The 225,939-nt window shown below is 68.3% G+C and carries 207 protein-coding genes and 3 pseudogenes; 112 read left to right on the top strand and 98 right to left on the bottom strand.

The window, feature by feature from the left end:
* The first annotated feature begins 149 nt into the window (after positions 1–149).
* Genes PV762_RS15185 through PV762_RS15175 form a run of 3 tightly spaced genes read left to right on the top strand, consistent with a single transcriptional unit; the run spans position 150 to position 4,205 of the window.
* The gene (locus PV762_RS15185) at positions 150–1,253 is read left to right on the top strand and encodes a sensor histidine kinase (protein ID WP_421035848.1); all 1,104 of its coding nucleotides are present in this window, start codon (positions 150–152) and stop codon (positions 1,251–1,253) included.
* A gap of 43 nt (positions 1,254–1,296) precedes the next feature.
* Positions 1,297–2,088, top strand: coding sequence for a LytR/AlgR family response regulator transcription factor (locus tag PV762_RS15180; RefSeq protein ID WP_421035847.1), 792 nt, complete (start codon positions 1,297–1,299; stop codon positions 2,086–2,088).
* 47 nt (positions 2,089–2,135) lie between these two features.
* The gene (locus PV762_RS15175; RefSeq protein WP_421035846.1) at positions 2,136–4,205 is read left to right on the top strand and encodes an alpha/beta hydrolase domain-containing protein; all 2,070 of its coding nucleotides are present in this window, start codon (positions 2,136–2,138) and stop codon (positions 4,203–4,205) included.
* A 2-nt stretch (positions 4,206–4,207) separates the two neighbouring features.
* On the opposite strand, the gene PV762_RS15170 is transcribed toward PV762_RS15175, so the two are convergent.
* The 3 genes from PV762_RS15170 to PV762_RS15160 are packed head-to-tail and all read right to left on the bottom strand — an operon-like array spanning position 4,208 to position 10,158.
* Positions 4,208–5,647 carry an efflux transporter outer membrane subunit gene (locus PV762_RS15170; RefSeq protein WP_421035845.1) on the bottom strand — a complete coding sequence of 480 codons (1,440 nt, stop codon included), beginning with the start codon at positions 5,645–5,647 and terminating at the stop codon, positions 4,208–4,210.
* Complete coding sequence (locus PV762_RS15165; RefSeq protein ID WP_421035844.1) at positions 5,644–8,946, bottom strand: efflux RND transporter permease subunit; 3,303 nt, start codon at positions 8,944–8,946, stop codon at positions 5,644–5,646. The genes PV762_RS15170 and PV762_RS15165 overlap by 4 nt, the downstream gene beginning before the upstream one ends.
* Before the next feature lie 18 nt (positions 8,947–8,964).
* Positions 8,965–10,158, bottom strand: coding sequence for an efflux RND transporter periplasmic adaptor subunit (locus PV762_RS15160; protein WP_421035843.1), 1,194 nt, complete (start codon positions 10,156–10,158; stop codon positions 8,965–8,967).
* Positions 10,159–10,450: 292 nt separating this feature from the next.
* On the opposite strand from PV762_RS15160, the gene PV762_RS15155 reads away from it, so the two are divergent.
* A complete protein-coding gene (locus PV762_RS15155) occupies positions 10,451–11,344 on the top strand; it encodes a hypothetical protein (RefSeq protein WP_421035842.1) in 894 nt (297 codons plus the stop codon).
* Positions 11,345–11,356: 12 nt separating this feature from the next.
* Here the strand turns inward: PV762_RS15155 and PV762_RS15150 are convergent, their stop codons facing one another.
* Positions 11,357–12,118, bottom strand: coding sequence for a hypothetical protein (locus PV762_RS15150; protein ID WP_421035841.1), 762 nt, complete (start codon positions 12,116–12,118; stop codon positions 11,357–11,359).
* Between the two features lie 168 nt (positions 12,119–12,286).
* On the opposite strand from PV762_RS15150, the gene PV762_RS15145 reads away from it, so the two are divergent.
* Positions 12,287–12,994 carry a hypothetical protein gene (locus PV762_RS15145; RefSeq protein ID WP_421035840.1) on the top strand — a complete coding sequence of 236 codons (708 nt, stop codon included), beginning with the start codon at positions 12,287–12,289 and terminating at the stop codon, positions 12,992–12,994.
* Positions 12,995–13,097: 103 nt separating this feature from the next.
* On the opposite strand, the gene PV762_RS15140 is transcribed toward PV762_RS15145, so the two are convergent.
* Positions 13,098–14,639 carry a peptide MFS transporter gene (locus PV762_RS15140; protein ID WP_421035839.1) on the bottom strand — a complete coding sequence of 514 codons (1,542 nt, stop codon included), beginning with the start codon at positions 14,637–14,639 and terminating at the stop codon, positions 13,098–13,100.
* Between the two features lie 217 nt (positions 14,640–14,856).
* On the bottom strand, positions 14,857–17,238 hold the full coding sequence (locus PV762_RS15135; RefSeq protein WP_421035838.1) for a heavy metal translocating P-type ATPase: 2,382 nt from the start codon (positions 17,236–17,238) through the stop codon (positions 14,857–14,859).
* Positions 17,239–17,294: 56 nt separating this feature from the next.
* Between PV762_RS15135 and PV762_RS15130 the strand changes: the two are divergent.
* Positions 17,295–17,740 (top strand): annotated as a pseudogene (locus PV762_RS15130) (MerR family transcriptional regulator).
* A 9-nt stretch (positions 17,741–17,749) separates the two neighbouring features.
* On the opposite strand, the gene PV762_RS15125 reads toward PV762_RS15130, so the two are convergent.
* Positions 17,750–18,673: a LysR family transcriptional regulator gene (locus PV762_RS15125; protein WP_421035837.1), complete on the bottom strand. Its 924-nt coding sequence runs from the start codon at positions 18,671–18,673 to the stop codon at positions 17,750–17,752.
* Between the two features lie 154 nt (positions 18,674–18,827).
* On the opposite strand from PV762_RS15125, the gene PV762_RS15120 reads away from it, so the two are divergent.
* From PV762_RS15120 to PV762_RS15105, 4 genes are all read left to right on the top strand, one after another.
* A complete protein-coding gene (locus PV762_RS15120; protein ID WP_421035836.1) occupies positions 18,828–19,712 on the top strand; it encodes an alpha/beta fold hydrolase in 885 nt (294 codons plus the stop codon).
* Between the two features lie 154 nt (positions 19,713–19,866).
* Positions 19,867–21,006, top strand: a complete 1,140-nt coding sequence (locus PV762_RS15115; RefSeq protein WP_421035835.1) for an HD-GYP domain-containing protein — start codon at positions 19,867–19,869, stop codon at positions 21,004–21,006.
* 170 nt (positions 21,007–21,176) lie between these two features.
* Positions 21,177–21,971 (top strand): hypothetical protein, encoded by a 795-nt coding sequence (locus PV762_RS15110; protein WP_421035834.1) that lies wholly within the window; start codon positions 21,177–21,179, stop codon positions 21,969–21,971.
* A gap of 48 nt (positions 21,972–22,019) precedes the next feature.
* The gene (locus PV762_RS15105; protein ID WP_421035833.1) at positions 22,020–23,663 is read left to right on the top strand and encodes a SulP family inorganic anion transporter; all 1,644 of its coding nucleotides are present in this window, start codon (positions 22,020–22,022) and stop codon (positions 23,661–23,663) included.
* 6 nt (positions 23,664–23,669) lie between these two features.
* On the opposite strand, the gene PV762_RS15100 is transcribed toward PV762_RS15105, so the two are convergent.
* Both PV762_RS15100 and PV762_RS15095 read right to left on the bottom strand, forming a co-directional pair.
* Complete coding sequence (locus PV762_RS15100) at positions 23,670–25,013, bottom strand: MFS family transporter (RefSeq protein WP_421035832.1); 1,344 nt, start codon at positions 25,011–25,013, stop codon at positions 23,670–23,672.
* Positions 25,014–25,092: 79 nt separating this feature from the next.
* Positions 25,093–25,794, bottom strand: coding sequence for a LysE family translocator (locus tag PV762_RS15095; RefSeq protein ID WP_421035831.1), 702 nt, complete (start codon positions 25,792–25,794; stop codon positions 25,093–25,095).
* Positions 25,795–26,126: 332 nt separating this feature from the next.
* Here PV762_RS15095 and PV762_RS15090 point away from each other — a divergent pair, with 332 nt between their 5' ends.
* Both PV762_RS15090 and PV762_RS15085 read left to right on the top strand, forming a co-directional pair.
* A complete protein-coding gene (locus tag PV762_RS15090) occupies positions 26,127–26,450 on the top strand; it encodes a DUF4148 domain-containing protein (RefSeq protein ID WP_421035830.1) in 324 nt (107 codons plus the stop codon).
* Positions 26,451–26,907: 457 nt separating this feature from the next.
* Positions 26,908–27,804, top strand: coding sequence for a LysR family transcriptional regulator (locus tag PV762_RS15085; RefSeq protein ID WP_421035829.1), 897 nt, complete (start codon positions 26,908–26,910; stop codon positions 27,802–27,804).
* 33 nt (positions 27,805–27,837) lie between these two features.
* Here the strand turns inward: PV762_RS15085 and PV762_RS15080 are convergent, their stop codons facing one another.
* From PV762_RS15080 to asd, 4 genes are all read right to left on the bottom strand, one after another.
* On the bottom strand, positions 27,838–28,239 hold the full coding sequence (locus PV762_RS15080) for a YkvA family protein (RefSeq protein ID WP_421035828.1): 402 nt from the start codon (positions 28,237–28,239) through the stop codon (positions 27,838–27,840).
* 34 nt (positions 28,240–28,273) lie between these two features.
* Positions 28,274–29,980 (bottom strand): AMP-binding protein, encoded by a 1,707-nt coding sequence (locus PV762_RS15075; RefSeq protein ID WP_421035827.1) that lies wholly within the window; start codon positions 29,978–29,980, stop codon positions 28,274–28,276.
* Between the two features lie 148 nt (positions 29,981–30,128).
* Positions 30,129–31,442 (bottom strand): tryptophan--tRNA ligase, encoded by a 1,314-nt coding sequence (locus PV762_RS15070; RefSeq protein WP_421035826.1) that lies wholly within the window; start codon positions 31,440–31,442, stop codon positions 30,129–30,131.
* 55 nt (positions 31,443–31,497) lie between these two features.
* Entirely contained in the window at positions 31,498–32,373 is an 876-nt protein-coding gene (asd, locus tag PV762_RS15065; RefSeq protein ID WP_421035825.1) for an archaetidylserine decarboxylase, read from the bottom strand.
* Positions 32,374–32,541: 168 nt separating this feature from the next.
* Between asd and PV762_RS15060 the strand changes: the two genes are divergently transcribed.
* A complete protein-coding gene (locus PV762_RS15060) occupies positions 32,542–33,363 on the top strand; it encodes a rhodanese-related sulfurtransferase (RefSeq protein ID WP_421035824.1) in 822 nt (273 codons plus the stop codon).
* Between the two features lie 114 nt (positions 33,364–33,477).
* On the opposite strand, the gene PV762_RS15055 is transcribed toward PV762_RS15060, so the two are convergent.
* Positions 33,478–34,374, bottom strand: coding sequence for an RDD family protein (locus tag PV762_RS15055; RefSeq protein ID WP_421035823.1), 897 nt, complete (start codon positions 34,372–34,374; stop codon positions 33,478–33,480).
* Positions 34,375–34,635: 261 nt separating this feature from the next.
* Here PV762_RS15055 and PV762_RS15050 point away from each other — a divergent pair, with 261 nt between their 5' ends.
* The 3 genes from PV762_RS15050 to PV762_RS15040 are packed head-to-tail and all read left to right on the top strand — an operon-like array spanning position 34,636 to position 37,827.
* Positions 34,636–35,937 carry a UDP-N-acetylglucosamine 1-carboxyvinyltransferase gene (locus PV762_RS15050; RefSeq protein ID WP_421035822.1) on the top strand — a complete coding sequence of 434 codons (1,302 nt, stop codon included), beginning with the start codon at positions 34,636–34,638 and terminating at the stop codon, positions 35,935–35,937.
* Positions 35,934–36,854 carry a TIGR02285 family protein gene (locus PV762_RS15045; protein ID WP_421035821.1) on the top strand — a complete coding sequence of 307 codons (921 nt, stop codon included), beginning with the start codon at positions 35,934–35,936 and terminating at the stop codon, positions 36,852–36,854. Before PV762_RS15050 ends, PV762_RS15045 begins: the two co-directional genes overlap by 4 nt.
* A 31-nt stretch (positions 36,855–36,885) precedes the next feature.
* Entirely contained in the window at positions 36,886–37,827 is a 942-nt protein-coding gene (locus PV762_RS15040) for a pseudouridine synthase (protein WP_421035820.1), read from the top strand.
* 117 nt (positions 37,828–37,944) lie between these two features.
* Here PV762_RS15040 and PV762_RS15035 read toward each other — a convergent pair.
* Both PV762_RS15035 and PV762_RS15030 read right to left on the bottom strand, forming a co-directional pair.
* A pseudogene (locus PV762_RS15035) lies at positions 37,945–38,139 on the bottom strand (6,7-dimethyl-8-ribityllumazine synthase); the annotation flags it as partial.
* A gap of 162 nt (positions 38,140–38,301) precedes the next feature.
* Positions 38,302–38,583 carry a hypothetical protein gene (locus PV762_RS15030; RefSeq protein ID WP_421035819.1) on the bottom strand — a complete coding sequence of 94 codons (282 nt, stop codon included), beginning with the start codon at positions 38,581–38,583 and terminating at the stop codon, positions 38,302–38,304.
* A 148-nt stretch (positions 38,584–38,731) separates the two neighbouring features.
* On the opposite strand from PV762_RS15030, the gene PV762_RS15025 reads away from it, so the two are divergent.
* On the top strand, positions 38,732–40,054 hold the full coding sequence (locus PV762_RS15025; protein ID WP_421035818.1) for a diguanylate cyclase: 1,323 nt from the start codon (positions 38,732–38,734) through the stop codon (positions 40,052–40,054).
* A 14-nt stretch (positions 40,055–40,068) separates the two neighbouring features.
* On the opposite strand, the gene PV762_RS15020 is transcribed toward PV762_RS15025, so the two are convergent.
* Both PV762_RS15020 and PV762_RS15015 read right to left on the bottom strand, forming a co-directional pair.
* Positions 40,069–40,887 carry an HDOD domain-containing protein gene (locus PV762_RS15020; RefSeq protein WP_421035817.1) on the bottom strand — a complete coding sequence of 273 codons (819 nt, stop codon included), beginning with the start codon at positions 40,885–40,887 and terminating at the stop codon, positions 40,069–40,071.
* Positions 40,888–41,023: 136 nt separating this feature from the next.
* Entirely contained in the window at positions 41,024–41,785 is a 762-nt protein-coding gene (locus PV762_RS15015) for a sulfite exporter TauE/SafE family protein (RefSeq protein WP_421035816.1), read from the bottom strand.
* Between the two features lie 583 nt (positions 41,786–42,368).
* Here PV762_RS15015 and PV762_RS15010 point away from each other — a divergent pair.
* From PV762_RS15010 to PV762_RS14995, 4 genes are read left to right on the top strand one after another with little or no spacing between them, the layout of a single operon-like run.
* Positions 42,369–43,016, top strand: coding sequence for an RNA polymerase sigma factor (locus PV762_RS15010; protein ID WP_421035815.1), 648 nt, complete (start codon positions 42,369–42,371; stop codon positions 43,014–43,016).
* Positions 43,013–43,516: a hypothetical protein gene (locus PV762_RS15005; protein WP_421035814.1), complete on the top strand. Its 504-nt coding sequence runs from the start codon at positions 43,013–43,015 to the stop codon at positions 43,514–43,516. Before PV762_RS15010 ends, PV762_RS15005 begins: the two co-directional genes overlap by 4 nt.
* Before the next feature lie 46 nt (positions 43,517–43,562).
* Entirely contained in the window at positions 43,563–44,753 is a 1,191-nt protein-coding gene (locus PV762_RS15000; protein WP_421035813.1) for a hypothetical protein, read from the top strand.
* Positions 44,754–44,789: 36 nt separating this feature from the next.
* Positions 44,790–47,126 carry a DEAD/DEAH box helicase gene (locus PV762_RS14995; protein WP_421035812.1) on the top strand — a complete coding sequence of 779 codons (2,337 nt, stop codon included), beginning with the start codon at positions 44,790–44,792 and terminating at the stop codon, positions 47,124–47,126.
* A 69-nt stretch (positions 47,127–47,195) separates the two neighbouring features.
* Here the strand turns inward: PV762_RS14995 and PV762_RS14990 are convergent, their stop codons facing one another.
* Positions 47,196–47,360 (bottom strand): hypothetical protein, encoded by a 165-nt coding sequence (locus tag PV762_RS14990; RefSeq protein ID WP_157522821.1) that lies wholly within the window; start codon positions 47,358–47,360, stop codon positions 47,196–47,198.
* 221 nt (positions 47,361–47,581) lie between these two features.
* Between PV762_RS14990 and PV762_RS14985 the strand changes: the two genes are divergently transcribed.
* Positions 47,582–47,992: a thioredoxin family protein gene (locus PV762_RS14985; protein WP_421035811.1), complete on the top strand. Its 411-nt coding sequence runs from the start codon at positions 47,582–47,584 to the stop codon at positions 47,990–47,992.
* A gap of 34 nt (positions 47,993–48,026) precedes the next feature.
* Here PV762_RS14985 and PV762_RS14980 read toward each other — a convergent pair whose 3' ends face one another.
* Positions 48,027–48,839 (bottom strand): glycosyl transferase, encoded by an 813-nt coding sequence (locus PV762_RS14980; protein ID WP_421035810.1) that lies wholly within the window; start codon positions 48,837–48,839, stop codon positions 48,027–48,029.
* 199 nt (positions 48,840–49,038) lie between these two features.
* Here PV762_RS14980 and PV762_RS14975 point away from each other — a divergent pair, with 199 nt between their 5' ends.
* From PV762_RS14975 to PV762_RS14960, 4 genes are read left to right on the top strand one after another with little or no spacing between them, the layout of a single operon-like run.
* Positions 49,039–49,953, top strand: a complete 915-nt coding sequence (locus tag PV762_RS14975) for a TauD/TfdA dioxygenase family protein (RefSeq protein ID WP_421035809.1) — start codon at positions 49,039–49,041, stop codon at positions 49,951–49,953.
* Positions 49,950–50,972 (top strand): ABC transporter substrate-binding protein, encoded by a 1,023-nt coding sequence (locus PV762_RS14970; protein ID WP_421035808.1) that lies wholly within the window; start codon positions 49,950–49,952, stop codon positions 50,970–50,972. Before PV762_RS14975 ends, PV762_RS14970 begins: the two co-directional genes overlap by 4 nt.
* A 2-nt stretch (positions 50,973–50,974) precedes the next feature.
* A complete protein-coding gene (locus PV762_RS14965) occupies positions 50,975–51,871 on the top strand; it encodes an ABC transporter ATP-binding protein (protein ID WP_421035807.1) in 897 nt (298 codons plus the stop codon).
* A gap of 15 nt (positions 51,872–51,886) precedes the next feature.
* On the top strand, positions 51,887–52,777 hold the full coding sequence (locus PV762_RS14960) for an ABC transporter permease (RefSeq protein ID WP_421035806.1): 891 nt from the start codon (positions 51,887–51,889) through the stop codon (positions 52,775–52,777).
* Here the strand turns inward: PV762_RS14960 and PV762_RS14955 are convergent.
* From PV762_RS14955 to PV762_RS14940, 4 genes are all read right to left on the bottom strand, one after another.
* On the bottom strand, positions 52,752–53,186 hold the full coding sequence (locus PV762_RS14955) for a type II toxin-antitoxin system VapC family toxin (protein ID WP_421035805.1): 435 nt from the start codon (positions 53,184–53,186) through the stop codon (positions 52,752–52,754). The genes PV762_RS14960 and PV762_RS14955 overlap by 26 nt on opposite strands.
* Before the next feature lie 311 nt (positions 53,187–53,497).
* On the bottom strand, positions 53,498–54,292 hold the full coding sequence (locus tag PV762_RS14950) for an amino acid ABC transporter permease (protein ID WP_421035804.1): 795 nt from the start codon (positions 54,290–54,292) through the stop codon (positions 53,498–53,500).
* A 39-nt stretch (positions 54,293–54,331) separates the two neighbouring features.
* Positions 54,332–55,033 (bottom strand): amino acid ABC transporter permease, encoded by a 702-nt coding sequence (locus PV762_RS14945; protein WP_421035803.1) that lies wholly within the window; start codon positions 55,031–55,033, stop codon positions 54,332–54,334.
* 94 nt (positions 55,034–55,127) lie between these two features.
* Complete coding sequence (locus PV762_RS14940; protein WP_421035802.1) at positions 55,128–55,964, bottom strand: ABC transporter substrate-binding protein; 837 nt, start codon at positions 55,962–55,964, stop codon at positions 55,128–55,130.
* A gap of 183 nt (positions 55,965–56,147) precedes the next feature.
* Here PV762_RS14940 and PV762_RS14935 point away from each other — a divergent pair, with 183 nt between their 5' ends.
* The 6 genes from PV762_RS14935 (at position 56,148) to PV762_RS14910 (ending at position 62,497) form a co-directional block, all read left to right on the top strand.
* Positions 56,148–57,170 carry an isopenicillin N synthase family dioxygenase gene (locus PV762_RS14935; protein ID WP_421035801.1) on the top strand — a complete coding sequence of 341 codons (1,023 nt, stop codon included), beginning with the start codon at positions 56,148–56,150 and terminating at the stop codon, positions 57,168–57,170.
* Positions 57,171–57,385: 215 nt separating this feature from the next.
* A complete protein-coding gene (locus PV762_RS14930) occupies positions 57,386–58,792 on the top strand; it encodes a pyridoxal-phosphate dependent enzyme (RefSeq protein ID WP_421035800.1) in 1,407 nt (468 codons plus the stop codon).
* The gene (locus tag PV762_RS14925; RefSeq protein ID WP_421035799.1) at positions 58,789–59,994 is read left to right on the top strand and encodes a trans-sulfuration enzyme family protein; all 1,206 of its coding nucleotides are present in this window, start codon (positions 58,789–58,791) and stop codon (positions 59,992–59,994) included. Before PV762_RS14930 ends, PV762_RS14925 begins: the two co-directional genes overlap by 4 nt.
* Positions 59,995–60,281: 287 nt before the next feature.
* Positions 60,282–61,220, top strand: coding sequence for a LysR family transcriptional regulator (locus PV762_RS14920; protein WP_421035798.1), 939 nt, complete (start codon positions 60,282–60,284; stop codon positions 61,218–61,220).
* Positions 61,221–61,337: 117 nt separating this feature from the next.
* Entirely contained in the window at positions 61,338–62,051 is a 714-nt protein-coding gene (locus tag PV762_RS14915; protein ID WP_421035797.1) for a Bax inhibitor-1/YccA family protein, read from the top strand.
* Between the two features lie 35 nt (positions 62,052–62,086).
* The gene (locus tag PV762_RS14910; protein ID WP_421035796.1) at positions 62,087–62,497 is read left to right on the top strand and encodes a hypothetical protein; all 411 of its coding nucleotides are present in this window, start codon (positions 62,087–62,089) and stop codon (positions 62,495–62,497) included.
* A gap of 65 nt (positions 62,498–62,562) precedes the next feature.
* Here the strand turns inward: PV762_RS14910 and PV762_RS14905 are convergent, their stop codons facing one another.
* On the bottom strand, positions 62,563–63,123 hold the full coding sequence (locus tag PV762_RS14905) for a GNAT family N-acetyltransferase (RefSeq protein ID WP_421035795.1): 561 nt from the start codon (positions 63,121–63,123) through the stop codon (positions 62,563–62,565).
* A 22-nt stretch (positions 63,124–63,145) separates the two neighbouring features.
* Positions 63,146–64,189 carry a Gfo/Idh/MocA family protein gene (locus PV762_RS14900; RefSeq protein ID WP_421035794.1) on the bottom strand — a complete coding sequence of 348 codons (1,044 nt, stop codon included), beginning with the start codon at positions 64,187–64,189 and terminating at the stop codon, positions 63,146–63,148.
* Positions 64,190–64,381: 192 nt separating this feature from the next.
* Between PV762_RS14900 and PV762_RS14895 the strand changes: the two genes are divergently transcribed.
* Together PV762_RS14895 and PV762_RS14890 are read left to right on the top strand one after the other, a co-directional pair.
* Entirely contained in the window at positions 64,382–66,604 is a 2,223-nt protein-coding gene (locus tag PV762_RS14895; RefSeq protein ID WP_421035793.1) for a M3 family metallopeptidase, read from the top strand.
* Positions 66,605–66,744: 140 nt separating this feature from the next.
* Positions 66,745–67,410, top strand: a complete 666-nt coding sequence (locus PV762_RS14890) for a hypothetical protein (protein ID WP_421035792.1) — start codon at positions 66,745–66,747, stop codon at positions 67,408–67,410.
* 201 nt (positions 67,411–67,611) lie between these two features.
* Here the strand turns inward: PV762_RS14890 and PV762_RS14885 are convergent, their stop codons facing one another.
* Both PV762_RS14885 and PV762_RS14880 read right to left on the bottom strand, forming a co-directional pair.
* Positions 67,612–68,250 carry a DUF2242 domain-containing protein gene (locus PV762_RS14885; RefSeq protein WP_421035791.1) on the bottom strand — a complete coding sequence of 213 codons (639 nt, stop codon included), beginning with the start codon at positions 68,248–68,250 and terminating at the stop codon, positions 67,612–67,614.
* 65 nt (positions 68,251–68,315) lie between these two features.
* Positions 68,316–68,687 carry a hypothetical protein gene (locus PV762_RS14880; RefSeq protein WP_421035790.1) on the bottom strand — a complete coding sequence of 124 codons (372 nt, stop codon included), beginning with the start codon at positions 68,685–68,687 and terminating at the stop codon, positions 68,316–68,318.
* 205 nt (positions 68,688–68,892) lie between these two features.
* Here PV762_RS14880 and PV762_RS14875 point away from each other — a divergent pair, with 205 nt between their 5' ends.
* From PV762_RS14875 to PV762_RS14865, 3 genes are all read left to right on the top strand, one after another.
* Positions 68,893–69,087 (top strand): hypothetical protein, encoded by a 195-nt coding sequence (locus PV762_RS14875; RefSeq protein WP_297524734.1) that lies wholly within the window; start codon positions 68,893–68,895, stop codon positions 69,085–69,087.
* A gap of 37 nt (positions 69,088–69,124) precedes the next feature.
* Positions 69,125–69,439 carry a BON domain-containing protein gene (locus PV762_RS14870; RefSeq protein ID WP_297524751.1) on the top strand — a complete coding sequence of 105 codons (315 nt, stop codon included), beginning with the start codon at positions 69,125–69,127 and terminating at the stop codon, positions 69,437–69,439.
* Between the two features lie 145 nt (positions 69,440–69,584).
* Complete coding sequence (locus PV762_RS14865) at positions 69,585–70,025, top strand: response regulator transcription factor (RefSeq protein WP_421035789.1); 441 nt, start codon at positions 69,585–69,587, stop codon at positions 70,023–70,025.
* Here the strand turns inward: PV762_RS14865 and PV762_RS14860 are convergent.
* On the bottom strand, positions 70,003–70,635 hold the full coding sequence (locus tag PV762_RS14860; protein ID WP_421035788.1) for a response regulator: 633 nt from the start codon (positions 70,633–70,635) through the stop codon (positions 70,003–70,005). The two genes, PV762_RS14865 and PV762_RS14860, sit on opposite strands and share 23 nt — an antisense overlap.
* Before the next feature lie 45 nt (positions 70,636–70,680).
* Here PV762_RS14860 and PV762_RS14855 point away from each other — a divergent pair, with 45 nt between their 5' ends.
* The 7 genes from PV762_RS14855 (at position 70,681) to PV762_RS14825 (ending at position 80,177) form a co-directional block, all read left to right on the top strand.
* Positions 70,681–72,183, top strand: a complete 1,503-nt coding sequence (locus tag PV762_RS14855; RefSeq protein WP_421035787.1) for a CHASE3 domain-containing protein — start codon at positions 70,681–70,683, stop codon at positions 72,181–72,183.
* Between the two features lie 155 nt (positions 72,184–72,338).
* Complete coding sequence (locus PV762_RS14850) at positions 72,339–72,785, top strand: BON domain-containing protein (protein ID WP_421035786.1); 447 nt, start codon at positions 72,339–72,341, stop codon at positions 72,783–72,785.
* A gap of 180 nt (positions 72,786–72,965) precedes the next feature.
* Complete coding sequence (locus PV762_RS14845) at positions 72,966–74,006, top strand: hypothetical protein (protein WP_421035785.1); 1,041 nt, start codon at positions 72,966–72,968, stop codon at positions 74,004–74,006.
* A 158-nt stretch (positions 74,007–74,164) separates the two neighbouring features.
* Positions 74,165–76,306, top strand: coding sequence for an esterase-like activity of phytase family protein (locus tag PV762_RS14840; RefSeq protein WP_421035784.1), 2,142 nt, complete (start codon positions 74,165–74,167; stop codon positions 76,304–76,306).
* A gap of 89 nt (positions 76,307–76,395) precedes the next feature.
* Positions 76,396–76,851, top strand: a complete 456-nt coding sequence (locus tag PV762_RS14835) for a universal stress protein (RefSeq protein ID WP_421035783.1) — start codon at positions 76,396–76,398, stop codon at positions 76,849–76,851.
* Positions 76,852–76,962: 111 nt separating this feature from the next.
* Positions 76,963–79,113 carry a M13 family metallopeptidase gene (locus tag PV762_RS14830; protein ID WP_421035782.1) on the top strand — a complete coding sequence of 717 codons (2,151 nt, stop codon included), beginning with the start codon at positions 76,963–76,965 and terminating at the stop codon, positions 79,111–79,113.
* 107 nt (positions 79,114–79,220) lie between these two features.
* On the top strand, positions 79,221–80,177 hold the full coding sequence (locus PV762_RS14825; protein WP_421035781.1) for a hypothetical protein: 957 nt from the start codon (positions 79,221–79,223) through the stop codon (positions 80,175–80,177).
* Between the two features lie 17 nt (positions 80,178–80,194).
* On the opposite strand, the gene PV762_RS14820 is transcribed toward PV762_RS14825, so the two are convergent.
* Entirely contained in the window at positions 80,195–80,566 is a 372-nt protein-coding gene (locus PV762_RS14820) for an H-NS family nucleoid-associated regulatory protein (protein WP_421035780.1), read from the bottom strand.
* Positions 80,567–80,885: 319 nt separating this feature from the next.
* On the opposite strand from PV762_RS14820, the gene PV762_RS14815 reads away from it, so the two are divergent.
* A complete protein-coding gene (locus PV762_RS14815; protein ID WP_421035779.1) occupies positions 80,886–81,638 on the top strand; it encodes a GntR family transcriptional regulator in 753 nt (250 codons plus the stop codon).
* Positions 81,639–81,656: 18 nt separating this feature from the next.
* On the opposite strand, the gene PV762_RS14810 is transcribed toward PV762_RS14815, so the two are convergent.
* Entirely contained in the window at positions 81,657–82,112 is a 456-nt protein-coding gene (locus tag PV762_RS14810; protein WP_421035854.1) for an Lrp/AsnC family transcriptional regulator, read from the bottom strand.
* Between the two features lie 102 nt (positions 82,113–82,214).
* Between PV762_RS14810 and ilvB the strand changes: the two genes are divergently transcribed.
* Positions 82,215–83,951, top strand: a complete 1,737-nt coding sequence (gene ilvB / locus PV762_RS14805; RefSeq protein WP_421035778.1) for a biosynthetic-type acetolactate synthase large subunit — start codon at positions 82,215–82,217, stop codon at positions 83,949–83,951.
* A gap of 14 nt (positions 83,952–83,965) precedes the next feature.
* On the opposite strand, the gene PV762_RS14800 is transcribed toward ilvB, so the two are convergent.
* Complete coding sequence (locus PV762_RS14800) at positions 83,966–85,129, bottom strand: mandelate racemase/muconate lactonizing enzyme family protein (protein WP_421035777.1); 1,164 nt, start codon at positions 85,127–85,129, stop codon at positions 83,966–83,968.
* A gap of 146 nt (positions 85,130–85,275) precedes the next feature.
* Between PV762_RS14800 and PV762_RS14795 the strand changes: the two genes are divergently transcribed.
* A complete protein-coding gene (locus PV762_RS14795; RefSeq protein WP_421035776.1) occupies positions 85,276–86,238 on the top strand; it encodes a LysR substrate-binding domain-containing protein in 963 nt (320 codons plus the stop codon).
* Here the strand turns inward: PV762_RS14795 and PV762_RS14790 are convergent, their stop codons facing one another.
* A complete protein-coding gene (locus PV762_RS14790; protein ID WP_421035775.1) occupies positions 86,239–86,898 on the bottom strand; it encodes a GntR family transcriptional regulator in 660 nt (219 codons plus the stop codon).
* A gap of 220 nt (positions 86,899–87,118) precedes the next feature.
* Between PV762_RS14790 and pcaC the strand changes: the two genes are divergently transcribed.
* The 5 genes from pcaC (at position 87,119) to PV762_RS14765 (ending at position 91,315) form a co-directional block, all read left to right on the top strand.
* Positions 87,119–87,517: a 4-carboxymuconolactone decarboxylase gene (pcaC, locus tag PV762_RS14785; protein ID WP_067280375.1), complete on the top strand. Its 399-nt coding sequence runs from the start codon at positions 87,119–87,121 to the stop codon at positions 87,515–87,517.
* A 12-nt stretch (positions 87,518–87,529) separates the two neighbouring features.
* The gene (locus PV762_RS14780; protein WP_421035774.1) at positions 87,530–88,393 is read left to right on the top strand and encodes an NAD(P)-dependent oxidoreductase; all 864 of its coding nucleotides are present in this window, start codon (positions 87,530–87,532) and stop codon (positions 88,391–88,393) included.
* A gap of 4 nt (positions 88,394–88,397) precedes the next feature.
* The gene (locus PV762_RS14775; protein WP_421035773.1) at positions 88,398–89,789 is read left to right on the top strand and encodes an NAD-dependent succinate-semialdehyde dehydrogenase; all 1,392 of its coding nucleotides are present in this window, start codon (positions 88,398–88,400) and stop codon (positions 89,787–89,789) included.
* A 98-nt stretch (positions 89,790–89,887) separates the two neighbouring features.
* A complete protein-coding gene (locus PV762_RS14770; protein ID WP_421035772.1) occupies positions 89,888–90,871 on the top strand; it encodes a tripartite tricarboxylate transporter substrate-binding protein in 984 nt (327 codons plus the stop codon).
* Positions 90,872–90,937: 66 nt separating this feature from the next.
* Positions 90,938–91,315 carry a GNAT family N-acetyltransferase gene (locus PV762_RS14765; RefSeq protein WP_421035771.1) on the top strand — a complete coding sequence of 126 codons (378 nt, stop codon included), beginning with the start codon at positions 90,938–90,940 and terminating at the stop codon, positions 91,313–91,315.
* Here the strand turns inward: PV762_RS14765 and PV762_RS14760 are convergent.
* From PV762_RS14760 to dnaA, 10 genes are all read right to left on the bottom strand, one after another.
* Positions 91,288–91,992 (bottom strand): SDR family oxidoreductase, encoded by a 705-nt coding sequence (locus PV762_RS14760; RefSeq protein ID WP_421035770.1) that lies wholly within the window; start codon positions 91,990–91,992, stop codon positions 91,288–91,290. The genes PV762_RS14765 and PV762_RS14760 overlap by 28 nt on opposite strands.
* Positions 91,993–92,090: 98 nt before the next feature.
* Positions 92,091–92,723 carry a TetR/AcrR family transcriptional regulator gene (locus tag PV762_RS14755; RefSeq protein WP_421035769.1) on the bottom strand — a complete coding sequence of 211 codons (633 nt, stop codon included), beginning with the start codon at positions 92,721–92,723 and terminating at the stop codon, positions 92,091–92,093.
* Between the two features lie 76 nt (positions 92,724–92,799).
* Complete coding sequence (locus tag PV762_RS14750; protein WP_421035768.1) at positions 92,800–93,378, bottom strand: DUF3617 domain-containing protein; 579 nt, start codon at positions 93,376–93,378, stop codon at positions 92,800–92,802.
* Positions 93,379–93,512: 134 nt separating this feature from the next.
* A complete protein-coding gene (locus PV762_RS14745; protein ID WP_421035767.1) occupies positions 93,513–93,962 on the bottom strand; it encodes an STY0301 family protein in 450 nt (149 codons plus the stop codon).
* Entirely contained in the window at positions 93,959–94,228 is a 270-nt protein-coding gene (locus PV762_RS14740; protein ID WP_421035766.1) for a hypothetical protein, read from the bottom strand. The genes PV762_RS14745 and PV762_RS14740 overlap by 4 nt, the downstream gene beginning before the upstream one ends.
* A 265-nt stretch (positions 94,229–94,493) precedes the next feature.
* The gene (locus PV762_RS14735) at positions 94,494–95,066 is read right to left on the bottom strand and encodes a hypothetical protein (protein WP_421035765.1); all 573 of its coding nucleotides are present in this window, start codon (positions 95,064–95,066) and stop codon (positions 94,494–94,496) included.
* 138 nt (positions 95,067–95,204) lie between these two features.
* Positions 95,205–96,221 (bottom strand): virulence RhuM family protein, encoded by a 1,017-nt coding sequence (locus PV762_RS14730; RefSeq protein ID WP_421035764.1) that lies wholly within the window; start codon positions 96,219–96,221, stop codon positions 95,205–95,207.
* A 161-nt stretch (positions 96,222–96,382) separates the two neighbouring features.
* Entirely contained in the window at positions 96,383–98,908 is a 2,526-nt protein-coding gene (gene gyrB / locus PV762_RS14725) for a DNA topoisomerase (ATP-hydrolyzing) subunit B (RefSeq protein WP_421035763.1), read from the bottom strand.
* Positions 98,909–99,012: 104 nt separating this feature from the next.
* Positions 99,013–100,137, bottom strand: coding sequence for a DNA polymerase III subunit beta (dnaN, locus tag PV762_RS14720; RefSeq protein WP_421035762.1), 1,125 nt, complete (start codon positions 100,135–100,137; stop codon positions 99,013–99,015).
* 70 nt (positions 100,138–100,207) lie between these two features.
* The gene (gene dnaA / locus PV762_RS14715; RefSeq protein WP_421035761.1) at positions 100,208–101,758 is read right to left on the bottom strand and encodes a chromosomal replication initiator protein DnaA; all 1,551 of its coding nucleotides are present in this window, start codon (positions 101,756–101,758) and stop codon (positions 100,208–100,210) included.
* Positions 101,759–102,060: 302 nt separating this feature from the next.
* Here dnaA and rpmH point away from each other — a divergent pair, with 302 nt between their 5' ends.
* The 8 genes from rpmH to mnmE all read left to right on the top strand — a co-directional run bounded on the left by rpmH (position 102,061) and on the right by mnmE (position 109,490).
* On the top strand, positions 102,061–102,195 hold the full coding sequence (gene rpmH / locus PV762_RS14710; protein WP_067065970.1) for a 50S ribosomal protein L34: 135 nt from the start codon (positions 102,061–102,063) through the stop codon (positions 102,193–102,195).
* Positions 102,196–102,224: 29 nt separating this feature from the next.
* A complete protein-coding gene (locus PV762_RS14705) occupies positions 102,225–102,746 on the top strand; it encodes a ribonuclease P protein component (RefSeq protein WP_421035760.1) in 522 nt (173 codons plus the stop codon).
* A 26-nt stretch (positions 102,747–102,772) separates the two neighbouring features.
* The gene (gene yidD / locus PV762_RS14700) at positions 102,773–103,102 is read left to right on the top strand and encodes a membrane protein insertion efficiency factor YidD (protein ID WP_421035759.1); all 330 of its coding nucleotides are present in this window, start codon (positions 102,773–102,775) and stop codon (positions 103,100–103,102) included.
* Complete coding sequence (yidC, locus tag PV762_RS14695) at positions 103,095–104,777, top strand: membrane protein insertase YidC (protein ID WP_421035758.1); 1,683 nt, start codon at positions 103,095–103,097, stop codon at positions 104,775–104,777. Before yidD ends, yidC begins: the two co-directional genes overlap by 8 nt.
* 310 nt (positions 104,778–105,087) lie before the next feature.
* Positions 105,088–106,113: a glycosyltransferase gene (locus PV762_RS14690; protein ID WP_421035757.1), complete on the top strand. Its 1,026-nt coding sequence runs from the start codon at positions 105,088–105,090 to the stop codon at positions 106,111–106,113.
* Positions 106,110–106,496 (top strand): GtrA family protein, encoded by a 387-nt coding sequence (locus tag PV762_RS14685; RefSeq protein WP_421035756.1) that lies wholly within the window; start codon positions 106,110–106,112, stop codon positions 106,494–106,496. The genes PV762_RS14690 and PV762_RS14685 overlap by 4 nt, the downstream gene beginning before the upstream one ends.
* Positions 106,493–108,082, top strand: coding sequence for a hypothetical protein (locus PV762_RS14680; protein ID WP_421035755.1), 1,590 nt, complete (start codon positions 106,493–106,495; stop codon positions 108,080–108,082). Before PV762_RS14685 ends, PV762_RS14680 begins: the two co-directional genes overlap by 4 nt.
* 31 nt (positions 108,083–108,113) lie before the next feature.
* Entirely contained in the window at positions 108,114–109,490 is a 1,377-nt protein-coding gene (mnmE, locus tag PV762_RS14675; RefSeq protein ID WP_421035754.1) for a tRNA uridine-5-carboxymethylaminomethyl(34) synthesis GTPase MnmE, read from the top strand.
* A 36-nt stretch (positions 109,491–109,526) separates the two neighbouring features.
* On the opposite strand, the gene PV762_RS14670 is transcribed toward mnmE, so the two are convergent.
* The 4 genes from PV762_RS14670 to PV762_RS14655 all read right to left on the bottom strand — a co-directional run bounded on the left by PV762_RS14670 (position 109,527) and on the right by PV762_RS14655 (position 113,878).
* Positions 109,527–110,087: an adenine phosphoribosyltransferase gene (locus PV762_RS14670; RefSeq protein ID WP_421035753.1), complete on the bottom strand. Its 561-nt coding sequence runs from the start codon at positions 110,085–110,087 to the stop codon at positions 109,527–109,529.
* 67 nt (positions 110,088–110,154) lie between these two features.
* A complete protein-coding gene (locus PV762_RS14665) occupies positions 110,155–111,702 on the bottom strand; it encodes a sensor domain-containing diguanylate cyclase (RefSeq protein WP_421035752.1) in 1,548 nt (515 codons plus the stop codon).
* 160 nt (positions 111,703–111,862) lie between these two features.
* Complete coding sequence (locus PV762_RS14660) at positions 111,863–113,122, bottom strand: acyl-CoA dehydrogenase family protein (RefSeq protein WP_421035751.1); 1,260 nt, start codon at positions 113,120–113,122, stop codon at positions 111,863–111,865.
* 9 nt (positions 113,123–113,131) lie between these two features.
* Complete coding sequence (locus tag PV762_RS14655; RefSeq protein WP_421035750.1) at positions 113,132–113,878, bottom strand: histidine phosphatase family protein; 747 nt, start codon at positions 113,876–113,878, stop codon at positions 113,132–113,134.
* Positions 113,879–114,039: 161 nt separating this feature from the next.
* Between PV762_RS14655 and PV762_RS14650 the strand changes: the two genes are divergently transcribed.
* Positions 114,040–116,148 carry an acyltransferase family protein gene (locus PV762_RS14650; protein ID WP_421035749.1) on the top strand — a complete coding sequence of 703 codons (2,109 nt, stop codon included), beginning with the start codon at positions 114,040–114,042 and terminating at the stop codon, positions 116,146–116,148.
* Here the strand turns inward: PV762_RS14650 and PV762_RS14645 are convergent.
* Complete coding sequence (locus PV762_RS14645) at positions 116,095–118,092, bottom strand: cation:proton antiporter (RefSeq protein ID WP_421035748.1); 1,998 nt, start codon at positions 118,090–118,092, stop codon at positions 116,095–116,097. The genes PV762_RS14650 and PV762_RS14645 overlap by 54 nt on opposite strands.
* 288 nt (positions 118,093–118,380) lie before the next feature.
* Between PV762_RS14645 and PV762_RS14640 the strand changes: the two genes are divergently transcribed.
* A complete protein-coding gene (locus PV762_RS14640) occupies positions 118,381–119,652 on the top strand; it encodes a Glu/Leu/Phe/Val family dehydrogenase (protein ID WP_297525989.1) in 1,272 nt (423 codons plus the stop codon).
* 79 nt (positions 119,653–119,731) lie between these two features.
* Here the strand turns inward: PV762_RS14640 and PV762_RS14635 are convergent, their stop codons facing one another.
* Both PV762_RS14635 and PV762_RS14630 read right to left on the bottom strand, forming a co-directional pair.
* Entirely contained in the window at positions 119,732–120,310 is a 579-nt protein-coding gene (locus PV762_RS14635; RefSeq protein ID WP_421035747.1) for a DJ-1/PfpI family protein, read from the bottom strand.
* Between the two features lie 69 nt (positions 120,311–120,379).
* A complete protein-coding gene (locus tag PV762_RS14630) occupies positions 120,380–121,129 on the bottom strand; it encodes a phosphatase PAP2 family protein (RefSeq protein WP_421035746.1) in 750 nt (249 codons plus the stop codon).
* Positions 121,130–121,292: 163 nt separating this feature from the next.
* Here PV762_RS14630 and PV762_RS14625 point away from each other — a divergent pair, with 163 nt between their 5' ends.
* The 6 genes from PV762_RS14625 to PV762_RS14600 all read left to right on the top strand — a co-directional run bounded on the left by PV762_RS14625 (position 121,293) and on the right by PV762_RS14600 (position 126,706).
* Positions 121,293–121,955: a response regulator transcription factor gene (locus PV762_RS14625; protein ID WP_421035745.1), complete on the top strand. Its 663-nt coding sequence runs from the start codon at positions 121,293–121,295 to the stop codon at positions 121,953–121,955.
* 104 nt (positions 121,956–122,059) lie between these two features.
* A complete protein-coding gene (locus PV762_RS14620) occupies positions 122,060–123,397 on the top strand; it encodes a sensor histidine kinase (protein WP_421035744.1) in 1,338 nt (445 codons plus the stop codon).
* Positions 123,398–123,427: 30 nt separating this feature from the next.
* Positions 123,428–124,417: a KpsF/GutQ family sugar-phosphate isomerase gene (locus PV762_RS14615; RefSeq protein WP_421035743.1), complete on the top strand. Its 990-nt coding sequence runs from the start codon at positions 123,428–123,430 to the stop codon at positions 124,415–124,417.
* Positions 124,418–124,461: 44 nt separating this feature from the next.
* Entirely contained in the window at positions 124,462–125,061 is a 600-nt protein-coding gene (locus PV762_RS14610) for a KdsC family phosphatase (protein ID WP_421035853.1), read from the top strand.
* Complete coding sequence (gene lptC / locus PV762_RS14605; RefSeq protein WP_421035742.1) at positions 125,061–125,933, top strand: LPS export ABC transporter periplasmic protein LptC; 873 nt, start codon at positions 125,061–125,063, stop codon at positions 125,931–125,933. Before PV762_RS14610 ends, lptC begins: the two co-directional genes overlap by 1 nt.
* The gene (locus tag PV762_RS14600) at positions 125,930–126,706 is read left to right on the top strand and encodes an SDR family oxidoreductase (RefSeq protein WP_421035741.1); all 777 of its coding nucleotides are present in this window, start codon (positions 125,930–125,932) and stop codon (positions 126,704–126,706) included. Before lptC ends, PV762_RS14600 begins: the two co-directional genes overlap by 4 nt.
* An 86-nt stretch (positions 126,707–126,792) precedes the next feature.
* Here the strand turns inward: PV762_RS14600 and PV762_RS14595 are convergent, their stop codons facing one another.
* Positions 126,793–127,308: an RNA recognition motif domain-containing protein gene (locus PV762_RS14595; protein WP_421035740.1), complete on the bottom strand. Its 516-nt coding sequence runs from the start codon at positions 127,306–127,308 to the stop codon at positions 126,793–126,795.
* Positions 127,309–127,603: 295 nt separating this feature from the next.
* Between PV762_RS14595 and PV762_RS14590 the strand changes: the two genes are divergently transcribed.
* From PV762_RS14590 to PV762_RS14570, 5 genes are all read left to right on the top strand, one after another.
* The gene (locus tag PV762_RS14590; protein ID WP_421035852.1) at positions 127,604–128,554 is read left to right on the top strand and encodes a helical backbone metal receptor; all 951 of its coding nucleotides are present in this window, start codon (positions 127,604–127,606) and stop codon (positions 128,552–128,554) included.
* An 8-nt stretch (positions 128,555–128,562) separates the two neighbouring features.
* Positions 128,563–129,324, top strand: coding sequence for a two-component system response regulator CreB (gene creB / locus PV762_RS14585; protein WP_421035739.1), 762 nt, complete (start codon positions 128,563–128,565; stop codon positions 129,322–129,324).
* A 6-nt stretch (positions 129,325–129,330) separates the two neighbouring features.
* Positions 129,331–130,866 carry a two-component system sensor histidine kinase CreC gene (gene creC, locus PV762_RS14580; RefSeq protein ID WP_421035738.1) on the top strand — a complete coding sequence of 512 codons (1,536 nt, stop codon included), beginning with the start codon at positions 129,331–129,333 and terminating at the stop codon, positions 130,864–130,866.
* A gap of 61 nt (positions 130,867–130,927) precedes the next feature.
* Positions 130,928–132,334, top strand: coding sequence for a cell envelope integrity protein CreD (gene creD / locus PV762_RS14575; protein WP_421035737.1), 1,407 nt, complete (start codon positions 130,928–130,930; stop codon positions 132,332–132,334).
* A gap of 70 nt (positions 132,335–132,404) precedes the next feature.
* Positions 132,405–134,108 (top strand): GMC family oxidoreductase, encoded by a 1,704-nt coding sequence (locus PV762_RS14570; protein WP_421035736.1) that lies wholly within the window; start codon positions 132,405–132,407, stop codon positions 134,106–134,108.
* Here PV762_RS14570 and PV762_RS14565 read toward each other — a convergent pair whose 3' ends face one another.
* From PV762_RS14565 to PV762_RS14555, 3 genes are all read right to left on the bottom strand, one after another.
* On the bottom strand, positions 134,109–135,485 hold the full coding sequence (locus PV762_RS14565; RefSeq protein WP_421035735.1) for a leucyl aminopeptidase family protein: 1,377 nt from the start codon (positions 135,483–135,485) through the stop codon (positions 134,109–134,111).
* 143 nt (positions 135,486–135,628) lie between these two features.
* A complete protein-coding gene (locus tag PV762_RS14560) occupies positions 135,629–136,036 on the bottom strand; it encodes a response regulator (protein ID WP_421035734.1) in 408 nt (135 codons plus the stop codon).
* Positions 136,036–136,509, bottom strand: coding sequence for a GAF domain-containing protein (locus PV762_RS14555; protein WP_421035733.1), 474 nt, complete (start codon positions 136,507–136,509; stop codon positions 136,036–136,038). Before PV762_RS14555 ends, PV762_RS14560 begins: the two co-directional genes overlap by 1 nt.
* Before the next feature lie 555 nt (positions 136,510–137,064).
* On the opposite strand from PV762_RS14555, the gene PV762_RS14550 reads away from it, so the two are divergent.
* The 5 genes from PV762_RS14550 (at position 137,065) to PV762_RS14530 (ending at position 141,912) form a co-directional block, all read left to right on the top strand.
* On the top strand, positions 137,065–138,057 hold the full coding sequence (locus PV762_RS14550) for a sulfate ABC transporter substrate-binding protein (RefSeq protein ID WP_421035851.1): 993 nt from the start codon (positions 137,065–137,067) through the stop codon (positions 138,055–138,057).
* Positions 138,058–138,148: 91 nt separating this feature from the next.
* Complete coding sequence (gene cysT / locus PV762_RS14545) at positions 138,149–139,030, top strand: sulfate ABC transporter permease subunit CysT (RefSeq protein ID WP_421035732.1); 882 nt, start codon at positions 138,149–138,151, stop codon at positions 139,028–139,030.
* Position 139,031: 1 nt separating this feature from the next.
* Complete coding sequence (gene cysW, locus PV762_RS14540; RefSeq protein WP_421035731.1) at positions 139,032–139,922, top strand: sulfate ABC transporter permease subunit CysW; 891 nt, start codon at positions 139,032–139,034, stop codon at positions 139,920–139,922.
* Positions 139,919–140,992 carry a sulfate/molybdate ABC transporter ATP-binding protein gene (locus PV762_RS14535; RefSeq protein ID WP_421035730.1) on the top strand — a complete coding sequence of 358 codons (1,074 nt, stop codon included), beginning with the start codon at positions 139,919–139,921 and terminating at the stop codon, positions 140,990–140,992. Before cysW ends, PV762_RS14535 begins: the two co-directional genes overlap by 4 nt.
* Positions 140,989–141,912: a CysB family HTH-type transcriptional regulator gene (locus PV762_RS14530; RefSeq protein ID WP_421035729.1), complete on the top strand. Its 924-nt coding sequence runs from the start codon at positions 140,989–140,991 to the stop codon at positions 141,910–141,912. The genes PV762_RS14535 and PV762_RS14530 overlap by 4 nt, the downstream gene beginning before the upstream one ends.
* Positions 141,913–141,922: 10 nt before the next feature.
* Here PV762_RS14530 and PV762_RS14525 read toward each other — a convergent pair whose 3' ends face one another.
* Positions 141,923–142,876, bottom strand: coding sequence for a hypothetical protein (locus PV762_RS14525; RefSeq protein ID WP_421035728.1), 954 nt, complete (start codon positions 142,874–142,876; stop codon positions 141,923–141,925).
* Positions 142,877–143,011: 135 nt separating this feature from the next.
* Between PV762_RS14525 and PV762_RS14520 the strand changes: the two genes are divergently transcribed.
* The 4 genes from PV762_RS14520 to PV762_RS14505 all read left to right on the top strand — a co-directional run bounded on the left by PV762_RS14520 (position 143,012) and on the right by PV762_RS14505 (position 149,283).
* A complete protein-coding gene (locus tag PV762_RS14520) occupies positions 143,012–143,959 on the top strand; it encodes a CysB family HTH-type transcriptional regulator (protein ID WP_421035727.1) in 948 nt (315 codons plus the stop codon).
* Positions 143,960–144,111: 152 nt separating this feature from the next.
* Positions 144,112–146,883, top strand: a complete 2,772-nt coding sequence (locus PV762_RS14515; protein WP_421035726.1) for a TonB-dependent receptor plug domain-containing protein — start codon at positions 144,112–144,114, stop codon at positions 146,881–146,883.
* 192 nt (positions 146,884–147,075) lie between these two features.
* The gene (locus PV762_RS14510) at positions 147,076–148,101 is read left to right on the top strand and encodes a sulfate ABC transporter substrate-binding protein (protein ID WP_421035725.1); all 1,026 of its coding nucleotides are present in this window, start codon (positions 147,076–147,078) and stop codon (positions 148,099–148,101) included.
* Between the two features lie 168 nt (positions 148,102–148,269).
* Positions 148,270–149,283, top strand: a complete 1,014-nt coding sequence (locus PV762_RS14505) for a TIGR02285 family protein (protein ID WP_421035724.1) — start codon at positions 148,270–148,272, stop codon at positions 149,281–149,283.
* A 21-nt stretch (positions 149,284–149,304) separates the two neighbouring features.
* On the opposite strand, the gene PV762_RS14500 is transcribed toward PV762_RS14505, so the two are convergent.
* The 3 genes from PV762_RS14500 to PV762_RS14490 all read right to left on the bottom strand — a co-directional run bounded on the left by PV762_RS14500 (position 149,305) and on the right by PV762_RS14490 (position 157,658).
* Positions 149,305–154,740, bottom strand: coding sequence for a diguanylate cyclase (locus PV762_RS14500; protein ID WP_421035723.1), 5,436 nt, complete (start codon positions 154,738–154,740; stop codon positions 149,305–149,307).
* A gap of 79 nt (positions 154,741–154,819) precedes the next feature.
* Entirely contained in the window at positions 154,820–155,482 is a 663-nt protein-coding gene (locus tag PV762_RS14495) for a redoxin domain-containing protein (protein ID WP_421035722.1), read from the bottom strand.
* Positions 155,483–155,537: 55 nt separating this feature from the next.
* A complete protein-coding gene (locus tag PV762_RS14490) occupies positions 155,538–157,658 on the bottom strand; it encodes a protein-disulfide reductase DsbD family protein (protein ID WP_421035721.1) in 2,121 nt (706 codons plus the stop codon).
* 34 nt (positions 157,659–157,692) lie between these two features.
* Between PV762_RS14490 and PV762_RS14485 the strand changes: the two genes are divergently transcribed.
* Positions 157,693–157,893: a hypothetical protein gene (locus PV762_RS14485; protein WP_421035720.1), complete on the top strand. Its 201-nt coding sequence runs from the start codon at positions 157,693–157,695 to the stop codon at positions 157,891–157,893.
* 193 nt (positions 157,894–158,086) lie between these two features.
* On the opposite strand, the gene PV762_RS14480 is transcribed toward PV762_RS14485, so the two are convergent.
* The 4 genes from PV762_RS14480 to PV762_RS14465 all read right to left on the bottom strand — a co-directional run bounded on the left by PV762_RS14480 (position 158,087) and on the right by PV762_RS14465 (position 160,792).
* Positions 158,087–158,533 (bottom strand): SRPBCC family protein, encoded by a 447-nt coding sequence (locus PV762_RS14480; RefSeq protein WP_421035719.1) that lies wholly within the window; start codon positions 158,531–158,533, stop codon positions 158,087–158,089.
* Positions 158,534–158,663: 130 nt separating this feature from the next.
* Positions 158,664–159,791 (bottom strand): L-dopachrome tautomerase-related protein, encoded by a 1,128-nt coding sequence (locus PV762_RS14475; RefSeq protein WP_421035718.1) that lies wholly within the window; start codon positions 159,789–159,791, stop codon positions 158,664–158,666.
* Positions 159,792–159,921: 130 nt separating this feature from the next.
* Positions 159,922–160,542, bottom strand: coding sequence for an RBBP9/YdeN family alpha/beta hydrolase (locus PV762_RS14470; protein WP_421035717.1), 621 nt, complete (start codon positions 160,540–160,542; stop codon positions 159,922–159,924).
* 31 nt (positions 160,543–160,573) lie between these two features.
* On the bottom strand, positions 160,574–160,792 hold the full coding sequence (locus PV762_RS14465; RefSeq protein WP_067280234.1) for a TOBE domain-containing protein: 219 nt from the start codon (positions 160,790–160,792) through the stop codon (positions 160,574–160,576).
* Between the two features lie 299 nt (positions 160,793–161,091).
* Between PV762_RS14465 and PV762_RS14460 the strand changes: the two genes are divergently transcribed.
* The 9 genes from PV762_RS14460 to PV762_RS14420 all read left to right on the top strand — a co-directional run bounded on the left by PV762_RS14460 (position 161,092) and on the right by PV762_RS14420 (position 167,323).
* Positions 161,092–162,141: a S1/P1 nuclease gene (locus tag PV762_RS14460; RefSeq protein ID WP_421035716.1), complete on the top strand. Its 1,050-nt coding sequence runs from the start codon at positions 161,092–161,094 to the stop codon at positions 162,139–162,141.
* Positions 162,142–162,481: 340 nt separating this feature from the next.
* The gene (locus PV762_RS14455; RefSeq protein WP_421035715.1) at positions 162,482–163,603 is read left to right on the top strand and encodes a 6-pyruvoyl trahydropterin synthase family protein; all 1,122 of its coding nucleotides are present in this window, start codon (positions 162,482–162,484) and stop codon (positions 163,601–163,603) included.
* The gene (gene queE, locus PV762_RS14450; protein WP_421035714.1) at positions 163,600–164,247 is read left to right on the top strand and encodes a 7-carboxy-7-deazaguanine synthase; all 648 of its coding nucleotides are present in this window, start codon (positions 163,600–163,602) and stop codon (positions 164,245–164,247) included. The genes PV762_RS14455 and queE overlap by 4 nt, the downstream gene beginning before the upstream one ends.
* Positions 164,248–164,630: 383 nt before the next feature.
* On the top strand, positions 164,631–164,945 hold the full coding sequence (locus PV762_RS14445; RefSeq protein ID WP_421035713.1) for a nucleotide pyrophosphohydrolase: 315 nt from the start codon (positions 164,631–164,633) through the stop codon (positions 164,943–164,945).
* Positions 164,942–165,604: a PolC-type DNA polymerase III gene (locus PV762_RS14440; protein WP_421035712.1), complete on the top strand. Its 663-nt coding sequence runs from the start codon at positions 164,942–164,944 to the stop codon at positions 165,602–165,604. Before PV762_RS14445 ends, PV762_RS14440 begins: the two co-directional genes overlap by 4 nt.
* Before the next feature lie 153 nt (positions 165,605–165,757).
* Positions 165,758–166,276, top strand: coding sequence for a GNAT family N-acetyltransferase (locus PV762_RS14435; RefSeq protein WP_421035711.1), 519 nt, complete (start codon positions 165,758–165,760; stop codon positions 166,274–166,276).
* A 4-nt stretch (positions 166,277–166,280) separates the two neighbouring features.
* A complete protein-coding gene (locus tag PV762_RS14430) occupies positions 166,281–166,610 on the top strand; it encodes an AbrB/MazE/SpoVT family DNA-binding domain-containing protein (protein ID WP_421035710.1) in 330 nt (109 codons plus the stop codon).
* On the top strand, positions 166,607–167,089 hold the full coding sequence (locus tag PV762_RS14425; protein ID WP_421035709.1) for a PIN domain-containing protein: 483 nt from the start codon (positions 166,607–166,609) through the stop codon (positions 167,087–167,089). Before PV762_RS14430 ends, PV762_RS14425 begins: the two co-directional genes overlap by 4 nt.
* A gap of 15 nt (positions 167,090–167,104) precedes the next feature.
* Entirely contained in the window at positions 167,105–167,323 is a 219-nt protein-coding gene (locus tag PV762_RS14420; protein WP_421035708.1) for a hypothetical protein, read from the top strand.
* 13 nt (positions 167,324–167,336) lie between these two features.
* On the opposite strand, the gene PV762_RS14415 is transcribed toward PV762_RS14420, so the two are convergent.
* Complete coding sequence (locus PV762_RS14415) at positions 167,337–168,425, bottom strand: hypothetical protein (protein ID WP_421035707.1); 1,089 nt, start codon at positions 168,423–168,425, stop codon at positions 167,337–167,339.
* A gap of 161 nt (positions 168,426–168,586) precedes the next feature.
* On the opposite strand from PV762_RS14415, the gene PV762_RS14410 reads away from it, so the two are divergent.
* Positions 168,587–169,567, top strand: coding sequence for a helix-turn-helix transcriptional regulator (locus tag PV762_RS14410; RefSeq protein WP_421035706.1), 981 nt, complete (start codon positions 168,587–168,589; stop codon positions 169,565–169,567).
* 52 nt (positions 169,568–169,619) lie between these two features.
* Here PV762_RS14410 and PV762_RS14405 read toward each other — a convergent pair whose 3' ends face one another.
* Together PV762_RS14405 and PV762_RS14400 are read right to left on the bottom strand one after the other, a co-directional pair.
* Positions 169,620–170,240, bottom strand: a complete 621-nt coding sequence (locus tag PV762_RS14405; RefSeq protein ID WP_421035705.1) for a cob(I)yrinic acid a,c-diamide adenosyltransferase — start codon at positions 170,238–170,240, stop codon at positions 169,620–169,622.
* Between the two features lie 74 nt (positions 170,241–170,314).
* Positions 170,315–170,623, bottom strand: a complete 309-nt coding sequence (locus tag PV762_RS14400; RefSeq protein WP_421035704.1) for a hypothetical protein — start codon at positions 170,621–170,623, stop codon at positions 170,315–170,317.
* Between the two features lie 178 nt (positions 170,624–170,801).
* Here PV762_RS14400 and PV762_RS14395 point away from each other — a divergent pair, with 178 nt between their 5' ends.
* Entirely contained in the window at positions 170,802–172,235 is a 1,434-nt protein-coding gene (locus PV762_RS14395; protein WP_421035703.1) for an FAD-binding oxidoreductase, read from the top strand.
* 13 nt (positions 172,236–172,248) lie between these two features.
* Here PV762_RS14395 and PV762_RS14390 read toward each other — a convergent pair whose 3' ends face one another.
* The 5 genes from PV762_RS14390 to PV762_RS14370 form a co-directional block, all read right to left on the bottom strand.
* Positions 172,249–173,757 (bottom strand): SpoVR family protein, encoded by a 1,509-nt coding sequence (locus PV762_RS14390; protein WP_421035850.1) that lies wholly within the window; start codon positions 173,755–173,757, stop codon positions 172,249–172,251.
* A gap of 113 nt (positions 173,758–173,870) precedes the next feature.
* Entirely contained in the window at positions 173,871–175,160 is a 1,290-nt protein-coding gene (locus PV762_RS14385; protein WP_421035702.1) for a YeaH/YhbH family protein, read from the bottom strand.
* A gap of 31 nt (positions 175,161–175,191) precedes the next feature.
* Entirely contained in the window at positions 175,192–177,114 is a 1,923-nt protein-coding gene (locus PV762_RS14380) for a PrkA family serine protein kinase (protein WP_088408040.1), read from the bottom strand.
* Between the two features lie 418 nt (positions 177,115–177,532).
* Positions 177,533–178,441, bottom strand: coding sequence for a ParB/RepB/Spo0J family partition protein (locus PV762_RS14375; RefSeq protein WP_421035701.1), 909 nt, complete (start codon positions 178,439–178,441; stop codon positions 177,533–177,535).
* 62 nt (positions 178,442–178,503) lie between these two features.
* Positions 178,504–179,094, bottom strand: a complete 591-nt coding sequence (locus PV762_RS14370; RefSeq protein ID WP_421035700.1) for an RBBP9/YdeN family alpha/beta hydrolase — start codon at positions 179,092–179,094, stop codon at positions 178,504–178,506.
* Positions 179,095–179,162: 68 nt separating this feature from the next.
* Here PV762_RS14370 and argC point away from each other — a divergent pair, with 68 nt between their 5' ends.
* Positions 179,163–180,128 (top strand): N-acetyl-gamma-glutamyl-phosphate reductase, encoded by a 966-nt coding sequence (argC, locus tag PV762_RS14365; RefSeq protein WP_421035699.1) that lies wholly within the window; start codon positions 179,163–179,165, stop codon positions 180,126–180,128.
* Positions 180,128–180,577, top strand: a complete 450-nt coding sequence (locus PV762_RS14360; protein WP_421035698.1) for a GNAT family N-acetyltransferase — start codon at positions 180,128–180,130, stop codon at positions 180,575–180,577. The genes argC and PV762_RS14360 overlap by 1 nt, the downstream gene beginning before the upstream one ends.
* Before the next feature lie 25 nt (positions 180,578–180,602).
* Here PV762_RS14360 and PV762_RS14355 read toward each other — a convergent pair whose 3' ends face one another.
* From PV762_RS14355 to mnmG, 4 genes are read right to left on the bottom strand one after another with little or no spacing between them, the layout of a single operon-like run.
* On the bottom strand, positions 180,603–181,430 hold the full coding sequence (locus PV762_RS14355) for a GNAT family N-acetyltransferase (RefSeq protein WP_421035697.1): 828 nt from the start codon (positions 181,428–181,430) through the stop codon (positions 180,603–180,605).
* Positions 181,427–182,200 (bottom strand): ParA family protein, encoded by a 774-nt coding sequence (locus tag PV762_RS14350; protein ID WP_421035696.1) that lies wholly within the window; start codon positions 182,198–182,200, stop codon positions 181,427–181,429. Before PV762_RS14350 ends, PV762_RS14355 begins: the two co-directional genes overlap by 4 nt.
* Before the next feature lie 37 nt (positions 182,201–182,237).
* Complete coding sequence (gene rsmG, locus PV762_RS14345; protein WP_421035695.1) at positions 182,238–182,906, bottom strand: 16S rRNA (guanine(527)-N(7))-methyltransferase RsmG; 669 nt, start codon at positions 182,904–182,906, stop codon at positions 182,238–182,240.
* Positions 182,907–182,928: 22 nt separating this feature from the next.
* Positions 182,929–184,893 carry a tRNA uridine-5-carboxymethylaminomethyl(34) synthesis enzyme MnmG gene (mnmG, locus tag PV762_RS14340; protein ID WP_421035694.1) on the bottom strand — a complete coding sequence of 655 codons (1,965 nt, stop codon included), beginning with the start codon at positions 184,891–184,893 and terminating at the stop codon, positions 182,929–182,931.
* 211 nt (positions 184,894–185,104) lie between these two features.
* Between mnmG and PV762_RS14335 the strand changes: the two genes are divergently transcribed.
* Positions 185,105–185,407 carry a YkgJ family cysteine cluster protein gene (locus PV762_RS14335; protein WP_421035693.1) on the top strand — a complete coding sequence of 101 codons (303 nt, stop codon included), beginning with the start codon at positions 185,105–185,107 and terminating at the stop codon, positions 185,405–185,407.
* Positions 185,408–185,480: 73 nt separating this feature from the next.
* On the top strand, positions 185,481–186,485 hold the full coding sequence (locus PV762_RS14330; RefSeq protein ID WP_421035692.1) for a Bug family tripartite tricarboxylate transporter substrate binding protein: 1,005 nt from the start codon (positions 185,481–185,483) through the stop codon (positions 186,483–186,485).
* A gap of 38 nt (positions 186,486–186,523) precedes the next feature.
* On the opposite strand, the gene PV762_RS14325 is transcribed toward PV762_RS14330, so the two are convergent.
* The 4 genes from PV762_RS14325 to PV762_RS14310 form a co-directional block, all read right to left on the bottom strand.
* Positions 186,524–188,635, bottom strand: coding sequence for a peptidase domain-containing ABC transporter (locus PV762_RS14325; RefSeq protein WP_421035691.1), 2,112 nt, complete (start codon positions 188,633–188,635; stop codon positions 186,524–186,526).
* A gap of 49 nt (positions 188,636–188,684) precedes the next feature.
* Complete coding sequence (locus PV762_RS14320; protein WP_421035690.1) at positions 188,685–189,929, bottom strand: HlyD family secretion protein; 1,245 nt, start codon at positions 189,927–189,929, stop codon at positions 188,685–188,687.
* Positions 189,930–189,982: 53 nt separating this feature from the next.
* Positions 189,983–190,168 carry a hypothetical protein gene (locus tag PV762_RS14315; RefSeq protein ID WP_421035689.1) on the bottom strand — a complete coding sequence of 62 codons (186 nt, stop codon included), beginning with the start codon at positions 190,166–190,168 and terminating at the stop codon, positions 189,983–189,985.
* Between the two features lie 125 nt (positions 190,169–190,293).
* Positions 190,294–191,007, bottom strand: a complete 714-nt coding sequence (locus tag PV762_RS14310; protein ID WP_421035688.1) for a helix-turn-helix transcriptional regulator — start codon at positions 191,005–191,007, stop codon at positions 190,294–190,296.
* Positions 191,008–191,365: 358 nt separating this feature from the next.
* On the opposite strand from PV762_RS14310, the gene PV762_RS14305 reads away from it, so the two are divergent.
* On the top strand, positions 191,366–191,611 hold the full coding sequence (locus PV762_RS14305; protein ID WP_421035687.1) for a hypothetical protein: 246 nt from the start codon (positions 191,366–191,368) through the stop codon (positions 191,609–191,611).
* 30 nt (positions 191,612–191,641) lie between these two features.
* Here the strand turns inward: PV762_RS14305 and PV762_RS14300 are convergent, their stop codons facing one another.
* The 4 genes from PV762_RS14300 to PV762_RS14285 form a co-directional block, all read right to left on the bottom strand.
* Positions 191,642–192,820, bottom strand: coding sequence for an ABC transporter permease (locus PV762_RS14300; protein ID WP_421035686.1), 1,179 nt, complete (start codon positions 192,818–192,820; stop codon positions 191,642–191,644).
* Entirely contained in the window at positions 192,817–193,626 is an 810-nt protein-coding gene (locus PV762_RS14295; protein WP_421035685.1) for an ATP-binding cassette domain-containing protein, read from the bottom strand. The genes PV762_RS14300 and PV762_RS14295 overlap by 4 nt, the downstream gene beginning before the upstream one ends.
* Entirely contained in the window at positions 193,623–195,194 is a 1,572-nt protein-coding gene (locus PV762_RS14290; RefSeq protein ID WP_421035684.1) for an alpha/beta hydrolase, read from the bottom strand. The genes PV762_RS14295 and PV762_RS14290 overlap by 4 nt, the downstream gene beginning before the upstream one ends.
* A 66-nt stretch (positions 195,195–195,260) precedes the next feature.
* Positions 195,261–195,740: a MaoC family dehydratase gene (locus PV762_RS14285; RefSeq protein WP_421035683.1), complete on the bottom strand. Its 480-nt coding sequence runs from the start codon at positions 195,738–195,740 to the stop codon at positions 195,261–195,263.
* A gap of 74 nt (positions 195,741–195,814) precedes the next feature.
* Here PV762_RS14285 and gstA point away from each other — a divergent pair, with 74 nt between their 5' ends.
* Complete coding sequence (gene gstA, locus PV762_RS14280; RefSeq protein ID WP_421035682.1) at positions 195,815–196,423, top strand: glutathione transferase GstA; 609 nt, start codon at positions 195,815–195,817, stop codon at positions 196,421–196,423.
* 15 nt (positions 196,424–196,438) lie between these two features.
* On the opposite strand, the gene PV762_RS14275 is transcribed toward gstA, so the two are convergent.
* Positions 196,439–198,031: a thioredoxin family protein gene (locus PV762_RS14275; protein WP_421035681.1), complete on the bottom strand. Its 1,593-nt coding sequence runs from the start codon at positions 198,029–198,031 to the stop codon at positions 196,439–196,441.
* 331 nt (positions 198,032–198,362) lie between these two features.
* Between PV762_RS14275 and PV762_RS14270 the strand changes: the two genes are divergently transcribed.
* Both PV762_RS14270 and PV762_RS14265 read left to right on the top strand, forming a co-directional pair.
* Positions 198,363–198,587 (top strand): hypothetical protein, encoded by a 225-nt coding sequence (locus PV762_RS14270; RefSeq protein ID WP_421035680.1) that lies wholly within the window; start codon positions 198,363–198,365, stop codon positions 198,585–198,587.
* 3 nt (positions 198,588–198,590) lie between these two features.
* A complete protein-coding gene (locus tag PV762_RS14265; protein WP_421035679.1) occupies positions 198,591–198,716 on the top strand; it encodes a hypothetical protein in 126 nt (41 codons plus the stop codon).
* 39 nt (positions 198,717–198,755) lie between these two features.
* On the opposite strand, the gene PV762_RS14260 is transcribed toward PV762_RS14265, so the two are convergent.
* The 3 genes from PV762_RS14260 to PV762_RS14250 form a co-directional block, all read right to left on the bottom strand.
* Positions 198,756–199,271: a GFA family protein gene (locus tag PV762_RS14260; RefSeq protein WP_421035678.1), complete on the bottom strand. Its 516-nt coding sequence runs from the start codon at positions 199,269–199,271 to the stop codon at positions 198,756–198,758.
* 37 nt (positions 199,272–199,308) lie between these two features.
* Positions 199,309–200,043, bottom strand: a complete 735-nt coding sequence (locus tag PV762_RS14255) for a hypothetical protein (protein WP_421035677.1) — start codon at positions 200,041–200,043, stop codon at positions 199,309–199,311.
* Positions 200,044–200,247: 204 nt separating this feature from the next.
* Positions 200,248–201,537 (bottom strand): DUF4397 domain-containing protein, encoded by a 1,290-nt coding sequence (locus PV762_RS14250; RefSeq protein WP_421035676.1) that lies wholly within the window; start codon positions 201,535–201,537, stop codon positions 200,248–200,250.
* A gap of 169 nt (positions 201,538–201,706) precedes the next feature.
* On the opposite strand from PV762_RS14250, the gene PV762_RS14245 reads away from it, so the two are divergent.
* Together PV762_RS14245 and PV762_RS14240 are read left to right on the top strand one after the other, a co-directional pair.
* Positions 201,707–203,767 carry an FAD-dependent oxidoreductase gene (locus tag PV762_RS14245; protein WP_421035675.1) on the top strand — a complete coding sequence of 687 codons (2,061 nt, stop codon included), beginning with the start codon at positions 201,707–201,709 and terminating at the stop codon, positions 203,765–203,767.
* A gap of 172 nt (positions 203,768–203,939) precedes the next feature.
* Complete coding sequence (locus tag PV762_RS14240; protein WP_421035674.1) at positions 203,940–206,243, top strand: EAL domain-containing protein; 2,304 nt, start codon at positions 203,940–203,942, stop codon at positions 206,241–206,243.
* A 27-nt stretch (positions 206,244–206,270) separates the two neighbouring features.
* Here PV762_RS14240 and PV762_RS14235 read toward each other — a convergent pair whose 3' ends face one another.
* Positions 206,271–206,627 (bottom strand): hypothetical protein, encoded by a 357-nt coding sequence (locus PV762_RS14235; protein WP_421035673.1) that lies wholly within the window; start codon positions 206,625–206,627, stop codon positions 206,271–206,273.
* Positions 206,628–206,731: 104 nt separating this feature from the next.
* Entirely contained in the window at positions 206,732–207,202 is a 471-nt protein-coding gene (locus PV762_RS14230; protein WP_088387328.1) for an Lrp/AsnC ligand binding domain-containing protein, read from the bottom strand.
* Between the two features lie 114 nt (positions 207,203–207,316).
* Between PV762_RS14230 and PV762_RS14225 the strand changes: the two genes are divergently transcribed.
* On the top strand, positions 207,317–210,904 hold the full coding sequence (locus PV762_RS14225; RefSeq protein ID WP_421035672.1) for an L-glutamate gamma-semialdehyde dehydrogenase: 3,588 nt from the start codon (positions 207,317–207,319) through the stop codon (positions 210,902–210,904).
* Here the strand turns inward: PV762_RS14225 and PV762_RS14220 are convergent.
* Complete coding sequence (locus PV762_RS14220) at positions 210,852–211,283, bottom strand: hypothetical protein (protein WP_421035671.1); 432 nt, start codon at positions 211,281–211,283, stop codon at positions 210,852–210,854. The genes PV762_RS14225 and PV762_RS14220 overlap by 53 nt on opposite strands.
* A gap of 183 nt (positions 211,284–211,466) precedes the next feature.
* On the opposite strand from PV762_RS14220, the gene PV762_RS14215 reads away from it, so the two are divergent.
* The 5 genes from PV762_RS14215 to PV762_RS14195 all read left to right on the top strand — a co-directional run bounded on the left by PV762_RS14215 (position 211,467) and on the right by PV762_RS14195 (position 215,228).
* The gene (locus tag PV762_RS14215) at positions 211,467–212,906 is read left to right on the top strand and encodes a PLP-dependent aminotransferase family protein (protein ID WP_421035670.1); all 1,440 of its coding nucleotides are present in this window, start codon (positions 211,467–211,469) and stop codon (positions 212,904–212,906) included.
* Between the two features lie 52 nt (positions 212,907–212,958).
* Complete coding sequence (gene proC / locus PV762_RS14210) at positions 212,959–213,774, top strand: pyrroline-5-carboxylate reductase (protein ID WP_421035669.1); 816 nt, start codon at positions 212,959–212,961, stop codon at positions 213,772–213,774.
* 7 nt (positions 213,775–213,781) lie between these two features.
* The gene (locus PV762_RS14205; RefSeq protein ID WP_421035668.1) at positions 213,782–214,342 is read left to right on the top strand and encodes a chorismate--pyruvate lyase family protein; all 561 of its coding nucleotides are present in this window, start codon (positions 213,782–213,784) and stop codon (positions 214,340–214,342) included.
* Positions 214,342–214,488: a hypothetical protein gene (locus PV762_RS14200; RefSeq protein WP_421035667.1), complete on the top strand. Its 147-nt coding sequence runs from the start codon at positions 214,342–214,344 to the stop codon at positions 214,486–214,488. The genes PV762_RS14205 and PV762_RS14200 overlap by 1 nt, the downstream gene beginning before the upstream one ends.
* A gap of 89 nt (positions 214,489–214,577) precedes the next feature.
* Positions 214,578–215,228, top strand: coding sequence for a DUF4337 domain-containing protein (locus tag PV762_RS14195; protein WP_421035666.1), 651 nt, complete (start codon positions 214,578–214,580; stop codon positions 215,226–215,228).
* A 10-nt stretch (positions 215,229–215,238) separates the two neighbouring features.
* Here PV762_RS14195 and ubiA read toward each other — a convergent pair whose 3' ends face one another.
* From ubiA to PV762_RS14165, 6 genes are all read right to left on the bottom strand, one after another.
* The gene (gene ubiA, locus PV762_RS14190; protein WP_421035665.1) at positions 215,239–216,156 is read right to left on the bottom strand and encodes a 4-hydroxybenzoate octaprenyltransferase; all 918 of its coding nucleotides are present in this window, start codon (positions 216,154–216,156) and stop codon (positions 215,239–215,241) included.
* Positions 216,157–216,244: 88 nt separating this feature from the next.
* Positions 216,245–217,219 (bottom strand): branched-chain amino acid ABC transporter permease, encoded by a 975-nt coding sequence (locus PV762_RS14185; protein ID WP_421035664.1) that lies wholly within the window; start codon positions 217,217–217,219, stop codon positions 216,245–216,247.
* Positions 217,216–218,103, bottom strand: a complete 888-nt coding sequence (locus PV762_RS14180; protein ID WP_421035663.1) for a branched-chain amino acid ABC transporter permease — start codon at positions 218,101–218,103, stop codon at positions 217,216–217,218. Before PV762_RS14180 ends, PV762_RS14185 begins: the two co-directional genes overlap by 4 nt.
* A gap of 20 nt (positions 218,104–218,123) precedes the next feature.
* Positions 218,124–219,332, bottom strand: a complete 1,209-nt coding sequence (locus PV762_RS14175) for an ABC transporter substrate-binding protein (protein ID WP_421035662.1) — start codon at positions 219,330–219,332, stop codon at positions 218,124–218,126.
* A gap of 128 nt (positions 219,333–219,460) precedes the next feature.
* Positions 219,461–220,171 (bottom strand): ABC transporter ATP-binding protein, encoded by a 711-nt coding sequence (locus PV762_RS14170; protein ID WP_421035661.1) that lies wholly within the window; start codon positions 220,169–220,171, stop codon positions 219,461–219,463.
* Entirely contained in the window at positions 220,171–220,941 is a 771-nt protein-coding gene (locus PV762_RS14165) for an ABC transporter ATP-binding protein (protein WP_421035660.1), read from the bottom strand. The genes PV762_RS14170 and PV762_RS14165 overlap by 1 nt, the downstream gene beginning before the upstream one ends.
* 381 nt (positions 220,942–221,322) lie before the next feature.
* On the opposite strand from PV762_RS14165, the gene PV762_RS14160 reads away from it, so the two are divergent.
* Positions 221,323–222,273: an MBL fold metallo-hydrolase gene (locus PV762_RS14160; protein ID WP_421035659.1), complete on the top strand. Its 951-nt coding sequence runs from the start codon at positions 221,323–221,325 to the stop codon at positions 222,271–222,273.
* Positions 222,274–222,282: 9 nt separating this feature from the next.
* On the opposite strand, the gene PV762_RS14155 is transcribed toward PV762_RS14160, so the two are convergent.
* Entirely contained in the window at positions 222,283–223,248 is a 966-nt protein-coding gene (locus PV762_RS14155) for a LysR family transcriptional regulator (RefSeq protein WP_421035658.1), read from the bottom strand.
* Positions 223,249–223,369: 121 nt separating this feature from the next.
* Between PV762_RS14155 and PV762_RS14150 the strand changes: the two genes are divergently transcribed.
* Positions 223,370–224,452, top strand: coding sequence for an NAD-dependent epimerase/dehydratase family protein (locus PV762_RS14150; protein WP_421035849.1), 1,083 nt, complete (start codon positions 223,370–223,372; stop codon positions 224,450–224,452).
* Here the strand turns inward: PV762_RS14150 and PV762_RS14145 are convergent.
* Complete coding sequence (locus PV762_RS14145; protein WP_421035657.1) at positions 224,403–225,212, bottom strand: substrate-binding periplasmic protein; 810 nt, start codon at positions 225,210–225,212, stop codon at positions 224,403–224,405. The two genes, PV762_RS14150 and PV762_RS14145, sit on opposite strands and share 50 nt — an antisense overlap.
* 106 nt (positions 225,213–225,318) lie before the next feature.
* Positions 225,319–225,939 (bottom strand): annotated as a pseudogene (prfC, locus tag PV762_RS14140) (peptide chain release factor 3); the annotation flags it as partial.

Here is a 225,939-nt window from a genome sequence, read left to right as displayed (position 1 = left end):
GAATGCCGAGCATGAGGAGGCGATTGAGCGGAACGGGGCACCGGCCGCCACGGCGTCCGCTCGGTCGTCGCAGTCGACCGATCGTCCTCACCCACTGCCATTCGCCGCATCCTGAGGCGTTGACCGGGCCCCTCGCCTAGACTCGCCGCATGACTTCGCCCAGCGCTTCCGCCGATGCGGTCCCTCAGGCCAAGGGGGACTGGACGCAATGGCTGTTCCCAGGACCGCGCCGCACCTTCACCGAGGAGGAGATCGAGCGTTCCGGCCTGAAGACCTGGTCCACCGTCATCGACAGCTACGTGATGAGCAACGTGCTGGTGCTGGGGCTGGTGTTCTACACGATGCTGCCGCGCGAGCTGGCGCATGTGATCCTGATCGGTGGCCTCGGCATGGCGTCGCTGGGATTGGGCGTCGCGCGCTGGCTCTGGCGCCAGCCGACCCGGACCCGATTCAACGGCGCGACTTTTGCGCTCAGCGTGCTGATGGTGCTGGTCACGCTGGGGATGGTGAAGGCCGGCTTCCGCGCCGAGGCCCGGGACCTGCTGCCCTTCGTGGCCGGCGGGATGACGTTGACGGTGTCGTCGTGGTGGTTCCTGACGCTCTACCGGACGCAGCAGCTGGGCGCGCGCCTGGCCGAGCTCGACGCGCAGGAAGAGCGCGTCGCGATGGCGCAGCGGCTGGCGACGGCGCAGATCCAGCCGCATTTCCTCTTCAACACGCTGGCGTCGCTGCAGCACTGGGTCGACACGCGCGACGACCGCGCCGGGCCGATGCTGCGCTCGCTGACGCGCTACCTGCGCGCGACGCTGCCGATGTTCGAGCAGGACCGGCTGCCGCTGGAGCAGGAGCTCCAGATCGTGCGCAGCTACCTGGACATCATGCAGGCGCGGCTGGGGCAGCGGCTGAGCTGGTCGCTGGACACGGACGCGACGGCGCAGGCGGCGATCGCCGGCGCGAGCCTGCCGCCGGGCACGCTGCTGACGCTGGCGGAGAACGCGATCACGCACGGCATCGAGCCCAGCCTGCGCGGCGGACACATCGCGGTGCGGGTGAAGGCGGCGGACGGCCGGCTGCGCCTGGAGGTGCAGGACGGCGGACAAGGCCTGCCGCCGGGCGCCTGCGAGGGCCTGGGGCTGGCCAACACACGCGAGCGCTTGAAGGCGCAGTTCGGCGCGCACGCCGCGCTGGGCCTGGAGCCGGGTCCGGCGGAAGCGCCCGGATGCCTGGCCTGGGTCGAAGTGCCGACGGCCTGAAGCTCGCATCGGTCGTATCGGCCACATCGGGGAGAGAACACGCATGACAACGAAGATCCGCACGCTGATCGCGGACGACGAGGAAGGCCCGCGCGAGCAGCTGCGCGCGGCGCTGGCGCGCCTGGCGCCGGAGATCGAGATCGTGGCGGCCAGCGTCAACGGCTGCGACGCCTGGGACGACTGCCTCGAACACGAGCCGCAGCTCTGCTTCCTCGACATCCGCATGCCCGGGATGTCGGGCCTGGAGGTCGGGCAGCGCCTGTCGCAACTGGCGGAGCCGCCGCAGGTCGTGTTCGTCACGGCCTATGGCGACCACGCGCTCTCGGCCTTCGAGGCGGGCGCGGTCGACTACGTGCTGAAGCCGGTCGAGGACGCGCGGCTGGAGCAGTGCCTCCAGCGCCTGCGACAACGCCAGGCACAGGAGGCCGATGCGGTCGACAGCCCCTCCCTGCCGGCGATGCCCGCGGCCACGCTTGAGCTGCTCCGCCAGCTGCTGCCCGCGCAGCGACCGACGATGCGGCCGATCCAGGCCAGCCAGGGTCGCGAGATCCAGCTGATCGCGCCCGACGACATCCTGTTCTTCCAGAGCGACAGCCGCTACACCCGCGTCGTGCATCGCGACGGCGAGGCGTGGATCCGCACCGCGCTCAAGGAACTGCTCAGCGACCTCGACCCGGGCGTGTTCTGGCAGGTGCACCGCTCGGTGCTGGTCAACAGCCGCTTCATCACGAGCGCCACCCGCGTCGACGAGAACACGATGCAGCTCTCGCTCAAGGGCTGCGCGGAGAAGCTGCCGGTGTCGCGGCAGTTCCAAGGTCTGTTCAAGGGCCAGTGATGCGGATCCCCTGCACGCGAACACGCATTCGGGGAGCGGCGCTGGCCGTGCTGTCGCTGCTGGCCATCGGTGTCGCGCACGCACGCGTGACGCGCATCGTGGTCGACGAAGTCACGCCGCTGACCGGCGAGCGGCGCGGCTATGAGGAACTCCGCGGTCGCGCATTCGGCCAGCTCGATCCGAAGGACAGCCACAACGCGGTGATCACCGATCTGAAGCTCGGCGCCGAGGCCGACGGCCTGGTCCGCTACGAGACGAACTGGGTGATCACCCGGCCGGTCGATCGCGAGCGTTCCAGCGGCTTCCTGTGGCACGACGTGCCCAACCGCGGCGGCGAAGTGCGGCTGCAGCCTGGTGAGCTCAAGGCCGGCGACATCGGCCTGCGCAGCGGATGGCAAGCCGATAACGCGGGCAACACCGGCGTGCCGCGCACGCGGCCCGAGGCAGCGCTCAACCACTATGTCCGCGCGCCGGTCGCGCGCGTCAACGGCAAGCCGGTGACTGGCCCGGTGATGGCGCGCATCGTCAACCGCAGTGGGCCGGATTCCCAGCCGCTGATGGTGCAGGGCAATCCGATGCCCTACCTGCCGGTCTCGCTGGACACGACGCGCGCGACCTTGACGGTCCACACGAAGGAAACCGTCGACGGCCGTATCACGACGGCCGGCACCGTCGATCCGAAAGACTGGGCCTTCGCCCGCTGCGACCACGGACAGCCGTTCCCCGGCGCTCCCATCGACATCGATGCGTCGCACGCGCCATCCAACCTGCCGATCCACGTCTGCCTGCGGGGCGGCTTCGACGCGGGCAAGGTCTACCAGATCGTCTACACGGCCGGCAACGCGTACGTGCTAGGCGTCGGCATGGCCGCGTTCCGCGATGTCGGCGCGTTCTTCCGGTACGCGAAGGCCGACGACGCCGGCACGCCCAACCCGATCGCCGGCCAGGTGCGCGGCAGCGCGATCCGCGGTGTCTCGCAATCGGGGAACATGGTCCGCCAGTTCCTGTTCATGGGCCTGAACCAGGACGAGGCCGGCCGCCAGGTCCACGACGGCGCGTGGGCCATCATCGCGGGCCGCCGCGTGGCGGCCAACGCCCGCTGGGCACAACCCGACGGCGTGCTGGAGCTCTTCCAGATGGGCAGCGAAGGCCCGCAATGGTGGGTCGACTGGGCCGACAAGGCCCGAGGCCTGCCCGCGAAGGGCTTGCTGACCCGCTGCACCGCGAGCAGGACCTGCCCCAAGGTGTTCGAGCACTTCGGCGCCGCAGAGGTCTACGCGCTGAAGCTCTCGCTGGAGTGGGTCGGATCGTCGGCGGACACGGACATTCCGCTCGCGCCGGACGTGCGGCGCTACTACGTGGCCGGCAGCCCGCATGGCGGCGGTGGCGGCGGTTTCCGCCACGAGGCGGACACCGCGTCGTTCAACTGCCCCGGCAACAACTTCGGGCAGGCGACGCTCGCACCGAACCCGCTCCCGCACCGCGAGCTGCGCAGTGTGTTGAGCGCGGCGATGCGCGATTGGGTGCTCAAGGGCACAACCCCGCCGCCGAGTCGATATCCGACGCTGGCGCGCGGCGAGCTCGTTGATCCGACGCAGAAGGCGATGGGCTTCCCGCGCGGCGTGCCGGGCATTCCGGAGCACGTGTTCCGACCGGAGAACTTCGTCTTCCCGGTCTTCGATTACGACTGGGGGCCAGGTTTCGACCGCGTCGAAGCGTCGGGCGTTCCCGACCAGATCCCGCCGAAGATCAAGCGCGTGCTGCCGGCGAAGGTGCCGCGCGTGGACGCCGACGGCAACGAGGTCGGCGGCGTGCCGACCGTCCTGTCGATGGCGCCACTGGGCACCTACCTCGGCTGGAACATCACCGCCGACGGCATCCACGCCGGGCAGGTCTGCAACTACGCGGGCGGCTACGTGCCGTTCGCGCGGACGCGCGCGGAGCGCGAGGCCAGCGGAGATCCTCGGCCCTCACTTGAGGAGCGATACGTCGATCACGCCGGCTACGTCGCCGCAGTGAAAGCAGCCGCGGAAAAAGCATCGGCGGAAGGATTTCTCCTGTCCGCCGATCGCGATCGTCTGCTCAAGGAAGCTTCCGAGAGCGACGTGTTGCGCTGACGTCAGCGCATCGCCGTTGCTGGCGGCGCCTCGGCATCGATCCCGCCCGCCAGCGCCTTGTAGACGCCGACCAGCGAGGTCGCCGCCGCCGTCTGCGATTGCGCCAGCTGGTTGCGCGCGGTCAGCAGTTCACGCTCGGCGTCCAGGACGGCGAGGAAGTCGCTGATGCCGACCTTGAAGCGCTCGCGCGCGATGTTGGCCGCGCGTTCCGCCGAGACCGCCGCATCGAACAGCGCCTGCGCCTGCTGCTGGCTGCGGTTGTAGGTCACCAGCGCGCCTTCGGTTTCCTCCAGCGCGGCGAGCACGGTGCGCTCGTAGCTGATGAAGGCCGCCTCGTTGCGCGCGTCCGCCGCCGCGATCTGGGCGCGGATGCGACCGAAGTCGATCAGGTTCCACACCAGCTGCGCGCCGAGGTTGTAGGCATACGCCGGACCGTCGCCCAGGTCGCCGATGCGCGAGGCGTTCTGGCCGATCGTGCCGCCCAGCGTGATGCGCGGGAACATCGATGAACGCGCCACGCCGACGCGCGCCGCAGCCGCGGCCGCCTGCGCTTCCGCCGCACGGACGTCCGGACGACGACGCAGCAGATCCTCCGGCGTGCCGATGCGATCCAGCGCGATCGTCTTCAGACCCGGCAGCGGCTTGACGTCGGACAGCTCCACGTCGAGCGCCGTCGGCGGCTGGCCCGTCAGCACGGCCAGGCGATAGCGCGTGCGTGCCAGCGCCATCTCCAGCGCGGGAATCGTGGCCGCCGTGCTCTGCACCAGCGCGCGGGCGCGCTCGGTGTCGAAGCCGTTGCCGCGACCCGCTTCCTGGCGGCCGGCCACCAGCTTCAGCGCGCCCTGCTGCGTCTCCACCGATTGCTGGGCGACGCGCAGTTGCTCCTGCAGACCACGCAGCTCGAAGTAGTTGCGCGCCACTTCCGCCGCGACGCTGACCTGCGCGGAACGCAGGCCCGCTTCGCCGGCCAGCAGCTCGGCCGCGGTGGCACGGCGCTCGTCGGACAGGCGACCGAACAGGTCCGCCTCCCACCGCACGTCGAAGCCGACCGAGAACGCGTTGCCGCTCTGCGGATTGCCCTGGTAGTCCGGCGCGCGGGCGCGGCCGGCCCCGGCCGTCAGGTCGACGGTCGGGAACAGCTGCGCATCCGCGAAGCGCGACAGCGCCCGCGCTTCACGCAGGTTGGCCGACGCGATGCGCAGGTCCGTGTTGGCCTGCAGCGCGCGGGTCACCAGCGAGTCCAGCCCGCTGTCGTTGAAGCCCTGCCAGAAGCGCCCCACCGGCGCCTGCGCCAGCGTGGCGCTGTCGCCCTGCGGCGCGTTGGCGAAGCCATTCGCCAGGGGCACTTCGGACTTCTTCGGCGCCGGGGCTGTCGAGCAGCCCGTGAGCGCCACCGTGGCGGCCGCCGCGGCGGCCATCAGAGAGACTCGGAAGAACATCATGCGCCCCCCTTCGGCGAAGGCGTGCCGCCCTTCGGCGGATCGGCGTCGTCGACGCCCGGATGGAACGGATGGGCGGCGGCATCGATCTGATGACGCAGCTCGGCCGCGTGGGCACGCTTCTTCTCCGTGCTCTTGCGCAGCAGCGCGTAGAACACCGGCGTCAGGAAGATGCCGAACAGCGTCACCCCGACCATGCCCGAGAACACCGCGATGCCCATCGCGCGACGCATCTCGCTGCCCGCGCCGGAGCCCAGGATCAGCGGGATGACGCCCGCGCAGAACGCGATCGAGGTCATCAGGATGGGACGCAGCCGCATGCGGCAGGCGTGGATGATCGCGTCGTGCAGCGCTTCGCCGCGCTCCTCGAGTTCCTTGGCGAACTCGACGATCAGGATCGCGTTCTTGCACGCCAGCCCAACCAGCACCACCAGCGCCACCTGCGAGAAGATGTTCAGATCCCCGGCCTGCGCGAACGGCGGGAAGTGCGACAGCCACACGCCGAAGAGCGCGGACAGGATGCACATCGGCACGATCAGGATGATGGCCAGCGGCAGCGACCAGCTTTCATACTGGGCCGCGAGGACCAGCACCACCAGCAGCACCGAGATCGCCAGCACCGCGCCCAGCGTCGGGATCGCGACACCGCCGACCTTGATGTCGCGGGTCAGCCGGTCCTGGTAGGTCAGCTCCGTCCACTCGTAGGTCATGCCGCGCGGCAGGTTCTTCAGGCGCTGCTCGATCTCCGCCTCGGCCTGGCCGCTGGAGAAACCGGGCTTGGCCGCGCCGTTGATGTCCGCGCTCGGGAAGCCGTTGTAGCGCGTCACGCGCGTCGGCCCGAAGGTCGGATCGACGTTCATCAGCGCGCCCAGCGGCACCATCTCGTTCTTCTCGTTGCGCGTCTTCAGGTCGGTGATGCTGCCGGCGTTGGCGCGGTAGGGCGCGTCCGCCTGCACGATGACCTGATACGTCTTGCCGAAGCGGCTGAAGTCGTTGACGTACAGCGAGCCGAGGTTGATCTGCAGCGTGTCGTAGATGTCCTGCAGCTTCACGCCCATCTGCTTGGCCTTCACCCGGTCGACGTGGGCGAAGAGCTGCGGGACGTTGATGTCGTAGGTCGAGTACGGCGTGCCGATGCCGCTCTTCGGGTCGCCGTAGATCGGACCCAGCGTGCCCCAGACGGAACCGAACAGCGCCTGCTCGCCGAGGCCGGCGCGGTCCTGCACCTGCACCTTGAAGCCGCCCGCGTTGCCCAGGCCGTCCACCGCCGGCGGCGGCACGACGAACATGCGCGCGCCCTGGATCTGCTGGATCGCGCCGTTGACCTTGCCCAGGATCGCGTCCTTGGACTTGTCGGCGGAGGTCCGGTTCTCGAATTCGTCCAGGCCGAAGAACACGATGCCTTCGTTGGGCGCGGCCGAGAAGCCGGCGATCGACAGACCGGGGAAGGCGATCGAGTCGCGGATGCCGGGCACCTTCAGCGCGATGTCGCTCATGCGCCGGATGACTTCCTCGGTGCGGTCCAGCGTGGCGCCGGCCGGCAGCTGCGCGATGCCGATCAGGTACTGCTTGTCCGGCGCGGGCACGAAGCCCGACGGGATGCGCGTGAACAGCAGGGCGGTCAGGCCCAGCAGGATCGCGTAGACGACCAGCGCGCCGCCCTTGCGCTTCAGGATGCCGGTGACGCCGCGGCTGTAGCCTTCGCTGCGGCGCTGGAAGAAGCAGTTGAACCAGTGGAAGAACCGGCCGAACAGCTTGTCCATCACCTTCATGATGGGGTCCTTGGGCGCGTCGTGCGGACGCAGCAGCAAGGCCGCCATGGCGGGCGACAGGGTCAGCGAGTTGAACGCCGAGATCACCGTCGAGATCGCGATCGTGACCGCGAACTGGCGGTAGAACTGGCCCGACAGGCCCGGCACGAAGGTCAGCGGGATGAACACCGCGCACAGCACCAGCGCGATCGCGATGATGGGTCCGGAGACCTCCTGCATCGCCTTGATCGTCGCGGCATGCGGCGTGAGGCCGTCCTCGAGGTTGCGCTCGACGTTCTCGACCACCACGATCGCATCGTCGACCACGATGCCGATCGCCAGCACCAGCCCGAACAGCGTCAGCGTGTTGATCGAGTAGCCCAGCAGCAGCAGCACCGCGAAGGTACCGACGATGGACACCGGCACGGCCAGCAGCGGGATGATGGAGGCGCGCCAGGTCTGCAGGAAGATGATCACCACCAGCACGACCAGCAGCACGGCCTCGATCAGGGTGTGGATCACCTTCTCGATGGACGTGGCGACGAAACGCGTCGGGTCGTAGACGATGTCGTAGCTGACGCCGGCCGGGAAGCTGGCCTTCAGGCGCTCCATCGTCGCGCGCACATCCTTGGAGATGTTGAGCGCGTTGGACTGCGGCGCCTGGAAGATGCCGATACCGACCGCTTCCTTGTTGTTCAGCAGGCTGCGCAGCGCGTAGGTGCCGGGGCCCATCTCGACGCGGCCCACGTCGCGCACGCGCACCAGGCCGCCGGTGGCGGTGTCGGTGCGGATGATGACGTCGGCGAACTCTTCCTCGGTGACGAGGCGGCCCTGCGTGTTGATCTGCAGCTGGAAGTCGGTGCCCTTGGGCGCCGGCGGCGCGCCGACGACGCCGGCCGCGACCTGCGTGTTTTGCTCACGGATGGCGTTGGTGACATCGGAGGCGGTCAGGCCGCGACCGGCCAGCTTGGCCGGGTCCAGCCAGATGCGCATCGCGTAGTCGCCGGAGCCGAAGACCTGCACCGAGCCCATGCCCTGCACGCGCAGCAGCTCGTCGCGGACCTGCAGCTGCGCGTAGTTGCGCAGGTACAGCGCGTCGCGGCTGTTGTCCGGGCTGACCATGTGGACAACCATGGTCAGGTTGGGACTGGACTTCTCGGTCGTCACGCCGATCTGCCGGACGATGTCGGGCAGGCGCGGCAGCGCGCGGTTGATGCGGTTCTGGACCGCCGTTTCCGCGGATTCGGGGTTGGTGCCGATCTTGAAGGTGACCGTCAGGGTCATGCCGCCGTCGGCGGTGGCCTGGCTGTCGAAGTACAGGACGTTTTCCAGGCCGTTGATCTGTTCCTCGAGCGGTGTCGCCACCGTCTCGGAGATCACGCGCGGGTTGGCGCCGGGGAACTGGGCGCGCACGACGACCTGCGGCGGCGCGACTTCCGGGTACTCGGAGATGGGCAGCCGGAAGATCGCCAGCAGGCCCACCAGGAAGATGAAGATCGAGAGGACCGACGCAAAGCGCGGCCGCTCGATGAAGAAGCGTGAGATATCCATGGACGGCCTCGCGTCGGGTTATTTCGACGACGCGGCGGGAGCGGCGGGGGCGGCGCCCTGCGGCGCGGCGACGGGGCGTCCCTTGTCGTCGAGCTTGGCCTGCTGCGGCGTGACCGGCGCGCCGGGCATCGCATGCTGGAGGCCGTCGATGATCACGAGCTCGCCGGGCTTGACGCCCTGGACCACGCGGTAGCCGTCGAACAGCGCGCCGGCCTGGACCGGACGGGGCGCCACGATGTTGTTGGCGCCCACGACCATCACGACCTTGTTGGCCTGGTCGGTGCCGATGGCGCGGTCCGGGATCAGCGTGGCGGTGTAGGAGCCGGTGCCTTCCAGCTTGACGCGGGCGAACAGGCCGGGGACGAAGAGTCCGTCCTTGTTGTCGAAGACGGCGCGGCCGCGGATGGTGGCGGTGGCCGGATTCAGGCGGTTGTCGACGAAGTCCATGCGGCCTTCATGCGGGTAGCCCTGCTCGTTGGCCAGGCCCAGACGGACCTTGCTGGCCTGTTCGCGCTTGGCGCCGCCGGCGCGCGCGGCGGCGGCGTACTTCAGGAAGGTCGCCTCGCTGGCGTCGAAGTAGGCGTAGACCTTGTCGCTGGAGACCACGGTGGTCAGCACCGGCTCGCCGATGTTCACGAGGTTGCCGGGCGTCACGTTGGCGCGCGAGCTGCGGCCGGTGACCGGGGCACGGACCTGGGTGAACTCCACATTCAGCTTGGCCTGGGTGACGGCGGCTTCGGCGGCGCGGATGTTGGCGTCGTTGTTGCGGACGGCGGCCTTGAGCTGGTCGATTTCCTGCTGGCTGACGCCCTGGATGGCGACGAGCTTCTCGGCGCGGGCCAGGTCTGACTTGCTCAGGTCGCCGGCGGTGCGGGCGGCGGCGGCCTGGGCCTCGGCGCGGGCGACTTCGGCCTGGAACGGACGCGGGTCGATGGTGAAGAGCGGATCGCCCTTCTTGACGACCTGGCCTTCGCGGAAGTGGACCTTGTCGAGTGTTCCGGCGACACGGGCGCGGATCTCGACGGTGTCTGGCGCTTCCAGGCGACCGGTGAATTCATCGAAGTCCTGGACTTCGCGCGAGATCGCCGGGGCGACCGTCACGGGCGGAGGGCCGCCATGCTGTTGTTGTTGATCCTGTTGTCCACAGGCGGTCAGCAGCAGCGCCACCAGGGCGCCGGCGACGGCGTTGCGATTGAAAGAAAGTCCAGCCATGCATCACTCCCGAAAACGCCCACGGCATCTGTTGCACCGCAGCGTGCGGCGGAATGTACGCGGTACACGAAAAGCCAGCCAGTGACCCAGGCAATACCTGTCCCTTTGCCGTAGGGCATCATCAAAACGATTGACTGCCTGGGCAAGGTTGTGAGCAAGTCTCGTTGGAGACACTGCCGGAAAACGTCAGGAGGATGGGGGTTCGGAGGATTGGGCAAGGAAGGCGGAGTTCGAACCAGAATGGTGCCGAGATGACTTCTCGACGGTCATGAACGCCTGGGGACCTCGAACCATGAATACGAAGAGATGGCTCACGAAACGAAGCGGCTGGGCAGTGGCCATCGGCCTCTTGATCTTGGCGGCTGCCTGGATTGCAGGCAGGCAGGATGAGCCTGTGCGGCCAATCGAGACGGCAACGCCGAACAGCGCGCAATCCCAACTGCAAGGACCTTCCGCGGAAGTTTCAGTCCCGGTTCAGCCGATCGAGATTGGGGCTTCTTCGGCCGCGTCCGTGATGACGACCGAGGCGGCGATTGAATACGCCGCCCCCTGGGCCTTGCTTCTTCATTTCGAGACTGAGCGGGAACGATCGCAACGACTCGATCGCGAAGATCCCTTCCATACCGCCGCCGATCTCGAGGCGGTCATGGCGCGCGCTGCCGCAGGCGATCCGGCGTCGGCGCTGCGCCTGCACAACCTGGTGGACTACTGCGATCAGCATCCGCAAGCGGGGAATCCTCCGCCGGGATATCTGCCGCTGGACTGTTCTGCGCCGAAGACATGGACGGTGCAGCAGCGGCGGGCCTGGCGACAACAGGCGGCCTTCACCGGCGATCCGGCGGCAGCAATGAGCATGCTGCAGGAGGCTGATCGGAAAGTCCCCTCCGATCCGGAACGCGCGGCTTTGTTTTCCGACGGCATCCTGTCATTGGATTACGCCGCCCGGCGCGGCTGTCTGGAGTGCATTGTCCAGTTGGCATCGCTCCATCATCACGGGAACCGCATCCAGCAGGATCTGCCCAGGGCCTTCGCCTACCTGCAGGTGGCTGCCGCCGCGAGTGGCGACCCGACCTACTCCGAACACGCCGCGAAGATTCGACCGTCTCTGCGACCCATCGACATCGAATTCGCCCGCGCGCTTCAGGAGCGCCTCGCAAAGGCGATCGAAAAGAACAAGGCCCGCTGAACGGGCCTCGGGTCACGCGAGCAGGGTGTCGAGCAGTCGCCCTCGCCGCTTTGGTTCAGCATCGGCTATGCGTCGGTGCTGACCTTCCTCTAGCGGCGAAAAATCTACATCGTCGACAACCGGTGGCTTCGATCCACGGACGGCCGTCGTCTGGAATCGATGGGATGGCGTTTTCAAGCGGCGCGGGCTCAATGAACTGGAACCTGAGCCCCCATGGCACGAAGCGCAGTTCGTGGCGCCCTGGGCAGGAGGGTGCTCGCCCGGTAGCACGGGGCCGACAGTGACCTCGCCCTTTCGGGCCGGCGCTTCATCGACCATTTTTGGTTCGGGCGAAGCCGCCGCTCCATTGGAGGTCCAGGGCCACTCCAGATCCCCCTCACATCCGTCTTGAATGGAAGACTTGAATTTCACTTGCTTCACTTCCCTTGTGGCCACATTGACCATGAAATGAATTTCAACCCTTTTTCTTCGTGAGTACACTTGGCCGAGCGGCCCCCAGGCCACGGAACTGCGATGAATCTCGTGGGTTTCATTCTTTCTCCAGTCGGGTCCCCAGTAGGACTCACTCATGATTTCTCTGCCAGGAGCAGTGGGCGTCGTCTCAATCTGATAGGCAAGAATCTTTGCCATCGTATTCTCTAGCGTCAACTGCTCTTCGTAACATGCCGGGTCTGAACGATAACCTTGTCCAGAAGCCCAGCCACTCAGACAGAATCCGATAAGAGCGAATACCGTCGCTCGGAATTTTCGATAGTTGCGCACAGTCGATTTCACCTTTGCAATCCAGTTTTCGTTTTGCGCTCGACGGGGAGCGCTCGCTGGCTGGCTGTGTCAAAGGACTGGCTGGCACTACTGTTTTTACTCAGTGCGGAGTGTGGAAACCATTACCTAGACTTGTCAATTTATAGCTTGCATAGGTAAAACTCAGAAAACTGGTCTGCCATGGAAATGAAAGATCAAAATATTCCGATCGAAGATCGAACTGATGTCACTGAATATTCAGCGTCGTGGCCGACGCTCATTCAGTTCGAAACCGAGTCGCAACGTCAATCCCGAATCAGGCAGGAGGACCCATTTCTGGCTGCTCCAAAGTTGAAGGAGTTGCTCAACCAAAGCAATGAGGGCGACGCTGAATCGGCCTACGCGCTTTATTGCTTCGGAGAATTCTGTGAAGAGCGAGGCCCCTGGGCCGTCATCCCCAGTTTTGAGCAGCTCGATGAAGCTTCCCCAAAGAACTGGACAGCGGAACAGCGCCAGAAGTGGATGCAGACTGCCGCGCGAGGGGGTTACTGGATTGCCGGATTCGCCGCGTTGAAAGCGGCAGATCGACTTGAGAGTACGGACGAGCGTCGGCCTCTTTTGATCAGGGACGCGATCGGAGGGTTAGAGATCGCAGCCCATCGCGGGTCGTTGGAAGCACTGCAGTCGCTGGCCGCGGAGTACGAATCAGGACAGTACGTCGCCAAGGATCTGGCGCGTGCGTATGCGTTCTTTCAGGTGGTGACCGCCGCAGCCCCCGAAGGCAACAGCTACTGGGCCGAACGTGCCGAGAAAATTCGGCAGGGCCTCTCTGAGACTGATCTCCACAGCGTCCGGCTCATCCAGCAGGAGTTGGCCGCCTCTCTCTCGAGGACCGGCACCGACAGCTGAAACGCAGACGCGTCCGCCCGCACAGACCGGCGAGCCGAAATGAAAAAACCCGGGCACTGCCCGGGTTCTTCGTGGTGAGTCCGAAAGGTCTCTGGCGCGTTGCTCAATGCACGCCGTGCATCAGCTTCTTCATGACCGGGCTGAGCAGCATCAGCAGCACGCCGGCGCCCGCGGGGACGATGGTGAAGATGAGGAAGAAGGTGGACATCGAGTACGTCGACGAGATGGCGTCGATGTACGAGCCGGTCATGCCGGCGATCTTGTTGGCGATCGCGGCGTTGACGAACCAGACGCCGAACATCAGGCCCAGCAGGCGCGCCGGCGCCAGCTTGGAGATGTAGGACAGGCCGACCGGCGACAGGCACAGCTCGCCCATCGTGTGCAGCAGGTAGGCCAGCGTCAGGAAGATCATGCTGACCTGCGCCGTCTTCGCGCCCGCCGGGATGCCCGACGCGCCATACGACAGCGCCGCGAAGCCCAGACCCAGCAGCACCAGGCCGACGCCGAACTTCACCGGACCGCTCGGGTTCCAGCGACGCTCCCACATCTTGCTGAACATCGGCGCCAGGATCACCAGGAAGAAGGAGTTCAGCACGCCGAACCAGGTGGCCGGAATCTCCGATTGCTCCATCTGGAACTCACGCCCCAGCATCCACAGCGACAGTCCCCAGATCACCGCCAGCGCCAGCGCCAGCAGCAGGTTCGACGCCTTGTACAGGCCCTCGGTGCTGCGGCCCAGCTTGACCAGCAGCCAGCTCAGGATCGCCACCGGGATCAGCGTCATCAGCGAATTGACGATCTTGAAGATCAGTCCGCTGGTGCCCACCAGCGCGCGGTCCGTGTAGTCCGCCGCGAAGATGGTCATGGATCCGCCGGCCTGCTCGAAGGCGAACCAGAAGAAGATCGTGAAGAACGAGAACACGCCGATCGCGATCAGGCGGTCGCGCACGATGTGGGCGGGGGTGTCGTCCAGCGGCTCGCTCGCGTCCACCACCGGCGCGTTCTTGCTCGGCGCGCCGCCGATGTCGCCGAAGATGCCCTGCGCCAGCCAGAACTGCAGCGCGCCCAGGATCATGAAGACCGCCGCCAGGCCGAAGCCGTAGTGCCAGCCGATCTTCTCGCCGATGTAGCCGCACAGCGAGATGCCGAAGAAGGCACCGGCGTTCACGCCCATGTAGAACAGCGTGTAGCCGCCGTCACGCTGGCCTTCGTTGTCCTTGTTGTAGAGCTGGCCCACGATCGCCGAGATGTTCGGCTTGAACAGGCCCGTGCCCAGGATCACCAGACCCAGGCCGACGTAGAAGGTCGTTTTGGTGTCGAAGAACAGCGCGATGTGACCCGCCGCGATGATGAAGCCGCCCAGCACCACCGAGCGCCGCGTGCCCAGGAAGCGGTCCGCGATGTAGCCGCCGATGATCGGCGTCAGGTACACCAGCATCGTGTACGTGCCGTAGAGGCTGGTCGCCTCCTCGCGCGTCCAGCCCCAGCCGCCCTTGGCGGCCTCGGAGATGAGGTACAGCACGAGCAGCGCCCGCATGCCGTAGTAGGAGAACCGTTCCCACATCTCGGTGAAGAACAGGACGAACAGGCTGTTGGGCTGGCCGAGGATGGTCTGCCGCGCTCCGGGAGTTTGAATTGTGTTCAAACGACGCTCCGTGAAGGATCGCTAAAGGATCGATGACCCGGCGCTCCGGGTCACGGGAAATCGCGTTCCAGGGATCAGAACGCATTTGCCGCTGGTCCAGGCCCCGGATCGATCCGATCCCTCGGGGCCCGCCAGCGGCAGGCGGCGCCATTGTCAGCGAAAGGTCCGCTTGAACCCGCCCCAGGACACTAGGGCTCACCCTAGGTAGGGCAGGCCTTCAGGGGCGCTCCTCGCGCAGCAGGCGCAGGCCGTTGAGCACCACCAGCAGGCTCGCGCCCGCGTCGGCCAGCACCGCCAGCCACAGGGAACCGATGCCCGCCAGCGTCAGCGCAGCCACGATCGCCTTCAGGCCCAGCGCCACCACGATGTTCTGCTTCAACACCGTCGCCACGCGCTCCGAGAGGACGATCAGTTCCGGCAGCTTGCGCAGGTCGTCCTGCATCAGCGCGATGTCGGCGGTCTCCAGCGCGGTCGCGCTGCCGGCGGCGCCCATGGCGATCGCGATGTCGGCACGCGCCAGGGCCGGCGCGTCGTTGACGCCGTCGCCGATCATCGCGACGGGGCCCTGTTCGTCGGCGAGCTTCGCGATCGCGTCGAGCTTGTCCTGCGGCAGCAGCGGCGCACGCACCGCGTCCTCCGGCATGCCGAGGCGGCCCGCCATCGCGACCGCGCTCGCGCGCTGGTCGCCGCTGAGCATCGTCAGGGTCAGGCCGCGCGCGCGCAGCGTCTTCAGGACCCCGGCGGCTTCCGGTCTCGGCGTGTCCGACAGCGCCAGCAGCGCCAGCGTCTGCGCGCCGCGCATCAGCCACACCAGTGTGTGGCCCTGTGCCTGCAGCGCGCGGGCGACGCTGCGCGCCTCGTCGTCGACGGCGCCGCGCTGCTCGGCCAGGCGCTCATTGCCGAGCGCGAAGTCGGCACCGTCCAGCTGCGCGGTCAGGCCCAGGCCGGGCAGGTTCTGCAGGTGATCAACGGGCGCCAGCATGGAGCCCACACGCTCCGCATGCGCCGCGACGATCGCCTGCGCGAGCGGATGCGTGCTGCCGGCGTCCAGCCGCGCCGCCAGGTGCAGGGCCTGATCGGCGCTCACCGACGGGTAGAGCGGCTGCACCGCCGCCAGTTGCGGCCGGCCTTCCGTCAACGTGCCGGTCTTGTCGAAGGCCAGCGTCTTCAACTGCCGCGCGCGCTCCAGGTAGAGGCCGCCCTTGATCAGGATGCCGCGCCGCGCCGCCGAGGCCAGACCGCTGACGACCGTCACCGGCGTCGAGATCACCAGCGCGCACGGGCACGCGATCACCAGCAGGACCAGGCCCTTGTAGACCCAGTCGCTCCAGGCACCGAGGCCCAGCAATGGCGGCAGCACCGCCATCGCGACGGCCACGAGCACCACCGCCGGCGTGTACACGCGGGCGAAGCGGTCGATGAAGGCCTGCGTCGGCGCGCGTTGCGATTGCGCCTGCTGCACGGCCGCGGCCATGCGGTCGAGCAGCGTGTGGCCCTTGCCGGCGGTGATTTCCATTTCCAGCAGGCCGTCGCCGTTGATGCTGCCGGCCAGCAGCGCATCGCCGGGGGCCTTGTCGACCGGCATCGCCTCGCCGGTCAGCGCGGCCTCGTTCAAGCTGGAACGTCCGGCGAGGAGGCGGCCGTCCAGCGGCACGCGCTCGCCCGGAGGAACGCGGACCCGCGCGCCGATGGCCACGTCCGCCGCGGGCACCGCGGTCCAGCGGCCGTCGGCGCCCTGCACCTGCGCCGTCTCCGGCGCCAGCTGCGTGAGCGCGCGGATCGCGTCGCGGGCACGCGCCAGGCTCAGGCTCTCCATCATCTCGGACAGGCCGAACAGCCACACCACCATCGCCGCCTCCGGCCACTGGCCCAGCACGATCGCGCCGATCACCGCCAGGCTCATCAGCAGGTGGATGTTGAGTGTCACGCTCTTCAGCGCGATCCAGCCCTTGCGCAGCGTCGGCAGGCCGCCCAGCAGCATGGTCGCCACCGACAGCGCGATCACCATCGGACCGGATTCGTCGAAGCCGGAGAACGCCAGCGTCTCCGCCGCGATCGCGGCGAGACCCGCAATCGCCATGCGCCACTTCAGGCCGGTCGAGATCGCCGGCGGCGGCGCGGGCGGCGGGGCTTCGGCCTCGATGGGCTCGGCGCTCATGCCGGCCGCGTTGATCGCCGCGCGCAGCGGCGCGTCATCGGGCAGGCGGTGATGGACGTCGAGCAGGCGGTTGATCAGGTCGAATTCGAGCGCGACCACGCCGTTCTTCCCCTGCAGCTGCTTGCGCAGCAGGCCTTCCTCGGTCGGGCAATCCATGCCGGCGATGAAATAGCGCTGCCGCGTCGTCCCGGCGAGGTCCTCGGCGGTCGGTGCCGGCGACCTCCGCGCCGGCGCGGCGCACGAGGCGCCGTGGTCGTGGTCGTGGTCGTGGCCGTGGTCGTGGTCGTGGTCGTGTTGATGACCGTCGTCAGCATCGTGGCGATGGCCACGCGCGGCCGGCGCCAGCTCAGGCGCGACGGCCGTGTGCCCGCAGCATCCGCCACAGGACGTGGCGGCGGACTCGGGCGCGGCGGGGCGGTGATCGTGTTCCTGATGTGCCATGGGGTCGATTGGATAGTCTGTAGCCGCTCCAAGGTCAAGCGGCTATCCTGACCGGCATGCGAATCGGCGAACTGAGCAAGTCCACCGGCGTGGACATCGAGACCATCCGCTTCTACGAGAAGAGCGGCCTGCTGCCCCCGCCCGCGCGGAGCGGGAGCGGCTGGCCTTCATCCGGCACTGCCGGGCGCTGGACATGTCGCTGGCGGACGTCACGCTGCTGCTGAGCAGCCTGGAGACCCGCGATCCCGAGGCACTGGTGAAGGTCGACGTGCTGGTCGCCGCTCAGCTCGGCAAGGTCCGCGCCCGGCTGCAGAGCATGCGGGCGCTGGAAGCTCAGCTGGTCGCGCTGCAGAAGCGCTGCGACCGGGACCACGACCACCATGCCTGCGGCATCCTCGAGGAGCTCGTGTCCGCCGCGCACGGCGAGGCCTGCGCCTGCCATCCGGAGGGCACGGTGCGGACGCCGGTGCCCACGCCCGCACCGCTCGGCCGCGAGGCCTGAGGCGCGGGTTCAGGCCCTCGCCGGCAACGCCGCCTGCACGAGGCGTTCGCGCAGCCTCGGCACCGCGAAGTCGATGAACGCCCGCAGCTTCAGCGGCAGACGACTCTGGCTGCGCGGCGCGTACACCAGGTGCACCGGCCGCGGCGCGGCTTCGAAGTCCTCGAGCACCAGCTGCAATCGACCTGCGCGGACGTCGTCGTTCACCTGGTACGACAGCACCCGGGACAGACCGGCTCCGGCGCGCGCAGCGTCGATGGCGGCATCGATGGTCGTGACGCTGAGGCGCGAACGGAAGGTCCCCGTGACCACCGCGCCGTCCTGCCGGAACGGCCACGCGCCGTCGCTGGACACGCTGCCGAAAGACACCACGCGATGGCGGCGCAGTTCGTCCGGCGTCCTCGGCGCGCCGTGGCTGGCCAGGTAAGCCGGCGAGGCGCAGAGCACCTGACGGCACTCGCCGAGCCGCGTCGCCACCAGGCTGCTGTCCGGCAGTTCGCCGATGCGCAGCGCGACGTCGATCTGGTCGTCGAGGAAATGCGTGACCCGGTCGGTGAACTTGAGGTCGACGGCGATCTCAGGGAAGGCGTCCAGGAACCCCGTGACCGTCGGCAGCACATGCAGGCGTCCGAACATCGTCGGCGCCGTCACGACCAGGTCGCCGCGCGGCTCGGTGTACTCGCCGGCGGCGGTGCGCTCGGCCTCGTCGAGCTGGTCCAGGATCGCCTTGGCCGCCTCGACGTAGGACCGTCCGGCGTCGGTCAGCTCCAGTCCCTTGGCCGAGCGGATCAGCAGCGTCGCGCGCAAGTGCTTCTCCAGGTCGGCCACCTTGCGACTGACGGTCGCCAGCGGCAGTCCGAGCCGTCGGCTGGCCTTCGACAGGCTGCCGGCCTCCACGGCGGCGATCAGCATCGCCATTGCGTCGAGTCGATCCATCGATGTGCAGACGCTCAGAAGTTAAAACCTCCCATATTTTGAGAGGGCCGATCTCGATCCTAGCGGCTTCCGGATGAATCCGGGAATGCCGAGACTGCGTCCCATGCTTTCCGAGGCGGGTCACCGACCCGGGGAAGGCGCCAGGGAACCCGTCATGAGCACCACCACCACCACCACCGCCGACCACGCCAGCATCCGCCATCGCACCGCGACCGTCCTCGGCCGGCAGGTGTTCTACCGCGAGGCCGGCGATCCGACCGCCCCGACCCTGCTGCTGCTGCACGGCCTGCCGACCAGCAGCCGGATGTTCAATCCGCTGATCCCGCTGCTGGCCGACCGCTTCCACGTGATCGCGCCGGACTACATCGGCTTCGGTCACTCGGACGCGCCGGATCGCAAGGACTTCGCCTACACCTTCGACAACCTGGCCGCGCACGTGGCCGGCCTCGTCGATGCGCTGGCACTGAGCGCGTACACGCTCTACATGCAGGACTACGGCGGCCCGATCGGGTTCCGGCTGTTCCAGCAACGGCCGGAGCAGGTGACGGGCTTCATCATCCAGAACGCCAATGCCTACCTGGAAGGCGTGGGCGACGAGGCCAAGACCGTGTTCGGTCCGCTGTGGGCGGCGCGCACGCCGGAGAGCGAAGCGCCTGCGCGCCAGCTCGTCACCATGGCCGGCACGAAGTGGCATTGGCTCGTCGGCGTGAAGGACCCCGAGCTGATCGACCCGGACCACTGGATCGTCGACCAGGCGCTGCTGGACCGGCCCGGCATCCAGGACGTCAACGTCGACCTGCTGGAGAACTACAAGACCAACGTCGCGCGCTATCCGGACTGGCAGGCCGCCTTCCGCCGTCATCGCCCGAAGACGCTGATCGTCTGGGGGAAGAACGATCCGATCTTCATTCCGCCCGGTGCGCGTGCCTACCTGAACGATCTGCCCGACGCGAAGCTGGTCTGGCTGGACGGCGGTCACTTCGTGCTGGACGAGTTCGCGTCCCAGGTCGCGGCCGAGATCAAGGCCGTCTTTCCGTGACGGAGTAGGCGTCGGCAGTCCCGGGCGGAGGCCGGGGAAGCCCGGACGGTTCAGTCCGAGGCTTGAACGGACGATGTAGAGTGCGGCCGCCCGCGTTACAACTTCAGCACATGAAGCGCGCGGCCGGCTCAACTTCCGCTGCCCCACGTCGCTCATGCGTGTCTGTTCACTGTCATCGGTCAAGAACCGCATCGTCCTCGGTCAACCGCTCGCCTTCAGCGTGCGCGACACCGACCGGACGCTGCTGCTCGCACGAGGACAGGTGATCGCCGACGAGGCGCAGCTCAGCGCGCTGATGCGCCGCGGGGCGCTGGTCGACGCAAGCGAGCTCGCCGAATCGGCACGGCAGACGCCGGCGCCGACACGCTCCGCCGCCTACCTCCGCGAGCGCCTGTCGGAGGAGTGGGGTCGCAGCCAGCAGGAGGTGCGCAATGCGCTGTCGTCCCCGCCCGAGCGCATGGCGGAGGCGCTCGATGGCGCCACGGCGCTGATGTTGTCCTTGATCGACAGCTCGCCCGAGGTTGCACTCTCTCAGGTGGTGCGCCAACCTGAATCCACCAGCGGCCATTACGGCGTTACGCATTCCTTGCACGCGGCCACCGCGTGCCAGGCGGCCGCCCGTTATCTGGGCTGGGGCCCGGACGATCAGCGTCGGGCCTTCCAGGCCGCGCTGACGATGAACCTGGGCATGCTGGACCTCCAGGCGCGTCTGTCCAGCCAGGTGTCGCCGCTGACGGCGATGCAGCGCGAGGCCATCCACGAGCATCCGATCCGCAGCGTCGAGATGCTGAGCGCCGCCGGCATCGACGATCCGGACTGGCTGGAAGCCGTGCTGCAGCACCACGAGACCCCGGATGGCCGTGGCTACCCCCATGGCGTCGGCGACATCGGCGAACTGGCCGAGATGCTGCGTTACGCCGACATCTACACCGCCCGCTTGAGCGCCCGCGCGAACCGGCCGGCGATGAGCGCGGCGCAGGCGGGAAAGGAACTCCACCAGATGGCCGCGCAGAGCCCGCTGGCGGCGGCGCTGATCAAGTCCTTCGGCATCTTCCCGCCGGGCAGCCTGGTGCGGCTGGCCAGCGGCGAGGTCGGGCTGGTGGTGCGCAACGGCGACAAGGCGCACCGTCCGATGGTGTCGGCCTTGACCAACGCCAACGGCGAGCCCCGCCAGACGCCGGTGCTGCGCGACAGCAGCCGCGAGGACCACGCCGTGGTCGCCCTGCTGCCCTCGCATGCGTCGCCGATCCGCCTGTCCGACGAGCGCATCGCGGCGCTGATCGCCGCCGCCTAGCCCGGGCAGGGCGGCCACGGCAGGGCGGCGGGAGGGCTCCCGGAGGCACCTTCGCAAAGCCTTGCAGTGGGCTCACCTCGACGCATCAGACTGACGAGCATCCACCTCTCTTTCAGTAGACCCGAGCCCCGTTCGCGGCGCGCAGACTCCGCCGCTTTCGGACATGGGGGATGCAGGTGGTTCAAATGGTCGAACTGAAATCGGGGCGCTGGCGCGCGGCGGTCGCGGCGGATCGAGGCGGGCGCTTGCGCTGGCTGGGGCAGAGCGGTCCTGGCGGACGCGAGCCGTGGCTGCGCCCGCTGCTGATCGAACGCACCCAGCTGGTCGGCGGCGGCGCCGTGAGATTGGCGCCCCCGTCCGTGGTGCCCGAGGAGATGGGACACCTGGTCCCGGATCCCGCCGCCTTCGACGAACCCTGGCGCATCACGCAGCAGTCGCCCGACGCGATCACGCTGATGCTGCATCCCCGCAGCCCGTCCCCAGGGTCCTGGGGCCTCCAGGCGAGCCAGACGCTGCGGCTGGACGAGCACCGGCTCGACTGGAGCCTGTCGGTGCGCAACCTGAGCCGCATGCCGATGCCGGCCCGCCTGGGCTGGCTGCTGCACTTCCCGGACGACTTCGCCGACGCCGCGTGGCTGGACGACTCCCTCGACGTGGTGAAGCTGTCCGGCCGCGATCACGTGGAGCGGCGCGATCCCTGGTGCGGCATCGCGTCGCTGAGCGGGGCCGGCGGGCGCATCGTGCTGCTGCGTGGAGAAGCGCCGCTCGACACGCTGAGCTTCTCGCGCCATGCGACGCGGTCGTCGGTCCAGGTCGGGCTGATGACGCCGGACTGGCCGCGCCTGGTGCCGCTCGCCCGGGGCGAGGAGCTCACGCTCAACGTGTCGATCGACCTGCTGGTGCCGCGCACGCCGCCGTTGCCGCGCGTGCCGCCGGACAACCCGTCGGGGTCGCCAATCCTATGAGGAGAGCGCCACCTATACTGCCGCGCGCTGCTCCCGCGGCTTCCCCCCATGCCGATGCTGCCCTCCCTCGCCGCCTTCCGGCCCTATCTGCGCGATGCCTTGCGCGACGATCTCGTCGCCGCCGTGGTGGTGAGCGTCCTCCTGATTCCCCAGAGCCTGGCCTACGCGATGCTCGCGGGTCTGCCGCCGCAGGTGGGCCTCTATGCCAGCCTGCTGCCGCCGCTCTTCTACGCGGCGCTCGGTTCCAGTCCCTTCCTCAACATCGGCCCGGTGGCGGTGCTGGCGCTGATGATCATGCAGACGCTGCAGCTCGCGCCCGCAGGGGTCAGTCCGAGCGAGGCCGCGCTGGTGCTGTCCGCCGAGGTCGGCCTGTTCCTCGGCGCGGCGGCCTTGCTGCGGCTGCACGCGCTGGCCGCGCTGCTGTCGGTGCCGGTGCTGCACGGCTTCGAGTCCGGCGCGACGATCGCCATCGCCGCGAGCCAGCTGCCGGTGCTGATCGGATCGACGGCGACCGGCGGCACGCTGCCGGACCTGTGGCATTCGATGTCGGCGCACGGCTTCGACTGGCGCGGCGTCGCGGCGCTGTTCGGCGTGGTGTCGCTGCTCGCGCTCGTCGCGGTGCGACGGCTGCCCAAGGGCCTGGTCTCACGCATCGCGCCGCTGGCGGTGCTGCTCGTCGGGATCGGTGTCGCGTGGGGCTGGGATCCCCAAGGCCTGCCGCGTGTGGGCGAACTGCCCCCGCTGGCGCTGGTGTTCACGCTGCCTCGGCTCGACACCGAACTCTGGACGGCGATGCTCCCCGGCGCCGCGCTGATCGGATTGCTCGGCTACGTGTCCAGCCTGGCCGTGGCGGAATCGCTGGCGCGCCGCGTCGGGCAACGCGTCGACGCGCGGCGCGAACTGATGGGCCTGTCCGTCGCCAATCTGGCGGCGGCGATGTCGGGCGGCATGCCCGCCGCGGCGAGCTTCTCGCGCAGCGTGCTGATGAGCGACGCGGGCAGCCGCACGCGCATGACCGGCGTCTTCGTCGCCGCGATGATGGGCCTGGTGCTGGTGACGATGTCGCCGCTGCTGGCCTGGGTGCCGAAGCCCGTGCTGGCGGCCAGCATCATGGTCGCGGTGCTGTCCGGCCTGAAGTTCGGCCCCTACGCCGACGCCTGGCGCTACGACCGCGCCGAGGCGCTGCTCATGACGGCGGTGACGCTGCTGGTGATCTTCGTCGGCATCACCGCGGCGCTGGGCCTGGGCGTCGCGAGCGCGATCGCACTGCTGCTGCAGCGCAGCGCCCGGCCGCACGTCGCGCTGATCGGCCGCATCCCGGGCACCGAGCACTACCGCAACGTCGAGCGCCACCACGTCGAGCTCGATCCCCAGGTCCTCGGCCTGCGCATCGACGAGAGCCTGCTGTTCCTCAACGGTCGCAGCCTGGCCGACGTCGTCCAGGCCCACCTCGACACGCACCCGACCACGCGACGCGTGCTGCTGCAGATGTCGCCGGTCAACAGCATCGACTTCAGCGGCCTCAGCGCGCTGAAGGAACTGCACGAGACCCTCGAGCGCCAGGGCCGGCGCCTCGACCTCAGCGAGGTCAAGGGCCCCGTGCTCGACCGGCTCAAGGCCAGCGGGTGGGAGTCGTGGTTCCGCGGGAAGATGTACCTGTCGCACCATCTGGGGATGAGCGACCCAGGCTGAAGCGGCTCAATGCACCTCGTTCAGATGCCCATGCTTGCGCAGGTCGGGGATGAGGAAGCAGACGAGGAACGCGAAGAAGCACATCACCGAGACGTAGGCGTAGAACGCGCTCTCGACGTTGGCGGACTTGAGGCTGAGCGCGACGAACTCCGCCGAGCCGCCGAAGATCGCGTTGCCGATCGCGTACGACAGGCCCACGCCCAGTGCGCGGATCTCGGGCGGGAACATCTCCGCCTTGATCAGTCCGCCGATCGAGGTGTACAGCGACACGATCGCCATCGCCACGATGATCAGGCCGAAGGCCGCGTACGGGCTCTGCACGCCCTTGAGCGCGGACAGGATCGGCCAGGTGCACACCGCTCCCAGGAGGCCGAACCACAGCATCGACGTGCGCCGGCCGATGCGGTCCGACAAGGCGCCGAACAGCGGCTGCATGCACATGTAGACGAACAGCGCCGCCGTCATCACCGTGCTCGCCACCTTCTTGTCCATGCCCACGCTCAGCACCAGATACTTCTGCATGTAGGTCGTGTAGGTGTAGAACGCCAGCGACCCGCCCGCAGTGAAGCCCAGCACGATCAGGAACGAGCGCATGTGCTTGCTGAACAGCTCGCGCATCGAGCCCGATTCCTTGCGGTCCAGTTGCTCGGCCTTCGCGGTCTCGGCGAGCGAGCGGCGGAGGTAGAACGCGATCACCGCCGTCGCCGCGCCCGCCGCGAACGGGATGCGCCAGCCCCAGTCGTGCATCTGCGCGTCCGTCAACGTCTGCTCCAGGATCGCCACGACCAGCACCGCCAGCAACTGGCCGCCGATCAGCGTCACGTACTGGAACGACGCGTAGAACCCGCGCTGGCCGCGCAGCGCGACCTCGCTCATGTAGGTGGCGCTGGTGCCGTATTCGCCGCCGACGGAAAGCCCCTGGAACAGGCGCGCCGCCAGCAGCAGCGCTGGCGCGAGGACGCCGATGCTGTCGTAGGTCGGCATGCAGGCGATGGCCAGCGAGCCGCCGCACATCATCAGCACCGAGATCATCATGGCCGTCTTGCGGCCCTTGCGGTCGGCGATCCGGCCGAACAGCCAGCCACCGATCGGACGCATCAGGAAGCCCGCGGCGAACACACCCGCCGTGTTCAGCAACTGGACCGTGGGATCGCCCTTCGGGAAGAAGGCATGCGCGAAGTAGATCGAGGTGAAGGCGTAGACGTAGAAGTCGAACCACTCGACCAGGTTGCCGGACGAAGCGCCGACGATGGCGAAGATGCGGTCACGTTTCTCGTGCGCCGTGTAATGCCCGGGAACGCCGGACGCCGGCGTCGAGCCGCCGGAAAGGGGTGGGGTCTTGGCAGTCATGGCGGGAGCCTACTCCCGCGATGGAAAACCCGCAGGCGCCGTTCGGACAAACCGAACGCCACGCGCACGGGGCAGGCGCTTAAGCCATCTCCGCCATCGCCAGTCGCACGCCGAAAGCGAGGAACAGCGCGCCGATGCTGCGGTTGAGCCATCGCCCGAGTGTGCGCGCCCACCCCTGCCCACGCGCACGAGCGCCTGCCACGGCGCTCGACCAGGCGAGCAGGTGGCACCACAGCATCCCGTTCACGTTGAAGACGGCACCGAGAAACAGGAAAGCCGCCGCCTTGCTAGGCGCGTCGGCCGAGATGAACTGAGGGACGAAGGCCAGGAAGAACAGCCCGACCTTGGGATTCAGCACGTTGGTGAGGAAGCCCTGCGCGAAGATCTTCCGCAGCGGGGCCGCGGGCGGCGCAACCTGGACGGCCTCCGGGCGCCTCTCCTCCGCCGGATCATCGGCACGGCCACCAGCGCGGTCAGCCCCGTCTTCGGCGGCGCGGCGCTTGAACAGCAGGCCGATGCCCAGGTAGACGAGGTAGGCCGCGCCGAGCAGCTTCACCACGGTGAATGCCGCCGTCGAGGCGGACAGCAGCGCCGACAGCCCCAGCGCCGCAGCCAGGATGTGGACACAGGTGCCGGCACCTATGCCCAGCGCCGCGGCCGAACCGGCGCGGAAGCCCTGCGTGGCGCTGCGCGCCATGATCAGCAGCGAGTCCGGTCCCGGCGTCATGTTGAGCAGCAGGCCGGAGGCGATGAAGAGGCCGAGGTCGTGGGTGCCGAGCATCGAAGACGTCTCCCGAAAGTCTCCCGAAAGGCCGCCATCATGCCGGCCCCTTGGGCGAGTCGCGCGACATTCGCGCAACGATTGTTCCGATCTTTTCAACGGAGTGTTGCGGAGGAATGGATTTAAGGGTCAACCCTTATCGTTCATAGTTCATCCCATCGACACATCGAAACCGCTTCCAGGAATCTCCACCAGGCGACGACTTGAAACCTCCGGGCAACCGGCAGATTTCAAACGACACCGACATGGATACCTCGCGCAATCGACGGGCCGAATCATCCACCCCGTGCCCCTTCGCTGTCGCCCTGGGACCGAATCTGAAAGGAAAGATCATGACCTCCAAGAACATCCTGGCCTCCGTCCTCTTCGCTTCCGCCGCCCTGGTGGCCGGCAGCGCGATGGCCGCGGACAACCCGCACACCCAGCCCGTCAACACCCCGAGCGCCGTGAGCCGCGCCGAAGTACTGGCCGACCTGGAGATCTATCGCGAATCCGGTCTGGCCGGCGTCGAGCAGTCGGAAACCTACGGCTACGACAACGCCCGCCGTGAAGCCGCCCAAGCCAAGTACGCCCAGCTGCGCAGCTCGCCGTACTACGCCACGCTGGTGAAGAAGTTCGGCGGCAGCGCCCCGGCCACCTCCGTCGCAGGTCGCTGAACGACGAGTTCCTGTTTCCTGATACCCGCCTGCAAGCAAACCCCCTGAGAGAGAACTCGAACAATAGTCGGTAGAGCGCATTTTCTAGGTCAAGGGCTCAGGCCCAGGTCGGTGGCGGTTCTCCGCACTCCTCCTGTCCGTTACCGACCGCCTATACCCCCTTCGGATGAGCCACTACTCGCCGAGGGGGTTTTCTTTTGCTTAAGCGTCGATTAAGCAAGGCGCCTTTGAACGCCATTGGATATTCACCCGATATTCAAGGCGAAGGCGGCCGCATATTCCTCCGATGCCAATCCGCCAGTCTCCCCGAGCGCCCGATCGAGGCGCATGAGCCGGGAATCCGGCGCGCCGCGCGCACGACCGTGCGGAATCCCGGAGAATCGCCCCGCGGCCCCCCCCAGCAGTCCCCTTTCCGGCGCCGCTTGATCAAGGGCATCGGATGGACCGGATCGTGCAAATGCGGGCATTCGCCCGGGTGGTGGAAACCGGCAGCTTCACCAAGGCGGCCGACTCGATGGATCTTCCCAAGGCCAGTCTGACGCGGCTGGTGCAGGCGCTGGAAGCGCGCCTGCGGGTCCAGCTGCTGACGCGCACCACCCGCAAGGTGACCGTCACGCAGGACGGCGCCGCGTACTACGAGCGGACCATGGCGCTCCTGAGCGAGCTCGAAGCCATCGACCAGGGGATGCTCCACGACCAGAGCAGGCCGCGCGGCCGGCTGCGCGTCGACGTGACCACGCTGACCGGCTCGCGGGTGCTGATCCCCGCGCTGGGCGATTTCCACGAGCGCTATCCCGATATCCAGATCGCACTGGGCGTCAGCGACCGCGCGATCGACCTGCTCGTCGACAACGTCGACTTCGTGCTGCGCGTCGGCCCCGTGCAGGACGCGGGACTCGTGGCGCGCCGCGTCGGGCAGATCCAGTTCTGCACCTGCGCGTCGCCGGCCTACCTGGCGAAGCACGGCACCCCTGACACGCCCGAAGACCTCGATCGGGAGCCGCATCAGGCCGTGGGCTATTTCTCCTCGCGGACCGGACGCGTGTTCCCGTTCGTGTTCCACCGCGGCGACGAGCGCATCGAGATCGAAGGCCGCCGACGGCTCGACGTCAACGACAGCAACGCCTACGTCGCCGCCGGGCTGGCGGGACTCGGCGTCGTCCAGCTGGCGAAGTACGCGGTCCAGGAGCAGCTCGCGAGCGGCGAACTGGTGCCGCTGTTCCCCGGGTGGCATCACAACGCCGTGCCGGTCTACCTGGTCTACTCGCCCAACCGCTACGTGTCGGCGCGCATGCGCGTGTTCATCGAGTGGGTGGCCGAGACGCTGGCGAAGAAGGGCCTTGGGCCGGACTGAGATGCGGAGCGAGGTGGGGGCGGACGCGCTCGCTCAGACGGCGCCCGCGGGCGAGCCGCCGCGGCCGATCAACCACACGACCAGCAGCACCATCAGCAGCACCCACAGCACGACGATCGCCGCGCCGACCTTGAGATTGCGCGGCAGCCGGCCGCGTTGTTCGGCGGCGCGCAGGCGCGCCCGCGCGATCACCTGCGGCGGCATCAGCCGGAGCACCAGCCAGAAGCCCAGCGGCACCAGGATGAGGTCGTCAAGCAGGCCCAGCACCGGGATGAAATCCGGGATCAGGTCGATCGGGCTGAGCGCGTAGGCCGCGACCGCGATCGCGACGAAACGCGCCAGCCAGGGCGCCTCCGGGTCGCGAGCCGCGTAGAAGACGGTGAGCAGCTCGCCCTTGAGCAGGGCGGCCCAGCGCTTGAGGGATCCGCGTTTCATCCCCTCATCATGCGTCAGCCGGCGCGCCGGCGCGTCAGTCCGCCCAGATGACTTTCCGGCGCTGGGCGATCCACTTTTCCAGACGCGGGCCGTAGACCTCGTCCACGCGGTTGCGGCGCACCTTGAAGGTGGGCGTGATCAGGCCGTTGTCCACGGTCCACGGCGTCGCCGTGACGATCAGGCATTCGAGCTGCTCGTGCGGGTCCAGCCGCGCATTGACCTTCTCCAGATGCTCGGCGAGTTCCTTCTCCAACGCGGCACGATCGCGCGCGGTGGCCTCGGGCGACAGCATCGCGATGCCCACGGGCTGCGCGAAGTTCGCGCCCGTCACCGCGCAGGCCTCGATGGCGGGATTCGTCGCCAGGCGGTCCTCGATCGGCGCCGGCGACACGTACTTGCCCTTGCTCGTCTTGAACAGGTCCTTCACCCGGCCGGTGATGCGCACGCAACCGGCCAACGCGCCCTTGTCGGAGATCTCCGCCTTGTCGCCGGTCTTCAGCCAGCCGTCGGCGGTGATCGTCTCGGCGGTCAGTTCGGGTTGCTTGTAGTAGCCGAGCATCAGCGCCTGGCTCTTCATCTGCAGCTCGCCGGTGATCGGATCCAGGCGCGTCAACACGCCGTCGTAGGCGGGGCCGACGCTGCCGATCTGGTCGCGGCCCGGCACGGTGATGTGCGACAGCGCGAGGTTCTCGGTCATGCCGTAGCCTTCGTTGATCGGCAGGCCCAGCGTGCGGTACCACTTCAGGAGGGCGACCGGCATCGGCGCCGCGCCGCCCGCGGCGAACTTGCATTCGTTCAGGCCCAACGCCTTCAGGATCTTCCTGCGCACCAGGTTGCCGATGAGGGGCAGCTTGAACAGCAGATCGAGCTTGGGCTGCGGCAGCTTGGCCTGCACGCCCTGCTGGAACTTGGTCCACAGGCGCGGGACGGAGAAGAAGACCGTCGGCCGCGCGCGTTGCAGGTCGGCGGCGAACGTGTCCAGGCTCTCGGCGAAGTACACCGTCATGCCGGTATGGAGCCAGCCGTGCTCCACCAGCGCGCGCTCGACGACGTGGGCCAGCGGCAGGTAGGACAGCATGCGGTCGGACTCCCCCAGCGGGATGCGCTTCAGACCGGTGGCGATGGCCCAGGCGAAGTTGCCGAACGAATGCATCACGCCCTTGGGCGCGCCCGTCGTCCCGGAGGTGTAGATGATGGTGGACAGCTCGTCGGCGGCGCGCAGGGGCTTGCCCTTGATCGGCGGGGTCTCGGCGCAGATCGCGTCCCAGTGGTCGTAGGTGTCCTGGACGTCGTCGGGCGAGACCGGATAGGAGATGCAGGGCAGGCCGAGCGGCACGCCCGGGCGCATGCCCTCCCAGCCGTCGAGCTTGCCGACGAACAGCAGCTTGGCTTCGCTGTGGCTGAGGATCTGGTGGATGGTGTCGGGGGCGAGCGTCGGATAGAGCGGCACGCTGACGTAGCCGGCCATCCAGATCGCCAGGTCGCTCATCAGCCACCAGGCGCAGTTCTTGGACAGGATGGCAACGCGGGCGCCGGGTTCCCAGCCCTGTTCGAGGCCCACCGTCTTCAGGTGCGCGGCCATGCGGCGCGCCTGGTCGGCGACCTCTCTCCAGGTGAAGTCCTTGACGACGCCGCCCCCCATGGGCTGACGCAGCGTGACCCGATCCGGCGTATCGGACTCCCAGGCGTAGAGGCGTTGCAGCGCCAGGGAATCGGCGGTCAGTCGGGTCGTCGTGGACATCGGGGGTCTCCTGTTGTTGTGGTGTTGACGCGTGACGGAATCAACATCGGAGACTACGACGGCCGACGTCGGCGAACGAGCGGGTTTCTTCGATGAATGTGATCGACTTGGCACCCTAAACCAGGGTTTCCTTTCGACACCCCGGCGTTCAGCCCTTTGCGGCCGCCGCTTCCAGCTCGGCGGCCACCAGTGCCTCCAGCGCCGGCAGCAGCACCTCGTCGCCGGTCTCCTTCGACACCGGCGCCTCGCCCAGCGCCGCGGCGCCTTCACGCTTGAGCCGGGCGACCCATTGGCCCGCTTCCTTGCCCTGGGGCAGGCCGGTGCTCTGCAGCAGCAGCGTGCCGTCGGCCGCGAGCAGCTTGAAGTAGAAGAGCCCGTCGGCTTCGCGGTACTGCTTGAACGCCGGCACCGTCGACTTCGCCTTGGCGGCCTGCGCGACCGGTGCGGCCAGGGCCTTGAAGCGACGCAGGCCCACAGCCTCGCGCGCCTGAGCCAGCAGCGGGCCCGCGATGGCGCGCGCCTTCGCGGCGCCTTCCATCAGGATCTCCTCGATCTTCTCGGGATTGGCCATGAGCGCTTCGTACTTCGCGCGCATCGGGCCGATCTCCGCGTCGATGAGGGCGAACAGCTGATCCTTGGCCTCGCCCCACGACAGACCGCCGTGCAGCGCCGCGCGGAAGCTCTTCCGCTGCTCCGGCGTCGCGAACGCGTCGTAGATCTGGACCAGGTGCGAGCCCTCGGTCTCCTTGGGCTCGCCGGGCAGACGCGAGTCGGTGACGATCTTCGAGATGGCCTCGCGCAACGCCTTCTCGCCGCCTTCGAACAGCGGGATCGAGTTGTCGTAGCTCTTGGACATCTTGCGGCCGTCCAGGCCCGGCAGCAGCTCCATCTCCTCGTCGACGCTGGCGTCGGGCAGCACGAAGAGCTCCGTCTTGAAGGTGTGGTTGAAGCGTTGCGCGACGTCGCGCGCCATCTCGATGTGCTGGACCTGGTCCTTGCCCACCGGCACGCGATGCGCGTTGAACATCAGGATGTCCGCGGCCATCAGGATCGGATAGCTGTACAGGCCCATCGTGATGCCGGCGTCCGGATCCTCGCCCGCGGCGACGTTCGCGTCGACGGACGCCTTGTAGGCATGCGCGCGGTTCATCTGGCCCTTGGACGTGACGCAGGTCAGCAGCCAGGTCAGCTCGGGGATCTCGGGGATGTCGCTCTGGCGGTAGAAGACGACCCGGCTCGTGTCCAGGCCGGCGGCCAGCCAGGTCGCGGCGATCTGCAGGCGCGAGGCCTCGATCCGGGCCGGCTCGTCGCACTTGATCAGCGCGTGGTAGTCGGCCATGAAGAAGAAACTCTCGGCGCCGGGTTCGCGGCTGGCCGCGATGGCGCGGCGCACCGCGCCGACATAGTTGCCGAGGTGCAGGGTGCCGGTGGTCGTGATGCCGGTCAGGACACGCAGGGTCATGGGAACTTGTCGCCGTCGTTTCTCGAGACGGCGATTGTCCCGCAAAGGCGGGCCCTTATCGGAGAGAGGGCGGCAGGCCGCTCGAGCCCAGCGTGGCCATCGCCTGGCCGAGGCGCACCGCGCCGCCGGGCTGCCAGTGCGCGTCGAACTGCATCGGCAGGTGCTTGGGAAACAGCAGCACGACGGTGGAACCGAGCAGGAAGCGCCCCATCTCCTCGCCCTTCGCGTAGCTGAAGTGCTCGTTCTCGTAGTGCCAGGTGCGCAACCGGCCCGGACGCGGCGGGTTGACGACGCCATGCCACGCGGTGGCCATCGAGCCGACGATGGTCGCGCCCACGAGCACCAGCACCCACGGGCCGTGCTCGCCCTCGAAGACGCAGACGACCCGCTCGTTGCGGGCGAACAGACCCGGCACGCCGCGCGCGGTCGTCGGGTTCACCGAGAACAGGTCGCCCGGCACATGCACCATGCGCACGAGGCGGCCGGCGCAGGGCATGTGGATGCGGTGGTAGTCGCGCGGGCTCAGGTAGATCGTCGCGAAGTGCCCATCGCGGAATTGCGCGCCCAGCTGCTGGTCGCCGCCGAGCAGCGCCGTCGTCGAGTACTGGTGGCCCTTGGCCTGGAAGATCTGGTCGGCGCGGATCGGACCGAACTGGCTGATGGCGCCGTCTACCGGGCAGATCAGCGGCACGTCGGCCAGCGGTCTCGCGCCGGGCTTCAGTGCACGGGTGAAGAAGTCGTTGAAGGTCGAGTAGGCGGTCGGATCGGACTCGGCCGCCTCGGCCATGTTCACGCCGTACTTGGCGATGAAACGCTTGATCGTCCAGGTCGTGAAGCCGCCCAGTTCAGCGCCCGCCAGACGACCGGCCAGCCGCGTCATGGCCCCCTTGGGCATCAGGTACTGGGGCAGGACGGCAAGGCGATCGGACACGGCGGTGGGCCCCCGGAAGGGCGAAAAAAGAGAGGCGGATTCTAGGCGGGCAAGTGCGAGTCCCGCACCCGGGTTGCTCCCGGGCCGCCAGAGGACCTCGGTACCATGCCGTTCTCCGCCCGCCTTCCCCCTGTTGCCTTACGGCGTCCATCTTCAGTGGTCCCTCCGATGTCGTCCTCCGAGCATGAGCACAGCTCGTTCTACAAGTTCGTCCGACTGAACGAAACTTCGGCCCTGGCGCAGCGCCTGCGCGATCTCAACGAATCGCTGGGTCGCGCCATCGGCGGCAACCTGCTCCTCGCCCCGGAGGGCATCACCGGCGCGATCGGCGGCCCGCCCGCCGCACTCGATGCCTACGAAGCCGCGCTGCGCGCCGAGCCGCCCTTCGCCGACATGCACTTCAAGCGCAGCTTCTGCACGACACGCCCGTTCACGCTGCTGAAGGTGCATGAGAAGCCGGAACTCGTCGCCTTCGGCCTGGACGGCGTGACAGGACTGGCCGACACGCGCAACACGCATGTCTCGCCGCGGGAGTGGCGGGAGCTGATCCGGCGCGACGACGTCGTCGTGCTCGACAACCGCAACCACTTCGAATTCGAACTCGGCCATTTCGACGGCGCGATCGATCCAGGCGTGCGGCACTTCCGCGACTTCCCGGCCTACATCGATGCCCACGCAGAGGCCTGGCAGCGCGAAGGCAAGACCGTGGCGATGTACTGCACCGGCGGCATCCGCTGCGAGAAACTGTCCGGCTGGATGACAGACCGCGGACTGACCGTGCGACAGCTCGACGGCGGCATCCTCAACTACTTCGAGCAGATGCCCGATGCCGACGCAGACTGGCGCGGCGAATGCTTCGTCTTCGACAAGCGGATCGCGATCGACACGCATCGCCAAGAAACGACGACGACAGCGGAAGAGGTCTACGGCGACGATCCCGCCGAAGCCTGGCGCCTGGCGCGAGCGAAGCGGCTGGACCCGAAGGGCTGAACACACACTTCGTCTGGCCAGGCGCGGGCACTCCAGGCAGCAGGGGGCATCGCGTCCGCGAACCCCCAGCAGCCTTCCGGCCCCACGGAGACTCGTTGCCCTCGGGCCTTGGGGTCAATCGGTCAGTGGGAGACGGCGCGGATTGCGCGTGTCGATGACGGCAGTGTGCGCAGCCTTGTCATGCAAGCCCTGGCGGTTGGCGTCCCACAGGATCTGCAGGAAACCCATGCCGCCCGTCGTCGCGCCGGCGGCGTAACCGCCGTAGCGACGCACGCAGAGCATCGGCTTGAGCGGCTTGCCGGTCAGCTCGACGATGCGCAGGCCCATCAGCCTCTTGCCCGGCGTCTGGCCCGGCCAGATGAGCGGGAACGCCACGAAATAGACGAAAGCCCAGGCCAGGTTCAGGCCCACGACTTCCCACCAATGCCGGAACATCTCGATGGGCGAGCGCTTGGCTTCGTCCCGCAGTTCGCGCACCTCTCGCTGCAACGCCTCGATGCGCGCACGGTCGGCCTTGCGCTGGGCCCCACCGTCCTGCTCCACCCGATCCGACGGCTCGCGCGCTTCCTGCCCGGGTCCGTCGGACACCGAGACGGCTGCAGCGGCTACAGCCTCGCGGCGGGCCTGCTTCGTCGGCTCGTCGATGTGTTCCATCGTGCTCGTGTAGAGCCCGAAGGCGACCAGGCACAACGCCGGCACCCAGCCCAGCCAGCCGCGCCAGCCGACTTCCCGCAGCACCTCGCCGCGCGAGGCGCGCTGGAATTTGTACCAACGCCACGCGACCCAGCAGCAGCCTCCGAGCAACGGCGCGTTGCCGAAATTCGAGAGCGCCGTCACCAGCGTCGCGTCGACCGCCATCGCCTTCGCACGCTGCCAGGGCGAGGCCAGTGGGAGGCCGAGCAACGCCGGGGCGACGTTGAGGTCTTCGGGCGTGATACAGCCACGCGGATCCTCGGGCGCTGACGTCGAGGGCGCGACCGCGGACGTGGACGGATCAATGGGCGGAATCATGGGGCGAGATTGTGGCGAGCGCGCTCGCGGTCCCACGCCCATGACTTCCCTAGGAGCACGCCTCTGGCACCAGGCCGTGCGGGCTGGCACCGCATCGGAAAGGAAGATTTCCTCCGCTGTCGGAGAACACCTTCGCTGGCGTCCCGGAGGACCGGGTCGCAAGATGCAACTTGATGTCCCGTCCGAGCGCCGGGCCATCCGGCAAACCCCGATAATTCGCGCTCGTCCACCGAATTCCACCCGCGCGCCCCGCGCCAGGCCATGTCCAACCTCATCGTCCACGGCGGCTCGCCCCTGAAGGGCCGCATCGTTCCCTCGGCCAACAAGAACGCCGTCCTGCCCATCCTCTGCGCGACGCTGCTGACGCGCGAGCCGGTACGGCTGCACGGCGTGCCCGAGATCACCGACGTCAAGAAGATCCTCGAGGTCTTCCGCAAGCTCGGCAGCAACGTGTCCGTGGACTTCAAGACCGGCGTGCTGGACCTGCACCACCTGGACACCCACTTCGACCCGGCGAAGGACCACCTGCCCGAGGAGATGCGCTCCTCGATCATGCTGGTGCCCGGACTGATGGCGCGCTTCGGCGCCGCCCGCATCGAGGACGACGTCAAGGGCTGCACGCTGGGCGCGCGCGAGATCGATCCGCACGTCGAGGTCTTCCAGCGTTTCGGCGCGAACGTCGACCGCGCCGCCGACGGCCTGGTGGTCAAGGTCGAGGGCCAGCTCCGCGCCAACGACCACTGGACCGACTACGCCTCCGTCACCACGACCGAGAACTTCGTCCTGTGCGCCGCGCTCGCGCACGGCACGTCGACCTTGATGAACGCGGCCAGCGAGCCGCACGTGCAGGAGTTCTGCCAGTTCATGCAGATGCTCGGCGCCAAGCTGGAAGGCCTGGGCACCTCGCGCTTGACCATCCACGGCGTCGCATCCCTGGGCGGCGGCGAGTTCACCTTCGCCGAAGACTTCCACGAGATCGTCACCTTTCTCGCGCTCGGCGCGATCACGGGCGGCGACGTCCGGGTCAAGAACTCGCAGCCGGAGCAGTTCCCGCTGATCGACCGCACCTTCGCCAAGTTCGGCGTGCAGATCATCCACGAGGACGGCTGGTCCCGCTCCGTCGTCGACGGCAAGCTCAAGGTCAAGGAACCCTTCACCCGCAACATCCTGCAGAAGGTCGAAGCGGCGCCGTGGCCCTACCTGCCCGTCGACCTGCTGCCCATCTTCGTTGCGCTGGGCGTCAAGGCCGAAGGCAGCGTGATGTTCTGGAACAAGGTCTACGACGGCGCGATGGGCTGGACCACCGAACTGTCCAAGTTCGGCGCCCACGCCTTCCTGTCGGATCCTCACCGCATGGTGACCTTCGGCGGCAAGACGCTCAGTCCCGCCGAGGTCGAGAGCCCCTACATCATCCGCGTCGCGATCGCGCTGCTGATGGTCGCGGCCAGCATCCCCGGCAAGTCCGTGATCCGCAACGCGACGCCGGTCCGCCGCGCCCATCCGCAGTTCGCCGAGAACATCACCCGCCTCGGCGCCAAGGTGGAATGGGTCGAGGGCGATTGATCCCTCCGCTGCGCGCGTTCGCCGGGCTTTGCGCCGCGCTGGGGATCCTCGCGTCCGCCGCGGCGCACACATCGTCGCCACCGCCGCTGGTGCGCTGGATGGTCCAGGACATGCCTCCGCACTTCGTCTATCGCGACGGCAAGCCGCCCCAGCAGGTCGAGGACCTGGGACAGGGCGAGATCGACGGCTTCCTGCGCCTGCTCATCGAGCGCATGCCGCAGTTCCGGCACGAGTTCGTCGAACTCAGCCTGCCGCGCTTCGAAGCCCAGGTGCGGCACGGCGAGACGCTCTGCTCCGTGCTGCACCTGCGCACGTCCGAACGGCTGCAGTGGCTGTACTTCACCTCGCTGCACCCGGCGATGATGTCGAGACAGATCCACGTGATCGTGCGACGCGACGATCTCGCGCGCTTCGAGACCAACGGCCAGCCGCTGCAGCTCGCGGACCTGCTGCGCCGCACCGACCTCACCGGCCTGCTGCCGCGCGATCGCAGCTTCGGTGCGCGCATCGACAAGCTGCTCGCCGCGAACCAGGAACGCGCGCCACGCTCGATCGTCGCCGGCCGCGGCGCCCAGTTGCTGCCGATGCTGCGCGCCAAGCGCATGGACTACACGCTCGAGTACCCGATCACCGTCGACGAGTACAACGCCGCGCATCCGGGCGCCCCTGAACTCGCCAAGCTGCCGCTGGCCGAGGGCCGCAGCACGCTGATGGCGACCGCCGCATGCAGCCGCACGCCGGAAGGCCGGCGCGCCATCGAGGCGATGGACCACGCCGTACGGCAGCTCGCCGCCGATCCTCAGCGGGAGGCCTGGATCAAGGCCTGGCGCAACGGCGCGACCATCGACGCCGACGACCTGCAGCGCCTGAACCGCTTCCTCGACGAGCGCGCGCGAGGTCCCGCGCAGATCGAATGAGCGGCGCGCCGCGCTGAAGCAGGGTTCCGACATGGCACGTCCTCCGAAACTCGCCCTGCCGCTGCGCGACGGTGTCGCAGCGAGCGCGCTCGCCTGTCCGCCCGGATCGTGGCCACTCGTCCTGGACTTCCTCGCCGAACGGCTGCCACTGGTCGCCCGGGACGACTGGGCCGCGCGCATGTCACGCGGCGATGTGCTCGACGACGCTGGCGCGACGCTGACGCCTGAGGCGCCTTATCGTGCGCAGCGTCGCCTGTACTACTGGCGCTGGCTGGAGGACGAGCCGCAGGTGCCTTTCGAGGCCCGCATCCTGCACCTCGACGACCACCTGCTCGTCGCCGACAAGCCGCATTTCCTGCCGGTCACGCCGAAGGGCCGCTACGTGCAGCAGACCTTGCTCACGCGCCTGCGCCGCGAGACGGGCCTGGTCGATCTGAGTCCGGTGCATCGCCTCGATCGCGAGACGGCGGGGCTGACCTTGTTCTCGGTGCAGCCGGCCACGCGCGACGCGTATCAGCGGCTGTTCCGCGATCGCGCCGTGGAGAAGGTCTACGAAGCCATCGCGCCGTGGCGCGACGAGCTCGGCGCACGGCTGCCCTTCGAGTACGAGAGTCGATTGGAAGAACACCCCGTCGACTTCATGCAGATGTGCACCGTCGATGTCGAAGGTGCCGTGCCGAATGCGCGCACGCGCGTCGCGCTGATCGAGCGTCTCGGCGTCGATCGTGCGCGCTACGAGCTGCGCCCACACAGCGGCGTGAAGCATCAGCTTCGAGCGCAGCTGTGCGCGCTGGGTCTGCCCATCGAGGGCGACCGCATCTATCCGGTGCTGCAGCCCGTGGAGGACGCCGTGGACTTCACGCGTCCGCTGCAGTTGCTCGCACGCGAGATCGCCTTCACCGATCCGGTGACCGGCCAACCGCGGAGGTTTGTGACCTCGCTTCGACTGGCCGCCGCAGCCACGCGCTTGTAACGCGCGCCACGGATCTCCCTGGGACCGGAACCGGGTGGGAGGTTCGCGGACGCGCGGCCTCCTACCCGGTGCAGGGCCGCGCTTGACGACGGCACGCGGGCGCCGCCGCATCAATGCTCAAGCGCTCAGCGCATCCAGCTTTCGCAAGGCCTCTAGCGTCGCCCGGCAGGCGTGGGCGAGCTCGGTGCCCTTGGTCGCGAGGTGCTCATGGAAGAACCCGTGGTGCGTTGCGTGCTCATGGAACGCCAGGGGCGTGAGCACCGCCGAGAACACCGGCACGCCAGTGTCGAGCTGCACCCGCATGTGACCGTCGGCCCTGGCTTCTCACCAGGTCTGCTGACCCCGGCACCACCAGGGCGGGGCGGGCGGGGCGGGCGGGGCGGGCGGATTCTAGGTTTCAGAACCCGACCTGGAGGGCGGCGCTCAGCATGTCCCCACGGTTGCGGTAGGTGTTCCCCCAGAGGTAGGCCGCCGTCAGTTCCGCGTGCCCGCCGAGGTCGAACCTGACAACCGGACCGGCTCGCCACGACTTCGGCTCGGCAGCAGTTCGGTGCTCCACCGCGAGTTCACGCCATAGCGCAGGCCGATCTCGGGCCACAGCGTCGGCGCCTCGTCCGGCGGATCGACGTGCCAGTAGCGCAGATCGAGCGTGGACTGACCGGCCTCGCTGTAAGGACGCACGAGGTAGTACCCCGGATCGGCGCAGACCGCGCCCGCCATGGACAGCAGCCAGACGGCCGCCGTCATTCGTTTCATCGTCTCCCCCTGGTGGGTGTCGGCCGTGCTGGGCCCCCTCCGGCTTGGAGTTTCCCCGGGGAAACGAGCGAACACGGCTCGGCACAATGGGCTGACGATGACTTGACGGTGTATAGCGCGACTTCCGTCGCATGCTCGGCATCCACGCATGATCCAGAAAGCCATCCGCCTCTCGGTGGGCGCCCGCCCGCTGCTGGCGCTGTTCGTGTTCGGACTGCTGCTGGTCGCGTTGTCCAGCGGCTGGCAGTTGCGCGAGACCACGCAGCGGCGCGCCGCGGAGGCCGACGCCGACTTGAGCGCCATCCCGCTCCTGTACGCGGGGCCTCTGGCCTACAGCTTCCAGCAACGCCTCGAGCGCCCCGAAGCACTGCACGGCCTGCTGCACCACATCCTCACCCGCCACAACCTGCGCCGCGTCGAACTTCGCACGCACGACGGCCAGCAGTTCCGCGCCCTCTCCGACGACGACGGCGAACCGGGTCCCAGCGCCGAGTTCTCGCTCGCCGGCAGCGGGGAACTGCGTTTGCAGGCCTCGGCCTCCACCGTCGGCGACACACTGCGACGCGATCCGCTGCTGCGATCCGCGCTGATCCATCTCCTGCTGGCGACGGCCCTGGGCCTGATCGCCGCGCTCATGCTGGACCGCTGGCTGCTGCGGCAGTTGAGCCACCTGTCAGCGCAGGCCAGCCGCTTCGATCCGACGCTGCCGCCGCAGTCCCTGACCTGGCTCGAACCCGGCGAGCCGCGGCCTCGCGAGCTGCTGCAGTTGGAGCAGGCGCTCGACCATGTCCGGACCTCGCTCGGCGACGAGTTGCATCGCGAGCAATCGCGCGGACGCGAGTTGCGGGAGGAGATCGCCCGCCAGCACCGCGCGCTGCAGCAGGCGGAGCGGTCCCTGGAGGCGAAGCGGCGCGAACTCGCGTCGATGGAGCGTCACGACCCGCTCACCGGCATCGCCAACCGGCGGGAGTTCGATGCCGCCCTGCGGCGCGAGTTCAAGCGCGCCCAGCGCGATCAGGGGAGGCTGGCGCTGGCCATCCTCGACGTCGACCACCTCAAGCCGTTCAACGAGCGCCACGGGCGCAGCGCCGGCGATGAGGTGCTGCGCCGGCTGGCACGGCTGCTCGCCGAGCACTTCCAGCGCGACACCGACCTGGTGGCCCGCCTCGGCGGCGAAGAATTCGCGGTGCTGCTGCCGGGTTTCGACATCGACTCGGCGCAGGCGCTGATGGAGTCGCTGAGAGAGGCTTGGCGCGCCCTGGCGGTGCCTCATGACGCACTGCCGGGTGGGCCATCGGGTGGGCTGTCGGTCGAACCGTCGGACGGCTGCATTGTGACGATCAGCGCCGGCCTGGCGGCGTCACAGCCGGGTCATCCGTATCTCAGCCCGCAGGCCTTGCTGCAGGCGGCAGACGAGGCGCTCTACCTCGCCAAGCACATGGGGCGCGACCGGCTCTGCATCGCGTCCTGAGCGGCGGGCTATCCTCAGCGACCCCGGGTCTCCGCCTGCTGCAGCTGTTCCTCGACACGGCGCGCGGCGCGCAGCATCAGCGTCTCGTCGAGCTGGGCCTGAGGCGCGATCTCCATCACCGTCTCGTCGAGCGCTTCCGGCTTGTTCATCAGCGTCCACGCGACCAGCGAGATCGCGCCCACGCCGCGGCGCTGCATCGCCTCCGGCATCTCCAGCTCATGCTGCAACTGCACGTGGTAGCGCACGCTGGCGACAGCGGCCGGCGCCAGGCCCCAGCTCTCGCACAAGGCCGCGCCCAGCGCGTCGTGGCTGACGCCGAAGGCGGTGTGCTCCAGCTGGACCAGTTCCTTGTCGCTGCTGGTCGCGCGCAGCATCGCGGGATAGTGCCCCGGCGCATGGCGGTAGAGCACCGCCTTGCCGCACTCCTCGAACAGGCCCGCCGAGTGCGCCGCCCACGGGTCGACGCCCAGCATCTGGCCCATCCGGCCCATCAGCAGCCCGCGCTTGGCGGCGCGGGTCCAGACCGGTTCGAGCTCGACGGCCGGCGGGAAGGCCGCGCGCAGGCCCATCTCGAAGGTGATGGCGGCGACCTCGCGCATGCCCAGGTAGGTCAGCGCCTGGTGCACCGTCTGCACCCGGCCGCGCAAGCCGTACAGCGAGGAGTTGACCGCCTTCAGCACGGCGGCCGCCAGGGCCATGTCGGTTTCCACCAGGCCGGAGACGGCTTGCAGGTCGATGTCCTCGTCGGCCATCAGCAGCGAGAGCTTGACCAGCACGTCGGGCTGGGTGGGGATCTCGATATCCAGCGCGCGGAGTTGAGGATCGACAGGCATGGTGATCAGCGGTTGTTTGGACGGATGGTAGCCCGGGCGATGGGCCGCCGGCATCCCGCCTTTGGCGGAAAGCGATGGTGGTGTTGTTCGGAGGGCGTCTGGCGTTCCTGCGGAGCGGCCCGCGACGTCCACGGGATCAGCGCAGGAAGGCGTCGTAACCGGTCTTGAGGATGAGCAGCGACACCACGACGACGAACATGCCGCGCACGAAGCCCGCGCCCTTGGCCAGCGCCAGGCGGGTGCCCACCACGCTGCCGACGACGTTGGCCACCGCCATCACCGCCGCGACGTGCCACCAGACGTGCCCCTTGCTGGCGAACAGCACGAGCGCCGCGAAGTTGGTCGCCGTGTTCATCAGCTTGGCGGTGGCGGACGCGTGCAGGAAGTCGAAACCCAGCAGACGCACGAACAGGAAGACGAAGAAGCTGCCGGTGCCCGGCCCGAAGAAGCCGTCGTAGAACCCGATCGTCAGGCCGATGGCGCTGGCCATGAACGTCTGCGTCGCGGCCTCGTGGCGCGGTGCGTGGTGCCGGCCCAGGTCCTTCTTCGCCAGCGTGTACAGCAGCACGCCCAGCAGGATCACCGGCAGCGCCTTGCGCAGGCCGCTCGGATCCATCTGCGTCACGGCCCAGGCGCCGGCGAAGCTGCCGGCCAGGGCGGCGGCGGCGGCCGGCATCAGCGCCAGCCACGGCAAGCTCACGCGCTTGGCATATTGGTGGGTGGCCCAGGCCGTCCCCCAGATGGACGCACCCTTGTTGGTGCCGAAGAGGGTGGCCGGCGCGGCATTCGGATAGACGCTGAACAGCGCGGGCACCAGGATCAGCCCGCCGCCGCCCACCACGGCGTCGACGAAACCGGCCAGGAGCGACGCCACGGCCGCGGTCAACAACTCGATCATCTGCAAGGACTCGCAAGGGCGGCCCCGGGGCCGCGGATACGGGCCGAGAACGATCGCGGGATGCGCGCAAAACCAGGCCACGAAAACAAAACGGGCACCTGATTCAGGTGCCCGCGAATTGTGACAGTGTCACTGTTATTCGTTGGTGTTGGTTTGATCTGTTTGTCTCCTCAGCCCCCGTAGGCAACCCCCTTGGTGCCGGCTTGTCGCCGGCGCGGGACGGGTGTCGCGTCGAGTGGGGTGGATGCTAGGACCGGGTCCCCATGCACGCACTTGGGGTTTTCACCCGGCGCATGCACCAAGTTGGAACGGTTTGCCTGCGCTCACTTTCGCAAAACCGCTTTGAAAATGGCGCTTGGCGAAGATCGCACGGTGCACGGTTCTCGCCATTCGGGCGAAGGTCGCCCGGTGTGGCGTGGAAGTGTCATGCCCCTGAAACACGGGGGGGAGGCGCTCGGCTCCTGGAGGGGCCCTGCGGGCGACACGGTCGAACCACAAATTCTTCTGTGCGAGCCGGGAACTTTCCGGACCGCTCGCGCAATACGTTCAACATGCCCACCACGCAACGCACGTCGAACGCCCGATGAGCTTCTGGACCCGCCTGGCTGGCCGCGCCCGCCCCGATCCTGCCGATGCCAACGCCGCCGCCAGCGAAGCGCTCGTCCGCCGGCTGCGCCAGGGCGACGCGAGCGCGCTGGAGCTGCTGTACCGCAGCGAGTCGCCCGGCGTCTACCGCTACGCGCTGGCGCTGTGCGGCCAGTCCGACTGGGCGGCGGACGCGATGCAGGAGGCCTTCGTCCAGTTCGCCGGACGGCCCGAGGGTTGGGATGCGGGCAGAGGGCCGCTGGGCGCCTACCTCGCCGGCGTGGCACGGCATCACCTGCTGGCCCGCTGGCGGGACCTGCCGGTCGCTCATGACGAGGACGCGGAGGATCTCCACCACGATCCTGCCGATGCGCCCGAGCAGCAACTGGTGCGCGCGCGGGACCAGGCCCGCGTGTGGGCTGCGCTGCAGACGCTGCCCTGGACCTTCCGTGAAGCCGTCGTGCTGGTCGATCTGCAGGAGCGGGCCTATGCCGAAGCCGCCCGCATCGCCGGCGTCGAACTCAACACGCTGCGCACCCGTCTCCACCGGGGCCGGGCGCGCCTGCTGGCCGCGTTGAAGGACGAGTCCACGCCCTTGCCGTCCGCCCCGGTGGACGCGATCGAACGCTCATCGAAGTCCGCATGATGAAGACCACCGACACCTCCCCGCCCCGCTCCGCGCGCCTGGCCGACTGGCTCTGGGCCGTGGCCCAGGACCTGCGCCAGCGCACACCGCCGGTCGAGCGCGATGACGCGGTGCTGCTCGTCATGCGGCAGCAGTTCGCCGCCCGCCAGAAGGCGGCCAGGGCCGGCCGCTGGAGATGGGCGCTCGCCGGTCCGGCCTTGTGCGCCTCGGTGCTGGTCGCCTGCGTCTGGCTGCTCGGTTCCGCGCCGCCGGGGGAATCGGGCGCCACCGTCATGGGCAATCCAGGCAGCGGCTTCATCGTCCTCGTGTCCGCCGATCGCTGGGCCGCCTTCGAGAAGGCCGGGACCGGCAACGCCTGGCTGGTTCCCGCGGAAGTCCCGCGCGAGCGCCTCGCGTTGCTGGGCCTGCCCTACGACCCCGCCGACGCGGCCGCGCCCGTGCGCGCCGAGTTGCTGGTGCACGCCTCGGGCGATGTGCTCGCGATGCGCGTCATGCCCTGATCGATCCGGCAACCACGACGACCTGCTTCCCTCCCTGGAGACCGCCATGAAGACTTCCCTCACCACCCTCGCCCTGGCGCTCGCCGCCATCGCGGTCCAGGCCCAGCCCGCCGCGCCTGCGTCGCCGGATCCGGATGCCCGGCCGGCGCCGCCCGCGCCTCCCGTGATGCCCGCCGTCGTCCCGCCGGTTCCGCCTGTTCCACCGGTGCCTGACGTCGCCGAGCTGATCGCAGAATCCGGCGTCGCGATGCACATCCTCAGCACGGAACGCGTCGTCAAGGGCGCGCCCTACTGCGCCCAGGCCGTGCATGAAACCGTCCAGCCGCTGGCCGACGGCAATCGCATCGTCCATCAGCAGACCAGCCAGCTGTGCCGCGACGGCGAAGGCCGGACGCGCCAGGAAGTCGAACGCCAGGGGCGCAAGGTGGTCTACCTCCGCGATGCCGTCAGCGGCGAGAACTGGCTGCTCGATCCGGAGCGCAAGACCGCGCGTTATCTCGGCGGCGGGCGCGCGGACGCCGAGGCCCAGCGCGAGTACGGCGAACGCATGCGCGAGTACCAGGAGAAGATGCGCGACTACAACGACAAGATGCGCGAGTACGGCCGGAAGATGCGCGACTGGGCGCGCGAGAACTTCGGCCGGAGCGAGACGACGCCGCGGGTCGAGGCGGCCCGGCCCCCCGCCGCACCAGTCGCGCCGGCGGCGCCGACGGTTCACGTCAACCCGCGCATCGCGACGCCGGTCGTGATTGCCCCCGGCGAAACCGGTCAGGAGGTCCGCGTGATCCGCGTCGAGACACCGCCGGGTTCCCTGGGTCCGCTGGCGCCGATGTCGCCCCTGCCCCCGGCCGTGGCGATGCGGATCGAGCCGCTGATCCTCAACGGCCAGCTCAGCGGCCAGGACGGGCAGCCGGACAACCTGCCGCCCAAGGAGATCGACGGACTCAAGGTCACCGGCGGACGCACGACGCGCACGATTCCCGCGGGCAAGATCGGCAATGAGAAGCCGATCGTGATCTCGCGAGAGGTCTGGACGTCGCCCGAGCTCAAGGTCACCGTCAGCGTCCAGACGAAGGATCCCCGCAGCGGTGAACAGAACTACCAGCTGCGCCACATCCGCCGCGCCGAACCCGAGGCTGCGTTGATGCGCGTGCCGGCGGATTTTGCGAAGACAGGTCTGCCCAAGCCGCGCACGCCGAAGGAGGGCAAGCCCGCCCGGGAGAGCAAGGAGGGTTGATCGGGCGGGTCGGCGTCGCATCGACAATGGCCGCCGATGACCGCGCCGCCTTCCCCGCTCCCTCCGAAGCTGATCCTGCAGACGCTCAACCGCGGCGACGGCCTGCTCGGCATGCGGCCGCACGGCAAGCTGGGGCCGCGCGGCGATCGCGTCTCCCTCCTCAGGCTGACGCGCTGGCCCGCGGATCCGTCGTCGCTGGAACAGTGGCAGGCGCTGCCGCTGCATCCGGTGGATGTCGAGATGCTGCAGTGGCGCGACGCCTCCTTCGGCCGGGGCCTGACCCCGAGCTGGACGCTGGAACAGGAAGACCTCTTCCCCGACTTCGCGGCCGACGACGTGCCCCGGCTCCGCAAGCTCGGCTGGGAGATCGAGTTCCTGCCCGGGTTCGCCCACCACAGCGTCGCGATCGACGCGTGGTCGCTGGAGATCCAGCCGGAAGGCGATGAGCCGGTGGACGTCCAGACCGCCATCGCGCCAGCGTCCGGCGCGGGCGACCGCCTGCCCACCCTCGCGCTGTCGCGCCGCAAGGGCTCGTGGATGCTCAGCCTGGGCGTGACGGTGCAAGGCCAGCGGGTCGACCTCGCGCCGATGATCTGGGACCTGTTGCGCAAGGACCGCCGCTGGCTCTACGCCGACGCGATCGCGGGGATCGATGACGACGCCATCATCGGCCTGAAAGCGCCCGGTGGCCGTCGGCTGCATTCGACGGCGGCGCCGCTGAAGCGGCTGATGCTCAACCTGCTGGACGTCCTGGTCGCGCAACGCTCACGGCGCGGGCCGGTGAAGCTCACGGCCTGGGAAGCGGCGCGGCTGGCGGCGCTCGATGTGCCGGACAGCCGCTGGCAGGTCTTCGGCGCCGACGAGTTGCGGACGATGTGGGAGCGCCTGCGCGATGCCGGCCCGCCGCCGCCGTCCGCCGCGCCGGGAGGCCTCGGCATCACGCTGCGCCCCTATCAGCTGCAAGGCCTGGCCTGGCTCCAGTACCTGGCGCGTCAGGAACTCGGCGGCATCCTGGCCGACGACATGGGCCTGGGCAAGACGGCGCAGGCGCTGGCGCATCTGCTGGTCGAGAAGCAGGCCGGGCGCTTGACGGCGCCGGCGCTGGTCGTCGCGCCGACCTCGCTGATCTTCAACTGGACGCAGGAGGCCGCGCGCGTCGCACCCGACCTGCGCGTGGCCACCCTGTCCGACCCGTCCGAGCGGGCGCAGGTGATGAAGCGTCTCGGCGACATCGACCTGCTGCTGTGCAGCTACGGCCTGGCGTGGCGCGAGGTGCGGACGCTCGCCAAGCCGAGGTTCTCCGTGCTGGTGCTGGACGAAGCGCAGGCGGTGAAGAACCCACGCTCCAGGGCGGCGCGCGCACTGCGACGGCTCCAGGCGAACCAGCGGCTCGTGCTCACCGGCACGCCGCTCGAGAACCACCTGGGGGAACTCTGGACGCAGTTCGACTTCCTGATGCCGGGCTATCTCGGCGAGTCACGTGCGTTCGCGCGGCACTGGCGCAAGCCGATCGAACAGACCGGCGACGCCCGCCGCGCCCGGGAACTGGCCTCCCGCGTGCGGCCGTTCATTCTTCGTCGCCTGAAGGAGGAGGTCGCCAAGGACCTGCCGCCGATGACGGTCCTCACCCAGCGCATCCCCCTTCAGGGGCGTCAACGCCAGCTGTACGAAAGCGTCCGGATCGGCGCCGACCACCTGGTGCGGCGGCTGTTGAAGGACTCGGAGATCTTCGGCACGGGCTTGATGTCAGTGCTGGACGCGATGTTGAAGCTGCGACAGGTGTGCTGCGATCCGCGGCTGGTGCCGGGCATTTCGCTCCCTCACGGGATGGAAGCCGCCAAGCTGGAATGGATCCGGGAGAAGGTGCCCGAGATGATCGCCCAGGGGCGGACGATCCTGATCTTTTCCCAGTTCACCGGCATGCTGGACCTGATCGAGGCCGCGATGGTCGACCTGCGGATGCCGCTGATGAAGCTGACCGGCGAGACGCCCGAAGGCAAGCGCGGCGAGGTGGTGAGGCGCTTCCAGGCGGGCGAGGCACCGCTGATGCTGGTCAGCCTGAAGGCGGGCGGCGTGGGACTGACGCTGACAGCGGCGGACACCGTCATCCAGGTGGATCCATGGTGGAACCCGGCCGTCGACGCGCAGGCGCATGCGCGGGCGCACCGGATCGGTCAGACGCGGCCGGTGTTCGTCCATCAACTGGCGATCGAGGGCTCGATCGAGGAGCGGATGCTGGAACTGCAGGCCCGCAAGCGGGCTTTGGCGGATGGCCTGCTGGGGCGCGATGGCGGGGAGCGTCTGGAGAAGTTCAGCGCCGACGAGATCGACCGGCTGCTGGCGCCCTTGCAGTCACCGGACGACGAGGACTGAAAGGCCTCATCGGATTTGGGCGGATCCTGGCGGGGCCGCCGCCCGGAATCGGGGCGGCTCCGCTCGGGATCAGCGCTTGCGGTCGAAGCGCAGGGCGCGCGCGACGCTGCGGCGGTCGCAGCCCAGGCTGGCAACTTCAAAGGCTTCGTGTTTGCGGCCCTTGTCGTGCTGCGCCAGTTCCGGCATCGGCAGGCGGCGGGGCTGGGATTCGGTGCGGGTTTGGGACTTCATCATGGTCGGGGACCTTCTTGGCTTTCAGCGGCTTGGAGCGGGGGAAGACCGCTTGCAATCACCGCTTTGTGCCAGCTAACGCCGGTCATTGGTGGGCCGTTGACAGCCTCCTCACAAATCTGCACAAAGCTCGCGCCATCGTCACGCCACAGGCACCCATTCGGTGCATTGGACGTATTGCGAACAGATTCATGGCGAGGGCAACTCCGCTAAGCTCCGGGCCCATGTCCACCCTGTCGTCCTCGCCGCCCCCGTCCGCTCCCGCGTCCGAGGGGTCCTCCGACCTGCTGGTCGCCTGCCTGTGTGCCGCCTGGTGCCGGACCTGCGACACCTATCGGGAGGACTTCGCCGCGCTCCGCCAGCAGCATCCCGCCGCCCGCTTCCTGTGGGTGGACATCGAGGACGATTCAGAGCTGGTCGACGACCTGGAGGTCGAGACCTTCCCGACGCTCCTGATCGGCCAGGGCGAACGGGTGTGCTTCATCGGTCCCGTGCTGCCGGGGCCGGCCGCGGCACAGCGCCTGATCCAGGCCGCCCAGGACAATCCGGCGATGTCCGCCGCCAGTCCCCATGCGCCGGCCGGCACGGCGGCCGCGGCGCAGTCGCTGCTGTCGCGCCTTCGGCAGTCCTGCTGAGCCGTCGGCGGATCCCCGGGTCAGAGAACCCGGGTCATTCCACCCAGTGCTGCGCTACCCAGGGCGGCGGCAGCACGAAGCTGCGCAGGTGGCGCCAGCGATGCTTCACGCCGCCGGCGAAGGCCGCCCGGAAATGGTCCCAGGGCTTTTCATGCGGCGGGTCCTGCGTGTTCCAGCGGCCGAGCAGCACGTCGGCCGGGTTCGGGCCGCCGGGGAAGGTCACGATGCGCGCGCCCGCGGGCAGCCGCGCCGGCTTGAAGTAGCGCAGCGGGAACGGCGGCAGGCAGTGCAGGCGGAAATGCCGCGTCCACAGATGCGGCCAGAACTTGATGCCGCCCGGCACCGAGGCGGTGACCCAGTGCTGCTCGAAGCCGTGCTTGTCCGCGACACCCTGCGGGTTGGCGCGGAAGTTCTCGATGATGTGCGGGTACTTGCCCACCGGGAAGCGGAACACCGAGGTCTGACCCAGGCGCTGCATCGGCTTGGCCCAGTTGCGGGCCAGGATCACGTCCTCCGGATTGCCGTGCGAGAAGTAGCCGTCGATGTTGTCGACGATCACCGAATCCAGGTCGACAAACAGCACCGGGCCCGACAGGCCGGTCTTCTCGCCCATGTCGGCGCTCCACATCACCAGCTTGCGCCACTTGCCCATGGACTTCTTGGGCCATTCGCAGCCCAGCTCAGGCAGGTCGTAGGCATCCACCTCGGGGCGCAGGCCCTCGGCGTTGTCGGTCAGGCAGACCAGGCGGAACTCGCCGGTGATGTGCCGGCGCAGCATGCCGTACAGGCGGTTGACGTACTCCGGACCGTAGGCGGTTCCCCACTTCACGCAGATGACTTGTTTCACGTGGCTCCCGCTCCTCTGCTGGCTTTGATTGCTCTGTCGATTCCCCTTTGACATAGGGAAGGGCGTCACTATACGCATGGCCATGTAACTGAAGTGCAAACGGGAGATTCCCGCGGTGGGCACCTTATTCAGATTGCGCACTTGGACATGCCGTCAGCTTCGTTCCGGCGAGGAGGGCGGATGCCTAGAGTCGGCAGGCATGACAGCCCTCGCCCCGCCCCTTGCCGCTGCGATGCCGGCCTCGGCCGCGGCGCCGTCGCAGCACTTCAAGGTCCACGCCTTCGATGAGCCGCTTGGCGCCGAAGTCGTGGGACTGGACCTGACGCAGCCGCTGAACGACGCCGACTTCGCCCGCCTGCACCGCGCGCATCTGGACCACCACGTGCTGGTGTTCCGCGACCAGCGCATCACGCCGGCGCAACACATCGCGTTCAGTCGCCGCTGGGGACCGCTCCAGATCCATGTGCTGCGCAACTTCCAGTTGGCCGGCCACCCTGAGATCCTGCAGGTGTCGAACGTGCGGGATGCGCAGGGTCAGCCGGTCGGACTCGGCGATGCCGGGCAGTACTGGCATTCGGACCTCTCGTACAAGGAGCGCCCCAGCCTGGGCTCGCTGCTGCACGCGCAGGAGCTGCCAGCGGAAGGCGGCGACACGCTGTTCGCCAACCAGCATCACGCCTACGACGGGCTGCCGTTGGCGCTGAAGACGGCGATCGCCGGCAAGCGCGCGGAGCACAGCTACCTCGCGAAATACGAGGAACTGCGCGCGCGCAATCCATGGCGCCCGAAGCTGACGCCCGAGCAGATCGCCGAAGTCAAGCCGGCCTCGCAGCCGATCGTGCGCACGCATCCGGAGACGGGGCGTCGTGCGCTCTTCGTCAGCGAGCACTTCACGACACGCGTCCTCGACGTGCCCGAGGACGAAAGCCGCGACCTGCTCGCGCAGCTCTTCGAGCACAGCAGCCGCAAGAGCATCGTGTATCGGCACCGGTGGCTGCCCCATGACCTCGTGTTCTGGGACAACCGCTCGCTGCTCCACCTGGCCACCGGCTGCCCGGACCATCTGCGCCGACACCTCTACCGCACCACCATCGAAGGCGACCTTCCCGCATGACAGCCGACCGCCCCGCTCTCCTGAAATCCCTGCTCACGGGCGCGCTGGCGGCCGGGCTGTCGGTGTCGGCCCTTTCCGCGCACGCGGAAGGCAGGATCCGCATCGCCGAGCAGTTCGGCATCGTCTATCTGCTGCTGAACGTCGCGCAGGACCAGCAGCTCATCGAGAAGCACGGCAAGGCCGCGGGCGTCGACATCCAGGTCGAACGCGTGCAGCTCTCCGGCGGCCCGGCGATCAACGAGGCGCTGTTGTCCGGCAGCATCGACATCGCCGGCGCGGGCGTCGGCCCACTCCTGACCTTGTGGGACAAGACGCAGGGCAAGCAGAACGTGCGAGGCATCGCGTCGCTTGGCAACTTCCCCTACTACCTCACGAGCAGCAATCCGGCCGTCAAGACCATCGCCGACTTCGGCGACAAGGACCGCATCGCGCTGCCGGCGGTGGGTGTCTCGGTGCAGTCGCGCATCCTGCAGCTGGCGTCGGCCAAGCGCTGGGGCGACGCACAGTTCAACAAGCTCGACCGGCTGCAGGTCGCGCTGCCGCATCCCGAAGCGACGGCGGCGCTGATCAAGGGCGGCACCGAGATCAACGCGCACTTCGGCAATCCGCCGTTCCAGGAGCAGGGGCTGACGGGCAACCCGAACGTCCACATCGTGCTGAACAGCTACGAGGTGCTGGGCGGTCCGGCGTCGGCGACGGTGCTGTACACGACGGAGAAGTTCCGGCGCGACAACCCGAAGACCTACAAGGCCTTCGTCGGCGCGCTGGCCGAGGCGGCGGACTTCATCACGAAGAACCCGGAGCGCTCGGCGGACATCTACATCAGGAACGAGAACTCGAAGGTGCCCAAGGAGTTGCTGGTGAAGGTGATCAGGAACCCGGAGGTGCAGTTCAAGATCACGCCGCAGAACACCTTCGCGCTGGCGTCGTTCATGCATCGCGTCGGCGCGATCAAGAACAAGCCGGCGTCGGCGAAGGATTACTTCTTCGACGACCCGCACAACGCGGACGGCAGCTGAGCATGAGCGTGGTGCTGCAGCCCCTCGAAGCGATAGACGCAACTCGTGCGCTCGACGCGGCACCTGCCTGCGAGGCATGCGGCGACCGGGGCGGTCTCCCGCAGGAGCGGCAGGCGCGCTTGCGCGTCGACGGCGTGAGCCTCGACTACAAGAGCGATCGCGGCGTGGTCCGCGCCACGCATCGCGTCGGATTCGACGTGCTGCCGTCGGAGCGCTTCGTGCTGCTCGGCGCGTCGGGCTGCGGCAAGTCTTCGCTGCTGAAGGCGGTCGGCGGTTTCGTCACGCCGGCGGAAGGACGCATCCTCGTCGACGGCCAGCCGGTGAACGGACCCGGGCCCGACCGCATCGCGGTGTTCCAGGAGTTCGATCAGCTGCCGCCGTGGAAGACGGTGCTGGAGAACGTCGCGTTCCCGTTGATCGCGTCGGGAACGACGTCGCGCAAGCAGGCGCTGGAACGGGCACGTGATTGGCTGTCGCGCGTGGGCTTGAGCGACTTCGCGTCGGCGTATCCGCATCAGCTGTCCGGCGGGATGAAGCAGCGGGTCGCCATCGCGCGTGCATTGGCGATGAAGCCGCGCGTGCTGTTGATGGATGAGCCGTTTGCGGCGCTCGACGCGCTGACGCGCCGCCGCATGCAGGACGAGCTGCTCGCGCTGTGGGAGCAGGAGCGCTTCACGCTGCTTTTCGTGACCCATTCGATCGAGGAAGCGCTGATCGTCGGGCACCGTGTGCTGGTGCTGTCGCCGCATCCGGGCCGGGTGCGGGCGGAGCTGAACGCGCAAGGTCTGACACCGGCACAGCGTGCCGCGCAGGCGCAGCGCATCGAGCATCTGCTCTTCGGCGATGAGCCGACCGCGGAATCGACCGTTGCGGCGACTGCCTCCGCCGCCGTGCTCTGAACTGAGGATTCACCGATGACCGTCACCGTGCTGCCGACGCAGCGGCCGTTCGATCCGCCCCTGCGCGCCGAGCGCGAGGAAACGCTCGCCGACTACGTGCCCGTGCAGGTGGTATCGACGCCGCTCTGGCGTCGCGCACTGGATTCGAGCGCGTGGCGCCAAGCCGCGTTGCTGGCGTTGCTGGCCACGCTCTGGGAAGTCGCTGCGCGCGCGGCGGACAACGATCTGCTGTTCCCCTCGTTCGTCTCCGCGGCACGAGCGCTGTGGGAAGGCTTGTACGGCGGCGAACTGCTGGTGCGCGCGGGGATCTCGCTGAAGCTGCTGCTGCAGGGCTACGCGCTGGGGGTGGTGCTCGCGCTCGGACTGACCGCGCTGGCGACCTCGTCGCGCTGGGGCCGGGACTTGCTGGCCAGCCTGACGGCGATGTTCAACCCGTTGCCGGCGATCGCCTTGCTGCCGCTGGCGCTGCTGTGGTTCGGACTGGGCTCGGGGAGCCTGATCTTCGTGCTCGTGCACGCGGTGCTGTGGCCGTTGGCCCTGGCGGCCTCGGCGGGCTTCTCGTCCGTGCCGGAGACGCTGCGCATGGCAGGTCGCAATTACGGCCTCACGGGACCGCGCTATGTCGCACAGATCCTGCTGCCGGCAGCATTGCCGTCGATCTTGTCAGGGCTGCGCGTCGGCTGGGCCTTTGCGTGGCGGACGCTGATCGCCGCCGAGCTTTTCTTCGGTGCCTCATCGGGCCAAGGCGGTCTGGGCTGGTACATCTTCCAGAACCGCAACGAACTGCAGACCGATCGGGTCTTCGCAGGCCTGGCCTTGGTCATCCTGATCGGATGGCTCGTCGAGCGCCTCGTCTTCAGCACCATCGAGAAGGCGACGGTCACGCGGTGGGGCATGCAGCGGTGAGTTCGCCCTGACTCGTCCGATCAGTTCTCGCGGGCGGGACTTCATGGGCAATACCCAGCTGCCTGGCCACGGCCGCCAGACTCTTGTCGGACGCCCACAACCTCGCCCCAGGCGTCTTCAAGGTCGACATCAGCAATGACATGTCGACGAGACCACAACCTTTTCCAAAGATCTCCTCGTCTTCAATCAGGCGGATGACCTCGTTCACGCTGACCGGCGCGCTTTGGTCCAGTTCGTCCAGGGTGGAAAGGGCATTGCCTCGCGGCTGCGGCAACGAGCCGCAGCGCAACTCACCGATGATCATCGGGTGGGCAAGCACGACGTCCGCCTCAAGCAGCGCCAGCAACGCAGGATTGCGACGTCGGAAATGGTCGATCCAGACAGAAGTATCGACAACGACCCTCCTCATTCCCAGCCCTCCGGAACGCTCAGGGGAGGACGACGGCGAGGCACATCGGGGAGATCGGGAGCGGTTCCTCCCATGTCTGCAAGCCTGAACTGAGCTTGGCGGGCAATGAATGCGCGGAGTGCTGCGTTGATGAGATCGCGCTCCTCGACGGGCTGGTCGGCGACGGCGAGGGCGCGTTGGTAGAGCGCTTGATCGAACACGGTCTTCCTTTCCGAGAATCGCTCCGAGGCGTTGTCGCTGAAACCGATTCAGTGACTCGATGAACACATCGGGTTGCGAAGTCGCTAGGTTGATCTCATCGCCCTCTGCCGTCACTGACTGGTTCTTGTGTTCCTCGCCAGCGCGCTCACTGGATTCCGTAGTCCGCCTCGCATGAATGCGTAGACGCGGTCGAGCGCCGAGGGCGCGGTGACAGGTGTTGCGCGTTGGCGGTTGCTTCTCCGCTCCACCGCGTGCGCGAGGCGCGACAGCCCGAAGCACATCCCGAAGTAGCATCCGGCCAGCATTCCGTAGACCGCCACCGGCTGCACCAGCACCTGCGCGTTGACCTGGCCGGCGATGAAGGACAGCTCCGACAGCCCGATGATCGTGCCGAGCGAGGTCTCCTTGATCGTCGACGCGAACTGGTTGACCAGCGAGGGCAGCATGTGGCGCAACGCCTGCGGCAGCAGCACCAGCCGCAAGGACTGACCCCGCGACATGCCCAGCGCCTCGGCGGCCAGGCGCTGGCCGGAAGGCAGCGACTGCAGGCCGGTGCGCACGATCTCGGCCAGGTAGGCGGCATCGAAGATCACCAGCGCCGCCAGCATCGTGTTGAACTGGTCCGTCTTGTGGCCGGTCACCGCCGGCAGGAAGAAGTAGGCCCAGAACACCACCATCAGCAGCGGGGTGCCGCGCACGACGTAGACCAGCGCGGTCACCGGCCAGCGCAGCCAGGCGCGGCGGCTCACGCGGGCGACGCCGAGCAGCACGCCCAGCGGCAGCGCGAGCAGCAGCCCCAGCGTCGCCAGCACCACTGTCAGCGCCAGTCCGCCCAGGGGTCCGTTCGGGTACTGCCCTACCAGCACGTAGAGCCAGTAGGTGTCGATCATTTCGGCGATGCTCATCGCGATCCGCTCCGGGTGTTCCAGGTCATCACGACCGCCTCAATGCCCGGCCGGCCGCACCGGATACCGGCGCTGGTACAGCACGCCCGCGCCGGTGATCAGCATCGACACGCCCAGGTAGGTCGCCGTCGCCATCGCGAAGGTTTCGAAGCCGCGGAAGGTCGCGGACTCCACGCGCTGCGCCTGGTACATGAGTTCGGCGGCGCCGACGACCGTCGCGATGCTGGTGTTCTTCCAGAGATTCAGTGTCTGCGAGATCAAGGGTGGGACTGTCGCCCGCAGCGCCTGCGGCAGCACGACCCAGCGCACCGAACCGGCGAAGCGCAGGCCCATCGACTTCGCCGCTTCCCATTGCCCGGGCGGCACCGAACGCAGCCCGGAGCGCACGTCCTCGGCCATGAACGCCGCCGTGTAGACGGCCAGTGCGGCGAGCGCCGCTGCCGCCTCGACGTTGCCGGCGTAGAGCCAGGCTTTCACCCCGTCGGGCAGCAACTCTGGCACCGCGAAATACCAGAACAGCATGTGCGCCAGCAGCGGCACATTGCGCACGGCTTCGACATAGGTCCAGGCCAGCGCGCGCAACGGCGGAAACGGCGCCAGACGGGCGAGCGCGATCAGCGTGCCCAGCGGCAACGCGATCACCAGCGCAAGCACCGTCAGCGTCAGCGACAGCCGCACGCCGGCCAGCAGCCAGTCGAGGAACTGCCCTTGCAGCAGCACCGAGAAATCGAGATGAGGCATGGAATCGACGCTTCCCACAATCAACAACGCCCCGGCCAAAGCCGGGGCGTGCTCGCATCGGATGACAAGGTAGATCAGTTCATCTGGGTCGTGCTCAGCCCTCCACTTGGTCGCTATCGATCTTGAAACTGCGCGTCTGGAACTTCAGACGCGTAGACGGTCCGTACCACTTGTTGAACAGCTGCTCGGCGGTGCCGTTGGCCTCGAGCTCGCGCAGCGCGCCGTCCACTTGCGCCTTCAATTTGGTCTCGCCCTTGCGCAGGCCCAGCGCCAGCGGTTCGACGCTGAGGTTGGCCGACAGGATCTCGTACTGCGACGCCGCCGGGCCGAGCTTGGCGTACTGGTCGAGCAGCGACACCTCGTCGTTGACGAACGCCACGCCCTTGCCCTGCTGCAGCGCCTGGAAGGCCTGCGGTCCGGTGTCGAAGGTGACGACGTCCACCGACGGCACGGCCTTGCGGACGTTGGGTTCCTGGGTGCCGCCCTTGATGGTCACGACCTTCTTGCCGGCCAGCTGGTTCAGCGCCTTGATGCCGCTGTCCTTCCTGACCAGCACCTTCTGGCCGGTGACGAAGGTGGTCAGCGAGAAGTCGATCACCGCCTCGCGTTCCTTGTTGTGCGTGAGGCTCGCGGCCAGCACGTCCACGTGGCCCTGCTGCAGCTCGGGGATGCGCGCGGCGACCGCCAGCTGTTTCAGGCGCAGCTTCACGCCGAGCTTCTGCGCGACCGCATTCGCCAGGTCGACCTCGTAGCCGACGATCTCGCGCGTCTTCGGGTCGATGAAGCTGTTGGGCTCGTCGGTGCCGAGCACGCCCACCACGAGCTCGCCCTTCTTCTTGATGTCGTCCAGCTGGTCCGCATGGGCGATGCCCAGCATGGCGGCCGAGGTGGCGATCACGAGCAGGGCGCGGCGGGTCACGTTCAGGGTCATGGCGGTGGTGTCCTTCTTTGGGAGCTGTGGAGCGGTGGAGCGTTGGTTCACGATGGACATCAGCTTAGGAACCACGGCCTTCACGCGGAACGAACGGTTGGGCATATGCATGCGCGGCTTTCGCACGTCCCGTTCTGCGTCCCCTTCGTCGACGCGGACTCGCGCTTGCGGCATGCTCAGGCCATGAGCCTCCTCCACGACCGCGTGCCCGTCATCGACATCTCCGGTCTGCACGATCCGGCGAGTGCCGATCCGGCCTCGCCCGGCGGTCATCGCGCGGCCCTCCAGATCGGCGAGGCCTGCCGCGCGCACGGCTTCTTCTACGTGAGCCATCACGGCGTCGACCCCGCGCTGATCGAGCGGCTCGACCGACTGGCGCGTGTGTTCTTCGCGCTGCCCGAAGCACAGAAGCAACGCTGGCCGATGGGCGACGGCGGGCGCGCCTGGCGCGGCTACTTCAGCGCCGGCGGCGAGCTGACCTCGGGACGGCCGGACTGGAAGGAAGGGCTCTATCTGGGTGCCGAACTGCCGCCGGAGGATCCGCGCGTGCTCGCCGGCACGCCGCTGCACGGCGCCAACCTCTGGCCCGACGTGCCGGGATTGAGGGACACGGTGCTCGAGTACCTCGCCGCCGTGACCGCCGTCGGCCAGCGCGTGCTGGGCGGCATCGCGCTCAGCCTCGATCTGCCGCCGGCCTACTTCCTGACGCACGTCACTGCGGATCCGCTGGTGCTGCTGCGGCTCTTCAACTATCCCGTCGTGCCCGACGCGGCCGAGGTCGACGCGCCGTGGGGCGTCGGCGAGCGCACCGACTACGGCCTGCTCACGCTGCTCTACCAGGACGACAGCGGCGGCCTGGAAGTCCACGGCCGCCGCGGCTGGATCGAGGCGCCGCCGCTGCCCGGCACCTTCGTCTGCAACATCGGCGACATGCTGGACCGCATGACCGCCGGGCTCTACCGCAGCACGCCGCATCGCGTGAAGCTCAACCGCGGCGCGCACGATCGTTTGTCCGTGCCGTTGTTCCTCGACCCGTCCTTCACCAGCCGCGTCCAGCCGATCCCCGGCCTGCCGCCGGCCGAGGACGACAGCGCGTCGCGCTGGGACGCCAGCAACCTTCACGTCTTCGCCGGCACCTACGGCGAATACCTGATGGGCAAGGTCGGCAAGGTGTTCCCGGAACTCGGCGCGTCGGTGCTTCCGTGATCGTCCCGATGTGATCGCCGGGTCACACCCTGCCCCCACAGCCGTCCCGCCATGACCGACCCTGGCCGCTCATGCCATCCGCGGATAAGCTGCTGCGACAACCGCGCTTGGAGGCCATCGCCTCCAGCAGATAACCTACGCGGTTTGCCCGCGCCCGGCACCACCCCCGCCGGTCGCGTCGCCCGACCATCCCACCAGGATCACAAGGAGCGCCCATGAGTGCCAAGGAGACCTCTTCCATCCCCGTGCAGCAGCCGCCTGAAAGGCCCGCCGTGCTGGACCTGATCGGCAACACGCCGCTGGTCCCCGTGCACCGGCTCGACACCGGCCCCTGCCAGCTGTTCCTGAAGCTCGAATCGCAGAACCCCGGCGGCTCGATCAAGGACCGCATCGGCCTGTCGATGATCGAGGCCGCCGAGCGCGACGGCCTGCTGCCGCCCGGCGGCACCGTCGTCGAGGCGACCGCCGGCAACACCGGTCTCGGGCTCGCGCTGGTCGCGCGGGCGAAGGGCTACCGCGTCGTGCTGGTGGTGCCGGACAAGATGTCCGCAGAGAAGGTGCTGCAGCTCAAGGCGCTGGGCGCCGAGGTCCACATCACGCGCTCCGACGTGGGCAAGGGCCATCCCGACTACTACCAGGACCGCGCCGCGCGCCTGGTCCAGGACATCCCCGGCGCCTGGTACGCCGACCAGTTCAACAACCCCAACAACCCGCTCGCCCACGAGACCACGACCGGTCCGGAGATCTGGCAGCAGGTCGGCCATCGCATCGACGCGATGGTCTGCGGCGTGGGCTCCGGCGGCACGATCACCGGGCTGTCGCGCTTCTTTGCGAAGGTGCGCCCGGGGCTCGACATGGTGCTCGCCGATCCGGCGGGTTCCATCCTGAAGGACTTCATCGAGACCGGCAGCTTCGGCGAGGCCGGCTCCTGGGCCGTCGAGGGCATCGGCGAGGACTTCATCCCGCCGATCGCCGACCTGAGCGGCGTGCGTCGCGCGTACTCGATCACCGATGAGGAAAGCTTCGCGACCGCGCGCGACCTGTACCGCGCCGAAGGCATCCTGGCGGGCTCCTCGACCGGCACGCTGCTGGCCGCGGCGCTGAAGTACTGCCGCGCGCAGACCACGCCCAAGCGCGTCGTCACGCTGGTCTGCGACACCGGCACCCGCTACCTGTCCAAGGTCTACAACGACCCGTGGATGTTCGACCAGGGCCTGCTCAAGCGCGCCACCAAGGGCGACCTGCGCGACCTGATCGCGCGCCTGCCCGAGGACGGCGCCGTCATCAGCGTCAGCCCCGAGGACACCCTGGCCACGGCCTTCTCGCGCATGCGCCAGGCCGAGGTGTCGCAGCTGCCGGTGCTGAAGAACGGCAAGCTGGTCGGCCTGCTCGACGAGTCCGACCTGCTCGCCCAGATGCACATGGACGCGCGCCACTTCAAGGACAGCGTGGACAGCGCGATGAGTCATGATGTGCAGACCCTGCCTCCCGGCGCGCCGCTGTCCGACCTGATCGCGCAGCTGCGCAAGGGCCTGGTGGCCGTGATCGCCGACGATCGCGGCTTCCACGGCCTCGTCACCCGTTTCGACCTGTTGAACCACCTGCGAAAGGGCTTGTCATGAGCCACGACTCCGACAACGACAACAAGTACTCCCACGGCGCGGATCTGCGCTTTGACACCCGCGCGATCCACGGCGGCCAGCATCCCGATCCGACGACCGGCGCGGTGATGCCGCCGATCTACGCGACCTCGACCTACCGCCAGCAGAGCCCCGGCGTGCACCAGGGCTACGAGTACGGCCGAACGCACAACCCGACCCGCCAGGCCTATGAGCGCGCGATCGCCAGCCTGGAAGGCGGCGTGCAGGGCTACGCCTTCTCGTCGGGCCTGGCCGCGATGGCCACGATCCTGGACACGCTGGACGCCGGCTCGCACATCGTCGCCGGCGACGACCTCTACGGCGGCAGCTACCGCCTGTTCGAGCGCGTGCGCAAGCGCAGCGCCGGCCTGCAGGTCACCTACGTCGACAGCAGCAAGCCGGAGAACGTCCGCGCCGCGCTGCGTCCCGAGACGAAGATGATCTGGATCGAGACGCCCAGCAACCCGCTGCTGACGCTGACCGACCTGGCCGCCGTCGCGAAGATCGCGCGCGAGCACGGCGCGCTGGCCATCGCCGACAACACCTTCGCCAGCCCCTGGTCGCAGCGTCCGCTGGAACTGGGCTTCGACGCGGTGATGCACTCGGCGACCAAGTACCTGAACGGCCACAGCGACGTGATCTCGGGCGTGGTGGTGGTCGGCGGCGAGCAGCGCCAGGCGGCGCTGCGCGAGCAGCTCGAGTTCCTGCACAACGCCGTCGGCTCGATCGCCGGCCCGTTCGACAGCTTCCTCGCGCTGCGCGGGCTGAAGACGCTGGCGCTGCGCATGGCGCGCCACAACGAGAGCGCGCTGGAACTCGCCGGCTGGCTGGAAGCGCAACCCAAGGTGCGCCGCGTCTATTACCCCGGCCTGGAAAGCCATCCGCAACTCGCGCTGGCCAAGCGCCAGATGCGCGGCGGCGGCGGGATGATCAGCATCCAGCTCGACACCGACCTGGCCGGCGCGCGCCGCTTCCTGGAACGCGTCCAGATCTTCTCGCTGGCGGAAAGCCTGGGCGGCGTCGAGAGCCTGATCTCGCTGCCCGCGCTGATGACCCACGCATCGATTCCGGTCGAGACGCGCAACCGGCTCGGCATCACCGATTCGCTGGTGCGGATCTCCGCCGGCATCGAGGACATCGAAGACCTGCGGGACGACCTGAAGGCGGGTCTCGCCGCCATCTGAGGACGCCGATCCGACGAGTCCTCCGGGACTCCTTGAACGCGCCGGGGCCGGGAGGCCTGCGGCGCGTTCTGCTTTTCCGAACTGCAATCCGCACAAGAAACGAAGTACGACGTGAAGAATGCGTGAAGATGTGCGCGTCAAACGCGCGCTGAACCGAGCCGGCAGGGGCATGGACTCCACCTGACCGGATCGACACGCTGTCGGAAAAACCTTCGCTTGAATCGCCTTAACTTCCGTTTAAGCGAAGTTCGTTATCATCCCGGTTCGTCTTTTTCGGAGGCCCCGCCATGTCCACCCTCAACTACCGTCACCTCCACTACTTCTGGGTCGTCGCCAAGGAGGGCGGCTTCGCCCGGGCGGCCGACCGCCTGGGCATGGCGGTGCAGACGATCAGCGCGCAGGTGCGGGAGCTGGAGCGTTCGCTTGGCCATCAGCTGCTCAAGCCCGAGGGCCGCGGACTGGTGCTGACCGAGGCCGGCCAGGCCGCCTTCGCCAGAGCCGAGGAGATCTTCCAGATCGGCCAGATGGTGCCGAACGAGGTCCACGAGGCCGCCACGCAACGCGTGCAGCGCCTCTCGGTGGGCCTGTCGGACGGCTTGTCGAAGCTGGCCGCGCACGCGCTGCTCGCGCCGGTGCTGGACACCCCGCAGCTGCGCCTGGTCTGCCACGAGGGCGAGGTCGACCAGCTGATCGGCGAACTCGCGCTGCATCACCTGGATCTGGTGCTCACCGACCAGCCGGCCCCCGTCAATCCGACGCTGCGCATCACCAGCCAGCTGCTGGCGAGCACCACCGTCGACTGGTACGGCCCGGCCGAGCTGGTCGAGCGCGCCCGTCGCGCGCCGAACAAGGGCTTCCCGTACGTGCTGGAGACGCTGCCGGTGCTGCTGCCCACGCGCCACGCTTCGCTGCGCTCGGGCCTGGAGCGCTGGTTCGAACAGCACCACATCCGACCGCAGATCGTCGGCGAATTCGAGGACAGCGCCCTGATGAGCGTCTTCGCCGCCCGCGGCCTGGGTGTGTTCCCGGTCAGCCGCCTGGGCGCCGACGACCTGTCGCTGATGGCCGGGCTGCACCTGCTGGGCCAGACCGAAGTGGTCGAGGACGTCCACGCGATCTACTCACGCCGCGGTCAGAACCACCCCCTGGTGGCCAAGCTGCTGGAGCGTCGCGGCACCCCGATCAATCTGCAGGAACTGGAGACGGAAATTGCTTCAGCAAAATGAGTTTTAAGCAGGTTTATTCGATGTGATGGTGGCGTTAAGGTCAGCCCCTCATGCGCGCGCGAGCGCGTTCCCCGTCCAACGGGTTCCACGACTTCCCCAGCTCCAGGAGAACTTCTCATGAGCGACTTCCAACGACAACCGGCGTCCCCCCAGAGCTGGACGCCCGCCACCGCCCACGGCGGCGATTCGGTCTTCACTCAGCGCGCCGACGTGGCGCGCGTGCTGCGCAACACCTACGCGCTGCTGTCGATGACGCTGCTGTTCAGCGCCGCCGTTGCGGCCGCCGCGGTCGCGTACCGGCTGCCCGCGCCGGGCATGATCATCACGCTGATCGGCTACTTCGGCCTGCTGTTCGCGATCCACAAGACGCAGAACAGCGCCGCCTCGGTGCCGCTGGTGTTCGCGCTGACCGGCTTCATGGGCTACACGCTGGGGCCCTTGCTGGGCGCCATCCTGAAGATGTCGGGCGGCGCCAGCATCATCGCCATGGCGATGGGCACCACCGGCGCGACCTTCCTGGTGCTGTCGGCCTACGTGCTGGCGACCAAGAAGGACTTCAGCTTCATGGGCGGCTTCCTGTTCGCCGGCATGATCATCGCGATCCTGGCGTCGCTGGCCAACCTGTTCTTCCAGCTGCCCATGCTGTCGGTGGTGGTCTCGGGCGTCGTCGCGCTGCTCTCGGCGGGCATGATCCTGTTCCACACCAGCATGATCGTGAACGGCGGCGAGCGGAACTACGTGATGGCCACGGTCAGCCTGTTCGTGTCGCTGTTCAACCTGTTCACCAGCCTGCTGAGCATCTTCGGCTTCGCCGGCTCCAGCGACGACTGAACGGCCGCGCCTGAAGTCCTGAGGCATCGAACGCCATGAAAACTTTCCTGTGGTCCGTGACCGGGCTGTTCGCGCTGATCTGGAGCGGTCTGGCCTGGGCCACGGCCGGCCTGGTGCGCTGGACGGTGGAGGCCCTCTCCACCGGCCGCGCGGCCGAACTCGGCAAGAGCGCGGTGGAGTTCAAGTTCCCCGGCTGGGTCGAGCCCTTCCTGGACACCGGCCTGCTCGAAGCCGTCCAGGGCGTCGTGCAGTGGGCATTGGAGATGGCCGGCAGCGGCGCGCCGATGGCGGGCTCGGTGATCGGCTGGCTGGTGCCGGTGGTGTGGGTGACGTGGGCCTTCGGGTTGACGCTGCTGCTGGTGATCGCACTGGTGCTCAACGCCCTGATCAAGCGGCTGCCCAGTGCCGGCACGCCGGGTGCGCCCGGCGCGGCGGCGCTCCGTTGAACGGCCGTTGATCGACCCTTGAAAGCGAGGCGCCTCCGGGCGCCTCGCGCGTTTCAGGCGCCGTGTCAGGCGCCGGGCGGCAGCGCGACGGTGAAGCGGTAGAGGCAGCACTCGTCCTCGTGGAGCGTGCGCACCTCCCGCACGATCTCGCCTGCGGCTCGACCGCGGATCGCGCCCGGCCAGAACTGCGCCGCCGGCGTGTTCGCCATCAGGTGGTAGACCTCCCAGCGGCCCGGGAAGCGGGCCAGGATCTCACCCGCCGCGCGCGCGCCCAGGCCGTGACCTCGGTAGCCGCGCGCGAGGAAGAAATAGCCCATGTTGTGGTCCGAATCGGGCTGCTCGCACTCCCCGTCGACCACCGCGAAGCCGGCGAGCTCGTCGCCGACCCAGATCAGGAACGGATGCACGTCGTCCTGCGCCCAGTACGGCGCCTTGGGCCGCAGCTGGTACCGGCCCTCGTGCGCGAACGCCACCGGCGTCCACTCGCTCAAATCGTAGTTGTAGAACTGCATGAGGTTCTCGATGCGCGGCAGATCGTCGGGCGCGGCGCGCTCGATCCGCAGGGTCGGACTGTCCGGCAGCGGGACCGGAATCGAGTCGTCGAAGTCGGCAGGTCTTGTCTCCATCGTCGCTTTCTGGTGGCGCTCTTCAGGCGCTGGAGGGGAAGGCGTCGTCGAACGGCGATCTCACGCCCGCGAGGGCGCGGATGCGGTCCATCCAGCCCAGCACCGCCAGCGTTTCCGCATGCGGCACCACGGGGCTCTCGATCTCGCCGGCGCGCGCGCAGCGCATCGTCTCGCGGATCTCGTTCTCGAAGCCGTTGATCTCGAACGGGCGCGCGATCGTCTCGGAATCTCCGCGCGCCGGCAGCCATTGCGCGCGCGTGGCCTCCCAGAAAGTCTCCGGCAGCACGATCGCACCGGCCTCGCCGAGGATGTGCATCGTGTTCGGCGCGAAGGTGTCGATGGCGCACTGGAACTGCGAAGTCAGGCCGTCGCCGAAGTCGAGCGTCACCGCGAGTCCCGCCTCCACGCCGGTGGGCGCGAGTCGTGCCTTCACCGCCAGATCCACCAGCGGCGGCACTTCGCCGAGCGCGTGCTGAAGCACCCAGCGCGTGGCGGTCAGGTTGTAGATGCCGACGTCCAGCAGCGCGCCACCCGCCAGCGCGGGACTGAAGATGCGGCTGTCCGGGTCGTAGGGCGCGGGGAAGCAGAAGCTCGACTGCATGCCGCGCAGCGCGCCGAGGCGACCGTCGCGCAGCCACGCCGCGAGGTCCTGGTAGAGCGGCAGGAAGCGCGTCCACACCGCTTCCATCAGGAAGGCGCGGTGCGTGCGCGAGGCCTCGACCAGGCGACGGCCCATCTCCTGGTTGGGCACCAGCGACTTCTCGCACAGCACCGCCTTGCCGGCCCGAAGCGCGGCCAGCACGTAGTCGTGATGCTGACCGTGCGGCGTCGCGACATAGACGCCGTCGACGGCGGGATCTTTCATCACCGCGGCGGGGTCGGTGTGGGCGAGCACGGCGGGTTCGCCGGGCTGCGACCAGCGTCCGGCGAAGGCTTGCGCGCGTTGCGCGTCGCGGCCGCAGACCGCGTGCAGGCGGCAGCCGTCGAGCTGTGCGACCGCATCGGCAAAACGATGGGCAATCGAGCCGGGGCCGATCACGGCCCAGTGGAATGTGCGTTCAGACATGTGCGGTGATGCTAATCGGACGGGCTCGTCGCGAACGGCTGGAGGCCTGTGTTCGTGGCGGCCTCAGGGTTGTCCCGGGGCGGGTTGTCCACGGGGCGGACGGCGCCCATGGCGTTCGGCTTCGAGGGGCGCTTCGGCTAAGGTGACGCCTCGCACAACACGAACGCCCGCCCACATGACGGGCCGTCCCCCATGAGGATTCCCTTCGTCCTGGCCGCCACCGTGGCCCTCGCTGCTCCCGTGATGGCCCAGACGGCTGCGCCCGCCGCCGCGGCCGTTTCCGCCGAATCGACCGCCGCCAGCGCGGCGCCGGTTGCCAACCTGCTGCTCGCGCCGAGCGCCCTGCCGCTGCAGTACCCGCCCTTCGACAAGATCCGCGACGCCGACATCGGTCCCGCGATCGACCAGGGCATGACCGAGCATCTGGCCGAAGTCGCCGCCATCGCCGGCAACCCCGCGGCGCCGACCTTCGACAACACCATCGTCGCGCTCGAACGCGGCGGCCGCACGCTGGGCAGAGCGACCACGCTGCTGATGAGCCTGACCGGCGCCGACGCGAACCCCGCGCGCCTGAAGCTGCAGGCCGACTACGCGACGAAGCTGGCCGCGCACCGCGATGCGATTCAACTGGATCCGACGCTGTTCGCGCGCATCGAGTCGCTGTACCAGCGCCGTGCGTCGCTCGGCCTGGGCGCGCAGGAGCAGCGCCTGATCGAGCGCCAGTACAACCAGTTCCTGCGCGCCGGCGCGAAGCTGGACGAGGACGGCAAGGCCCGCATGAAGGCCATCAACGCCGAGATGGCGCAGCTCGGCGCGCGCTTCAACCAGAACGTGCTGGCGGAAGTGAACGACTCCGCCGTGACGGTCGACAGCATCGACGAACTGAAGGGCCTGAGCGACGAGCAGATCTCCGCCGCCGCGTCCGCCGCGAAGGAGCGGGGTCTGGACGGCAAATACCTGATCGCGCTGCTGAACACGACCGGTCAGCCGGTGCTGGCGCAGTTGGAGAACCGTGCGCTGCGCCAGCGCATCTACGAAGCGTCCGTGGTGCGCGGCTCGCGCGGCAATGCCTACGACAACACGTCGCTGGTCTCGCGCGTCGTCTCGCTGCGTGCCGAACGCGCGAAGCTGCTCGGCTTCGCCACGCACGCGGACTTCGTGCTGAAGGACGAGACCGCCCGCAACCAGCAGGCCGTCAACGGCATGCTGCGCCAGCTCGCGCCGGCGGCGGTCGGCGCCGCGCGCCGCGAAGGCGCGGAGCTGCAGGCGATCATCGACCGCGAGCAGAAGGCGAAGCAGCAGCCGACCTTCCAGCTGGCCGCCTGGGACTGGAGCTTCTACAGCGAGAAGCTGCGGGCCGAGAAGTACGGCTTCGACGAGTCGCAGCTCAAGCCCTACTTCGAGATGAAGCGTGTGCTCGAGAACGGCGTGTTCTACGCGGCGGGGCAGCTCTACGGCCTGAAGTTCAGGCAGCGTCACGACCTGCCGGTCTACCACCCGGACGTGCTGGTCTACGACGTGTTCAACGCCGACGGCTCGCAACTGGCCATCTTCATCGCGGACATGTACGCACGGCCGTCCAAGCGCGGCGGCGCATGGATGAACGCCTACGTCGACCAGAGCGGCCTGATGAACCAGAAGCCGGTGGTGGCGAATCACCTCAACATCCCGAAGCCGGCGGACGGCAAGCCGACGCTGCTGACGTGGGACGAGGTCACGACGATGTTCCACGAATTCGGGCATGCGCTGCACGGGATGTTCTCGAACGTGAAGTACCCGAGCATGGCCGGTACCAAGGTCCCGCGCGACTTCGTCGAGTACCCGTCGCAGGTCAACGAGATGTGGGCGGACTGGCCGAGCGTGCTGGCGCACTACGCGAAGCACTACAAGACCGGCGAGCCGATGCCGCGCGCGCTGCTCGACAAGGTGCTGGCGGCCAAGCAGTTCAACCAGGGCTTCGCGACGACGGAGTACCTCAGCGCCGCGAGCCTGGACCAGCGCTGGCATCAACTGCCGCTGGACCAGGTCCCCGATGCGGACGGCGTGATGGCCTTCGAGGCCAAGGCGCTGCGCGAGGAGGGCTACGACTACGACGCGGTGCCGCCGCGCTACCGCACGCCTTACTTCAGCCACATCATGGGCGGCTACGCGGCGGGCTACTACGCGTATGTCTGGTCGGAGGTGCTGGACGCCAACACGGTGCAGTGGTTCAAGGCCAACGGCGGCCTGAAGCGCGAGCTGGGCGACGCCTTCCGCGCGAAGCTGCTGTCGCAGGGCGGCAGCCAGGACGCGTTGACGCTGTTCCGCGGTGTCGTCGGCCATGAGCCGCAGATCCAGCCGCTGCTGGAGCGCCGCGGACTGGTCATCGACAAGACCAGGACGGCCGGCAAGCCGCAGGCATCGACGCCACAGTAATTTGGGGGAGACAGCACACCCGGAGGTGGGTTGTCACCAGTGATTCGTCAAAGGGCGCTCATCGAAGCGCCCTCTTTCGTTTTCGGGAGGAACTTCCCGCACCAGACTTTCCGTCATGTTGTCGTGGCGGAGCAGTGCGGATGGATGAGATTACGAAGCGGTGGTTTGATGTCTCGATGGTGCAGGTGCACCGTGCGCCCGAGTTGGTCGGCTGGTATGCCGATGAAGAGCTGATTCGTCTCTCCGGAGCGCCGAAGGGCAGTCGACTGGAGGTAGCGCCGATCAGCGACGGAAGAATCGAACTCCGGACGATCAACGCCGATCTCTTCAGCGAGCCGCTGGTCCGAGCCATCAGTCAGGATAAAAATGGCGATTACGTCTTCGAGATTCAGAACGCGGCCTTCGTTTTGCGTCCTCAATTCCGCCGCCTTGGAATCGGCACGCGCAGCGTAGCCATCGAATTGCACGAGGCAAGGCGACTGGCGCACTTCTCGAAGGTGTGGGTGAGCGCGGTGGGAGATGCCACGAGTCTCGAGGAGCCAATGGCCATGGTTGGCTACTACGCATGGGCACGCATGGGCTTCAATGCTCCGCTCCCGCTGGATCTCAGCAGTCACCCGTCCATGCCCTCGGCCGGACGAGCGTGCTCAGATCTGATCGGGTTGCTGGCGTCTTCCGAGGGGCGAGAATTCTGGCGGCGGTTTGGCCGCACGCTATTCATGGAGTTTTCGTTGAAGAAGAGCTCCGAGAGTTGGGAACACTTCCTTCGTTATACGAAGGAACGAAACATTGAGGTCACGACATGAAGCCTTGGGAAATTGCCGCTCGCGTCTGTCGGCCGATGTCATCCGAAGAGGCGATGGAGCTCACGGTTGAGCGATATGGGTCACGGGAGTTTCCGGATCTCGATCCATTGTTGGAGGCTGAAATTCGGGAACTCGACGCGAAGATTCAGAGCCGGGATCGGATTCAGAACCCTTGAGGTGAACCTTGAGCCCGAAGGCGCCTCACCCGCCCGTCTTGTCCAGATCGCTCGTGTCCTCCGTCCCTTGCTGCGTGATCAAGCGCTGCATCAACGCGAAGAACCGGTCGTAGAACTGCCCGGCGGGAATGGTTTCGGAGGCCACCTTGACCAGCGACTCCGTCGACGACGACAACGGCACCGAGATCGAGCCGATCGCGCTCACGCCCAGGCTGGTGGAGTTCGCGCTGCGCTTGACGTTGTAGCGATCCTGGAGCGCTGAAACATACGCCGTTGCGAGCTTGCCGCTGCCGCCTTCCGGCACGCACACCACCGTGAAGCTGATCTCCACGTGCACCTCGCCCTCGGGCTGAAAGCGCTTCGTGCCCGAGATCGAATCCGGCAGCGCGATCCCGATCACGTATCCCTGGCTCAACAGCGCCCGCCGCGCCGCCTCGCAGGTGTCCTGCACGCTCGAATCAAACAGGCGGGAGAAGGTCTCGTCCGACGCGAATCGCTCGTTGAGATAGACGGCGTTCTTGCGCTCGGCCGCGGTCGTCCCGAAGGTGCCGCAGCCCGACATCGACATGGCGGCGAGGACGGCCAGGGCAGCGCCCGCCATCGGGCGGAAAGCAGCGGGGAAGATCGCGGGGAGAAAGGAAACAGGGCGTCGGATCATCGTCATCGGGCCGGCCATCGGCCAGCGACGGATTATCCGCGCCCTGTCTTAGAGCAGCTTGAGGAGGCCGCTCAGTGCGTGGTCTGCGCCGTCAGCAGCGTCTGCCATTCACCGTCGACGCAGGCCGACAGGTGACGCGCACTGCCGCGGCAGCGCTGCCAGTGCTCTGTCGCCGCGGACAGCAGCGCCGGCCAGTACGGATGGTCGCCGGCGCAGCGGCTGCGCGGGATCACCAGAGCCAGTTCTTGAACGTCCGCCCGGCCGTCGGCATCGATGTAGGACAGCTGCGCCTTGACCACCACCGTCAGCGGCGTGGAGAGCAGCAGCTCGGCGTTCACGCAATGGGAAGGGCGGTAATCCGGATGGGCGGGAGCCGGCGCCTGGGCGGCGCTTCCAACGGCGGCGGAGAAGTGGTTCATCTTGTTCTCGTCTCGGGTCTTCATTCGATGCCTGCATCCTAGGGAGCGGGGGGCCCGTCCCCTGTGGGGGCCCCGCGCGACACCTTGTAGGACAACGCCTCATTCGGACCGTGGGCGTTGCCGCTTCCGCTTGTCCTACAAGACATCGCGGACGCGGACGACAGGGCGGCCTGTTCGGGATACGTAAAGTCCATCTCAGCGCACCACGGGGTGCACAAGGAGCTGACAGATGGGCATCGCCGACCACCATTCCCTCGCCTTGCACGTTCATGACTTCGCCTGCCAGGTCCAATGGACCGCGGTCAGCGACCACGAACCGGTGCTGGGTCTGGAAGCGGCGCTTCCTTATCTGCTGGACCACGCCCCCGCGACGTTCGCCGAGCCGGCCCCTGCTGTCGTGTCGTCAGACCGCCACGCCGCGTGAGTCCGAGCCTTTTCATCAATCGAAGGAGATCAACATGATGATTCGAGCCACCGTTCTCGCCCTGGCCACCGCTGTGGGCGCCCTGACCCTGCTGCCCGGCTGCGCCGTGACGCGCGGTCAATCCTCCGTCGGCGAATACGTCGACGACGCGGCGGTCACCACGGCCGTGAAGTCCAAGTTCGTCGAAGCCAAGTCGGTCGACGCCAGCTCCATCCACGTGGAGACGCTGCAAGGCGAGGTGATGCTGACCGGCTTCGCCAAGAACGCGACGGAGAAGTCCGACGCCGAACGCCTGGCGCGTGAAGTCAAGGGCGTGAAGCGCGTCAAGAACGAGATCGCGATCCGCAACTGATGCGCTGACGCGATTCAACGATCGTGTGTCTGAAGGCGGCCTGACCACCCGCCTGCGGATGCACCGCGCAAACGGACGGTCTGCATGGCAACCCGTCCGTTTGCGCGTACCCGCTTGTGGTTTCGAGCCGTACGCGAGCCTTTCCATGGACGCCCAGCCTGCCAGCGCCGCCCTCACCTGTTTCCTCGTCGAGGACAACGCCGTCATCCGGGAGAACCTGGTGGCGACGCTCGAGGAGATGGTGGACCTGCGCGTCCTCGGCCACGCGGTCGACGAGAACGGCGCCCTGAACTGGCTGTCGCAGGACCATCCCGGCTGCGACTTGCTGATCATCGACATCTTCCTGGCACAGGGCACCGGCTTGAACGTGCTGCGCGCCGCCAGCGAGCGCTTGCCCGGCGCGCGCCGCGTCGTGCTGAGCAACTACGCCACGCCCGACATGCGCCAACGCTGCTTCGCCCTGGGCGCCGACAAGGTCTTCGACAAATCGGCCGAGCTGGAAGACCTGCTCGCCTACTGCGGCGACCTGGTCGACGCGGCCCACCGCGACGCCGGCGATGCCGCTACTCGATCAGCCCGTTCTTGAGGGCGTAATAGGTCAGCTCGCTGTTGGTGTTGAGCGACAGCTTCTCCAGCACGCGCGACCGGTAGGTGGAGACCGTCTTCACGCTCAGCGACATGCCGTCGGCGATGTGACCGACCGTCTCGCCGCGCGCCAGCCGCAGGAAGACCTGCAGCTCGCGCTCGGACAGCGTGTCGTGGGCGGCCTGGTCCGCCGGCGCGCCCAGGCCGTCGGCCAGCAGCTCCGCCACGGCCGGCGTGATGTACTTGCGGCCGCGGAAGACCGTTCGGATCGCCGTGGCGATCTCCTCGGGGTCGCATTCCTTGTTGAGGTAGCCGCTGGCGCCCTGGCGCAGCAGCGTGGTCGCGTAGTGCGTCTCCGGGAAGCCGCTGAGGATCAGCACCGGCAGTTCCGGCTTGCGGGCCTTGATGGCGGCCAGGGTCTCCACGCCGCTCTGGTCGGGCAGCGAGAGGTCCATCAGCATCACGTCGAGCTCGCCGGCGCGCACGAGGTCCAGCGCCTCGCGGCCGGATCCGGCTTCGCCGGTGACGCGCAGGTCGACCTGTTCGGAGAGGAATTGCCGCAGCCCGGCGCGGACAATCGCGTGGTCGTCGACGATGGCGATTCGGATCATGGTGGCGATGGTCAAGTGAGCGAAATCGCTCAGGGAGTGTAGAGGATGAGCCTGAAGGACACCGTCACGAACCTTGGTCGCAAGACCTGGGCCATGCCGCTGGGCGTGTTCGTGGCCCTGCTGATGATCCTGATCAGCGAGCTCGCCTACTTCGGCGCCGTCTCGCAGATGGACCGTCTGGACACGCTGGGCCGGGCCCGGATGGAACTGCTCCGGCTGATGGCCCGCGTGACCGACGCGGAGTCAGGGCAACGGGGATACCTGATCACCCGCCGGCCCGAATACCTGGATCCCTACCGATTCGCCGCCGAGGACGCGTCGCAGGGCCTGAACTCGCTGCAGCGGATGTACGCGCAGGTCGGGGCCGAGGATGCCGAGCGCCGCAGCAAGGAGATCGCCAGCGCCGTCAGCGCCAAGCTGAGCGAGCTGCAGGAGGTGCTCAAGCTCTACGAGACCGGCCGCGAATCGGCCGGCCGCGAGCTCATGATGACCGACATCGGCCGCGACCAGATGGAACAGATCCGGCGTCGTTCCGCCGAACTGCTGACCGACGAGAACCGGCGCATCGCGCTCGGCACCGGTCAGGTTTACGACACGCTGATGATGAGCCGCATCGGCGTGGCCGGCATGACGCTGTTGAGCCTGATCGTGTTCGTGCTGTTCGTGCGCAAGAGCCGGGCGCTCGACGTGCAGCGCGCGGAGCAGGCGCAGGAAGTCCGCGCCGAGCGCGACCGGCTGGAGGTCGAGGTGTCGCGCCGCACCGCCGAGCTGACGCAGCTGGCCCGCCATCTGCAGACCGCGCGCGAGGACGAACGCGCCCGGCTCGCCCGCGACCTGCACGACGAGCTCGGCGCGCTGCTGACGGCGGCCAAGCTCGATGTCGCGCGGCTGCGGCCCAAGCTTCAGGCGGAGGCGCCCGATCTGATGCAGCGCCTCAACCACCTGACCGAGACGCTGAACAGCGGCATCGCGCTCAAGCGCCGCATCATCGAGGACCTGCGCCCGTCGACGCTGGACCAGCTGGGCCTGGTGCCGGCGCTGGAGATCCTGTGCCGCGAGACCTCGGAGCGCCTCGGCGTGGCGATCACGGTGGCACTGGATACGGACGTCGACCTGGCGCCGAGCGCCCAGCTGACCGCCTTCCGTCTGGTGCAGGAAGCCTTGACCAACACGGCGAAGTACGCGAACGCGACCGAAGTGACGGTCTCGCTCAAGCGCGAGTACGCGCAGGCGATGGTCATCGTCGCCGACAACGGCCAGGGCTTCGACCCGGCCCGGCTGGCCCTGGGCTCGCACGGCCTGCTGGGCATGCGCTTCCGCGTCGAGGCCGAGCGCGGACAGTTGCGCCTGCGCAGCGCGCCGGGGCAGGGCACCGAGGTGTGCGCCTGGCTGCCGCTCAAGCGCGACGGACGCGACGAGCCGGACATCCCGCGGATCGATTTCCCCCTCCCCGGCATGGCTGCGATGCCCGGCGTGCCGCCAACGGGTCCGTCGGGGCCGACCGCGGCCGGCGAGGGCGGCCAGCCTCCCTCCGGCGGCGGGGTGTAGGCGCGTTCCTACGGGCCGCCGGGACGCCGGGCGACCGGCGCTTCCGGCGGCAGCCGACCCTCGGGAGAAAGGCGCTTGCCTAGAGTGGAGTCATGGATCCGCGGCCACCCGCGGAATGTCTGCGAAAGCCCCGCACCCGCGAAAGGAACCTCGCCATGAAGCACGCTTCCCGCCCCGCCGCCCTGTCCCTGCTGCTGCCCGCCGTGGTCGCCGCCGTCGCCCTGACCGCCTGCGGTCGAGAGGATGACGGCCGCACCGCCGGCCAACGCCTGGACGACGGCATCTCCAAGATGGAACAGAAGTCCGAAGCTGCGAAGCAGGACACCCAGCAGGCCATGGACAACGCCGGCGCCAAGATGGAACGGGCCGCCGACAAGGCCGGCGCCGCCATCGACGATGCGCAGATCACGACGTCCATCAAGACCTCGCTGGCCGGCGATCCGAAGCTGAGCGCGATCGACGTCAAGGTCGAGACTGAGAAGGGCCACGTGACGCTGGACGGCACGGCGCCTGACCTCGCCTCGCGCGACCGCGCGGGCTCGATGGCGCTGGCCGCCAAGGGCGTCCAGTCGGTCAACAACCGGATCAAGGTCAACGGCTGATTCCCTCCTCTGCAAGCCGTCTGACCGGGGCCCCGGATCGCGTTCACGCGACCCGGGGCTTTCTGCTGTCAGGCGACCCTCATCTTTCGTCCTGGAATTCCGAGAATCTCGCGGTGACCATCCCTCACTGAAAAGCGCGCGAGTCCTGCGGGTCGCGCGCACTTTCTTGAAGGGATTCCAATGTTCACCAGCCATTCGATGTATTGCACCGCCGGCACCGGGCCAAGCGACGATGTACAGGGGAGGGACGGTCGTCCTGATGCGACCTGCGCCGAGTCCGGCCGAGGGTCTCCAGACTACGAGTTTGTCGACTCACCCTTCGCCAGAGCCAGAGCGAGGGAAGAGTTCCGCGCCTCGACGCTCTTCAAGCAGTGGTCGGATCCGAAGCATCCGAGCCGTGGCGAGACGTTGAACCGGTATGCAAAGTCGGTGGGGCTCGAGCTCAGCGCGACCGCCAATGCCGGCGTATTGAAGCCGATGCGTTCGAAATTCGCGTATGGCGCTGGCAAGGCCCTGTGCGCGGTCGTGAACACGGCGGCCGCGCGCCAACAGGCGCCCCTGTTTCAGCTGATCGAGGCCGACGTGAGCGAGGCCAGACGCCTGTACAAGGTCGACCCGGACATGGCGCGCCGCGAGATCCTGATCCACGCGCTGCGCTCGGAGTTCCAGGGATTGGACGAGGCGTCGAAGGCAAAACTGATCAAGCGGGTGACGCCAGGCAACGTGCAGGCGTGTTCCCAGCACCTCCGTCTCGACAAGCACGGCTCCGACTACGCCGGTCGGGTCATGCTCGACGCCGCCTTGTCCGTCGTCAGGGAAATGCAAAACCCCAGGAGCTTGCCGCATCGCGACATCGCCCCGGAGGGCCACTACTTCGAGCTCGAACCCGCGGGTACAGACACCTCGGCGAACGAGGAGGCCGCGCCAGACATTGGGGGGGTCTATTCCCATCTCGGCGACCGAACGATCGATGCCCCACCTGGCCATCTCTACGACACGACGTCCAGGGATCTCTATTCCCACTTAGGGGGCACTCCGCCCCCGGTTCTGTGCCACCTGTACGGTGCAGTGGCCCAGGAGTCTTCGCTTTCCGAGTCAAGGAAGACGCCTCCCAAGCCAACTCCAACGCCTGCCCAGTCGGTGTCGCCCACGCCGGGACTGAAAGCGCAGTTCAGCCTGGTCAACGCGGAGTTCAGCAGGCGCCTGAGACCGGCGTCCTGAGTGGTGTCCGGGAAATCCCGGCTTTCTGTCGTATTCGTGTCGATTCGTAAAGCGCTTCACCGGCCTGTCATCGCCGGCCCCTAGCGTGCCGCCCTGTCGCGTCACGGCCCTGTCGAGGGAGGCTGGGCGCGGCAGTCCTCGAGCCACGAAAGATCGACATGAAGAAGACGAACGAACGCTCCAAGTCCGGCGCATCGCGCCGCATCGGCCTGACCCTGATGACGCTGACCGCCGCCGCGGCGCTGACCGCGTGCAACACCAAGGACAACGATTCCTACGAGATCCCCGGGAACAGCCAGGCGCTGCAGGCCCGGCTCGTGGACGCGCCGGTGGAAGGCGTCTCGTACGCCGCGGCGCCCTCGGGCATCACGGGCAAGACCGGCGTGAACGGCGTGTTCACCTGCAAGACCGGTGACACGGTCACCTTCAGCGTCGGCAGCGTGGTCGTGGGCAGCGCCTCCTGCACGGCGACGGTCGCCGCCGCCGACCTGGCCGGCACCGCCGTGCTGACCGACGCCAAGCTGCAGAACCGCCTGGTGTTCCTGCAGGCGCTGGACGAGGACGACGATCCCACCAACGGCATCAGGATCACGGCGGCCGTGCACGACACGCTGACCAAGACGCTGGATTTCACCCTGGCCGCGGCCGACTTCGACAAGGCCTTCGCCGCGCTGCTGCCGGCCGGCCAGAACGACGTCTACGGTCAGCCTTATTCGGGCCGCACCATGAGCGCCAACCGCCGCGCCGCGGCGGTCGAGCACTACGAATCGACGATGGCCACGCTGCTCGGCAAGACCGAGACCAGCAGCGCCACGCAGGACACGGCCGGCGGTGCGGTCGCGATCACCAAGTTCCAGATCCGCGCCGCCGACAGCCAGTACTTGCCCTACGAGGGCGGCAACGCCGACGCGAAGAAGGACTTCCCCAAGGGCTTCTATCCGGCCGTCGGTTCGGGTCTGGTCTACAAGGGCAAGAACGCCGCGGGCGCGATGGAGTTCTGGGGCATCACCGACCGCGGCCCCAACGGCGACAGCCCGAGCGCGCCGCGTCCGGACAACGGCGCCATCGTCACGACCAAGATGTTCCCGGCGCCGAGCTTCGCGCCGTCGATCGGCGTGATCACGCTGGGCAGCGAGGGCGCTGTCATCTCCAGCCTGAATCCGCTGAAGAACCCGAACGGCTCCAAGGTCACGGGCCGCCCGCTGCCTTTCGGCGCCGTGGGCAGCAGCGCCGAAGTGCCGCTGGCCGACACGCTGAAGTTCGACCAGACCAAGGGCAACTTCGACGCGAACGGCCTGGACAGCGAGACGCTGGTCTACGACGACGCGAACAAGGCCTTCTGGACCTCGGACGAATACGGCCCCTTCATCGTCAAGATCGATGCGGCGACCTTCCAGATCGTCAAGCGCTACGCCCCGGGCACGACCGCCGGCAGCCTGCCCGACGTGCTGAAGAACCGCCGCGCCAACCGCGGCATGGAAGGCCTGGCGATGGACACCGGCAGCGGCAGGCTGCACGGCTTCCTGCAGAGCCCGGTCGATCCGGTCGACAACGCCGGCAAGAGCATCGAGGCCGTGGACAGCGCCGACCTGGACCAGGACGGCAAGAAGGACGACAAGGTCAAGGTGCGCGACTTCGCGCAGTTCGCGCGCTGGATCGAGTTCGATCCGAAGACCGAGACCTCCAAGCTCTATGCGTACCCGCTGAGCTACCCGCTCGCCGCCAAGGGCGAGAAGTGGGACCGCAACCGCACCGGCAGCGCCAAGCTGGGCGATCTGGTGGCGTTGGGCAACGGCAAGTTCATCGTCGTCGAGCAGGGCGCGGACTCGACCGGCGCGCTTCGCAACTTCCTGATGCTCGTCGAGCTGCCGGCGACGGCGACGGACATCGCGTCGATCGGCATCGAGCTCGAGAAGAACAGCATCGACGGTGTGACCGCGTCGGCGGTGAGCTGGGCGAACATCGTGAAGCTGAAGAAGACGGTGCTGCTGGACCTGAACGCCGCGGGCTGGAAGGCCGAGAAGGCCGAAGGCCTGGCGATCGTCGATGGCAACACGCTGGCGCTGATCAACGACAACGACTTCGGCCTGAAGTCGGTGCTGGTGGACGCGAAGGGCAAGGTCGTCGCCGGCGATCCGACCGAGTGCACGGTCGACGTCAACGGCGTGATCGTCCAGGACGGCACCTGCGCCAGCGGCGCGGTCCTGTCGCGCGTGACGCGCGGCAACGAGGTGGACCGCCTGACGCACCTGTGGCTGTTCAAGTTCCCGAAGGCGCTCAACAGCTTCAGCGTGCAGTGACCGGGCGAGGCGCAGGGCGCACGGGGCTCCGTGCCGCCCGGCGCTTCCGGGGCTAGCATGTTCCCATCCCACCCGATGGAGCAACGACCATGTACGCCAAGATCCTGGTTCCTGTCGACGGCAGCCCCACCTCCAACGCCGGCCTGGCGGAGGCGATCCGGCTGGCCAGACTCAGCGGCGGCGAGATCCGTCTGCTGCACGCCCTGGACCTGCAGGCGTTCGCGATGATGTCCAGCGCCGGCCTGGGCATCACGCCCGACAACTTCGAGCAGATCCGCGCCGGCGGACGGAAGGTACTCGCCGACGCCGCGGCCGCCGTCGGCGAAGCGGCATTGCACGTCACCACGCAGCTCAGCGAGAGCCTCTCTTCCCGCGTCAGCGACCTCGTGACCGAGGAGTGCAAGACTTGGGGGGCCGAGGTCATCGTGCTCGGCACGCACGGCCGCCGAGGCCTGTCGCGGGCGCTGCTGGGCAGCGATGCCGAACTGATCGTCCGCTACGCCGAAGTGCCGGTGCTGCTGGTCCGGGGACCGAAGGAAAGCTGACCCCCGTCCGCCCGTCGCCAAGACGGGTCTACCCGAGGTGTCGTCCGGCACCCTGCGGCGGCGGTCGACTGGCGGAGAATGCCCGGCAGCATCTACTCCCCGCTGTCGAGCATGACCCCCCACCTCCTCGCCCGCACCGCCGCGGCCGCGCTTGTCGCGGCCGTTTCCTTTGGCGCCGCCGCCGCCGACGCCGGCGCACAGAACGCCTCGTCCGCCTCGCCCGCCGCGACCGCCTCGGCGAACTCCGCCACGACCACCGCCGCAACGCCCGAAGGGCCGCTCGACCAGTTGCCTTACACGCCCAGCCTGGACACCGCCGCGATGGACCGCAGCGTCGATCCCTGCGAGGACCTCTACCAGTACGCCTGCGGCGGCTGGATGGCCGCGAATCCGATCCCGCCCGACCAGGCGCGCTGGTCGGTCTACGCCAAGATGGCCAACGAGAACCAACGCTATCTCTGGGGCATCCTGGACAAGCTCTCGGCCGCCGATCCGACGCGCAGCGCGAACCAGGTCCGCATGGGCGACTATTTCGCCGCCTGCATGGACGAGTCCGCCGCCGACCGCCAGGCGCTCGCGCCGCTGCGTCCGCTGCTGTCGCGCATCGATGCGTTGAAGGACCGCCGCGAGCTGCCGTCGCTGCTGGCCGCGCTGCATCTGGCGACCAACAACGAGCGCGTGCTCTTTCACTTCACGTCGGGCCAGGACATGGCCGACTCGACGCGCGTCATCGCCTTCGCCTATGCCGGCGGCCTGAGTCTCCCGGACCGCGAGTACTACTTCAAGACCGACCAGAAGTCGCGCGCGCTGCGCGAGCAGTTCATCGCCCACGTGGCGCGCAACTTCGAGCTGCTCGGCGACGCGCCGGACGCGGCCCGCACCCAGGCGAAGCAGGTGATGGCGATGGAGACGGCACTGGCGCGCGCCTCGCTGAGCCGCGTCGACAAGCGCGATCCCTACAAGGGCTTCCATCCGATGAAGGCCGCCGGGCTGCAGGCGCTGACGCCGGGCTTCGACTGGGCCGCGTACCAGCGCGGGCTGGGCCTGGATCCGCAGGCGTCCTACAACGTCACCGAGCCGGCGTTCTTCAAGGCGCTGTCGAAGGAATTGCGCCAGCGCGATCTGGCGCAACTGCGCAACTACCTGCGCTGGCAACTGGTCAGCAGCCAGGCGCCGACGCTGTCGAACGCCGCGGTGCAGGCCAACTTCGAGTTCTTCGGCCAGACGCTGCAGGGCGTGCCGCAACTGAAGGCGCGCTGGAAGCGCTGTGTCGAGCTGGTCGACGCGCAGCTCGGCGAGGCGCTCGGCCAGGAGTTCGTCACGCGCAACTTCAGCCCGGAACTGAAGGACAAGACGCTCACGATGACCAAGCAGATCGAGGACGCGATGGCCGCTCGCATCCAGTCGCTGGGCTGGATGAGCGAAACGACCCGGCAGCGTGCGGTCGAGAAGCTGCATGCGATCGTCAACAAGGTCGGTTACCCGGATCGCTGGCGCGACTACGGCGCGCTGACGGTGGCGCGCGACGACTTCGCCGGCAACGTGATGCGCGGCAACGACTTCGAACTGAGGCGTCAGCTCGCCAAGATCGGCAAGCCGCTGGACCGTGGCGAATGGGGCATGACGCCGCAGACGGTCAACGCGTACTACGACGCGCAGATGAACGACATCAACTTCCCGGCCGGCGTGCTGCAGGCGCCGTTGTTCGATCCGAAGCTGGACGATGCGCCGAACTACGGCAACACCGGCGGCACCATCGGACATGAGCTGATCCACGGCTTCGACGACGAAGGCCGGCAGTTCGACGCCAAGGGCAACCTGCGCGACTGGTGGACGAAGAAGGACGCCCGGGCCTTCGAGCAGCGCGCCGCCTGCGTGACGAAGCAGTACGCGCAGTACGTGGTCGTGGACGACATCCGCATCAACAGCAAGCTGACGCTGGGCGAAGACCTCGCCGACCTGGGCGGCCTGGTGCTGGCGCACGCGGCGTGGAAGGCGCAGATCGCGGACCTGTCCCCGAAGCCGGCGGACCGCGACGGACTGACGCCGGAACAGCGCTTCTTCGTCGGCTTCGCGCAATGGGACTGCAGCCACGCCCGGCCTGAATATGCGCGCGTGCATGCGCTGACCGACCCGCATTCACCAGGGCGCTACCGGATCAACGGCGTCGCGGTGAACATGCCTGAGTTCGAGCAGGCCTTCCGCTGCAAGCCTGGGCAGAAGATGGTGAAGCCGGACGCGGAGCGCTGCCGCGTGTGGTAAGCCCGGTTGCCCGCTGAACTACGGAACTTCGGATGAGGCACTGACACATCGGCCCGTGGCGCTTTGCGCACCGGACCGATGTGCTTTCCACTTCATCCCGATTCATCATGGCCCCACCCATTTCATCCCTTAGCCATCACACGCCCGCGAACGGACTCGACGAGCCCCTCTATGACGATGCCACTTCGGACGCCGCGCCGCCCGGCATCGACACGCGTTCCGAAGAAACCACCCGGACACGACCCGGCGGCAGGCAAGGCAACGCGTTGCAATACAGCAGTGTCGCGTTCTCGAAACGCCACCCCGACCTGCCATCGGGCGGCAGCAGAACGCACAAGGGGACCGAGGAATCGGAGTTGTACACAGCGGTGGATCAAGAAGCGACGCTGAATTCAGTCGAGCCAGACGCTGCACGTGAGGAGGAAGACGACATCCTGGTCGATGTCTCGGAGTTCCACAGGCCGCGGCCCAAGCTTCACAAGGCTCAGGACAACGGCGGTCTCGTGGACACGAGTCGCCGCCAGCATTCGCCCTCGGACGACTATGCGCAAGTGAACAAAAAGCCCGTGAGCTCGATGGACAAAGCGCTCGCGGCGTCCGAAAAGTTTCGCGAGGCCTATTCACAACTGGCGGACGGGATTCACCAGGCCGTCAAGGAGTTTGCGCGCCCGCGTCCCACTGGGCCGGTCGGACGCCTTGCGATTCGCGCGGGGATCAGCCGCGAGGCCCATGGTACGCAGTCTGCAGTCACCGCACTGGAGCACAGGCTGGACGCCTCGGACTTTCGCGATGCGGCGGACAAGATGCGCCGCGCCCTGGTCATCCAGTACCCGAATAATCCCAAGGAGCGAGCAGAGTTGATGGACGACTACCTCAGCGAGTTGGTGTCACAGGCGATCGGTCTGTTGGACAAGCAGCAACTCAAGAAGTTCCTCCACCACGCGACAAAGGGAGGATTGCTGGACAACACGGTTCAGAGGCCTGATCCGGATCCGTCCGGGATCAGCCGACAGGTGATGTGGGCCTTCGTCCGTCATGCGTCGACGCTGTCGGCGAGCGCATGACGTCCGCGCGGCGCGAATCAGCTGATCAACAGCTCCTCGGCCGTCTTCCCGGCGGCCAGGGCGTCCTTGAACCAGTTCGGACGCTTGCCGACGCCGGTCCAGGTGCGGCCGCTGCCATCGTGGTATTTCGGGGCGCCCGCGCTGCGCGGAGCCTTGGCCTTGCGCGGACCCGCCGCCGCCTTGCCGGGCTTGGCGGCCTTCGCCGCTCTGCCCCGGCCCGCCGACTTCGTTGCGCCGGCGCCGAACAGTTCCTCGGGCGTCAGCCCGTAATGATCGATGGCCTCGCGGATTCGGGCGACGACGCCGGAGATCTCCTTCGCGCGCAGCGACTCGGCTTCCTTCTTCAGCTTCTCGATCTGGGACAGGACTTGCTTCAACGACTTGGCCATTCAAAGGGCTCCATTCGGGTGTTTGACATCGGGCATTCGCCTCTGCGTCGCAGACCTCCCGGCCGCGACTGTAGCGCTTGGTGGCCACCGATGCGGAAACGACACAGTGTCTGCCTTCGATGCAGTATCGATTCCACTGATTCCGGTAGGGTGCGGCGCGACAAATACGTCGATTGAGCAGTCGATTCGCCGCTGTATTGCTCATTCATTGCGCTTGAGCAAAAACCGTGTCGACCCGTGCGTCCGGACCCTGCCGCGGTCCGCTGCCGCTTCGTAGAGTGATCCGTGATTCCCCACAATTCACCGACGGAGTGCCGCGATGGTTCGTTCACCTTACCCTGGCGCTCGCCCGGGTCCGCCTGCGACCGCTCACGCGGTCTCGTCTGCGATCCCCCCGGCGATCAATACGCCGACCTATCTGCGGCTGCGCGACCAGATCCGCACCGACATCGAGGCCGGCTGCTGGCGGCTGGGGCAGCACCTGACCCTGCATGAGCTGAGCGCCCATTACAGCGTCAGCAACGTGCCCGTGCGCGAGGCCCTGCTGCAGCTGCAGGGCGACGGCATGGTCGACATGCGGATGAACAAGGGCGCCGTCGTGCGCGCGGTCGACGCGCGTTTCATCGACGAGTACTTCGATGTCCGCGAAGCGCTGCAGTCGATGTTGATGGCGCGGGCCTGCCGGTCGGCCTGGGCCGGCTCTGCGCTGACCCTGGAGGGCGTGACCGCGCTGCTGACACCGCTGGAGGAGGCCACCCGCCTCGCCCGCGTCCACGATCTGATGGCGGCGGACGATGCCTTGCAGCACCATCTGGCGCGGTTGGGCGGCAACGACCAGGCGCTGGGCATGCAGGCCTCGCGAGGCCGACTGCTGGAGGCCTTCCGCCGCGCGCGCCTGGAGGTCTGGGCCCCGGAACTCGAGGCGCTCGCGGTCCAGGGCGCGGCCATGCGGCAGGCGCTGGCGCATGCCGATCCGGCCCTCGCTGCGGAGGCTGTCCGTCGGCACGTCGCCGCGTCGCGCGCCTACATGACGCGGCTGCTGAAGGTGCCGGAGCTGCCGGTGCCGACCTGAGACCGGCGGCCAGGCGGCTCAGAGCGGCAGCGAGCTCGCCTTCAGGCAGCGCAGCACGAAGCTGGACTTGCTGTGCCGCACGCCGGGGATCTTGTAGAGCTTCTCGCGCAGCAGGCGCTCGTAGTCGCGCGTGTCGCGAACGGAGAGGCGCAGCACATAGTCATAGTCGCCGGACACCAGGTAGGCGTCGATGACCTCGGGGATGGCCTCGAGGTGCCGGGCGAATTCCGCCATCGCGGCATCGGTGTGCTTGTTCAAGGTGAGCTGGACGATCAACTGCTCGGGGCGGCCGACCTTCTCTGCATTGACCTTGACGGTGTAGCCCTCGATGACGCCCGACGCTTCGAGGCGCTTGATGCGCGTCCAGCAAGGGGAGGTAGTCAAGCCCACCTCGTCGCTGACCTCCTGCAGGCTGGCGCGCGCGTTGCGCTGCAAGGCCCGCAGGATCGCTCGGTCGAACTTGTCGAGCTTGATTTCCTGATCCATGTCGCTTTCGAAGGAACGTTTGCTGCAAAGGCGATTCTAGGAGGCAAGAACGGCAACGCTTCCCGGAGGGACGCCGGGATACTGATCCGCATGAACGCACTGATCGATCGCGCCGTGCTGAGCGCTACTGGAACGGGGATGCGCAACGGCGCGCAGATGCTGCTCGACACGTTGGTGGCCTGCGGCGTGGACACGGTCTTCGGCTATCCCGGCGGCGCCGTGCTGCCCTTGTACGACGCGCTGCACGGCGAGCCGCGGCTGCGCCACATCCTCGTCCGCCACGAACAGGCGGCGGTGCACGCCGCCGAGGGCTATGCCCGAAGCACGGGGCGGCTGGGCGTGGTGCTCGTGACCTCCGGTCCCGGGATGAGCAACACCACGACGGGGCTGCTGGATGCCTTGTGCGACTCGATCCCGGTGCTCTGCATCAGCGGACAGGTGAACAGCGCGGTGATCGGGACCGATGCGTTCCAGGAATGCGACGCGCTGGGCATCTCGCGGCCTGTGACCAAGTGGAATGCGCAGTTGCGGCCTGGCGACGACGTGGCGGCGCGCGTCCGGCAGGCTGTGGACATCGCGCGCGGTGGGCGTCCGGGGCCCGTGCTGCTGGACGTACCGAAGGATGTGCAGCTGGCGCCGGCGCGTTCGACCATGAGGTTGCCGATCAGGACGCTCAGGGAGGCGCCGGCGGTGGATGTCCGCGCGGTCGAGCAGGCGGCGGACTGGATCGCGGGAGCGCGGCGCCCCGTGTTCTACGGCGGCGGCGGACTGGTCAATGCCGGCGAGGCGGCGTGTGCCGCTTTCGCCGCGGCGGTCGGCCTGAGCGGCGCGCCCTGCACCTTGACGCTGATGGGGCTGGGCGCACTACCGGCGTCGTCGCCGCAGTGGCTGGGAATGCTCGGCATGCACGGCACGCTGGAGGCCAACCTCGCGATGCATCACGCCGACCTGATCGTGTGCGCGGGCGCGCGTTTCGACGATCGGGTGACGGGCCGGCTGGACAGCTTCGCCCCCGGCGCGCGGGTGATCCACCTGGACGTCGATCCGGCGTCCATCGACAAGGTCCGCCGCGCCGATCTGGCGCTGTGCGGCGACGCGGGCGTGCTGCTGCCCCGGCTGCGGCGCGCGCTGCACCACCGCGCAATGCCGCCGGCGCGGCTCGCGGACTGGTGGACGCGCATCGAGGCGTGGCGGGCGCAGCGGTCGCTGGACTTCGAGGACACGTCGGAGGTGATCGCCCCGCAGGCGTTGATGAGGCGACTCCAGGCGCAGCTCGCGGATCGCGACGCGATCGTGTCGACGGATGTGGGCCAGCATCAGATGTGGGCGGCGCAACACCTGGCCTTCGAACGGCCGCGGCGCTGGCTGACCTCGGGCGGCGCCGGCACGATGGGCTACGGCCTGCCCGCGGCGATCGGCGCGCAGGTGGCGCATCCGGACCGGCTGGTCGTCTGCGTGAGCGGGGACGCGTCCATCCTGATGAACCTGCAGGAGATGGCGACAGCGCGGCAGCACCGCGCGGGCGTCAAGGTCGTGCTCTGCAACAACGGCCACATGGGCATGGTGAGGCAGTGGCAGGAGCTGCACCACGGCGAGCGCTACAGCCACAGCTACAACGCCTGCATGCCGGACTTCGTCGCGGTGGCGAAGGGCTTCGGATGGGCGGCCCGGCGTGTCGAGCGGCGCGAGGACCTCGACGCCGCGCTCGCCGAGTGCCTGGCGAGCGACGGGCCGTACTTCCTCGACGTCGCCGTCGCACCGGCGGAGAACTGCTTCCCGATGATCCCGGCGGGGAAGGGTCATCAGGAGGTGATGCTGGGGCGCTGATGCCCTCCGCGAGCTCAGTCCGACAACGCCCGCATCACCGCATACAGATCCGACTTCCCCTCGAACCCGATCCCCGGCAGGTCCGGCAGCGTGACGTAGGAGTTCTCCACCTTCACGCCGTCCGGGAAGCCGCCGAAAGGCTGGAACAGGTCGGGGTAGGACTCGTTGCCACCCAGGCCCAGGCCGGCCGCGATGTTCAGCGACATCTGGTGCCCGCCGTGCGGCACGCAGCGGCTCGCGGACCAGCCGTGTTCCTTGAGCATGTCCAGCGTGCGCAGGTACTCGACTAGGCCGTAGCTCAACGCGCAGTCGAACTGCAGCCAATCGCGGTCCGGCCGCATGCCGCCGTACCGGATCAGGTTGCGCGCATCCTGCATGGAGAACAGGTTTTCGCCCGTCGCCATCGGGTTGGCATAGTAGTTGCGCAGCGTCGCCTGCAGCTCGAAGTCCAGCGGATCGCCGGCTTCCTCGTACCAGAACAGGTCGTACGTCGACAGCGCCTTCGCATACGCGATCGCCGTGTCCAGGTCGAAGCGGCCGTTGGCGTCGACGCACAGCTTCTGGCCGTCGCCGAGCACGCTCAGGATGGAGTCGATGCGACGCAGGTCCTCGTCCAGCGACGCGCCGCCGATCTTCTTCTTCACCACCGAGTAGCCGCGGTCGATGTAGCTGCGCATCTCGTCCTTGAGCTTGCCGTGGTCCTGGCCCGGGTAGTAGTAGCCGCCCGCCGCGTAGACGAAGACCTTGCGGTCCGGCGTGCCGGTGCCGTAACGCTCGGCCAGCAGCTGGAACAGCGGCTTGCCCTCGATCTTCGCGACCGCGTCCCACACCGCCATGTCGATGGTGCCGATGGCCACCGAGCGCTCGCCGTGACCGCCCGGCTTCTCGTTGGTGAACATCGCGTCCCACACCTGGTGCGCGTCGAGGATGCCGCGACTATCCAGCAGCGACTCGGGATCGGCTTCCAGGATGCGCGGGATGAAGCGCTCGCGCATCAGCGTGCCCTGGCCGTAGCGGCCGTTGGAGTTGAAGCCGTAACCCACCACCGGCTTGCCGTCGCGGATCACATCCGTGATGACCGCCACGAGGCTCAGGGTCATCTTGCTAAAGTCGATGTAGGCGTTGCGGATGGGGCTGCTGATCGGCAGCGTCTTTTCTCGGATCTCGACGATCTTCACGGGGAACTCCACTTCAAGGTTGCTTGCGGACGGGTCGCATGATCCCGCCGGGACCCCTCGCGAGGCCAATTCAGTTTTCTTAGCTTTTGATGCTTTGCGGGCACCGCCACGACCGACAGGACCGCCCGGACCGCCGAACCCTCGCCATGACGCTGAACCTGAGCTGGATCGATGACTTCATGGTGCTGGCTGCCAGCGGCAACTTCTCCCGCGCCGCGGAAGAGCGCCACATGACCCAGCCCGCCTTCAGCCGGCGCATCCGCGCGCTGGAGGAGTGGCTGGGCACCGACCTCTTCGACCGCAGCTCGCAGCCCGCGCGGCTGACCGACGCGGGCGTGTGGTTCCGCAAGACCGCGCAGGAGCTGCAGTCCCAGGTCGCCCGCGTGCCCGGCGAGGCCCGCGCCATCGCGGAGGCCAGCTCGCAGACGCTGCGTTTCGCGGCCACGCATGCGCTGTCGTTCTCGTTCATGCCGCGCTGGCTGCGCGCGCTGGAGGCCCGCACCAGCGTCGGCCCGGTGAACCTGGTCTCCGACACCCAGCAGAAGTGCGAGGCGCTGCTGCTGCAGAGCCAGGTGCAGTTCGTGCTCGCGCACGGCCACCGGCAGGTGCCCGGGCCGCTCGACGAGGCGGCGATCACCAGCATCGTCGTCGGAGAGGATCAACTGCTGCCGGTCTGCGCGCCCGATGCGGCCGGTGGACCGGCCCACCCGCTGGAGGGGGGCCAGGGGTCGAAGGGCGCCCTGGTGCCGTTGCTCGCGTACAGCTCGGAGTCCGGGCTGGGCCGCATCCTGCGCGAGGTCAAGGGCATGGCGCTGGACCGGCTCCCCATGCAAGCGGTGTTCACGGCGCACCTGGCGTCGGTGCTGCGCACCATGGCGCTGGACGGCCGCGGCGTGGCCTGGCTGCCGAAGATCCTGATCGGCGAGGACCTCGCGACCGGGCGGCTGGTGGTCGCCGGAGGCAAGGACTGGCACCTGGACCTCGACATCCGCCTGCACCGCGCTCGTGGAACGATGGGCGCGGCGGCCGAGACCTTCTGGGCCGCTGCGGAAGACGCCCCCGCGCCCGATGGACAGGCGGTCAAGGCGGCGAGGCGGTCCGCGGATTGATCAGCCCATGCTGCGGAGCACGTTCTCCGCCGCCTGCTTCACATGCTCGCCGCACAGCCGCGCGGCGAGTTCGCCGTCGCGCTGCTCGATCGCGGTGACGATCGCCTCGAGTTCCCGCAGCGTCTCGGGCAGCCGCCCCGGCTGCGCCATCGAGATGCGCCGCAGCACCGTCACGCGGTTGTTCAGCTGCTTGAGCATCTGCCCCGCCACCGTGTTGCCGCAGCCCTCGACCAGCACGTCGTAGAACTGGTTCTTGATCGTGAGGATGCGCGCCCGGTCGCCGGCGGCATGCGCCTGCGCCAGCTCGGTCAGCTTGGCGCGCAGCGCGGCGCGCTGCGCGTCCGATGCGTTCGCCGCGAAGCCTCGTCCGGCCAGGCTCTCCAGGCTGGCCCGGACTTCATAGATCTCGCGCACCTCGTCGCGGGAGATGCTGGTCACCTCCGGCCCGCGGTGCGGAATGATGGTGATCAGCCCTTCCGCCTGCAGGTGCTGCAGCGATTCGCGCACGCAGGAGCGGCTGACGTCCAGACTCTCGCAGAGCTCCCGCTCCGAGAGCTTCTGACCCGGCGCCAGCACGCCGTCCAGGATGGCGGTGCGCAGCGCCTGCGTGGCGCGCTGGCGCAAGGACGTCTCTTCCCGGGCTACTTTCACGAGGCTCATGGGCCCGATCCTACCTGTGGGCGGGCGATGTCCGGACTTCCGGATCACCTGATGTTCATACAGACGGATTGTCATACAACACGCCCGGCCCACTTTCAATCCACGTATTCCCAATGTCGGATTGTCGGACAATCCGACTACATTGAGCCATCGACGAGTGGCAGACCCGCTCGTCACTTCCCCACCCCCACCCATCCCCCCCGATCACCAGGAGTTTCCGATGACCCGTGCCTACGCCCCGAAGAACCAGGCCCTGTTCGACCAAGGGCTCTCGACCCGGCGCGAGGTGCTCGGCGCCGAGTACGTCGACAACTCGATCAAGAACGCGACCGACTTCAACATCGACATGCAGGAGCTGGTCACGCAGTACTGCTGGGGCGACGTCTGGAACCGACCGGGACTGGACCGCCGCACGCGTTCCTTCCTCAACCTGGCCATGATCACCGCGCTGAACCGCCCGCATGAGCTGAAGCTGCATGTGCGCGGCGCCATCAACAACGGCCTGACGCGCGACGAGATCAAGGAAGTTTTCCTGCAGACGGCGATCTACTGCGGCGTGCCGGCGGCGATCGACTCGTTCCGGGTCGCCGCCGAGGTGTTCAAGGAAATGGACGCCTGAGGAGCCGACGCCATGACCCGCATCGGATTCATCGGCCTGGGCATGATGGGCACGCCCATGGCGCACCTGCTGCACGCCGCCGGCCACGCGCTGGTGGTGCAGGACGCACGGCCTGAGATCACCGCCCGCTTCGCCGAGGCGCATCCCGGCGCCCGTGTCGCCAGCGGCGCCGGCGATTACGCGGCCTGCGACATCCTCATCACCATGCTGCCGAACTCGGACATCGTCGACGCCGTCGTCGGGCCGCTGGCATCGCAGCTCAAGCGCGGCGCGGTGGTCGTGGAGATGAGCTCCGCCGATCCCAACCGGACACGCGCCCTCGCCCAGCGCCTGGCCGAGTCCGGCATCGCGCTGATCGACGCGCCGGTCTCGGGCGGCGTGAAGAAGGCCGTGGCGGGCACGCTCGCCATCATGGTGGGCGGCGACGTCCCCGCCTTCGAGCGCGTCCGTCCGGTGCTGGAGACGCTGGGCAAGGCCATCACGCACGTCGGGCCGGTCGGCGCCGGCCATGCGCTGAAGGCGCTCAACAACTACGTCTCGGCGGCCGCGCTGATCGCGACCGCAGAAGCGATCCACGTCGGTGAGGCCTTCGGCATCGATCCGGCCACCATCGTCGACGTGATCCAGGCCTCGACCGGGCGGAACAACACGACCGAGAACAAGGCCCACCAGTTCATGCTGAACGGCGCGTTCAACTCGGGCTTCTCGCTGGCGCTGCAGGCCAAGGACGTCGGCATCGCCGCGTCGCTGGGCCGCGCGATGGGACTGCCCATGGCGCTCGCGCAGGACGTATACGCGATGACCGCGGAAGCGTCGGAGTCGCTCGGCGCCGGCGCGGATCACACCGAGCTCTACCGCTTCGTCGGCAAGGCCTGAGGCGATGGGCGCGACCTTCGACGTCGTCAATCCCGCCACCGGCGAACGCGTCGCGCAGGTCCGCAAGGACTCGGCGCAGGATGCGCAGGCGGCCGTCGAGGCGGCGCGCATCGCGCAGGTCGAGTGGCGCCGGCGCGGCGGTCACGCCCGCGCCGAGGTGCTGCAGCGCTGGTTCGAGCTCGTCATGACGCGCACCGAGGAACTGGCGCGCATCATGGTCTCGGAGCAGGGCAAGCCGCTCGCCGAAGCGCGTGCCGAGATCGTCTACGCGGCGAGCTACATCCGCTTCTACGCCGAAGAGGCGCGGCGGCTGCACGGCGAGACGATCCCGGCCTCGTCGCCGGATCGCCGGCAGCTGGTGGTGCGAGAACCGGTCGGCGTCTGCGCCGCGATCACGCCCTGGAATTTCCCTGCGGCGATGGTGACGCGCAAGGTCGCGCCGGCACTTGCCGCCGGCTGCACGATGGTCCTCAAGCCGTCGGAGCTGACACCGCTGACCGCGCTGCGGCTCGCGGATCTCGCGCTCGAAGCCGGACTCCCCGTCGGAGTGCTGAATGTCGTCATCGGCGACGCCGTCGAGATCGGCGCGGTGCTGACCTCGTCGCCGACGGTGCGCATGCTCAGCTTCACCGGCTCCACGCCGGTGGGGCGACTGCTGATGGCCCAATGCGCGCCGACGGTGAAGAAGCTCGGCCTGGAACTCGGCGGCAACGCACCGTTCATCGTCTTCGACGATGCGGACCTCGACGCCGCCGTGGAGGGCGCGATCGCCTCCAAGTTCCGCAACGCGGGCCAGACCTGCGTTTGCGCCAACCGGCTCTTCGTCCAGCGCGGCGTCTATGACGACTTCGCCAGGCGCCTGATCAAACGCGTCCGCGCGCTACGGACCGGCAACGGCCTGGACGACGGCGTCACGCAAGGCCCGCTCATCAACGAGGCGGCGCGGGGTAAGGCGCTGTGGCATGTCCGGGACGCGCTGGACCGCGGCGCGCGCCTAGGCATCGGCGGCGAGGCGGTCGACGGCCCCGGCTGGTTCATGCAACCGACCGTGCTGCTCGACGTGAAGGCCGGCATGCGCTGCCTGGACGAGGAAACCTTCGGTCCGGTCGCACCGCTGGTGGCCTTCGACACCGAAGCGGAGGCGATCGCCTGGGCCAACGCCAGCGAGTTCGGCCTGGCGAGCTACTTCTACTCGCGCGACGTCGCGCGCTGCTTCCGCGTCGCGGAGGCGATCGAGTCCGGGATGGTCGGCATCAACACCGGCGCGATCTCGAGCGAGACGGTGCCCTTCGGCGGCATCAAGCAGTCCGGACTGGGGCGCGAAGGCTCCCGGCACGGTCTGGACGAATACACCGAACTGAAGCTGATGAGCTTCGGCGGCGTCGGCGCGGCCTGACGGGGCGCGTCGGGAGGCTTTTCCTTTCCTGCAGCGACAGACATGCAGCAGCCGGCGATGGACCGGCGGCGCACTTCCTTATCCCCTTGGAGCGAGACATGCGAAAGATTGCGAAGAAGGTCCTGGCCGTCACGGTGACGACGGCGGCGATGGCGTTGGCCACGGCGGCGTCCGCCGCGTATCCGGACAAGCCGATCACGATGGTGATCCCCTATGCGACGGGCGGTTCGACCGACGTGATCGGCCGGCTGATCGCGGAAGCGATGACGCGCGACCTTGGTCAGCAGGTGATCGTGGAGAACGCGGGCGGCGCCGGCGGCACGATCGGCACGGCGAAGGTGGCGCGCGCCGCGCCGGACGGCTACACGGTGCTGCTGCACAACATGGGAATCGCGACGGCGCCCGCGCTCTATCCGAAGCTGACCTTCGACGCCAACAAGGATCTGGTGCCGATCAGCCTGGCCGGCGACGTGCCGATGATCCTGGTGGGGAACAAGAACTTCGCGCCGGCGACGGTGGCCGAGGTCATCAGGCAGATGAAAGCCAAGCCGGGCGAGGTGCGCTTCGCGCATGCCGGCGTCGGTGCGACCTCGCACCTGTGCGCGATGCTGTTCAGCCAGACCACGGACACGACGGTGACGATGGTGCCGTACCGCGGCACCGGTCCGGCGCTGCAGGATGTCATCGCCGGCAACGTCGACCTCATCTGCGATCAGCCGGTGGCGACGGGCCCGCACGTGGCGGCAGGGGCGCTGAAGCCCTATGCGATGGCGACGAAGGCGCGCGTGCCGCAACTGCCGAACGTTCCCACCTTCGCCGAGAGCGGCCTGCCCGGCTTCGAGCTCGCCGTCTGGCACGGCGTGTACGCGCCCAAGGGCACCCCCGCCGCGGTGGTGACGCGACTGAACACGGCGCTGCGCCATGCGCTGGCCGATCCGAATGTCGTGAAGCGCTTCCAGGAGATGGGCGTGGTCGCGCCCCAGGGCGACCGGCTCAAGCCTCAAGCGTTGGGGCTGCAGACGGCCGCGGAGATCAAGAAGTGGGATCCGGTGATCAAGGCCGCTGGCGCCAAGGCGGAGTGACGGCGCGGTCCCGGCCACCGCGGCCGACGGTGGCTGCCGTCCTGTGGACCGCATAGAGTCCAGGACGTGGCGGACATCCTCGAACTCGTGCGTGCGACGCAACCCGGGCCCTTCGGGCTGCGCACGCTCGAACTCGGCCGCTACATCGGTGTGCGGCTCGGCGGGCGGCTGGTGGCGCTGTCGGGCGAGCGGATGAAGGTGCCCGGCTTCACCGAGGTCAGCGCGGTCTGCGTCGATCCGTCGTGTCGAGGCCGGGGCTTCGCCGCGTCGCTGATGAAGGCGGTCTCACAGGGCATCCTCGACCGCGGGGAGACACCCTTCCTGCACGTGTTCACCGACAACGTCACGGCGATCGCGCTCTACGAGCGCCTTGGCTTCCGCCTGCGGCGCCGGTTCAGCGTGAACTTCTTCGAGACTCAGCCCGCCAGCGGATCCGTCAGGTAGACACCGGCGGACAGCGCCTGCTTGACCTGGCGCGTGCCCTCATCGACGGAGACCTCCGGCACACCTTGCTCGATCGCGTCGAGCGACTGGCTCACGACGTCCTCGGGCTTCGCCTTGGGCACGTCGAAGTCTCGGATCATGTCCGTGTCGATGAAGCCGCCGTGGAAGCCGACGACCAGCGTGCCTTGGGGCTTGAGTTCCGCGCGCAGGCTGTTGGTCAGCGCCCAGGCCGCCGACTTGGAAACGCCGTAGGCGCCGAGCATCGGCGTGTTCACCCAGCTCAGGATGGACAGCATGTTGAGCAGTGCGCCCCCAGCGTTGCGGGCGAGCACCGGCGCGAACGCGCGCGCGACGTGGAAGACGCCGAACAGGTTGGTCTCGAGCTGTTCTCGCAGGACGGTCTCGGCGTTGTCGCCCGCGATCCCGCCGACACGGCCGATCCCGGCGTTGTTGATCACCAGCGTCACGTCGCCGCAGGCGCGCGCGGCGGCGGCGACCTGCTCGGGCTTGGTCACGTCGAGCTGCACCGGCACCACGCCGGGCAGCGTGATGGTCGAGACGTCGCGCGCCGCGGCGTAGACCTTCTTCGCGCCGCGGGCGAGCGCCTGCTTGGCGAATTCGAGCCCGAGGCCCCGGTTCGCGCCGGTGATGAAGACGACGGCATCCTTGATCTGCATGGAACTTCCTTCTGCGCCGGGGCGCGTTGTTTCATATGACGCACGTCATATTGATGGGGAAAGAAAAGGGACCCGAAGGCCCTCGATGGAAAGCGGAATCAGCCGCCCGGACGGGCCTGTGCGGTCGAACGGGCCGGTTGGGCGGCGGCTTCAGCGTGTTGACTCAGCAGCGCGCGCTTGGTGCTGGCGAGGATGGCGATCGCCTGGTCGCGATCGCCGATCGCGCGGGCCATCTGGAGGGCGCCGACCAGCGTTGCGGCGATCGGCCAGGCGGATTCCGGCGAGGTGCCTTCGCCCAGCGCGTCCATGACGAGACCTTGCATGCCGAGCAGGAGTCCGTGACCTTCGCCGCGCACGGCGGCCGACTGGCGGGGCAGCTCGGCGACCAGCGCCGCGACCGGGCAGCCGCAATCCACGTTGTCGATGCCGCTCTCGTGCAGATAGGTCTCCACCAGGGCGCGGAACGGTGGCACGCCGGCGGCCACGAGCCGGTCGGCATGGCTGTGATGCAGTTGCCGGCTGTCCTGCCCGGCGCGCAGCGCGGCGGCGCACAGCAGCTCGTCGCGGGACGCGAAGTGCGCATAGAAGCCGCCGTGCGTCAGCCCGGCCTGCTTCATCACGTCGGCGACGCCCACGCCGTCGAAGCCGACGCGGCGGACGGTGCGCGAGGCGACGTCGAGGATGCGGTCGCGGGATTCTTCCTTGCGGGTGGAGCGGGGTAAACTCGGCATGACGGGCATCATAATATGATGATCATCATGCGAATGGGTCCATCGGGTAAAGACCCTGCGCCGGGCTCGCGCCGGCTCAGCGCATCAACGTCATCAGCGCGGGATCCACGCCCGCCGGCGGGGTGTCACAGTCGCTGCCGATCCACTTGTGGACGGACGAGGAGTCGTAGCTCAGCGGCTGCCCTTGCGCGGTCGAGCCCTTGAACGAGACCTTCACCGTGGCGGCGGTCTTGTCCTTGACCTCGTAGGTGCCGACGCCGGTGCCGCTGACCATCTCGCTCTTGCAACTCATCGTGAAAGTGCCGGAGCTGCCGTTGGCGGGCTTCACTTGCGTGGTGCACTGCTCGACGCTCTCTGGCTTGGGCAGTGAGAACTCCGCGGATTGCTGGCAGGCCAGATGCGGGCTGCCGCCGGCCGGCAGCCCGACCTTTGCCATCGCCGCGGCGAGGCTGCTCTTCTGCTCGGCGGTCAGCGCGCCGTTGATGTCGAAGATCGTCGGCATCTTGCGGCCGTTGATCGTGTTGACGCTCGCACTGGCCCACAGGCCGGGCTTGACGCTGATCGACTGGGCTTGGACGGGCGCCGTTGTGGCCAGCAGGCCGAACGACAAGGCGATCACGGAAAGGGACGCCGAACGGAAAGCGGTAGCGCGCATGCAGATGAGCTCGTGGATGTCCGGGGAGGACGACGAGGTCAGTCTAAGAAGCGACGCGACATTTCTCGTACGCCGCTGAACCCTTCACAGGGGGCGCGCATGACGGAGGTCATGTCGACCGGCCTTCGGAAAACTCAGCGGCAGGAGGCCGACTGCATCTTGAGCAGTCCACTGGGAGCGGCAGTGGAGATGACCGTGCATTCGCGATATCCCGCCAGAGGACGGACCAGTGCCTGTGTTGTTGCGCGATACAGGCAGATTGCATAGGCGTCTTCGTACTGAGCGACGTTCCAGGTCAACTTCTCCGTGAGTCCGCCTCGCGCATCGCGCTTGTTCGATGCCTTGTCGTTGATCGTGGCGTCGGAAACATCGACCGGGCCGAGGTTGACGCGAAAGCCGGTCAGCTCGTGTCTTGGATAGGGCGTCGACGTCGTCACCGTGAACCCCTCGGGCACCTGGTCGAGCTTCTGCTCGGTCTTCGGCAACTCGACCGGGCACTCGAACGGGGTCGGCGCGGCATGCAGAGGAGATGTCACGAGGCTGAGCACGATCAGTACCGCAACGGTCGAAGGCAGAGCGCTCACCGTTGGATGGTCGCGTAGGCGCGTCCGTTGTGGAAGTAGGTGGTCGGCTTCTTGTGCGCAGCCGGATCGAAGTAGACGGGGCGCTTCAGGATGGACTCAGCACTTGTGTGCTGCTCGATGATGTAGAAGCCGATGACAACGCCGCTGGCATCTCTGAGTGCACCCGCGAACAGTCCTGCATGTTGTCCAGTGGACTCATTGGGATAGAAGCCCGCAGCATTCCAGCCCGGATGCGATCGGCGTGCCCACCTGCAAGGCAGCGACATAGGCCGGAGTCAATTCATCGCCCTTCTTCCAGTTGTCTGGCTGAGTCCTCGGCGCGTGGGCCACCTGCTTCACCAGCTCAGCGCATTGCGCTTGTCCGCTCGTGTTCAGCAGGAGTGCCTTGCCCTCGTACTGGCTGGGATCTGCGACCGCGCCAAAGTGTTCGACGTAGGCGCGGGTGGCAATGGCGGCGGAGGGCCTATGTACGGGGTTCGAAGTGGAGTGGCCAATGTAGCGATTCCAGCGTTCCGAGCCCTTTGACCTTCGTCATGTCCGCGGCCGTTGCGGGTTCCAGCCCTGCAGCAGCGCCCACACCGCCGCCGCACTGAGGAGGAGCGAACGTGCCAGATGGGCCATCTGCAACTGCTGGAAGGCGGCGTCGGTAAAGCCGTGCTCCTGCATGTCGCCCTGCGCGCCAGCGGCCCAGGGGGTTGTGGCGACTGACAGCAGCCACAAGGTGGCGATGCCCCACAGCGCGCGCCGCGAGAAGCGGCCTGGCGAGGCCCACAGGCCTATCGCGGCGGCCAACGCGCCAGCGCCGTAAGGCAGCACCACCACCGGCAGCTTGCGCGTGTAGCCGCGCGCGAAGGCCTGGAAGGCCGCATCGCTGACGCCGGCCATGTCCACATGGATGCGGTAGACGTTGAAGTACAGCAGCCAGCCGACGCCGACACAGGACCAGATCAGCGCGAGATGGACGGCCTGGAGCGCGTCGGCCGCGCGGCCGTTGACGAGGAGCGGCGGCGCCCTTCGGGTGATTCCCGCCGTGACCAGTGCGCCTGCGTAGAGCAGCAGCGCAGCTCCGAGCATGGCCAGAAAGCCGATGAAGTAAAGCGGCATGTGACTCTTTCTTCCGCGCTGAGGCGCCGCGGATGATAGTCGCGCGCTTTTCGTGACGGTCTTTTCCGCAGGCCCTCTTCGAGGGGGGTCTACATCCCTGTTGTCGACGACGGGTGTAGCCAATGCGTGGGACCGGGCTCAGTCCCTGTGTCGCGTGCTCAACTGCTTTTCGAGCCCGCTCAAAGCCTCCAATTCGATGCGATCGGCCTCGACGGCATCCGCCTTTCGCCGCATGGAATCGAACTTTTCATAGCGTTCGTGCGCCATCTCGGTCATCGTCTGGTGACTGACACGACCAGCACCTTGAAGCACGGCTTGCTCGTTGAACTCCATGAAACTGTCGACGTACTTGCGCCAGTCCGCCATGCGGAGGCTCTTGCGCTGCTCGGCTCGCAGCTCCGCAAACTCGAGGAACGTGCTCACGATACGGTTGAGGTGTTTGAGCTCGTCGTTGGCTAGATAGTTCTTGGCGACGACCACATCCGACTTCCGAATCCTCTGGCCCTGCCACCAAGTCAGCGCCATTTGCGGATGCTCCGGGTCAGCGCGCTGAACGACCAGTTCAGCAGCGGTCTTGCCCGTGACCGCGAAGAACATCTTGTTCTGCACTTCCGCGAAGAAGGTGCGAGTCACCTGCTCGTCGTCGGCGTAATCGATGGAGAGCGAGAAGAGATCTCGCACCTTTTGATAGAAGCGCTTCTCCGAAGAGCGGATGTCGCGGATGCGCTGAAGCAACTCGTCGAAGTAGTCCGCCTGCTCCGCCCCTTTCAGGCGGTCGTCGTCCATGACGAAGCCTTTGAGGAGATATTCCTTCAGGTGGGTCGTCGCCCACTGGCGGAACTGCGTGCCGCGAGGTGATTTCACGCGGTAACCGATCGCCAGGATCATTTCAAGGCTGTAGAGCTGAGTCTTGTAGCGCTTCCCGTCGGCGGCAGTTGTCAAGTCTTCCTTGACAGCTGACTCTGCCTTCAACTCGCCTTCCGAAAGAATGTTTCGGACGTGCAAGCTGATGTTCTGCTTGGACGTTTCAAACAGCGCCGCCAATTCCAGTTGGGTCAGCCAGACGCTGCCAGCCTCCGCGCGCAGGAAAAACCTCGACGCGCCATCCTCTGTTGCATAGAGCACCAGCTCGGCGGTTGTCTTCTGTTGGCTCATTGAGTTCTTCTCCAGCCTTGTATCGATGTGGACAGAAGTTTCTCGAACACTGCGGACATTGCCACTACCCACAGAAGTAGAAATGGCCCATCCCGCAAGAGATGAGCCATGTCGTCAAAGCAGCGCGGGCGCTGCTGGATGCCTGATCGGCGGGCCGACGCTCACACGTCGATATTCGCCGCCCTCAGCGCGTTCTGCTCGATGAACTCGCGGCGCGGTTCCACCTCGTCGCCCATCAGCATCGTGAACACGCGGTCGGCTTCGATCGCGTCCTCGATCTGCACGCGCAGCAGGCGGCGGACCGTCGGATCCATCGTCGTTTCCCACAGCTGCGCGGGGTTCATCTCGCCCAGGCCCTTGTAGCGCTGGCGGCCGACGCTGGACTCGGCCTGCGTCATCAGCCAGGCCATCGCGGCACGGAAGTCCGCGACCTTGCTTTCCTTGGCCTTCTCGCCCTCGCCCTTGCGGATCACGGCTTCCTCGCCCACCAGACCCTTGAAGGTCTTGCCGGCCTCGGCCAGGACTTCATAGTCCGCGCCGTGCACGAAGTCCGCCGTGATGATGCTCGACCGCACGTTGCCGTGATGACGGCGGCTGATGCGCAGGAACTGCTTGTCGGTGCGCGGATCGACCTCCGCATGCACCACCGCGTCGTGCAACGCGACCTGCAGCGCCGTCGCGGAGATATCCGCCGCTTCCTTGGTGTCCAGGCCCAGCGTCAGGCCGGACGCCAGCAGGTGCAGCGCCTCGCCGTCCATCCAGGCCGACAGACGCTCGATCACGTTCTGCGCCGCCACGTACTGGCGCGCCATCGTCTCGAGTTCCTCGCCCTTGAGCACCGGGCCGGCGCCCACGCCCGCCGTGTGCAGCTCGGCGTCGTTCAGCGCGACCTTCAGCAGGAAGCCGTCCAGCTCGTGGCCGTCCTTCAGGTACTGCTCGTGCTTGCCGACCTTGACCTTGTACAGCGGCGGCTGCGCGATGTAGATGTGACCGCGCTCCACCAGCTCCGGCATCTGCCGGTAGAAGAAGGTCAGCAGCAGCGTCCGGATGTGCGCGCCGTCCACGTCCGCGTCGGTCATGATGATGATGCGGTGGTAGCGGAGCTTCTCGGGGTTGAAGTCGTCGCTGCCCGCGCCGCGGCCGATGCCGGTCCCCAGCGCGGTGATCAGCGTGATGATTTCATTGCTGGTCAGCAGCTTCTCGTAGCGCGCCTTCTCGACGTTCAGGATCTTGCCGCGCAGCGGCAGGATGGCCTGGAACTTCCGGTCGCGACCCTGCTTGGCGGAGCCGCCGGCGGAGTCGCCCTCCACGATGTAGATCTCGCACAGCGACGGATCCTTCTCCTGGCAGTCCGCCAGCTTGCCCGGCAGGCCCATGCCGTCCAGCACGCCCTTGCGGCGCGTCATCTCGCGCGCCTTGCGCGCCGCCTCGCGTGCCCGCGCGGCCTCGACGATCTTGCCGCAGATGATCTTGGCGTCGACCGGGTTCTCCAGCAGCCAGTCCGTCAGCTTGCTCGCGACGATGTCTTCCACCGGGCCGCGCACTTCGCTCGACACCAGCTTGTCCTTGGTCTGCGAGCTGAACTTCGGCTCCGGCACCTTCACGCTGATCACGCAGGCCAGGCCTTCGCGCATGTCGTCGCCGGTGACGTCGACCTTGGCCTTCTTGGCCAGCTCGTTGTCCTCGATGTACTTGTTGATCACCCGCGTCATCGCCGCGCGCAGACCCGTCAGGTGGGTGCCGCCGTCGCGCTGCGGAATGTTGTTGGTGAAGCAGAGGACGCTCTCGTTGAAGCCGTCGTTCCACTGCATCGACACCTCGACACCGACGTTGGTGTTCTGGTCCGACATCTTGTCGCCCTGGGCGTGGAAGATGTTCGGGTTGAGCGCCGTCTTGCCCTTGTTGATGAACTCGACGAAGCCGCGCACCCCGCCGGCGAAGGCGAAGTTGTCCTCCTTGTTGTTGCGCTCGTCGACCAGGCGGATCTTCACGCCGTTGTTCAGGAACGAGAGCTCGCGCAGGCGCTTGGCCAGGATGTCGTAATGGAACTCGGAGTTCGAGGTGAAGATCTCCGTGTCCGGCAGGAAGTGCACCTCGGTGCCGCGCTTGTCGGTCTCGCCGACGATCCGCATCGGGCTGGTCTCGGCGCCGTCGCGCAGCTCGATCAGGCGGTCCTGCGGAATGCCCTTCTTGAACTCCAGCTGGTGGACTTTGCCCTCGCGGCGCACCGTCAGGCGCAACGTCTTGGACAGCGCGTTCACGCAGGACACGCCGACGCCGTGCAGGCCGCCCGACACCTTGTAGCTGTTCTGGTTGAACTTGCCGCCCGCGTGCAGTTCCGTCAGTGCGATCTCGGCCGCCGAGCGCTTGGGCTCGTGCTTGTCGTCCATCTTCACGCCGGTCGGGATGCCCCGGCCGTTGTCGATCACCGAGATCGAGTTGTCCGTGTGGATGGTGATGACGATGTCGTCGCAGTAGCCGGCCAGCGCCTCGTCGATCGAGTTGTCGACGACTTCGAACACCAGGTGATGCAGGCCCGTGCCGTCCGAGGTGTCGCCGATGTACATGCCGGGGCGCTTGCGCACCGCCTCCAGACCTTCCAGGATCTGGATGCTGGACTCGCCGTACCCCGCGCCATCGTTCTGCTGCTGAGGCTGCTGGTCGGGATTCTGCTGAGGATCGGTCATCGAAAAACTCTCTCTTCTCACTGCTGGCCGCGATCGCCGATGCGGCGTCGCGGACCTTCAAAAGCGCTGAAGCGGGCCGTGGCCCGCTCGTTCATCTCATCGCGTCAGATACGCATGGGCATGACGACATATTTGAAGCCACTGTGCTCAGGGATGCTGAGCAAGGCGCTCGACGAGCTGTCGTTCAGATCCACCCGCACCATGTCCTGCGACATGTTGGCCAGCACGTCCATCAGGTAGGTGACGTTGAAGCCGGTCTCGATCTGGTCGCCGCCGTAGTCGATTTCCAGCTCTTCCTTGGCCTCTTCCTGCTCGGCGTTGCTCGACGCGATCGACAGCAGGCCCGGGTCGAAGGACAGGCGCACCGCCTTGAACTTCTCGCTGGTCAGGATGGCCGCGCGCTGCAGCGCGGCCAGCAGCGGCTGGCGGCCGATCAGCACATGGAAGCGGTGGTTCTTCGGGATGACGCGGTTGTAGTCGGGGAACTTGCCTTCGACCAGCTTGGTCACGAACTCCATGCCGCTGAAGCTGAACTTGGCCTGGTTGCCGGCAAAGCGCATCTCGATGGGCGCGTTCTCGTCGTCGCCCTTGCCGCCGTCCTTCAGCAGGCGCATCAGCTCCAGCACCGTCTTGCGCGGCAGGATGACCTCCTGCTTGGGCATCTCGGTGTCGGTCTCGGCCTGGGCCAGCGCGAGGCGGTGGCCGTCGGTCGCGACCAGCGTCAGCATCTTGCCTTCGGCCACGAACAGGATGCCGTTCAGGTAGTAGCGGATGTCATGCACCGCCATCGCGAAGTGGACCTGGTTGATCAGGCCCTTCAGCGTCTTCTGCGGCACGTTGAACGCGGGGCCGAAGTCGGCCGCTTCCTGCACCAGCGGGAAGTCGTCCGAGGGCAGCGTCTGCAGCGTGAAGCGGCTCTTGCCGCCCTGCAGCGTCATCTTGCTCTGGTTGGACGTCAGGCTGACCGTCTGGTCCGACGGCATCGAGCGCAGGATGTCGATCAGCTTGCGCGCGCCGATGGTGGTGGAGAAATCGCCCTCGTCGCCGTCGAACTCGACCGTGGTGCGGACCTGGATCTCCAGGTCGCTCGTGGTGAGCTCGACCTGGCGGCCCTGCTTGCGGACCAGCACGTTGGCCAGGATGGGCAGCGTGTGGCGCCGTTCCACGATGCCGGACACCGCCTGCAGCGCGGCAAGCACTTTGTCCTGGCTGTCTTTCAACACGATCATGTCAACCTCTCTCCACTGTTGGCTGTACGGGCGAACGCGGCATTTTCGCTGAAGGCGAAGGCGTTTTTTCTCATCCCTTCAGCGTTTGCTCCAGGACGTGCAACTGCTGGTTCAACTCGGTGTTCTTCTGGCGCTCTCCGCCGATCTTGCGGACCGCGTGCAGCACCGTGGTGTGGTCGCGGCCGCCGAACAGCTCGCCGATCTCCGGCAGGCTCTTCTGCGTCAATTCCTTGGCCAGGTACATCGCGATCTGGCGCGGGCGGGCGATGCTCGCCGGGCGCTTCTTCGAATACATGTCCGCGACCTTGATCTTGTAGAAGTCGGCCACGGTCTTCTGGATGTTCTCGACGGAAATCTGCCGGTTCTGGATCGACAGCAGGTCCTTGAGGGCCTCGCGCGCCAGCTGGATGTTGATTTCCTTGTGCGAGAAGCGGCTGTAGGCCAGCACCTTGCGCAGCGCGCCTTCCAGCTCGCGCACGTTGGCGCGCACGTTCTTGGCGATGAAGAAGGCCACGTCCTCGGGCATGGGCGCGTTCTCGGCGTCGGCCTTCTTGATCAGGATCGCGACGCGCATCTCCAGCTCGGGCGGCTCGATGGCCACCGTGAGGCCGGCGTCGAAGCGGCTAGTCAGGCGCTCGTCGATGTCCACCAGGCCCTTGGGGTAGGTGTCCGACGTCATGATGATGTGCGCCCGCTTGGCCAGCAGCGCTTCGAACGCATTGAAGAACTCTTCCTGCGTGCGGTCCTTGCCGGCGAAGAACTGCACGTCGTCGATCAGCAGCAGGTCCAGCGAGTGGTACTTGGCCTTGAGCTCGTCGAAGGTCTTGCGCTGGTAGTTCTTGACGACGTCCGAGATGAACTGCTCGGCGTGCAGGTAGAGCACGCGGGCGTCCGGACGATCCTTCAGCAGCGCGTTGCCGACAGCGTGGATCAGGTGGGTCTTGCCCAGGCCGACACCGCCATAGATGAACAGCGGGTTGTACATCTGGCCCGGCGCGCCGGCGACGTGCAGCGCGGCGGTGCGCGCCATCTGGTTGGCGCGGCCCGGCACCAGCGTGTCGAAGGTCAGGCTGGTGTTGATGCGGTGGCGCGTGGCGCTCGGCGGCAGGTTGGCCGGGACGCCGGGGGCGGCGCCGCCCTGGATCAGGCTGGCGGCGGTGGCCGGGGCGGCGGGATTCGCGGCTGCGGCGGCCGGGCGGGCGGCCACGGTGGTCGCTTCCGCGCCCGCTTGCAGGCCCGATTGTGCGGCGCCGGTTCCGCCGCGCAGGCCGTGCTGCTGCAGCACCTGGCCCATCGACAGGCCGGACGGCGAGGTACGGGGCAGCGGCGCGATGGCCTCGCGCGGCGCCAGCGACAATTCCAGGCGCGCCGGCTTGCCGGCGAGTTCGGTCAGGATGGCCTCGATCCGGCCGGCATACTGGCTGCGGATCCAGTCCAGCTTGAATCGGTTGGGGACGCGGAGGGACACCAGCACGGCCTCGTGGCCGTTCTCGTCCTGCTGGGCGACCTCCGCGGGGGGCAGCGGCCGGATCCAGGTGTTGAATTGCTGTTCAGGCAGTTCGGCGGCCAGGCGTTCGCAGCCGCGCTGCCACAGGGCCGCACCTGACAAGTCTGCGCTCATTGTGGAAAACTTATTCTTCGAGCGGCCCGATTGTACCGATCCGGGTCCGCGGAATCTGGGTTATCCACAGATTTTTTCCCCCGGTCAAGTGCTGGTAATCCCCGTGGCGACTTGCATCCGGATTGACCCTGACGCAAATCTTTGCTGTAATCGCGGGTTTTCCGGACGCCCGGACGTAGCTTCGTGGGCCTCCGCTTTTCGAGCGGCTTCCGGCATCGCCTGATGTCTCCGTCCGCGGCGCCAGAGCCAACAGGCACGGCGCGAGGGTGACGGGAAGCTCCCAGATTTCCTAGAGGTTGAACATGAAACGCACTTATCAAGGCTCCAAGACCCGTCGCGCCCGTACCCACGGCTTCCTCGTCCGCATGAAGACGCGCGGCGGCAAGGCCGTCATCGCGGCTCGTCGCGCCAAGGGCCGCAAGCGCCTGGCCGTCTGAGCGACACACCAGACGACCTTGTCAGCACCGTGATCGGCCGCGTCGTACGATCGGCCGATTTCGAGCGCGTGCTGGGCACGCCCAGCCGCGCGCGCAGCGCGCACTTCGCCGTGCACCACCTGGCCGACAGCCCTTCGCTGCCCAAGCGCCGTCCATCCACAGGAACGGCTGACTTGTCCACAGGTGATGCACCGTTTCATTCCCAAGCTGTGGATGAAACGCAGATCGCGAGCGTGGCGCCGACCTCCGCAGCACCGCTTCCAGCCGCGCCCGATCGGGCCTGGCTGGGCTACGTCGTGCCTAAACGGCACGCCAAGCGCGCGGTCACACGGACCCTGCTGAAGCGCCAGATCCGCGCGGTGTTCGCAGACCTGCCCGAGCTGCCTCCCGGTCTCTGGGTGGTGCGCTTGCGCATGCCTTTTGATCGCAAGCAATTCCCCAGTGCCTCTTCGGAAGCGCTGCGTGCCGCTGCGCGCGCGGAGCTGCTGCAGCTCACCCGCAAGCTGGCGCGACCGCCGGCATCGGCGCCGATGCCGGCTGCAGCGGGCTGACCGGTCCGCCGTTCGGAAAAGCGACCATGGATCCTCGCCCCAGCCTGTCGACGCGATTGCTGATGGGGCTGGTGCGCGGCTACCAGTTGCTGTTCAGCGCCTGGCTGCGCGCGGGTTGCCGCTACAGCCCGAGCTGCTCCGCCTATGCGATGCAGGCCTTGCGGCAGCACGGCGCCGCCGCCGGCACCTATCTGGCGACCGCACGGATCCTGCGTTGCAACCCTTTCTGTCTGGGCGGACACGATCCCGTGCCCGACAATCCGCCCCGCCTGTTCACCCGGTTCACCGGACGTCCCTCCGGATGCCGCCCGGGCACAGCCTCTTCAACCGCCAATCCAAAAGCTTCCCATGACTGATATTCGCCGCACCATCTTGTGGGTGGTGTTCTCGGTGTCGCTGTTCTTTCTGTGGGACGGCTGGCAGGTCCACAACGGCCGGCCCTCGTTCATGCATCCAGGCCCGGCGAAGGTCGCCACCGCGCCGGCAGGCCCGGCTTCGGCCGCTTCCGCCGCCGCGCTGCCGGCTGCCGCCGGCGCTTCCGCCGCGGGTGCGACCGCCGCGGCCCCGCCACCTGTCAAGAACGAGCTGGTCACCTTCACGACCGACGTCGTCAAGGCCACGATCGACACGCGCGGCGGCAGTCTGGTCCGCGTCGAGCTGCTCAAGCACGCCGACGACACCAACGCCAGCGGCCACGTCGTCATCCTGGATCCGATCCGCAACTACAGCGCGCGCTCAGGCCTGCTGAACGTGCCGAACGCGCCCAGCGACCAGACGGTGCTGACGCTGGTCGACGGCCCGCGCGAGCTCAAGGACGGCCAGGACGCGCTGACCGTGAGACTGGAAGCCGACCAGGGCGGCGTGAAGTTGGTGAAGACCTATACGTTCAAGCGCGGCGACTACGCCATCGCCGTGAACCACGAGGTCACCAACACCGGCGCCGCCGCGGTGACGCCGCAGCTGTACCTGCAGCTGGTGCGTGACGGCCACATCGACCACACCGGTCCGTCCTTCGCCCCGACCTCCTTCGCCGGTCCCGCGATCTACACGGACAAGGCGAAGTACCACAAGCTCGCGTTCGACGACCTCAGGAAGGGCAAGGCCGAGTACGAGAAGAACGCCGACGACGGCTGGGTCGCGATGGTCCAGCATTACTTCGTCAGCGCCTGGATCCGCAACGAGGCGGGTCCGCGCGAGTTCAACGTCCGTCCGCTCAACGAGAACCTGTACACCGCCGGCGTGGTGATGAACTTCGCCGCCGTCGCGCCGGGCGCCTCGGCCAAGCTGGACAACGTCCTGTACGTCGGTCCGCAGGAAGAGAAGAAGCTGGAAGTCCTGGCCCCGGGCCTGGAGCTGGTGAAGGACTACGGCATCTTCAAGATCCTGTCCAAGCCGCTGTTCTGGCTGCTGGACGTCCTGCACACGATGCTGGGCAACTGGGGCTGGGCGATCATCCTGCTGGTCGTGATGCTGAAGGCCGCGTTCTACGGCCTGAACGCCAGCGCGTACCGCAGCATGGCCAAGATGAAGGCGGTGAACCCGCGCATCCAGGAAATGCGCGAGCGCATGAAGGACAAGCCGCAGCAGATGCAGCAGGAGATGATGCGCATCTACAAGGAAGAGAAGATCAATCCGCTGGGCAGCTGCCTGCCGATCTTCCTGCAGATGCCGTTCTTCATCGCGCTGTACTGGGTGCTGCTGTCGAGCGTCGAGATGCGCGGTGCGCCGTGGGTGATGTGGATCCACGACCTGTCCAAGCCGGACAGCCTGTTCGGTCACCTGTTCGGCGCGCCCATCGGTCCGCTGCCGCTGCTGATGACGGCGTCCAGCCTGCTGCAGGTGTGGCTGAACCCGCAACCGGCCGACCCGGTGCAGGCCAAGATGATGTGGATCATGCCGCTGGCCTTCAGCGTGATGTTCTTCTTCTTCCCGTCGGGCCTGGTGCTGTACTGGCTGGTGAACAACATCCTGTCGATCGCCCAGCAATGGATGATCAACAAGCAGATCGGCGTCACCTCCGCGAAGAAGTGATGACGGTGTACGGGATGTGGTAATTCCGCACGTCCACTGAAGGAGCCCCCGCACCCCGGGGGCTTTTTTTCGCCTGCGCCGGAGGCTTAAATCGAGGCATGCGGGGATCGCTTCTCCGACCGCTGCCGGGTCACCGGCACGGACGGGGACCGGAGGCCCAAGGCGCGGGTTCACGAGAGCCGGCGACGACGCCTTCCCCGCGCCATCTCCGACGTTGCGGGGCCGTGTGGACGGCCCCGCAACGCCTTGCGCGCCACACATCAAGAGCGACGGCCGGACGGCCAGCCGCCCCCTCTCCAAGGAGCCCGAGTTGAACGCCGACACCCTCAGCCCCCCGCAGGTGAGTGCGCAGGAGCGCGCGCGCGAGGAGGCGTCCGTCGGCGCCTTCGAGTCCGCCGGCTACCGGCCCAGCGTCGCCGTGCTGCTGCCCTGCTACAACGAAGGGCTCTCGATCCGGCGCGTGGTGGAGGACTTCCGCCGCCATCTGCCCGAGGCGACGATCTTCGTCTACGACAACCGCTCGACCGACAACACCGCGTCGGAAGCGCGCGCCGCGGGCGCCGTGGTGCGCCACGAGCCGTGGCCGGGCAAGGGCAACGTGGTGCGGCGCATGTTCGCGGACATCGACACCGACATCTACGTGATGGCCGACGGCGACGGCACCTACGATCCGGCGATGTCGCCGATGCTGGTGCAGCGCATGATCGACGGCCACCTGGACATGGTGGTCGGCACGCGCCGCGGCGTCTACGACAACGCCCACCGCGCGGGACATGGCTTCGGCAACCGGCTGTTCAACGGGGTGTACCAGACGCTGTTCGGGCGGTTGTTCACCGACATCTTCTCGGGCTACCGCGTGTTCTCGCGCCGCTACGTGAAGAGCTTCCCTGCGGTCGCGGCCGGCTTCGAGATCGAGACCGAGATGTCGGTGCACGCCAGCCAGCTGCGCATGCCGATCGAGGAGCATCCCACCGAATACGGCAGCCGTCAGGAGGGCAGCGTCAGCAAGCTCAACACGGTGCGCGACGCGCTGCGCATCCTGCGCACGCTGGTGCTGCTGTTCAAGGAGATCCGGCCAGCGCGTTTCTACAGCCTGATCGCCGGTCTGCTGACGCTGGTGGCGCTGGGACTGGGCGCGCCGTTGCTGCTGACCTTCATCGAGACCGGCCTGGTGCCGCGCCTGCCGACCGCGGTGCTGGCGACCGGACTGGTGCTGCTGGCCGGCATTGCGCTGACCTGCGGGCTGATCCTGGACAGCGTCGCGCGCGGCCGGCTGGAGCAGAAACGCATGGTCTACCTGGGACTGACGCAGTTCAGAACGCGTCCGCGGCGATGAGCCTGCGCCTGCCCGGAGCGGGGTTCCTGCGCTTCCTCCTGGTGGGAGGCACGGGCTTCGTCATCGACGCCGGACTGACGCTGCTGCTGATCCGCACCGGCCTTCCGGCCGCGTGGGCACGCGTGCCCGCGATTGCCGCCGCGATGGTCTTCACCTGGCTGGCCAACCGCCGCTTCACCTACCGCGTCCAGGCCCGCCGCAGCGGGGGTGAGGCCTTGCGCTACGGCGCCGTCGCGCTCGCGATGGCCCTGTTCAACTACCTCGTCTATCGGCTGCTGCTCGACGCCGGATTGGCGGCACTGCCTGCCATCGTCGTCGCCACGGCGTTGCAGACCTGCATCAGCTACGTCGCCTACAAGCGTCTGGCCTTCCGACAAACATGAACCGTCCTTCGATCTCCGTGCCCTTGGGGACGTCCGCCTCGGCGTCGCCCCGCTTCGCGCCGTCGTCCCGGGTCGAGCGCCTGCTGTGCGGCCTGGCGATCGCCATCGGGCTGATCGGCGCCGTCGCCTTCTGGGCTGCGCGCGGCAGCCTGTGGGAAGACGAGGTGATCGCCATCACCCACAGCCTGCAGCCGCTGTCGTCCTTCGTGTCGGAGATGCTGCGCAACGACATCCACCCGCCGACCTGGTTTCTGCTGCTGAAGGGGTGGACCGCGTGGGCGCCGGGTTCGGACGCCTGGGCGCTGGCGAGTTCGCTCGTGCTGGCGCTGGCCGCCGCGTGGACGGTCCATCGCGTGACGCTGCGGCACGACAGCCCGTCCGCGGCACTGTGGGCCTGCGCGCTCTATGTCGTGCAGCCGACCTTCGCATGGTCCGCCGGCACCCTGCGCATGTACAGCCTGGTGCCCCTGCTGGCGGTGCTGAGCTGGCATCTGGGCCGGCGACTGATCCAGGGCGGCTCGACGCGCGTCGGCGTCGTGCTCGTGACGGTCCAGCTGCTGCTGGCCTACAGCCATGCGATCGAATTCCTCTTCGTCGGACTGATCGCGCTCAACGTGCTGTGGGTCGACTGGTCCCGCAGCGACCGCGCCGGTCGCTGGCGCTGGGCGCGTTGGCAGGCGCTGACGCTGGTGGGGATGACCTGGCTGCCGCTGAGTGCGCTCTCCCGCGGGACCGAGCCGCTGCCGCCCAGTCATTGGACGGGACTGTTCCACAACCCGGCGTCGATGATCGCCGGCTGGTCGCTGGAGAGCGACAGCCCCTTCCTGATCGCCGGCGGCCTCGTGTTCCTCGGAATGGCCGCGCTGGCGCTGCGCACGGCGGACGGTCGCCGGATCCTGCTGGGGCTGCCGGTGCTGGGCCTGCTGGCGGCGCTGGGCATCGGCATGTTCGGCAAGCCGCTCTACAAGACGCCGGTGTTCGCGGCGAACCTGCTGCCCTTCCTGGCGATCGCGGCGGGACTCGGTGCGGCACGCCTGGGCGCGCCGGCCGCGCGCGCCGGCGCGGCGCTGCTGCTGCTCTGCCTCGCGGCCACGACACTGCCCTGGTCGCAGCGCCAGTTGCCGCCGGAGAACTACGCGCCCGCGGGGCGGGCGATCGCCGCGGCGGTGCGTCCCGGCGACATGGTGGTGGTGCCCAACGTCAGCGTGTACTGGGGCGTCATGCGCTACGCCACGACGCCGCAATGGGGCCGGCCGCTCGAGATCCTGCCGCCGGACAACGCCTCGTGGCAGGCCCTCAAGCGCAAGCTGGGTCCGGACTGGGTGCGGCGCCTGAGCCTGACGCAGACCGGCGACCGGGTCGAGTTCAACGGCGTCACCTACGTCATCGGCGAGCCGCGCGACCTGGCCCTCGCACCGGGTGGCAGCCTGTGGGTGGTGCAGCGCGCGCGTTATGCATCCTCGGTGGGATTGACCACCCCCGCGCGGGTGACGGGCACCGAGTGGTTCGGAAAGGAACTGAGCGTGCAGCGCATGCAGGCCGATCCCACGGGGACGACGACCGTCTCGAATCCCGACCGGCCCTGACGCCTCCCAGGGCTGCGAGACAATCGCGCCCATGCTGTCGCGCCATCAGGATCCCATCGCCGCCATCGCCACCGCGCCCGGACGGGGCGCGGTCGGCATCGTCCGGGTGTCCGCCCCTCAAGACCTGACACCGCTGGTGACGGCGATCTGCGGCCGCGCGCTGAAGCCTCGCGAGGCCACCTATCTCCCCTTCCGCAGCGCGCAGGGCGAGGCGATCGACCACGGCCTGGCGCTGCTGTTTCCGGCGCCGCACTCGTACACCGGTGAACACGTGCTGGAACTGCAGGCTCACGGCGGACCGGTGGTGCTGCAGCTCCTGCTCGCGCGATGCCTGGAGGCCGACCCCGCGCTTCGGATGCGCTTGGCCGAGCCCGGCGAATTCACGCGCCGCGCCTTCCTCAACGGCAAGCTGGACCTGGCGCAGGCCGAGGCGGTCGCCGACCTGATCGACGCGAGCACGGAAGCGGCGGCCCGCAGCGCGGGCCGCGCCCTGGCCGGAGCGCTGAGCGGCGAAGTCGGCGGCTTGCGCGACGGGCTGATCCAGCTGCGCATGCTCGTCGAGGCGACGCTGGACTTCCCAGAGGAAGAGATCGATTTCCTCGAACAGGCCGACGCACTGGGCAAGCTGAGGCGCCTGCTCGTGCGTGTGGAGGCCTTGCTCGACCGCAGCCGGCAGGGCGCGATCCTGCGCGAGGGCATCAAGGTGGTACTGGCCGGGCAGCCCAATGTCGGCAAGAGCTCGCTGCTGAATGCGCTGGCGGGCGCGGAACTGGCGATCGTGACGCCGATTCCCGGCACGACGCGGGACAAGCTGAGCCAGACGATCCAGATCGAGGGCGTGCCGCTGCACATCAGCGACACGGCGGGCCTGCGCGACACCGAGGACGAGGTCGAACGCATCGGCGTGGCGCGCAGCTGGGACGCGATCGCGGACGCGGACGTCGTGCTTTTCCTGCACGACCTGACGCGCGTCGGCCATGCGGACTATGAGTCGGAAGATGCCGAGATCCGCGGCCGCCTTGCGAGTGTCGATCCGGCGCGCCTCCTGCAGATCTACAACAAGGCCGACGCGCACGCGCCGGCGTCCTTGCCGGCAGGCGCGCTGACGCTGTCGGCGAAGACGGGTGAAGGTCTGGACGCGCTGCGGGGCAAGCTGCTGGAGCAGGTCGGCTGGCACGCGGTGCCGGAGGGCCTCTTCATCGCGCGGGAACGCCACGTCCAGGCGCTGCGCCGCACGCGCGAACACATCGAGCTGGCCTTGCTGCAGGCCGAGGCGCAGCCGCCGGCGCTGGACCTGATGGCGGAGGAATTGCGCCTCGCGCATGACGCGCTCGGCGAGATCACCGGGGCCTTCACCGCCGATGACCTGCTGGGGGAGATCTTCAGCCGGTTCTGCATCGGGAAGTGATCGGCCCCGGTGCCCGCGGCACGATCCAGAGCAGGTTCAGTGCCCGTCGAACGCGATCAGCGAGAAGACCTTCAGCCCGCCATCGCGCAGCCGTTGCGAACCGCCCAGCTCCGGCAGATCCACGATGGCCGCGCCTTCGATGACCTCGGCCCCCAGGCGCTCCAGCAGCCGCTTGCCGGCCATCATCGTGCCGCCGGTTGCGATCAGGTCGTCGATGAGCAGCACCCGGTCCCCCGACTTCACCGCGTCGGTGTGCATCTCTACCGTGGCGCTGCCGTACTCGAGTTCATAGGTCTCCTGCACCGTCGTGAAGGGCAGCTTGCCCTGCTTGCGGATGGGCACGAAACCGACGTTCAGCTCATACGCGAGCACCGAACCGATGATGAACCCACGCGCGTCCAGGCCCGCGATCGCATCGGGACGCGCGTCGAAGTAGCGATGCACGAACTGGTCGATCAGCACCCGGAACGCCCGGGGATTCGACAGCAGCGGCGTGATGTCGCGGAACTGCACGCCCGCCGACGGCCAGTCCGGCACGGTGCGGATCTGCTGCTTCAGGAAGACGAGGGCGTCCAGGGTGGGGTCGGCGTGCGTCATGGACGCGATTGTCGCGCTGCGGGCCAGCGCCGGGCCAGCGCCGGAGAAGCGCCGATGGAGCGCCGGCTCAGGCCGTCTGCTGCTGGCAGATCAGGCGCGCCCGGCCCGCCTGCTTGGCCTCGTAGAGCGCCGCGTCCGCCGTCTGGATCAGGCGTTGTGCCGCGTCGCCGTTCTGCGGAATGAAGGACGCCACGCCGATCGACAGGCTCACCGAGCGTCTCACCGGCGATCCCACGTGCTCGATCGCGGCCAGCCGCACGCTGTCCAGGCAGCGCTGCGCGACGACCTGGGCGCCCGCCAGGTCCGTGTCGACCAGCAGCACGGCGAATTCCTCGCCGCCGTAGCGGCACACCGATTCACCGCCCCGGCCGGCGCAGCTGCGCAGCAGCGTCGCGACGCGCCGCAGGCAGTCGTCGCCGGAGACGTGGCCGTAGCAGTCGTTGTATTGCTTGAAGTGGTCGATGTCGACCATCAGCAGCGCCAGCGGCCGGTTGGCGCGGGTCGCACGGTGCCACTCCGTCTGCAGCAGCTGATCGAAGAGGCGCCGGTTGCCCACGCCCGTCAGTCCGTCCGTCGTCGATTGCCGCGCCAGCAGCTCATTCGCGCGCCGCAGCCGCTCCTCCTGACGCTTGCGCTCGGTCAGGTCGGTGACGATGCAGACGTACAGATGGATGGTGTCGGTGCGCACCTCCGCCAACGCCAGTTGGAGGTGAAGCGCTTCGCCGCTGCGATGCCGCGCCGTGAATTCGCGAGGCTGGCCGAGCAGGGCACGCGGGTCCAGCGGCGCATCGGGCGTCGCGCCGGGATCGGTTGACGCGGTTGCCGTCGCCGTTGCCGTTGCCGTCGCTGTCGTTGCGGCGGTGCCCAGCAGCATGCCGAGGTGCACGCCCTGGAGTTCCGCCGCGGTGAAGCCGAACAGCAGCTCGCAGCTGGGATTGGCCTCCAGCACATGGCCGCCCGAATCCAGTGTCAGGATCCCGTTGGCGGCCGACTCGATCGTCGCGCGCAGCTGGGCCCGACTGGCGGCCAGCCGCTGCTGCTCATGGATCAGGTCGGTCACGTCCATGCGCACGCCGACGATGCCGCCCGACGGGGTCCGCGACTCGTAGATGCGCAGCCACATGTCGTCGTGCACGCGCTGCAGCAGCGGCGTCAGCTGCCGGCCGCGCGCCTGCTTGCGTTCCTCCAGCCACTCGGGCTCGCGGCCCCGCGCCTCGGGGATGCCGCCGCGCGCCAGCGACTCCCGCACCAGGTCCTCGAAGGTGCTCTTGTGCTGGAAGTGCCGCAGCATGTGCGGATAGATCTCCACCAGCCGCTTGTTGTAGGCGATCAGGCGATCCTCGGCATCGAAGATCTCCACGCTGGCCGGCAGCGCGTCGATGGCTTCCTCCATCGTCCGCTGGGCGAGCTTCGCCCGGGCCTGCGTGCGGGCCAGCGTCGACACGACCGCCACCGCCAGCACCACCGTCAGGACCAGCGAGGCCATCCCGACCCACGCCAGCCAGCCGTCCACCGCGAAGCCGCCGAGGGTGACCGTCAGCACGATGGCCTGCAGGCCGACCAGCAGCGCGAACGCCAGCAACGGCCAGGTGCGGACTTCGGCGAATCGGTTCATCGCGGGAGCGGCGCGCGGGAGGGCGTCCGGAAAAAAGGGTGGCTGATCCTAGCCACCTCGCTCCCCGATGAAAACCGCTCTCCGGGGGGAGAAGCGGCTTCCGGCGACGTCCCCCCGTTGGTGGGGTGCCACGCTTTGTGCGTGACGGTGTACGGGAAGCTCAGCCGCCGCGGGTGATCGGCATGTCGCCGACGTCGGGTAGGGTCATGTGCCGCGCGAGCTCCAGCTTCGCCAGCGAGTTGCGATGGACCTCGTCCGGACCGTCGGCGAAACGCAGGGTGCGCTGGCCCGCCCACATGTAGGCCAGCGGCGTGTCGTCGCTGACGCCCATGCCGCCGTGCACCTGCATGGCCCAGTCGATGACCTTGAGCGCCATGGTCGGCGCCACGATCTTGATCATCGCGATCTCGGCCTTGGCGACCTTGTTGCCGACGGTGTCCATCATGTAGGCCGCCTTCAAGGTCAGCAGCCGGGCCTGCTCGATGCTGCAACGCGACTCGGCGATGCGCTCCTGCGTCACCGTCTGCTGCGCGATCGTCTTGCCGAAGGCGACCCGCGAGACCGCCCGCTTGCACATCAGTTCCAGCGCCCGTTCCGCAGCGCCGATGGAGCGCATGCAGTGGTGGATGCGTCCCGGGCCGAGGCGGCCCTGCGCGATCTCGAATCCGCGGCCCTCGCCCAGCAGGATGTCGTCCACGGGCACGCGCACGTTCTTGAGCTCGATCTCCATGTGACCGTGCGGGGCGTCGTCGTAGCCGAAGACGCTCAGGTGGCGCTTGACCGTGATGCCCGGGGTGTTCGCCGGCACCAGCACCATGGACTGCTGCTCATGGCGGCCCGCGTCGGGATTCGTCTTGCCCATCACGATGTAGAGCGCGCAGCGCGGATCGCCGGCACCGGAGGACCACCACTTCGTGCCGTTGATGACGTACTCGTCGCCGTCGCGATCGATGCGGCACTGGATGTTGGTCGCATCCGACGAAGCCACGTCCGGCTCCGTCATCAGGAAGGCCGAGCGGATCTCGCCGCGCAGCAGCGGCTCCAGCCAGCGATCCTTGTGGGCCTCGCTGCCGTAGCGTTCGATCGTCTCCATGTTGCCGGTGTCCGGCGCCGAGCAGTTGAAGACCTCCGGCGCCCAGTACACCCGGCCCATGATCTCGCACAGCGGCGCGTACTCGAGGTTGGACAGGCCTTCCGGCGCGCGCGGCGAACGCGGCAGGAACAGGTTCCATAGCCCGGCGGCGCGGGCCTTGGGCTTGAGCTCCTCGATCACCGTCGTCGGGATCCAGGCGTTGCCGCCGCGCCGGTTGGCCTCGATCTCCTCGTGATAGCGCTTCTCGTTCGGATAGATGTGCGCGTCGAAGAACGCGAGCAGGCGCTCGCGCAGCTGTTCCACCTTGGGGCTGTAGTCGAAGTTCATGGGGGTCCTTCAGCCGCGTTGGCTGCGATAGCGGAGGTACTGCGCGTACAGCGCTTCCATCGTGGTGGCCCGCTCGTCCGCATGCAGCGGATGCGACGGGGCGAAATTGCAGACGCGCAGCAGCCAGCCCGCGGGCGAATCCCCGGCCGGCGGCGCGACGTCCAGCACGTTGATGCAGGCCGGCGACTGGACCCAGCTGCCCAGCATCACGCGCTGGCCGCCGGTGACCGCGTGCGACAGGATGGCCGCGTTGACCACGCCGTGCAGCACCAGCAGCGCGCAGTCCCAGTCGGGGTCGGCCTGCAGCCGCGCGATGCCGCCGAGCACGCGATCCAGCAGCTCGCCGACGCGCTCGCCGTTCAGGAAACGTTGCGACTCCGCGACCGGGCTGCGCTGGAGACCGTTGAAGGCCTGCGCGAGTGCCTCATCGGGAATGTCCCCGAGGCGGCCGCCGCGGATCTCCTGCCACTCGGGCCAGGTCTGCGGGATCAGGTCGGACTGTCCGGCGTGGCGCAACACCAGGTCCGCGGTCTCGACGGTGCGCGGCAGGCCCGACACGATCGCGCGGTCGAAGCGCACGCTCGCGGCGCGGAAGGCCTCGCCCGCAGCCTGCGCCTGGGCGATGCCGTCGTCGTTGAGCCGCACCTGTTCCGGCAGCACCGGACGGCCCGTCGTGCCGTCGAAGTAGGTCACCGCGCCGTGGCGCATCAGGTAGATGCGGCGGCGTTGCGGGCTGCGGGGCTGGGTGTCCAACATGGCGGTCAGTGTGGCGCAACCGCGGGAGCCGCACTGTCACGCAGGCGGCAACCCCGGGCCGGGCCACAATTCGCCCGCCGCGCAATGCGGCGCCTCGTTGCCGTTCTTCCCGTTTCCGTTCTGACGCCTTGGTGACAAGCACTTCTCCGACGCCATCCCCGATGCCTTTCCATCGCCCGCACGGCCCGCATGCGGCCGGTGAAGTCGCGCTGCGCGACGACATCCAGGTCCTGCGTGCGATCGCGGTGCTGTGGGTGCTGCTTTATCACGCGCAGATCCCCGGCGCATCGGGCGGCTACCTCGGCGTCGACATCTTCTTCGTCATCTCCGGCTACCTGATCACGGGGCTGATCCAGCGCGCGTTGCAGCGCGGCGACTTCAGCTTCCGCGCGTTCTACGGGCGACGTGCGCGACGGCTGCTGCCGGCCGCGTATGTCGTGCTCGGCGCGACCCTGCTGGCGGCGCCGTGGGCGCTCAACCGCAGCGAGCAGATCGACTTCGTCGGCCAGTTGCTCGGCGCGCTGGGCTTCGCCAACAACCTCGTGCTATGGAAGCAGACCGGCTACTTCCAGGGGGCGTCGGAACTCAAGCCGTTGCTTCACTTCTGGTCATTGGCGCTGGAAGAGCAGTACTACCTCCTGCTGCCAGCGCTGCTCGTCTTCACGCCATCGCGATGGCGGCTGCACTCCGTCGTCGCGTTGACCGCGGTCAGTCTTGGCATGCTGGTGTGGCGCCAGCCGCTCGACGCGAAGGGAGCGTTCTACCTGCTGCCAATGCGGGCCTGGGAACTCGGCCTGGGCTCGATCGGGGCCATCGCCACGGCGTCCGCGCACGCAGCGCCGTCGACCCGCGCCGATGCCTGGCGCGACAAGGCACGGCCCCTCCTGCGCCTGCTCGCATGGCCGGCCTGGGGGTTGCTGCTCGTTGTGCCGGCGGTGCCTCGCTGGTTCGGCATCTCCCATCCGGGCCCGGCGGCGCTCGTTGTCGGCATGGCGACGCTCGTCCTGCTGATGCGCGAGCCAATGCGGCTACCACGCATCGCCACGCCCTTGATCCGCATCGGCGATGGGTCTTACGCGCTGTACCTCGTGCATTGGCCGCTGCTGGCCTTGCTGCACAACACCTGGGTCGGGCTGAAAACCGAACCGCAGGCGCTGATGGTCTGGCGCGTCGGTGCGGTGCTGTTGGCGTTCCCGCTGGCCTGGGTGCTGCACCGCGCCGTGGAGCGGCCTGCGAAGGCGCGCTTGACGGGCGCGAGAGGGGGGTGGATCCTCGCCGCGGCCACGGTGGCACTGGCTGTCGGCGGCATCGTGCTCGCGTTGCACAAACCGCCACCTGGCGCCATCGACTTCCTTGAGCTACGGAAGGCCAACTATGGCCTGTCGGCCAATTGCGATGTCGAAGAACCCTTCAAAGATCAACCGGACTGCCGCACGCGGACCGGAGCGCGCTGGCTGGTTTGGGGTGACTCCTACGCCATGCACTTGGTGCCGGGGCTGGTGCGCGTCGCGGGCGACCAAGGCTTGGTGCAAGCGACCATGTCTTCCTGCGGTCCCTTTCCCGGAGTGACGCCGGTGCGACCGGATCTGGGACGCGGCCAGACCTTCGCTGCGCCGTGGATCACGCAGTGCCGCGACTTCAACGCCTCGGTGTTGCGCTGGCTGGCCCGACATCCTGAGGTCGGGACGGTGGTGCTTTCCAGCAGGTTGACGGCCTATCTCGACGAGGCGACCTACGAGCTGGAGCGCACGCCGACCGACCCCGATGCGCGCGGACTGCGATTGCGGGACGGGACGGCGATGCGCGCCGCGCTGCTCGACGACATGAGCGAGACCGTGAAGCGGCTGCGTGCGATGGGCAAGCGGGTGATGGTGGTGGCGCCGCCGCCGTCGGCGCCCTTCGACATCGCGGGTTGCCTGGAGCGACGCCAGGCGCGTCGCTGGACGATCGGCGCGACGCCGGGTTGCGTGATCGACGAAGCGGACGATCGCCGCCGCCGCGCCGCCGAACACCGTTTCATCATGGACCTGGCGAAGTCGGATGCGCACCTGCCCGTGCTGCGTTTCGAGCCGCTGCTGTGCGATGGGATGACGTGCCAGGTCGAGCGCGACGGTGTGCCGCTCTACCGGGACCAGGGGCATCTGAGCCACGAGGGTTCGCGGCTGTTGATGCCGGCCGTGATGTCCGAAGCGACCGGCGAAACGCAGATCGCGCTGTCAGCCCACCAGCAGCCCATGTTCCGCGCGCGCGAGGGCTTCGGGAGTCCCTGACACGACGAGCGTGTCGCCCCCCTGGAGCACCAGATCGTCGCTGGCGTCCTTCACCGCACCGTTGGGCCGGCGCACCGACACCACGCTGACGCCCCACGCCAGCAATCCGATCTCCCCGAGCGTGCGCCCTTCCAGGATGCTGGCCATCGGCAGACTGATGGACTGAAGCCGAGCCTGGTCGCGCTCTTCGGACGTGTCGTCGTCCGCGCCATGGAAGTAGCCGCGCAGCAGCCCATAACGACGATCCCGCGCATCCCGTGCGATGCGCAGCACCCGGCGCATCGGCACGCCGACGAGCGCGAGCGCGTGGCTCGCGAGCATCAGCGACCCCTCGATCGCTTCCGGCACCACCTCGGTCGCGCCGGCGGCGCGCAGCTTCTCGAGGTCGGTGTCGTCGATCGTGCGCACCACCACCGGCACATGCGGCGCGTGCCCGCGGACCTCGTGCAGCACCTTCAGCGCCGACGCCGTGTCATGGTACGAGATGACCACCGCGCTCGCCCGCGTCAGGCCGGCGGCGATCAGGCTGGGCAGCCGCGCCGCGTCGCCGAACACGACGCTCTTGCCCGCCGCGGCGGCCTGCCGCACGCGATCGGGATCCAGGTCCAGCGCCATGTAGGGGATGTGCTCGGTCTCCAGCAGCGTCGCCAGGTTCTGGCCGCTGCGTCCGTAGCCGCAGATGATCACGTGGGCGTCGGTCTTGATCGACTTCTTGGCGATCGTCGTCAGCTGCACCGACTGCAGCAGCCAGTCGCTGGCCGACAGCTTCATGACGATGCGGTTGCTGTGCTCGATGATCAGCGGCGTCAGCAGCATCGACAGCACCATGGCCGCCAGCACCGGGCTGACCCACTGCGCCGCGATCAGGTTCTGCTGGGCGCCCAGGGTCAGCAGCACGAAGCCGAATTCGCCCGCCTGCGCCAGATAGAGGCCGGTGCGCAGCGCGACGCCGGTCGGCGCGCGGAACAGCTTGGCCAGCCCCGCCACGAGCACGAATTTCGCCAGCGTCGGCACCAGCGTCAGGATGATCACCAGCGGCCACTGGTAGACCAGCGTCTGCCAGTCCAGGCGCATGCCGATGGTGATGAAGAAGAGCCCCAGCAGCACGTCGTGGAAGGGTCGGATGTCCAGTTCCACCTGATGCTTGTATTCGGTCTCCGCGATCAGCATGCCGGCCACGAACGCGCCCAGCGCCAGCGACAGCCCCGCGTGCTCGGTCAACCAGGCCAGGCCCAGCGTGACCAGCAGCAGGTTCAGCATGAAGAGTTCCTGGCTCTTGCGCCGCGCCACCAGGGTCAGCCACCGCCGCATCAGGTGCTGGCCGCCGGTCAGCAGCAGCACCAGCAGCACGACCGCCTTCAACGCGGCCCAGCCCAGCGATTCGATCATCTCGGCGCCGCTGCCGCCCAGCGCGGGGATCAGCACCAGCAAGGGCACGACGGCCAGATCCTGGAACAGCAGCACGCCGATCACACGCCGGCCGTGTTCGCTTTCCAGCTCCAGCCGTTCGGACATCAGCTTCACGACGATGGCCGTCGAGCTCATCGCCATCGCCGCCCCGAGCGCCAGCGAGCCCTGCCACCCCAGATCCCAGGCCCAGCCCAGCATCCGGAACAGCCAGCGCAGGAAGAGGTTGCCGGCCATCGTCCCGCCGATGGTCACGACCACCTGCAGCAGCCCGAGCCCGAACACCATCGACCGCATGCTGTGCAGCTTGGGGAGGTTGAACTCCAGGCCGATCACGAACATCAGGAACACCACGCCGAATTCGGCCAGATGCTGCACGCCGGGCACGTCGCTGGCGAGCGCCAGCGCGTTCGGACCGATCACCACGCCCACCACCAGATAGCCCAGGATGGGGGGCAGCTTCAGCGAACGGCACACCACCACGCCCAGCACGGCGGCGATCAGATAGATGAGGGTCAGGTCCAGCGCGGTGAGCATGGCGGGGATGGTAATGGGCCGCATCCCCGGGCAGCCCCGGATGGGACAACTCGGCGCGCGGAAGGCGTGCGCGGCCCGGACTCCGTCGCATTCCACACACAGCCCGGCGTCCGCGGGGAGGGATGCGCCCACCCCGCAAGGGGCTTGGCTTTGGTCACTTCCCAGGCGCAAACTAGCTGCCTTATGCATGGGGCGCATGCCCGCATGTGCACTCGGCTTTGCCGCACGTGGCGGACGGGCAGGGCTTCGGGGTACCGTTCGCGCCACCGAAAAGTTACGGAGCATTTCATGCCCAACCTGTCTTTCGTTTCCCCCACGCGCAACAGTCCCTGGGGCACCTACCTGTCCCAGATCGACGCCGTCGAGCCCTACCTGGGCAAGCTGGCCCGCTGGGTGGAAACGCTGCGCCGCCCCAAGCGCGCGCTGATCGTGGACATCCCCATCGAACTCGACAACGGCACCATCGCCCACTTCGAGGGCTACCGTGTTCAGCACAGCCTGACCCGCGGCCCCGGCAAGGGCGGCGTGCGCTACCACCCGGACGTCACGCTGGAAGAAGTGATGGCGCTGTCGGCCTGGATGACGGTCAAGAACGCCGCGGTGAACCTGCCCTACGGCGGCGCGAAGGGCGGCATCCGCCTGGACCCCAAGACGCTGTCGATGAAGGAGCTGGAGAAGGTCACCCGCCGCTACACCAGCGAGATCGGCATGATCATCGGCCCGACGCAGGACATCCCGGCGCCTGACGTGAACACCAACGGCCAGATCATGGCCTGGATGATGGACACGTACTCGATGAACGTCGGCGCGACCGCCACCGGCGTCGTCACCGGCAAGCCGATCGCGCTGGGCGGCTCGCTCGGCCGCGTGGCCGCCACCGGCCGCGGCGTGTTCGTCGTCGGTCGCGAAGCGATGCGCCGCCTGAACGTGAACCTGGAAGGCGCGCGCGTCGCCGTGCAGGGCTTCGGCAACGTGGGGTCGGTGGCCGCCAAGATGTTCGCCGCCAACGGCGCGATCGTCGTCGCGGTGCAGGACCACACCGGCACCATCCTGAACGAGAACGGCCTGGACATGACGGACCTGCTGGACCACGTGGCCCGCACGGGCGGCGTGGGCGGCTTCAAGGGCGCCGACCGCATCGACAACGAGAACTTCTGGGACGTGAAGTCGGACATCCTGATCCCGGCCGCCCTGGAAGGCCAGATCACCGGTGAACGCGCCAAGCGCGTGCAGACCCGCGTCGTCATCGAAGGCGCGAACGGTCCGACCACCCCGGACGGCGACGCCGTGCTGGCCGACCGCGGCATCATCGTCGTCCCCGACGTGATCGCGAACGCGGGCGGCGTGACGGTCTCCTACTTCGAGTGGGTGCAGGACTTCTCGTCGTTCTTCTGGACCGAAGACGAGATCAACGTCCGCCTGGACAAGATCCTCGTCGGCGCGTTCAAGGGCATCTGGGATACCGCGGAACAGCACAAGATCCCGCTGCGCACCGCCGCCTTCACGGTCGCCTGCACGCGGGTCCTGGAAGCGCGCGAAGAGCGCGGTCTGTACCCCTGATCGTCGACCGCGGGTTTCTCGCGGTTACGGAACGACGGGCGCTTCGGCGCCCGTTTTTTCTTGCTGAGGCCAAGCGTTGTCAGTGCGTGATCTTCGTGCCGAGCACCTGCAGGAACTGGGCGATCCACGCGGGATGCGCGGGCCAGGCCGGCGCGGTGACCAGCTTGCCGTCGGTGACGGCCTGGTCGACCGGGATGTCGGCGAAGCTCGCGCCGGCGAGCTCGACCTCCGCCGCGCAGGCGGGGTAGGCCGACACCTTCTTCCCGCGGATGATGCCGGCCGCGGCCAGCAGCTGAGCGCCGTGGCAGATGGCCGCGATCGGCTTGTCCGCCTTCGCGAAGTGCTGCACCAGCGGCAGTACGCCCGGCATCGTGCGCAGGTACTCCGGCGCACGGCCCCCGGGAATCACGAGCGCGTCGTAGTCCTCCGGCTTGATGTCGTCGAAGCTCGCGTTCAAGGTGAAGCGGTGACCCGGCTTCTCCGAGTAGGTCTGCGCACCCTCGAAATCATGGATCGCCGTCAGGACGTGGTCGCCGGCCTTCTTGCCGGGACAGATCGCATGGACCTGGTGGCCCACCGCCTGCAGCGCCTGGAACGGCACCATCAGCTCGTAGTCCTCGACGTAGTCGCCGGCCAGCAGCAGCAGTTTCTTGCCCATGGCATTTCTCCAGAGTCGTTGCAGGAGCGCCGATTCTGGAAGCCCGCGCACGTCAGGGCGATGAATCCGTCATGTACCCGCGTCGGCGTCGCGGGCTCGCAGCCACGGCGCCGAAGCGACAGCGAGCGTCCAGCAGATCCAGCCGGTCCACATCGTGTGGCTGGGGTAATGTGCGCCACGCGCCATCTGGGCGAAGCCATAGAGCGCCCCCATGCCGACCACCGCGCCGAGCGCGCATCGCGCTTGCCGCGGATATGCCCGCCTCAGCATGAAGAAGAGGCTGAAGAAGGCGAAGGCGGAACTCGCATGGCCCGACGGGAAGCAATGACCGGGGCCGCCGTCGCGGATCCCGACGTGCCAGTGCGAGACGTAGTGCGCCACGCCGCCGAACTCGGCGAGATCCCAGGGGCAGCTCGTCGTGCTGCCCTGCTTCATCAACGGGATGAGAATCAGGCTGACCGCTGTCAGCGCCACCGCGCCCCAGCGTTCACGCCGTGTGAGGCCGGGCCACAGCGGGCGGACGGCGTTGATCACGAGCATCAGCGCCAGTCCGGTGGCCATCCAGCGTCCGCCCTGGTGGAGCAGACCGGCGGTCATCCAGTGGTCGCGCAGCGCGAAGCCGTGCGCGTCCGCGAAGAGTCGCACGACGGCGAGGTCCCACCCCGCGAGGTCCCACAGCAGCAGCGCGGCCAGGCCGGCGAGCGCGACCAGCCACCCGCGCCGCAGCGCTGGGAGCGTCATCGCCCCGACGGGCGACAGGACCGGCGTCGCGGACGAACCGGCGCCGAGCGGGAGGGAGGAGAGGGGATGCGGATTCACGGGGCCTGAGTGGGCGCCGCGGCGCTGAAGTCGTCCTGAAGCGAAGCTGAAGGTCGGCTGAAGATCCGCGCCGTATCGCACAGCGGGTCGGGCGCTCGCGCACCATCGCCGCGACTGCTATCTTCCTGGCTCGACGACACGGCCTGAAGGCCGCCCTCACGCCATGCGACTGCTGCTGCTCGAAGACGACGAACTCCTCGGCGAAGGCCTGCGCGATTTCCTGCGCACGGAAGGCCACACGGTGACCTGGGCGCGGCGCCTGTCGGAGGTGCTGCCGCGCCAGCACGAGGAATTCGAGGCGCTGCTGGTCGACTGGCAGCTGCCGGACGGCTCGGGTCTGGACTGGCTGCGCGGCCTGCGCCAGCGCGGCGTGTCGACGCCGGCGCTGATGCTGACGGCGCGCGACCTGCTCGCCGACCGCCTGCAGGGCTTGGACAGCGGCGCCGACGACTACCTGGTGAAGCCCTTCGCGCCGGAGGAACTCGCCGCACGGCTGCGCGCGGTCAGCCGCCGCCATGTGGGCGCGAGCAGCTCGCGGCGCCGGTACGGCGACGTGGTGCTGGACCTCGCCGCCAAGCGCGCGACGCGCGACGGCCAGCCGGTCGAGCTGACCGCCCGCGAATGGGCCGTGCTGGAGGCCCTGGCGCAGCGCGCCGGCCGGCTGTACCCGAAGCGCGACCTGGAGCTGCAGGTGCTCGGCGACGACGCCGAGGTGCTGAGCAATGCGCTGGAGGTCCACGTGTCGAGCCTGCGCCGCAAGCTCGGCCGCGAGTTGATCGAGACCGTGCGCGGCCTGGGTTATCGCCTCGGTCCGGAGGCCGCGTGACATCGCCGGCGCAGGCGACCTCGAGCGCGACCGCGAATGCCGCAGCGGACGCTCCGGTGAACGGTCCCGTCAAGGTGCCCGTGAACGCACCCGTGAACGCACCCGTGAACGCACCCGGAAACGTGCCGGGAAACGTGCCCGGAGGACCGCGCCGCCCGTCGATCGCCGGCCGCCTGGCGCGCCAGCTGCTGCTGATCTCCGCCTTCTGGGCGCTGCTGGCGGGCGTGAGCGTCTGGCTGGTCGTGCAGGAGGAAGTCGACGAGCTGCTGGACGAGACGCTGCAGGCGTCCTCGCAGGTGCTGGGGCAACTGCTGCGGCAGAGCAGCGCGATGCCGGCCGAGATCGCCGACAGCGACGACCTCAGCACCCATTTCGCCTGGCAGTTCGTGGGCGCGGACGGAAAGCTGCTGCACCGCTCGCCGCTGGCGCCGGTGAACGCCTGGAAGCTGCCACCCGGCTTCAGCGACTGGCAGGACGACGGCACCGACGGCGACGATTGGCGCGTCCATGTGCGCCCGCTGTCGACGGTCGCCGGACCCGGCTGGCTGATGGTCGCGCAGACCAGCGCGGAGCGGAAGGAAGTGCGCAGCCGCGTGGGGCTCGCGAGCGCCTTCTCGGCCTTGCTGGTCGGCGGCCTCTGCATGATGTGGATGAACCGGCGCGCGCGGGCGGAACTCGCGCCGCTGGCCGAGCTGTCGAGCGCGCTCGCCGACTACGACCCGCTCGACACCCGCCAGCTGCTGCCCGAGCAGCACCGCCAGGAACTCGCCGGGATCCGCGCCGCGGTGCTGGACCTCGGCCAGCGCCTGGCGCAGCGCGTGGCCAACGAGCGCGCCTTCAGCGCCCATGCGGCGCATGCGCTGCGCACGCCGCTCGCGGGCATGGACGCGCAGCTCGCGATGGCGCTGCGCGAGGCGCCGCCCGAATCGCGCGCCCGGTTGCAGCGCACCCGCGAGGCCGCCGATCGTCTGCGCCGGGTCGTGACCGCGCTGCTGACGCTGTTCCGCACCGGCATGAGCCTGCGCTGGCAGCGCCTGGACCTGATCGAGCTGCTGTCGCTGCTGCCGCTGCCCGACGGCCTGGCGCTGGACCTGCCCGAGGACGAGGCCGCCATCACCGCCGACCCCGACCTGCTCGCCGCGGCGCTGATCAACCTGATCGACAACGCCTGGCGCCATGGCGCCCGGCGGGTGCAACTGCGCCTGCACCGCCAGGCCGACGGCGGCCTGCTGCTGCAGCTGACCGACGACGGCGAAGGCACGGCCGACTGGCAGCGCGTGGATCTCAACGACGCCCTGGAGCGCCAGCAGTACGAAGGCCGCATGGGCCTGGGGCTGATGATGGCCGACCTGGTGGCCCGCGCCCATGGCGGCGACCTGCGCCTGCCCCCCGTGGACAGGGGCTTCGGCGTGGCCATGCGGCTGGGTCCGGCGCCGGACTGAATCGACCCCGGCGGCTACACTTTCGCCCTTATGACGACCCATGCCGCCCTCACCCATTCCCGCGCGCTCGACGTGGCCCGCGCGGCCTTGAAAGTCGAGGCCGACGCGCTGCTCGCGCTCGGTCCGCGCCTCGGCGAATCGTTCGAGCAGGTGATCCGGACCATCCTCGACAGCGCGGGCCGCGTCGTCGTGATGGGCATGGGCAAGAGCGGCCACGTGGGCCGCAAGATCGCCGCCACGCTGGCCTCCACCGGCACGCCCGCGTTCTTCGTCCATCCGGGTGAAGCCAGCCACGGCGACCTCGGCATGGTCACCCCCGGCGACATCGTGCTGGCGCTGTCCAATTCCGGCGAGAGCGACGAGCTCAACGCCATCATCCCGGTGCTCAAGCGCCTGGGCGTCACGCTGATCGGCATGACCGGCGGCCTGTCGTCGTCGCTGGCCAGGCATTCGGACTTCGTGCTGGACTCGCGCGTCGAGCAGGAAGCCTGCCCCCTGAACCTCGCCCCGACGGCCAGCACCACCGCGCAGATCGCGCTGGGCGACGCGCTGGCCGTGGCGTTGCTCGACGCCCGCGGCTTCCGCGCCGAGGACTTCGCCCGCTCGCACCCGGGCGGCTCGCTGGGCCGGCGCCTGCTGACGCACGTGCGCGACCTGATGCGCAGCGGCGACTCGCTGCCCCGCGTCGGCGCGGACATGCCGCTGCTCGACATGATGCGGGTGATGTCGGACAAGGGCCTGGGCTGCGCCGTGCTGGCCGACGCCGACGGCAAGGTCGGCGGCATCTTCACCGACGGCGACCTGCGCCGCCTGATCGAACGCGGCACCGACCTGCGCGGCCTGACCGCCGGGCAGGTGATGCATCCGAATCCGCGCACCGTCGCCGCGGACGCGCTGGCGGTCGTCGCGGCCGACCTGATGGAACAGGCGCGGATCACGCTGGTCCTGGCCGTCGACGAAGAACAGCGCCTGGTCGGCGCGATCAGCATCAACGACCTGATGCGCGCGAAGGTGATCTGATGAGCGGCACGCCCTCCTACACCCCGGGCAACCCGGCGGCGGCGATGCCGGCCGTGGTGCGAGAACTCAAGCCCGCGCTGTCCTTCCCGCCCGAACTGCTGTTGAAGGCGCAGGGACCGGGGCTCGGCCTCAAGGCCGCGATCTTCGACGTCGACGGCGTGCTGACCGACGGCCGCATCTACCTGAGCGAAGCGGGCGAGACGATCAAGGCCTTCGCCACGCTGGACGGCCACGGCATGAAGCTGCTGGCGCAGGGCGGCATCGTGCCCCTCGTGATCACCGGCCGGGACTCGCCGGCGGTGCGGCGTCGGGTGGCCGATCTGGGCCTGCCCCACGCCGTCTACGGCGCGAAGAACAAGCTGGCCGCGGCGCAGCCGCTGCTCGATCAGCTGGGCCTGCATTGGGACGAGGTCGCCGCGATCGGCGACGACTGGCCCGACCTCCCGCTGATGGTGCGCGCGGGCTTCGCCTGCGCGCCGGCGCAGGCCCACGCGGAAGTGAAGGCCGTGGCGCATCACGTGACCGCGGCCGCCGGCGGACACGGTGCCGCGCGCGAATTCTGCGACCTGCTGCTCATGGCCGCCGGCCAGTACGCGCGGCTGCTGCACGGCCACCTCGAGACGCTGGACGGGAGCGGGCACTGATGGCGGCACTCGTTCCGCCGCCGACCGCCCCGCGCCGCCGCGCGCAGCCGCTGGTGTGGCGCCTGCAGTCGATGCTGGCCAGCTACGTGCCGCTGCTGCTGATGGCGGCGCTGGCGGGCTTCACCTGGTGGCTCATCAAGAACACGCCGCAGCTCGAGGCGCCGCGCGAGAAGACCGCGCCCAAGCATGAGCCGGACTACCGGATGAACGGCTTCGAGGTCCAGCGCTTCAGCAGCGACGGGCGGCTCACCGGCCGGATCATCGGCAGCGAGATGCGCCACTACCCGGACACCGACACCCTAGAGATCGACGCGCCGCAGCTGCGCGCCTACGGGAAGCTCGACGAGCTGCTGGTCGCGGACGCGCAGCGCGGCGTGTCCAACGGCGACGGCAGCGAGGTGCAGCTGCTGGGCGACGTGAAAGTCAAGCGCTACCCTGCCGGCGACACGGCGCAGCCGCCCGATCTGGAGCTCTACGGCGAGTTCCTGCACGCCTTCGTGCCGCAGCAGCAGATCCGGTCGCACCTGCCCGCGCGCATCGTCGGCATGGGCGGCGAAATGCAGGTGAAGAGCTTCGTCTACGACCAGTTGACCGGTCGCCTGACCTTCAGCGGCGGCGGTCGCGCGACCTTCGCCGCGCAGCCCGGCGTGCGCCCGTCGCTGCAGCCCGCGAAGGCAGTCTCGAAGGCCGCACAGGCCGCGGAGAAGGGCATGGAGAAGGGCATGGAGAAGGGCACGGAGAAGGGCGTCGCGAAAGCCGCCGGTCCCGGGGCCGCCACCACCACGCCCGGAACCAGCGGCGCGGCCGCCAGGCCACCCGCCCGACCTGCCAAGGCCGCCTCCGGCACCGCGACCTTCATCAGCAAGCCATGACCCGACTCGTCTACATCACCGGTGCTTCCAGCGGCATCGGTCAGGCGCTTGCGCTGCAGTACTACCGCGAGGGCTGGAACCTGGCGCTGGTGGCGCGCCGCGTCGAGGAACTGGCCGACTGGGCCCGGCAGCAGTCCCTGGATGCGTCGCGCTGGCGCGTATACCGCGCCGACGTCAGCGACATCGAGGCGATCGCGGCCACCGGCCGTCGCTGCATCGAGGAGCAAGGCCTGCCCGATGTGGTGATCGCCAACGCCGGCATCAGCATCGGCATGGACACGGCGATCTACGAGGACCTGGCCGTGATGCAGCGCCTCTATGCCACCAACAACATCGGGCTGGCAGCGACCTTCCATCCGTTCATCAGCGCGATGCGGGCGCGACGCAGCGGCACGCTGGTGGGCATCGCCAGCGTCGCGGGTATCCGCGGACTGCCGGGACACGGCGCTTACTGCTCCAGCAAGGCCGCCGTGTTCAGTTATTGCGAGAGCCTGCGCGGGGAATGTCGGCCCGACGGCGTGCAGGTCGTGACGATTGCGCCGGGGTATGTCGATACTCCGCTGACGCGCGAGAACCGCTATGGAATGCCCTTCCTGATGCAGCCGGAGGACTTCGCGCGCAAGGCCTATGCGGCCATCGCGGCGGGGGCGCGGGTGAGATTCATCCCGTGGCAGATGGGCGTCGTGGCGCGGGTCATGCGGCTGTTGCCCGGCGCGGTCTTCGACCGCCTGCTGGCGGGGCGCCCGCGCAAGCATCGCCAGGGCGAGACCTGACCCTGTCCTGAACCCCAATAGAAAAGGCGCTCCGAGGAGCGCCTTTTTCATTGCGAGGCGGGAAGATCCCGCCTGCCGTGCGTGGCTCAGTAGCCGCCGCGACCGCCGCCGTAGCTGCCGCCGCCGCCACCACCGTAGCCGCCGCCACCGCCGGAACGGCCACCGCCGCCGCCGCCGTAGCCGCCGCCACCGGAGCGGCCACCGCCGCCACCACCGTAGCCGCCACCACCGCCGCCGCCGCCGTAACCGCCGCCGCCGCCGTAGCCGCCGCCACCGGAACGGCCACCGCCGCCACCGTAGCCGCCGCCGCCGGAGCGGCCGCCGCCATAGCCGCCACCGCCGCCCGGACGGTCTTCACGCGGACGAGCCACGTTGACGACGATCGCGCGGCCGTCGAGGGCCTGACCGTTCATGCCGTTGATGGCAGCTTGCGCTTCGTCGTCCGTCGCCATTTCCACGAAGCCGAAGCCCTTGGAACGACCGGTTTCACGATCCATCATGACCTTGGCGGAAGTGACGGAGCCGAATGGCGCGAATGCCTCCTGGAGCGTCTCATCTCGCACGCTGTAGGCGAGGTTGCCCACGTATAGCTTGTTTCCCATGGGGGAAGCCCTTTCAAAACCAAATAACCCAATGTGCTGCTTCAACCCATCGTGAACCACTCATACGAAGGCGCTGCATTCAGGCGATCCGATTATGTGTGACAGGATTGGCGGTTCGCAACGCGTCAAGCTGTTTGTTGTTTTTCAGCTTATGCGCACAAACCCGAGCAGTGTCCAAGGCGCTCAACAATCTCCGCCTCCGACGTCTTGGTGGGGCAAATCAGACTCCTGAGACGATCGATTCGTGATCGGTGTTTTCCACTATGCGGATGCAACACTGCTTAAATCGCACAGGATGTCGCCCATCGCCCCGCAAATCCCCCTTCCGGACGAGGTGCCCGCCGCGCCGCGCCTGCGCATCGTCTCGCTCGTGCCGTCGGTGACGGAACTGCTGTTCGCACTTGGATTGGGCCCCTGGATCGTCGGGCGTACCGGTTTTTGCATTCACCCTGCGACAGCGGTGTCAGCAATATCAAAGATCGGTGGAACCAAGGACGTCAACCTCCCCAAGTTGCTGGCGCTCAGCCCCAGCCATGTGGTGGTGAATGTGGATGAGAACCGCCTCGACACCGTGGAGGCCCTGCGCGACAAGATCCCCCATTTGGTGGTGACTCACCCCTGCGCACCGGAAGACAACCTCACCCTGATCGCCCAGATCGTCGAGATGGTGGAGGTTTTTGCCGCCGAACTGGGGGTCAGGTCTGAACCTTCCGGCAGAAAAGATGTCCTGGAAAGCGAAGCGCTCTACTCCGAAGCCCCGCTGCCGGATGTCCCCGAACTCCGCGACCGGGCGGAGCGCCTCGCGAAGGCGCTGCGCGGCGAACTCGCCGCCTGCCGGTCGTTCCGCGCCGATCTTCCGCTGGAGCCGCCCGGACGACGGGTGCTCTACCTGATCTGGCGTGCGCCGTGGATGACCGTGGCGCGGGACACCTACATCGCGCGCATGCTTGCCGAGGTGGGCTGGCAGACCTGGCCGCCGGTCGAGGGCGGCTCGCACGGGGCCGCGCGTTATCCGGTCGTGATCGGCGACGAAGCCTGGCTGGCGGACGTCGACGAACTGCTGCTCAGTTCCGAGCCCTACCGCTTCGGTGAGGCGCATCTGGCCGAAGCGCAGGCGCTCTGCCCGAACGCCCGCGTCCGGCTGGTCGATGGCGAACTGATCAGCTGGTACGGCCCGCGCGCCGCCGAGGGCCTGCGCTACCTCCGCGGGCTGGCCGGAGCAAGGCGCCCCGCAACTCCGCGATGATCGCGGACATGAGCACGTCTTCCGCCGCCACGTCGCCTGTGTCGTCTTCCTCGTCATCCTCCTCTCCCGCATCGCCGCCGCCCGCACCTTTCGCGGGCCAGGTCCTGCTGGTGGAGGACGACCCCGCGATCGCCCAGACCGTCTGCTTCGTGCTGGAGCGCGAGGGCTACCGCGTCCGCGCCTGCGGCTGGGTGCACGAGGCGCGTTCGGCGCTGGCCGCGCAGGCGACGGATCTGGTGATCCTCGACGTCGGCCTGCCGGACGGCAACGGCCTGGACCTGTGCCGGGAACTCCGCCGGGGCCCGCTGGCGCGTCTGCCGGTGCTGATCCTCAGCGCCCGCAGCGAGGAAGGCGACAAGGTGCTGGGCCTGGAGCTGGGCGCCGACGACTACCTCGCCAAGCCCTTCAGCAATCGGGAACTCGTCGCCCGGGTGCGGGCGCTCCTGCGCCGCGCCCAGGCGCCGGCGGAACCGGCCGCGCCCGCGGTCGCGGGTTTCGTCGTCGAGGCCGACGGCTCCCGCGTCCGCTTCCACGGCGAGCTCCTGCCGCTGACGCGCCGCGAACTGGGCCTGATGCTGCGCCTGCTGAAGGCGCCCGGACGCATCCACAGCCGCGACAGCCTGCTGGACGCCGTCTGGGGCATGGACGCCGACAGCGGCGACCGCACCGTGGACACCCACATCAAGACGCTGCGCGCCAAGCTGCGCCAGGTCCGGCCCGACCTCGACCCGATCCGCACGCACCGCGGCATGGGCTACTCGCTGGAGTGACGGCGGATGCGCCTCGGCCTGCGGCTCTTCCTCGGCTTCTTCCTGGTGGCGGGCCTCAGCGCCTTCATCCTGCTGCGCGTCGTGCTGGGCGAATTCAAGCCCAGCGTGCGCGAGGTGATGGAGGACATGATGGTGGACACCGCCAACCTGGTGGCTGAGCTGGCGCGCGACGAGCTCGCCGCGATGCCGCCCGGCGGCGACCTGACCGGCACCCGCTTCGCGCAGCGGGTGCGCGACTATGCCGAGCGGCCGGTCGACGCGCGCATCCTCACCGCCCGCAAGCGTTCGCTGGACTTCCGGATCTACGTGACGGACGCGGCCGGACGCGTCGTGCTGGACACCAGCCCGATCCCGGCCGTCGGCCAGGACTATTCGGCCTGGAACGACGTGGCCCGCACCCTGCGCGGCGAGTACGGCGCGCGCTCGACGCCGGAACTGCTGAAGCCCTACATCAATGCCGACGCGCTCGGCAACGGTCGGGACGGGCAGGGCAGTCCGGTGATGTACGTGGCCGCGCCGGTGCGCATGGACGGGCGCACGATCGGTGTCGTCACCGTCGCCAAGCCGGCCGCGGCCGTGCAGCAGATCATCTACCGCGCCGAGCGCCGCATCTGGATCGCCGGCCTGGGCCTGCTGGCGGTGTCGCTCGCGGTCGGCGTGGCGGTGACCGCGTGGATGATCCTCACCGTGCGGCGCCTGCGGCGTTATGCGCAGGAGGTGCAGCTCGGCCAGCGTCAGACGCCACCGAAGGTGCCGGGGGAACTGGGCGATCTGGCCCAGGCGATGGATGCGATGCGCGAGCGGCTCGATGGGCGGGAGCATCTCGAGCACCTGGTGCGCGCGCTGACGCACGAGCTCAAGAGTCCGCTGGCCGCGCTGCGCGGCGCCGGCGAGCTGCTCCAGGAGGACCTGCCGCACGCCGACCGGCAACGCTTCGCCGCCCAGGTGGTGTCGCAGAGCGAGCGGCTGACGGAACTGGTCGAACGCCTGCTCGCGCTCTCCACGCTGGAGCTGCGGCGCGGGCCGGAGCATCCGCGCCCGGTGGCGCTCGCGGGCGCGGTCGACGAGGCACTGGCGCTGCTCGGCGATCGACTGGCGCAACAGGGGCTGACGGTGCGCTGGCTGCGGCGCGACGCGGTGGAGCTGCAGGCCGACCCGGAGATGCTGGCGCTGGCCATCAGCAACCTGCTGACGAACGCGATCGACTTCGCGCCGGCCGGCTCGGAGTTGTCGCTGCAGGTCGGCATCGCGTCCGCGACCGGTGGGACGGACGGTGCGAAGGATCACGGTCCCCGTGCCTTCTTCGAGCTGCGGGACCACGGCCCCGGCGTGCCGGCGGGCGCGTTCGCCCAACTGGGCGAGCGCTTCTTCTCGACGGCCCGTCCGGGCAGCCTGCGCAAAGGGTCCGGCCTGGGCCTGGCCATCGTTCGCCAGATCGCCGGCCTGCACCGCGGCGAATTGAGCTTCGAACCGGCCCAGCCCGGACTGCGTGTGCGGCTCGCCTTCCCGCTCTTCACCGTCGCCTCACAAACTTCGTCCTGAACTCACCGCCGCTGCCGAGACTGCCGCCTTCCGTGGATCGCCGAGGGGCGAGGAGAAGGAGATGCAGATGAAGGCGTTGTGGTGGAAGCTGGTGATCCTGGGCGGCGTGACGCTGCTCCTGATGGTCGTGCTGATGCGCATCGGCTGGCTCGTCGATGAGCGCCAGGGGCGGCAGCGCGCCGCGGAGGCCGGCGTCGCCGCGGCGCAGGCGGGACCACAGGTCCTGCTGGGCCCCGTCGTGCAACGCAACTGCACCGAGGAGTGGGGCATCGTCGCCGCCAATGGCGCGCCGAGCACCGCGCGACGCGACTTCATCGTGTCGGCGATGCCGGCCGAACTCTCGGTGGACGGCACGCTCAACCAGGAGCCGCGCCGACGCGGACTGTTCAAGATCAACGCCTACGCCGCACAGGTGGCGATGCAGGCGCGCTGGCACTCGCTGGAGGCGCTGACGCCGAAGGCGGAGCACGCCGGCAGGCTCCAGTGCGACGCCCCGCGCGTCGTCGTGGCGGTCAGCGATTCACGCGGACTGCGCGTGGTCGGCATCAAGCGCGGTGAGGCGCCGCTGGCGGTGCGCCCCGGCACCCGCAACGACAGCTATCCGCGCGGTCTGCACGCGGTGCTGCCCGAACAGCCGCTGACCGAACCGTTGACGCTGTCCGTGGCCATGAACCTGATCGGCATGACCGATTTCGGCGTGGTGCCGGCCGCGTCGGCGACGCAGGTCAAGCTGCGCGCCGACTGGCCGCATCCGAGCTTCGGCGGCCGCTTCCTGCCGGTGTCGAGCACGAGAGACGCCAAAGGCTTCGAGGCCAGCTGGCAGGTGTCGGAACTCGCCACCACCGCGCTGCGAGACGTCGCGGCCGGACGCGCACTGCCCGGCATCGATCGCGATCCGGAGGCCGGCGGCTATCCGGCCGCGCCGACGGGCGACGCAAAGAACGCATCGATCGCCGACACGCTGGCGTTCTCGATGATCGACCCGGTCAACCCCTACGTGATGAGCGACCGCGCCATCAAGTACGGCCTGATGTTCATCGTGCTCACCTTCGTCAGCGTCGGTCTGCAGGCGCTGCTGGCCCGCCGCCGCGTGCACCCGGTGCAATACCTGCTCGTGGGCCTGGCGATGACGCTGTTCTTCCTGCTGCTGCTCAGCCTGTCCGAACACCTGAGCTTCGCGCTGTCCTATGCGCTGGCGGCGGGGGCGGCGATCGGATTGCTGACCTTCTACGGCGCGGCCATGCTCGGCACGGCGCTGCGCGGACTGGGCTTCGGCGCGCTGGTGGCGGTGCTCTATGGCGCGCTGTTCATCCTGCTGAACCTGGAGAAGGCCTCGCTGGTGGTCGGCGCCTCGCTGCTCTTCGCGGTCCTGGCGGCGGTGATGGCGCTGACGCGACGCATCGACTGGTACGCGCTGAACGGGCGCACTGCGGAGCAGCCGGAAGAAGAGGCCATCGGCTCTTGGTGACAACGTGGTTGCCGGCCGCCCGCGGCTCGGTCAGCATGGGTCTTCACAGACCCATCACGACAAGAGAGACATGGGCGGAGACAACCCAAGCACTGACCGCGACGCGGCGCCCGAGACCGCCTCGGGCCGCTTCGACTACATCATCGTGGGCGCCGGCACCGCCGGCTGCCTGCTCGCCAACCGGCTGAGCGCCGACACGTCCAAGCGCGTGCTGCTGCTCGAAGCCGGCGGCCGCGACGACTACCACTGGATCCACATCCCCGTCGGCTACCTGTACTGCATCGGCAATCCGCGCACGGACTGGCTGTTCAGGACGGAGCCCGACGCCGGCCTGAACGGACGCAGCCTGCGTTATCCGCGCGGCAAGGTGCTGGGCGGGTGCTCGAGCATCAACGGGATGATCTACATGCGGGGCCAGTCGCGCGACTACGACGGCTGGGCCGCGGCGACCGGCGACGACGCCTGGCGCTGGGACGCGGTGCTGCCGCACTTCCGGGAGCACGAGGATCATTGGCGTCTGGACGAGGGAGCCGAGCGGCCGCCCGGTTTCGACCCGGCCCTGCACGGGCACGGCGGGGAGTGGCGCGTCGAGAAGCAGCGGCTCCGCTGGGCGGTGCTGGACGCGTTCGCGGCGGCGGCGCAAGAGGCCGGCATCCCCGCGACGTCCGACTTCAATCGCGGCAACAACGAGGGCGTGGGCTACTTCGAGGTCAACCAGCGCAACGGCTGGCGCTGGAACACGGCGAAGGCCTTCCTGCGGCCGGCCTGCTACCGGCGTCCCAATTTCGAGATGTGGACGGGCGCGCACACGCAGCGGCTGCTGTTCGGGCAGGCCGACGGCGCGGTCCGCTGCGACGGCGTGCTGGTGCGCACGCCCCACGGTCTGGAGACCGTCCGCCTGAACCCGGGCGGCGAGGTGCTGCTCGCGGCCGGCGCGATCGGTTCACCGCAACTGCTGCAGCTGTCGGGCCTCGGGCCGGCGGCGCTGCTGCAACGGCACGGCCTCGAGGTCGTGAAGGACCTGCCCGGCGTCGGCGCCAACCTGCAGGACCACCTGCAGATCCGCGCGGTCTTCCAGGTCGACGGCGTCAGCACGCTCAACACGCTGGCGTCGAGCTGGTTCGGCAAGGCCAGGATCGGGCTGGAGTACGCGCTGCGCCGCACCGGTCCGATGAGCATGGCGCCCTCGCAGCTCGGCGCCTTCGCGAAAAGCGGTCCCGACAAGGATTGGCCCGATCTGGAGTACCACGTGCAGCCGCTGTCGCTGGACGCGTTCGGCGAGCCGCTGCATGCGTTCAATGCGTTCACGGCGAGCGTCTGCAACCTGAATCCGACCAGCCGCGGCACGGTCGCGATCCGCAGCGCGGATGCGGCCGACGCGCCGTCGATCGCGCCCAACTACCTGAGCACCGCCGAGGACCGGGAGATCGCCGCGCGCAGCCTGCGGCTGACGCGGCGCATCGTCGAGCAGCCGGCGCTGTCGCGCTACCGGCCGCGCGAGCACAAGCCCGGCGTCGAATTCCAGACCGATGAGGAACTGGCCCGGCTGGCCGGCGACATCGCGACGACCATCTTCCATCCGGTCGGCACCTGCCGCATGGGCCGGGCCGACGACGAGGGCGCCGTCGTCGACAGCCGCCTGCGCGTGCGCGGGGTGTCGGGCCTGCGCGTCATCGACGCCAGCGTCATGCCGACGATCACCAGCGGGAACACGAATTCGCCCACGCTGATGATCGCGGAGCGCGCTGCCGCCTGGCTGCGCGCGGGCGAGTGATCACGCGCTGAAGCGTTCCTCGAGGTAGGCCAGCAGCGTGCGGATCGTCTGGGCCTCGCCGCCGACCGGGCGGCCCGGGCGCGCGATGTCGTTCCAGGCGAACAGGTCGATGTGCAGCCAGTCCTGTTCGGCCGGAACGAAGGCTTCCAGGAACAGCGCCGCGTTGATCGCGCCGCCCAGCGCGTTGCGGCCGGTGTTCACGATGTCGGCGATGCTGGAGGTGATGCCTTCCTTGTAGGGCGCCCACAGCGGCAGGTGCCACAGCGGGTCGTCCATCTTCAGGCCCAGGTCGACCAGGTCGCGCGCCGTGTCCATGTGTCTGGTGAACAGCGCCGGCAGCTGCGCGCCCAGCGCGATGCGGGCCGCGCCGGTCAACGTGGCCAGGTCGATGATCAGCTCGGGTTTGCACTCGACGGCATAGGCCAGCGCGTCGCACAGGATCACGCGGCCTTCGGCGTCGGTGTTGCCGATCTCGATGTGCAGGCCGGCGCGGGTCTTGATCACGTCGCCCGGACGGTAGGCGTTGCCGCTGATCGAGTTCTCCACCGCCGGGATCAGCACCTGCAGGCGCACCGGCAGCTTCAGCGCCATGATCAGCGTGGCCAGGCCCAGCGTGTTGGCCGCCCCGCCCATGTCCTTCTTCATCTGGCGCATGCCGTCGGCGGGCTTGATGTCCAGGCCGCCGGTGTCGAAGCACACGCCCTTGCCGACCAGCGTCAGCCGCGGATGCTTGTCGCTGCCCCAGTTCAGCTCGATCAGGCGCGGCGCGCGGGTGCTGGCGCGGCCGACGGCGTGGATCGCCGGAAAGTTCTTCTTCAGCAGGTCGTCGCCGACGATCTCCTTGAACTTCGCGCCGTGCTGCTTGCCGACGACGGCCGCAGCCTTGGACAGCTCGTCGGGGCCCATGTGCTCGGCGGGCGTGTTGACCAGGTCGCGCACCGCAGTCATCGCGGTGGCGATCGCCAGGCCACGCTGGCCGTCCGGGCTGCTCTTGATCAGCAGTTGCGCCGGCTGGCGCTTGCGCGGCTTGTAGAGGTCGAACTGGTAGCAGCCCAGTTCCCAGGACAGCGCGGCGGCCTCGTCCTGCAGCGGCAGGCCGTCGGGCGACAGGGTGTAGGCGCCTTCAGGCAGCGCGAGCGGCAGCGCCGACAGCCCGAACGGGTGGGCGGCGTGCGCCACACCGGCGAAGACCTGCGCGAGCTTGCCGTCCTCGCCCGGCACCAGGGCGAAGGTGTCCGGCGCGGCGGAGAAGCCCAGGGTCGCGAGCCATTGCTGGGTGCGCTTGGGCAGCTTGGGCGCGAGGGCCTGGTAGGCGGCGCGGTCCAGCGCCAGGATGGGCGTGGCGAGAGCCACCGAGTTCTTGAATTGGACGTTCATCGATGCACCGGTTCGCCGTGGGTCGCACGGGCTGCCGGCCTTGGGGGTGGCGGTGAGCCATTCTCGCTCGCCCTCCCTCCGGGCACCTTTCGGCATGTATCACGCCCGCTCCAGCAGCCGGGAGAGCGGGACAGGACGGGAGGCTAGTGCTTGACGCCGGGAGGCGCCGGTGGCTCGGCCAGATCCTGGATCACTTCCAGCGCCGTCTTCACCTTGAACGGCTTGAGCATGATCCTTCGCACATCCAGCTCCTTGTAGAGCTGCGCCGTCGACAGATCGCAGGCTTCGGCGGTCAGCGCGACCGGCGTTCCCGCCGCGCATCGCAACGCGCCGGCGCGCACGCTCTGCAGCAGCGCCAGCGCCTCCAGCCCCTGCCCGATGTCCAGCAGCAGGCCGTCCATCGGCTGGCTTTCCAGCAGGCGGTGCGCCGCCTCGAGGCTGCTCGACTCATGGACCTCCGCGATCTGCAACTGACGCGCCACCATCGCGACGGTGCGGCGGAACAGCGAATGCGGATCGACCAGCAGCAGTTGTCGTCGGGAGCCCGGCATCACTGGCCCTCCTCGACCGTCTGGCCCACCAGTTCCGAGACCGCCAGGTCGCGCAGGCTCATCAGGATGGCCAGGTCGGTTTCATCCAGCGTGCGTCGTCGCCGGTCGATCAGGCACAGCGTGCCGATGCGCACCCCCGGCCGGACCTCCAGCGGCGCGCCCGCATAGAAGCGGATCTTCGGATCGCCCAGCACCATCGGGTTGTCGGCGAAGCGCGGATCCTGCGTCGCGTCCTCCACCACCATCACCTCGGGCACATGGATCGCGTGGCCGCAGAAGCTGCTCTTGCGGTCCATCTCGCACACCGCCAGCCCGTAGCGAGCCTTGAACCACTGGCGGTGGTCGTCGACCAGGCTGATCAGCGCGATCGGCACGCCGAATTCGTCGGCGGCGAACTCGACGATGCGATCGAAAAGCTCGCGCAAGGCCTGGATCCGGTCGGCTTCGTTGTCGGGAATCGGGGCATTCATCATGGAGGCGGTTCCTCGCTCGTCCGATGTCGTTCTCTGCGTGCGCGGCGACGAACTGTCGCCGCGCCTTCGAGACCCCAGACTATCCGACTTGTCCACAGGGCGCCACTCGGGCCCTCCGTCAGGCGGAAGCGTCCCATATGAGGGTCGCGCAGCTGCTTGCGCCCATTGCGCATTGGCGTCATGCGCGGCCGGCGCCCAGACTCCGTTCCACGGGGCGCGCCCATGTCGCCCCCGCCGGCGGCGGCAGTACGGCCGCCGGGAAGGCATGGTGAGAGCCCAGGTCGCGACCGGGGGCCGCCCTCGGGGTCTTGGGGGAGGCGCTTCCGGCGGTGTCCGTTCGCGGTCCTGGCGCTTTTCCGTCGCCCTCGCATATGCGTTATGCGAGATAAGCAAATGCCCAAACAATCGTTCCTGGAATAAGGACTGTTTGGCAAGCTTCGCAGCCCGACCTTCAACGTCGCCGGCCCACGCCTGCTTGCCCTGTCCGCCATGACCCAGAACAACGCCCACCAGAACGCCCGTCCCCTGTTCTCCGCTTCGCGCCGCCAGGCGTTGATGCTGGCTGCGGCGGTGCCGCTGCTGGGGTCGTCGATGCTGGCGAGCGCGGCCGACCAGCCGACCACGCTGCTGAACGTCTCCTACGACGTCGCGCGCGAGCTCTACAAGCAGATCAATCCGGCGTTCATCGCGTCGTACAAGGCCAAGACCGGCCAGACGATCACGGTGAACCAGTCGCACGGCGGCTCGTCCAAGCAGATCGGTTCGGTGATCGGCGGCCTGGAGGCCGACGTGGTCACGATGAACCAGGCGACCGATGTCGACACCCTGGCCGAGAAGGGCCTGACCGGCGCGGACTGGCGCAGCAGGTTCCCCAACGCCGCCGCGCCGTACAGCTCGACCATGCTGTTCCTGGTCCGCAAGGGCAACCCCAAGGGCATCAAGGACTGGGCCGACCTGGCGCGTCCCGGCATCTCGGTGATCATCCCCAACCCCAAGGTGACCGGCAACGGCCGCTACGGCTACCTGGCCGCGTGGGGCAGCGTCGTCGCCAAGGGCGGCACCGACGCGCAGGCCAAGGACTTCGTCTCCAAGGTACTGGCCAACGTGCCGGTGCTCGACGGCGGCGGCCGCGGCGCCACGACCACCTTCACACAACGCGGCATCGGCGACGTGCTGCTGACCTTCGAGTCGGAAGCCGAGCTGATCGAGAACGAGTTCGGCAAGGGCAACTTCGAGGTGGTCGCACCCAGCCTCTCCATCGAAGCCGACGCACCGGTCGCGGTCGTGGACAAGGTCGCCGCCAAGCGCGGTTCCGCCGCGCTGGCCAAGGCCTACCTGGACTTCCTGTGGACGCCGGAAGGCCAGGAAATCATCGCGCAGAACAACTTCCGCCCGCGCGATGCCGCCATCTTCAAGAAGCATGAGAAGCGCTACGCGCCGATCAAGCTCTTCACCGTCGACCAGACGCTGGGCGGCTGGGCCAAGGTCGGCAAGACCCATTTCGCCGACGGCGGCACCTACGACCAGATCATGGCCGCGCGCCGCTGATCGACGTCGCGTCCGCGCATCGCCGACACCGATGGTCCAGACGCCGCCGACGCCCCTCCCGACCCCGCTCCGCTGATCCTCCGACCTCACGATGAACACCGCCGTGCTCCCCGCGACGCAGGCCGCCCCCGCGCCCGCCCGCAAGCGACGCCGCGTGCTGCCCGGCTTCGCACCGACGCTGGGCTTCACGCTCTTCTATCTCTCGCTGCTGGTGCTGATCCCGCTGTGCGCGGTCTTCCTGAAGTCCGCCGGCCACGGCGCCGAGGCCTTCTGGGCCGCGGCGACCTCGCCGCGGGTGCTGGCCTCGTACCGGCTGAGCTTCGGCGCGGCGCTGCTGGGCGCGTTCATCAACGTGATCTTCGGCTTCATCCTGGCCTGGTCGCTGGTGCGCTACGACTTCTTCGGCAAGAAGCTGGTGGACGCGCTGATCGACCTGCCCTTCGCGCTGCCGACCGCCGTGGCCGGCATCGCGCTGACGGCGCTCTACGCGCCCAACGGCTGGATGGGCCAGTGGCTGGAGCCGCTGGGCGTCAAGGTGGCCTTCACGCCGCTGGGCGTGCTGATCGCGCTGATCTTCATCGGCCTGCCCTTCGTCGTGCGCACGGTGCAGCCGGTGCTCGAGGACCTGGACACGGAGCTGGAGGAAGCCGCCGCCTCGCTGGGCGCGCATCGCTGGCAGGCCTTCCGACTGGTGGTGCTGCCGATGCTGACGCCCGCGCTGCTGACCGGCTTCGCGCTGGCCTTCGCGCGCGCGGTGGGCGAGTACGGCTCGGTGATCTTCATCGCCGGCAACATGCCCTTCGTCAGCGAGATCACCCCGCTGATGATCATCACCAAGCTGGAGCAGTACGACTACGTCGGCGCCACCGCGATCGCGGTCGTGATGCTGGTGTTCTCCTTCCTGCTGCTGCTGGGCATCAACGGACTGCAGGCCTGGAGCCTGCGTCGCAACGGACTCGACGGGAAGCGCTGACATGGCCGGATCCGCCGCATCGCTCGGCCGCGCCCGCCCGGCCGGCCACTACCAGGGCAACCCCGCCACGGCGGAGAAGCGCTGGGTGCGCTACACGCTGCTGACGCTGGGCCTGTCCTTCTTCGCCCTGTTCCTGCTGCTGCCGCTGGCGGCCGTCTTCACCGAGGCGCTGCGCAAGGGCTGGGACACCTACCTCGCCTCGCTGATCGAGCCCGACGCGGTCTCCGCGATCAAGCTCACGCTGCTGGCGGCGGTGATCTCGGTGCCGCTGAACATCGTCTTCGGCGTCAGCGCCGCCTGGGCCATCACCAAGCACGACTTCCGCGGCAAGCAGCTGCTGATCACGCTGATCGACCTGCCGTTCTCGGTCTCGCCGGTGGTCGCGGGCCTGATCTACGTGCTGATCTTCGGCGCCCAGGGCTGGTTCGGCCCGTGGCTGCAGGAGCACGACGTCAAGATCATCTTCGCCGTGCCCGGCATCGTGCTGGCCACCGTGTTCGTGACCTTCCCGTTCGTCGCTCGGGAGCTGATCCCGCAGGTGCAGGCGCAAGGCCGGGACGAAGAGGAAGCAGCGACCGTGCTCGGCGCCAGCGGCTTCCGCACCTTCTGGCACGTGACGCTGCCCAACATCAAGTGGGGCCTGCTCTACGGCGTGATCCTGTGCAACGCGCGCGCCTTCGGCGAGTTCGGCGCGGTGTCGGTGGTCTCGGGCCACATCCGCGGCCAGACCAACACGCTGCCGCTGCAGGTCGAGATCCTCTACAACGAATATCAGTTCGCCGCGGCCTTCGCGGTCGCATCGCTGCTGGCCCTGCTGGCGCTGGTGACGCTCGGGCTCAAGCAGCTCGTGGAATGGCAAGCGACGCGTAGTGTCGTGAAGGAAGAAGCATGAGCATCCAGGTCCGCAACATCCACAAGTCCTTCGGCAGCTTCACCGCGCTGGGCGACGTCAGCCTGGACTTCCCCACCGGCGAACTGACCGCGCTGCTGGGCCCGTCGGGCTGCGGCAAGACCACGCTGCTGCGCATCATCGCGGGGCTGGAGACGGCCGACCGCGGCCAGGTGCTGCTGGACGGCGCCGATGCGTCGGACACGCATGTGCGCGAGCGCGAAGTCGGCTTCGTGTTCCAGCATTACGCGCTGTTCCGCCACATGACGGTCTTCGACAACGTGGCCTTCGGGCTGCGCGTGAAACCGCGCAAGCAGCGTCCGCCGGAATCCGAGATCAAGCGCAAGGTGCATGAGCTGCTGCAGCTGGTGCAACTCGACTGGCTGGCCGACCGTTATCCGCCGCAGCTGTCCGGCGGCCAGCGCCAGCGCATCGCGCTGGCCCGCGCGCTGGCCGTCGAGCCGCGCGTGCTGCTGCTGGACGAGCCCTTCGGCGCGCTGGACGCCAAGGTCCGCAAGGAGCTGCGTCGCTGGCTGCGCCGCCTGCACGACGAGCTGCACATCACCAGCATCTTCGTCACGCATGACCAGGAAGAAGCGCTGGAAGTCGCCGACCGCGTCGTGCTGATGGATCACGGCCGCGTGGAACAGGTCGGCTCGCCGATCGAGGTCTACCAGCGTCCGGCGACCCCGTTCGTCTACGGCTTCCTCGGCGCGGTCAACCGCTTCGAAGGCCGCGTGGACAGCGGCATCGTTCGCGTCGGCGACCAGACGCTGGCACAGGGCGCCGCCGCTTCGATCGAAGGCGCTCAGCACGGCCTCGTGCAGGCGTATGCGCGTCCGCACGAGCTGGTGATCATCCCGTCGCAGGATGCGCCGGGTCTGCCGGCGACCGTCGAACGCGTGCTGGCCTTCGGCGCCGCCGCGCGAGTCGAACTGCGCGGCGCGCAGGGCGAGCATCTGGAAGCGGAACTCAGCCGCGAACAGGCCGAAGCGCTGCAGCTCTCCGCCGGTCAGCACGTGCGGCTGCAGGCTTCGCGCCTGAGCCTGTTCGGCATCGACCAGGCGGCATGAACCTCCAGCAGTTGCGCATCGTCCGCGAGGCGGTGCAGCAGAACTTCAACCTGACCGAGGTGGCGGCCGCGCTGTTCACCTCGCAGTCGGGGGTGAGCAAGCACATCAAGGACCTGGAGGACGAACTCGGCGTCGAACTGTTCCAGCGTCGCGGCAAGCGCCTGCTCGGGCTGACCGAACCCGGCAAGGAGTTGGCGGTCGTCGTCGACCGCATGCTGCAGGACGTGCGCAACATCAAGCGTCTGGCGCAGCAGTTCAGCAGCGCCGACCAGGGCCAGCTGACGATCGCGACGACGCACACGCAAGCGCGCTATGCGCTGCCGCAGGTCGTGGCGCGCTTCAAGGCCGCGTATCCGCGCGTGCACCTGGTGCTGCATCAGGGCAGTCCGTCGGAGATCGTCTCGCTGCTGCAATCGGGCGAAGCCGACATCGGCATCGCGACCGAGGCGCTGGGCAAGGACGACGCGTTCGTCACCTTCCCGTTCTACGAATGGCGCCACGCGGTCGTCGTGCCGGAAGGGCATGCGCTGACGCGCCAGCCGCTGACGCTGGAGACGCTCGCCGAGCAGCCGCTGATCACGTACCACGAGGGCTACACCGGCCGCGCACGCATCGACGCGAGCTTCGCCGCGGCTGGCCTGGCACCGGACCTGGTGATGTCGGCGCTCGATGCCGACGTCATCAAGACCTACGTGCAGATCGGGCTGGGCGTCGGCGTGATCGCGGCGATGGCCTTCGAGCCCGCACGCGACGCCGGCCTGCAGCTGATCGACGCGACCCACCTGTTCCCGCCCAACACCACCCGCATCGCGCTCAAGCGCGGGCACTACCTGCGCGGTTTCGCCTATCGCTTCCTCCAGGAATGCGTGGCCGAACTGACCGAGGAAGCGGTGCGCGAGGCGATGGATCCGGACGCTTGAGCGACCGCTCTCACTTCGGCGCGCTGGCCGCCGGCTTCGCGTAGAAGTAGAACGCGTCGATCCGCGGACCGTAGCGGGCCTTGGCCTCGGGGCTCAGGTGGGAGATGAATTCGTCCCGCATGAACTGCCGCGCCTGCGGCGGGGAGAGGACGCGCTCCACCTGCTCGATGGTGCGTTTGCCCCAGGCGTTGCGCGGACAGGCGATGCCCGAGATCACCGGACTGCTGAAGCCCTCGATCGGCACGCTGACGAGGTCGGCGGTCGAGACCTTGCCGTTGCCGCTCGCGGCGCCGATGGCGCGGAACTCCTGCTGGTTGGCCAGCACGAAATCGAATTCGATCGTGTAGTCGGCGCGGCCGACCGCGATCATCGACAGCATGTTGCCGCCGAAATCCGGCGTCGTGTATTCGTCGATCACGCCGGCCGGCCGCCTGGCCAGAAGCGCATCCAGCGCGCGTCCGTAGCTGCGTCCCGCGACCACCGCGCCGCGCAGCTGCTTGTCGGCCCAGATCTTCTCCAGGTCGACATCGCCGTCCGGCAGCCGCGGCAGTCTGGGCAGCGCGTGGCGCCGCACCATCAGCTGGTGCGGCGGGATCAGGTGGGTATCGAAGAAGTAGGCGACGGCCTCGCGCTCCGGCGTCCGCAGCACGCCGAGGTGGCAGGCGGGCTCGCCGTCCTCGACCATGCGCCAGCTGCGCTTGACGTTGGCGATCAGCACCTCGTGCTTCGCGGGCGTCCCCCAGTTTGCCGTCAGATAGTCCGAGAGCGGCTGCGCCAGGCCGCGCCGCACGGGCACCGAAGCCGCGCCGGGCGCGGGCGTCGCCACCGTGTCGACCTCGGGCATCAGCCAGACGAACTTCTCGACCGCCCAGGTCGCGGCGGGCGCGCACAGGAGGAGGGCGCAGGCGATCGGGCGCGCGACGGTCGACCACGGGAGCGAAGGCAGCAGGGAACGACGATTCATCTTCTATGCACATGCATCCGGCGCGGGAATGCTTATCGGTTTTTGTTGGAGGACACCGGGGTCGCGGATTCGAATAATCAATCCGCATAAGCAATCTGCTTTCCCGCAGTTTCCCCCCGATCGATGTGGCCGACGATGAACTTCCAACAACTCCGATCCGTCCGCGAGGCCCAGCGCCGCAACTTCAACCTGACCGAGGTGGCGCAGGCGCTGCACACCTCGCAGCCCGGCGTGAGCCGCCAGATCCGCGAACTCGAGGACGAGCTCGGCATCGACATCTTCATCCGCGCCGGCAAGCGATTGACCGGGCTCACCGAGCCGGGTCGCAACGTGATGCCCATCGTCGAGCGCCTGCTGCGCGAGGCCGAGAACCTGCGCCGCGCCGGCGAGGACTTCGCCCGCGCCGACAGCGGCCATCTACGCATCGCGGCGACGCACAGCCAGGCGCGTTACGCGCTGCCGCCAGCGGTGCGCGACTTCCGCGAATCGCATCCGGAAGTCAGCCTGCAGTTCACTCAGGGTTCGCCCCAGCAGGTCGCGCGCCTGCTGATCGACGGCGAGGCGGACATCGGCATCGCCACCGAAGCGCTCGCGCTGCATCCGCAGCTGCTGACGCTGCCCTGCTACCGCTGGACCCACACGGTGCTGGTGCCGCCCGGCCATCCGCTGGAGGCCGAAGCCGACGCCGGCACGCCACTGACGCTGGAGCGTCTGGCCGAGTTCCCGGTCATCACCTACGAGACCGGCTACACCGGCCGCTCGCACATCGACGATGCCTTCGCCGCGGCGGGGCTGGACCTCAACGTCGTGCTGGTCGCGATGGACGCGGACGTGATCAAGACCTACGTCGAACTGGGTCTGGGCGTCGGCATCGTCGCCGCGATCGCCTACGACGAGGAACGCGACCGGCATCTGCGCTCGATCGATGCGCGTCACCTGTTCGCGGACAACCTGACGCGACTGGCGGTGCGTCGCGACGCCTACCTGCGCGACTACGTCTACGCCTTCATCGAGACCTTCGCGCCGCCGCTGTCGCGCGAGCTGGTGGAGCAGGCGCGCGTCGCGCCGAACGGCTCGGATTGAGCGGACCTCATCCCCTCGAGGGGTGCCGAAAGAAATTCCTCATGTGCATAGACCGGGTGCACAGCTAAGCAACGCAGAAAGCATTGGTTCATCGCGGCGAGGTCGCTTCCTAGAGTGACGGGCTCACCTGTTCACTCCCACAAGGAAGTCTCTTGAAGCAGTTCGTCGAGCACGTGGCCCGCCACACCGGACCGGCCGCCACACTGGCCGCGGCATTGGCCGCCGCTTTCCCCGTCAGCGCCGCCTTCGCGCAACAGGCCCCACCGTCCGTCACGCCCGCGGCCTCCGCCGCGGCGCCGCAGGACACGGCGGCGGCCAAGGACGCACCGCTGCCGTCGGTGGTCGTGACCGGCTCGCGCATCTCGCGCGTCAACAGCGAGGGGCCGAGTCCGATCACCGTCATCAAGTCGGAAGACCTGGACCGCCTCGGCTACAAGAACGTCTCCGACGCGCTGAGCAGCCTGACCGAGAACACCGGCTTCACGCAGGGCGAGGACTACGGCAACACCTTCACGCCGGCCGCCAACGCGATCAGCCTGCGCGGCCTCGGACCCAACCACACGCTGGTGCTGGTCAACGGCCGGCGCGTCGCCGACTACCCGACCGCCTATGAGGGCTCGGTCAACTTCGTCAACATCGCCAACATCCCGTCCGCGCTGATCGACCGCATCGAGGTGCTCAGCGGCGGGGCGTCGTCGGTGTACGGCTCCGACGCGATCGCGGGGGTCGTCAACATCGTGCTGAAGAAGCATGTCGACGGCGTCACCGTGAACCTGCGCGCCGGCGGCACGGAACGCGGCGGCGGCGAGAACGCCCGCGCGCAGATCACGGGCGGTCTCGATGCGGGTCCACTGAAAGGCGTGTGGGGCGTCGAACTGAGCGGACGCCAGCCGATCTGGAGCCGCCAGCGCGACTTCATGGCCGACACGACCTTGAAGGGTGCCGCACCGTCGGTCGTCATCGGCCGGCGCAATGCCAACGGCGGCGCCTACCTGGCGCCGACCGACGGCTGCGCGGGCGCGGGATCGCTGTTCGAGGGCTCGGTCTCGCCTTACACGGCGAAGAACGGCATCTACTGCGGCAGCGGCCGTGCTTCGACGACCTACTGGACCACGCAGACCGGCAATCGCAGCGCGCAGGCTGCGGGCTCGCTGACGCTTGCGCTGGACCACGGCCTCGAGCTCTTCGCCGAAGGCCAGTTCGGCTGGGCGAGGACCGAGAACAACACCCGCGGTCCGACGTGGACTTCGGACATCGCCAACAAGGGCTACTTCCGCAACGCAACGACTGGCCAGCTGGAAATCTGGACGCGGCGCTTCGCGCCCGAGGAACTCGGCGGCGTGGACAACTTCAACCGCAAGTGGCAGGACGCGACGCACAACGTGGCCGTCGGCGCGCGCGGGGAGCTCACCGGCACCTGGACCTTCGAGGTCGCGGCCAACAGCTCCTACTATCTGAACCGCACGACGACGCCGCGGCTGACTGCGGGCATCGAGCAGCTGCTGCTCGGACAGCAGCTCGGCACCGAGACCGACGGCACGCCGATCTATTCGGCCGATCCGGCGCGCCTGTTCCGGCCGCTGACGCCGCAGGACGTGGAGAGCGTCACCGACCGCAGCTGGACGCGCAACGCCAGCTGGAACCAGCAGCTGAGCGCTTCCGCCAGCGGCGAGTGGTTCCAGCTGCCCGGCGGACCGGTGCGCGCGGCCGTCGTGGCCGAAGCCGGCACGCAAGGCTTCCGCAACGAAGCGGATCCGCGGTTGGGGCAGGGCGTGTTCTACAACACGAGCGCCTCGGCGACCGTGCGCGGCACGCGCGAGCGGCTGGCGCTCGGCGGCGAGCTCAACGCGCCGATCACGAAGCAGCTCACCGCGACGCTCGCCGCGCGGCATGACCGCTACGAATTCGCCGGCCGCAGCGACGGCAGCACGACCTACAACGCGGGCCTCGAGTTCCGGCCACTGTCTTCCCTGCTGCTGCGCGCGCAGCACGCGACCAGCTTCCGCGCGCCGGACATGAATTACATCTTCGCGCAGCAGACGAAGGGCTACTACTCGTCGTCGACGGACTACTACCGCTGCAAGCAGACCGGCCAGCCGCTGTCGACCTGCGACTTCGCGGACGTCTCGCCGGGCTTCAACTTCGTGCGGACCGGCTCGTCGGACCTGAAGTCCGAGCGCGGCCGCTCCTGGGGCGTGGGTGCGGTGTGGCAGCCGGCCTCGTCCTTCGACGTGTCGCTGGACCTGTGGAAGATCGCCATCCGCGACCTGGTCACCGACCTCAGCGCCGACGGCGTGTTGCGCGACGAATCGGACTGCCGCACCGGCGTCAAGGACATCCAGTCGCCGACCTGCGTCGACGCGATCGCACGCGTGCGCCGCAATCCGGCCGACGCGCTGGTCCGGCCGGGCGAGGTCGCGGAAGTCCGCGTCAACCCGATCAACGCGGCCAACGAATCGACCTGGGGCGTCGACGTCGGCACGCGCTACTCGTGGAGAACCGCGTCCTGGGGCAAGTGGACGGTCGACGCGAAGTACACGCGGGTGAAGAGTTTCAAGTACCAGCAGTTCGCCGGCGATGAGAACCGCAACGTGGTCGGCACGTCCGACTTCAGCGACTGGCCGAGCCGGCTCAATGCCAGCGTGGTCTGGCAGACCGGCGACTGGACGCACGCGCTCTCGGCGCAGCGCAACGGCCGCATCCATCGCGAGGACCAGGAAGGCACGCTGGGCCCGTACTGGAACTTCAACGCCAGCACCGCCTGGCAGATCGGCAAGCGCACCAGCGTCAGCCTGATCGTCAACAACCTGTTCGACAAGATCCGTCGCGATCCGAGCGCCACCTGGCCGTACTACCCGGTGGGCTACTACTCGCCGCACGGCCGGCAAGGCTGGATCGAGCTGGAGCACCGCTTCGGCGCCTGAGCGCCGTGGCGTCGTGCCATCGGTTCCGACTGCCGCGGCGACCCCGCCCCGGCTTGCGGGCCGCGCCTCACGAGGGAGCGGCCCTTTTTTCCGGGAACGGTGCAAAGCAAAGCAGATCTTCTTCGTTCCCTTTGAATGTGCGCTTGCCTACATTGAGCGCTCCCCTCCACCCCCCGTGATGAGAAGAATCCCGTGAACCCACTTCGTCGCACCGTCTCGCTGCTCGCCACCGCCGCCCTGCTGAGCGGTGCCGCGCTGATGCCCGCGGCCCACGCCCAGGGCTCGGTCACGCTGCTCAACGTGTCCTACGACCCGACCCGCGAGCTCTACCAGGACTACAACGCGGCCTTCGCGAAGTACTGGAAGGCCAAGACCGGCGAGACGGTCACGGTGAAGAACTCGCACGGCGGCTCGGGCAAGCAGGCGCGCTCGGTGATCGACGGCCTGGATGCGGACGTCGTCACGCTGGCCCTGGCTTACGACATCGACGCGCTGCACGACCACGGCAAGCTGCTGCCGGCCGACTGGCAGAAGCGTCTGCCGAACAACGCCTCGCCCTACACCTCGACCATCGTGTTCCTGGTGCGCAAGGGCAATCCGAAGCACATCAACGACTGGCCGGACCTGGCCCGCAGCGGCATCGACGTGATCACGCCGAATCCGAAGACCTCGGGCGGCGCGCGATGGAACTACCTGGCCGCATGGGCGTATTCGCTGAAGCAGCCGGGCGGCAACGCCGACTCGGCCAAGGCCTTCGTCAAGCGCATCTACGCCAACACCAAGGTGCTGGATTCCGGCGCGCGCGGCGCCACGACCACCTTCGTCGAACGCGGCATCGGCGACGTGCTGATCGCCTGGGAGAACGAGGCTTACCTGGCGGTGAAGGAACTCGGTCCGGACAAGTTCCAGATCGTCACCCCCAGCCTGTCCATCCTGGCCGAGCCGCCGGTGTCGGTGGTCGACAAGACGGTCGACAAGAAGGGCACGCGCAAGGCGGCGCAGGCTTATCTGGAATACCTGTATTCGCCGGAAGGCCAGGAGATCGCGGCCAAGAACTACTACCGCCCGCGTGACGCCAAGATCGCCGCGAAGTACGCCAAGACCTTTGCCCCGGTGAAGCTGGTGACCATCGACGAGGTCTTCGGCGGCTGGCGCAACGCGCAGAAGACCCACTTCGACGACGGCGGCGTCTTCGACCAGATCAGCGCGGTGCGCTGAGTCCCGACGGGACCCCGCTTCACCCTTTCAACGTTTGTCTCCTCGGTCGGTCTCGGGCGCCCTATCCACGGCGTCAAAGGCAACAAGACCGTTCGCTCTGTGCGAGCAGCCCCGCGGGCCACAAGCCGGCGGGGCTTTTTTTCGCTCCGCCGCCAGGACAGGTCCGGCATGACCCACTACCCCTTCGGGGCGACGGGGCAGCAACACCCGGCCACAGGGACCGACAGCGATCCTCGTATGCTGTCGCCCGTGACGTTCTTCTCTTCGATCCGCTTGCGCCTGACGGCCCTGCTGCCAATCACCATCCTGCTGCTGACGGCGACGGGCGCACACGCCCAGGCGGCCGGCGCAACGCCGGTCCCCGGCGCAGCCGCCCCGGTCGCTCCCGCCATCACCAAGATCACCTGGCTCGCCTCCGACCACGCGCCGCAGATGACCGGCTCCGACGCCAGCGGCGTGACCGGACGTGTGACGACCTACCTGGCGAAGCAGTGGCCGGGCGTCCGCCACGAGATCGTCTTCGCGAACGCCAAGCGCAGCTGGCAGATGATCGAGAGCGGCGAGGAGGTCTGCCGTGCCAACATGGTGCGCACGACGGAACGCGAGAAGTTCGCGTACTTCATCAACACGCAGCTCACCCCGCCGCCCGGGCTCATCGTCCGGCGGGACCGCGTCACGCGTCTGCCGCGCAATGCCGCCGGCGAGGTGCTGCTGCCCAAGCTGCTGGCCGACCCCTCGCTGCGCGGCGCGCTCATCGACGGTCGCAGCTATGGTCCCGCGCTGGATGCGCAGATCGCGGCACGCCCGGCCGGCAGTGCCGTGTCGCTCTACTCGCCGAAGGATTTCGGCGCGCGCCTGCTCCAGATGGTGAGCCTCGAGCGCGCGGATTACTCCATCGACCTGGACATGGCGCTGGTCATGGCCGGCAATCCCGCGGAACTGGTCGCCGTCCCCATCCAGGACGCCGGCGATCTGGTGATGGCCGGCATCGCCTGCCCGCGCACGCCGTGGGGACTGGCCGCCATCCGCGGCATCGACAAGGCCTACGGACGTCCCGAAGGCGCCGCCAACCTGCGCCAGGGCCTGATGCGCTGGCTCACCCCGGAAACGAAGGCCCACTACGCGGCCCGCTTCGACGCGTTCTATCGCGAACGCGCCAAGCCGTCCCGCCTCGATCCCTGATCGACCCTTGATCGATGGCGATCAGGACTGCCGCTCGACGCGGTTGCGTCCGCCGTCCTTGGCCCGATACAGCGCCTGGTCGGCGCGACCGAGCAGTTCCTCGATCCGCAGGTCCTCGGCTCGCAGCGCCGTCACGCCAAAGCTCGCCGTGAGCGCGGCGGGCGGCGCACCCGACTGCAGCGCCAGCCCGCTGGTCTCGATGTGGTGGCGCAAGCGCTCCACCAGGTGGGTCGCATCTTCCAGCGAGGTCTGCGGCAGCAGCAGCCCGAACTCTTCGCCGCCGAGCCGGCCCAGCAGGTCCTGCTTGCGCACGATCTGCGCGCACAGCTGCACCAGGTGGCACAGGGCGGCGTCACCGCGCGCATGGCCCAGCGTGTCGTTGATGCGCTTGAAATGGTCGACGTCCATCATCACCAGCGACATCTCCAGCCCGTAGCGTCGGCTGCGCGCCAGTTCCGCGTCGGCGTGCTCCAGGAAGCAGCGCCGGTTGGCTGCGCCGGTCAGCGCGTCGGTCGTCGCCAGCCGCTGCAGCTCGATCTCCAGCCGCTTGCGGTCGGTGAAGTCCACCAGCGTGCTCAGCACCGAGGCCGCGCCGTCGTACACCACCGGCACCATCGACAGCAGCATCCACCGCTCGCTGCCGTCGGCCGCCATCAGGCAGATCTCCTCACCCTGCAGCCGGCCGTTCTCCTTGAACTTCACCTGCATGCGGTCGCGTTCACCGGGCTCGCGATAGAAGCTGATCGCCGGCTTGCCGACGACCTCATCCAGCGTGCGTCCCGCGATCGCCGCCGACGGTCCGTTGGCGTAGACGATCAATGAGTCCTGCTCGCGGGTCACCACCATCGGGATGGGTGCGTGATCCAGCACGGCGCGCAGGCGCTCCTCGCTGTCCGCGAGCTCGCGCGTGCGCTGCGCCACCCGGCGCTCCAGATTGGCGTTGAGCTCCTGCAGTTCGGCCACCAGCCGCGCGTTGTCCACCGCGTTGACGACGTTGGCGCACAGCAGTTCGAGGAAGCTCACGCGCGCCTCGGTGAAGACGCCCGCGGCGGCGGCGTTCTCCAGGTAGAGCGCACCCACCGTCTGCCCCTGCTTGAGCAGCGGCAGGGCCAGCACCGACCGCGGCGGCTCGACGTGACGCTGGAAGTAGTCTTCCATCGTGGCCAGGCCGCGCGCGTCGACGATCAGCTCGCGCCGGCCGTCGCGCAGCACGCGGTTCATCAGCGCCAGCGGCAGTTGCTGGCCTGCGCGCTCCAGCGGCAGTTGTTCGAGCAGGTGCAGCCTCGGCGACTCGCCGAGCGTCGCTTCCGCTTGAAGCACCCAGCGCACGGCGCCGGCGGTGCCGGCCGTGCCGCTCGCCAGCACGATGACCGCGCGCTGCGCGCCGGCGTTCTCGGCGACGACTTCCAGCAGGCGGCGCAACAGGCGCGGCAGGTCCGGCTGGCTGCTGATCGCGTGCACCGCCTTCGTCAGCGAACTGAGGTCGGCCGCATCGGCGCGGTTCTCATGGGCATCGGCCGCGTGGGCCATCGGCGCATGACCGTCTTCGAGCGGCAGAGACATCGCTTCGCCCGCCAGCGCCGTGACGCCCCACGCCTTCCAGGTCTGTTGGAGTCGAAGAATCGCCTGGTCCGCGCGCGTCGGCTCGCGCTCGCGCCACGCGTCGATCTGCGCGCGCAGCACGGCCGCCACGTCGAGCGGCGTTCCTTGCGGTCCCTCCGCGGCCGCGAGCGCCTGGGCCAGCAGCCGGTCGATGTCTTCGTCCGACGAGCCCGCCAGCATCGCCTGCTGCGCCTGCAGCAGCGCGACGCGGTCGTGGAGATGGCCGGGACCCGCGTCCCGCCAGCGCTGCAGACGGCGCAATGCGTCGTCTTCCAGCGCCTGATCGCGCGGACCGCCCGCCAGCGCGACGCGCTGCGACGCCCAGGCCGCGATGAACAGCAGCAGCGACTGCGCGTGCATGCCGCGCCCCGCCGCGAACAGCGCCCGCGCTTCCAGCGCGAATCGCAGCGCCGGCTCGGGTCGGTCGGCGATGAAGTGCAACACCGCCTGCCAGCCGTGCAGGAACATCAGGCCGGTCTGGTCCTGGCGCTCGCCGTAGGTGCGGGCGAGCGCTTCCCGCCCGTCGAAGCCTTCTTCCGGCAGCTGCGGTTGACGCAGGGCGCGCACGAGACCGAGCAGCGCGTCCTCATAGTCCGCCGCCACCGGCTGGCGCATCGCGCGCAGACGCTGGCCGTGCGTGACGAGTTGATCTTCGAGCGCAGGCAGCGGCAAGCCGGACAGCAGCGCATGCACGTCGTGCACGTACAGGCCGAGGCCCGCATGCCGCAGGTTGCCGAATTCCAGCCCGTTGCGATGCGTCTGCATCAGGCCGTCCATGCTCACGCGCAGACCCTGCACCCAGTGGCTGAGGAAGGCGTGGAACGAGAAGCCTGCGTGCGCGAAGACCTGCATCCAGCCGTGGCGCTCGACGAGCTGCGTCGACATGCGGCCCAAGTCGTGCGCGAAGCGGTAATCGCCGAGGAACTCCGCGCACATCAGCCCGAGTACCGAGTACGCCGACAGCGCCTGCGGCACATGGCCGTGGTCCACCATCAGCCGCACCTGGAACAGCGTCAGCAACGGCAGCAGCGCCGGCCGCACGATGTAGGCGGCGGCAGTCATCTTGGCGGCGATCGAGATCAGCAGCAGGCGCTGCTCGTCGCGCATCGGCGCGCGCGCGGCCAGCGTATCCAGGCCGATGCCGGCGATCTCCTGCTGCAGGTCGGCCAGCAGCTGCATGACCTGCGCCATCGCGTCGGGACCGCCGGCGCGCGGCAGCTCCGCGCCCAGCAGCAGGAACAGCTCCAGCCCGAGGTCGACGGTGTCGGCCAGCCGTCCCTGCGCGTAGAAGGCCTCCATGCGGACTTCCAGCAGCCGCGCGCGCTGCGCGTTGTCCTCGGCATCGGCGATCGCCGATTCGAGCAGCGCGTCCATGCGCGACGGCCGGCCGGCCAGGTAGGCCATGCGGGCCGCGTGATGCAGCCAGGCCGCGCGATGCGGCGAGCGGGGCGCCAGTTCGAGCGCGAGTTCGGCGTAGTCCGCGGCCGGTTCGAACGCAGCCGCGTCCATCGCCTGCCGGGAGGCCTGCGCGTTGAATCCGGCCAGCGCCTGACGTTCGGCCTCGTGCTGCGGCCCGCTCAGCAGCAGGCGCGAGGCGTTCAGGTGATGCAGCACGGTGTAGGGGAGCGGCACCTCCGGGTCCGGATGCGCGGCGCGATGGCCGTCACGCAGCAGCCGGCCGATGCGCAGCTGCAGGGCGGGTCGCTGGTCGGCGGCGATGCGCTGCAGCGCCGCCTCCTGCACACGGTCGTGCGCGAAGGCATATCGCACCGACTCGCTTGCCTGTCCTTGCAGTTGCGGCGCATAGCGGTACAGCGCGCTCGCCGGCACCAGCAGCTGGGCCTGCAGCGCGGGCAGCAGGTCGGTGGCGAGCAGATCGGCCGGCGCGTCCAGCGCGGTGGCCAGGCTGTCGAGGCTGAAACCCGCGCCCAGCAGCGCCGCCACGCTCAGCGCCTGTCGCGTCGTGTCGGGCAGTCGCTCGAGCTGCTGCAGCATCAGCGCCACGACGTTGTCCGCCGTGCGCGTGGCCGCGATGCGTTCCAGCGCATGGTCCCAGCGCTGAGCGGCGGTGTCGTAGTGGATCAGGCCACGGCGGACGAGGTCCTCCAGCAGCCGGCGGAGGAAGAACGGATTGCCCGCCGTGCGCGTCTGGCAGAGGCGGGCGAGTTCATCGAGTCCCGCGTCCTCGTCGGCCGGTTCCCGGTGCAGGCTGTCAGCCAGCAGGTGGCGCGTGTCGGCCAGCCCCAGCGGGCCGACGCGCAGCGGCACGAAGCGCTCGCCGAGCTGCTGTCGCAGTTCCGCGAGTTCCAGCGCGACCGGATGACCCGGCGGGATCTCGTTGTCCCGGTAGGCGACGACGAACAGCGTATGGCGCAGCGTCGCGTCGTGCAGGCATTCGCGCAGCAGACGGCGCGAGGCGCGGTCGGCCCATTGCCAGTCGTCGAGGAAGAGCGTCTGCGGCTCTCCTTCGCGTGACAGCGCGGCGAAGCCCTGGCTCACGGCGCGCAAGAAACGGTTCTCCGCCTCCGCCGGCCCGACCGGCATCAACGGCGCGTCCAGGGCCAGCAGCGGCGTCATCTCCGGCAGCGCCTGCGCGAGCAGCGCGGCATTCGCGCCCAGGCGTTCGCGCAGCCGGTCCCGCCAGACCCCTCCCTGCGGTGCCGGCAGCGCCAGCACCTGCGCGGCGCGCTGGAGCAGCAGATGCAGCAGCGGGCCGTAAGGGCGGTCTTGTCCGTACTGGTTGAACTTGGCCGCCGCGAAATGTCCACGCTGGGCCAGCAGGCTGCGTTGCGCGGCCAGCACCAGGGCGGTCTTGCCGATGCCGGAGAAACCCGCCACGGCGACCAGTCCGGCGCCGCCCGCCTGACCGGACGCGGCTTCCTCGAAAGCCTGGCCGAGTTGCGCCTGCGCCGACTCGCGGCCGTACAGCCGCCCGCTGGTCTGGAAACGCACGGCGGCGTCGCCCTGGCCCGGTTCGAAGCCGGGCAGCCCGCGCCCCTGTTCGAGCGCGGCTTCGCACAACTGCAGGTCGTGCCGCAGCGCCTGGTGGCTCTGGTAGCGGCCTTCGGGTTCCTTGTGCAAGCAGTGGGCCACCACCTGCGACAGCGGCGCGAAGACCTGGTGATTGCGCGTCGTCGCCATCGGCGCCGCCAGCGCCAGATGCGCATGCACGGCTCGCGCGGGGTCGTCGATATTGAACGGCGGTGCGCCGGTCAGCGCCTCCAGCAGCGTCGCGCCGAGGCTGTAGAAATCCGCCCGGTAGTCGACGTCGCGGCTCATGCGGCCGGTCAGCTCCGGCGCGAGCGTCGCCAGCGAGGCCTCGATCAGTTCGGCCCGCTGGACCAGCGGCCGTTCGCGTTCGATCTCCGCCGCCAGGCCGAGGTCCGCGATCAGCGCCCTGCGCGGCTCGATGCCCGCGCCCGACAGCAGCAGGATCTGGCCCGGACCGAGATTGCGGTGGATGAGGCCTTGTCCATGCAAATGCTGGAGCGCATCCACGAGGTCGAGGGCGATGCGGATCAGCGCGTCGTTGTGCAGCGTGCCTCGGCGCAGGCGGTCGCGCAGCGTTTCGGCGCCGAGATCGGGCAGCAGCAGCGCCGGCCGGCGCTCATGGTCGATGAACCCGGTGGGACGCAGCACAAAGGCGGGGTCGAGGCGCTGCGCGAGCTCGAATTCGCGGCGCAGCCGGGCCACGGCGGCGGGATCGGCGCGCGGATCGCGCAGGCGCTTGAGCAACGCCGTGCCGCCTTGGCCATCGCCGACCCGGACGACCTCGCTGCGACGGCCCTGGTGGAGCGTCTGCTCCGCCCGCCAGGCCCCTGGGTCGGTCGCCTCCCACGCTCGTCTGTCCGTCATCCCATCCGCTCTCTGTTGTGCACGGACTGTAACGGCTGGCGGCGGCCGGACCGCCGCGCTCCCCCATCAGGGCGACGGCTCAACTCCCGTACTTGATCGAGCAGCCGTAGGGCTTGGTGCTTGCGTGCGTGATCTTCTTGCCGGCGGCCAGCTCGCCCAGCGCCGTCTTCACGTACGGATCGGCCTTGGCGATGTCGTCGGCCTTCGCGGTGGCGATGCTGTCGATGCCGCCCTTGTAAACGAGCACGCCCTGCGGACTGACGATGAACAGATGCGGCGAAGTCTGCGCGCCGTAGGCCTTGCCCAGCTGGCCGCTCGGATCGAGCAGCACCTGCGTCGGCGCCGCGCCGCGGTCCTTGTTGAGCTTGGTCGCCGTTGCACCGTCGACGTGGCCCTGCTGGCCCGGCGCCGACGAGATCACCTGCAGCCACACGACGCCTTGCGCGGTGGCCTCTTTCTGCAGCGCGGGGATGTTGCCGCTGCCGTAGTGCTTCTTCACGAACGGGCAGTCGTGGTTGGTCCATTCGAGCACGACGGTCTTGCCCTTGTAGCTGTCCAGCGTCACCGTCTTGCCGTCGGCCGTCGTCGCGCTGAACGCGGGAGCCGGCTGGTCGATGGTCGCCTGCGCGTGCGCCAGGCCGGTCATGGCCATCGTCGCCGCGAGCGCGGCACCGGCGAGCACCCCACGGCGCGACAGTGCGCCGCGGAAAGAGGACGTCGTGAAAGTCATCGGAATGTTCATGACAAGGTCTCCAGGATGAAAACGGCGTTGGAAGGAAAGGGCGTGAGCGATCGGCTCAAGAGGGGCCAGCCTTCAGGGCTGTGGTGACGATGCCGGGCGTGAGGAGCTGCGGCAGCACCTGCGCGGCGCCTCCGGTCCCGGCGGGATAGAACAGGTACAGCGGCACGCCGCTGCGGTCGTGCTGCTTCAGCAGGTCGGTGATGCGCGGATCCTGGCGGGTCCAGTCGCCCTTCAGGTAGGTCACGCCCTGCTTTTCGAAGGCTTCACGCACCTCGTCCGTGGACAAGGCGACCCGCTCGTTCACCAGGCAGGTGATGCACCACGACGCCGTCAGGTTCACGAACACCGGCTTGCCCTGCGCGCGCAGTTGAGCGAGTCGTTCGGGCGAGTAGGGCTCGTGATCGACGCCGGCGTTGCGAGCAACGCCACTCGACGTCGTCGCGCCCGGCGAGTCCGTGCCGCTGATCGCCGACAAGGTGGGCAGCAACGCTGCTACTGCGGCCAGCGAAGCGATCGCAGCGCCAGCGCCCGTCCATTGCCAGCGCGACGAGGCGTTCCGGCTCACCGAGCGGATCCATGCAGCGAGCGCCAGCAAACCCATGCCAGCGAGCGCCACCAGCACGCCCATCGGCCCGGCCTGCTGCGCGATCACCCAGACCAGCCAGATGGCCGCAGCAAACATCGGGAACGCGAGCGCCTGCTTGAGCACGTCCATCCAGACGCCGGGTCGCGGCATGCGTCGCTGCAGCGCGGGCCACCAGGCCAGCGCGAGGTAGGGCAGCGCCAGGCCCAGTCCCAATGCCAGGAAGACGGCCATCAACTCGACCGCCGGCTGTGCCAACGCGTAGGCCATCGCCGCTCCCATGAACGGCGCAGTGCAGGGTGTCGCGACCACTGTCGCGAGCACGCCGGTGAAGAAACTGCCGGTGAGTCCGGGCTTGCTCGCGAGACCTTCTCCGACACCCGCAAAGCCAGCGCCGATCTGCAACTGCCCGGCCAGCGACAAGCCCAGCACGAACATCAGCCACGCCAGCAACAGCACGAACAGCGGCGAGTGGAACTGGAATCCCCAGCCCACGCTGTCGCCTGCGCCACGCAAGGCCAGCAACACCGCGCCTAGCGCGGCGAACGCAGCCAGCACGCCGGCCGTGTAGGCCAGTCCCTGCCGACGGTGATCGCTCGCATTGCCATGCAGGAAACCGAGTGCCTTGATCGCCAGCACCGGGAACACGCAAGGCATCAGATTCAGGATCAGGCCGCCGACCAGCGCGAGGCCCATCGCGGTCCAGAGGCTGATGTCCGCCTCACCGCTGCCTGAGGACGCCAGCGACGGGGATCCCGATAGTCCCGGTATTGCGGGCGTCGTGTTCTGTGAAGCGGTCGTCGGAGTCGGCGCCGTTGCGACACCGGTGACCGGGAGACTGACTTCCCACGCCTTGCCATCGAGCAACAGCAAGCCGTTCATCGGCTTGCCCGCAGTGGCCGGCTCTTCGCCGACCGGAACGCGCAGCCGCCAGTCCTCACCGGCGCGATCGAGCTGCGGCTTCGCCGCATGCTGGATGCGGCCCCAGTCCTGCGGCATGAAGAGGGCCTGCTTGACCTCCGGAACGGCTGAAACGGGCCATGTGACGAGGAGGTCCCTGCCTTCGATCCGCGCCGCGGCCGGGAACGATGCCTTGCGGGGCAATGCAGCGCGCGCCATGGACAACGCCGATGCATCGGTCGAGTCCTTGGCTGCGGTTCCGACGGGAAGTGACAACGACAGCGTCGCCTGCTGCGGGATGCACTCCTCGCGACAGACGAGCCAGGTCGCTTCGGCGTTCACGGTGGCGGTCGAGCCGGGGGCCAGGTCTTGCGGAAGACGGACTTCGGTCAACAGGAGGACCTGGTCCTCGTAGCCGTAGTTCGTGATGGGGCCGACGTCGAAGCGTTTGGGCGCGGGCCACAGGATGTCGCCGGCGGTTGCGCTCTTGGGCAGCGTCCATTCGATGCTGGTGGGCTGGCCCGAGTCGCCGGGGTTCTTCCAGTACGTGTGCCAGTGCGGCGCGATGCGCTGTTCGAGCGCGAGCAGCAGGGTCTGTCCCGGCGCCACCTGTGAGGAGGCGCTGATCAGCCGCACCTCGACTTCATCGGTGGCAGAGCGATCTGTGGGCGGCGCGGCGTTCGCCGTGGACATCAGGGATGCGAGGGATGCGAGCATCCCCAGTGCGATGACGGTCGACGCATGGGTGGTGGTCGATGCAACCAACGATGCAACTGCCGATCGCAGAAAGTTCATGGGAAGAAGACGCATGGGCGCGATGCTAGGCAATGGGCTTGACCCTCACAAGGCGTCGTCTTTCCTTGTTTCCTTACTTCCACGATTCGAAGAAATCGGAAAAGCCGACATCTGTGATTCCACGCCTCCTTGACCGGTGCCAGGAAAGGGAGGTCAGCGAGTGTGGGTGGGGCCGGAATGGGGCTTGGGGTTCGCGGACGCGAGGCCCCATGCCCCGTGGAGAGCCCGCGCTTGGCAAACCGGGGTAGAGCGGTCTCGCCAACGCGAAATCCTTCGTTCAAAAACGCTGAGAGCCTGACAACCCCTGCCAGGAATAAATGCGGAAATCAGCCGTTCGGAATGTCGGGTTCGACGAGCTGCGCAAGGAGGGTGAGGGATTCCTGCCAGCCGAGATAGCAGGCTTGCGGCGGGATGACATCGGGGATGCCTTCCTGCGTGACATGCATTTCGGTCCCGCAGAAAACCGCGGTCAACTCGACGGTCGTGGTCATGTCGCCGGGCAGGTTGGGGTCATCGAAGCGGCTCGTGTAGCGGAGCTTCTTTCCGGGCTCGAGCTCGAGGTACTCCCCGCCGAAGCTGTGCGATCCGCCGGCCGAGAGGTTGTTGAAAGACATGCGCCAGGTGCCGCCGACCTTCGGGTCCATGTGGTGCATGGTGCCGGTGAAGCCGTGAGGCGGCAGCCATTTGCACATCGCGGCGGCGTCGGTGAACGCGCGGTAGACGCGGTCCGGCGGTGCTTTCAGGACGCGGTGCAGACGGATGGTGAAGGGCATTGGAGTCTCCGGATTCGTTGTCGAATGGGAGATCGACCATAGCCCTGGAACGTGTCCGGCGCGAGACCCCGAGGCCCTGACAGGGAATCCCCGCAGGAGGCCCTGCGGGTTCTCGTGTTGGCGGAAAGGATCAGCGGGCGTTGTCCCCGGACCAGACCCGCATGATTCGATACGGCGGTACGCCGGCATCGGCCGCGCCGCTGAACGCCGGGGTCTTGTAGAGCTGGTTGACGGAGATGTAGAGCCACGGCGAGTCGCTCAGGTGGACGCTGTCGGGCCAATCCAGGCGCGCGTCGCGGACCAGCGGGACGAGTTTGCCATCGGGGCCGAGGCGGTCGATGCCGCCTTCGTTCACATTGGTGAAGAAGTGGTTCCCTCGCGCGTCGGTGGCCGCGCCGTCGGAAACCGGCTTCGGACCGACGCGCCGGATCCCTGCCGCGGTGTCGGCATCGTCCACCCCCACGCGCAGGAGCTTCGCGGGAACGGCGTACCAGTTCTTGCCGTTCATGGCGCCAAAGAACACGGTCTGGCGATCGGCGGACAGCGTGATCGGGTTGACCGCGACGCTCGCAGGCTTGCCTTGGAACTGGATCGGCTTGCCGCCGATGATCATCGCGGCATCGGGCTCCGCCTGGAGGGATGCATGGCCCGAGAAGCGGCGGGCGCGACCCGTGGCAATGTCGACTGCGACCAGCCCGGGGCCGGCGATATCCGCGAGGTACACCCAGCCGGCGCGATCATCGACGACGAGATCCTGGATGAAGCTGCCCTTCGGTGCGACGTCCTGGGACAGTTCGATGCGATGGAGCTGGCGTCCCGTGGCGGCGTCGAAGGCCCACAGCCGGGTCTTGCCGAGGTTCAAGCCCATGTCGACGATCCAGACGCGGCCACGCCTGTCGCAGGTGATGCCGAGCGGCGAGTCGATGTGATCGTCGCTCGCTTCGGCCGTGCCGCGCTGCAAGGCGGCAGACGGCCAGGGTTTGTAGCTCTTGAGACCCGTGATTTCGATCAGTTGAGCCGCAGCCGGCGCACCCAGCGGATGGACGGTCGCAAACAGGCGGCCCCCCGGTCCTGGTGTGACGTTGCCCGGACGGAGCGGCAATTCGGCCACCACTTCCAGTTCGCCGAGGGTGGCAGCTTGGGCGGCAGGGGACAGCGCGGCCGTCAGACCGCCTCCCAAGGTCAGGCTGATGGCGACCGCCGTGATGGCGCGGCGGACGGGATGGAATCGGGTCGTGTGAAGGGAGCGGCAGATCATGGCGTTCTCGTTCAAGCAGTCAATGTTGAAGGAACCCAGTGTTCCGCCACTTTGACTTTCAATGAAGACGAGAACGATTGAACCTATTTCAATTAGATATTGAAGATCAAACCGCGCTTCAGATCGGACGTCAGACCGAGAACGACCACTCCTGGATGCCGGCGCGTTCGGGTCGGCGCTCGCGGGCGGCGCGGGCTCGCGCGGCCTCGACCCAGCGCTTGGCCAGCGGGAACGGACCGAATCCGGACTCGGTGTTGATGTGGCCGACCAGGCCGATGTTGCTGTAGCTGCTGCCCCAGCGTGTCGCCCAGCGCAGCGCGCTCGAGGCGCTCATCCACGGGTCGTTCTGGCTGGCGATCAGCGCCGTCGGACGACCCAGGCGCTGGTGCGGCAAGCTTTCCGCGAGACCGAACTTGTCGGGCTCCGCCGGCGCCACCAGCAGCGCCTCGCGTACCGGCGAATCCGGATGGCGTTGCAGGTGATGCGCCAGCGCCAGGCAACCGAAGCTGTGCGCCACGACGAGCCACTCGCCGGGACCCGCGTTGTCGATCCGCGCATGGATGCGCTCCGACCAGCGTTCCAGATCCGGCCGGCTGAAATCGCGCTGGCGCACCCGGTGCGCGTCGCGGTACTGCTGTTCGAGCCAGCTCTGCCAATGCGCCGGCCCGCTGTCGTGCAGGCCGGGGATGATCAGCAGACGCGGTTCTGCGCTGCCGTTGTGCTGCGTCGCACGGAGAGGGTAGAGCGCCATGGCGATCTCCTGCTGGTCTCGGGCCGGAAGCTCACAAGGTGGCGATCGACACTTCGGTGGACTTCACCAGCGCGACGACTTCCTTGCCGACGGTCAGGTTGAGTTCCTTCACCGAGCGCGTCGTGATGACCGAGGTGACGATCAGGCCGGCGGCGGTCTGCACGTCGACTTCCGAGACGACGGGACCTTCGACGATCTCCTTGATGGTGCCGCGGAACTGGTTGCGGACGTTGATGGCGGTGATGGTCATGCGAGGGGCTCCAGATAAGGTGGGGACCAGCTTAGGCAACGGCTCTCATTTGCCGAACGAAGCGCTTGATGGATCAACATGCGCTGACCGAATAAGCGCCAGGGCGGGCCGACCCGGACTGGAAAGGGGAGGGGAGGGCGCCGTAAAGCGGAGGTAAAGCCGCAAGCCGCCGCTGCGCGATGCGCCCATCGGACGCCATCACGCGGGAATCTCCGTTGATGGCTGTCATGGGGCCCCATGCACAATCGCCAATCCCCTGCCGGCCCCGCCGGCGCATCGTTCGACATGGATTCCCTGTCATGACTAAATCGTTTGCGCGCGGCCTGGTCGCGTTGTCGCTGGTGGCCGCCTGCTGCGGTCAGGCCTTCGGATTCGGCGCCGTCGGCCACAACACGGTCGGCGAGATCGCCGCCCAGTTGATCAAGGACCATCGCGCCGAAGCCGAGGTGAAACGGATCCTCGGTCCGGTCTCGCTGCGCGACATCGCGGTGTGGGACGACTGCGTGAAGGGCATCGACACCGGCAATGACTTCAAGTACGCGGTGACCGGCCGCTTCGCCGAGTGCGCAGTGTTCGAGAACAACGCCGAGGAAGAGGCGCGGATGCGCGACTACGTGAAGCGCAACTTCGAGCAGTGCGGTCCCAAGCCGGGCGAGGAGTCATGCAACAAGCAGTACCACTATGCCAATGTCGCGATCCAGCGTGGCCGATATGCACCCGGCGCGATCGGCACCAGCGACCATGACCTGGTGCCCGCATTGAAGGCGGCGATCCTGGTGCTGAAGACTGGCAAGCAGACGCCGCCCATGGACTTCAACGAGCGCGACGCGTTGGCGCTCGTCGTGCACGCGATCGGCGACATGCACCAGCCGCTGCACATGGGTTCGTTGTACCTCGACGCGGACGGCAAGCCCTACGACCCCGACACGCAAGGGGCGGACGCCCAGACGCACACGGTGGGGGCGAACGCCATCACGCTGCCGAAGCCGGACGGCACGCCCGGCGGCAACCTGCACAGCTATTGGGATGGGATGCCGGGCAAGTTGAGCGCGGAGCAACTGGCTGCGATGCCCGCACTGGCCAAGGATGTTCCGCCTGCGACGGGCAATCCGGACGACTGGCCCGTGCAGTGGGCCAGCGAATCGCTGCTGGGTGCGCGCGACGCGTTCGACGGCATGAGCTTCGGCGCCCGCCAGCAGAGCCTGCGCGGCCCGCGTTGGCTGGCCACGCCACCTGCGGGCTACGACGCTCGGAGCCTGGAGCAGACACGTCTCAACGTCATCAAGGGCGGTGCGCGCCTGGCGCAGATGCTGGAGAGCATCTGGCCGGACAAGGCGGACAAGAAGTAGTTTTCAGAAGTCCTTCCGAGGTCTCACGAAGCCCCGCCATCGCGGGGCTTTTTTTCGTCCTCCCGGACGATTTGTCTTGATGGGCGGGCCTGTGCACAACCCTGGGGATGAGCGATGAACAACTGGCAGGTTGTCCACAGCGGTTCCGCGGCGCCGGAACTTGTTGTCCTTCCGTCCCGCCATTCCACAGGTTCCGCCCACACCGTTGCCCTGTTCGCAAGTCGTTGTTCTGACAAGCCATTCGGGCGTTGTCCACACGAACCCGCGAACACCTACTAATACGACCAAGGAGATATTCAATACAAGAAGATAAGAAAAGCGGGCGTGTCACACTCTCGGAATGTCTGCTTTACCTGCTTCTCCAGCTTCCCTTTTCACCGCTTCCGCGGGTTTCGAGTCCGCTTGTCAGATCGACGCGCTCCCCCCAGGACACCGCTCCCGCGGTCTGCACGGCCACAGCTATCTGGCCACGGTCCGCGCTGAACTTCCGTCCGGATGGGCGCCGTTCCCTGGCGGCGAAGTCAGCGCGCTGCGCGATAGCCTCGAACGCTGCATCGCCCCGCTGGACCATGCGCTGCTGAATCAGCACATCACCCAACCGACCGACGAGAACATCGCCCGTTGGATCCGGCATCGCCTCGAGACCGAGTTCAAGGTGCCCGGTATCACGCAGGTCGGGATCCAGAGCACATCGAATTCCGGTGTCGACCTGGACGCCAACGGTCACGCGCATGTCTGGCGCCGATATCGCTTCCAGGCCGCTCATCAGTTGCCCAACGTCCCGATGGGCCACAAGTGCGGCCGCATGCACGGTCATGGCTTCGAGTTGATCCTGCACGCCAACCAGGACCTCGGCGAACGCGACCTGAGCATCGACTACGACCACCTCGACGAGCTCTGGGCCCCATTCCACGCGCAGCTGAACTACCAGTGCCTGAACGAGATCGAAGGCTTGTCCAACCCGACCAGCGAGCTGATCTCGTCCTGGCTGTGGGCGCGCCTGAAACCGCAGTTGCCGGAGCTGAGCTGGGTCACCGTCTATGAGACCGGCTCCAGCGGTGCCAATTTCGACGGCGAGCGCTACCGGATCTGGAAGGAGTTCACCCTCGACAGCGCGGTAAAGCTCAACCGCGCCCCGGCCGGACATCCGCTGGCCGGCATCCACGGCCACACCTTCACGCTGCGTCTGCACCTCAGCGCCGCGCTGGACCAGGTCTTCGGCTGGGCCATGGACTTCAGCGACGTGAAGCTGCTGTTCGATCCGATCTTCAAGGCCATGGACCACCATCCGTTGCATGAGCTCGCCGGCCTGGCCGACGCCGACACGGCCAGCCTGGCCGCGTGGGTGCTGCAGCAGGCCAAGGCGCAGCTGCCGCCGCTGGAACGCGTCGACCTGTACGAGACCCGCGGCAGCGGCGTGATCGTCAGCCACGGTCCTTTCGAGGAACTGATCCCCGTATGACCTACGCCGTCAAGGAAATGTTCTACACGCTGCAAGGCGAGGGCGCCCAGGCCGGCCGCGCAGCCGTGTTCTGCCGCTTCGCCGGCTGCAACCTGTGGACCGGCCGCGAGCAGGACCGCGAGAAGGCCGTCTGCACCTTCTGCGATACCGATTTCGTCGGCACGGACGGGCAGGGCGGGGGCAAGTTCGCTTCGGCGGATGCCCTCGCGGAGGCCATCGCCGACAAGTGGCCCAAGGACGAGCATGGCCGCAAGACCGGCACGCCGTACGTCGTCTGCACCGGCGGCGAACCGCTGCTTCAGCTCGACGGGCCGCTGATCACCGCGCTGAAGTCCCACGGCTTCGAAATCGCCGTCGAGACCAACGGCACCCAGCCCGCCCCCGAAGGGCTGGACTGGATCTGCGTCAGTCCGAAGGCCGATGCGGAGGTCGTGCTCACGAAGGGCCACGAGTTGAAGCTGGTTTATCCACAGCCTTTGGCCTTGCCGGAGCGCTTCGCGGATCTGGCCTTCGACCACTTCTTCCTCCAGCCGATGGACTCGCTGCTGCAGAGGCAGAACACCAAGGCCGCCATCGCTTACTGCATGTCCCATCCGCAATGGAAGTTGTCGATCCAAATGCACAAGGTGGTCGGGATCGACTGAGTCGCCAGGGACGTTATCCCCATTCCTGGCAGCGCTAGCGCAAGTCGGGCTAGGCTGCATAGCCAACAACGCTGTGGAAAACTTTCTGGCAACTGGCCGGTTCTCCACAGGCCGACGGGGGTCGGTCCTGGTTGTTGACGATCCATGCAAGGCCAACCAGGCGCTCCACACACAAGGTTTTGATGCTCTCAAGTCGTTGGTTCTGAAAGGAATTTTCGGCTTGTCCACAGAAAGCCCGTCCCTCTACTAAGACGACTAAGGAGTTATATAAAACCTTGATGTTGAAAACAGAGGCGGGAAATTTCTTTGCGACGTTGCTGTGTGGCGCTTGCAGCGCACACGCTGCTTGAGCCGCCCTCGCCGGGCTTGCACACTGCGAACCCATGGACATTGCCGACCTGCAACGACGGCTGCGCGACTTCGCCGCAGCCCGGGATTGGGACCCTTACCTAACGCCGAAGAACCTCGCGATGGCGCTGGTCGTGGAGTCGGCCGAGCTCGTCGAGATCTTCCAGTGGAAGACCGGCGAGGAATCGCAGCAGCTGTCGCCCGAGGACCATCAGCACCTGGGCGAGGAGATCGCCGACGTGTTGATGTACCTGCTGCAGATCGCCGATCGTGCCGGCGTGGACGTGCCGGCCGCCGTCGACCGGAAGATCGAGATGAACGCGCGGAAGTACCCCGCCCCCACCGCATGAAGCGCACCATCGCCGTCATCGACTTCGAGACCACCGGCCATTCGCCGCAGGGCGGCGGCCGCGCCACCGAGATCGCCGCCGTGCTGCTGCGGGACGGCGAGATCGTCGGCCAGTATCAGAGCCTCATGAACACGGGCGCCTGGATCCCGCCGATGATCGAGCGCCTCACCGGCATCAGCAACGAGATGGTCGAGGACGCGCCCGATGCAGCCCAGGTCATGCGCGAGGTGGCCGCGTTCACCGAAGGCTGCGGCTTCGTCGCGCACAACTCGAGCTTCGATCGCGGCTTCTGGCTGCATGAGCTCGAGCGCGCCGAGGCGGCCCCGCGTATCGCGCCGGAGTTCGCATGTACCGTGAAACTGGCTCGCCGGCTCTATCCTGAATCACCGAATTGCAAGCTCGGCACGCTGGCCCGCCACCACCGTCTGCCGGACAACGGACGCGCCCACCGTGCACTCGCGGACGCGTTGACGACCGCGCAGCTGGTGCAGCGCATGCAGCGCGACATCGGGGTTGAACTCGCTGAATTTCTCGGAGAACTGAGCGTCGAACACGAGCTGCTGCTGCGATTGCAAGCCGTGGCGCGTCCGCACTGGCACAAGGCCGCCATCGGATTCGCGCGAGACTTCCGTCGGCATCTCCAGGTGTCGCTGGTCTGAAGTTCGCATGTCGTCAACTTCGAGTCGCCTCAGTGGGTCGACGGGGATGGCCAGCGATCAGGGTCAGTAAAACATTTGCTGTCAAGGTGCCCGTTTGGCCGCGTTGACTGGGACAATCCCGCCCTTTCCCCGAATTGCGATAGTTCTCAAGGTATGTCGAGTATTCAGATTCGCCCGGCCACGCTGCGTGATGCCAAGGCTGTCGCCCAGATCCAGGTGAGTTCCGCTCAAGAGGCGTACAAGGAGTTCTGGCCCGACAGCGCCCTCAACGGGTTGTCCGTCGCTCAGCGCCAGGCTTATTGGCGCGAAGCCATCAACATGTGCGAGCCGCAAGTGCTGGTCGCGCACCTGGACAACGAGGTGATGGGTTTCGTCGGCTTCGACCGCTCCCGTGACAAGGGCACGCCCTCCACCACCGGTGAGATCTGGGCCATGTACGCCACGCCTGCCCATTGGGACAAGGGCGTCGGTCAGGCCCTGGTCGAAGCGGCGCAGGAAGGTCTTCAGGAAGAAGGCTGCACCCGCGTCACGCTGTGGACCTACAAGAACAACGAGCGCGCAATGCGCTTCTTCGAGATTGCCGGCTTCAAGGCCGAGAACGACAGCGTCAAGGCCGTCGACGTCGAGGGCCGCGCGCTGGAACAGCTGCGTCTGCAGCGCTCGCTGGTCTGATCGCGTGCTGGCGAAGCTGACGTCCAAGAACCAGCTGACCCTGCCGAAAAGCGTCACCGACAAGCTCGGTCCCGTGCAGTACTTCGAAGTGCTGCTGCAGGCCGGGCAGGTCGTGCTGACGCCGGTGCGCATCCAGCGCGGCGATGCGGTACGGGCCAAGCTGGCGGAACTCGACGGGGATGATGGCCTCATCGCGCAGGCGATGGCTTTTGCTTCCAAGGCCGCGAAGCCGGCCGCCAAGGCCAAGGCGGTCGACAAGACGGTGAAGACCTCTGCTCCGTCACGCAGCGTTGGCAAGACGGCCGTCCGCAAGACCACACGCAAGTCCGCATGACCCGTCGATCGAGGAAGACGGCGCCAGAACTCGCCGTCATCGATCCGGCATTGATCCTGCGTGCGCTGCTGCTGTCGGGCGGAGAAGCGCTGGGCCTGCGTCGCGCATGGCAGCAAGGTCTGATTCGACCGCTGGTGAGTCCCGATCTCGCTGCCACGCTGATGCGCGCTCTGGCCTATCCGAGGCTTGCGTTGACCGTGGCGCAGCAGCAGGAACTGCTCGCCGATTTCCTGCCTTACGCCGAAGTCGTGAAGCCGGTGCACGGGTCGCGGATTGCGGCAGTGTCCGAGTCGCTGCAGGCGCTCGTCGAACTCGCGTTGCAGGGGCGCGCTTCACTGCTGATCTGCGACGACCCGGTGCTGTTGGCCTGGTGTGCGAACAGTCGCAGCCAGGTGGCCCGGCAACTCTGCACGGTCCGTGCGATGTCCGACTGGTTCCAGGTGTTGCCCCCCTCCCAGCGCGACTTGCTGCTTTGCTAAATTCGGCGGTCGCTCATGGCCAGTTTTCACGACCGCATCCCCTCCAACATGTGGCGCGTGGTGTTCTACGAACGCCGCGGCAATCGCGTCCACATGGATCGCACCGGGCCCTGGCTCCCGGAGAAGACACACGCCCGGCAATGGGCTGACTGGTTCAGGGAACAGGGCTATCACGTGGCGCTGCAGGACCAGAACGGTGGCCTCGAAAAGCTCCACGTGGGCCTCCCGGGTTGAGGCTGGTGGACGTTCAGGCCGCCGAGCGGAATCCCTGACGATCGAGTGCCCAGCCCTCCGTGGGCGCGACGTGGCGCTGCACGCGCACGGTGCTCAGCCGCTTGTTGGCGGCGCGTTGCACCAGCTGTTCCGCCTGCTCCGGGGTCAGTTGTTGCGCGAAGTGCGTCCACCGCTTCTGCAGTAACGGATCGAGCCAGGCATCTTCCAGTGCCCAGCGGATCTCCATCGGATCGGTGAGCGACTGGCAACGCAGCACGCGCGGGACCAGCGCCAGGACGAACTTCGAGAAATCGGCGCGCTGTTGCGGCGCCATCAGCGCTTCGAGCCGCGTCAGTCGCTGGCTCCATCCCGGCGTGGCCAGCTGCCGCGTGACCAGGGCCTGCAAGGCCTGTACCGGGTTGAACATCCGCAGGCGGTTCGGCGGCAGCACCAGCATCGGCAACTGCGCGGCCAGATCATGCGACATCGGCGTCACGAAGCTCGTGAGGATGGCCATGCGTTCCCAGGCGTCGGCGTTGAGACCGCCCGCCATCGTCATCGGTCCCTGGCGCAGGCTCTGCGCCATCGCCCAGCATTGCTGCCATCCGCGGTCCAGTTTGGCGCTGTTGGCGGCGTGGCTCATCAGGGCCAGGTTGCCGGCCGCATAACCGGCGTCGTCACGCACCCGGTCGATCGACCGGCGTTGGGGATGGTCTTGTTCGTCGCTGAACGCCAGCCGGCTGACCGGGCAATGCGTCGTGTCGAGCTGCTGTAGATAGTTGGGGGTGACCAGCAGCGTTTCGAAGCTGCGGCCGCGCTGCCAGGCGTGCAGACGCAGCGAGAGCCAGAGCTGCGTGTGGCGATGCGACTTGAGCGTCCGCGCGCCGAAGGTCGACCGGCCCAATTGCCAGCCCTGCTGCAGCGGCGATTGCCGGAACAGTTGCTCGACCGGCGGCGTCAGCCCGTGATGGGCATAGTCCCAGCCCAGTTCGAAACCGACGCGCTCGTGGCTCGAGACACCGAGCTCGTCGCGGGTGTCGTCCACGGCCTCGACAGCGATCATCGGCAAGGGCAGCTGCTGGATGGCAATGTCGTCGGCGGTGCGGAGGAAGGTGGCGACCATGGGGTTCTCCTGGATGACTTGGAAACCGGGGCCCGGGGGTGGAACTGCTTCAGGCTTGGGATCAAGTATTCAAGGGAGGTCGCTCATAGAATGAGCCACCCCCAACATGAGTCGACAGAAAGTTGTGGCAGCTTTGCCCAGATCTGTCAGGAGAGCCCCGCATGGATCGCACCGAACGCTTCTACAAGATCGAGATGCTGATCCGCAGCCGCGGCTGCGTGAGCTTCGCGGAGATGCGCGAGCTGCTGGAGGTGTCGCCGGCGACGCTCAAGCGCGATCTGCAGTACCTGCGCGAACGGATGGACGCGCCCATCGAGTACGACGCCGCCGAGAACGGCTATCGCTTCGGCCAGCAGTGGCGCGGGCAGCGGCATGAACTGCCCGGTGTGTGGTTCAGCGAGAAGGAGTTGCACGCGCTGCTGACCATGCATCAGATGATGGCCGGGCTCGATGAGAACGGACTGCTGAGCCGGCACCTGCAGCCGATGCTGGACAAGCTCACTGGCATGCTGGGTGGCGATGAGGTCGAGGCGCAGGAGCTGACGCGGCGCATCAAGCTGATCTCGACCGCCCGGCGGCGCGTGCCGTCGGAGCATTTCGAGACGGTGGGGAGCGCGGTCGTGAAGCGCAGGCGGCTGAAGCTGCGTTACCGCAAGCGCGGACCTGGCGGCGGATCCGTGAGCGAGCGCGAGGTGTCCCCGCAGCGTCTGGTGCATTACCGGAACACCTGGTACCTCGATGCGTGGTGCCATGCCAGCGACGGACTGAGACGCTTCGCGCTCGACGCGATGGAAGACGCGGTGGTGCTCGAGGACCAGGCGGCGCGCAGCCTGCCGCTGAAGGAGCTCGAAGGAGAACTGGACCAGGGCTACGGCATCTTCGCCGGTGGTGATCCGCAGTGGGCGACGGTGATCTTCAGCGACCAGATCGCCGCCTGGGTCTCCAGCGAGGAGTGGCATCCGGCGCAGCGCAGTGAATGGCTGCCGGACGGGCGTTGGCGGCTCCAGTTGCCGTTCGTGGACGCCACCGAACTGTTGATGGACCTGCTGCGGCATGCCGGCCAGGTCGAGGTGGTGGAGCCGCCCGCATTGCGCGAGGCTTACGTGAAGCGCCTCACGAGCGCGGCCCAGGCCGTCGTATGAGCCTTCGACACACCGACAACGCGTAGGGCCTGCCCGGCGCCATGAAAAGCGCTCAGGCGGCGTTCTGAGGGCCTTCCCGGCCTTGCTCCGCGGCATCCTCGGCCGCATGGCGGGCGAGGCGTTCGCTCTTCCAGTAGACGTCGTCCCCGCCCTTGCCGTCGAGGTTGGCCCGGTTGAGTACACGCGCCAGCACGAACAGCAGGTCCGACAACCGGTTCAGGTAGTGGCGCGGCGCCATGTTGATCGCCTCGCTGGCGGCCAGCGTGACGACGGCGCGTTCGGCGCGGCGGGCGATCGTGCGGCACACATGGGCGATCGCGGCGCTGCGGGTACCGGCCGGCAGGATGAATTCCGCGAGGCGGGGCAGGGCGGCGTTGTGATCGGCCAGCGCCTGGTCGAGGTGCAGCACGGCCGCCTCCTTCAGCAGGCTGTAGCCGGGCATGCAGAGTTCGCCGCCGAGGTTGAACAGCTCATGCTGGATCGTGACCAGCAGGTCTCGGACGTCGTCCGGGAGCGGCTCGGCCAGCAGCACGCCGATCTGGGAATTCAATTCATCCACATCGCCCATCGCCTGCACGCGCAGGTGGTCCTTGGGGACGCGGGTGCCGTCCCCGAGGCCAGTGGTGCCGTCGTCGCCCGTGCGGGTCGCGATCTGGGAGAGTCGATTGGCCATGGCGGTCGCCGCGCGGGCTGCTGAAGTGCAAACCCGGCATCTTGCCGCAACTCGCCCGCCCTCCGATGGGCGCGTCAGTTGCGGCTGCCGCTGCGGTGGAACACCGGACGGTGGTGGCTCATCCCGGCGGCATGGCCATGGATGTCATGGACCGTGTGGCGCGGGATGCCGACCGGTCTCGGGACGTGATGGGCTTGCGCGCGCGTACCCGGTTCGGGTCGTTCGGCGGGGACGCCGGGATCGATGTCGCCGGGCGCGATGTCGTTGGGCAGGTGACGGAGCTGATCCATCCACCAGACCTTCAACCAATCCATGCGCAGGGTCGCGACCAGCAGCAGCGCCAGCAGCAGGGCCCAGATCGTCCATAACCACAGATGGGACATGGCGGACTCCTCATGTCGCGCGGGCAAATGCGCGGTCCGTCCATGCTGTCACTGTGCGGCTCGCGGCGCAAGCGTGACGATGCCACCGGATGCCGCGGCCGCTCTTCCTAGAATCGACCGGACAACACGGGCGGCGGAGTGCCTTCCGCTTCGGACCGCGTGGCACCAGGAGACAGCGATGAATGCGCCTCGAGAACTCGGCGACCTTCCCACGTCCCATCAGCCGGCTCTTGCGCCGAGAACGATGCCAGCGGAGATGCTGGCGGCGTTGAAGGCCCGGTTCGGGGATCGTTGCAGCGTGGCCCTGGCGTTGCGCGAGCAGCATGGCCGCGATGAATCGCCGTTCGATGTGCCACCACCGGAGGCCGTCGTCTTCGCGGAGAGCAACGAGGAGGTGACAGCGGTGCTGGCCCTGGCGAACGCACATGGCGTGCCGGTGATTCCGTATGGCGCAGGCACCTCGCTGGAAGGCCATTTGCTGGCAGTCCAGGGCGGCGTCAGCCTGGACCTGTCGCGGATGAAACGGATCCTGAGCATCAACGCCGAGGACCTGACGGTGACGGTACAGGCCGGCGTGACGCGCAACCAGCTGAACGCCGAGATCCGGCATCAGGGGCTGTTCTTTCCGATCGACCCGGGCGCGGATGCCTCGATCGGCGGCATGTCGGCGACGCGTGCGAGCGGCACGAACGCCGTGCGCTACGGGACGATGAAGGAGAACGTGCTGGGGCTGACCGTCGCGACGCCGGACGGGCGGCTGATCCGCACCGGATCCCGGGCCCGCAAGAGCAGCGCCGGCTACGACCTCACGCGCCTGTACGTGGGCAGCGAGGGCACGCTGGGCGCGATCTGCGAGATCACGCTGCGGCTGTTCCCCTTGCCCGAAGCGGTGTCGGCGGCGGTGTGCTCGTTTGAATCGATCGACGCGGCCGTCCGGACGACGATCGCGATCATCCAGATGGGCGTGCCGATCGCGCGCTGCGAGCTGCTCGACGCGCATGCCGTGCGGGCGGTCAACCGGCACGACAAGCTGACGCTGCGCGAAGCGCCGATGCTGCTGATGGAGTTCCACGGCTCGGAGGCCGGTGTCGCGGAACAGGCGGCGACGGTGCAGGAGATTGCCGCCGACCATGGCGGCACGGGGTTCGAATGGGCGACGACACCGGAGGAGCGCACGCGGCTGTGGACCGCGCGCCATCATGCCTACCTGTCGGCGCTGCAGATGAAGCCCGGCTGCCGCGCGGTGACGACCGACACCTGCGTGCCGATCTCGCGCCTGGCGGAGTCGATCAACGTCTCCGTCGAGGAAGTCGAAGCCAGCGGTCTGCCGTACTTCATCGTCGGCCACGTGGGCGACGGCAACTTCCACATGGGGTATCTGATCGATCCGGCGGTGCCTGCGGAGCGGGAAACCGCTGAGACGCTGAGCGCGCAGATGGTCGCGCGGGCGATCGCGCTCGAGGGCACCTGCACCGGCGAGCACGGCATCGGCCTGCACAAGCAGGCCTTCCTGCTGCAGGAGGCGGGGGAGGGCGCGGTCGATCAGATGCGAGCGCTCAAGCGAGCGCTCGATCCGAACGACATCATGAATCCCGGGAAGATCTTCGTCTGAACGCCGAGGGATTTCAGTGCTGCGGCGCCGGCACGCTCCAGCGACGGGACACGTCGCCCCGTGCGTTCACGCTTTCCAGCTGGACGCCGAAGCCCCACAGGCGGGCGACGTGCTTCAGCACTTCCTGCGCGCCGTCATGCAGCGGCCGGTCCAGATGCTGCTGATGGCGCAGCGTCAATGACCGGTCACCGCGCAGGTTGACGTTCCAGACCTGGATGTTGGGCTCGCGCGTGGACAGGTCGTACTGTCGCGACAGGGCCTGCCTCACGTACTGGTAGCCCTGCTCGTCGTGGATCGCGGAGATCTCGTACTCCGCCTGGTGCTCGTCGTCGAGGATGGAGAACAGCCGGAAGTCCCGCATGATCTTCGGGCTCAGGTACTGCGCGATGAAACTCTCGTCCTTGAAGTTGCGCATCGCATGGTCCAGCGTCGGCAGCCAGTCGCTGCCGGCGATCGCCGGGAACCACTCGCGGTCCTCGTCGGTCGGCTTTTCGCAGATGCGCTTGATGTCCGTGTACATCGCGAATCCCAGCGCATACGGATTGAGCTGCGACATCGCCGGTTGCGCCACCACGTTGGTGTGCGACTTCAGCCATTCGATCATCATGCCGTCGGACAGGTAGCCGTCGTCGTACATGGTGTTCAGCAGCTTGTGATGCCAGAAGGTCGCCCAGCCTTCGTTCATGACCTGCGTCTGCCGCTGTGGATAGAAGTACTGCGCGATCTTGCGGACGATGCGCACGATCTCCCGTTGCCACGGTTCCAGCAGCGGCGCGTTCTTCTCGATGAAGTACAGCAGGTTCTCCTGCGGCTCGCTCGGGAAGCGGCGCTTCTCTTCCTCCTTGGCCTCGTCCTCCAGGCGCCGCGGCAAGGTGCGCCACATGTCGTTGACCTGCAGCTGCGCATAGGACTCGCGGTCCTTGCGCATGGCCTGTTCCTGCGCGAGGGAGAGCTTGGCCGGGCGACGGTAGCGGTCGACGCCGTGATTCATCAGCGCATGGCAGGAGTCCAGCGTCGACTCCACGGCGTCCAGGCCGTAACGCTGCTCGCAGTCGGCGACATAGTTCTTCGCATAGACCAGGTAATCGATGATGGACGACGCGTCGGTCCACATCCGGAACAGGTAGTTGTTCTTGAAGAAGCTGTTGTGGCCGTAGCAGGCGTGCGCGATCACCAGCGCCTGCATCGCCATCGTGTTCTCCTCCATCAGGTAGGCGATGCAGGGGTCGGAGTTGATGACGATCTCGTACGCCAGGCCCATCTGGCCGCGCTTGTAGTTGCGCTCGGTGGCGATGAATTCCTTGCCGTAGCTCCAGTGCCGGTAGTTGACCGGCATCCCGACCGACGCGTAGGCATCCATCATCTGCTCGGCGGTGATGACCTCGAGCTGGTTCGGATAGGTGTCGAGTCCGTAGCGCTCCGCCGTCTGGCGGATGACGTTGTGGTACTCCTCGACGAGCTCGAAGGTCCAGTCGCTCGGCGACGGGAGCGGGTGCTCCGGCCGCTTCTCCAGCGGCCGCATCTGGGTCAGCGGCGCGCGGACGCGACGGCCGCCGTATTCGTTGGCACCCACGCCGACGCCGACCTGGCGGCGATTCTCCAGACTGCTCATGGTGATGTCCTCCGGGGCCGCCGTCACGCGGTCGCCCCTTCCTTCTTGAACAGGTCGCGGAACACCGGATAGATCTGCGCCACCTCGACGGCCTTGCGCATTGCGAAGTGGTGCACTTCGTCTTCCAGCTTCGCGTATTCCTCCCACAGGTTCTGCTCGGCCTCCGCCACCTGCACGTAGGCGTAGTAGCGGCACAGCGGGAGGATCTTGTCGGCCAGCAGTTCCCGGCAACGGCCGCTGTCATGGTGCCAGTTGTCACCGTCGCTGGCCTGTGCGCCGTAGATGTTCCAGTCGCCGGCCGGGTACCGCGCGCGGATGATCTCTTCCATCATGACCAGCGCCGACGACACCACGGTGCCGCCCGTCTCCGTGGCGTGGAAGAAGTTCTGCTCGTCGACTTCCTGCGCCTGGGTGTGGTGACGGATGAAGACGACCTCGATCTTCTCGTAATGCCGCGTCAGGAACAGGTAGAGCAGGATGAAGAAGCGCTTGGCCAGGTCCTTGCGGCTCTCGTCCATCGAGCCCGACACGTCCATGAGGCAGAACATCACCGCGCGCGTGGTCGGCTGCGGCACCTTGACGCGGTTGCGGAAGCGCAGGTCGATCGGATCCAGGAAGGGGATGTTGGACAGACGCTGGCGCAGCAGCACGATGCGCGCCTCGGTCTCGGCGATCAGCGCCTGGATCTCGGGGCGACGCTTGTCCTCTTCCTGCTGAAGAGTCAGCAGCCGCGTCTCGAGCTCATGCAGTTCTCGCCGCTTGTCCATGCCCAGCGCGATCCGCCGCCCCAGCGCGCCGCGCATCGAGCGCACCACGTGCAGGTTGGTCGGCGTGCCGTCGGTGACATAACCGGCCCGCACCGTCTTGTACTCGGGCGTCTCGGCCAGCGTCGTGCGGGCGAGATTGGGCAGCGCCAGGTCCTCGAAGAAGACCTGCATGAACTCCTCTTTGCTGAGGTGGAAGACGAAGTCGTCCTCGCCCTCGCCGGAGTCGCTGGCCTGCGAGCCGCCACCCCCGCCCTGGCCGCCTTGCGGCTTGCCGATGCGGTCGCCCTTGATGTGCTCGGTGTTGCCCGGCCGAACGACCTCGCGCGTCCCGCCGTCGCCATGGCTGAAGACGGGTTCGCTCAAGTCGCGCTTGGGGATCTGCACGTCCTCGCCGCGCTCCATGTCGCGGATGCCGCGCTTGTCCACCGCGCGCCGCACCGCGTCGCGGATCTGGTCCTTGTAGCGGCGCAGGAAGCGCTCCCGATTCCCGATCGACTTGTTCTTGCCCGACAGCCGCCTGTCGATGATCTGTTGAAGCCCGGTCATGAAGGGACCTTTCCGGTGGCGTTCGTTGGCCTCAGCTCGACTTCCTCACGCGCAGGTACCACTCGCAGAGCAGCCGGACCTGCTTCGGCGTGTAGCCCTTGTCGACCATCCGCTGGACGAAGTTCTCGTGCTTCTTCGCCTCGTCGGCGCTGGCCTTGGCGTTGAAGCTGATCACCGGCAGCAGCTCTTCCGTGTTGGAGAACATCTTCTTCTCGATCACCGTGCGCAGCTTCTCGTAGCTGGTCCACAGCGGGTTCTTGCCCGCGTTGTTGGCGCGCGCGCGCAGCACGAAGTTGACGATCTCGTTGCGGAAATCCTTCGGGTTGCTGATGCCCGCGGGCTTCTCGATCTTCTCGAGTTCCGCGTTCAGCGCCGACCGGTCGAAGACCTCGCCGGTGTCCGTGTCGCGGTACTCCTGGTCCTGGATCCAATAGTCCGCATAGGTCACGTAGCGGTCGAAGATGTTCTGGCCGTACTCGCTGTAGCTCTCCAGGTAGGCGGTCTGGATCTCCTTGCCGATGAACTCGGCGTAGCGCGGGGCCAGCACTTCCTTGATGAAGCCGACGAACTTCTGTTCGGCCTCCTGCGGGAACTGCTCGCGCTCGATCTGCTGTTCGAGCACGTACATCAGGTGGACCGGATTGGCGGCGACCTCGGTCGAGTCGAAGTTGAAGACCTTGGACAGGATCTTGTACGCGAAGCGCGTCGAGATGCCGGCCATGCCTTCGTCGACGCCGGCGTAGTCGCGGTACTCCTGGATCGACTTGGCCTTGGGGTCGGTGTCCTTCAGGTTGTCGCCGTCATAGATCTGCATCTTGCTGAAGGCACTGGAGTTCTCCGGATCCTTCAGCCGCGTCAGCACGGCGAACTGCGCCATCATCTTCAGCGTGCCGGGCGCGCACTTGGCCTCGGCCAGCGAGGAGCCGCGGATCAGCTTCTCGTAAATCTTCACCTCCTCGCTGACGCGCAGGCAGTAGGGCACCTTGACGATGTAGATGCGGTCGAGGAAGGCCTCGTTGTTCTTGTTGTTGCGGAAGGTCTTCCACTCGCTTTCGTTGCTGTGGGCCAGCACGATGCCATCGAAAGGAATCGCGCCGAAGCCCTCGGTGCCCTTGAAGTTGCCTTCCTGGGTCGCCGTCAGCAGCGGGTGCAGCACCTTGATCGGCGCCTTGAACATCTCGACGAATTCCAGCAGGCCCTGGTTGGCCAGACACAGGCCGCCGGAGTAGCTGTAGGCGTCGGGATCGTCCTGCGCGTAGGTCTCGAGCTTGCGGATGTCGACCTTGCCGACCAGCGAGCTGATGTCCTGGTTGTTCTCGTCGCCCGGCTCGGTCTTCGCGACGCCGATCTGCTTGAGCACGCTGGGCAGCCGCTTGACGACCTTGAACTTGCGGATATCGCCGCCGAACTCGTCGAGCCGCTTCACCGCCCACGGGCTGAGGATGCGGTTGAGGTAGCGGCGCGGAATGCCGTATTCGCGCTCCAGCAGCGGGCCGTCCTCGACGACGTCGAACAGGCCGAGCGGACTCTCGTTCACCGGACTGTCCTTGAGCGCGTAGAAGGGCACGTGCTCCATCAGCTGCTTGAGGCGCTCGGCGATCGAGCTCTTGCCGCCGCCGACCGGGCCCAGCAGATACAGGATCTGCTTCTTCTCTTCCAGCCCCTGCGCCGCATGGCGGAAGTAGGAGACGACCTGCTCGATCGCATCCTCCATGCCGTAGAACTCGGCGAAGGCGGGATAGATCTTGATGACCTTGTTCTGGAAGATCCGCGACAGGCGCGAGTCGTTGCGCGTGTCGAGCATCTGCGGCTCGCCGATCGCTTTGAGCATGCGCTCGGCCGCGGTGGCGTAGGCGAGGGGATTGCGCTTGCACTCGTCGAGGTACTCCTCCAGGGTGAGTTCCTCGACCTTGCTGCGTTCGTAGCGAGCCGCGAAATGGCTGATCACGTCCATGCTGACCTCCAGTGGTGCATTGGGAGGCGACGCGCGTCCGTGCGACAACGGACCTCGCATCGTCCAGGAAGTTCTGGCGACGTCCATGACTCAAGGCGTCATCAGAGCTTTCCGAGCTCAGCAAGCAGTCAGCAAACGGCCAGCCCATGCTGGTCCAAGGTCCGCGATCGTGTCTGGGTGCCCTTCGGCAGCCTCAAGGCCGGTGCGGTTTTCTGGGCCATGCTACCCCCATCGGCAACGATGCGCGATAGCAAGACATGACCCCGTTGTACTCCCATGTTCAACGCCTGTGAAGCGCGAAAGTTGACGATCCCCCGACGTGGGGCACCTGTGGGAAGTACGAAGAAGACAGCACGCATCCCGCGTGCCATTCTTGTGGATTGGCCGATCGGCGAGCCCCCAAGGCGGGGGCCGCGGATCACTCGTCCGCGCCGGGCGGGCGGAGTTTTTGCAGCAAGCCGTTCAGTTCGTCGAGAGAGCCGAAGCTGATCGCGACCTCGCCCTGCTCGCCGCGTTTGGTCTTCTTCTTGACGCGGATTTCCACCTGCGCCGTCAGCAGGTCGGAGAGTTGTTCCTCCAGTCTCAGCACGTCGCGGCTCTTGTTGGCCTTCACCCGCAGCAGCGGGGCCTGGCGCCCGCCGCCCTGCTGGCGCTGGACGAGTTTCTCGGCCTCTCGCACGCTGAGCTTCTTCGCGGCGATCTCGGTGGCGCTGGTGATCTGGTGGGCGCCGTCCAGCGCCAGCAGCGCGCGGGCGTGGCCCATGTCGATGTCGCCTGCCATCAGCATGTTCTGCACCGGCTCGGCCAGGTTCAGGAGGCGCAGCAGGTTGGACGCCGCGCTGCGCGAGCGGCCCACCGCCTGCGCCGCCTGGTCGTGCGTCAGGCCGAATTCGTCGACCAGCCGCTTCAGGCCCTGCGCCTCTTCCAGCGCGTTGAGGTCTTCGCGCTGGATGTTTTCGATCAGCGCCATCGCGGCGGCGGCTTCGTCGGGCACCGGCTTCACCAGCACCGGCACTTCGGCCAGTCCGGCCAGCTTCGCGGCACGGAAGCGCCGTTCGCCCGCGATGATCTCGTAGCGGACCGCACCGTTGGGCGCGATCGGACGCACGAGGATCGGTTGCATGATCCCCTGCGCCTTGATGCTCTCGGCCAGCTCGTAGAGCGAGCCCTCGTCCATGCGGGTGCGCGGCTGGTACTTGCCCGCCTGCATCTGCGCCAGCGGCAGCACGCCGGGTTCGCCTTCGCGCACCGCGGGTGCGTCGCTCACTTTGGGTCCGAGCAGGGCCTCGAGGCCCATGCCCAGGCCCTTGGGTTTCTTTGTCGCCATGGGGCGCGATTCTCCGTGATTCCAGGGGAGGGCCGTCAGCCCGATGTCGGGTGTCGCCCGGATCAGCCGGCGAGGCGCTTCAGCATGGCACGGCCTTCGGGCCAGGCGCCCAGGCCGGAGGCGGCATTGATGTGTCCCAGCGGCCCTGCCAGGACGAATTCCGCGCCCCAGTCTGCCGCCATTCCGGCGGCGCGTTCCGGGGTGCAGAAGGGATCGTCGTTGGAGGCGACCACGAGGGCGGGGAAGGGCAGCCGAGGGCGCCGGATGGGCCGCCAGTTGTGCAGTTGGGGCGGTATCTCCTCGCGCTCGGTGTCGGGCGGCGCGACCAGCAACGCGGCGGCCACCAGGCGCGTGTGGGACGAATGCTCCGCCCAGGCGGCCACCAGCTGACAGCCGAGGCTGTGGGCCACCAGCAGGGCCGGCTGATCGTGCAGGCGCCCGTCTTGCTGCAGCACCTCGTCGAGGCGGGCCATCCAGTCGCCGCGGCGTGGCCATTCCCAGTCGTTCTGCTCGACGCGGCTGTCGCCGTGACGCCGCTGCCATTCGCTCTGCCAATGGTCGGGGTCTGAATTCATCCAGCCCGGCAGCAGGTAGACCGGTCGCGTGATCGGGGAGAGGTCCAGGTCATTCGGCGGAATGGCGTGTGTTGACATCGGTTGGCCTTATGCTTCGCGCTTTCTTCGGGAGGGTCCCGGAGGCAGCGGATTTTGCAGGAGCGGCGATGAAGTACGCGGTGTATGTCGACGGGCAGGAAGGCACGACCGGCCTGCGCATCAATGAATATCTGGCGCAGCGCGCCGACATCGAGGTGCTGCGCATCGATGCCGACAAGCGCAAGGATGCCGCCGAGCGCGCCCGCCTGTTGAATGCCGCCGATGTCGCCTTCCTGTGCCTGCCCGACGCCGCCTCGAAGGAGGCCGCGGCCATGGTGACCAACCCCAAGACCTGCCTGATCGATGCGAGCACCGCGCATCGCACGGCGCCGGGTTGGGCTTTCGGCCTGCCCGAACTGGCCAAGGGGCAACGCGCCGCCATCCGTGACTCGAAGCGCATCGCCAACCCCGGATGCCACGCCAGCGCCTTCATCCTGGCGATGCGTCCGCTGGTCGATGCCGGCCTGCTGCCGGCCGACGCGCTGGTGACGGCGACGTCGATCACCGGGTATTCGGGCGGCGGCAAGTCGATGATCGCGGAGTACGAGGCGGGTGGGAATCCGAAGCTGATCGCGCCGCGTCCGTATGCGCTGGGCCTGGCCCACAAGCATCTCCCGGAAATGATGGCCCACACCGGACTGAAGGCCGCGCCGGTGTTCATGCCCATCGTCTCCAACTTCTACAAGGGCCTGGCGGTCACGGTGCCGCTGCACCTGAGCCAGCTGCGTCCCGGCACGACGCCGCAGCAGGTTCGCGACGCGCTGGCCGCGCACTACGAAGGCGAGCGCTTCATCCACGTGAAACCGCTGCGCGACGCGGACACGCTGGCCGTCGGTTTCTTCGACGTGCAGGCCTGCAACGACACGAACAACGTCGACCTGTTCGTCTTCGGCAGCGAGCAGCAGATCCTCGTGATGGCCCGTCTGGACAACCTCGGCAAGGGCGCGAGCGGCGCCGCGGTGCAGAGCATGAACGTGCACCTGGGCGTGGACGAGTCGCTGGGCCTGACCGGTCCGGACGTCAACGACATCTGATGACGGCATCGACGGGCGGCGGAGGCCGGGACTGGCGTCGGGATGACGCCGTTCCCTTGCGCGACCTGGACGCTCTCCGCGACGGCGTCATCCGATACGGACGCCAGCAGACGCAAGGCAGCGACGCCGAGGACATCGCCGTGGCGCTGTACGACGGCGGCGAACTGATCGCCGGCGCCTCCGGACGGACCGAGTTCCAACGCCTCTACGTCAACTACCTGTGGGTCCACGCGGATCATCGCGGGCAGGGTCTAGGCGGCGACTGTCTTCGTCAGCTTGAAGCGATGGCTCTGAAGCGGGGTTGCGTCGATGCGCTCATCGAGACACTGCTGGACGAGACCGCCGAGATGTACGAGCACCTCGGCTACGCCTGCATCAGCCATGTGCACGACTTCGTGCCGGGCTTCACCCGCCACACGCTCCTGAAAGTCTGGCAGGCGCGGGACTAGCCTGTGTCTCCGGCGCTCGGGGGGGTCAAGCCCAGGCGCGCGGGTCGTCGCTGCGGTAGTGGTAGCGATAGGCTTGCAGGAAGCCCAGGCGGGCGTACAGCCGCTGCGCGGCGGCGTTGTCGGCTCCCACCTGCAGATAGGCACTGCGCGCTCCCTGGCGACGCGCCTCGGCCAGCAGCGCGGCGCACAGCTTGAAGCCGTGCCCCCGACCTCGCTGGTCCTCGGGCGTGAAGATGTCGAAGAGACCTGCCATGCCGCCAGCCGGTGCATCGGCCAACGCACCCAGGGATGCGCCATTCGGATCCGTATCGATGGCCACCTGGCCGCAAGCGAGCAGCATGCCGCCCTGAGTCATCTGGAACGCTTGATGCGGGACGCTGGCCTGTTCGAGTCGGCGGGCGTGGCCCTCGATCTCTTCAGTGCTCGATCCGCGCAGCTCACCGATCAATCGGGCGTAGGCGGACGGCGATAGCGGCTCGATGCCGTCGGCGTCGTCAAAAGCCTCCAGCGAGGGCAGCACCATCACATCGGCGGGATCGAAGGAGGTCCAGCCTCTGGAGGCAAGCTGGTCGTCGAGGTCGATCGGTTGGCTGAAGGGCGTGAGGCGGAGGATCAGCGGCAAGCCGGCCTGCTCGAAGCTGCCGCGGCAGCGGCGAAGGATGTCATCGAGGGGGAGGGTGCCGCCCGCCAGCGCATTGACGCATCGTGAGCGCTTGGCCTTGCCGGGAGACAGCCGGAGCAACCAGCCGTCGACCTGGGCTTCACGTGGGGCGGACGCCGCGTTCAAGCCGGCCAGTTCGGCACGGCGGGCGAGGGCGTCCAACTCGGGCGACACGCTCGTCCATTCGCTCAACGCAGGACGCCGACGCGCTTCACCATTTCCTTGGCGAAATCAATGAAGGCGTGGGCACCCTTGGAGCTGCCGTCGAAGACGACCCCGGGCAGACCGTAGCTGGGCGCTTCCGCGAGACGGACGTTGCGCGGGATGACAGTGTCGAACACCTTCTCGCCGAAGTGCGCCTTCAGCTGTTCGCTGACCTGCTGCTGCAGGGTGATGCGAGGATCAAACATGACGCGCAGCAGGCCGATGATCTGCAGGTCGGGATTCAGGTTCGCGTGGATCTGCTTGATCGTGTTGACGAGGTCGGTCAAGCCTTCGAGCGCAAAGTACTCGCACTGCATCGGGACGACCACCCCGTGGGCCGAGCACAGGCCGTTCAGCGTCAACATCGACAGTGAGGGCGGGCAGTCGATCAGGATGAAGTCGTAATCCTGTGCCGCGTCAGCCAATGCCGTCTTGAGGCGTTGTTCCCGGCGTTCCAGTTCAACCAGTTCGACCTCGGCGCCGGCCAGTTCACGATTGGCGCCCAATACGTCGTAGCCCGCCTTCTCGCTGCGCTGGCGCGCTTCGGCGATCGTGGTCGACTCCAGCAGGACGTCATAAACCGTGAGCGGCAAGGCGCGCTTGTCGATGCCTGAACCCATTGTGGCGTTGCCCTGAGGATCAAGGTCGACCACCAGCACACGCTGCCCGATCTTGGCCAGTCCGGCAGCCAGATTCACGGTGGTGGTCGTCTTGCCGACGCCGCCTTTTTGGTTCGCAACGCAAAAGATCTTGGCCATGAAGGGTCGGGTAGCAGGGCTCTCGGAGGGGCGGAGCTTAACCGATGGCGGCTGTCGGCCGGATCCAAAGCAGGCACCGCTGAGCATCCAGCCCCGGCACTTGCAGCTGTTCCACGTGGAACACGGACAGATCCGGTGCGCGTTTGGCGAGTTCCGCGATTTCCTCCGAGGGGTGTTGACCCTTCATCGCCGCCCACACGGCCCCCGGCTTCAGGTGCATGCCGGTCCATTCGGTGAAGTCGGCGAGCGAGGCAAACGCCCGCGACGTGATCACGTCGAACGGGGCCGTCTTGAGCTGTTCAACACGAGAGTGTTCCGCATGCAGGTTGGGCAGACCGACTTCGGCAGCGACCTGGGCGATGAAGAACGCCTTCTTGCCGACGGTATCCACGCAGGTCACGTCGATCGACGGATCGCAGATGGCGATAACCACCCCCGGCAGGCCTCCGCCGCTGCCGACGTCCATCAGCCGTAGCGGTTGGCCGGCGGCATGGCGACGGAGTGGCGGCATCAGACTGAGGCTGTCCACGAGATGCTGCGTGAGCATCGCTTCAGGATCGCGAACCGCCGTCAGGTTGTAGACCTTGTTCCACTTCGACAGCAACCCGAGGTAGGCGATCAGCCGGTCGAGCTGTTCATCAGTGAGGCCGAGCGCGAGCGTTTCGGCGGCAGCGGCGAGGCGGGGACGGAGGTCGGGATCAGTCATCGATGAGCGGAAGGGGGTGAACTCAGGCGGCGGTCGAGTCGACGGCGGCTTGATCGGTGAAGCCCTTGAAGCGGCCTTTGCGCAGGTGGATCAGCAGCAGCGAGATCGTCGCCGGGGTGATGCCGGAGATCCGTGAGGCCTGTCCCAGTGTCTCCGGGCGATGCTTGCCGAGCTTCTGGCGAGCCTCGAAGGAGAGTGCGGTGACCAGGCCGTAGTCGAGATCGTCGGGCAGCTTCAGGTGCTCGAAGTTCGATGCGCGGGCCACGTCCTCCTGCTGCTTGCTGATGTAGCCCGCGTACTTGACGCCCACTTCGAGCTGTTCGATCACGGCGGCCGCGAGGTCGCTGCCCAGCGATTCGGTCAGGGCGGCGCGCGTGACCCCGGACGCCGGTCGGGCGATGGACGCCACTTCGGAGATGGTGTCGAAGGTGACGCCGGGACGACGCAGCAGGTCGATCAGGTTGTATTCGCGCTCAAGGGCTTTGCCCACGAGGCGCTCTGCATCGGCCGCCGGGAGGATGTTCGGATTCACCCAAGTCGACTTGAGCTTCTCTGTTTCACGTGAAACAGCATCACGCTTCCGGTTGAATGCCTCCCAGCGTGCGTCGCCAACCAAGCCCAATTGGCGACCGGCCTCGGTCAGTCGCATGTCGGCGTTGTCCTCGCGAAGCTGCAGGCGGAACTCGGCCCGGCTCGTGAACATGCGATAGGGCTCGGTCACACCCTTGGTGATGAGGTCGTCGACCAGCACGCCCAGGTATGCCTGGTCGCGGCTCGGCAGCCAGACGTCCTTGCCCTGGACCTGGAGCGCCGCATTCAGGCCGGCGAACAGGCCTTGGGCCGCCGCCTCTTCATAGCCGGTGGTGCCGTTGATCTGGCCCGCGAAGAACAGGCCGCCGATGGCGCGCGTCTCGAAGCTGGACTTCAGCTCGCGAGGGTCGAAGTAGTCGTACTCGATCGCATAACCGGGGCGCAGGATGTGCGCGTTCTCCAGGCCGGGAATCGACCGGACAGCGGCCAGCTGGACGTCGAAGGGCAGGGAGGTCGAGATCCCGTTCGGATAGAACTCATGGGTCGTCAGACCCTCGGGCTCCAGGAAGATCTGGTGCGAGTTCTTGTCGGCGAAGCGGTTGACCTTGTCTTCGATGGACGGGCAATAGCGCGGGCCGACGCCTTCGATGACGCCGGTGAACATCGGGCTGCGGTCGAAGCCGGAACGGATGATCTCGTGCGTGCGCTCGTTGGTGTGGGTGATCCAGCAGGGCAGCTGTCGCGGGTGTTGCGCGGCGTTCCCCATGAAGCTGAAGACGGGCACCGGATCCAGGTCGCCCGGCTGCTCCGCACACCGGGAGAAATCGATGGTGCGGCCGTCCAGGCGCGGCGGGGTACCGGTCTTCAGGCGGCCCTGCGGCAGCTTGAGTTCCTTGAGGCGGCCCGACAGCGAGACCGCAGGCGGGTCGCCGGCACGACCGGCGGCGTAGTTCTCGAGGCCGATGTGGATCTTGCCGTCGAGGAAGGTGCCGGCCGTCAGCACGACGGCGCGGGCGCGGAAGCGCAGACCCGATTGCGTGACGGCGCCCACGACGCGATCGCCTTCCACCATCAGGTCGTCCACGGCCTGCTGGAACAGCATCAGGTTGGGCTGGTTCTCGAGCCGTTGCCGGATGGCCGCCTTGTAGAGGATGCGATCCGCCTGGGCGCGGGTGGCGCGGACGGCGGGCCCCTTGGAGCCGTTGAGGATGCGGAACTGGATGCCGCCCTCATCGGTCGCCGCGGCCATTGCACCGCCGAGCGCGTCCACTTCCTTGACCAGATGACCCTTGCCGATCCCGCCGATCGACGGGTTGCAGCTCATCTGGCCGAGCGTCTCGATGTTGTGGGTCAGCAGCAGCGTGCTGACGCCCATGCGGGCGGCCGCCAGCGCGGCTTCGGTGCCGGCATGGCCGCCGCCGACCACGATCACGTCGAACTCTTTGGGATAAAGCATGGCAAGGCGTCCAGCGGAATCGGCGATCGGGTGGGATCGAGGCCATCGCGACGCGCGCAGGGTGCGGAATCAGGCGATGGGCAGCCGGCTGGCGTTCAGATGAGGGAAGGGCGTGATTTTACGCGGGCCTGTGGATAAGTCACTGCCTCAGGGGCATGCCGGGCGGACCTTGTTGGCGGCGCCCGCGGACGGCGGCGACAATCCGCCTCCCATGAATTGCCGTCCCTCCTGCGCCGCCTGCTGCATCGCCCCCTCGATCAGCAGCCCCATCCCCGGCATGCCCGACGGCAAGCCGGCCGGGGTGCGCTGCATCCAGCTCGACCAGGCGCTGCGCTGCAAGATCTTCGGACGACCGGAGCGGCCTGCCGTGTGCGGCTCTCTGCCTCCGTCAGAAGACATGTGCGGGGACTCCCGGGAGCAGGCGATGCGCTGGCTCGGCTGGATGGAGGAGCAGACGATGCCGACGTCCGATCCGGGCGGCTTCGACGGCGTCTTCCAGTCGCCCACGAACTGAGGCGTCGTCAGCGCATTGACAGCGCGGCCCACGTAGAGTCGGAGTTTCCAGAAGAACTGATCGGAGACTCCGCATGATGCCCACCGACGAGGACCGCCGCCGCTTCCTCCTGCAGTCCGCCGCGCTCGGCGCCGCGGGTGCCGCCGCCTTCGGCACGTCGCTCCCCGCGCTCGCGCAATCGACCTGGCCGTCGCGCAACGTGCGCTTCGTCGTGCCGTTCGCGCCCGGGGGCAGCAGCGAGATCGTTGCCCGCGCCACCGCCGCCGAGCTCAGCAAAACCCTGGGACAGTCGGTCTATGTCGACAACAAGCCGGGCGGCGGCGGCAACATCGCGATGGGCGAGGTCGCCCGCGCGGAAGACCAGCACACGCTGATCCTCGGCCACATCGGGACGCTGGCGGTGAACCCGTACATCTACGACAAGCTGCCGTACGACCCGAATCGCGACTTCAAGCCCATCACCTTGCTGGCGAAGGTGCCCAGCCTCTACGTCGTCCATCCCGACGTGCCGGCGCGCAACCTCAAGGAGTGGGTGGCGCTCGTGCGCAAGAACCCGGGCAAGTTCAGCTATGGCTCCGCGGGCAACGGCAGCGCGGGGCACCTGGCGATGGAATACCTGAAGATGGTCGCCGACCTTTTCATCCTGCATGTGCCGTATCGCGGCACCGGTCCGCAGCTGACGGACCTGCTGGCGGGGCGCCTCGAGGCGGCCTCGGTCGGCGCACCGGCCATCATGCAGTTCATCAAGGCCGGCAAGCTGCGCTGCATCGCGACGGGCTCGAAGGAACGCCTGCCGCAACTGCCGGACGTGCCCACCGTCGCGGAGCAGGGCTATCCCGGCTTCGAGATGACGCAGTGGTACGGCCTGTGCGCGCCGGCCAACCTGGCCCCAGCCAATGTGGACAAGCTGGCTGTCGAATCGGTGAAGGCGATCCGCTCGGCCTCGGCCCGGGAACGCTTGAGCCATGACGCCGCCGAAGCCGTGGGTAACACGCCGGCGCAGTTCACCGCCTTCATTGCGCAGGAGCAGCAGCGCTGGAAGCAGGTCGTGGCGCGCGCCAAGATCAAGCCTGACTGATCCGTCCGGGCGAGCGCGCAGGGCCCGCCAAGGGGGCCTCAACGGTGCTGGACCGATCGCAGGTCCTGCACCACGCGCCCGCCCTGCAGGCTGACGACGCGCTGCGCCGCCGCGATGGTTTCCGGGCGGTGCGCGATGACGATCCGCGTCAGCGGGAGTTGGCGCAGGCTCGCATTGACGAGCCGCTCGCGTTCCACGTCGAGCGCGCTGGTCGCCTCGTCCAGGAAAAGGAAGCTCGGCCGCTTGTACAGCGCGCGCGCCAGCAGGATGCGCTGGCGCTGCCCGCCCGAGAGGCTGGAGCCCATGTCGCCGATGAGCGTCTGCAGACGCATGGGCATGGCCTCGATGTCCTCGAGCACACAGGCCAGACGCGCGCACTCGCGGACCCAGTCCGGATCGACGTCCAGGTCGAAGAAGCTGATGTTGTCGGCGATGCTGCCGGCGAAGAGCTGGTCGTCCTGCATCACCGTGCCGATGCGCTCGCGCCAGGCGTTGGCGCCCAGCTGCGGCAGGGCGACGCCGCCGATGCGGATCTCGCCGTGCTGCGGCGCATGGATCCCGAGCATCAGCTTCATCAGCGTCGTCTTGCCGCAGCCCGACGGACCGACGATCGCCACCGACTCGCCCGGCTCGATGCGCAGCGAGCAGCCGGCGATGACCTCGGGCTCGCCGTCGGCGTATCGGAAGCGCAGGCCGTCGAGCTCCAGCGCCGCGTCGGGCGGTACGGCTCGGCCAGGGGCGTCGAACTCCGCCTCGGGCGCGGTCAGGACGATGTCGGCCAGCCGCTCGCCCTGCAGGCGGAGCATCTTCAGCGCGACCACCTTGTCGATCAGCCCCGCGATGCGTTGGCTGAACTGGTCCTTGTAGGCAAGGAACGCGAACAGCATGCCCACCGACAGCGCGTTGTCCAGCACCAGCATCGCGCCCATCGCGACGATGACCACGCGCTCCAGGCCGAACAACAGCTTGTTGCCCTGCGTCATGCCCAGCTCGAGCTTGCGGCCCGTCAGCGACGCGTTCATCTGCTCGACGACGAGGTTGGCGAAGCGCGCGCCGCGGTCCGCCTGCGCGTTGAAGAGCTTGATCGCCTGCGCGCCGCGCAGCGATTCCAGGAAGTGGGTGTTCTGCCTCGCCTCGTGGGTCAACGCCTCTTCCTGCGCGTCGCGCAGCGGTCGGAAGCAGGCCCAGCGCAGCAGCGCATACCCTGCCACGGCGGCCAGCGCGACCGTCGTCAGACTGCCGCTGTAGAGCACCATCATCGCCAGCGTCAGCAGCACCATCAGACCGTCGAGGATGGCTTCGATGAAGCTGCCCGTGAGCGTCTTCTGGATCTCCTGCACGCTGGAGAACCGCGACCAGATGTCGCCGAGATGCCGTTTCTCGAACCATGCGAGCGGCAGCCGCAGCAGGTGTGAGAAGACGTTGGAGAGCCATTGCAGGTTCAGCGACGCGGACAGGATCATCACCGCCCAGGATCGCAGCAGACCGACGCCCACCTGCAGCAGCACGAGCAGCGCGAAGCCGATGCCCAGCGTCACCAGCAGGTCGCGGTCGGCGCTGACGATGACGCCGTCGACCGTCCACTGCAGCAGGAAGGGCGCCAGCAGCCCGAGCAGCTCCAGCCCCAGCGCGAGGGCCAGGACTTGCGCGATCGAGCGCTTCAGCCCCGTCACATGTCCGAGCAGCTGACGCCATTTCGGAGCTGGCGCGGGCGCCTTGCGGGCGAAGTCCATCCCTGGTCGCAGCTCGAGGGCGACGCCGGTGAAGTGCTTGGAGACCTCGTCCAGCGCGAGCCGGCGTTCGCCATGCGCCGGATCGAGGATCACCGCCCGATCGCCGTCGACGCGCTCCAGCACGACGAAGTGGTTGAAGTCCCAGTGCAGGATGCAGGGCGTCTGCAGCTTGTGCAGCGTATGCGGCTCGGCGCGCAGCGCGCGGGCGGTGAGCCCGAGCTGCGCGCCCATGCGCACCAGGTCGGCCATCGTCAGGCCCTTGAGCGAGACCGCGAACCGGTCGCGCAGCTCGCCGAGCGTCCAGCGCTGCCCATGGGCGCCTGCCACCATGGCCAGGCAGGCAAGGCCGCATTCGGCGGCCTCCGTCTGCAGGATGACGGGTCGGCGACGACGCCAGCCGAGGTTCAACCGGGACACTGCTCCGGCCGACGGGGCGCTCGCGGCGGGAGCGCCGGAAGAAGGGGCGTCAGACACGGCGTACGAGGCTCAGCAGCGGTTCGAAGATCCATTCGATCAGGCGGCGCCGCTCAAGCAGCACGTCGGCTTCGAGCAGCATACCGGGGCTGAGCGTCTGGTCCTGGCCGTAAGCCTCGACCGATTGGCGCTGCAGTTGCACCGTGATGCGATACATCGGCTCGCCCTGTGCCATCGCGGCGGGCAGACCGAGTTGCGCGAGTTCCGCTGCCTGCAGCGGTGTGCGCGAGACCTGCAGCACCTCGCCCTGCTGCTGGCCGAATTTCTGGTACGGGAACGCCTGATAGCGCAGCAGCACCGCCTGATGCGGCCGCAGGAACCCGACGGCACTGGACGGGGCGTAGAGATGTGCCTGCAGCGCCGTATGCGCGGGGAGCAGGGCGGCGAGCTGGGTACCGGCCTGCACGACCTGTCCGGGCTCGGCGAGCACCGTGCTCATCTGTCCGTCGCTGGGGGCGCGCAGCACGAGGCGGCGGCGCGCTTCGTTCTCCACGCCCTGCGCCTGCAGCGCGGCGATGTCCCGGGCGAGTTCCCCCTGCTGGACCTGCGCCTTCAAGGGGATCGCCTGAAGCTCAGCTTGCAAGCCCAACGCCTCCCGCTGCAGGTTCTCGCGCTCTCGCGCCAGTGCCTGCCGTTGGGCCTGCAAGCCAAGCAACTCCTCCCGCTTGGTCTGGACCTGGGCGCTCGAGACGAACTGGTCTTTCGCCAGCGACTCGAGCCGTCCCAGGCTCTGCTGCGCCAGCGCTTCGCGCTGGGCATGCAGCTGCAGCTCGGCATCAGCCTGCTGCAGTGTGGATGCGAGCGTGGCGATCCGCGCTTTCAGCGACGCCGCCTGGCTCTGCGCAAGTTCCCGCTGCTGTGCCTGCGCCGCGCCCAGCGATGACTCTCGATCCTTCAAGGTCCGTGACAGGCCGTCGCCGGTCGGGTTGGCGCTGTCGAGCGACAACACGAACAGCACGTCGCCTTCGCGCACCTGCTGCCCATCCTGGACGGGTCGTGCCAAGACCGTGGCGCTCTGCGGCACGCTCAGCCGCATGACCCCCCGCTCCGGCACCAGCAGTCCGTTCACGCGGGCCTTGCGGGTGTATTCGGTACTGAACAGGAAGGTCCCGACGGCGATCACGCCGCCCAGCGCCAGGATGCTCAGCCATTTCAACGTGGTCGGCCGATGCAATTGCACCGATCCCAGCCAGGCCTGCTGCTGCGAGGCTTGCGCCTCAGCGCGGAACAGCGCCACCACGATTTGCTACGCCTTGTTGCGAACCTGACGGTTCGCAGCGTTGAAGCGGCTTACCAGGTGCCCTTCGGCGCGGGTTCGACTTCCGCGGAGGACACGTCGACGAGGACCGATTGGCCCACCAGCCAGGTGCCCTTGGGAGCGCCGCCGCCGACATGCACGAGAGATTGCAGGTCCAACTCGACCAGACCTTCTTCGACTTGCGTGTTGACAGCGACGTTTTGCGGTTGGGCTTGCATGAGAGGCTCCAGATTCGGTGACGTGCCCAGGAAAGTGTTGAGCACGGAACGGATTGAAGCAGCGCGCAGACGCCCGCATAACTGTCAGCTCTTACAGTGTTTACAAGCTGGCGCCGAAGGCAGCATCAGCGAATCAGGCCGAGCCGCAAGGCCTTGAGCACCGCCTGGTGCTTGTTCGAACACGCCAGCTTGTGCATTGCGTTGTTGATGTGCAGCACGGCGGTACGTTCGGTGATGCTGAGGATGGCGCCGACTTCCCAGGCGGTCTTGCCTTCCATCGTCCAATGCAGGCATTCGAGTTCGCGCGGCGTGAGGCGCGGCGATTCGGTGACCTTCTCTTCGGGCAGCAGCACGCGAAGCGCCGTGTCCACCGCGTGCACGGCGAACAGCTGCAGATCCGCGACCATGCGCGTCAATTGACCCGAGTCGCTCGGCAGCGGCTGGTCGCGATCGACGCCGAGCACGAAATGCCGGCCCTCCGGCAAGTGCAGCGCCAGGCAGATGCCCGTGCTGTAGCCGAATTGCGCCTGCGATTCCCAGATGTCGCTCGCGCCGTGGCGCGCGTAGGTCTGGCGGTCCCACACGATCGGCATGCTGTTGCGCTTACAGTGCTGCATCACCGGATCGCGGCGGCCGAATTCCGGCGCGTGCATCACCTCCGCATAACCGTCGGGACAGTTGTCGATGGTGATGAACTCGGTCTCCGCCAGCGTGTGGTCGACGACCGTGATGGCCGAGACCGTCTGGAAGTCCAGCTTTTGCGCGAAGCGGATCACCTCACTGCGAAATTCATCGCGTGAGCGCGCTTCCAGGACTGATTGATAACCGCCTTGCAGCATTGATCGCTCCGGCCCGTGGCCGGCCTAGTGGGCCTCTTCGGTCGCTGAGGCGGACCTGCTCGCCTGTCTGTGATCCGCCACGCGCCCGCATGGGCCGCATAGGTCACGTGACGCATTCACGCCCCTGACAGGGTTTACAGCTGGCGAGTCGACCGCTTCGTGACCACACTTCTGGTCAAGGGGAGAAGCAGCAACCGCCGATCCGCAATAGCCAAACCAAACAATTCTGACAATGACACCAGCTTGGATTGTGTACGCGTGGCCGCGAATATTGTGTGATGTGCAGCGTTTGCCCCGCTTACAGTTCGCGCATTTGAGCACGCGCGTGTTGGTGACGGGAGACGAGGATCACCCGGCCATGGGGCAAACCCTGTGGAGCGGCGAATCCGAGTTCGGTGCGGCCGGCGTGGCGTGGGACTGGGTCCGCATGCCTTACGGTCTCGTGTCGATGGTCGATCCGATGGCGCTCGTGACCAACATGCAGTTCCTGAACTGCGAGGGCGAGGTGCTCGCGCCGATCGAATCGGCCATCCAGCTCAACGGCATCGTGCACATGCTGCCGTGGCAGGAGCAGGTCCAACTGGCGCTCGCCACGCGCCACTGAAGCCGTCAACGCCGCGGCCCCATCGCCCGCTCATCGCGCCACCGCCGCGCGCATCGAGCGGGCCACCAGCGCCAGCCCGCCGAACGTGAGCGCGGCGCCGACGATCACTGTCGGCATCACCTTGGCGAAGGTCAGCGGCTCGCCCTTGAGCACCTGCATCATGAGCTGGTTCTGACCCAGCCCCGGCACCCACAGGTGCCAGGAGGCCTCGCCGCCCGGATTGACGATCGCCACCATCGGCGTCAGCGCGATCGCGGTGATGACGAGCGTCGTGCTGGCCTGCGCTTCCTTGAAGGTCTTGGTGCGGATCGCCAGCGCCATCAGCACCGCGGAGAGCCCTGCGCCGAGCGGGATCTGCAGCAGCAGGAAGCGCAGCGCCTCGCCCCATCCGAACTGGAACATCGCCGCCAGCGCGTCGCTGCGCATCAGCCACTGGCCGGGCAGGAAGCTGAGGTTGGAGAGCACCGCCACCAGCAGCCCCGCCATCAGGACGGCAGCCCACTTGCCCGCGACGATGGCCGAATGCGGCGCCGGATTGACCAGCAAGGGCTCGAGCGAACCGCGCTCGCGCTCGCCGGCGGTGCTGTCGAGCGCCGCGGTCAGCGCGCCGTAGAGCACGGCCATCATGATGAACATCGGCAGCATCTGCGTGAGCCGCGTCGAGCGCGCCTGCATGCTGGCCAGATCGCGTTCCTGGACGTCGATCGGACGCAGCTGCTGCGCGCCGATGCCGCGCATCGCCAGCGTCAGCGTCGCGCGCTCGGTGCTGAAGCCCTGCAGCAGTCGGCCGAGCGCCCCGACGCCGGCTTCGGCGCGCTGGTTCGCGCTGTCGCTGACGATCTCGACCGTCGCCGGTTCGCCCCCGGCCAGCAGCGTCTCGAAGTCCGCCGGCACGACCAGTACCGGGTCGGCAAGTTTCGAGTCGCGCAGCCGCTTCTCGTAGTCGGCGGGCGCGGCCTTGATCGTGTAGGTCTGGCGTTCGATGTAGTTGCGCAGGGTCGGCGCGTGCTCGATGCCCGCCACGAGCACCTCGCGCTGCTCCGCGCGCTCCTGCAGCGAGGCTGCCAGGCCCGACATGAGGACCAGCATCAGCGGCCCCATCAGGATCGACGGGATGAGCAGGCGCAGCAGCGTGCGGCGGTCGCGGAGCGCGTCGACGATCTCCTTGGCGAAGACCGTGCGGAAGGCTTTGAAGAACGGACCGTTCATGCGGACTCCAGGCGCGCGGGCGCGGCTTCAGGGAAGGCGAGGTCGACGAAGGCGTCCTCGAAACGCTGGCGACCCGTCTGCGCGAGCAGGCCGTCGACGGTGCCCGTCGCGACCGAGCGTCCGTGGGACATGACCACCACCTGGTCGCAGAGCTGTTCCACCTCCTGCATGATGTGGCTGGAGAAGACGATGCATTTGCCGCCGCCTTCGGGGGAGCGCAGATGGCGCAGCACCTCGCGCAGCGCGCGCGTGGCGACGACATCCAGGCCGTTGGTGGGCTCGTCCAGCACGATGTTGGCCGGGTCGTGGACGAGCGCGCGGGCCAGCGCGGTCTTCATCCGCTCTCCCTGGCTGAAGCCTTCGGCGCGGCGATCGAGGACGGCCCGCAGGTCCAGCAGCTCGGCGAGCGACTCCGCCCGCGCCTGCGCCTCATCCATCGGCATGTCCTGCAGTCGCGCGAAGTAGACGATGTTCTCGCGCGCCGTGAGCCGCGGGTACAGGCCATGCGCGTCGCCGAGGATCCCCATGCGCGCCAGCGCCGCGCGGGGCTGCCTGAGCACGTCGATGCCGTCGACCTCGATGCTGCCCTGGTCGGGTGGGAAGAGGCCGGCGAGCATCCGCAGCGAGGTGGTCTTCCCCGCGCCGTTGGGGCCGAGCAGTCCGGTGATGCGGCCGTTGGGCGCGGCCAGGCTCAGATGCTCGACGGCGACGACCGTGCGGGCCTGACCCTTCTTGCCGAACAGGGAGCTCAGCGAGCCGCCTCCGCGCGTCTGGAAGGCCTTGTGGAGCGCATGCAGGCGGATCATCGGGCGGACTCCCGGGCGGCGGAGGCGGCGGCCGCCATGGCCGCCGGCGTGGGGGGAAGGAATGCGGGCGGACGGGGGACGCCCTTGGCGCAACTCGCGTCCACCTGGAGCGCATCGGCGTCGCGCGGCGCGTCGATGAAGCGGAACAGCACGTCGCGCAGGCAGGGCAGTGTCAGCGCGACGCCGTGACCGGCTGCCCCGACCACGACGTGACGGGCCTGGTCGCCCAGCGCGACCTTGACGCGCTGCCCGTGCCGCTCCGGCGTGGCGGGATCGTTGCCGCCGCTGGTGAGCAGGACCGGGGCCTTCGCCGGGGGCATCGTGTAGAACGCCGGCGGCACCTCGCCGCGCGGCCAGGCGCTGCAGACACGGGCGTAGAGATCGCGGTCCAGCGTGCCGAAGTCTGGCGAGGGCGTCTCGGTCGACGCCGCGATGCGCGGCGCGTCCTCGGCGCAGACGACGGAGAAGTGCATGCCTTCGAAGATCCGCATCGCGCGCGAGCCGCCGCCCAACTGGCTGGCCAGACCGGCCAGCGCGTCGAAGCGTCCCGACGACGCCTCATGCAGCGCGGCCGGCAGCGCTGCGGCCACGCTGGGCGCATACAGCGGAGGTCGGACCAGACCGAGCAGTCCTTCCCGGGTCAGCGTGGCGTCTTCCGGACGGCCCGTCAGCGGATGCGTGAACGAGACCTTGCGCGGCAGGCTCTTGAGCAGGGCGTGCCATTCGGACTGGAGACCCGGGAAACGCGCGGCGCAGGCCGCATCGGCGGCACAGGCGGCGAACACGGCGTCCAGCGCACGCTGCGAATCCTGAGAGAACGTCACCGGCAGCACCATGTCGGGCGGCGCGACGCCGTCGATGACGCTGCGTCGCACGCGATCGGGGAACTGCCGCTGATATTCAAGCGCCGCGCGCGTGCCGTAAGACGCGCCGACGAGGTTCCAGCGCTCGACCCGGAGCGCAGCGCGGACGGCGTCCATGTCCTGCATGGCGATCGTCGTCGTGAAGAAGCGCAGGTCGCCGTACGGCAACTGTTTCAGCGCGTCGCGACACTGTTCCAGCAGCCGGACCTTGGCGCCTGGCTTGAGCAGTTCGTCGAGGCTGCGGCTGTCATTGTCCGGGCAGGCCAGCGGCGCCGAGCGTCCCGTGCCTCGTTGATCGATGAACACCAGGTCGCGGCGATAGTTCAAGCGGGACAGCCGCGGCATCACGCTGGCCGTCAGGGCGATGGCGCTCTGCCCGGGACCGCCGGCAAGCAGCAGGACCGGGTCCGGAAGCTTGTTGCGCGCCAGCGCGGGCACCACGACGTAGCGCACGTCGATGCGGACGCCGCCGGGTCGGTCGGGATCCAGTGGACGTTGGATGCTGCCGCACAACACCTCGGTGGGGACGCCCTCCACGCGGCACGGCTGCAGCGGCTGCGGCGACACCTCGGTCCCGGCCCAGGCGCCGCCGGAGAACGCGGTCGTCACGGCCAACACCGCGAACGCGGCGGCCGTCGCCATCGGGGGCCGGGCGCGGAACGGCCGGGCTCGGGGGGCAGGGCTTGCCCCGGGACGCATCGTCATCAACTCGCTCCTCCATCGTGCCCGGCGATTATGGCGAGCGGGAGGCGCGAGGCGGGGTGCCTTCGGTCAGCTTCCGGAACTGCTTTCCCTGCGACCGAACATCCCCCAACCCGCCATGGTCATGACCTGTTCGTCCTTCTGGTTGAAGACTTCCCAACTCGAACGCACCAGGCCGATCGTCGGACGGCTGCGGCTGGCCTTGGTCTCCTGCACGGTCATGCGCACGCGCAGCGTGTCGCCGGGACGCACGGGCTTGAGCCAGCGCAGGTTGTCGATGCCCGGCGACCCCTGGCTGGTGGAGTCCAGCAGGTAGGCGTCGCACATCATGCGCATGACCAGCGCGCAGGTCTGCCAGCCGCTGATCGACAGCCCGCCCAGGACCGAGGCTTCGGCGGCGGCTTCGTCGAGGTGCAGCGGCTGCGGATCGTAGGCGGCCGCGAAGGCGAGACCTTCCTCGCGATCGACCAGGCGCGAGCCGAACTCTCGCACCTGGCCGACGGTGAAATCCTCGAACGCATAGGTCTTGGCGGGGGAAGCAGTGCTCATGGAGAGGACCTTTGGACGCGATGTCGATCGGCCGACTGTACGAGTACGATCGATGCCCCTGAAGGAGACCCCCCATGAAGCTCTACTACAGCCCCGGCGCCTGCTCGCTGTCGCCCCACATCGTCCTGCGCGAGGCCGGCCTGGCCTTCGAACCGGTCCTGGCCAGCACCAAGACCCACAAGCTGCAGGACGGCACAGACTACTACGGCATCAATCCGAAGGGCTACGTGCCGCTGCTGGAACTCGACGACGGCCAGCGCCTGAGCGAAGGCCCGGCGATCATCCAGTACATCGCCGACCAGGCGCCGGACAAGCAGCTTGCGCCGGCCAACGGCACGATGGAGCGCTACCGCCTGCAGGAGTGGCTCAACTTCATCACCACCGAGCTGCACAAGACCTTCAGCCCGTTGTTCAACCCGGCGATCTCCGACGACGCCAAGGGCGTCTTCCGGACCAAGCTGCACGAACGCTTCAAGTGGGTCGACGGGCAACTGGCCGGCAAGCAGTTCCTGATGGGCGACCAGTTCTCGGTCGCCGACGCCTACCTGTTCACCGTGTCGAACTGGGGCCAGCGCGTCGGCGTCGACCTGTCCGCCTACCCGGAGCTGGTCGCCTACCGCGGCCGGATCGCCGCGCGACCGGCGGTCCAGGAAGCGATGAAGGCCGAAGGGCTGGTCAAGTAAGGCGAAGGAAGGGCCTCAGCCCTTCTTCTTGAGCAGCGACTCGCAGGCGCCCTTGTCGCCGGCTTCCTGCTTGGCGCAGACGCCGTCCAGCTGAGTGCGCAGACGACCGAGGGCGGCGTCATGCTGCCCGCCCGCGTTCCACGCAACCAGCTGGCTGCCGACCTTCTGCAGCGAACGCGCGCTGCGTTCGTAGAACGCGCCCTTGTCCTTCTCCGCCTCGGCCAGCAGCTGCGCCGCGGCCTTCTCGATGCGGGCCGAATCCTGGGGCGCCAGCTCGACCAGCGCGCTCAGGTAGTTCGAGCCCCATTGCAGGCGGGTGGCGGGACCTTCGCTCTTGTTGAAGGCCTCCTCATACCAGCGCAGCGCCTCCTCCTTCTTGCCCTGCTTGCGGGCGTTGCTGCCCAGCGAGCTCATCAGGTAGTACGGGCTGTGGCTCTTGACGATGCTGGCCTTGAGCAACGCGTCGCTGTCGCTCCACAGGCCGGCGCGACCGAGCAGGTAGGCCGCCGACGTGATCACCGCCTGGCGTTCATAGCCGTCGGTGACTTCCTTGTCGACCTTGGCCGCGTGCGCCTTGACCTCGGCCAGCAGCGGGGCGGGCAGCTTGGGCGCGATGTCGTCCTTCTTCTGGTCCAGACGCGCCAGCTCGACACGCGCCAGCAGCGACTGCAGCCGATCGGCGCGCGACAGCGAGGCGTCGGCCTCGAAGCGCTTCAGCGCCACGTCGAACTTCGCGACCAGCGCCTGGCGGTCGGCGCCGGCCGCGGGGGCGAGCGCGCGCACGATGTCGTCGCCGTTGTTGCTGATCACGTCCATCTGCGCGCGGGCGGCGGCGGGGTCGGCCAGCACCTGCTCGACACGACCGCGCAGGGTGGCGTCAGCCTTCAGCGCGCCGCCGCCTTCGGTCGCGGCCAGCGCCTTCAGCCACAGGCGGGTGGTGGTCTCGTCGTCGATGCCCTGGCTGGCGGCGGCGAGCCTGGCCAGCAGCGCCGGACGCTGCGCTGCCGGGACCAGCTGCTGTTCATCGGTTTCCCAGGAGTAGAACCCGAGCAGCTTCCATTCGTTGGCGGACAGCTTCCTGCCGGCTTGCGCGTCGGCCAGCACGGTCTTCACCGGACGCCCGCCCGCGAGGCCCAGCTGCAGCACGCGAAGCACCTGCGGCGCATCGACCTCGCCGGGCAGTCGGGTGAGTTCCTGGCCGTCGTTGCTGAACAGGATCATCGTCGGGTAGCCGCGCACCTTGAACCGCGCACCCAGGCGCTGGGCGCCGGGGTTGTCGCCGTCGATGTGGACCGCGACGAAGGCGCGCGACTGCTCGATGAAGTCGGCGCGGTTGAACAGCGTCGCCTTGAGCTGGTTGCAAGGCGGGCACCACTTGGCACCCCAGTACAGCAGCACCGGCTTCTTCTCGCCGCGCGCCTGGGTGAAGGCGCGTTCGATGTCGGCATCGCCGGAGGCCTCCTGCCACGACACCGAGGCCGAGGCGCTGGCGGCCATCGCCGACGGCGCCCAGATGGGCAACGCACCGATGATGCACAACGCAGCAGCCAGGACGGAGAGCCGCGCCGCCGAGCGCAGGCGGAGAGCTGTCGAGGTGTGAGAAGTCATGGCGTAACGCGCGGCCTCGTAAGCCGGTGGGTGTCGAAGGATTTCGGCATTGTGGCGCCGGGCCGCAGACATCGATATTCGGGACGCTTCTAAGCTTAGGTCCTCGTTGACGCGCACTCAGGCGCCGTCATGGCTTCAACTCAAGCGTGCGCTGCCGCCTCGCAGGCCGTTCCTACCCATCATGAATCTTCCTGGCCTTGGTGCCTACACGTCCTATTTGCCTTCCGGCGAGCGAGCGCCCGACCCCGACCTGGGCAGGTTGCGGGAACAGGCGCAGCGTCATGCCGAGAACGTCCCTGTGATCGAGCAAATGCTGGACACAGAGCGGCGAATGAGCTGCGTGAAGGCGGGGCTGACGATGGAGCAGGCACAGGACCTGGTGCAGGCCAACTGGCAGTTGGAACGCGCGTGGGAACTGCTGCGTGAGGACGCCGCCCGCTTCAAGCTGCCCGTGTTCTGGTATGCGATCGGTCAGGCCCTGGAGGCGACAGCGATGCCGCGAGGGAGCCAGGATCCGGATCTGACGGCGGAGCGCGCGACCAGGGACCATCCATAGGCCATGTCCCGTGCCGATGCGGCGCAGGAAGCCGCGCTGATCCTGGGGCACGAGTTGGCCGGCGTGGCCCCGGTCAGCCCGCGATTGCGTCGGTTCGTGCAGCGCATCCTCGATCCGGCGGAGCCGTGACGCAGGCCCGCCAGCCGTGGCGTCAGGGCTGGAATTCGGTCAGCCGGCCGGGGCCGGAGGACGGTTTGCGCGCAGCAATGCGCCGCGAGCCAGACTCTCCGGTGACCAGTGCTGGCGCGCGTCGTAGTACTCCGGCATGGCGACCGCCTCCGGCGGCAACTGGACCCAGGGCTGCTTTGACGCCGTGAAGATGTGGATGTCCGGCGGCAGGCGGTCCGGATCGTCGAGCGTGCCGACGCGCACGAACCGCATGGCGTCGCCACCGCCGGCGTAGTTGCTCCAGACGGCGATCGCGCAGTTCGGGCAACGCCAGATCTTCTGGCCCTTGCCGCTCTCGCTGGGATTCATGAAGGGAACGGGCTCGCCGGCGAGCAGCTCGACCCGGTCGGCCTCGATCATCGCGTTGAGCGCGAAGGCCGCGCCGCTCGCGCGCTGGCACCAGCGGCAGTGGCAGCAATGGACGATCAGCGGGCGGCTGGTCATCCGGTAGCGGACCTGGCGGCAGTCGCAGCCGCCTTCGAAGGTGTCCTGGGTGTTCTGAGCGCTGTCGGTCATGGAACGCCTCCTGATGCGAGCGCGCAGGATAGCGACTTCAGACCTCGCCCAGCTGATCCTGCCCCTCGTCGAGGGGGACCCGCTCCGGTGCCGCCTTGGCGAGCGACATCCAGGTGCCGAAGTCCGGCTTCATCGGCCGGCGCGGCGCGGGCCGGCCGAGCTCGAAACGGAAGCCCTCGCCGCCGATCAGGTCATGCGCGAACAGCACGCCGAAGGCCGGCGGGATCTCCTCGACCTCCGCGATGCCGGCGCGCAGCACGTACCAGCACTGGCCGCTGAGCGCGAGGTAGGCCTGCGACTTGGCGGGGCGCCGGAGTTCCGACAACAGGTCGGCGCGACTGACCTTGATTTCATGCACCGCCGGTTCGAGGTAGTCCTCGACGGTGGTGTTGCGCACCGAATAGACGTCCGGCATCGCGTTCACCCATCGCATCCGTTCCGGCTCGTCCTCGCGCGGCAGGCCGGCGCGCAGCGAGAGTCCCCGCCAGACCAAGCGACCCGCGCGCTGCAGTTCGACCGCCATGCGGGCGACCAGGTCCTCGTGACGATCGCGGGCCGTGCGGTTCTTCTGGAGACCGAAATGCAACACCTCGATGCCGGGTCCGGTCAATCGCAAGGACTCGCGACCCTGGGGGTCGACCCGGCGTTCGAGCCAGCCCAGCGCCAGCAGCTCCACTTCGAGCATGTCCTGGCACGGCCAGCCGGCCGAGCGCCACAGCTGGCGCAGGCGGCGCACCTGGGGCACGGTAGGGCGGGGCGGCGTCGGGGACATGCCGCGATGTTGCCGCAGTCGCCTGACGAAGGGCGTCAGGAGCGACGGACAAAAAAAGGCCACGCCTCGTGAGAGGACGTGGCCAACAGGGAGGACGTTGCACCAGGCCGCAGTCGTGGAGACTGTCGCGCCGGGATGCGCGTTCAGTGGCCCGGGACCGGGGACTGTTCCCGGTCGATGACGCCCCGGCGGGGCGTCCGAAGATCAGTTCGACGAGCGCTCGCGGCGCAGCGAACCGACCATCGCATTGCTGTCGCCCATCACGAACACGGTGTAGACGTAGCCCGCCTGGATGCCGAGTTCGCTCAGGCTGTAGACCGGCGTCGTCGAGGACGGCCAGGTCACCGTCAGCAGCGCGGACGTCGAGGCCGCCGTCGCCTGCGGCGTCGACGAAGTGCCGGCGACCACGTTCGAGGCCAGCGCGCTGTAATCGACGTTCAGCGTCAGGCCGGTGGTCGCGCTCGCCACGCCGTTGACCAGGCGGATCTTGGCCGTCGTCGTCGGGCTGGTCGGCAGGCGGTTGTCGTCGGTCAGGACGGCAAGCTTGGGATCCGCCGCCGTGCCCCACACCATCAGCGTGTAGTCGCTGCCCGCCGCCAGGGCTGGCTTGGCGAACGTCATGAGCGCACCGTTGACGTAGACCGACAGGTCGGCCGTGCCGGCCGCGATCGTCGTGTAGTCGCCGATCGTCGGCGCCACCGAAGTCGGCATCAGCGAGGTCTGGCCGATCGAGCCCGACACCAGCGCGCTGCTGCCCACCGCGGCGACCAGGCGGGCGCGGGCGGTCGCGTTGGGGAAGTTGCTCGTCGCGCCCTGCTGCACCAGCTGGATGCCGTTGACCAGCACGCCGCCGGTGCTGCCGGTCAGGATCAGCGTCGAGACGCCGGTCGACGCCAGCGTGATGCTGGGGATGTCCAGCCGCAGGTCGGTCTTGGAACTCGCGGCGGTGACGCGCACGCGGAAGGTGCCGCTGTTGAGCGTGATGTAGCCGCTGCCCGAGCCCGTCGCGATGCTGCTCGCCACGGTCGAAGCCGTGTCCAGCGATTCGTCCGCGCCGGTGACGTAGACATCCATCGCGCCGGCGTCCGGCGCCAGGTTCAGCACCAGCAGCTTGGACTTGCCGGAGGCCGCCGCGTCCTGGTCTTCCTGCAGCAGCGTCGTGCGCACCGAGCCCGCCGAGCCGTAGGCGATCATCGTGTAGTGGCTGCCCGAGGCCAGCGTCGGCGTCGACGAGGCCAGCGTGCTGCCGACGTTGTTGCTCTGCACCTCGGTGCCGGTGGCGTCGGTCTTCACGTCGGCATAGGTGCCCACGCCGGCGTAGGCCACGCCCGAGTTCACCGTGGTGCTGTCCACGGCCATGTCCAGCGCGGCGTAGCCGATGCTGGCGTTGAGGAGGCGCATCTGCGCCGAGCTGCTGTCGCCGCCGCCGCCGCAGGCGGCCAGCATCGCGGCGGTGGCCACGCTCAGGCCCCAGGCCCAGGTCTTGAATCGCATCGTCCGACACTCCGATTGAGAATGCGGCGATTGAACGCGGACCGTGTTGCTGGGGCTTGTGGCCGATTGCCAGCTTTGTGAACTTCGATATCAGCGCCGACACAGAGTTGCCGGCCCCCTGGTACCACCTCTCTAAACGCGCGCGAGGTCCGGCGCTAGCATCCGCGCGATGAACGCCTACCCGCAGCTGCTGTCGCCCCTGGACCTGGGCTTCACGACCCTCAAGAACCGCGTGCTGATGGGCAGCATGCACACCGGGCTCGAGGACTCGCGCAAGCACATCGAGCGCCTGGCCGAATACTTCGCCGAGCGCGCCCGCGGCCAGGTCGGCCTGATCGTCACCGGCGGCTACGCGCCCAACATCGCCGGCTGGACCAAGCCCTTCGCAGGCACGCTGATGACCGGCGGCGCCGCGCGGCGGCACCAGACCATCACGCGCGCCGTGCACGCCGAAGGCGGCAAGATCGCGCTGCAGATCCTGCACACGGGTCGCTACGGCTACCACCCGTTCAACGTGGCGCCGTCGGCGTTGAAGTCGCCCATCTCGCCGTTCACCCCGCATGCCTTGAGCGAGCGCGGCATCGAACGCCAGATCCGCGCCTTCGTCCGCTGTGCCGTGCTGGCGCGCGAGGCCGGCTACGACGGCGTCGAGGTGATGGGTTCCGAGGGTTACTTCATCAACCAGTTCCTGATCGCGGCCACGAACCAGCGCACCGACGCCTGGGGCGGCGACTTCGAACGACGCATGCGCCTGCCGGTCGAGATCCTCTCCCGCATGCGCGAGGCGGTCGGGCCGGATTTCATCATCATCTACCGGCTGTCGATGCTGGACCTGGTGCCCGACGGCGGGACCTGGGACGAGGTGCTGCAGCTCGCGCGCGCCGTCGCGAAGTCCGGGGCGACCCTCATCAACACCGGCATCGGCTGGCACGAAGCCCGCATTCCCACGATCGCGACCAGCGTGCCGCGCGCGGGCTTCGCCTGGGTCACGAAGAAGCTGCGCGATCAGCTGCGCGCCGAGGGCATCCACACGCCGCTGATCACCAGCAATCGCATCAACACGCCGGAGGTCGCGGAATCGGTGCTGGCCGACGGCTCGGCGGACATGGTGTCGATGGCGCGCCCGCTGCTGGCGGATCCCGCTTTCGTGCGCAAGGCCGCGGAAGGGCGCGCGGACGAGATCAACACCTGCATCGCCTGCAACCAGGCCTGCCTGGACCACGTCTTCAAGCAGGAGGTCGCGTCCTGCCTCGTCAATCCGCGCGCTGGCCACGAGACCTTGCTGCGCATCGTGCCCGTCGCCGCGGACCGGCCGCGCAAGCGCGTCGCGGTCGTCGGCGCGGGACCGGCCGGCCTGGCCGCCGCGACGACGCTCGCCGAGCGCGGCCACCAGGTCACGTTGATCGACGCCGCTGACGAGATCGGCGGCCAGTTCAACCTCGCCAAACGCATCCCGGGCAAGGAGGAGTTCCACGAGACGCTGCGCTACTTCAAGCGGCGGCTGGAGCTCCTCGGCGTGACACCGCAATTGGGGCGGCGCGTGAGCGCGGAGGACTTGATGGACTACGACGACGTGCTGCTCGCCACCGGCGTCACGCCGCGCGATCCGCGCATCCCTGGACAGGACGACGGCATTGCGCGGGGTCAGGTCTTGACCTACCTTGAAGTCCTGCGCGGCGAGAAGCCCGTGGGGCGCCGTGTCGCGGTCGTGGGCGCGGGTGGCATCGGCTTCGACGTGGCGGAGTTCCTGCTGGAGCAGGGCCACTCGCTGGCGCTGGACGCACCGGCATGGCGCAAGCACTGGGGCGTCGGCGACCCCGAACAGACACGCGGCGGTCTCGCCCGTCCGCAACCCGAGCCCGCCGAGCGCGAAGTCACGCTGCTGCAGCGGCGCGCCGGCAAGCTCGGCGCGGGCCTGGGCAAGACCACGGGATGGATCCATCGCGCCGCACTGAAGACGCACGGTGTACGGATGGTCGGCGGCGTCCACTACGAGCGCATCGACGAGCACGGCCTGTGGATCAGCCAGGGCGACGATCGCACCGATCCCGAGCGCATCGACTGCGACACCATCGTGTTGTGCGCGGGCCAGGAACCGCTGCGCGAACTCGAGGCGCCCTTGCGCGCGGCGGGCCGGTCGGTGCAGTTGATCGGCGGTTCGGCCGAGGCCAAAGAATTGGATGCAAAGCGTGCAATCCTGCAGGGAACGAGAGTGGCGGCCTCGCTGTAACCCCTAGCAACATTTTCCGGCGGGCGTCGATACTCCGCCGGTCGTGCATGAGGGAACCCCCGCCACCCGCGGGCGGCGCCGACATGGGGCCAGTTGTTGCCCCTCCATTCATAAAAAGTTCCTTGGGTGAGCCATGCGTCTTCGCCTGAACCGTCGTTGGGGGCGCCTTGTCGTGTCCGCGCTGCTGCCTGCGTGCCTGAGCACGCCGGCGTGGGCGGGTGCGTCCGCGTCCGTCCCCGCCGCGGTGCCGTCTGCGGCGCGGGCGATGGTCGCGCAACTGCCGGCCTGGATCGATTCGGGCTCCACCGTGTTCTGGCTGGGCGCCGGCTGCGTGATCGGCGGGCTGACGCTGGGCGTGATGGTCAGCCTCTTCCTGCAGCAGCGCGGCCGCCTGCACCGCCGGCGGGAGGAACTCAAGCGCGTGCGCCACGAACGCGCCCGCCTCAGCGCGCTGCTGAACGCGATCCCCGATCCGATGTATTTCAAGGACGCCAACGGCGCCTATGAGGGCTGCAATCCGGCCTTCGAGCGCGCTGTCGGCCTCACCGAGCAGGAGCTGATCGGTCGCCGCGACGCCGACCTGCCCAACCCGCCGGGCTGGGTCGACACGCAGTCCGACGGTCGCCTCCTGACCTGGCGCGATGACGGCAGCGACGCCGGCGGCGGCGCGCGTTGCCTGGACGTGTCCAGCGCCCGCGTGTTCGACGACGACCAGTACCTGGGCCAGGTGGCCATCGCCCGTGACGTGACCCAGCTGCAGCAGGCCACCGACGCCGCCCGCCGCGCCGCCACCGTGTACGAGCACTGCGGCGAAGGCATCATGGTCATCGACCACGAGCTGCGCATCGTCGACGTCAATCCGGCGCTGGTCGCGATGGTCGGCCATGACCGGCAGACCTTGCTGGGCAAGCGCCCGCTGCTGCTGCGCGACGCCGAACAGGACCCGGAAAAGCTCCGCGCCCTGTGGGCCGACATCGAGACCCGCGGCAAGTGGAGCGGCGAGGTGACCGAGCGCCACAAGAACGGCGACTCGATCCCGATGTGGGCGACCTTCGTGAAGGTGCCGGCGCCGTCGGGCGATCCGGAGCAGGTGCAGTACCTCAGCGTGCTGACCGACATCTCCCGCATCAAGCAGACCGAGGCGGAGCTGCTGCACCAGTCCCTGCACGACAGCCTGACCGGCCTGCCCAACGCGGCGCTCCTGCGCGACCGCATCGCGCGCCAGGTCGGCAACGCGCAGCGGGAGCACACCTGCGTGGCCGTGCTGTACATCGACCTGGACGGCTTCCGCGACGTCAACGACATCGCCGGCCATGCCGCGGGCGACCAGGTGCTGCTGACGGCGGCGGCGCGCTTCGCCAACGTGACGCGGCTGAGCGACTCGGTGGCCCGCGTCGGCGCCGATGAATTCGTGGTGGTGCTGTCGGGCCTGGTGGACGAGGAAACCGCGATGCGGCTCGGCGACCGTCTGATCCAGGCGATGGACGAGCCCATCCTCATCGACCATCACCGCTTCAACGTCGGCGCCAGCATCGGTCTGGCGCTGTTCCCGGCGGACGGCACGCAGGTCGACGAACTGCTGCGCAACGCCGAGGTCGCGATGGTGCGCGCCAAGCTGCACGCGCGCGGTTCGGTGCAGGCCTACCGGCCGGAGCTGACGCAAGCGGTGCAGCAGCGTTTCGAGCTGACCCATGCGTTGCGGCAGGCCAACGAGGCGGCGCAGTTCCGACTCGAATACCAACCGCAGGTGCGCTTGAGCGACGGCGCCTTGATCGGCGCGGAGGCGCTGCTGCGCTGGCGTCATCCGACACGCGGCCCGATCTCGCCGGCGGACTTCATCCCGCTGGCCGAGGAAACCGGGCTGATCATCCCGATCGGACGCTGGGTGCTGGAGCAGGCCTGCGCGCAGGTGGCGCGCTGGCAAGGCCAGGAGGGCAAGCCGCAGCAGATCGCGGTCAACGTGTCTGCCCGCCAGCTGCGACAGCCGGACTTCATCGAGACGCTGGATTTCATCCTCGGCGAGACCGGCTGCCCGCCGAGCGCGCTGGAGCTCGAGGTGACCGAAAGCCTGCTGCTGGAGGACGCCGAACAGGCCATCAGCCTGCTGACCCGCATCTCCAACCGTGGCGTGCGGATCGCGATCGACGACTTCGGGACCGGCTATTCATCTTTGGCCTACCTGAAGCGCATGCCGGTGAGCACGCTGAAGATCGATCGCAGCTTCGTCAACGAGCTCAGCAGCGACGCCAACGTCGCCGCGATCGCCCGCACGGTGATCGTGCTGGCGCGGAGCCTGAACCTGGACGTGCTCGCGGAAGGCGTCGAGACGATCGAGCAGGCGGAGTGGTTGCGCCGCGAAGGCTGCGACTGGGCGCAGGGCTGGTATTACGGCCGCCCGATGCCGCCGGAGGACTTCGTCGTCACGCCGCCGCCCGAGCCGCTGCGCCGCGCGCCCAAGCGTCTGCAACTGGCCTGATGGCGCCACGGCGCCCCCGGCGTTCGATCACGAATCCGCACTGGGGTCTGCCCACACGCGCCATTCCTTGGCGCTGACTTCGCGCACTTCGAGTCCGCGGCGCAGGATGAAACTGGAGTCGTGCCAGCTTTCCACCGGGCCCGCGAGGGATCGTCGCGGTGCCGGCGCGGCACCGAAGTCGGAGTCGCCGAAGGTGCTGCCGCTGTCGGAGAAGCGGCTGTCGCCATGGCTGAAATGGCTGTCGCCGTAGTGGCTGGGCAGCTCGCTGTCAGGCCCGCTGCCGCCCGGGTACGGCCTGGACGTGGCGCGCGGGAGCTGGGATGGGGTCAGGGAGGACCGGTACTTCATCTCGGAGACCTCAGGATCACGGGAGAGGCACTCCATGGTGATCCTGTCGCGGCCCGTCCGTCAGCCCGCAGATGGAGGGGCTGAAGGGGGAGGGCATCTCCCCCTTGAATCCGCTTGCAACCGGCGGCGGTCTGTGGGAATCAAAGCGGCAGCGCGGTCGTGTTCTTCACTTCTTCCATCACCGCATAGGTGCGCGTCTCGCGCACGCCGGGCAGCGTCCAGATCACCGCGCCGATGAACTCGCGGTAGGCGGCCATGTCGGACACCCGGGTCTTGAGCAGATAGTCGAAGCCGCCCGCCACCAGGTGGCATTCCAGGATCTCCGGCCGGGCCTGGACCGCGGCGCGGAAGTTGTCCATGACGTCGTGCACCGTGCGGTCGAGCAGGATCTCGATGAACACCAGCATCTGGGCCCCCAGCTTGGCCGGGTTCAGACGCGCCTCGTAGCCGAGGATGAAACCGTCCCGGGTGAGGCGGCGCACGCGCTCCAGCACGGCCGTGGCGGACATCTGCACCTCCTCGGCGAGCTTGAGGTTGCTGATGCGGCCGTCCTGCTGCAGCAGGCCCAGGATGCGGCGATCGATCTTGTCCAGGTCTTCGAGGCTGCTCATGCTGGATTCCATCCGGCGAAGGTCAGAAACATTGGTGAGTAATTCGGAGCGTAACTTCCTAAACTCCCGCTATTCGCTAGGGGAGCGCCCCTCGCACGAACATCCGAGGATTTTATGACCGCCTTCCCCCTCCCGCCGGAAACCTCCCGTCTGCCGGACCCGTACCGCGAGGAGCTCCCGCTGGTGCGCGCGCTGGCCGCCGAGATGCAGGCGCTGAACTGGCAGGCGGTGGTCGATCAGGCGCGCCCGTGGGTGCACCAGGTGCGCGGGAATCCGGCGCCGTTCTGGGCGATGGAATCGCTGCTGCGCGAGTACCCGATCACCAGTGCCGAGGGCCTGGCGCTGATGCGCCTGGCGGAAGCGCTGCTGCGCGTGCCCGACGCCGAGACCGCCATCGCGCTGACCGCGGACCAGCTCGGCCGGGCCGACTTCGACGGCGCCTCGGACGGGCCGCACAAGATGCTGGCCGGTCTGGCGGCGAGCGCGATCTCGTTGTCCAAGAAATTCCTGCCCGACGCCGAGGCCGACTCGGGCCTGATGAAGCGCCTGGGCGCGCAGACGGTGGTCGCCGCCACGGTGCGAGCGATCCAGCTGCTGGGTCGACAGTTCGTCCTCGGGCGCAACATCCAGGAAGCGATGAAGGAGGCCGACACCGCCCGCAAGGTGCAGGCTCAATTGCGCTTCTCCTACGACATGCTGGGCGAGGGCGCCCGCACCGAGCGCGATGCCGAGCGCTACCAGGCCTCCTATCTGAACGCGATCGCCGCCATCGCTGCCGGCCGCAAGGCCGAATCGCCGGAAGGCAGCGACGGCATCTCGATCAAGCTGTCGGCGCTGTTCTCCCGCTACGAGGTCCTGCAGCGCGAGCGCGTCTACGCCGAATTGCTGCCGCGCGTGTGGCAGCTCGTCGAGAAGGCCGCGCAGGCCAACATCAACCTGACGATAGACGCCGAGGAAGTCGACCGGCTCGAGCTCTCGCTGGAGCTGCTGGACACGCTGGCGGCGCGTATCGCGATGCACTTCCCGCAGTGGCGCGGTTTCGGGCTCGCGGTGCAGGCCTACCAGACGCGCGCCCGCGACGTCGTCGAGGCGGTCGCCGCGATTGCGCGCAAGCACGGGCTCAAATTCATGGTGCGCCTCGTGAAGGGCGCCTACTGGGACGGCGAGATCAAGCGCGCCCAGGAGCAGGGCCTGCCGTTCTATCCGGTCTACACGCACAAGCCGCACACCGACGTCTCCTACCTGGCCTGCGCGCAGGCGCTGCTGCGGCACCACGACGTCATCTACCCGCAGTTCGCGACCCACAACGCCGGCACGGTCGCCGCCATCCTGCAGATGGCGCGCGCGCTGGGCGCCAAGTTCGAGATGCAGCGTCTGCACGGCATGGGCGAGGGCGTCTATCGCGAAGTGCTGAAGGACGGCAGCATCCCCTGCCGCGTCTACGCCCCGGTCGGCGAGCACCGTGACCTGCTCGCCTACCTGGTCCGGCGTCTGCTGGAGAACGGCGCCAACTCGTCGTTCGTGCACCAGCTGGCGGATCCGACCGTCGCGCCGGAAGAGCTGCTCGCTTCGCCGATGACGGAGATCCGTGAGGAGGCTTCACTGCCGCTGCCGATCGCCCTGTACCGCGATGCGTCGGGCCGCGGCCGCGACAACTCGTCGGGCCTGGACCTCGCCGTGCCGGAGCAGCGCCAGGTCTTGCTGGACGCGCTGGCCGCCGGCACGGTGCCGGCCATGGTCGAAGCAACGCCGGAAGAGGTTGACGCCGTGATGACGCGCCTGCAAGGCGGCTTCGCCGGCTGGAACGCGACGCCGGTCGCCGAGCGCGCCGCCGTCCTGCGCCGCGCCGCCGACGCGCTGCAGGCGCAACTGCCGCAGTACTGCGCGCTGCTGGTCAAGGAGGCCTACAAGAGCCTGGGCGACGCGATCAGCGAAGTGCGCGAAGCCATCGACTTCCTGCGCTATTACGCCGATGAAGCCGAGCGGCTGGCCGCCGACGGTGTCGCGCTGAACGGGCGCGGCGTGTTCGTCTGCATCTCGCCCTGGAACTTCCCGCTGGCGATCTTCGCCGGCCAGGTGGTGGCGGCGCTGGCCGCCGGCAACGCCGTCGCTGCGAAGCCCGCGGAGCAGACCCCCGTCGTCGCGCGCGAGTGCGTCGCGCTGCTGCATGCGGCCGGCGTTCCGGTCGACGCGGTGCAACTGGTGCACGGCCGCGGCGAGACCGTCGGCGCGCGCCTGGTGGCCGCGCCGCAGACCGCGGGCGTGTGCTTCACCGGCTCCACCCAGGTGGCCCAGATCATCAACCGCCAGCTGGCGGGCAAGCCCGGCGCCGCGGCGCTGCCGCTGATCGCCGAGACCGGCGGCCTGAACGCGATGATCGTGGACTCGACGGCGCTGCCGGAGCAGGTCATCGATGCGGTCGTCCAATCGGCCTTCCGCAGCGCGGGTCAGCGTTGCTCGGCGCTGCGTCTGCTGGCGGTGCACGAGGCGGTCGCCGACGGCGTCATCGAGATGCTGCGCGGCGCGGTGAAGGAACTGCGCGTCGGCGACACGGCGGACCTCGCGACCGACGTGGGTCCGCTGATCGACGACGAGGCCTTCGAGGGCGTGTCCAAGGACGTCCAGCGCCTCAAGCGCGAGGCCACGCTGATCGCCGAGGCCGTGCCGGCCGACGGCTGCCCGCGCCTGCTGGCGCCGGTGGCGGTCGAGCTGCCGACCATCGCCTCGCTGAAGAAGGAGATCTTCGGCCCGGTGCTGCACGTGGTGCGCTGGAACGGCGACGTCGACGGCGTCGTACGCGAGATCAATGCGTTGGGCTACGGCTTGACGCTGGGCATCCAGACCCGCATCGACAGCCGCGCGCTGCGGCTGGCCTCGGAGGCGCGCATCGGCAACGTCTACGTGAACCGCAACATCATCGGCGCGGTGGTCGGCGTGCAGCCGTTCGGCGGCGAAGGCATGTCCGGCACCGGCCCGAAGGCGGGCGGCCCGCACTACCTGCTGCGCTTCGTCGCGCAGCCGAAGGTGGAAGCGCCGGCCGAGGCGCCGGCGCTGTCGACGACCGGCGCGGGCGCCGACCTGTCGCCGCTGTTCACCGCGCATGAAGCCTGGGCCGAACGGCCCGTTGACGAGCGCGCGACGGCGCTGGAGCGCTCCGCCGCCGGCCAGGGGCCGATGGTGGCCGGGGCCTGGCGCACGCTGGCCGCCGGCGCGCGGCGCACGCTGGTCGACGTGAAGCTGCCCGGTCCGACCGGCGAAAGCAACGAGCTGCGCCTGCACGGCCGTGGCGTGATCGCGGTGCTGGCGCAGGGGGCGTCGCCCGAGGAGCTGGCGCGGGCGCTGGGTGCGGCGCTGGTGGCGGGCAACGCGGTCGCGATCGTGGGCGGCGGCGACGTGGCGCAGGAACTGCGCACGGCGCTGATGCGCGGCGGCGTGACGGCGGCGGCGATGCAGCTGCTGCCGGCAGACCAGCTCGGCGCGGTGCTCCGCGCGACGCGCCTGGCGGGCGTGATCGCACCGGCGTCGTTGCAGGTGCCGGTGCAGCGCGAACTGGCGGGCCGCGACGGCGCGATCCTGCCGGTCGTGCCCATGGTGGAGCTGGCCGACGCGCGCCAGCTCTACCGCCTGGTCGCGGAGCAGACGCTGACGATCAATACGGCGGCCGCAGGCGGGAACGCCGCGCTGCTGGCGGGCGTGCACTGATCCGGCAGGCCGGGTCGCGCGAGACCCGGCCTTCGAGCCGCCACCAGCCGGTACGCGGCACGACCCAGACGTCGCCGCTCCTGAAGCGGCGCGCCCGGGGCCAGCACTGGTCCGCCCACAGCGCGGGTGCATCCTCGACATCGAGGACGCCGGCCTGCACGTGCATCACGGTGCCTCGTGCGAGCTTCAGCATCAGCGACTGGCCCGCGGCCAGCCGGAGTTCCCGCGGCGCCGGCGAAGGTTGCCGTACGCCGGTGAGCGCGGCCATGGCGGGCGCGACCTGCGTCGGCGCGACGCCCTGCGCTGGGGTCGCGTCCGCTGGCACGGCCTGCCACGGCCAGGGGATGGGCAGCGATCTCAGGACGGCGGCGAGGAACATGACGGCTTCGCCCGGAGGCGCCTCGTTGGAAGGGACCTCCAGTGTTCCTATCGACGACGCGGCCCGACAGGCACAGCGGCGCGTTTTGTTCTGCGTAACAGCGATGGCGGGACGTCTGTTCCGTATCGACTGCGCGCCGGCTGTTCCGGTGTCGCGCGCGCACGGGAGCGCAGAATTGCCGGCATGGACGCTTCGGATCCCTTGTACGCACAGGTCGCCGCGCATTACCGCCAGGCCATCGCGGCCGGCACGATGCCGCCGGGCAGCCGGATGCCATCGGTCCGCACGCTCATGGGCCTGCATCGCGTGAGCCTGAGCACCGCGCTGCAGGCCTGCCGGCTGCTCGAAAGCCAGGGGCTGCTTCAAGCCCGTCAGCGCGCTGGCTACTTCGTGCGACCGCCGCGACCGAATCGTCTCGCACGAGCGGCCGAGCCTCGCGAGACGCAGGCCGATCCGGCGCGTTTCGTCGGCGTGCACGAGCGCATTTCGGAGATCCTCACCCGCGGCATCGCCGCGAAGCCCGAGGTCAACCTGTCCGGAGCCTGCGCGCATGCCTCGCTGTATCCCACGCGCGCGCTGGCGCTGCATGGTCAGCGGCTGTTGCGTCGCCGGCCGGAGATCCTCGGCACCCAACCCGATCCGCAAGGACTGCTCGCGCTGCGCCAAGGTCTGTCGCGCCTGGCGTTGAACGCGCAGATCCAGCTCGAGCCGTCGCAGCTCGTCATCACCCACGGCTGCACCGAAGCACTCGGCATCGCGCTGCGCGCGGTGACGACGCCGGGCGACGCGGTGGCGGTCGAGTCGCCGACGTACTACGGGCTGCTGCAACTGCTCGAGAGCCTGGGCCTGCGCGCGCTGGAGATCCCGACCAGTCCGCACACGGGCCTGTCCGTCGAGGCCTTCGAGGCGGCGGCGGCGCGCGAGCCGCGCCTCAAGGCGGTGGTGGTCGTGCCCAACCTGCAGAACCCGCTCGGCGCGGTGATGCCGGATGAGGCGAAGCAGGCGCTGCTGGCAGTCTGCGAGGCCCGCGACCTGGCGCTCATCGAGGACGACACCTACGCGCTGCTGTGCGAGACGCCGCAGCGCGCCATCAAGTCCTGGGACACGACGGGGCGGGTGATCTTCTGCTCGTCGATGCACAAGACGCTGGCGCCCGGCATGCGCGTGGGCTGGATCTCGGCGGGGCGCTGGCAGTCGCGCGTGGAGATCCTCAAGTATGCGCAGAGCCGGCCCAACGAGATGCTCGGCCAGGCCATCCTGGCGGAGTTCCTGGCCGGCGGACAGATCGATCGCCACCTGCGCGCGCTCCGGGCGAAGCTCGCGACGCAGCGCGAGCAGATGGTGGCGGCGCTCTCCGACGAACTGCCGGCGGGCACGCGGCTCAGCCTGCCGCCGGGCGGGCCGAGCCTGTGGGTCGAGCTGCCCGAGGGGCTGTCCTCGCTCGCGCTGTTCGACGCCGCGCTGGAGAAGGGCATCCGGCTCGGGCCGGGGTTGATGTACTCGAACTCCGAGCGCTTCGACAACTTCATCCGCATCAACGCCGGCAATCCGATGGATGACGCGCAACGGCGCGCGATCGCGACGCTCGGCGAGCTCTGCGCGTCGATGTTGAGAGCGCGCTGAACGCCCGCGCGGGACCGGTCCCGCCCACGGGGCGGGACTAAACTGCCGCCCCATGAATTCCTGCATCGCATTCATCGGCGGGGGCAACATGGCCAGCGCCATCGTCGGCGGCCTGCGCCGGGCCGGTTTCCCGGCCGAGGACCTGCTGGTGGTCGAGCCTTTCGAGGCGCAGCGCGAGCGCCTCGCCGCGGACTTTGGGATCCGGCCGCTCGCCGCGGCGGACGCTTCGCTGTCGCGCGCGCGCGCCGTCGTCTGGGCGGTGAAGCCGCAGCTCTTCCAGGAAGCTGCCGGTCCGGTGGCGCCGCATGTCGCCGGCGCGCTGCAGCTGTCGGTGATGGCGGGCCTGCGCAGCGATGCGATCGCACGCGCCACCGGCGCGCCGCGCGTCGTGCGCGGCATGCCCAACACGCCGGCGCTGATCGGGCAGGGCATCACCGGCCTCCATGCGAGCGCCGCCGTCACGGCCGACGACCGTGTGCTGGTCGAGCAACTCCTTCGGCCGACCGGCCGCTCGGTGTGGGTCGACAGCGAGGGCGACCTCGACACGGTCACCGCGCTGTCGGGCTCTGGGCCGGCCTACTTCTTCTTCCTCGTCGAGCACATGGTCGCCGCCGCGCGCGCGCTGGGCCTGGACGAGGCCAAGGCCCGCGAACTCGCGCTGGCCACCTGCGGGGGCGCCGCGGCGCTGGCGCTGCAGTCCGAGGACTCGCCGACGACCCTGCGTGAGAAGGTGACCTCCAAAGGCGGCACCACGCACGCGGCGATCACCAGCCTGCAGGCCGACGGGGTCGGCGAGGCGGTCGAGCGCGCCGTGAAGGCCGCGCACCGGCGCGCCGGCGAACTGGGCGACGAATTCGGCCGCGCTTGATCCATCCATGGGGATCGCTGATCGCTGGGGGCTGCGCGCATGGCTGCGCGCGCCAGGCTCGTTGAGCAAGCGGCTGGCCGCGACCGGCCGTCGTTATGAGGTTCAGGTGCTGCGTCAGACGACCGCGCCTCTCCGGCCGCAGGAGCGCGCCGCGCTCGGTCTGCCCAAGCGTGGTCTGACGCTCGTGCGCGAAGTGCTGCTGCGCGTCGACGGACGGCCCCTGGTGTGGGCGCGATCGGCGGTGCACGGCCACGCGGTGGCCGGTCCGTGGAAGGCGCTGAAGGGGCTGGGCAGCCGGCCGCTGGGGCATCTGCTCTACGACGACCCCCGCATCCATCGCAGCGAACTGCAGCCGCGTCGTGTCACTCGGCACGGGGCGACGCACCGCCAGATGCAACGCCAATGGCTCGCGGCCACCGGGACCGAGGCGCCGGCACTGATGCAGTGGTCGCGCAACTCGGTCTTCACCCGGCACGGCCGGCAGCTGCGGGTGATGGAGATGTTCGTGCCCGAGGTCGCGCTGCGCGATCCCGGACCGCTGAGACGAAAGTCGAAGGCGCGACGGTGATGGAGATATTCCGCCTCTGGCTCTGGCTGCAGGCGTTCCGCCCGGCACCGAGGCGCGTCGACGCACGCGAGCGCGTGCGCGCGGTGGCCGGCATCCTCACGCAGTCGGATCTGGTGGCGGCGCTGGCGCGGGTGGACCGGCTCTGAGCGTCGGGCAAGCGCAGGCCAAGCATCGACTAAGCATCGACTAAGCATCGGCTAAGCGGACGTACAGGTCCCGCTCAGCTTCGCTGGGTATGCTGCCGCGGCCGATCCTGAACACCGTGCCGCCGATGGACATCGACCCCGACGAACTGATTGAGACCGCCCGCCAGGCCAACGAGCGGGCGGAGGCCTCTCCGCCGCAGTCGCGGCTGAACGTGGCGGTGGCGCTGACGGTGGCCTTGCTGGCCACGTTCATGGGTATCTGCAAGATCAAGGACGACAACATCGGCCAGGGCATGCAGCAGGCGCAGGCGGACAAGATCGACCACTGGTCCTTCTACCAGGCGCGCAACGCGCGGGAGGAGGTCGCCAAGGCCGCGCTGACGCAACTGAAGCTGCAGGCCATCGGCGCGCCGGCGTCGGCCGCCGACGGCTACCGCGAGGCTATCGCGCACTACGAGACGCTCGCCGCGGACCAGGCCGCCAAGAAGGACGAACTCCGCAAGCAGGCGGAAGCCGACCAGCAGCGCTACGACGCGCTCAACTACCGGGACGACCAGTTCGACCTGTCGGACGCCTTGCTGGCGATCTCGATCGCGATGCTGGCGGTGACCGCGTTGACGCAGCTGTGGTGGCTGTACGCGGCGGCGATGGTGCCGACGGTCTTCGGCGTGCTGATGGGCGTGGCGGGACTGGCCGGCTGGCCACTGCACCCGGACGCGATCGTGCAGTGGCTGTCCTGAGCCGGACGGCTCAACGCAAGGCCAGATCCGCCACCGTTCCCGCGAAGATCGCGAAGCCGACCCAGTGGTTCTCGCGGAAGGCCCTGAAGCAGCCGTCCCGGCTGCGGTCCTTGATCAGCGTGTAGTGCCAGACGACCTGTGCCGCCGCGATTCCGAGCCCGGCCAGGAACCAGTGGCCCATGCCCAGCCGCAGTCCCAGCGTGGCCCACAGCGTGAGGAACGCGACGTAGAACGCCATCACGCCGATGACGTCGAAGCGCCCCAGCGTCAGCGCGGAGGTCTTGATGCCGATGCGGATGTCGTCGTCGCGGTCGACCATGGCGTACTCGGTGTCGTAGGCCAGCACCCAGAACAGGTTGGCGAGCAGCAGCCCCCAGGCGGCCAGCGGGACCGAGGCGGAGATCGCCTGCAGGCTCCACTCGCGGCCGCCAAGCGCCGCGGAGAACGCCATCGGGATCCCGAAGGAGAACGCCACGCCCAGCACCGCCTGAGGCATCGAGACCCAGCGCTTGGTGAACGGGTAGAGGATGGTCACCGCCAGGGCGGCGAACGACAGCAGGATGGTCGGCGGATTGGTCGTCAGCACGAGCGCGAAGGCGATCAGCGCCAGCGCGGCGCCGAGCACGAGCGCCTGCTTCACGGAGATCAGTCCCGAGGTCACCGGCCGCTGCGCGGTGCGCTTCACGTGCTTGTCGAAGTCCCGGTCGGCGACGTCGTTGACGGCGCAGCCCGCGCTTCGCATCAGGAAAGTGCCGATCGTGAAGACCAGCAGCAGGTGCCAGCCCGGCCAGCCGTCGGCGGCCATCCACAGCGCGGCCAGTGTCGGCCACAGCAGCAGGTAGGTGCCCGCCGGGCGGTCCCAGCGGATCAGGTTCAAGTAGAGCGACAGACGCGACGGCGCGGCGGGAGCGGGGGCTGCGGAGGTCATGACGCTCATTGTCGCGCCGTGACGATGCCCGGTGCGCTCCTGTTCGTCACCATGCGCGCGGCCATGCGCGTCGCGGACAGTCAAGCGTTCAGGTCTTCCGGATCCGCTCCCACAAGGCCCCCGCTTCGCCCACCAGCCCGCGCCGGAACGCCAGCACGCAGACGATGAAGATCAGCCCGGTGACCAGGCTGACCGATTCGCCCAGGCCGCCGAACCACTGGATGCCGGTCAGGCTGGCCAGCCACTGTCCCAGGTCGCCGATCTTGTTCTCCAGGGCGATGATCACCAGCGCCCCGACGATCGGCCCCACCATCGTCCCCATGCCGCCCACCAGCGTCATCAGGATCACCAGGCCGGACGTCGTCCAGATCGCGTCGGTCAGCGTCGCGAAGCCCAGCACCAGGGTCTTGGTCGCGCCCGCCAGCCCGGCCAGCGCCGCCGACAGCACGAAGGCCATCAGCTTGAACCGCGCCGCGTCGTAGCCCAGCGAGGTGGCCCGCGCCTCGTTCTCGCGGATGGACGTCAGCACCTGTCCGAAGGGCGAGTGCACCGTCCGGTAGATCAGCCAGAAGCCGAAGATGAAGATCGCCAGCACCAGGTAGTACAGCGCGCTGTCGCTCTCCAGGTTGATGCCCAGCAGGCTGCCGCGCGGCACCGACTGCAGGCCGTCCTCGCCGCCGGTGAACGGCGCCTGGAGGAAGTAGAAGAACAGCATCTGCGCCAGCGCCAGCGTGATCATCGAGAAGTAGATCCCCGAACGCCGGATCGCCAGCAGCCCGAACACCAGCCCCGCAACCGCCGCCATCAGCGTGCCGAACGCGATGCCCACCAGCGGCGGGAAGCCCCAGACCTTCATCGCGTGCCCCGCGGCATAGGCCGCGGCGCCGAGGAAGGCCGCATGGCCGAAGCTCAGCAGCCCGGTGAAGCCGATCAGCAGGTTGAAGGCGCACGCGAACAGCGCGTAGCACATCACCTTCATCGCGAAGATCGGATACACGCCCAGGAAGGGCAGCAGCGCGATGGCGATGAACAGGGCGCCGTAGCCCAGCGGTTTCTTGTTCATTTCTCTTTGCCGAACAGGCCGGCGGGACGCACCAGCAGGACCAGGGCCATGACGACGAACACCACCGTGTTGGACGCCTCCGGATAGAAGACCTTGGTCAGGCCCTCGACGACGCCCAGCCCGAGGCCGGTCAGGATGGAGCCCAGGATGGAGCCCATGCCCCCGATCACCACCACCGCAAAGACGACGATGATCAGGTTGGAGCCCATCAGCGCATTCACCTGCAGGATGGGCGCGGCCAGCACGCCGGCGAAGCCCGCCAGCGCCACGCCGCCGGCGTAGGTCAGCGTCACCAGCCGCGGCACGTTGACGCCGAAGGCCTGCACCAGCTTCGGGTTCTCGGTGCCGGCGCGCAGCGTGGCGCCCAGCGAGGTCTTCTCGATCAGCACCCACACGCCCAGGCACACCACCAGCGAGGCCACCACCACCCAGGCCCGGTAGTTCGGCAGGATCATGAAGCCCAGGTTGGTCGCGCCCGACAGCGCCTCAGGCGCCGCGTACGGCTGCCCGCCGACGCCGAAGAAGGAGCGGAACACCCCCTCGATCACCAGCGTCAGCCCGAAGGTCAGCAGCAGGCCGTAGAGGTGGTCCAGCTTGTAGAGCCACTGCAGCAGCAGCCGCTCGATCACCAGGCCGAACACGCCCACGATCAGCGGCGCGATCAGCAGCATCGCCCAGTAGTTGATGCCGAAGTACTCCAACCCCATCCACGCCAGGAATGCGCCCATCATGTAGAGCGCGCCGTGGGCGAAGTTGATGATGTTCAGCATGCCGAAGATCACCGCAAGCCCCAGCGACAGCATCGCGTAGAACGAGCCGTTCACCAGCCCCAGCAGGAGCTGGCCGAGCAGCGCCGGCAACGGGACGCCAAAGAAATCGGTCATGCGGTGTCTCCGGCCTCAGCTCACTTCTTGACCAGCGGGCACTTCGAATCGGCCAGCTTGGTGAACGCGTCCTCGCCCGAGATGCGGGTCACGACCTTGAAGTAGTCCCACGGCTCGGCGGACTCCTTCGGCGTCTTCACCTGCAGCAGGAACATGTCGTGGACGGCGCGGCCGTCCTCCTTGCGGATCGTGGCCTTCGTGTAGAAGTCGTTGACCGGCGTGGCCTTCATCTGCGCCATCAACTTGTCGCCGTCGTCGGACTTGGTCGCCTCGACCGCCTTCAGGTAATGCGACACCGCCGAGTAGTCCGCCGCCTGCAGCGACGACGGCATGCGCTTCATCTTCTCGAAGAAGCGGCGCGACCAGGCGCGCGCCTCAGGGCTCTGGTTCCAGTACCAGCTGTCGGTCAGGTACATGCCCTCGGTGGTCTTCAGGCCCAGCGAGTGCACGTCGTTGATGAACATGAGCAGGCCGGCCAGCTTCATCGTCTTGGTGATGCCGAACTCGTTGGCCGCCTTCACCGCGTTGATGGTGTCGCCGCCCGCGTTGGCCAGGCCCAGGATCTGCGCCTTGGAGCTCTGCGCCTGCAGCAGGAAGGAGGAGAAGTCGCTCGCGTTCAGCGGATGCTTCACCGCGCCCAGCACCTGGCCGCCGGACTTGGCCACCACCGCCGAGGTGTCGGCCTGCAGCGAAGTGCCGAAGGCGTAGTCCGCCGTCAGGAAGTACCAGGTCTTGCCGCCCGACTTGGTCACCGCCGCGCCCGTGCCGTTGGCCAGGGCCACCGTGTCGTAGGCGTAGTGGATGGTGTAGGGCGTGCATTCCTCGTTGGTCAGGCGCGAGGTGCCGGCGCCGATCGAGATGAAGGGCTTCTTCTTCTCCGCCGCGACCTTGGCCATCGCCAGGCTCGTGCCGGAGTTGGTGCCGCCGATCAGCAGGTCCAGGCCTTGCGTGTCGAACCACTCGCGCGCCTTGGAGGCGGCGACGTCGGCCTTGTTCTGGTGGTCGGCGAAGACCAGCTCGATCTTCTTGCCGGCGGCCATGCCCTTCGCGTCGGCGATGGCCATGCGGATCGCCTCGACGCCTCCGGCGCCGTCGATGTCGGCGTAGACGCTCGACATGTCGGTGATGATGCCGATCTTGATGGTGTCGCCGGAAATCTGCGCCTGCGCGCCGATGGCGCCGCAGGCCAGCACCGAGGCCAGGGCAATGCTTTTGAGGGTCGTCTTCATCGCTTGTCTCCTTGTTCTAACGGCCTCAACGGGCCCATGCGGGTTTCAGACTCGAAGCTCGGAAATGGATGTCGTTCGTCGGTATCGAAAGATAGGTTCTCGGAATCGTGTGCGGCGGCGCGTGTCCGTCACACGCTCAGCAGCTCGTCGAGCAGCGCGCGCTTGCTGTCGAGCTGCGCGGCGCTGAAGGATTCGACCACCTGGCCGTGCTCCATCACGACGAAGTGATCCGCCAGCGGCGCGGCGAACCGGAAGTTCTGCTCCACCATCACGATGGTGAAGCCCTGCGCCTTCAGCGCGGTGATCATGCGGGCCAGCGCCTGGACGATGACCGGGGCCAGGCCCTCGGAGATCTCGTCCAGCAGCAGGATGTCCGCGCCGGTGCGCAGGATGCGGGCCACGGCCAGCATCTGCTGCTCGCCGCCGGACAGCCGCGTGCCCGGGCTGTGGCGGCGCTCGGCGAGGTTGGGGAACATCGCGTAGATCTCGTCCTCGGACATGACCTTGCCGCGGCCGCTCTTGAACACCGGCGGCAGGCGCAGGTTCTCTTCCGTGCTGAGCGAGGCGAAGATGCCGCGCTCCTCCGGGCAGTAGCCCAGGCCGAGCCGCGCGATGCGATGCGTCGGCAGCGTGATGCTCTCCTGGCCGTGGACCTTGATCGATCCGCTGCGGCGGTCGGTCAGGCCCATGATGGCGCGCAGCGTCGTCGTGCGGCCGGCGCCGTTGCGGCCCAGCAGCGTCAACACCTGACCCTGCGGGATCGCCAGATCGATGCCGTGCAGGATGTGGCTCTCGCCGTACCAGGCTTGAAGGCCCTTGATCTCCAGGGCGTAAGCCATCAATGGGCTCCCTGGAGTTCGGTGGCTTCGGAGCCCATGTAGGCCTCCAGCACCTTCGGATGGCGGGAGACCGTGGCGTAGTCGCCCTCGGCCAGCACGGCGCCGCGGGCCAGCACGGTGATGCGGTCGGCGATGCTGCTGATCACCTTCATGTTGTGTTCCACCATCAGCACGGTGCGTCCTTCGGCGACGCGCTTGATCAGCGCGGTGACACGGTCCACGTCCTCGTGGCCCATGCCCTGCGTCGGCTCGTCCAGCAGCATCAGTTCGGGTTCCATCGCCATCGTCGTGGCGATCTCCAGCGCGCGCTTGCGGCCGTAGGGCAGGTCGGCGGCGCGCAGCGCGGCCATGTCGCGCAGGTCGACGAGTTCCAGGAGTTCCAGTGCGCGGCCATCAAGCGTCGACAGACCGCCCAGGCCTTTCCAGAAGTGGTAGCTCGTGCCGGTGAAGCGCTGCAGGCCGATGCGGACGTTCTCCAGCACCGTCAGGTGCGGGAACACGGCGCTGATCTGGAACGAGCGGATCACGCCGCGGCGCGCGATCTGCGCGGGCTTCTCGCCGGTGATGTCGACACCGTTGAAGAAGATCTCTCCGCGGGTCGGCGTCAGGAACTTGGTGAGCAGGTTGAAGCAGGTGGTCTTGCCGGCGCCGTTGGGGCCGATCAGCGCGTGGATATGCCCGCGCTGCACTTGCAGGTCGACCGAGTCCACGGCGGTGAAGCCCTTGAACTCCTTGGTCAATTTGCGTGTCTCCAGGATGAGGTTGCTCATCGGCGCAAGGGTGGGCGCCGGTGGTCCGGTGCCTCTGTAGTGGAGCCAGGAATATAGGGTCCCTGGCGGGGACCCTCGACAGCGTAAAACCCTTTACGCAGCATTGCGCAAGGGCTAACCCTCGGGCCTCTGTGGACGCAGCGGCGTGGGGGTTCCACATGACGCCGCACCTGTCTTTCACGAGGCTGACGCAGGCCGCCGACGGGGTGCCTTTTTTGTGGGGGCCAGGACATGCCACAACGCCGTCTTGACGAGCGCGTGTCACCGGAATCTCCTGCGGGAGAACGGTGCCTCTTCCTATCGGGTCGGGTGCTCCGCGTGCGGCGTGGCTATGCTGCGCGCCTGCTCGAACACATGCACGACATGCACAGGAGGTTTCCCATGATCCGTTCCGGAAAATTCGCCGCGCTCGGCCTCGCGATCGCACTGGCCGCGGCCGGCGTGCAGGCCGCCGCGCCGCAGGTGAAGACGCAGGCGCCGGGCTACTACCGGCTGATGCTGGGCGACTTCGAGATCACCGCGCTGAGCGACGGCACGGTCGATCTGCCGGTCGACCAGCTGATGGACAAGGCCAAGCCCGGCACGGTGGTGAAGGCGCTCGGCAAGAACTATCTCAAGCCGCCGGTCGAGACCTCGATCAACGGCTACCTGATCAACACCGGCACCAAGCTGGTGCTGATCGACACGGGCGCCAACGGCGCGTTCGGGCCGACGACGGGCAAGCTGCTCGCGAACCTCAAGGCGGCGGGTTACCAGCCGGAGCAGGTCGACGAGGTCTACATCACCCATCTGCATCCGGACCATGCCGCCGGCCTGACGAAGGACGGACAGACGGTGTTCCCGAACGCCGTGGTCCGCATGGACCAGCAAGAGGCCGCGTTCTGGCTGAACGCCGACAACGCGGCCAAGGATCCGGCGCACAAGGACTTCTTCCCCGCCGCCATCGCCGCATTGAAGCCTTACCAGGACGCGGGCCGCCTGAAGACGTTCAGCGGCGAGACCGAACTCGTGCCGGGCATCCGCACGCACGCGGCCTACGGACACACGCCGGGGCACACGGTCTACATGGTGGAGAGCCAGGGCCAGAAGCTGGCGGTGTGGGGCGACCTGATGCACGTCGCGGCGGTCCAGTTCCCGGATCCGTCGGTGACGATCAACTTCGACAGCGATTCGAAGCGGGCGATGCCGCAGCGCCGGAAGGCCTACGCCGATGCGGCGAAGAACGGCTACTGGGTCGCGATCGCGCATGTGTCCTTCCCGGGCCTCGGGCACATCGCCGCGGACGGCAAGGGCTATCGCTGGGTGCCAGCGAACTACAGCATCAAGCCGTGAGCCGATGATTCAGCGGGAGCGGGCGCTGGCCTCGACGTGACGTTCGAGACCGGCGACCAGCGCATCGAACACCGCCCGGCACCGCGGACTGTCCCGCAGGTCTTCGTGCATCGTGACCCAGGTCTCCAGCGGGATGCTGAGCTCAGTCTCCAGCACGCGACGCAGCGCGGGATCGCGCTGCGCGAGCGCGACCTGGCACAGCCCCAGTCCCGCGCCCGCGCGGATCAACGCGAGATGGGCGAGGTCGCTGTCGGTGCGCAGCGCGAAGTGCTCCGGCACCATCACCGGATAGCGCCGCGCCAGTTCGCGGACGTAGGGCGCCGGCTGGTCGTAGCCGATCAGCGTGTGGCCGTCGGCCACCAGCGCGTTCACCGAATCCGGCGCTCCGCGCGCCGCCAGGTAGCGCTCGTGCGCATGCAGACCGACCTCGATCACGCCGATGCGTCGCGCGATCAGCTGCTCCTGCTTCGGCGGGGTCATGCGGATCGCGATGTCGGCCTCGCGTCGAAGCAGATCCTGCACGCGGTTGCTCAGCACCAGCTCGACGATCAAGGCCGGATGGCGCTCGCGCAATTCAGCGAGCATCGGCGGCAACACTTCCACGCCGACGACCTCGCTGGCCGTCACCCGCACGATGCCGCGTACGCCATCGCCGTGGCTGCGCGCGGTGCGCTCCAGCGCGGCCGCCGTGCTGTCCATGGCCTCCGCATAGGGGCGCAGCGCCAGTGCTGCCTCCGTGGGCAGCAGGCCGGCGGGCGTCCGCACGAACAGCGACTGCCCCACCTGGGCTTCCAGGGCCGCCACGTGCCGGCCGACCGTCGGTTGCGTCAGGTCCAGCGCCCGGGCGGCACCTGACAGCGAGCCTTCCCGCAGCACGCCGAGGAAGGAGCGATACCACTCCCAGGCGATGGCCGCACTCGACGACGGACTGGATGCGGCGTTATCCGCAGATTCGGGAGCACGCTTCGAGGCCATACAGAAATGTATAGCCGCTCGCTCATGCTCGGTAATTTCCAGGAAAGCCGCTTCTTTCCAGAATCCATCCCATGCCTTCAACAGGACCCCGGCGGTCCAGCAGGAGCTGACGATGGATGCGATGACTTCGATGGATGCGATCGGTGTGCTGGCCGCGATGACGGCGGTGGCGCGGCGGACGGCGCTGGTGCTCGGTGCAAGCGGCGGCATCGGCGGCGCGGTGGCGCGCGCCCTGCGCGATGCGGGCTGGACGGTGCGGGCGCTCAAGCGCGGGCTGGCCAGCGAATCCGAACACCGCGACGGCCTGCAATGGCTGCGCGGCGACGCGCTCGTCGCCGAGGACGTGCAGCGCGCCGCCCAGGGCTGCAGCGTGATCGTCCATGCCGTGAATCCACCCGGTTACCGCCGCTGGAGCGAGCTGGTGCTGCCGATGCTCGACAACACGATCGCCGCGGCCAAGGCGCGGGGCGCGACCATCGTGCTGCCTGGGACGGTCTACAACTTCGGGCCTGACGCGATGCCGCACCCGGCGGAGGACTCGCCGCAGCGTCCCGTGACCCGCAAGGGCGCGATCCGGGCAGAGATGGAACGCCGCCTGCAGGCAGGCGCCGAGCGCGGCGACTTCCGCGCCGTCGTGCTGCGCGCCGGGGACTACTTCGGACCGGACGCGGCGAACAGCTGGTTCTCGCAGGGCCTCGTGACGCCTGGCCAGCCGGTGGCGAAGATCCAGCAGATCGGCACGGACGGCGTCGGTCACCAATGGGCCTATCTGCCCGACGTTGCGACGGCGATGGTCGCGCTGATCGAGCGCTGCGGAACGCTGCCTGCCTTCGCGCGTTTCCACTTCGCCGGCCATTGGGATGCCGACGGTCGTCAGATGGTGGAGGCGATCCGCCGCGTCGTGCAGCGACGCACCGGCGTGCAGGCGCGGCTCACGCGCTTCCCCTGGTGGGCCGTGCGCCTGGCGCAGCCGGTGGTGCCGTTGTTCCGTGAACTGGCGGAGATGCGCTACCTCTGGCGCCAGCCGCTGCGCCTGGGGGAAGCGCGCCTGGCCGCCGAACTGGCCGACGTCGGAGGGGTCCCGCACACGCCGCTCGATGTCGCGGTCGAGCGCTCGCTGGTGGCCCTGGGTTGCCTGCCCGGGACGTCGACGCTCAATCGAAGTAGTGCTGCCGCAGCCGCTCGTAGCGCCCATCCCGCCTGATGCGGTCCAGCGCGGCCTGCAGCCGCCGCGCGAGCGCCGGATCGCTGTCCGCCGGCAGGCCGTACCAGTAGGACTTGTCGACGTCCATCGGCAGTACCGGGGTCAAGGTCGCGTAGGGCAGCTTCAGCTCGCGCAGATGCCAGGCCGCGGCCCAGTCCAGCATCACGATCAGGTCCATGCGGCCGGCCAGCAGCTTGCGCAGGTTGGTCGCGTCATCGGTGGCGAGTTCCAACTCCACCTCGGGCCGCAAGCCGTCCGCGATCAACTGCCGCCCTGCGGCGGAATCGCGCGTCACGCCCACGCGCAGGCCTTTCAGCTCCTTCAGGCTCTGGGGGCGCACGTCCGTGCGGTGGTTCAGGCGGTAGACGAGGATGCGCCGCGGACTGATCGGCCCGACCCAGCGGTACTGGGTCTCGCGCTCGGGGGTGCGTGTCAGCGAGAACAGCACGCTGTCCGCGCGCCGCGCCGCTTCCTGCACCGACCGCTGCCACGGCAGCACCTGCACGCGCAGCGGCAGGCCCGCTTCCGCCGCCATCAGATTCAGCAGCTCGGTGCTGAAGCCGCGTGCCTCGCCGTTCTCGGCGTGGTTCAGCGGCGGCAGGTTCTCGGTGAAGGCGACCAGCTCGCCCGCTCCCGCGCGCCCCGGCGGGCGCGGCGCCGTCGAGGCCATCGCCGCGGGCAGGGCGCCCGGCAGCAGGCCCGCCGCCAGCAGGAGGCAGCACAGACGGCGCTCCGGCAGGGGCAGGATCTCGTGGGGCATCGCGGCAGTGTAGGAAGGGGCGGTGACAGGACGACAACGGTGTCGTCGGAAAACGCCAGCAAGAACGCCAACAAGGTCACGGCCCGCCGCCGTCAGGAGGGGCGCCTCAGGCGTCCATCTGCTTCTGGAAGACCAGGCCGGCGTGCTCGCGCAGCGCATGGAACTTGATCTTGGGCCAGTTCTCCTGCATCGCGCGGAGTTCGCCGGCGTACTCGAGCAGCACCGTCGGCGCGTTCACCGCGTCCCACGCGACCCGGTGCGCGTTGTGGTCGATGAAGCGGCGCAGTTCCTTCTCGCCGCCGTCGGCCTCGTCGCAGGTCACCCAGCGCGCCACGTTGTAGCGCGCGGGCATGACGCGGGCCTTGACGCCGTACTCGTGCTCCAGCCGGTGCGCGACGACCTCGAACTGCAGCTGGCCGACCGCGCCCAGCAGCAGCACGCTGCCGGCCTCGGGGCGGAAGACCTGGATCGCGCCCTCCTCACCGAGCTGGCGCAGGCCCTCGCGCAGCTGCTTGGTTTTGAGCGGGTCCGCGACTTCCACCGACCGGAACATTTCCGGCGCGAAGAAGGGCAGGCCGGTGTACTGCAGCGCCTCGCCCTCGGTGATCGTGTCGCCGAGCTGCAGCACGCCGTGGTTGGGGATGCCGATGATGTCACCGGCGAAGGCCTCGTCCAGCAGCTCGCGGCGCTGCGACAGGAAGCTCACCACGGTGTTGGGACGCAGCTC

The organism is Mitsuaria sp. CC2 (assembly GCF_048957715.1).
Taxonomy (GTDB): Bacteria; Pseudomonadota; Gammaproteobacteria; order Burkholderiales; family Burkholderiaceae_C; genus Roseateles.
Note: the sequence above shows the minus strand (reverse complement) of the source record. Positions and strands in the feature narration are given on the sequence as shown.

Coding starts and splice junctions, on each gene's coding strand:
- PV762_RS14645 (WP_421035748.1), bottom strand. CDS start 118,092: ATGCTCACCGCGCTGGACCTGACCCTCATCTATCTGATCGCCGCCGTG.
- PV762_RS14885 (WP_421035791.1), bottom strand. CDS start 68,250: ATGACGATGATCCGACGCCCTGTTTCCTTTCTCCCCGCGATCTTCCCC.
- PV762_RS14825 (WP_421035781.1), top strand. CDS start 79,221: ATGGCCCCACCCATTTCATCCCTTAGCCATCACACGCCCGCGAACGGA.
- PV762_RS14315 (WP_421035689.1), bottom strand. CDS start 190,168: ATGCAAGCCCAACCGCAAAACGTCGCTGTCAACACGCAAGTCGAAGAA.
- rpmH (WP_067065970.1), top strand. CDS start 102,061: ATGAAACGCACTTATCAAGGCTCCAAGACCCGTCGCGCCCGTACCCAC.
- PV762_RS14840 (WP_421035784.1), top strand. CDS start 74,165: ATGAAGAAGACGAACGAACGCTCCAAGTCCGGCGCATCGCGCCGCATC.
- PV762_RS14500 (WP_421035723.1), bottom strand. CDS start 154,740: ATGACGGACAGACGAGCGTGGGAGGCGACCGACCCAGGGGCCTGGCGG.
- PV762_RS14905 (WP_421035795.1), bottom strand. CDS start 63,123: ATGGAGACAAGACCTGCCGACTTCGACGACTCGATTCCGGTCCCGCTG.
- PV762_RS14335 (WP_421035693.1), top strand. CDS start 185,105: ATGAATTGCCGTCCCTCCTGCGCCGCCTGCTGCATCGCCCCCTCGATC.
- PV762_RS14375 (WP_421035701.1), bottom strand. CDS start 178,441: ATGGCGACAAAGAAACCCAAGGGCCTGGGCATGGGCCTCGAGGCCCTG.
- PV762_RS14750 (WP_421035768.1), bottom strand. CDS start 93,378: ATGCGCGCTACCGCTTTCCGTTCGGCGTCCCTTTCCGTGATCGCCTTG.
- PV762_RS14410 (WP_421035706.1), top strand. CDS start 168,587: ATGGATCGCACCGAACGCTTCTACAAGATCGAGATGCTGATCCGCAGC.
- mnmE (WP_421035754.1), top strand. CDS start 108,114: ATGCTGTCGCGCCATCAGGATCCCATCGCCGCCATCGCCACCGCGCCC.
- PV762_RS14400 (WP_421035704.1), bottom strand. CDS start 170,623: ATGTCCCATCTGTGGTTATGGACGATCTGGGCCCTGCTGCTGGCGCTG.
- PV762_RS15125 (WP_421035837.1), bottom strand. CDS start 18,673: ATGGATCGACTCGACGCAATGGCGATGCTGATCGCCGCCGTGGAGGCC.
- PV762_RS14970 (WP_421035808.1), top strand. CDS start 49,950: ATGACAGCCGACCGCCCCGCTCTCCTGAAATCCCTGCTCACGGGCGCG.
- PV762_RS14305 (WP_421035687.1), top strand. CDS start 191,366: ATGGGGCAAACCCTGTGGAGCGGCGAATCCGAGTTCGGTGCGGCCGGC.
- PV762_RS15080 (WP_421035828.1), bottom strand. CDS start 28,239: ATGAAACGCGGATCCCTCAAGCGCTGGGCCGCCCTGCTCAAGGGCGAG.
- PV762_RS15075 (WP_421035827.1), bottom strand. CDS start 29,980: ATGTCCACGACGACCCGACTGACCGCCGATTCCCTGGCGCTGCAACGC.
- PV762_RS15155 (WP_421035842.1), top strand. CDS start 10,451: ATGAATACGAAGAGATGGCTCACGAAACGAAGCGGCTGGGCAGTGGCC.
- PV762_RS14165 (WP_421035660.1), bottom strand. CDS start 220,941: ATGAGCAACCTCATCCTGGAGACACGCAAATTGACCAAGGAGTTCAAG.
- PV762_RS14665 (WP_421035752.1), bottom strand. CDS start 111,702: ATGAACCGATTCGCCGAAGTCCGCACCTGGCCGTTGCTGGCGTTCGCG.
- PV762_RS14370 (WP_421035700.1), bottom strand. CDS start 179,094: ATGTCAACACACGCCATTCCGCCGAATGACCTGGACCTCTCCCCGATC.
- PV762_RS15060 (WP_421035824.1), top strand. CDS start 32,542: ATGTCGTCCTCCGAGCATGAGCACAGCTCGTTCTACAAGTTCGTCCGA.
- PV762_RS14565 (WP_421035735.1), bottom strand. CDS start 135,485: ATGAACGTCCAATTCAAGAACTCGGTGGCTCTCGCCACGCCCATCCTG.
- PV762_RS15000 (WP_421035813.1), top strand. CDS start 43,563: ATGAAGACTTCCCTCACCACCCTCGCCCTGGCGCTCGCCGCCATCGCG.
- creD (WP_421035737.1), top strand. CDS start 130,928: ATGCAGATGAAGGCGTTGTGGTGGAAGCTGGTGATCCTGGGCGGCGTG.
- PV762_RS14795 (WP_421035776.1), top strand. CDS start 85,276: ATGACGCTGAACCTGAGCTGGATCGATGACTTCATGGTGCTGGCTGCC.
- PV762_RS14560 (WP_421035734.1), bottom strand. CDS start 136,036: ATGCCGGGCTCCCGACGACAACTGCTGCTGGTCGATCCGCATTCGCTG.
- PV762_RS14685 (WP_421035756.1), top strand. CDS start 106,110: ATGAGCCTGCGCCTGCCCGGAGCGGGGTTCCTGCGCTTCCTCCTGGTG.
- gstA (WP_421035682.1), top strand. CDS start 195,815: ATGAAGCTCTACTACAGCCCCGGCGCCTGCTCGCTGTCGCCCCACATC.
- yidD (WP_421035759.1), top strand. CDS start 102,773: ATGGATCCTCGCCCCAGCCTGTCGACGCGATTGCTGATGGGGCTGGTG.
- PV762_RS15180 (WP_421035847.1), top strand. CDS start 1,297: ATGACAACGAAGATCCGCACGCTGATCGCGGACGACGAGGAAGGCCCG.
- PV762_RS14495 (WP_421035722.1), bottom strand. CDS start 155,482: ATGAACATTCCGATGACTTTCACGACGTCCTCTTTCCGCGGCGCACTG.
- PV762_RS14730 (WP_421035764.1), bottom strand. CDS start 96,221: ATGAGCCAACAGAAGACAACCGCCGAGCTGGTGCTCTATGCAACAGAG.
- PV762_RS14870 (WP_297524751.1), top strand. CDS start 69,125: ATGATTCGAGCCACCGTTCTCGCCCTGGCCACCGCTGTGGGCGCCCTG.
- PV762_RS14860 (WP_421035788.1), bottom strand. CDS start 70,635: ATGATCCGAATCGCCATCGTCGACGACCACGCGATTGTCCGCGCCGGG.
- PV762_RS14640 (WP_297525989.1), top strand. CDS start 118,381: ATGCCCAACCTGTCTTTCGTTTCCCCCACGCGCAACAGTCCCTGGGGC.
- pcaC (WP_067280375.1), top strand. CDS start 87,119: ATGACCCGTGCCTACGCCCCGAAGAACCAGGCCCTGTTCGACCAAGGG.
- PV762_RS15160 (WP_421035843.1), bottom strand. CDS start 10,158: ATGGCTGGACTTTCTTTCAATCGCAACGCCGTCGCCGGCGCCCTGGTG.
- PV762_RS14215 (WP_421035670.1), top strand. CDS start 211,467: ATGGACGCTTCGGATCCCTTGTACGCACAGGTCGCCGCGCATTACCGC.
- PV762_RS14470 (WP_421035717.1), bottom strand. CDS start 160,542: ATGGCGCTCTACCCTCTCCGTGCGACGCAGCACAACGGCAGCGCAGAA.
- PV762_RS15050 (WP_421035822.1), top strand. CDS start 34,636: ATGTCCAACCTCATCGTCCACGGCGGCTCGCCCCTGAAGGGCCGCATC.
- PV762_RS14945 (WP_421035803.1), bottom strand. CDS start 55,033: ATGCCTCATCTCGATTTCTCGGTGCTGCTGCAAGGGCAGTTCCTCGAC.
- PV762_RS14770 (WP_421035772.1), top strand. CDS start 89,888: ATGCGAAAGATTGCGAAGAAGGTCCTGGCCGTCACGGTGACGACGGCG.
- mnmG (WP_421035694.1), bottom strand. CDS start 184,893: ATGCTTTATCCCAAAGAGTTCGACGTGATCGTGGTCGGCGGCGGCCAT.
- PV762_RS15010 (WP_421035815.1), top strand. CDS start 42,369: ATGAGCTTCTGGACCCGCCTGGCTGGCCGCGCCCGCCCCGATCCTGCC.
- PV762_RS14455 (WP_421035715.1), top strand. CDS start 162,482: ATGTCTGCTTTACCTGCTTCTCCAGCTTCCCTTTTCACCGCTTCCGCG.
- PV762_RS14405 (WP_421035705.1), bottom strand. CDS start 170,240: ATGGCCAATCGACTCTCCCAGATCGCGACCCGCACGGGCGACGACGGC.
- dnaN (WP_421035762.1), bottom strand. CDS start 100,137: ATGATCGTGTTGAAAGACAGCCAGGACAAAGTGCTTGCCGCGCTGCAG.
- PV762_RS14625 (WP_421035745.1), top strand. CDS start 121,293: ATGCGACTGCTGCTGCTCGAAGACGACGAACTCCTCGGCGAAGGCCTG.
- PV762_RS14600 (WP_421035741.1), top strand. CDS start 125,930: ATGACCCGACTCGTCTACATCACCGGTGCTTCCAGCGGCATCGGTCAG.
- PV762_RS14755 (WP_421035769.1), bottom strand. CDS start 92,723: ATGCCGAGTTTACCCCGCTCCACCCGCAAGGAAGAATCCCGCGACCGC.
- argC (WP_421035699.1), top strand. CDS start 179,163: ATGAAGTACGCGGTGTATGTCGACGGGCAGGAAGGCACGACCGGCCTG.
- creC (WP_421035738.1), top strand. CDS start 129,331: ATGCGCCTCGGCCTGCGGCTCTTCCTCGGCTTCTTCCTGGTGGCGGGC.
- PV762_RS14845 (WP_421035785.1), top strand. CDS start 72,966: ATGTTCACCAGCCATTCGATGTATTGCACCGCCGGCACCGGGCCAAGC.
- PV762_RS15185 (WP_421035848.1), top strand. CDS start 150: ATGACTTCGCCCAGCGCTTCCGCCGATGCGGTCCCTCAGGCCAAGGGG.
- cysW (WP_421035731.1), top strand. CDS start 139,032: ATGGCCGGATCCGCCGCATCGCTCGGCCGCGCCCGCCCGGCCGGCCAC.
- creB (WP_421035739.1), top strand. CDS start 128,563: ATGAGCACGTCTTCCGCCGCCACGTCGCCTGTGTCGTCTTCCTCGTCA.
- PV762_RS15005 (WP_421035814.1), top strand. CDS start 43,013: ATGATGAAGACCACCGACACCTCCCCGCCCCGCTCCGCGCGCCTGGCC.
- PV762_RS14965 (WP_421035807.1), top strand. CDS start 50,975: ATGAGCGTGGTGCTGCAGCCCCTCGAAGCGATAGACGCAACTCGTGCG.
- PV762_RS14260 (WP_421035678.1), bottom strand. CDS start 199,271: ATGACCGACAGCGCTCAGAACACCCAGGACACCTTCGAAGGCGGCTGC.
- PV762_RS14440 (WP_421035712.1), top strand. CDS start 164,942: ATGAAGCGCACCATCGCCGTCATCGACTTCGAGACCACCGGCCATTCG.
- PV762_RS15105 (WP_421035833.1), top strand. CDS start 22,020: ATGCCGATGCTGCCCTCCCTCGCCGCCTTCCGGCCCTATCTGCGCGAT.
- PV762_RS14255 (WP_421035677.1), bottom strand. CDS start 200,043: ATGTCCCCGACGCCGCCCCGCCCTACCGTGCCCCAGGTGCGCCGCCTG.
- yidC (WP_421035758.1), top strand. CDS start 103,095: ATGACTGATATTCGCCGCACCATCTTGTGGGTGGTGTTCTCGGTGTCG.
- proC (WP_421035669.1), top strand. CDS start 212,959: ATGAATTCCTGCATCGCATTCATCGGCGGGGGCAACATGGCCAGCGCC.
- PV762_RS15145 (WP_421035840.1), top strand. CDS start 12,287: ATGGAAATGAAAGATCAAAATATTCCGATCGAAGATCGAACTGATGTC.
- PV762_RS15135 (WP_421035838.1), bottom strand. CDS start 17,238: ATGGCACATCAGGAACACGATCACCGCCCCGCCGCGCCCGAGTCCGCC.
- PV762_RS14380 (WP_088408040.1), bottom strand. CDS start 177,114: ATGGACGTGATCAGCCATTTCGCGGCTCGCTACGAACGCAGCAAGGTC.
- PV762_RS14175 (WP_421035662.1), bottom strand. CDS start 219,332: ATGAAGACGACCCTCAAAAGCATTGCCCTGGCCTCGGTGCTGGCCTGC.
- PV762_RS14435 (WP_421035711.1), top strand. CDS start 165,758: ATGTCGAGTATTCAGATTCGCCCGGCCACGCTGCGTGATGCCAAGGCT.
- PV762_RS14650 (WP_421035749.1), top strand. CDS start 114,040: ATGCCTTTCCATCGCCCGCACGGCCCGCATGCGGCCGGTGAAGTCGCG.
- PV762_RS14390 (WP_421035850.1), bottom strand. CDS start 173,757: ATGCGGCCGCTGGAGAAGCGGCCGGAGCACCCGCTCCCGTCGCCGAGC.
- PV762_RS14310 (WP_421035688.1), bottom strand. CDS start 191,007: ATGCTGCAAGGCGGTTATCAATCAGTCCTGGAAGCGCGCTCACGCGAT.
- PV762_RS14935 (WP_421035801.1), top strand. CDS start 56,148: ATGAGCCTCCTCCACGACCGCGTGCCCGTCATCGACATCTCCGGTCTG.
- PV762_RS14230 (WP_088387328.1), bottom strand. CDS start 207,202: ATGAGCAGCCTCGAAGACCTGGACAAGATCGATCGCCGCATCCTGGGC.
- PV762_RS14555 (WP_421035733.1), bottom strand. CDS start 136,509: ATGATGAATGCCCCGATTCCCGACAACGAAGCCGACCGGATCCAGGCC.
- PV762_RS15170 (WP_421035845.1), bottom strand. CDS start 5,647: ATGATGTTCTTCCGAGTCTCTCTGATGGCCGCCGCGGCGGCCGCCACG.
- PV762_RS14250 (WP_421035676.1), bottom strand. CDS start 201,537: ATGCGATTCAAGACCTGGGCCTGGGGCCTGAGCGTGGCCACCGCCGCG.
- PV762_RS14990 (WP_157522821.1), bottom strand. CDS start 47,360: ATGATGAAGTCCCAAACCCGCACCGAATCCCAGCCCCGCCGCCTGCCG.
- PV762_RS14145 (WP_421035657.1), bottom strand. CDS start 225,212: ATGCCCCACGAGATCCTGCCCCTGCCGGAGCGCCGTCTGTGCTGCCTC.
- PV762_RS14150 (WP_421035849.1), top strand. CDS start 223,370: ATGACTTCGATGGATGCGATCGGTGTGCTGGCCGCGATGACGGCGGTG.
- PV762_RS14835 (WP_421035783.1), top strand. CDS start 76,396: ATGTACGCCAAGATCCTGGTTCCTGTCGACGGCAGCCCCACCTCCAAC.
- PV762_RS14170 (WP_421035661.1), bottom strand. CDS start 220,171: ATGGCTTACGCCCTGGAGATCAAGGGCCTTCAAGCCTGGTACGGCGAG.
- PV762_RS14955 (WP_421035805.1), bottom strand. CDS start 53,186: ATGAGGAGGGTCGTTGTCGATACTTCTGTCTGGATCGACCATTTCCGA.
- gyrB (WP_421035763.1), bottom strand. CDS start 98,908: ATGACCGATCCTCAGCAGAATCCCGACCAGCAGCCTCAGCAGCAGAAC.
- PV762_RS15030 (WP_421035819.1), bottom strand. CDS start 38,583: ATGAAACGAATGACGGCGGCCGTCTGGCTGCTGTCCATGGCGGGCGCG.
- PV762_RS15115 (WP_421035835.1), top strand. CDS start 19,867: ATGCGTGTCTGTTCACTGTCATCGGTCAAGAACCGCATCGTCCTCGGT.
- PV762_RS14225 (WP_421035672.1), top strand. CDS start 207,317: ATGACCGCCTTCCCCCTCCCGCCGGAAACCTCCCGTCTGCCGGACCCG.
- PV762_RS14680 (WP_421035755.1), top strand. CDS start 106,493: ATGAACCGTCCTTCGATCTCCGTGCCCTTGGGGACGTCCGCCTCGGCG.
- PV762_RS15020 (WP_421035817.1), bottom strand. CDS start 40,887: ATGCCTGTCGATCCTCAACTCCGCGCGCTGGATATCGAGATCCCCACC.
- PV762_RS14850 (WP_421035786.1), top strand. CDS start 72,339: ATGAAGCACGCTTCCCGCCCCGCCGCCCTGTCCCTGCTGCTGCCCGCC.
- lptC (WP_421035742.1), top strand. CDS start 125,061: ATGGCGGCACTCGTTCCGCCGCCGACCGCCCCGCGCCGCCGCGCGCAG.
- PV762_RS14655 (WP_421035750.1), bottom strand. CDS start 113,878: ATGTTGGACACCCAGCCCCGCAGCCCGCAACGCCGCCGCATCTACCTG.
- PV762_RS14760 (WP_421035770.1), bottom strand. CDS start 91,992: ATGCAGATCAAGGATGCCGTCGTCTTCATCACCGGCGCGAACCGGGGC.
- PV762_RS14570 (WP_421035736.1), top strand. CDS start 132,405: ATGGGCGGAGACAACCCAAGCACTGACCGCGACGCGGCGCCCGAGACC.
- PV762_RS15120 (WP_421035836.1), top strand. CDS start 18,828: ATGAGCACCACCACCACCACCACCGCCGACCACGCCAGCATCCGCCAT.
- PV762_RS14265 (WP_421035679.1), top strand. CDS start 198,591: ATGTCCCGTGCCGATGCGGCGCAGGAAGCCGCGCTGATCCTGGGGCAC.
- PV762_RS14295 (WP_421035685.1), bottom strand. CDS start 193,626: ATGATCCGCCTGCATGCGCTCCACAAGGCCTTCCAGACGCGCGGAGGC.
- PV762_RS14660 (WP_421035751.1), bottom strand. CDS start 113,122: ATGAACTTCGACTACAGCCCCAAGGTGGAACAGCTGCGCGAGCGCCTG.
- PV762_RS14425 (WP_421035709.1), top strand. CDS start 166,607: ATGACCCGTCGATCGAGGAAGACGGCGCCAGAACTCGCCGTCATCGAT.
- PV762_RS14890 (WP_421035792.1), top strand. CDS start 66,745: ATGGATGAGATTACGAAGCGGTGGTTTGATGTCTCGATGGTGCAGGTG.
- PV762_RS14465 (WP_067280234.1), bottom strand. CDS start 160,792: ATGACCATCACCGCCATCAACGTCCGCAACCAGTTCCGCGGCACCATC.
- PV762_RS14245 (WP_421035675.1), top strand. CDS start 201,707: ATGAACGCCTACCCGCAGCTGCTGTCGCCCCTGGACCTGGGCTTCACG.
- PV762_RS14865 (WP_421035789.1), top strand. CDS start 69,585: ATGGACGCCCAGCCTGCCAGCGCCGCCCTCACCTGTTTCCTCGTCGAG.
- PV762_RS14395 (WP_421035703.1), top strand. CDS start 170,802: ATGAATGCGCCTCGAGAACTCGGCGACCTTCCCACGTCCCATCAGCCG.
- PV762_RS14775 (WP_421035773.1), top strand. CDS start 88,398: ATGGGCGCGACCTTCGACGTCGTCAATCCCGCCACCGGCGAACGCGTC.
- PV762_RS14855 (WP_421035787.1), top strand. CDS start 70,681: ATGAGCCTGAAGGACACCGTCACGAACCTTGGTCGCAAGACCTGGGCC.
- PV762_RS14530 (WP_421035729.1), top strand. CDS start 140,989: ATGAACCTCCAGCAGTTGCGCATCGTCCGCGAGGCGGTGCAGCAGAAC.
- PV762_RS14220 (WP_421035671.1), bottom strand. CDS start 211,283: ATGTTCCTCGCCGCCGTCCTGAGATCGCTGCCCATCCCCTGGCCGTGG.
- PV762_RS14670 (WP_421035753.1), bottom strand. CDS start 110,087: ATGACGCACGCCGACCCCACCCTGGACGCCCTCGTCTTCCTGAAGCAG.
- rsmG (WP_421035695.1), bottom strand. CDS start 182,906: ATGACTGATCCCGACCTCCGTCCCCGCCTCGCCGCTGCCGCCGAAACG.
- PV762_RS14285 (WP_421035683.1), bottom strand. CDS start 195,740: ATGAGCACTGCTTCCCCCGCCAAGACCTATGCGTTCGAGGATTTCACC.
- PV762_RS14195 (WP_421035666.1), top strand. CDS start 214,578: ATGCTGCCGCGGCCGATCCTGAACACCGTGCCGCCGATGGACATCGAC.
- PV762_RS14735 (WP_421035765.1), bottom strand. CDS start 95,066: ATGCCGCTTTACTTCATCGGCTTTCTGGCCATGCTCGGAGCTGCGCTG.
- PV762_RS14490 (WP_421035721.1), bottom strand. CDS start 157,658: ATGTCCACGGCGAACGCCGCGCCGCCCACAGATCGCTCTGCCACCGAT.
- PV762_RS14205 (WP_421035668.1), top strand. CDS start 213,782: ATGGGGATCGCTGATCGCTGGGGGCTGCGCGCATGGCTGCGCGCGCCA.
- PV762_RS14875 (WP_297524734.1), top strand. CDS start 68,893: ATGGGCATCGCCGACCACCATTCCCTCGCCTTGCACGTTCATGACTTC.
- PV762_RS14475 (WP_421035718.1), bottom strand. CDS start 159,791: ATGATCTGCCGCTCCCTTCACACGACCCGATTCCATCCCGTCCGCCGC.
- PV762_RS14615 (WP_421035743.1), top strand. CDS start 123,428: ATGACGACCCATGCCGCCCTCACCCATTCCCGCGCGCTCGACGTGGCC.
- ilvB (WP_421035778.1), top strand. CDS start 82,215: ATGAACGCACTGATCGATCGCGCCGTGCTGAGCGCTACTGGAACGGGG.
- PV762_RS15110 (WP_421035834.1), top strand. CDS start 21,177: ATGCAGGTGGTTCAAATGGTCGAACTGAAATCGGGGCGCTGGCGCGCG.
- PV762_RS14940 (WP_421035802.1), bottom strand. CDS start 55,964: ATGACCCTGAACGTGACCCGCCGCGCCCTGCTCGTGATCGCCACCTCG.
- PV762_RS14925 (WP_421035799.1), top strand. CDS start 58,789: ATGAGCCACGACTCCGACAACGACAACAAGTACTCCCACGGCGCGGAT.
- PV762_RS14550 (WP_421035851.1), top strand. CDS start 137,065: ATGCTGGCTGCGGCGGTGCCGCTGCTGGGGTCGTCGATGCTGGCGAGC.
- PV762_RS15085 (WP_421035829.1), top strand. CDS start 26,908: ATGCGGGCATTCGCCCGGGTGGTGGAAACCGGCAGCTTCACCAAGGCG.
- queE (WP_421035714.1), top strand. CDS start 163,600: ATGACCTACGCCGTCAAGGAAATGTTCTACACGCTGCAAGGCGAGGGC.
- PV762_RS14460 (WP_421035716.1), top strand. CDS start 161,092: ATGACTAAATCGTTTGCGCGCGGCCTGGTCGCGTTGTCGCTGGTGGCC.
- PV762_RS14360 (WP_421035698.1), top strand. CDS start 180,128: ATGACGGCATCGACGGGCGGCGGAGGCCGGGACTGGCGTCGGGATGAC.
- PV762_RS14350 (WP_421035696.1), bottom strand. CDS start 182,200: ATGGCCAAGATCTTTTGCGTTGCGAACCAAAAAGGCGGCGTCGGCAAG.
- PV762_RS15095 (WP_421035831.1), bottom strand. CDS start 25,794: ATGCTCGGCACCCACGACCTCGGCCTCTTCATCGCCTCCGGCCTGCTG.
- PV762_RS15025 (WP_421035818.1), top strand. CDS start 38,732: ATGATCCAGAAAGCCATCCGCCTCTCGGTGGGCGCCCGCCCGCTGCTG.
- PV762_RS14590 (WP_421035852.1), top strand. CDS start 127,604: ATGTCGCCCATCGCCCCGCAAATCCCCCTTCCGGACGAGGTGCCCGCC.
- PV762_RS14780 (WP_421035774.1), top strand. CDS start 87,530: ATGACCCGCATCGGATTCATCGGCCTGGGCATGATGGGCACGCCCATG.
- PV762_RS14950 (WP_421035804.1), bottom strand. CDS start 54,292: ATGAGCATCGCCGAAATGATCGACACCTACTGGCTCTACGTGCTGGTA.
- PV762_RS14155 (WP_421035658.1), bottom strand. CDS start 223,248: ATGGCCTCGAAGCGTGCTCCCGAATCTGCGGATAACGCCGCATCCAGT.
- PV762_RS14910 (WP_421035796.1), top strand. CDS start 62,087: ATGAAAACTTTCCTGTGGTCCGTGACCGGGCTGTTCGCGCTGATCTGG.
- PV762_RS14595 (WP_421035740.1), bottom strand. CDS start 127,308: ATGGGAAACAAGCTATACGTGGGCAACCTCGCCTACAGCGTGCGAGAT.
- PV762_RS14920 (WP_421035798.1), top strand. CDS start 60,282: ATGTCCACCCTCAACTACCGTCACCTCCACTACTTCTGGGTCGTCGCC.
- PV762_RS14815 (WP_421035779.1), top strand. CDS start 80,886: ATGGTTCGTTCACCTTACCCTGGCGCTCGCCCGGGTCCGCCTGCGACC.
- PV762_RS14995 (WP_421035812.1), top strand. CDS start 44,790: ATGACCGCGCCGCCTTCCCCGCTCCCTCCGAAGCTGATCCTGCAGACG.
- PV762_RS14740 (WP_421035766.1), bottom strand. CDS start 94,228: ATGTCGCTGCCTTGCAGGTGGGCACGCCGATCGCATCCGGGCTGGAAT.
- PV762_RS14790 (WP_421035775.1), bottom strand. CDS start 86,898: ATGAGCCTCGTGAAAGTAGCCCGGGAAGAGACGTCCTTGCGCCAGCGC.
- PV762_RS15015 (WP_421035816.1), bottom strand. CDS start 41,785: ATGATCGAGTTGTTGACCGCGGCCGTGGCGTCGCTCCTGGCCGGTTTC.
- PV762_RS14180 (WP_421035663.1), bottom strand. CDS start 218,103: ATGACCGATTTCTTTGGCGTCCCGTTGCCGGCGCTGCTCGGCCAGCTC.
- PV762_RS14975 (WP_421035809.1), top strand. CDS start 49,039: ATGACAGCCCTCGCCCCGCCCCTTGCCGCTGCGATGCCGGCCTCGGCC.
- PV762_RS14235 (WP_421035673.1), bottom strand. CDS start 206,627: ATGGAGTGCCTCTCCCGTGATCCTGAGGTCTCCGAGATGAAGTACCGG.
- PV762_RS14985 (WP_421035811.1), top strand. CDS start 47,582: ATGTCCACCCTGTCGTCCTCGCCGCCCCCGTCCGCTCCCGCGTCCGAG.
- PV762_RS14330 (WP_421035692.1), top strand. CDS start 185,481: ATGATGCCCACCGACGAGGACCGCCGCCGCTTCCTCCTGCAGTCCGCC.
- PV762_RS14275 (WP_421035681.1), bottom strand. CDS start 198,031: ATGACTTCTCACACCTCGACAGCTCTCCGCCTGCGCTCGGCGGCGCGG.
- PV762_RS14385 (WP_421035702.1), bottom strand. CDS start 175,160: ATGACCGGGCTTCAACAGATCATCGACAGGCGGCTGTCGGGCAAGAAC.
- PV762_RS15070 (WP_421035826.1), bottom strand. CDS start 31,442: ATGACCCTGCGTGTCCTGACCGGCATCACGACCACCGGCACCCTGCAC.
- PV762_RS14270 (WP_421035680.1), top strand. CDS start 198,363: ATGAGCTGCGTGAAGGCGGGGCTGACGATGGAGCAGGCACAGGACCTG.
- PV762_RS14635 (WP_421035747.1), bottom strand. CDS start 120,310: ATGGGCAAGAAACTGCTGCTGCTGGCCGGCGACTACGTCGAGGACTAC.
- PV762_RS14300 (WP_421035686.1), bottom strand. CDS start 192,820: ATGAACGGTCCGTTCTTCAAAGCCTTCCGCACGGTCTTCGCCAAGGAG.
- PV762_RS14525 (WP_421035728.1), bottom strand. CDS start 142,876: ATGAATCGTCGTTCCCTGCTGCCTTCGCTCCCGTGGTCGACCGTCGCG.
- PV762_RS15165 (WP_421035844.1), bottom strand. CDS start 8,946: ATGGATATCTCACGCTTCTTCATCGAGCGGCCGCGCTTTGCGTCGGTC.
- PV762_RS14895 (WP_421035793.1), top strand. CDS start 64,382: ATGAGGATTCCCTTCGTCCTGGCCGCCACCGTGGCCCTCGCTGCTCCC.
- PV762_RS14505 (WP_421035724.1), top strand. CDS start 148,270: ATGACCCACTACCCCTTCGGGGCGACGGGGCAGCAACACCCGGCCACA.
- PV762_RS14160 (WP_421035659.1), top strand. CDS start 221,323: ATGATCCGTTCCGGAAAATTCGCCGCGCTCGGCCTCGCGATCGCACTG.
- ubiA (WP_421035665.1), bottom strand. CDS start 216,156: ATGACCTCCGCAGCCCCCGCTCCCGCCGCGCCGTCGCGTCTGTCGCTC.
- PV762_RS14535 (WP_421035730.1), top strand. CDS start 139,919: ATGAGCATCCAGGTCCGCAACATCCACAAGTCCTTCGGCAGCTTCACC.
- PV762_RS15055 (WP_421035823.1), bottom strand. CDS start 34,374: ATGATTCCGCCCATTGATCCGTCCACGTCCGCGGTCGCGCCCTCGACG.
- PV762_RS14930 (WP_421035800.1), top strand. CDS start 57,386: ATGAGTGCCAAGGAGACCTCTTCCATCCCCGTGCAGCAGCCGCCTGAA.
- PV762_RS14445 (WP_421035713.1), top strand. CDS start 164,631: ATGGACATTGCCGACCTGCAACGACGGCTGCGCGACTTCGCCGCAGCC.
- PV762_RS14520 (WP_421035727.1), top strand. CDS start 143,012: ATGAACTTCCAACAACTCCGATCCGTCCGCGAGGCCCAGCGCCGCAAC.
- PV762_RS14830 (WP_421035782.1), top strand. CDS start 76,963: ATGACCCCCCACCTCCTCGCCCGCACCGCCGCGGCCGCGCTTGTCGCG.
- PV762_RS14610 (WP_421035853.1), top strand. CDS start 124,462: ATGCCGGCCGTGGTGCGAGAACTCAAGCCCGCGCTGTCCTTCCCGCCC.
- PV762_RS15090 (WP_421035830.1), top strand. CDS start 26,127: ATGACCTCCAAGAACATCCTGGCCTCCGTCCTCTTCGCTTCCGCCGCC.
- PV762_RS14480 (WP_421035719.1), bottom strand. CDS start 158,533: ATGCCCTTCACCATCCGTCTGCACCGCGTCCTGAAAGCACCGCCGGAC.
- PV762_RS14820 (WP_421035780.1), bottom strand. CDS start 80,566: ATGGCCAAGTCGTTGAAGCAAGTCCTGTCCCAGATCGAGAAGCTGAAG.
- dnaA (WP_421035761.1), bottom strand. CDS start 101,758: ATGAGCGCAGACTTGTCAGGTGCGGCCCTGTGGCAGCGCGGCTGCGAA.
- PV762_RS14415 (WP_421035707.1), bottom strand. CDS start 168,425: ATGGTCGCCACCTTCCTCCGCACCGCCGACGACATTGCCATCCAGCAG.
- PV762_RS14290 (WP_421035684.1), bottom strand. CDS start 195,194: ATGACGATGCGTCCCGGGGCAAGCCCTGCCCCCCGAGCCCGGCCGTTC.
- PV762_RS14420 (WP_421035708.1), top strand. CDS start 167,105: ATGGCCAGTTTTCACGACCGCATCCCCTCCAACATGTGGCGCGTGGTG.
- PV762_RS14880 (WP_421035790.1), bottom strand. CDS start 68,687: ATGAAGACCCGAGACGAGAACAAGATGAACCACTTCTCCGCCGCCGTT.
- PV762_RS14915 (WP_421035797.1), top strand. CDS start 61,338: ATGAGCGACTTCCAACGACAACCGGCGTCCCCCCAGAGCTGGACGCCC.
- PV762_RS14485 (WP_421035720.1), top strand. CDS start 157,693: ATGACGGTCGACGCATGGGTGGTGGTCGATGCAACCAACGATGCAACT.
- PV762_RS14185 (WP_421035664.1), bottom strand. CDS start 217,219: ATGAACAAGAAACCGCTGGGCTACGGCGCCCTGTTCATCGCCATCGCG.
- PV762_RS14960 (WP_421035806.1), top strand. CDS start 51,887: ATGACCGTCACCGTGCTGCCGACGCAGCGGCCGTTCGATCCGCCCCTG.
- PV762_RS15040 (WP_421035820.1), top strand. CDS start 36,886: ATGGCACGTCCTCCGAAACTCGCCCTGCCGCTGCGCGACGGTGTCGCA.
- PV762_RS15100 (WP_421035832.1), bottom strand. CDS start 25,013: ATGACTGCCAAGACCCCACCCCTTTCCGGCGGCTCGACGCCGGCGTCC.
- cysT (WP_421035732.1), top strand. CDS start 138,149: ATGAACACCGCCGTGCTCCCCGCGACGCAGGCCGCCCCCGCGCCCGCC.
- PV762_RS14900 (WP_421035794.1), bottom strand. CDS start 64,189: ATGTCTGAACGCACATTCCACTGGGCCGTGATCGGCCCCGGCTCGATT.
- PV762_RS14200 (WP_421035667.1), top strand. CDS start 214,342: ATGGAGATATTCCGCCTCTGGCTCTGGCTGCAGGCGTTCCGCCCGGCA.